General features: G+C 56.8%; 183 protein-coding genes, 4 tRNA genes and 1 other RNA gene (2 of these 188 only partly in view). 76 read left to right on the plus strand and 112 right to left on the minus strand.

Features of this window, described 5'->3' with window-relative positions:
- The 3 genes in view from VFX97_07965 to VFX97_07975 are tightly spaced (at most 20 nt apart) and all read left to right on the plus strand, a layout consistent with a single transcriptional unit that may run on beyond the window.
- Positions 1 to 1,023, plus strand: the 3' portion of a protein-coding gene (locus VFX97_07965) for an MG2 domain-containing protein (GenBank protein ID HEX5703118.1). Its footprint begins 3,897 nt before the window's first position; 1,023 of the gene's 4,920 nt are visible here — the last part of the coding sequence; its start codon lies off the left edge, out of view; its stop codon occupies positions 1,021 to 1,023.
- A gap of 20 nt (positions 1,024 to 1,043) precedes the next feature.
- Complete coding sequence (locus tag VFX97_07970) at positions 1,044 to 1,880, plus strand: hypothetical protein (GenBank protein ID HEX5703119.1); 837 nt, start codon at positions 1,044 to 1,046, stop codon at positions 1,878 to 1,880.
- Positions 1,880 to 4,654: a SpoIID/LytB domain-containing protein gene (locus tag VFX97_07975; protein ID HEX5703120.1), complete on the plus strand. Its 2,775-nt coding sequence runs from the start codon at positions 1,880 to 1,882 to the stop codon at positions 4,652 to 4,654. The genes VFX97_07970 and VFX97_07975 overlap by 1 nt, the downstream gene beginning before the upstream one ends.
- Here VFX97_07975 and VFX97_07980 read toward each other — a convergent pair.
- Positions 4,640 to 5,278, minus strand: a complete 639-nt coding sequence (locus VFX97_07980) for a DNA-3-methyladenine glycosylase (GenBank protein HEX5703121.1) — start codon at positions 5,276 to 5,278, stop codon at positions 4,640 to 4,642. The genes VFX97_07975 and VFX97_07980 overlap by 15 nt on opposite strands.
- 160 nt (positions 5,279 to 5,438) lie before the next feature.
- Positions 5,439 to 6,206: a sulfite exporter TauE/SafE family protein gene (locus tag VFX97_07985; protein ID HEX5703122.1), complete on the minus strand. Its 768-nt coding sequence runs from the start codon at positions 6,204 to 6,206 to the stop codon at positions 5,439 to 5,441.
- Positions 6,207 to 6,385: 179 nt separating this feature from the next.
- On the opposite strand from VFX97_07985, the gene VFX97_07990 reads away from it, so the two are divergent.
- On the plus strand, positions 6,386 to 7,378 hold the full coding sequence (locus VFX97_07990; protein HEX5703123.1) for an NAD(P)H-quinone oxidoreductase: 993 nt from the start codon (positions 6,386 to 6,388) through the stop codon (positions 7,376 to 7,378).
- Here VFX97_07990 and VFX97_07995 read toward each other — a convergent pair.
- The 4 genes from VFX97_07995 to VFX97_08010 form a co-directional block, all read right to left on the minus strand.
- Entirely contained in the window at positions 7,359 to 7,589 is a 231-nt protein-coding gene (locus VFX97_07995) for a hypothetical protein (GenBank protein ID HEX5703124.1), read from the minus strand. The two genes, VFX97_07990 and VFX97_07995, sit on opposite strands and share 20 nt — an antisense overlap.
- Before the next feature lie 333 nt (positions 7,590 to 7,922).
- Positions 7,923 to 8,708 carry an enoyl-CoA hydratase-related protein gene (locus VFX97_08000; protein ID HEX5703125.1) on the minus strand — a complete coding sequence of 262 codons (786 nt, stop codon included), beginning with the start codon at positions 8,706 to 8,708 and terminating at the stop codon, positions 7,923 to 7,925.
- A gap of 227 nt (positions 8,709 to 8,935) precedes the next feature.
- Complete coding sequence (locus VFX97_08005; protein ID HEX5703126.1) at positions 8,936 to 9,316, minus strand: PilZ domain-containing protein; 381 nt, start codon at positions 9,314 to 9,316, stop codon at positions 8,936 to 8,938.
- Positions 9,317 to 9,363: 47 nt separating this feature from the next.
- Complete coding sequence (locus tag VFX97_08010) at positions 9,364 to 10,290, minus strand: 3-hydroxyacyl-CoA dehydrogenase family protein (GenBank protein ID HEX5703127.1); 927 nt, start codon at positions 10,288 to 10,290, stop codon at positions 9,364 to 9,366.
- 255 nt (positions 10,291 to 10,545) lie between these two features.
- On the opposite strand from VFX97_08010, the gene trxB reads away from it, so the two are divergent.
- Positions 10,546 to 11,631 (plus strand): thioredoxin-disulfide reductase, encoded by a 1,086-nt coding sequence (gene trxB, locus VFX97_08015; protein HEX5703128.1) that lies wholly within the window; start codon positions 10,546 to 10,548, stop codon positions 11,629 to 11,631.
- A gap of 267 nt (positions 11,632 to 11,898) precedes the next feature.
- Here trxB and VFX97_08020 read toward each other — a convergent pair whose 3' ends face one another.
- The 7 genes from VFX97_08020 to VFX97_08050 form a co-directional block, all read right to left on the minus strand.
- Positions 11,899 to 15,207, minus strand: coding sequence for an FHA domain-containing protein (locus tag VFX97_08020; protein ID HEX5703129.1), 3,309 nt, complete (start codon positions 15,205 to 15,207; stop codon positions 11,899 to 11,901).
- A gap of 94 nt (positions 15,208 to 15,301) precedes the next feature.
- The gene (locus tag VFX97_08025) at positions 15,302 to 16,576 is read right to left on the minus strand and encodes a hypothetical protein (protein ID HEX5703130.1); all 1,275 of its coding nucleotides are present in this window, start codon (positions 16,574 to 16,576) and stop codon (positions 15,302 to 15,304) included.
- Between the two features lie 38 nt (positions 16,577 to 16,614).
- On the minus strand, positions 16,615 to 17,853 hold the full coding sequence (locus VFX97_08030; protein HEX5703131.1) for a tetratricopeptide repeat protein: 1,239 nt from the start codon (positions 17,851 to 17,853) through the stop codon (positions 16,615 to 16,617).
- A 249-nt stretch (positions 17,854 to 18,102) separates the two neighbouring features.
- Positions 18,103 to 20,619: a bifunctional serine/threonine-protein kinase/formylglycine-generating enzyme family protein gene (locus tag VFX97_08035; GenBank protein HEX5703132.1), complete on the minus strand. Its 2,517-nt coding sequence runs from the start codon at positions 20,617 to 20,619 to the stop codon at positions 18,103 to 18,105.
- A gap of 89 nt (positions 20,620 to 20,708) precedes the next feature.
- Positions 20,709 to 21,407, minus strand: a complete 699-nt coding sequence (locus VFX97_08040) for a 2OG-Fe(II) oxygenase (GenBank protein ID HEX5703133.1) — start codon at positions 21,405 to 21,407, stop codon at positions 20,709 to 20,711.
- A 24-nt stretch (positions 21,408 to 21,431) separates the two neighbouring features.
- Positions 21,432 to 23,990: a leucine--tRNA ligase gene (leuS, locus tag VFX97_08045; protein HEX5703134.1), complete on the minus strand. Its 2,559-nt coding sequence runs from the start codon at positions 23,988 to 23,990 to the stop codon at positions 21,432 to 21,434.
- A gap of 354 nt (positions 23,991 to 24,344) precedes the next feature.
- Positions 24,345 to 25,190: a deoxyribonuclease IV gene (locus VFX97_08050; protein ID HEX5703135.1), complete on the minus strand. Its 846-nt coding sequence runs from the start codon at positions 25,188 to 25,190 to the stop codon at positions 24,345 to 24,347.
- Positions 25,191 to 25,672: 482 nt separating this feature from the next.
- Between VFX97_08050 and VFX97_08055 the strand changes: the two genes are divergently transcribed.
- Positions 25,673 to 26,323 (plus strand): hypothetical protein, encoded by a 651-nt coding sequence (locus VFX97_08055; protein HEX5703136.1) that lies wholly within the window; start codon positions 25,673 to 25,675, stop codon positions 26,321 to 26,323.
- Between the two features lie 58 nt (positions 26,324 to 26,381).
- On the opposite strand, the gene VFX97_08060 is transcribed toward VFX97_08055, so the two are convergent.
- Complete coding sequence (locus tag VFX97_08060) at positions 26,382 to 27,527, minus strand: dipeptidase (protein ID HEX5703137.1); 1,146 nt, start codon at positions 27,525 to 27,527, stop codon at positions 26,382 to 26,384.
- Between the two features lie 412 nt (positions 27,528 to 27,939).
- Between VFX97_08060 and VFX97_08065 the strand changes: the two genes are divergently transcribed.
- On the plus strand, positions 27,940 to 29,025 hold the full coding sequence (locus VFX97_08065) for a branched-chain amino acid transaminase (GenBank protein ID HEX5703138.1): 1,086 nt from the start codon (positions 27,940 to 27,942) through the stop codon (positions 29,023 to 29,025).
- Between the two features lie 121 nt (positions 29,026 to 29,146).
- Here VFX97_08065 and VFX97_08070 read toward each other — a convergent pair whose 3' ends face one another.
- The 10 genes from VFX97_08070 to VFX97_08115 form a co-directional block, all read right to left on the minus strand.
- On the minus strand, positions 29,147 to 30,517 hold the full coding sequence (locus VFX97_08070) for a hypothetical protein (protein HEX5703139.1): 1,371 nt from the start codon (positions 30,515 to 30,517) through the stop codon (positions 29,147 to 29,149).
- Positions 30,518 to 30,753: 236 nt separating this feature from the next.
- Positions 30,754 to 39,564, minus strand: coding sequence for a glucoamylase family protein (locus tag VFX97_08075; protein HEX5703140.1), 8,811 nt, complete (start codon positions 39,562 to 39,564; stop codon positions 30,754 to 30,756).
- Between the two features lie 224 nt (positions 39,565 to 39,788).
- Positions 39,789 to 40,343, minus strand: coding sequence for a DUF2085 domain-containing protein (locus tag VFX97_08080; protein ID HEX5703141.1), 555 nt, complete (start codon positions 40,341 to 40,343; stop codon positions 39,789 to 39,791).
- A gap of 18 nt (positions 40,344 to 40,361) precedes the next feature.
- Positions 40,362 to 41,411, minus strand: a complete 1,050-nt coding sequence (gene glpX / locus VFX97_08085) for a class II fructose-bisphosphatase (GenBank protein ID HEX5703142.1) — start codon at positions 41,409 to 41,411, stop codon at positions 40,362 to 40,364.
- A gap of 258 nt (positions 41,412 to 41,669) precedes the next feature.
- Positions 41,670 to 42,026: a YbaY family lipoprotein gene (locus tag VFX97_08090; GenBank protein ID HEX5703143.1), complete on the minus strand. Its 357-nt coding sequence runs from the start codon at positions 42,024 to 42,026 to the stop codon at positions 41,670 to 41,672.
- Between the two features lie 210 nt (positions 42,027 to 42,236).
- The gene (locus VFX97_08095) at positions 42,237 to 43,919 is read right to left on the minus strand and encodes a M12 family metallopeptidase (GenBank protein ID HEX5703144.1); all 1,683 of its coding nucleotides are present in this window, start codon (positions 43,917 to 43,919) and stop codon (positions 42,237 to 42,239) included.
- Between the two features lie 436 nt (positions 43,920 to 44,355).
- Entirely contained in the window at positions 44,356 to 45,594 is a 1,239-nt protein-coding gene (locus VFX97_08100) for an acyl-CoA dehydrogenase family protein (protein HEX5703145.1), read from the minus strand.
- Positions 45,595 to 45,659: 65 nt separating this feature from the next.
- A complete protein-coding gene (locus tag VFX97_08105; protein ID HEX5703146.1) occupies positions 45,660 to 47,051 on the minus strand; it encodes a hypothetical protein in 1,392 nt (463 codons plus the stop codon).
- Between the two features lie 139 nt (positions 47,052 to 47,190).
- Positions 47,191 to 47,544 (minus strand): hypothetical protein, encoded by a 354-nt coding sequence (locus tag VFX97_08110; GenBank protein ID HEX5703147.1) that lies wholly within the window; start codon positions 47,542 to 47,544, stop codon positions 47,191 to 47,193.
- 2 nt (positions 47,545 to 47,546) lie between these two features.
- A complete protein-coding gene (locus VFX97_08115; GenBank protein ID HEX5703148.1) occupies positions 47,547 to 47,861 on the minus strand; it encodes a hypothetical protein in 315 nt (104 codons plus the stop codon).
- A gap of 83 nt (positions 47,862 to 47,944) precedes the next feature.
- Between VFX97_08115 and VFX97_08120 the strand changes: the two genes are divergently transcribed.
- Together VFX97_08120 and VFX97_08125 are read left to right on the plus strand one after the other, a co-directional pair.
- A complete protein-coding gene (locus tag VFX97_08120; GenBank protein ID HEX5703149.1) occupies positions 47,945 to 49,522 on the plus strand; it encodes a benzoate-CoA ligase family protein in 1,578 nt (525 codons plus the stop codon).
- Between the two features lie 47 nt (positions 49,523 to 49,569).
- On the plus strand, positions 49,570 to 50,031 hold the full coding sequence (locus VFX97_08125; GenBank protein ID HEX5703150.1) for a PaaI family thioesterase: 462 nt from the start codon (positions 49,570 to 49,572) through the stop codon (positions 50,029 to 50,031).
- Here VFX97_08125 and VFX97_08130 read toward each other — a convergent pair whose 3' ends face one another.
- The 5 genes from VFX97_08130 to VFX97_08150 all read right to left on the minus strand — a co-directional run bounded on the left by VFX97_08130 (position 50,032) and on the right by VFX97_08150 (position 54,930).
- Positions 50,032 to 50,406 (minus strand): hotdog domain-containing protein, encoded by a 375-nt coding sequence (locus VFX97_08130; GenBank protein ID HEX5703151.1) that lies wholly within the window; start codon positions 50,404 to 50,406, stop codon positions 50,032 to 50,034.
- A 170-nt stretch (positions 50,407 to 50,576) separates the two neighbouring features.
- A complete protein-coding gene (locus VFX97_08135) occupies positions 50,577 to 52,145 on the minus strand; it encodes an FAD-dependent oxidoreductase (GenBank protein HEX5703152.1) in 1,569 nt (522 codons plus the stop codon).
- Positions 52,146 to 52,299: 154 nt separating this feature from the next.
- Complete coding sequence (locus VFX97_08140; protein ID HEX5703153.1) at positions 52,300 to 53,166, minus strand: hypothetical protein; 867 nt, start codon at positions 53,164 to 53,166, stop codon at positions 52,300 to 52,302.
- Between the two features lie 18 nt (positions 53,167 to 53,184).
- A complete protein-coding gene (locus tag VFX97_08145; protein ID HEX5703154.1) occupies positions 53,185 to 53,565 on the minus strand; it encodes a hypothetical protein in 381 nt (126 codons plus the stop codon).
- Between the two features lie 420 nt (positions 53,566 to 53,985).
- A complete protein-coding gene (locus VFX97_08150) occupies positions 53,986 to 54,930 on the minus strand; it encodes a zinc metalloprotease (protein HEX5703155.1) in 945 nt (314 codons plus the stop codon).
- Positions 54,931 to 55,139: 209 nt separating this feature from the next.
- On the opposite strand from VFX97_08150, the gene VFX97_08155 reads away from it, so the two are divergent.
- Positions 55,140 to 55,637 carry a hypothetical protein gene (locus VFX97_08155; protein ID HEX5703156.1) on the plus strand — a complete coding sequence of 166 codons (498 nt, stop codon included), beginning with the start codon at positions 55,140 to 55,142 and terminating at the stop codon, positions 55,635 to 55,637.
- Between the two features lie 250 nt (positions 55,638 to 55,887).
- Here the strand turns inward: VFX97_08155 and VFX97_08160 are convergent, their stop codons facing one another.
- Complete coding sequence (locus tag VFX97_08160; GenBank protein ID HEX5703157.1) at positions 55,888 to 56,373, minus strand: LysM peptidoglycan-binding domain-containing protein; 486 nt, start codon at positions 56,371 to 56,373, stop codon at positions 55,888 to 55,890.
- 155 nt (positions 56,374 to 56,528) lie between these two features.
- Here VFX97_08160 and VFX97_08165 point away from each other — a divergent pair, with 155 nt between their 5' ends.
- Together VFX97_08165 and VFX97_08170 are read left to right on the plus strand one after the other, a co-directional pair.
- Complete coding sequence (locus tag VFX97_08165; protein ID HEX5703158.1) at positions 56,529 to 57,215, plus strand: DUF4386 domain-containing protein; 687 nt, start codon at positions 56,529 to 56,531, stop codon at positions 57,213 to 57,215.
- Positions 57,212 to 57,733 carry a hypothetical protein gene (locus VFX97_08170; GenBank protein ID HEX5703159.1) on the plus strand — a complete coding sequence of 174 codons (522 nt, stop codon included), beginning with the start codon at positions 57,212 to 57,214 and terminating at the stop codon, positions 57,731 to 57,733. The genes VFX97_08165 and VFX97_08170 overlap by 4 nt, the downstream gene beginning before the upstream one ends.
- A gap of 108 nt (positions 57,734 to 57,841) precedes the next feature.
- Here the strand turns inward: VFX97_08170 and VFX97_08175 are convergent, their stop codons facing one another.
- The 3 genes from VFX97_08175 to VFX97_08185 all read right to left on the minus strand — a co-directional run bounded on the left by VFX97_08175 (position 57,842) and on the right by VFX97_08185 (position 60,478).
- Positions 57,842 to 59,092 carry a cation:proton antiporter gene (locus VFX97_08175; protein HEX5703160.1) on the minus strand — a complete coding sequence of 417 codons (1,251 nt, stop codon included), beginning with the start codon at positions 59,090 to 59,092 and terminating at the stop codon, positions 57,842 to 57,844.
- A 141-nt stretch (positions 59,093 to 59,233) separates the two neighbouring features.
- On the minus strand, positions 59,234 to 59,377 hold the full coding sequence (locus tag VFX97_08180) for a hypothetical protein (protein HEX5703161.1): 144 nt from the start codon (positions 59,375 to 59,377) through the stop codon (positions 59,234 to 59,236).
- Between the two features lie 801 nt (positions 59,378 to 60,178).
- A complete protein-coding gene (locus VFX97_08185; GenBank protein HEX5703162.1) occupies positions 60,179 to 60,478 on the minus strand; it encodes a hypothetical protein in 300 nt (99 codons plus the stop codon).
- Between the two features lie 341 nt (positions 60,479 to 60,819).
- On the opposite strand from VFX97_08185, the gene VFX97_08190 reads away from it, so the two are divergent.
- Positions 60,820 to 62,205: an inner membrane CreD family protein gene (locus VFX97_08190; GenBank protein ID HEX5703163.1), complete on the plus strand. Its 1,386-nt coding sequence runs from the start codon at positions 60,820 to 60,822 to the stop codon at positions 62,203 to 62,205.
- A gap of 383 nt (positions 62,206 to 62,588) precedes the next feature.
- Entirely contained in the window at positions 62,589 to 63,602 is a 1,014-nt protein-coding gene (locus tag VFX97_08195; GenBank protein ID HEX5703164.1) for a c-type cytochrome, read from the plus strand.
- 296 nt (positions 63,603 to 63,898) lie between these two features.
- On the opposite strand, the gene VFX97_08200 is transcribed toward VFX97_08195, so the two are convergent.
- The 12 genes from VFX97_08200 to tadA form a co-directional block, all read right to left on the minus strand.
- The gene (locus VFX97_08200) at positions 63,899 to 64,468 is read right to left on the minus strand and encodes a sigma-70 family RNA polymerase sigma factor (GenBank protein HEX5703165.1); all 570 of its coding nucleotides are present in this window, start codon (positions 64,466 to 64,468) and stop codon (positions 63,899 to 63,901) included.
- Positions 64,469 to 64,593: 125 nt separating this feature from the next.
- Entirely contained in the window at positions 64,594 to 66,537 is a 1,944-nt protein-coding gene (locus VFX97_08205) for a hypothetical protein (protein ID HEX5703166.1), read from the minus strand.
- Positions 66,538 to 66,577: 40 nt separating this feature from the next.
- On the minus strand, positions 66,578 to 67,849 hold the full coding sequence (locus tag VFX97_08210) for an amidohydrolase family protein (GenBank protein ID HEX5703167.1): 1,272 nt from the start codon (positions 67,847 to 67,849) through the stop codon (positions 66,578 to 66,580).
- Between the two features lie 34 nt (positions 67,850 to 67,883).
- Positions 67,884 to 69,596: a DNA polymerase III subunit gamma/tau gene (dnaX, locus tag VFX97_08215; protein HEX5703168.1), complete on the minus strand. Its 1,713-nt coding sequence runs from the start codon at positions 69,594 to 69,596 to the stop codon at positions 67,884 to 67,886.
- A 6-nt stretch (positions 69,597 to 69,602) separates the two neighbouring features.
- Positions 69,603 to 70,334: a hypothetical protein gene (locus VFX97_08220; protein HEX5703169.1), complete on the minus strand. Its 732-nt coding sequence runs from the start codon at positions 70,332 to 70,334 to the stop codon at positions 69,603 to 69,605.
- 58 nt (positions 70,335 to 70,392) lie between these two features.
- Positions 70,393 to 70,491: signal recognition particle sRNA small type (gene ffs / locus VFX97_08225), an RNA gene on the minus strand.
- Positions 70,492 to 70,655: 164 nt separating this feature from the next.
- A complete protein-coding gene (locus VFX97_08230) occupies positions 70,656 to 71,174 on the minus strand; it encodes a YggT family protein (GenBank protein HEX5703170.1) in 519 nt (172 codons plus the stop codon).
- A gap of 41 nt (positions 71,175 to 71,215) precedes the next feature.
- Positions 71,216 to 72,184 (minus strand): tetratricopeptide repeat protein, encoded by a 969-nt coding sequence (locus VFX97_08235; protein HEX5703171.1) that lies wholly within the window; start codon positions 72,182 to 72,184, stop codon positions 71,216 to 71,218.
- A 37-nt stretch (positions 72,185 to 72,221) separates the two neighbouring features.
- Positions 72,222 to 72,731: a hypothetical protein gene (locus tag VFX97_08240; protein HEX5703172.1), complete on the minus strand. Its 510-nt coding sequence runs from the start codon at positions 72,729 to 72,731 to the stop codon at positions 72,222 to 72,224.
- Positions 72,732 to 72,984: 253 nt separating this feature from the next.
- Positions 72,985 to 73,072: transfer RNA gene (locus tag VFX97_08245), tRNA-Ser, on the minus strand.
- 127 nt (positions 73,073 to 73,199) lie between these two features.
- A tRNA-Ser gene (locus tag VFX97_08250) sits at positions 73,200 to 73,289 on the minus strand.
- A 31-nt stretch (positions 73,290 to 73,320) separates the two neighbouring features.
- On the minus strand, positions 73,321 to 73,875 hold the full coding sequence (gene tadA, locus VFX97_08255) for a tRNA adenosine(34) deaminase TadA (protein HEX5703173.1): 555 nt from the start codon (positions 73,873 to 73,875) through the stop codon (positions 73,321 to 73,323).
- A gap of 93 nt (positions 73,876 to 73,968) precedes the next feature.
- Between tadA and VFX97_08260 the strand changes: the two genes are divergently transcribed.
- The 9 genes from VFX97_08260 to VFX97_08300 all read left to right on the plus strand — a co-directional run bounded on the left by VFX97_08260 (position 73,969) and on the right by VFX97_08300 (position 85,707).
- On the plus strand, positions 73,969 to 75,045 hold the full coding sequence (locus tag VFX97_08260; protein ID HEX5703174.1) for a DUF2270 domain-containing protein: 1,077 nt from the start codon (positions 73,969 to 73,971) through the stop codon (positions 75,043 to 75,045).
- A 59-nt stretch (positions 75,046 to 75,104) separates the two neighbouring features.
- Positions 75,105 to 76,610 (plus strand): histidine ammonia-lyase, encoded by a 1,506-nt coding sequence (gene hutH, locus VFX97_08265; protein ID HEX5703175.1) that lies wholly within the window; start codon positions 75,105 to 75,107, stop codon positions 76,608 to 76,610.
- A gap of 1 nt (position 76,611) precedes the next feature.
- The gene (gene hutU / locus VFX97_08270) at positions 76,612 to 78,282 is read left to right on the plus strand and encodes a urocanate hydratase (protein HEX5703176.1); all 1,671 of its coding nucleotides are present in this window, start codon (positions 76,612 to 76,614) and stop codon (positions 78,280 to 78,282) included.
- 94 nt (positions 78,283 to 78,376) lie between these two features.
- Positions 78,377 to 79,879, plus strand: a complete 1,503-nt coding sequence (locus VFX97_08275) for a metallophosphoesterase (GenBank protein ID HEX5703177.1) — start codon at positions 78,377 to 78,379, stop codon at positions 79,877 to 79,879.
- Positions 79,880 to 80,125: 246 nt separating this feature from the next.
- Positions 80,126 to 82,162 carry a S9 family peptidase gene (locus VFX97_08280; protein HEX5703178.1) on the plus strand — a complete coding sequence of 679 codons (2,037 nt, stop codon included), beginning with the start codon at positions 80,126 to 80,128 and terminating at the stop codon, positions 82,160 to 82,162.
- Positions 82,163 to 82,225: 63 nt separating this feature from the next.
- Entirely contained in the window at positions 82,226 to 82,564 is a 339-nt protein-coding gene (locus tag VFX97_08285) for a 2Fe-2S iron-sulfur cluster-binding protein (protein HEX5703179.1), read from the plus strand.
- A 6-nt stretch (positions 82,565 to 82,570) separates the two neighbouring features.
- Complete coding sequence (locus tag VFX97_08290) at positions 82,571 to 83,347, plus strand: enoyl-CoA hydratase-related protein (protein ID HEX5703180.1); 777 nt, start codon at positions 82,571 to 82,573, stop codon at positions 83,345 to 83,347.
- Positions 83,332 to 84,351: a hypothetical protein gene (locus VFX97_08295; GenBank protein HEX5703181.1), complete on the plus strand. Its 1,020-nt coding sequence runs from the start codon at positions 83,332 to 83,334 to the stop codon at positions 84,349 to 84,351. The genes VFX97_08290 and VFX97_08295 overlap by 16 nt, the downstream gene beginning before the upstream one ends.
- A gap of 207 nt (positions 84,352 to 84,558) precedes the next feature.
- Entirely contained in the window at positions 84,559 to 85,707 is a 1,149-nt protein-coding gene (locus VFX97_08300) for a hypothetical protein (protein ID HEX5703182.1), read from the plus strand.
- Positions 85,708 to 85,715: 8 nt separating this feature from the next.
- On the opposite strand, the gene VFX97_08305 is transcribed toward VFX97_08300, so the two are convergent.
- A complete protein-coding gene (locus VFX97_08305) occupies positions 85,716 to 86,306 on the minus strand; it encodes a hypothetical protein (protein ID HEX5703183.1) in 591 nt (196 codons plus the stop codon).
- Positions 86,307 to 86,530: 224 nt separating this feature from the next.
- On the opposite strand from VFX97_08305, the gene VFX97_08310 reads away from it, so the two are divergent.
- The 3 genes from VFX97_08310 to VFX97_08320 all read left to right on the plus strand — a co-directional run bounded on the left by VFX97_08310 (position 86,531) and on the right by VFX97_08320 (position 89,410).
- Positions 86,531 to 87,079: a response regulator gene (locus tag VFX97_08310; GenBank protein HEX5703184.1), complete on the plus strand. Its 549-nt coding sequence runs from the start codon at positions 86,531 to 86,533 to the stop codon at positions 87,077 to 87,079.
- Positions 87,080 to 87,253: 174 nt separating this feature from the next.
- A complete protein-coding gene (locus VFX97_08315) occupies positions 87,254 to 88,984 on the plus strand; it encodes a hypothetical protein (GenBank protein ID HEX5703185.1) in 1,731 nt (576 codons plus the stop codon).
- Between the two features lie 27 nt (positions 88,985 to 89,011).
- Positions 89,012 to 89,410, plus strand: a complete 399-nt coding sequence (locus VFX97_08320; GenBank protein ID HEX5703186.1) for a hypothetical protein — start codon at positions 89,012 to 89,014, stop codon at positions 89,408 to 89,410.
- Positions 89,411 to 89,427: 17 nt separating this feature from the next.
- Here VFX97_08320 and VFX97_08325 read toward each other — a convergent pair whose 3' ends face one another.
- On the minus strand, positions 89,428 to 90,471 hold the full coding sequence (locus VFX97_08325; GenBank protein HEX5703187.1) for a zinc-binding dehydrogenase: 1,044 nt from the start codon (positions 90,469 to 90,471) through the stop codon (positions 89,428 to 89,430).
- Positions 90,472 to 90,739: 268 nt separating this feature from the next.
- Positions 90,740 to 91,099: a hypothetical protein gene (locus VFX97_08330; protein HEX5703188.1), complete on the minus strand. Its 360-nt coding sequence runs from the start codon at positions 91,097 to 91,099 to the stop codon at positions 90,740 to 90,742.
- Between the two features lie 208 nt (positions 91,100 to 91,307).
- Here VFX97_08330 and VFX97_08335 point away from each other — a divergent pair, with 208 nt between their 5' ends.
- The gene (locus VFX97_08335; protein HEX5703189.1) at positions 91,308 to 91,901 is read left to right on the plus strand and encodes a hypothetical protein; all 594 of its coding nucleotides are present in this window, start codon (positions 91,308 to 91,310) and stop codon (positions 91,899 to 91,901) included.
- Here VFX97_08335 and VFX97_08340 read toward each other — a convergent pair whose 3' ends face one another.
- The 4 genes from VFX97_08340 to VFX97_08355 all read right to left on the minus strand — a co-directional run bounded on the left by VFX97_08340 (position 91,902) and on the right by VFX97_08355 (position 95,065).
- Positions 91,902 to 92,342: a hypothetical protein gene (locus tag VFX97_08340; protein ID HEX5703190.1), complete on the minus strand. Its 441-nt coding sequence runs from the start codon at positions 92,340 to 92,342 to the stop codon at positions 91,902 to 91,904. It lies immediately after the preceding gene.
- Between the two features lie 158 nt (positions 92,343 to 92,500).
- Positions 92,501 to 92,767, minus strand: coding sequence for a 30S ribosomal protein S20 (rpsT, locus tag VFX97_08345; protein HEX5703191.1), 267 nt, complete (start codon positions 92,765 to 92,767; stop codon positions 92,501 to 92,503).
- Positions 92,768 to 93,048: 281 nt separating this feature from the next.
- The gene (locus VFX97_08350; GenBank protein ID HEX5703192.1) at positions 93,049 to 94,482 is read right to left on the minus strand and encodes a M48 family metallopeptidase; all 1,434 of its coding nucleotides are present in this window, start codon (positions 94,480 to 94,482) and stop codon (positions 93,049 to 93,051) included.
- Between the two features lie 439 nt (positions 94,483 to 94,921).
- On the minus strand, positions 94,922 to 95,065 hold the full coding sequence (locus VFX97_08355) for a hypothetical protein (protein ID HEX5703193.1): 144 nt from the start codon (positions 95,063 to 95,065) through the stop codon (positions 94,922 to 94,924).
- Positions 95,066 to 95,078: 13 nt separating this feature from the next.
- On the opposite strand from VFX97_08355, the gene VFX97_08360 reads away from it, so the two are divergent.
- Entirely contained in the window at positions 95,079 to 95,579 is a 501-nt protein-coding gene (locus VFX97_08360; protein ID HEX5703194.1) for a zf-TFIIB domain-containing protein, read from the plus strand.
- Positions 95,580 to 95,686: 107 nt separating this feature from the next.
- On the opposite strand, the gene VFX97_08365 is transcribed toward VFX97_08360, so the two are convergent.
- From VFX97_08365 to VFX97_08375, 3 genes are all read right to left on the minus strand, one after another.
- On the minus strand, positions 95,687 to 96,331 hold the full coding sequence (locus VFX97_08365; GenBank protein ID HEX5703195.1) for a PEP-CTERM sorting domain-containing protein: 645 nt from the start codon (positions 96,329 to 96,331) through the stop codon (positions 95,687 to 95,689).
- Between the two features lie 209 nt (positions 96,332 to 96,540).
- Positions 96,541 to 97,821 carry a glycosyltransferase gene (locus VFX97_08370; protein HEX5703196.1) on the minus strand — a complete coding sequence of 427 codons (1,281 nt, stop codon included), beginning with the start codon at positions 97,819 to 97,821 and terminating at the stop codon, positions 96,541 to 96,543.
- A gap of 29 nt (positions 97,822 to 97,850) precedes the next feature.
- Positions 97,851 to 98,807: a glycosyltransferase family 2 protein gene (locus VFX97_08375; GenBank protein HEX5703197.1), complete on the minus strand. Its 957-nt coding sequence runs from the start codon at positions 98,805 to 98,807 to the stop codon at positions 97,851 to 97,853.
- A 193-nt stretch (positions 98,808 to 99,000) separates the two neighbouring features.
- Here VFX97_08375 and VFX97_08380 point away from each other — a divergent pair, with 193 nt between their 5' ends.
- Positions 99,001 to 100,497, plus strand: coding sequence for a glycosyltransferase (locus tag VFX97_08380; GenBank protein HEX5703198.1), 1,497 nt, complete (start codon positions 99,001 to 99,003; stop codon positions 100,495 to 100,497).
- On the opposite strand, the gene VFX97_08385 is transcribed toward VFX97_08380, so the two are convergent.
- A complete protein-coding gene (locus VFX97_08385) occupies positions 100,454 to 104,287 on the minus strand; it encodes a glycosyltransferase (protein HEX5703199.1) in 3,834 nt (1,277 codons plus the stop codon). The two genes, VFX97_08380 and VFX97_08385, sit on opposite strands and share 44 nt — an antisense overlap.
- 307 nt (positions 104,288 to 104,594) lie before the next feature.
- Here VFX97_08385 and VFX97_08390 point away from each other — a divergent pair, with 307 nt between their 5' ends.
- Complete coding sequence (locus VFX97_08390) at positions 104,595 to 105,602, plus strand: class I SAM-dependent methyltransferase (protein HEX5703200.1); 1,008 nt, start codon at positions 104,595 to 104,597, stop codon at positions 105,600 to 105,602.
- A 561-nt stretch (positions 105,603 to 106,163) separates the two neighbouring features.
- Here VFX97_08390 and VFX97_08395 read toward each other — a convergent pair.
- Both VFX97_08395 and VFX97_08400 read right to left on the minus strand, forming a co-directional pair.
- Positions 106,164 to 106,352: a hypothetical protein gene (locus VFX97_08395; GenBank protein HEX5703201.1), complete on the minus strand. Its 189-nt coding sequence runs from the start codon at positions 106,350 to 106,352 to the stop codon at positions 106,164 to 106,166.
- A gap of 388 nt (positions 106,353 to 106,740) precedes the next feature.
- Positions 106,741 to 106,816 (minus strand) — tRNA-Ala (locus VFX97_08400).
- Between the two features lie 399 nt (positions 106,817 to 107,215).
- Between VFX97_08400 and VFX97_08405 the strand changes: the two genes are divergently transcribed.
- The 3 genes from VFX97_08405 (at position 107,216) to VFX97_08415 (ending at position 109,822) form a co-directional block, all read left to right on the plus strand.
- On the plus strand, positions 107,216 to 108,097 hold the full coding sequence (locus VFX97_08405) for a phenylalanine 4-monooxygenase (protein ID HEX5703202.1): 882 nt from the start codon (positions 107,216 to 107,218) through the stop codon (positions 108,095 to 108,097).
- A gap of 43 nt (positions 108,098 to 108,140) precedes the next feature.
- Positions 108,141 to 109,433 (plus strand): PLP-dependent aspartate aminotransferase family protein, encoded by a 1,293-nt coding sequence (locus VFX97_08410; GenBank protein HEX5703203.1) that lies wholly within the window; start codon positions 108,141 to 108,143, stop codon positions 109,431 to 109,433.
- 68 nt (positions 109,434 to 109,501) lie between these two features.
- A complete protein-coding gene (locus VFX97_08415) occupies positions 109,502 to 109,822 on the plus strand; it encodes a rhodanese-like domain-containing protein (protein HEX5703204.1) in 321 nt (106 codons plus the stop codon).
- Between the two features lie 69 nt (positions 109,823 to 109,891).
- On the opposite strand, the gene VFX97_08420 is transcribed toward VFX97_08415, so the two are convergent.
- Complete coding sequence (locus tag VFX97_08420) at positions 109,892 to 110,188, minus strand: PGPGW domain-containing protein (GenBank protein ID HEX5703205.1); 297 nt, start codon at positions 110,186 to 110,188, stop codon at positions 109,892 to 109,894.
- Between the two features lie 168 nt (positions 110,189 to 110,356).
- Here VFX97_08420 and ppdK point away from each other — a divergent pair, with 168 nt between their 5' ends.
- The 3 genes from ppdK (at position 110,357) to VFX97_08435 (ending at position 115,144) form a co-directional block, all read left to right on the plus strand.
- Positions 110,357 to 113,137 (plus strand): pyruvate, phosphate dikinase, encoded by a 2,781-nt coding sequence (gene ppdK, locus VFX97_08425; protein HEX5703206.1) that lies wholly within the window; start codon positions 110,357 to 110,359, stop codon positions 113,135 to 113,137.
- A 120-nt stretch (positions 113,138 to 113,257) separates the two neighbouring features.
- Positions 113,258 to 114,676, plus strand: coding sequence for an amidohydrolase family protein (locus tag VFX97_08430; protein HEX5703207.1), 1,419 nt, complete (start codon positions 113,258 to 113,260; stop codon positions 114,674 to 114,676).
- A gap of 258 nt (positions 114,677 to 114,934) precedes the next feature.
- Entirely contained in the window at positions 114,935 to 115,144 is a 210-nt protein-coding gene (locus tag VFX97_08435) for a hypothetical protein (GenBank protein ID HEX5703208.1), read from the plus strand.
- A 61-nt stretch (positions 115,145 to 115,205) separates the two neighbouring features.
- Here the strand turns inward: VFX97_08435 and VFX97_08440 are convergent, their stop codons facing one another.
- The 16 genes from VFX97_08440 to VFX97_08515 form a co-directional block, all read right to left on the minus strand.
- Complete coding sequence (locus VFX97_08440; protein ID HEX5703209.1) at positions 115,206 to 115,829, minus strand: gamma-glutamyl-gamma-aminobutyrate hydrolase family protein; 624 nt, start codon at positions 115,827 to 115,829, stop codon at positions 115,206 to 115,208.
- Between the two features lie 60 nt (positions 115,830 to 115,889).
- Complete coding sequence (locus tag VFX97_08445) at positions 115,890 to 117,248, minus strand: PQQ-binding-like beta-propeller repeat protein (GenBank protein HEX5703210.1); 1,359 nt, start codon at positions 117,246 to 117,248, stop codon at positions 115,890 to 115,892.
- A 144-nt stretch (positions 117,249 to 117,392) separates the two neighbouring features.
- The gene (locus tag VFX97_08450) at positions 117,393 to 118,919 is read right to left on the minus strand and encodes a serine hydrolase domain-containing protein (protein ID HEX5703211.1); all 1,527 of its coding nucleotides are present in this window, start codon (positions 118,917 to 118,919) and stop codon (positions 117,393 to 117,395) included.
- Positions 118,920 to 119,165: 246 nt separating this feature from the next.
- Entirely contained in the window at positions 119,166 to 120,026 is an 861-nt protein-coding gene (locus VFX97_08455; GenBank protein HEX5703212.1) for a DUF4097 family beta strand repeat-containing protein, read from the minus strand.
- A 105-nt stretch (positions 120,027 to 120,131) separates the two neighbouring features.
- Positions 120,132 to 120,953, minus strand: a complete 822-nt coding sequence (locus VFX97_08460; GenBank protein ID HEX5703213.1) for a hypothetical protein — start codon at positions 120,951 to 120,953, stop codon at positions 120,132 to 120,134.
- Positions 120,950 to 121,507: a sigma-70 family RNA polymerase sigma factor gene (locus VFX97_08465; protein HEX5703214.1), complete on the minus strand. Its 558-nt coding sequence runs from the start codon at positions 121,505 to 121,507 to the stop codon at positions 120,950 to 120,952. The genes VFX97_08460 and VFX97_08465 overlap by 4 nt, the downstream gene beginning before the upstream one ends.
- A gap of 130 nt (positions 121,508 to 121,637) precedes the next feature.
- A complete protein-coding gene (locus tag VFX97_08470) occupies positions 121,638 to 123,086 on the minus strand; it encodes a serine hydrolase domain-containing protein (GenBank protein HEX5703215.1) in 1,449 nt (482 codons plus the stop codon).
- A gap of 334 nt (positions 123,087 to 123,420) precedes the next feature.
- Positions 123,421 to 125,250, minus strand: a complete 1,830-nt coding sequence (locus VFX97_08475) for an alpha/beta fold hydrolase (GenBank protein HEX5703216.1) — start codon at positions 125,248 to 125,250, stop codon at positions 123,421 to 123,423.
- A gap of 47 nt (positions 125,251 to 125,297) precedes the next feature.
- Positions 125,298 to 127,010 carry an amidohydrolase family protein gene (locus tag VFX97_08480; GenBank protein HEX5703217.1) on the minus strand — a complete coding sequence of 571 codons (1,713 nt, stop codon included), beginning with the start codon at positions 127,008 to 127,010 and terminating at the stop codon, positions 125,298 to 125,300.
- Between the two features lie 97 nt (positions 127,011 to 127,107).
- A complete protein-coding gene (locus VFX97_08485) occupies positions 127,108 to 127,926 on the minus strand; it encodes an AraC family transcriptional regulator (GenBank protein ID HEX5703218.1) in 819 nt (272 codons plus the stop codon).
- Position 127,927: 1 nt separating this feature from the next.
- The gene (dapF, locus tag VFX97_08490) at positions 127,928 to 128,779 is read right to left on the minus strand and encodes a diaminopimelate epimerase (protein ID HEX5703219.1); all 852 of its coding nucleotides are present in this window, start codon (positions 128,777 to 128,779) and stop codon (positions 127,928 to 127,930) included.
- 101 nt (positions 128,780 to 128,880) lie between these two features.
- On the minus strand, positions 128,881 to 129,393 hold the full coding sequence (locus tag VFX97_08495) for a DinB family protein (protein ID HEX5703220.1): 513 nt from the start codon (positions 129,391 to 129,393) through the stop codon (positions 128,881 to 128,883).
- Positions 129,394 to 129,474: 81 nt separating this feature from the next.
- On the minus strand, positions 129,475 to 131,103 hold the full coding sequence (gene dacB / locus VFX97_08500; GenBank protein ID HEX5703221.1) for a D-alanyl-D-alanine carboxypeptidase/D-alanyl-D-alanine-endopeptidase: 1,629 nt from the start codon (positions 131,101 to 131,103) through the stop codon (positions 129,475 to 129,477).
- A complete protein-coding gene (rfaE1, locus tag VFX97_08505; GenBank protein HEX5703222.1) occupies positions 131,100 to 132,089 on the minus strand; it encodes a D-glycero-beta-D-manno-heptose-7-phosphate kinase in 990 nt (329 codons plus the stop codon). Before rfaE1 ends, dacB (VFX97_08500) begins: the two co-directional genes overlap by 4 nt.
- Positions 132,090 to 132,229: 140 nt before the next feature.
- Positions 132,230 to 133,393: a glycosyltransferase family 9 protein gene (locus tag VFX97_08510; protein ID HEX5703223.1), complete on the minus strand. Its 1,164-nt coding sequence runs from the start codon at positions 133,391 to 133,393 to the stop codon at positions 132,230 to 132,232.
- Positions 133,394 to 133,451: 58 nt separating this feature from the next.
- Positions 133,452 to 133,625: a Trm112 family protein gene (locus tag VFX97_08515; GenBank protein HEX5703224.1), complete on the minus strand. Its 174-nt coding sequence runs from the start codon at positions 133,623 to 133,625 to the stop codon at positions 133,452 to 133,454.
- Between the two features lie 109 nt (positions 133,626 to 133,734).
- Between VFX97_08515 and VFX97_08520 the strand changes: the two genes are divergently transcribed.
- The gene (locus VFX97_08520) at positions 133,735 to 134,331 is read left to right on the plus strand and encodes a hypothetical protein (protein HEX5703225.1); all 597 of its coding nucleotides are present in this window, start codon (positions 133,735 to 133,737) and stop codon (positions 134,329 to 134,331) included.
- A gap of 72 nt (positions 134,332 to 134,403) precedes the next feature.
- Here VFX97_08520 and VFX97_08525 read toward each other — a convergent pair whose 3' ends face one another.
- The 5 genes from VFX97_08525 to VFX97_08545 all read right to left on the minus strand — a co-directional run bounded on the left by VFX97_08525 (position 134,404) and on the right by VFX97_08545 (position 140,954).
- The gene (locus tag VFX97_08525) at positions 134,404 to 134,703 is read right to left on the minus strand and encodes a 4Fe-4S binding protein (GenBank protein ID HEX5703226.1); all 300 of its coding nucleotides are present in this window, start codon (positions 134,701 to 134,703) and stop codon (positions 134,404 to 134,406) included.
- Positions 134,704 to 134,898: 195 nt separating this feature from the next.
- On the minus strand, positions 134,899 to 136,440 hold the full coding sequence (locus VFX97_08530) for a DUF445 family protein (protein ID HEX5703227.1): 1,542 nt from the start codon (positions 136,438 to 136,440) through the stop codon (positions 134,899 to 134,901).
- 100 nt (positions 136,441 to 136,540) lie between these two features.
- On the minus strand, positions 136,541 to 137,530 hold the full coding sequence (locus VFX97_08535) for a VWA domain-containing protein (GenBank protein ID HEX5703228.1): 990 nt from the start codon (positions 137,528 to 137,530) through the stop codon (positions 136,541 to 136,543).
- A 59-nt stretch (positions 137,531 to 137,589) separates the two neighbouring features.
- Positions 137,590 to 139,215, minus strand: coding sequence for a hypothetical protein (locus VFX97_08540; protein ID HEX5703229.1), 1,626 nt, complete (start codon positions 139,213 to 139,215; stop codon positions 137,590 to 137,592).
- A gap of 56 nt (positions 139,216 to 139,271) precedes the next feature.
- Positions 139,272 to 140,954, minus strand: a complete 1,683-nt coding sequence (locus VFX97_08545) for an amidohydrolase (protein ID HEX5703230.1) — start codon at positions 140,952 to 140,954, stop codon at positions 139,272 to 139,274.
- A 260-nt stretch (positions 140,955 to 141,214) separates the two neighbouring features.
- Between VFX97_08545 and VFX97_08550 the strand changes: the two genes are divergently transcribed.
- Complete coding sequence (locus VFX97_08550; protein HEX5703231.1) at positions 141,215 to 141,883, plus strand: dienelactone hydrolase family protein; 669 nt, start codon at positions 141,215 to 141,217, stop codon at positions 141,881 to 141,883.
- Between the two features lie 164 nt (positions 141,884 to 142,047).
- Positions 142,048 to 142,398, plus strand: a complete 351-nt coding sequence (gene trxA, locus VFX97_08555; GenBank protein HEX5703232.1) for a thioredoxin — start codon at positions 142,048 to 142,050, stop codon at positions 142,396 to 142,398.
- A gap of 45 nt (positions 142,399 to 142,443) precedes the next feature.
- Here trxA and VFX97_08560 read toward each other — a convergent pair whose 3' ends face one another.
- Positions 142,444 to 143,037, minus strand: a complete 594-nt coding sequence (locus VFX97_08560; GenBank protein HEX5703233.1) for a hypothetical protein — start codon at positions 143,035 to 143,037, stop codon at positions 142,444 to 142,446.
- A 408-nt stretch (positions 143,038 to 143,445) separates the two neighbouring features.
- Between VFX97_08560 and VFX97_08565 the strand changes: the two genes are divergently transcribed.
- Both VFX97_08565 and VFX97_08570 read left to right on the plus strand, forming a co-directional pair.
- Complete coding sequence (locus tag VFX97_08565; GenBank protein ID HEX5703234.1) at positions 143,446 to 143,802, plus strand: hypothetical protein; 357 nt, start codon at positions 143,446 to 143,448, stop codon at positions 143,800 to 143,802.
- Between the two features lies 1 nt (position 143,803).
- Complete coding sequence (locus tag VFX97_08570; GenBank protein ID HEX5703235.1) at positions 143,804 to 144,844, plus strand: hypothetical protein; 1,041 nt, start codon at positions 143,804 to 143,806, stop codon at positions 144,842 to 144,844.
- Positions 144,845 to 144,850: 6 nt separating this feature from the next.
- Here VFX97_08570 and VFX97_08575 read toward each other — a convergent pair whose 3' ends face one another.
- The 5 genes from VFX97_08575 to VFX97_08595 form a co-directional block, all read right to left on the minus strand.
- Complete coding sequence (locus tag VFX97_08575) at positions 144,851 to 146,515, minus strand: M20/M25/M40 family metallo-hydrolase (GenBank protein HEX5703236.1); 1,665 nt, start codon at positions 146,513 to 146,515, stop codon at positions 144,851 to 144,853.
- Between the two features lie 199 nt (positions 146,516 to 146,714).
- Positions 146,715 to 147,152 carry a hypothetical protein gene (locus tag VFX97_08580; GenBank protein ID HEX5703237.1) on the minus strand — a complete coding sequence of 146 codons (438 nt, stop codon included), beginning with the start codon at positions 147,150 to 147,152 and terminating at the stop codon, positions 146,715 to 146,717.
- Positions 147,153 to 147,333: 181 nt separating this feature from the next.
- The gene (locus VFX97_08585) at positions 147,334 to 148,731 is read right to left on the minus strand and encodes an NAD(P)(+) transhydrogenase (Re/Si-specific) subunit beta (protein HEX5703238.1); all 1,398 of its coding nucleotides are present in this window, start codon (positions 148,729 to 148,731) and stop codon (positions 147,334 to 147,336) included.
- Positions 148,732 to 148,819: 88 nt separating this feature from the next.
- Positions 148,820 to 149,149: an NAD(P) transhydrogenase subunit alpha gene (locus VFX97_08590; protein ID HEX5703239.1), complete on the minus strand. Its 330-nt coding sequence runs from the start codon at positions 149,147 to 149,149 to the stop codon at positions 148,820 to 148,822.
- Between the two features lie 92 nt (positions 149,150 to 149,241).
- Complete coding sequence (locus tag VFX97_08595; GenBank protein ID HEX5703240.1) at positions 149,242 to 150,375, minus strand: NAD(P) transhydrogenase subunit alpha; 1,134 nt, start codon at positions 150,373 to 150,375, stop codon at positions 149,242 to 149,244.
- Between the two features lie 131 nt (positions 150,376 to 150,506).
- Between VFX97_08595 and VFX97_08600 the strand changes: the two genes are divergently transcribed.
- The 3 genes from VFX97_08600 to VFX97_08610 all read left to right on the plus strand — a co-directional run bounded on the left by VFX97_08600 (position 150,507) and on the right by VFX97_08610 (position 151,865).
- On the plus strand, positions 150,507 to 150,926 hold the full coding sequence (locus tag VFX97_08600) for a hypothetical protein (protein HEX5703241.1): 420 nt from the start codon (positions 150,507 to 150,509) through the stop codon (positions 150,924 to 150,926).
- 63 nt (positions 150,927 to 150,989) lie between these two features.
- A tRNA-Glu gene (locus VFX97_08605) sits at positions 150,990 to 151,066 on the plus strand.
- A 112-nt stretch (positions 151,067 to 151,178) separates the two neighbouring features.
- Positions 151,179 to 151,865 (plus strand): YceI family protein, encoded by a 687-nt coding sequence (locus tag VFX97_08610; protein HEX5703242.1) that lies wholly within the window; start codon positions 151,179 to 151,181, stop codon positions 151,863 to 151,865.
- 99 nt (positions 151,866 to 151,964) lie between these two features.
- Here the strand turns inward: VFX97_08610 and VFX97_08615 are convergent, their stop codons facing one another.
- On the minus strand, positions 151,965 to 153,440 hold the full coding sequence (locus tag VFX97_08615) for a glycosyltransferase family 39 protein (protein ID HEX5703243.1): 1,476 nt from the start codon (positions 153,438 to 153,440) through the stop codon (positions 151,965 to 151,967).
- Between the two features lie 643 nt (positions 153,441 to 154,083).
- On the opposite strand from VFX97_08615, the gene VFX97_08620 reads away from it, so the two are divergent.
- On the plus strand, positions 154,084 to 155,412 hold the full coding sequence (locus VFX97_08620; GenBank protein HEX5703244.1) for a serine hydrolase domain-containing protein: 1,329 nt from the start codon (positions 154,084 to 154,086) through the stop codon (positions 155,410 to 155,412).
- A gap of 416 nt (positions 155,413 to 155,828) precedes the next feature.
- Positions 155,829 to 156,842: an SDR family oxidoreductase gene (locus VFX97_08625; GenBank protein ID HEX5703245.1), complete on the plus strand. Its 1,014-nt coding sequence runs from the start codon at positions 155,829 to 155,831 to the stop codon at positions 156,840 to 156,842.
- A 38-nt stretch (positions 156,843 to 156,880) separates the two neighbouring features.
- On the opposite strand, the gene VFX97_08630 is transcribed toward VFX97_08625, so the two are convergent.
- Complete coding sequence (locus VFX97_08630; protein ID HEX5703246.1) at positions 156,881 to 157,543, minus strand: chloramphenicol acetyltransferase; 663 nt, start codon at positions 157,541 to 157,543, stop codon at positions 156,881 to 156,883.
- 151 nt (positions 157,544 to 157,694) lie between these two features.
- Positions 157,695 to 161,255 (minus strand): protein kinase, encoded by a 3,561-nt coding sequence (locus VFX97_08635; GenBank protein HEX5703247.1) that lies wholly within the window; start codon positions 161,253 to 161,255, stop codon positions 157,695 to 157,697.
- Between the two features lie 96 nt (positions 161,256 to 161,351).
- Between VFX97_08635 and VFX97_08640 the strand changes: the two genes are divergently transcribed.
- From VFX97_08640 to VFX97_08650, 3 genes are all read left to right on the plus strand, one after another.
- Positions 161,352 to 163,679, plus strand: coding sequence for a transglycosylase SLT domain-containing protein (locus VFX97_08640; GenBank protein HEX5703248.1), 2,328 nt, complete (start codon positions 161,352 to 161,354; stop codon positions 163,677 to 163,679).
- Between the two features lie 166 nt (positions 163,680 to 163,845).
- A complete protein-coding gene (locus tag VFX97_08645) occupies positions 163,846 to 164,238 on the plus strand; it encodes a secondary thiamine-phosphate synthase enzyme YjbQ (protein HEX5703249.1) in 393 nt (130 codons plus the stop codon).
- 132 nt (positions 164,239 to 164,370) lie between these two features.
- Positions 164,371 to 165,228: a hypothetical protein gene (locus VFX97_08650; GenBank protein HEX5703250.1), complete on the plus strand. Its 858-nt coding sequence runs from the start codon at positions 164,371 to 164,373 to the stop codon at positions 165,226 to 165,228.
- On the opposite strand, the gene VFX97_08655 is transcribed toward VFX97_08650, so the two are convergent.
- Genes VFX97_08655 through VFX97_08665 form a run of 3 tightly spaced genes read right to left on the minus strand, consistent with a single transcriptional unit; the run spans position 165,225 to position 167,148 of the window.
- Complete coding sequence (locus VFX97_08655) at positions 165,225 to 165,500, minus strand: hypothetical protein (GenBank protein ID HEX5703251.1); 276 nt, start codon at positions 165,498 to 165,500, stop codon at positions 165,225 to 165,227. The two genes, VFX97_08650 and VFX97_08655, sit on opposite strands and share 4 nt — an antisense overlap.
- Positions 165,501 to 165,520: 20 nt before the next feature.
- Entirely contained in the window at positions 165,521 to 166,534 is a 1,014-nt protein-coding gene (locus tag VFX97_08660; protein ID HEX5703252.1) for a glycine cleavage T C-terminal barrel domain-containing protein, read from the minus strand.
- The gene (locus VFX97_08665) at positions 166,534 to 167,148 is read right to left on the minus strand and encodes a uracil-DNA glycosylase (protein HEX5703253.1); all 615 of its coding nucleotides are present in this window, start codon (positions 167,146 to 167,148) and stop codon (positions 166,534 to 166,536) included. Before VFX97_08665 ends, VFX97_08660 begins: the two co-directional genes overlap by 1 nt.
- Before the next feature lie 82 nt (positions 167,149 to 167,230).
- Between VFX97_08665 and VFX97_08670 the strand changes: the two genes are divergently transcribed.
- The 3 genes from VFX97_08670 to VFX97_08680 all read left to right on the plus strand — a co-directional run bounded on the left by VFX97_08670 (position 167,231) and on the right by VFX97_08680 (position 170,484).
- Positions 167,231 to 167,632: a cupin domain-containing protein gene (locus VFX97_08670; protein HEX5703254.1), complete on the plus strand. Its 402-nt coding sequence runs from the start codon at positions 167,231 to 167,233 to the stop codon at positions 167,630 to 167,632.
- 151 nt (positions 167,633 to 167,783) lie between these two features.
- A complete protein-coding gene (locus VFX97_08675) occupies positions 167,784 to 170,252 on the plus strand; it encodes a hypothetical protein (GenBank protein ID HEX5703255.1) in 2,469 nt (822 codons plus the stop codon).
- Positions 170,253 to 170,271: 19 nt separating this feature from the next.
- Positions 170,272 to 170,484, plus strand: a complete 213-nt coding sequence (locus tag VFX97_08680; protein HEX5703256.1) for a hypothetical protein — start codon at positions 170,272 to 170,274, stop codon at positions 170,482 to 170,484.
- A 121-nt stretch (positions 170,485 to 170,605) separates the two neighbouring features.
- On the opposite strand, the gene VFX97_08685 is transcribed toward VFX97_08680, so the two are convergent.
- The 3 genes from VFX97_08685 to VFX97_08695 form a co-directional block, all read right to left on the minus strand.
- Positions 170,606 to 171,535, minus strand: coding sequence for a metallophosphoesterase (locus tag VFX97_08685; GenBank protein HEX5703257.1), 930 nt, complete (start codon positions 171,533 to 171,535; stop codon positions 170,606 to 170,608).
- A gap of 29 nt (positions 171,536 to 171,564) precedes the next feature.
- Positions 171,565 to 172,170 carry a hypothetical protein gene (locus VFX97_08690; GenBank protein ID HEX5703258.1) on the minus strand — a complete coding sequence of 202 codons (606 nt, stop codon included), beginning with the start codon at positions 172,168 to 172,170 and terminating at the stop codon, positions 171,565 to 171,567.
- A gap of 182 nt (positions 172,171 to 172,352) precedes the next feature.
- Complete coding sequence (locus VFX97_08695) at positions 172,353 to 173,354, minus strand: isocitrate dehydrogenase (NAD(+)) (protein HEX5703259.1); 1,002 nt, start codon at positions 173,352 to 173,354, stop codon at positions 172,353 to 172,355.
- Between the two features lie 121 nt (positions 173,355 to 173,475).
- Here VFX97_08695 and thiO point away from each other — a divergent pair, with 121 nt between their 5' ends.
- The 6 genes from thiO to VFX97_08725 all read left to right on the plus strand — a co-directional run bounded on the left by thiO (position 173,476) and on the right by VFX97_08725 (position 179,420).
- Positions 173,476 to 174,687, plus strand: coding sequence for a glycine oxidase ThiO (gene thiO / locus VFX97_08700; protein HEX5703260.1), 1,212 nt, complete (start codon positions 173,476 to 173,478; stop codon positions 174,685 to 174,687).
- 101 nt (positions 174,688 to 174,788) lie between these two features.
- Positions 174,789 to 175,868 (plus strand): HEAT repeat domain-containing protein, encoded by a 1,080-nt coding sequence (locus tag VFX97_08705; protein HEX5703261.1) that lies wholly within the window; start codon positions 174,789 to 174,791, stop codon positions 175,866 to 175,868.
- Positions 175,869 to 175,922: 54 nt separating this feature from the next.
- On the plus strand, positions 175,923 to 177,146 hold the full coding sequence (locus tag VFX97_08710) for a cytochrome c biogenesis protein/redoxin (GenBank protein HEX5703262.1): 1,224 nt from the start codon (positions 175,923 to 175,925) through the stop codon (positions 177,144 to 177,146).
- Between the two features lie 16 nt (positions 177,147 to 177,162).
- Complete coding sequence (locus VFX97_08715; protein ID HEX5703263.1) at positions 177,163 to 177,771, plus strand: TlpA disulfide reductase family protein; 609 nt, start codon at positions 177,163 to 177,165, stop codon at positions 177,769 to 177,771.
- Between the two features lie 16 nt (positions 177,772 to 177,787).
- Complete coding sequence (locus tag VFX97_08720; protein HEX5703264.1) at positions 177,788 to 178,747, plus strand: RluA family pseudouridine synthase; 960 nt, start codon at positions 177,788 to 177,790, stop codon at positions 178,745 to 178,747.
- A gap of 169 nt (positions 178,748 to 178,916) precedes the next feature.
- Positions 178,917 to 179,420: a hypothetical protein gene (locus tag VFX97_08725; protein HEX5703265.1), complete on the plus strand. Its 504-nt coding sequence runs from the start codon at positions 178,917 to 178,919 to the stop codon at positions 179,418 to 179,420.
- Positions 179,421 to 179,473: 53 nt separating this feature from the next.
- Here the strand turns inward: VFX97_08725 and VFX97_08730 are convergent, their stop codons facing one another.
- Positions 179,474 to 179,824 (minus strand): peptidoglycan-binding domain-containing protein, encoded by a 351-nt coding sequence (locus VFX97_08730; GenBank protein HEX5703266.1) that lies wholly within the window; start codon positions 179,822 to 179,824, stop codon positions 179,474 to 179,476.
- A 266-nt stretch (positions 179,825 to 180,090) separates the two neighbouring features.
- Between VFX97_08730 and VFX97_08735 the strand changes: the two genes are divergently transcribed.
- From VFX97_08735 to VFX97_08745, 3 genes are all read left to right on the plus strand, one after another.
- Entirely contained in the window at positions 180,091 to 180,921 is an 831-nt protein-coding gene (locus VFX97_08735; GenBank protein ID HEX5703267.1) for a lytic transglycosylase domain-containing protein, read from the plus strand.
- A 207-nt stretch (positions 180,922 to 181,128) separates the two neighbouring features.
- Positions 181,129 to 181,725: a PH domain-containing protein gene (locus tag VFX97_08740; GenBank protein HEX5703268.1), complete on the plus strand. Its 597-nt coding sequence runs from the start codon at positions 181,129 to 181,131 to the stop codon at positions 181,723 to 181,725.
- An 88-nt stretch (positions 181,726 to 181,813) separates the two neighbouring features.
- Positions 181,814 to 182,563 carry a hypothetical protein gene (locus VFX97_08745; GenBank protein ID HEX5703269.1) on the plus strand — a complete coding sequence of 250 codons (750 nt, stop codon included), beginning with the start codon at positions 181,814 to 181,816 and terminating at the stop codon, positions 182,561 to 182,563.
- 13 nt (positions 182,564 to 182,576) lie between these two features.
- On the opposite strand, the gene VFX97_08750 is transcribed toward VFX97_08745, so the two are convergent.
- The 6 genes from VFX97_08750 to rpsO all read right to left on the minus strand — a co-directional run bounded on the left by VFX97_08750 (position 182,577) and on the right by rpsO (position 187,946).
- Positions 182,577 to 182,738 (minus strand): hypothetical protein, encoded by a 162-nt coding sequence (locus tag VFX97_08750; protein ID HEX5703270.1) that lies wholly within the window; start codon positions 182,736 to 182,738, stop codon positions 182,577 to 182,579.
- A gap of 42 nt (positions 182,739 to 182,780) precedes the next feature.
- Complete coding sequence (locus VFX97_08755) at positions 182,781 to 182,972, minus strand: hypothetical protein (protein ID HEX5703271.1); 192 nt, start codon at positions 182,970 to 182,972, stop codon at positions 182,781 to 182,783.
- 180 nt (positions 182,973 to 183,152) lie between these two features.
- On the minus strand, positions 183,153 to 184,193 hold the full coding sequence (locus VFX97_08760; GenBank protein HEX5703272.1) for a PEGA domain-containing protein: 1,041 nt from the start codon (positions 184,191 to 184,193) through the stop codon (positions 183,153 to 183,155).
- A 2-nt stretch (positions 184,194 to 184,195) separates the two neighbouring features.
- Positions 184,196 to 184,849, minus strand: coding sequence for a PEP-CTERM sorting domain-containing protein (locus VFX97_08765; GenBank protein HEX5703273.1), 654 nt, complete (start codon positions 184,847 to 184,849; stop codon positions 184,196 to 184,198).
- A gap of 371 nt (positions 184,850 to 185,220) precedes the next feature.
- The gene (pnp, locus tag VFX97_08770) at positions 185,221 to 187,353 is read right to left on the minus strand and encodes a polyribonucleotide nucleotidyltransferase (GenBank protein HEX5703274.1); all 2,133 of its coding nucleotides are present in this window, start codon (positions 187,351 to 187,353) and stop codon (positions 185,221 to 185,223) included.
- A 323-nt stretch (positions 187,354 to 187,676) separates the two neighbouring features.
- On the minus strand, positions 187,677 to 187,946 hold the full coding sequence (gene rpsO, locus VFX97_08775) for a 30S ribosomal protein S15 (protein ID HEX5703275.1): 270 nt from the start codon (positions 187,944 to 187,946) through the stop codon (positions 187,677 to 187,679).
- A gap of 202 nt (positions 187,947 to 188,148) precedes the next feature.
- Between rpsO and VFX97_08780 the strand changes: the two genes are divergently transcribed.
- The 9 genes from VFX97_08780 to VFX97_08820 all read left to right on the plus strand — a co-directional run bounded on the left by VFX97_08780 (position 188,149) and on the right by VFX97_08820 (position 199,626).
- Positions 188,149 to 189,381, plus strand: a complete 1,233-nt coding sequence (locus VFX97_08780; protein ID HEX5703276.1) for an NAD(P)/FAD-dependent oxidoreductase — start codon at positions 188,149 to 188,151, stop codon at positions 189,379 to 189,381.
- Positions 189,382 to 189,387: 6 nt separating this feature from the next.
- Positions 189,388 to 190,887: a pyridoxal-dependent decarboxylase gene (locus VFX97_08785; protein ID HEX5703277.1), complete on the plus strand. Its 1,500-nt coding sequence runs from the start codon at positions 189,388 to 189,390 to the stop codon at positions 190,885 to 190,887.
- A gap of 4 nt (positions 190,888 to 190,891) precedes the next feature.
- A complete protein-coding gene (locus VFX97_08790) occupies positions 190,892 to 192,091 on the plus strand; it encodes a hypothetical protein (protein ID HEX5703278.1) in 1,200 nt (399 codons plus the stop codon).
- A 138-nt stretch (positions 192,092 to 192,229) separates the two neighbouring features.
- The gene (locus VFX97_08795) at positions 192,230 to 193,474 is read left to right on the plus strand and encodes a FecR domain-containing protein (protein ID HEX5703279.1); all 1,245 of its coding nucleotides are present in this window, start codon (positions 192,230 to 192,232) and stop codon (positions 193,472 to 193,474) included.
- Between the two features lie 252 nt (positions 193,475 to 193,726).
- Positions 193,727 to 194,773, plus strand: coding sequence for a rod shape-determining protein (locus VFX97_08800; GenBank protein HEX5703280.1), 1,047 nt, complete (start codon positions 193,727 to 193,729; stop codon positions 194,771 to 194,773).
- 103 nt (positions 194,774 to 194,876) lie between these two features.
- Positions 194,877 to 195,779 carry a rod shape-determining protein MreC gene (mreC, locus tag VFX97_08805; protein HEX5703281.1) on the plus strand — a complete coding sequence of 301 codons (903 nt, stop codon included), beginning with the start codon at positions 194,877 to 194,879 and terminating at the stop codon, positions 195,777 to 195,779.
- A 202-nt stretch (positions 195,780 to 195,981) separates the two neighbouring features.
- Entirely contained in the window at positions 195,982 to 196,548 is a 567-nt protein-coding gene (mreD, locus tag VFX97_08810) for a rod shape-determining protein MreD (GenBank protein HEX5703282.1), read from the plus strand.
- Between the two features lie 14 nt (positions 196,549 to 196,562).
- Complete coding sequence (gene mrdA / locus VFX97_08815) at positions 196,563 to 198,452, plus strand: penicillin-binding protein 2 (protein ID HEX5703283.1); 1,890 nt, start codon at positions 196,563 to 196,565, stop codon at positions 198,450 to 198,452.
- 52 nt (positions 198,453 to 198,504) lie between these two features.
- Positions 198,505 to 199,626: an FtsW/RodA/SpoVE family cell cycle protein gene (locus VFX97_08820; GenBank protein ID HEX5703284.1), complete on the plus strand. Its 1,122-nt coding sequence runs from the start codon at positions 198,505 to 198,507 to the stop codon at positions 199,624 to 199,626.
- 98 nt (positions 199,627 to 199,724) lie between these two features.
- Here the strand turns inward: VFX97_08820 and VFX97_08825 are convergent, their stop codons facing one another.
- The gene (locus VFX97_08825) at positions 199,725 to 201,491 is read right to left on the minus strand and encodes a tail fiber domain-containing protein (GenBank protein HEX5703285.1); all 1,767 of its coding nucleotides are present in this window, start codon (positions 201,489 to 201,491) and stop codon (positions 199,725 to 199,727) included.
- A gap of 417 nt (positions 201,492 to 201,908) precedes the next feature.
- Complete coding sequence (locus tag VFX97_08830; GenBank protein ID HEX5703286.1) at positions 201,909 to 205,892, minus strand: thrombospondin type 3 repeat-containing protein; 3,984 nt, start codon at positions 205,890 to 205,892, stop codon at positions 201,909 to 201,911.
- A 265-nt stretch (positions 205,893 to 206,157) separates the two neighbouring features.
- On the opposite strand from VFX97_08830, the gene VFX97_08835 reads away from it, so the two are divergent.
- From VFX97_08835 to VFX97_08855, 5 genes are all read left to right on the plus strand, one after another.
- Positions 206,158 to 208,584 (plus strand): protein kinase, encoded by a 2,427-nt coding sequence (locus tag VFX97_08835; protein HEX5703287.1) that lies wholly within the window; start codon positions 206,158 to 206,160, stop codon positions 208,582 to 208,584.
- A gap of 11 nt (positions 208,585 to 208,595) precedes the next feature.
- Positions 208,596 to 209,327: a hypothetical protein gene (locus VFX97_08840; GenBank protein ID HEX5703288.1), complete on the plus strand. Its 732-nt coding sequence runs from the start codon at positions 208,596 to 208,598 to the stop codon at positions 209,325 to 209,327.
- A 507-nt stretch (positions 209,328 to 209,834) separates the two neighbouring features.
- Complete coding sequence (locus VFX97_08845) at positions 209,835 to 212,468, plus strand: Rne/Rng family ribonuclease (protein HEX5703289.1); 2,634 nt, start codon at positions 209,835 to 209,837, stop codon at positions 212,466 to 212,468.
- Positions 212,469 to 212,796: 328 nt separating this feature from the next.
- Complete coding sequence (locus VFX97_08850) at positions 212,797 to 218,613, plus strand: HAMP domain-containing protein (GenBank protein HEX5703290.1); 5,817 nt, start codon at positions 212,797 to 212,799, stop codon at positions 218,611 to 218,613.
- The gene (locus tag VFX97_08855; protein ID HEX5703291.1) at positions 218,610 to 220,814 is read left to right on the plus strand and encodes a response regulator; all 2,205 of its coding nucleotides are present in this window, start codon (positions 218,610 to 218,612) and stop codon (positions 220,812 to 220,814) included. The genes VFX97_08850 and VFX97_08855 overlap by 4 nt, the downstream gene beginning before the upstream one ends.
- Positions 220,815 to 220,900: 86 nt before the next feature.
- Here VFX97_08855 and VFX97_08860 read toward each other — a convergent pair whose 3' ends face one another.
- The 5 genes from VFX97_08860 to VFX97_08880 all read right to left on the minus strand — a co-directional run bounded on the left by VFX97_08860 (position 220,901) and on the right by VFX97_08880 (position 226,072).
- Positions 220,901 to 221,476, minus strand: a complete 576-nt coding sequence (locus VFX97_08860; protein ID HEX5703292.1) for a GNAT family N-acetyltransferase — start codon at positions 221,474 to 221,476, stop codon at positions 220,901 to 220,903.
- 55 nt (positions 221,477 to 221,531) lie between these two features.
- On the minus strand, positions 221,532 to 222,446 hold the full coding sequence (gene xerD, locus VFX97_08865) for a site-specific tyrosine recombinase XerD (GenBank protein HEX5703293.1): 915 nt from the start codon (positions 222,444 to 222,446) through the stop codon (positions 221,532 to 221,534).
- Between the two features lie 129 nt (positions 222,447 to 222,575).
- Positions 222,576 to 223,592: a hypothetical protein gene (locus VFX97_08870; protein ID HEX5703294.1), complete on the minus strand. Its 1,017-nt coding sequence runs from the start codon at positions 223,590 to 223,592 to the stop codon at positions 222,576 to 222,578.
- Positions 223,593 to 223,631: 39 nt separating this feature from the next.
- The gene (locus VFX97_08875) at positions 223,632 to 225,371 is read right to left on the minus strand and encodes an NAD+ synthase (GenBank protein ID HEX5703295.1); all 1,740 of its coding nucleotides are present in this window, start codon (positions 225,369 to 225,371) and stop codon (positions 223,632 to 223,634) included.
- A gap of 95 nt (positions 225,372 to 225,466) precedes the next feature.
- Positions 225,467 to 226,072, minus strand: coding sequence for an inosine/xanthosine triphosphatase (locus tag VFX97_08880; GenBank protein ID HEX5703296.1), 606 nt, complete (start codon positions 226,070 to 226,072; stop codon positions 225,467 to 225,469).
- 46 nt (positions 226,073 to 226,118) lie between these two features.
- Between VFX97_08880 and VFX97_08885 the strand changes: the two genes are divergently transcribed.
- Positions 226,119 to 227,333, plus strand: coding sequence for a LeuA family protein (locus tag VFX97_08885; GenBank protein HEX5703297.1), 1,215 nt, complete (start codon positions 226,119 to 226,121; stop codon positions 227,331 to 227,333).
- Positions 227,334 to 227,388: 55 nt separating this feature from the next.
- Here the strand turns inward: VFX97_08885 and VFX97_08890 are convergent, their stop codons facing one another.
- The 3 genes from VFX97_08890 to dacB (VFX97_08900) all read right to left on the minus strand — a co-directional run.
- On the minus strand, positions 227,389 to 228,423 hold the full coding sequence (locus VFX97_08890; protein HEX5703298.1) for a DUF4388 domain-containing protein: 1,035 nt from the start codon (positions 228,421 to 228,423) through the stop codon (positions 227,389 to 227,391).
- Between the two features lie 42 nt (positions 228,424 to 228,465).
- Positions 228,466 to 229,560: an energy transducer TonB gene (locus VFX97_08895; GenBank protein HEX5703299.1), complete on the minus strand. Its 1,095-nt coding sequence runs from the start codon at positions 229,558 to 229,560 to the stop codon at positions 228,466 to 228,468.
- A gap of 139 nt (positions 229,561 to 229,699) precedes the next feature.
- Positions 229,700 to 230,686, minus strand: the 3' portion of a protein-coding gene (gene dacB / locus VFX97_08900) for a D-alanyl-D-alanine carboxypeptidase/D-alanyl-D-alanine-endopeptidase (GenBank protein HEX5703300.1). Its footprint extends 609 nt past the window's final position; 987 of the gene's 1,596 nt are visible here — the last part of the coding sequence; its start codon lies beyond the right edge, outside the window — the gene reads right to left on this strand; its stop codon occupies positions 229,700 to 229,702.

Here is a 230,686-nt window from a genome sequence, read left to right on the forward strand (position 1 = left end):
CCGTATGGTCGCGCTTTACTTGCGCTCGCTCTGCAGGAACGCAAAGACGGACGCGCGCGTGAAATCGCGAGCTTGCTCGAAGGTTCAGTGCGACAGGATGAGTTTGAGGCTCACTGGCAGACGGCGCGCATCAACGACTATGGCCGCGATGTGTACCTCGATGCCGAAGCGACCGCGCTGTCGTTGAAAGCGCTGGCGCAAATCAATCCAGGCTCGCCGCTGCTACCGAAAGTTGCGCGCTGGCTGGTGAAGAACCGGCGCAACGGTCACTACTGGCTGTCGACTAAAGAGACGGCGTTCGCGATTTACGGGCTGACGGATTATTTGAAGGTCAGCAAAGAGCTGTCGCCGGATTATTCGTTCGAGGTTTATTTGAACGGCATGAAGGTCGCCGGTCAGCACGTCGGCGCCGGCGAAGCTTCGAATGCTCAGTCGTTTGTGATCACCAAAAAGGCCGGTGAAGTTGGCGGCTCGAACCAGATTCGCGTCGTAAAGAAAGGCCGTGGCGCGCTGTATGTTTCAGCGGCGCTTGAATACTTCACCGCCGATGAAAACGTGGCGCCGCAATCCGCCAACGGTTTGAAGATCACTCGTGAGTATTTGCGCCTGCACGTCGCCGGAGAGGAAGGCCAGGCAAGTTGGCGCGTCGAACCACTCTCAGGCGAACTGCGCTCCGGTGACATGATCGTGGTGCGGCTGCGGCTTACCGGCCCACGCGCGCAGTACGTGATGATCGAAGATCCGATTCCGGCGGGGGCCGAACAGGTCGCGCGAGTCAGCGGCATTAACCTGAACTACTCGACCGGCCAGTGGAGCGACTGGTACAGCAACCGTGAGTTCCGCGATAACCGCACGGCGATATTCATGAATTACTTTGACGGCGACGCGACGCTGCAATACGCGATGCGCGTCGAAGTGCCGGGCGAGTTCAAGATCGCGCCGGCGCGCGCCGAGCTGATGTATCAGCCGACCGTGCAGGCGAATACGGCGAACGATCGGTTGCGGATTTTGGACAAGAAGTAATTCAAGCCAAAGAGGTCATCATGATTACAACTTTAAGACTTTGGTTCGAGAGCTTACGGCGCACGCTGACGAATTTGCGCGCGCTCGGGATTTTCATCGCTCTCTATGCGCTGTTGCTCGTCAGCTTCTACTTCTTTATCTCGACACGCGAAGCGACCGTTTGGCAGGTACTTGCGACCTACGCTTTGATGTTGGTCCTGCCAGCCGTGTTCTTCGTGTTTCAGGCGGCGATTCTCGAGTTTGCCAGCGCGCGAAAGTTTGGCGCGAAGAACATTCTCTTGAGCGCTATGAAGATCGCAGCCGTCACGATTCCGGTCCTGATCATCGGCGCGCTGCTGTGGTGGCTGATGAATAAACTGCAGCTTCGTTACCCTCCTGAACCCCCGCCGCTTGTGATTCCGCCGGCACCACCCAAGGCGCCGCCCACTCATTGGCCGTCGCTGTTAATAACAACGCTGCGCTTCGTGCTGTTCGGCGTCGCGCTGCCGCTGGCGACGATTCACTTATGGATCGAAGCGTCCGTATGTGACGTGCGCGCCTCTTTGGCCGGCGGCGCCCGGAACGTCTTCGGCACCATCGGCCGTGCGCTGGCGCGCGCCTTCAGCTCGGAATCAGTTTTCGTTTACGGGCTGGGACTGATTCTTTTCGTCCTGGGGCCTTACTTGGTTCTGCTGCCCCGGCTGACCTTCACCGGGACGAAGACAGCCTTCACGCTTTTCGTCGTGCAGGTTATCGTGGCCCTCCTGTTGATGCTGATCGGCTGGGTAGTTACCCTCGTGACGCTCGCCCGCGCAAGTGCGCGCGAAGCGTCCATTGAAATGAACGCGCCGGCAACGGTCGCTGAGTCAACGGCGTAATGGTTCGCGCAATTGATTTTCTGGGAAGGCTGACCCGCACTCATGCGCTGCTGTTAACCTGCACGTGTGCACTCCTGTTGCTGGTCAATTTCTCGCCGTCAACGGCGTTTCTGCCGGCGCTCACCTGGTCTAACGACGCAAACTCAAACGAAAACGAAATCGATTCGGCGCTTCAGCAATCTGCCGAGGTCGCTTTAGGCAATCGCCAGGGTTCAATCATCGTGATGGACGCGCAAACCGGACGTGTGCGTGCCGCGGTAAATCCCGAGGGTGCGTACGCCCACGCGATGATGCCCGGTTCTTCGATCAAGCCGTTCACCACACTCGCGGCTTTGCGCGCCGGTTTGATCGAAGAGGATTCGCGCACGGTTTGTCCCGGCCGCTTCACCGGTCTCAGTTTTTCTCTTCCCTGCGTGCATGCCAATCACTTGCCGCCATTCAATCCTTCACAAGCTATCGCCCACTCATGCAATTACTACTTCGCGACGCTCGGTCAACGGCTCGGCCCGGACAAGTTGACTCAAACACTTCGTCAATTCGGTTTTGGACAACCGAGTGGTTTGAATTCACGGGAAGCGAATGGCGTCGTGAAGCCATGCGCGGCCGGTGATGTTGCCCGCATGCGATCGAATGACAGCCATCACGCGTCTCAGCAAGCCGATTGCGCAGCGCGCGAAGCTCTGGGCGAAAGCGATCACATCCAGGTAACGCCGATTCAACTTTTGACGGCTTATGCAGCGTTGCTCAATGACGGTCATTTGTTTCAGCCGCAAGCCGCCAATGCCGACGGTTTGCAGCTTGTCGAACGCAGTCGCATAAACATTTCGCCGGAAGAGCGGCGTGTAGTGGTTGAGGGCATGGCCGGAGCGATTCGCTATGGCACCGCGCGCAGTGCAAGGCTGGATGTCGTGCCACTCACGATTGTCGGTAAGACCGGCACGGCCCTGCCGCCGAAAGGATTTCGCTTAAACGGATGGTTTGTCGGCCTGGCTGGTCCGGCAAGCGCCTCGCGCGATCTCCCGCCGTCGCAGGTTCAACTCGCAGTCATCGTTTTTCTGCCGCGTGCGAACGGCGCGGAAGCGGCCAAAGTCTCGCGTCCCATCTTTCAGACGTTTGCGAACCAGATTGGCGACCGCGGGACAGAAAGCAGTGGCTCCAGCCCGTCGGATGTCTCGCAGTCTCGACGTCGCCCGGCCTCCTCTTCCGCAGTCCGCGTGCGTTCGGTAACCGAAAATGTGACACGTGACTTGCCGCTCGAGAATTACGTGCTCGGCGTTATGCGCGCGGAAGGCTCGATGGAGTCAGAGCCTGAGGCGCTGAAGGCTTTGGCGATCGCCGCGCGCACCTATGCGCTGAAAAACCTTGGTCGTCACGCGAAAGACGATTACGACTTCTGTTCGACCACTCACTGTCAGCGGTTCATCCACGGAAACCCGACCGACGATCGGGCTTCTGACAGGCTGGTGGCCGCCGTCGCGGCGACTGAAGGCCAGGTATTGCTCGACTCGCGCGGTAGCACTATCGACGCTTACTTTGGCGCGTCGTGCGGCGGAGAGACCGCCGACGTCGCGACGCTTTGGGGAACCGCGCCGGCGACTTACCTGCCCGGTGTGCGTGACGAGTTCTGCGAGACGGGACCGCATGCGCACTGGACTGACATGATTACGCGCAACGATCTGCTGCGCGCTCTGCAAAGCGATTCACGCACCGACGTCGGCCACCGGCTGGAGAAAGTTATCGTCACCAAGCGCGATGACACCGGCCGCGCCGAATTCATCACGCTCGAAGGCGACCATCGCAAGATCGTGCGCGGTTGGGATTTCAAAATCATCGTCGGCCGAGTGCTCGGTTGGAATCTCTTGAAGAGTTCGCGATTCGAGGTCTCGCGCAGCGGAGCGAACTTCGTCTTTCGCGGCAGCGGATTCGGTCATGGTCTCGGTCTCTGTCAGGAAGGCGCGCACGTGATGGCCGCGCGCGGCGCGAGTTACCAAAGGATTCTCGAGAAGTATTTTCCGGGCACGAGTGTGGGACGAGAGAGGGAGACGGGGCGACGGGGAGACGCGGCGAAGGAAGATTCCCCGCCACGATGGAAGGCCGATCTCTTCATGAGCTCATTTAGTTCTTTCTCCCCATCCCCGCGTTCCCTTGTCTCGCCGTACGCGACCTTCAACACCCCTCAGCCCACGCGTTTGGTAACTATCTCATCTGAGCACTTCCGCGTTACTTATCCGGCAGACAACGAACGGCGCGACGCTGACCGGGTCTTGACGATTCTTGGAAGTGCGCGCGCGGACTACTTGCGCCGGGCATCAGCGGCCTCGATCTCAATCAGCGGTTTGCCATTTCTCGACATTCGCGTGAACGATTCGACCGGGACCTTCACCGGCCGCACGGGTCAACCGCCGTGGGCCGCGGCTGCCACAAAAGGAAACCGGATCGAGACGCAGCCACTCGCGATTTTGAAACGAAGAGGCGTCTTACCCACGACGCTGAAGCATGAAATGGCGCATGTGATCATCAACGTCATAAGTCGGGATCGAGCGCCGCGCTGGTTGGAAGAAGGTTTCGCGATTTACCTCGCCGGCGAAGGCGCGATGTTTTCGCGTTACCAGCGTCGCGGCCTGCTCACGGGGGAAGAATTGGAGAAAAGGCTGCAACGTCCCAGCACACAGTCCGACATGCGCATGTTGTACGCTGAGGCGTATTTGAAAGTGACTGAGATGGTGCGCAACGAGGGCGAAGCGAGCGTCTGGAAAAGGTTAGCCGCGAACTGACGGCGGCATGCGGGAAGAAACGCCGGAGCGCCGGCTCACGAACGGATTATCTTTAATCCAAAACCGCCACGGTTTAGTAATCCACTTCTCAGCATAATCGATCCCAATCCGCGGACCGCGCGCGATCTGGCGCGGTGAGATCGAAGTTCCCTCTTCCAGCCACACCCGATCGCCAAGCAGGTCCGCTTTGTCTAGCCGCCGATCAATTCCGAGCGCGATGCTCAAGCGACCTGGGCCACTTGTCCATTCGTATTCGGATCGACCGGCGCGACGACGGCGAATGATGTCGAGGCCTTCAGCCGGTTCCAGCGCGCGCACCAGCACCGCGTGTGGAACATTTTCGACGTTCGTTACGACATTGAACTGGTTGTACATGCCGTAGACGAAGTAAACGTACGCCGTGCCGCCGAGGCCGTACATCGTTTCCGTGCGATTGGTGCGCCGGCCGCCGTACGCGTGCGAAGCGCGATCTTCCGGGCCGCGATAAGCTTCGGTTTCAACGATGATTCCGGCGACGCGCGTGCCGCTTCGATTCGGAACGACCAGCTTCTTGCCGAGCAGATCGCGGGCCACTTCGAGGACGTCAGAACGTGTGTAGAATTCGCGAGGAAGCTTTTTATCCACAGATTACATAGATGGAGTCAGTACCGGGAGCGGTAGCGACCGGGTAACCCCACAGATCAAGATGATAATCCACCTGGTCGCATCCACCACTCCACGCGGGCTGCCCGCGCGGGACCCCGATCCGCTCCCGATACTGACCTCGCTGGGCCACTAGCCTCTTTCACCTCATCCGCCACAGCATCACTGCTGTAATTACAAATCCGATCACGACAATTGCGCGGCGGATGACTAACGGACCGACCCGCCGCGCCGTTCGCGCGCCGACGTAGCCGCCGAGCAAGGCGGCGACCGCCATCAAGAGCGCTATTCGCCACTCGACCAGGTAGGAAATCGCGAAAGCGATCACCGCGACGCTGTTGATACAGATGCCGAGAAAGTTCTTGATGCCGTTCGCGCGATGAATGTCGCTCAAGCCGAGCAGGCCCATCGCCGCCAGCATCCAAATGCCGTTACCAGCCCCGAAATAACCGCCGTACATGGCCGAAAAAAACTGAACGATGATGGCGATCGTCCACCAACTTCTCTGGGAACCTGACGTGGGCGACGGCACATGCAGCCAGCGATTCACCGGGCCTTGCAGCATGAACAAAACCGTCGCGAACAAAATCAGAAACGGCACCAGGCGCGCGAATGTCGGTGAAGGTGTCACGATCAGAAGCCAGGCGCCCACGCCGCCGCCGACCATGCTCACTGCGCCCAGGCGCATAAGAATCAAAGAGCTGTCGCTCATCTCGCGGCGATAACCGAACAGACCTCCAAACAGCCCGGGCCACAGCGCGACGGTGCTGGTCGCGTTCGCAACTTTCGGATCGAGTCCTAACCAAATCAGGAGCGGAAACGTTAGCAGCGTCCCCCCACCCGCAATCGAATTCACGACGCCGGCGATGAACGCGGCCGCGAACATCAATCCGATTTCGAGGAGAGACATGCGCGACAGTGTAAGGGCAAAGCTAAAAGGGCAAAAGGGGGAAGACTTCTCTGTGTCTCAGTGGCGCTCAGTGTCTCTGTGGTGAACGTACACGGGAGAGACTCAACCACAGAGGCACTGAGGGCTCACAGAGACACAGAGAACTACATCACGTCAGGTGTTAAAATGCGCTGCTAAAAATGAAAGCGGTAAAGATCATTTCGTTCGGCGGAGTTGAGGGACTGCAAATTGTAGAGGTTCCGGACGCGCTGCAGCCCACCGCGGATCGCGTGCGCGTGCGCGTGCGCGCGGCGGGATTGAATCGCGCGGACATCCTCCAGCGCCTCGGTCGCTACCCCGCGCCGCCCGGCTATCCGCCGGACATTCCCGGTCTTGAGTTCGCCGGTGAAGTTGAAAGCGTCGGCGAAGACGCGCGCGTCTGGAAAACCGGCGATCGGGTTTTCGGCATCACCGGCGGCGGCGCGCAGGCGGAATACGTCACGCTGCCTGAAGCGACGCTCGCGCGGATTCCGGAGAATCTCGATTGGGTTCAGGCCGCCTCGATTCCGGAAGTCTTTATGACGGCGCACGACGCGTTGTTCACGCAGTGCGAGTTGCAGATGGCGGAGCGAGTTCTCATTCATGCTGCCGGATCGGGTGTGGGAACGGCGGCGAGTCAGTTAGTAAGCGCCACAGGCGCGACTGCCTACGGCACTTCGCGCACTCCGGAGAAACTTGAGCGCGCGAAAGACTTCGGGCTGTCTCAATCCATCGCGGTCGGGAATGATCCTTCGAAGTTCGCTGCGGCGGTGGAGGAATGGACGAACGGTGAAGGCGTGAACGTGATTCTCGATCTAGTGGGCGCTGCTTATCTGAAAGCTAATCTCGATTCGCTCGCCACGAAGGGCCGGCTGATCTTCGTCGGCACAACCAGCGGCGCCAAAGCCGAAATTGATTATTCAATTGTCATGCGCAAACGTCTTCGCGTCATGGGAACGTCTTTGCGCACGCGGTCGCTCCCAGAAAAGGCAACCGCCACGCGCCTGTTCGCCGAGCATGTCGTCCCGCTGCTCGAAAACGGATCAGTGCGGCCGGTCGTCGATTCGGTTTTCACGATGGATGAAGTGCGCGAGGCTCACCGCCGCATTGAATCGAACGAGACGTTCGGGAAAGTTATTTTGAGGATTGATTAACTGCGGGTGTCACCGGCGATGTTCGCGGGTCAGGTGTTCGAGGTGCACCAACATGCCGGGCAGCGTCAGTCGTGACAATGCACAGACCGTGACAACCTTCACCCTCGAGCCGGTGAACCAGACGCCGCGCCTCTTCGTGCGTGAGGTCGGTGGCTTCACAACCACGATTGCTGAGCACGGCCCACTGTTGGCTTTGAAGATCGCTCGTCATTGGCTCAATGTCTTCCCTCTCGCTTTGAGGGAACTAAACAGACTTAACTCAACAGGTTGCAACCCGAAGGGTTGCTAGAGAGTAGCCGGGGGTCGCAGCGAAGCGTAGACCCCCGGAAACGTCCGCGTAGCATTCGGCACCCTGAAAGGGTGCAAGATGCGTTCTGTGACCTTTCAGGGTCAAAAATCATAAACACTCGATCCGGGGGTGTCGCGCGGCGCGCTCAACCCCCGGCTACTATCTTTCAGCCCTTCGGGCTGAGGGAGAGGCGAATAACACACCTGATTCATCTCAACGCTGATTACGGGTTTCAAGGGAGAGGGAGTTCCGTACCTACTTCCCTTTGAAATCCGCTTTTCGCTTTTCGAGGAACGCGCTGACGCCTTCGTCTTTATCTTCGCTCGAGAAACACAGCGCGAACAGATCGACTTCGCGACGCAACCCTTCGTCGAGGTTTGATCGCGACGCCGCCTTTACCGCTTCCTTGGCGAGGCGGAGAGCGACCGGACTCTTCTCAGCGATGCGGTTGGCCACTTCCATTGTCTTCGTCTGGAGTTGATCGGCCGGAACAACGTGGTTCGCCAGGCCCAACCGGAACGCTTCCTGCGCGTTGATGATCTCACCCGTCAAAATCATCTCCATCGCTTTGCCTTCGCCCACCAGACGCGTCAGGCGCTGCGTGCCGCCGCCACCGGGAATGATGCCAAGGTTGATTTCCGGTTGGCCGAACGAGGCGGTCTCGCTGGCAATCCGAATGTCGCAGGCCAGCGCCAACTCGCAGCCGCCGCCGAGACAATAACCATTGACCATCGCGATCACCGGTTTTGGAAAAGTATCGACCGCATTGAACAAACCGCGATCGAGCATGATGGCGCGCTGCGCCAAGGCGGTGCGGCCTGCGAACTCAGCGATGTCAGCGCCCGCCACGAACGCCTTGTCGCCCGCGCCGGTAAAAATCACGACCCGCACTGAATCGTCCTGGCTCAATTCATCCAGCGCGGCTGCGCCTTCGGCGCGCGTCTGGATGTTCAACGCGTTCCGCTTTTCCGGACGATTGATCGTGATGATGGCGACGCGGTCGCGGCGCTCGATGAGAATACTCTCGTACGTTTGACTCACTTTAATTGCTCCTGTTTTGGTTAAGAATTGGTGAAGTAAAACACAAAGCGCCCGCGAAAGGCGAGTGCCCAGGACTACTCAGATCTTTGCCGTTCCTCTCGGTGTCTCGGTGAGTTCTCTGTGTCTCTGTGGTGAAAAACGTTTAGAGATCACTCACCCCAGAGACACCGAGATTGCACTGAGACACAGAGGCCAGCCATGCAACCACCCGCGTTGTCGGTCAGGGATTATTTAGAAGTGGTCTCGTCCGTGGTGGCCGCCTGTTCATCCGCCACCCATGAGACGAACAGTCGCATCCAGTTTTCGGAAGGTTCGGCAATCTGCACGCCCACGCGCGCGGTTCCGTAGATCGCCGGTGAGATGCGCACTACCGTCGCCGTCGCTTCGGTGGGCGAGCCATCCGGCTTGTGCGCGCGGATGTAAAGGTGTTCGCCGATCCCAACTCGCTGATTGAGATGGAAAAGCGCGCCGGAAGTCGAGATGTCATCAGTTTCCGTCGGCTCGCTCCACGCGGCGCCGTCATCCGAACGACCTGACACGACAATCGGAAGCCGCAGCGCCATTCGCAGCGCAAAGCGTCTCTCTTCATTTTGATAAGGAGTGCTCATTACCGTCGCCATTCGAGTCCCGCTTGTTCGCGCGCGCTCACCAATGTTCAGCTAGTATAAGCCCTGCGCGCCTGTTCTGGCTCATTCCATTTATAAAAACCTTCACCGCTCTTTTTGCCCAGTTTTCCCTCGCTCACCATCCGGCGAAGAATATCCGGTGGCCTGAATGTCTCAGATTCGAGCGTTTCATGCAGATATTCGGCGATGCTCAAACGCACATCCAGCCCGACCATGTCCGTCAATTTTAGCGGTCCGACCGGGTGGTTGTAGCCGAGTTCCATGGCCGTGTCGATGTCGCGCGCGCTGGCCACGCCCTGCTCAACCATGCGCATCGCTTCCAGGCCTAGCGTGACACCGAGACGGCTGGAAGCAAATCCCGGAACATCGCGGACGACGATCGGTTCCTTCTTCATGCGTTGCGCTACTTCACGCACTGTCGCCGTAGTTTCGTCTGACGTTTCGCTGCTGACGACGATTTCGACTAACCGCATGATATGAACCGGATTGAAGAAATGCATGCCGACAACGTCCGCAGGCCGATTCGATACTTTGGCAATTTCATTGATCGAAAGCGAAGACGTGTTGGTCGCGAAGATGCAGTTGCTGGTCACCAGTTCTTCGGTTTGACGCAGCAGGCCCTGCTTTAGTTCGAGATTCTCAGGCGCTGCTTCGATCACCAGATCGCTTTCGCCTATCTCAGCAAAATCCGTCGTCACGCGAATTCGCGAGAGCGTTTCGTCGCGCTCCTGCTCGGTTACTTTTCCGCGCTCAATGCCCTTCGCCAGATTTCGCTCAATCGACTTCATGCCGCGCTGCGTCGAGGCCTCATCAAGGTCGCGCATCAGGACGTCGTAACCCGACGCCGCGGCGACTTGCGCGATGCCGTGGCCCATCGTGCCCGCGCCGAGCACACTGATGCGCCGAATTGGGCGAGCCGAAGCCGGGTTGTTGTCTTGGTCCGAGTTCTTATTCAACGTCGCAATTTAAGGGGCCGAACCGTTAAGGTGGATGCCAATTCAGGCCACGATGTGGCTGGGGCCTGGCTGGTTCGACTAACTCGTACAGCACTAGTTATACTACACGCGCAACGCAAAACGCCAACAGTTTTCCCGCAATCAATTGTCAGAACCCGGAGCGATAGCGACGGGATCGGCGCACCACTAAGGCCGTTGGCGAGCCATTGACCGGTTGCCCTTGCTCCCGGTTCTGAACATAGAGGAGACCCTGAATTGCCCACACAAGAACTTCATCGCCAGGTAGTAATTATCGGTTCCGGCCCCGCGGGATTGACCGCGGCGATCTACAGCGCGCGCGCGAATTTGAATCCGCTGCTGGTTGATGCGCCGGCCGACACCGAGAAACAAACAACGCCGGGCGGGCAGTTAATGATCACCACTGAAGTGGAAAACTATCCGGGCTTTGCGGAAGGCATTCAGGGTCCTGACCTGATGGTTCAGTTTCGCCAGCAAGCTGAACGCTTTGGCACGGAATTCCTGGAGGAGTGGATTACGCGCGTCGATTTTAGCGAGCGACCTTTCAAGTTGTTCACGGAGAATACAGTCATCACGGCTGAGACGTTGATCATCGCTTCGGGCGCGTCCGCGAAGTGGCTGGGGATTCCGGGTGAGGCAAAGACTCCGCATGGCTTTGGTGGTAACGGCGTGTCGGCTTGCGCGACTTGCGACGGCCCGCTGCCCGCGTTTCGCAACAAGCGTTTGGTCGTGGTTGGCGGCGGCGACACGGCGATGGAAGAGGCTACGTTCCTGACACGGTATGCGTCGCGCGTGTTCGTCGTGCACCGGCGTGACAAGCTGCGCGCGTCGAAGATCATGCAGGACAAAGCGCTTGCGAACGAAAAGATTGAATTCATCTGGAACACTGCAGTTGACGAGATTCTCGGGACGCATGATCAGGGAGTGACCGGCGTGCGGCTGCGGAATTTACAGACCAGCGAAACTACCGAATTCGAATGCGAAGGCGTCTTTATCGCGATTGGCCACAAGCCGAACACAGACTTGTTCAAAGGCCAGATCGACATGGACGACGTTGGCTACATCGTCACCTCAGGCCGCTCAACCGCGACAAACATTCCGGGTGTCTTTGCTGCCGGCGATGTGCAGGATTCAGTTTACCGGCAAGCAGTCACGGCGGCGGGCACGGGCTGCATGTCAGCCATCGATGCGGAACGATTTCTGGATCATCTACCGATCGCCATGCCCACCGGTGAAGAGGTCACGATGGAAGGCGAGCATCTGTCTAAGGATCACAGCATGATCACCATGCCGACCGGTGAAGTTGTTTCGAATGAGGCTTGAGCAGCCGATGTGTGAGGGCCAACGCGGGGTGTCGGGCCTTACGACCTTTCCAATCGATCTACTTGGAGTTCCACTACGCGGATGCGACGCTTCAAGGTCTTCAGGCGATCGTGCCTAGTTTCTGTAGCCTTTTCATTTCTTTCATTCCCTCGCGAAATTTCTTTCGCTCTTTGATGATGAATTGCATGTGGCGCTCGAACTGGTCGTTTGACATGTGGGTGTCTCAAAATCGGCTGGACTATACCACTCCGTAACTCCACATGTGCCTCACAAAATGTCTTGCGCCTTAAGCGTTACAATGGTTGCGATTACCAACGCTACGAACATAAACATCAGGACAAACGGATCAATGATCTTATTGCCCCAGGGATGAAGGAATGAGATGTAGTTGCTGACGTCCTCGGGAATCTTTTCCGCGCCTTTGACCTCCGGCGGATCTTTCAGCTTCGGCGCAGCCGGCTGAGTGGCTTGCCGCCCGCTTTGTAAATCGCTGACGTAGTCCTTCATCTTCTTCTCGTAATCCTTCAAGTCCTGCTCAGCGTCTTTCTTGTAATCATCAACATCCTGGCGCGCCTGCTCGATGTTGCGATCGTTTAAGGCTTCGTAATGTTTGTAAAGACCCTTCCCCTCGTTCTCGCCATCGGGATCGGAACCCTCTTCATCCAGAGTATCGAGCGTTGAAAACTGCTTCAGCCCATCAAACGCCCACGTCGCCGGCATGAGCGTACCGATCGCCTTCGAAGCTCCTTCGGGAACGCCGACCAGACCGGAAAACAGAATTTGCGGGATAAGAATTAGCGGCACGAGACTCGTCGCCATCTCGGACGTCTTCACGATCGCCGACACGAATAAGCCCAGCGCGATACCCACCATCGCGGTAATAAACACAATCGCCAGTTGCGGCACCAGCCATCCGGGAACGCTCATCAAGCCGACGTAATGCATCATCTTGAGCGCGCCGAACAACATCAAGCACTGCACCGTCACGATCAGCGCGAGCACAAATATTTTCGAGCCGACGTAAGGCAATAATCCAAGGTTCACCATGCGCTCGCGCGTGTAAACGGCCCGCTCGCGAATGATTTCGCGCGAAGCGACCGAGGTGCCGAACCAGAGCGCGACCAGCCCGAGCACGAAATATGGGAAGTCGCGGGGCAGCGTGTCCCCGACAACGAGATAAGTAAGGAAGGCGATGATGGGCGCCTGGGCAAAGAGAATCAGCAGATTGAATTTGTCGCGGCTCAGGACTTCCATGTAGCGGCGCGTGAGCGTGCCCCACTGGCGGATTGAATCGGTAACCGTTGTGTGCCGCTTTGGTGGCGCGGCGGCGCGGCCATCGCGGGGCAAAAGACTGAGCGGCTCAGCGACGTTGCGCCGGTAGTGTTCCGTCGTTTGGAATTTTTGCTTCCATTCGTCGGCGACTTGTTCGGCGATCTGTTCGCGCTGCTGTTTGAATGCCTGCTTCTGCGACTTCGCGGCATTGGCCGGCAACGGAGGCATCGCCGCGATGCGTTCGTCGACCGGGTCTTCCAGTTTGTCGTAAAGGTCTTTGAAACTTTCGGCCTCGACGTGGGCCAGCGCATCCTGCGGCGCGCCATAGAACACCAGCTTGCCGCGCATCAGCACGACAATCTTGTCAAAGAGCTTCACGTTCTCCATCGCATGCGTCGTCAGCACGACCGTGCGGCCGCTCTCGGCGATTTGCCGAAAGAGTTTCATGATCTTTTCTTCAGTCGCGGGATCGAGACCCGAAGTCGGCTCGTCCAGAAAGATCACTGACGGCTTGGTGATTAGCTCAACCGCGATTGAAACGCGCTTGCGTTGTCCGCCGGACAGTTGGCTTACCGGCACGTCGCGCCGCTCTGACAAACCGGTGACGTCCATCACCTCATTGATGATCTGATCGATTTCTTTGGTCGACACGTCGCTCGACAGCCGCAGCCGCGCCACGTAGTAGAGCGTGCGATAAACCGTCAGCTCGCGGTGGATGATGTCATCCTGTGGAACGTAGCCAATCGATTGCTTCAACGAATCGAGATGCCGGTATAGATCCAGATTGTTGACGAGGACGAACCCGCTGGTCGCGGGCCGCATGCCGTTCAGCGAATCCATCAAAGTGGACTTGCCCGCGCCTGAGGGGCCGAGCAACCCGATAAACTCGTTCGGCTGAACCGTCAGCGAAACGTCGTCGAGCAACTTGATCGATCCGCCCCCGGAGCGGTTCGCGACAATCTTGACGATGTTGAGGCAGTCGATGCGGGTTTTTGAACGCGTGTCGTAAACGGCCACGCCGTGCTGCGCATCTGCCTGGAGTACGAACGGTCCGATTTGGATGACGTCCGAATGCTGAACCGCGCGGCGGCCGCTGACACGCTGGCCGTTGACATACACACCGTTCGTCGAGCCCGCGTCTTCCACCGTTACGCTGCCGCTCGAGCTCGCGAAGCGCGCGTGATGATTGGAAATCTGCAAACCGTCGAGCCGAACGTCGTTGTCCGCCGCGCGACCGACCGAAAGTTGCATCCGCGCATCGAACGAAACGCGGGCGAGCAGTTGCGACTGGTTGGCGCCGGGCATGGATTGCGGCGCCATAGACCCTGACGTCGAAACGATGGTTTGCCGGCGTGCCATCGCCGCAATCTGGCCAAACTCGGATGGAATCGACGGCGGCGCGGCCACTCCGCCGGGCTGGCTCCCGCCAACTCGGGATTGTGCCGCGGCCGGATGAGCCGGATCGACTAATCGCAAGATCGGTCCGCCCGTGCCTAGTTGCACCTGATCCTTGTCGAACAGCTTTACCGTTCCTGTAATGCGCTGACCATTGACGAGCGTGCCGTTGAAGCTCTTCAGATCGACTACCGCAAACTGTCCGTCAACTTTGCGAATCTCCGCGTGACGGCGCGATACGACTGCAGCCGCGGCATCGATCACTACATCACCTTGCGGATCGCGACCCAGTTCAAAGACATCCTTATTTAGTTCGAAACGGCGGACATTCGCCGCGATTGGATCAAGCAGCTCAAGCCGCGCTGGTTGTGAAGAAACGCGCGGCGCGGATTGTACCGGCGGACGCGGTGGCGTGGCTGGTACCGGCGGACGTGGCGGTGCGGCTGGTACCGGCGGACGTGGCGACGCAGGCGGTTGAACTTCAGTCGGAGCGGTGGCATCAGACTGGTGAATGTCCGCCGACGCATCACGCACGGTCGCCATGCGATCGACATCAGCGGGCTTCGCGGAAGGTTTGGCCACTGCGACCGGCGACTGCTCGATACTGACAACCCGGAGGATTGGGCCATCAGCTCCCAGCTGCACATGCGAACCGACGCGCACTTCGACGGGCGCAGCTATTTTCTGACCATTCACAAAAGTGCCGAATCGGGAGTTCGCGTCAGTAACGGTCCAGCGCCCGTCGGTCAGACGAAACTCCGCATGGCGTCGCGACACCATGGGCCATTGGTTTTGCGCAAAGAAGAAATGGCAGACGGCGGGGTCACGGCCCACAAGCACCACGTCGCTGGTGAACGCGCGTTCGCCCAGCAGCTTGCCGCCGCGATCCTCAGCCAGAACAATCTTCATGTGAATAGTAGGGGCAGTAGCCCGACCGTCAGGGAGGGCTCACAGATTGCGCCCGAAGGAGCCCTCCCTAACGGTCGGGCTAACGCCCCGAGCGCTACTTTCCAAATCGGAATGACTCAAGCACCATCGGGAGCTCGCCCTTCACGCCGACGTCGTCAACGCTTTTCAGCTCCGGCGCAAGCGACGTCGCCAGCATCAGCAGCGTCACCCCGGTGTTGCCGCCCGAGGGCGGGGCCAGAAAAACAACCCGGCCCCAAATTGTGACGTCACCCTTGGCGGTATCGCGCGACATGGCTTCGAAGCGAAATTCGTAGCCATCGTACGATCCGACGCGGGCCGGCCCTTCGGAAACTTTTCGATACTCGGGGAAGCCGCTCGACAACTGCTTGCTGAGATTCTCGGCAAGATTCTTAAACAGCTCTGTCGACGTTCCCGTTGCCGAGTACCAACCGACGGCGAAATTCTCTTGCGTGAAGTCCGGCGGAAGACGACGCTCGACTTTCGCAAAGTTGCTGGCGCCCGCCACGCCTGCTTCTGCATCCTTCTGCCACCGGTTCGGGTAATAGAACGAGAAGTCTACATAGTGCTCCAGCAGCTTGCCGTCCAGGTTCGCCTTTGAATTCACAAACTGCACGGCATCAGCAGGCGGATTGTATGGCGGCGGTTCGTTCGACGGCACGGACGCTTGGCCGGGCGTGGCCGTGCTCGGCAACGATGACGATGGCTGATTCGGCTCGTTAACAATCACCACGCGTTCGCGTGCGCGCGCTTCCTGTTGTGGTTTGTACCAGAAAAAGTAGCCTGCAACCGCCACCGCTCCGACGAAGAAAATCAGGAGCACAGCGAGCAGACCAAGAATCAGCGGCAGCTTCGATTTCTTCTTTTGCGCCACCGGCGGCAAAGGCTGACTCGGATGAGCGGCAGCGGCAGCCTGCGCTTGTGGCGGCGGCGGAATCGGGCCAGACGGCTGCGGCGGCAACGGAGCCGACGTGGGCGCAGGTGGAATTGGACCTGAGGGGGCTACCGGTGGCGGCGCCACTGGTCCGGTGTTCGGCTGGCTCGGTGGCGCGCCATAGTATTGCGTCTGCGACGGCGGCTCGAGACTGCCGGTGTCGCGCGTCTTCACCTGCTGCGTGCCGTCGTTAACACCGCGGCTGACCACCGTCGCTTCGGGATCGAATGCGCCAGGCTGTTGCCCACTGAGATCGCGGGTCGTCGGTTTGGCGATGGCATCGCGAACTTTGGATGAATCGAACTGCACCGTCTCGGTCAACTCAGCTTGCACGGTGAACAACAAACCGCCGTCGTGTGTGCAGAACTTCTGCGTGTCAGTTGAATAAGTGCGGTTACATTTTGGGCAACGTCTCATGTCTGTTTTGTCTCAGGGGTTTCTAATTCCGAAAAGCTCTACGATTTTGCGCGCGCGGCGGCGATCTTCGCCGGCAACTCTGCATTCGCCGGGTCTAACTCAAGGGCCTTTTGATAAGCGCGCAGCGCGTCGCGGCCTCGACCGGCGGTCATGTATCCATCGCCGACGCCGGTGAAGCCGAACTGGCCGGCGAGCGCTTTGCGATCAGCAGCGGAGGCCAGCGCGGCTGCTTCTTCGTAGGTTCTGAACGCGTTGTCATGCTCTCCGGAGCCCAGGTAGGCCCGCGCCAGAACGGTCCGCACGATAAAACTCTTCGTGTTCACTTCGGCGGCCGTTTTCAAAATCGCAGCCGCTTCTGCATAGCGTTGATTGACCGAATAGAACCGGCCCATCAGGAATAGGGCGCCCGGATTTCTCGCGTCCAGCGAAAGTGCGCGTCGCAGCACCGGCTCAGAATCGTTCCAGCGCTGTGCCCCTTGCAGTGCGTCTGCAATCAAAACCAGGGTCGGAGCGTCCTGCGCTTTGTCTCCGGCCGAGCGGAAAAGCGCGTCGGCCTCATCCCATCGCTTCATTCGCGCCAGCACACCGGCGAGGTGGACTTGCGCCACGACAAAATTCGGATCCAGTTCCGTCGCGCGGCGGAAAGCACTTTCGGCATCGGCGTTGTAAATGCCGCGCGCGGTCATCGCGACCCCCAAACGATCGAAAGCGATCGCATTAGTGGGCGCCAGTTGCGTCGCGCGCCGGGCAAAGTACTCGGCGTCGGTAAATCGTTTTGCGTTCAGCGCGCCGGTGCGCGGCTGTACCAGCGCAAAGCTTAGGGCCATCAGAACTTCAGGATCAGTCGCCGCGGTGTCGAAGGCTTTTCGATAAGACACTTCAGCGTCGTCCCAGCGCTGCTGATCTACCAGGACATTTCCGATCGCGTAGTGCGCGCGCGAATCGCGCGGCTTCAACACCAAAGCGCGGCGGTAAGCCGCTTCCGCCTGGACGAACCTGCGCGCATCACGATCATCGTTGCCGTCGGCGAGCGCATCCTGAAATCGCGCTTCGATTTCGGCCGGAGTCATTCTCGGCTTCGGCGGACGCGCCGGATTGCCGCTCCGTTTGGCTTCGGGATTCTTCGGCCGAAAGATGCCGGCGCCGCCGCCCAGCTCGCCGCCCGTCTCCTGGGCCAGCACCGCACCCGACGCCACCATCAGGCAGACGAACGCCAGCGCCGCTTTAACAAGCGCGCTAATTCTCATTCTTGAAAAGGCAATCGAGGGTTTGTTCATGTTTATTAAGACTCAGGGTCTCTGGATTTTTGCGGGTGATAATACTCGGTGAGGTAGCGAGGCTCAAGTAGGTACGGTCGCGAACTCCCTCTCCCTTCGGGAGACGGCTGGGGTAAGGGTGCGAAGCTTAGCGGCTTAAGAGTAAAAAGAAAAATGTTTTTTCTACTTTTCTCGCTGGGACCCTCACCCTAACCCTCTCCCTTTGGGAGAGGGAACCCGAATCGTAAGGCCAATACCAATCACGCCCCTTTACTGCGGTCGAACCAGACGAAAGCCCAGCGCGCCAACCTTGGTATTGCCATCGACCCAATCGCGTCGCGTGGTCGAGATTGGCTTCGGCTCCTGCGCCGTACCGAACGAAGCGCCCCGAATGACATACCAGTTGCGCTGTTCGCCTTCGACCTGTTTCGAACTGCCTTGATAGTACCGGGCCTTGGTCGCGGTCCACTCGTAAACGTTGCCCATCATGTCCAGCGCGCCCCAGCGTGTTTTGTCATTAGGCGCGGAACCAACCGGCTTCGGCTCGTTAGCACCCGAACTCTTGGTGATCGCGTGGCCCTCCGTCCACGTGTTTCCCCAGGGATAGATGTTCTCCTGATCGCCGCCGCGCGCGGCGTACTCCCATTCCTCTTCGGTGGGCAGCCGCCACTTCAAACCATCGCGTTCTGAACGCCACTTGGCAAACGCAACGGCATCGCTGTGGGACACAAAGGTAACCGGCCACAGTTCCTGTCCCGCGATCGGTTTCTTGTTGATCCAGTGTGACGGTGCTTCGTGACCCGTTTTCTCGACAAACTGCTGATACTCGTAATTTGTAACTTCAGTCTTGTCGATCACCAAGGGCTGCACAGAAGCGGCGTGGACCGGAACCTCGGCCACGGTGGCGCCATTGCGGCCCATGTCGAATGTTCCACCCGGAACTGAAATGAACTCGGGAGTAAAGGTGACGGGCGCTGGTCCTGGATCCGGATCTTTCGGGTTTTCAATCGGGGGATTGTCGCCGCCACCGGGCGTGGGCGTAGGCCTGGGCCAAAGAACCCACGCGCCGATTCCACCGCCGACCAGCACCAGCAATAAAACACCCGCAAGCGCGTACGGCAATACGTTCCGCTTGCCGGCCACCGCCGCCGGCGGCACATTGACCATATTCGGATAGCTGTTCTCCGTAATCGTCGTCGCGCCCACTTGCCGTGCGTTCGCCGCTTCCGCCACCGCGGCGGGCGCGGGGGGAATACTCGACGCGAGTTTCGTCAGCTTCTCTTCAATCGCTTTCGTCTGCTGCGCGACCAACTCTTCGACACGTTTGCGTTCTTCTTCGCGCCGGCGCTCTTCGTCGAGGCGCTGTTGCTCTTTACGCCGCGCTTCCTCCAGCCGTTGTTCTTCCTGGCGGCGCGCTTCCTCTGCTTCCCGAAGCTTTCGGGCTTCTTCATCGCGCACACGCTCTGCTTCGCGCTCGCGCTCTTCCGCGGCGCGCTGCTCGGCGGCGAGGCGCTCTGCTTCGATCCGCTCTTCTTCCTGCTTTTGTTTGAGCTGCTGTTGCCGCTCGGCTTCCTGCCGGGCTTCGTCTTCTCTTCGTTTGCGCTCGGCCTCAGCGGCGAGTTGGCGTCGCCCTTGTTCTTCGCGGGCCAGTTCCTCGCGCGCTGCGGTCAACTTGTCCTGTTCTTCCATCCAGGACTTGCTGCTGATGGCGGCCGCGATCAAGTCCTCAGTCGGACGCGTGTAACTGGATCTGCCTACGTGCGGATCGGTCGCGGGCGGCGGGCCGGTCACCAGCGTCTGGTAAGGATCCGGCTGCCGCGCTTCGCCGGTGGTTTTCAGCAGCGCGCTGGCGGCCTCCATCGCCTGGCGAAACTCTTCAAGGAATTCATCCGCGGATGACGTGCGATGCTCCGGCTCTTTTTCGAGCGCGTGACGCACGACCGCTTCAATTTGCGGCGGCACCTCTATGCCGCGGGACGAGAATGTCGGCGGCTCCTCAGTCAGGTGCTTCTTCATGATCGCCGGAATCGCGTTCGCTTTGAACGGCACTTCACCGGCGAGCATTTGATAGAGCATCACGCCGAGGCTGTACACATCAGCGCGCGCGTCGGGTGGTTCGTCCGACCACTGCTCGGGCGCCATGTAAAACGGCGAGCCCATCAGTCCCGTGGTCTGCGCGGCGACAAAGGAACCCAGCAACTCGCCTGACTTAATTTTCGCGAGACCGAAGTCGAGAATCTTTGTGCCTTCGGCAATCGTCAGACCGTCCTGAAGCATGACGTTCAGGGGCTTGATGTCGCGGTGCACGATGTTCTGGCGATGGGCCGCAGCGATGCCCGAACAGATCGGCTGCATAAAGTCGAAGGCGCGCACCGGGCCCATCGCGCCTTCGGCGGACATCACTTCCTGCAGCGACTTGCCCTGCACGAACTCCATCACGAGAAAAGGCATCGTGCCGCGCACAACTCCAAAGTCGGTGACCGCAATTATGTTCTGATGGCGAATCGCGGCGGCGGCCAAGGCTTCCTGCCGAAAGCGCGTGACGAGATTTGGATCGTTGCCGACCAGATCGGGAAGAATGATCTTGATGGCGTGCTGGGTCTTGAGAAAGATGTGCCGGCCTTTGTAAACAATGCCCATGCCGCCCTGGCCCAGCCGCCGCTCAAGGTTGTAGCGGCCGTCAAGGATCGGTTCGCCGGCGATGGACGGACCGGTCGCGGCGCCGTCGTCAGGGCAAAAAGCCACGTCGTCGGCAAAACATACGCGACACTTTGGACACTCTTTCATTCAGTGAATCGTTACGTAACTTACGACTCCGCGCGAGTCTGGGTTCGCGAGGATTTTAACGGCTGATATGCGAGCAGGCAAGCAGGAGATCATCCTGGCTGGTGGTCACGGGTTTGCGCCGGAGCCGTGGGTCTCTCTGACTTTCCGTTCGTTGGTTCTGAAACACCGTCACCTTCGTGTCTTCCGAACCACGTAACAACCGTGTAGCGCGCGCCATGTTTCACCGGCGTTACCTCGTGGAAGATGTGCGAGGGAAAGGCCAGGAACGTGCCTGGCTCTGCTTTGATCGGAAAACCCAGACGCTCGGTGCGTGGATCGGAGAGAAGGTTGTAGAGAACAAGCGAACCACCGCCGAAACGACCTTCCGCCGGCTCGTCCGATTCACCGTTTAGAAAAATGACAACCGACATGGCGCGTCTCTTAATGAATTGCCGACTTCCCTCGGCCACTGATGAGTCCGTATGCGGTATGAAAAAATCACCGGCACGGTACTGCAGGAATTGAGGAGCTTCCCAGTCTGCGAGTGGCGCACCAAAGCTCTCTTCAAGCATGCGCTTGTGTTCGCGCAAGCGTTCTCCTACAAGCGAATGTAGACCGGAAGAGACGCTCGCTCGCAAGACTCTTCTCTTCTGTTCATCCACGCCCTGCGCGCGGCCGTCACGATAAGAGGTTGCAGGCGTCCGCTTCGACTCGCATATCTCCGCGATGATTCGCTCGCACGTCGCGACATCGAGGAAATTGCGGACCGTCACAACGCCAAGGCGCTTCAAGATATCCGTTTGGGACATTCGAGATTTAAGAAAGCGCAGCAGCTACGCTTTCTTCACTACGACGTTCACCAGGCGCTGAGGCACCACAATCACCTTAACGATCTTGTGACCGTCGATGAAGCTTTGGACCTTGGCGTCCGCCAGCGCTAACGCGCGCAAGTCGGCTTCAGAAATGTCAGGCGACACGACCACACGCGAACGCAGCTTGCCATTTACCTGAACGGGAATCTCCAGCTCATCTTTCTTCGCCAGCTCGCGATCGGCAGACGGCCACCGGGCAGACTTCAACAGACCGCCGGCATGACCCAACCCTTCCCACATCTCTTCGGCGATGTGCGGAGAGAACGGGGCCAACATAACGACGAGGGCTTCGAGCGCTTCGCGCACGGCGAACACGTCAGTGTCCGAAGCCGTCGCCGGATCGATGTTGAATTCGCCGAGTGCATTCGACAGCTCCATCAAAGCCGCGACGTTTGTGTTGAGATCGAGCTTCTCAGAATCCTCGGTCACGCGGGCAATCGTTTGGTGAGTCTTGCGGCGCAGCGTGCGAGCACCATCGCTGAATTCGGTACGTACGTCTTCGGCGTGCTCGGCAGGCGGGAGACCCGCGTACCGGTACACCATCGTCCACACGCGTCGCAGAAATCGCACCGCGCCTTCAATTCCCGTTTCCGACCAGCGCAGTTCATTCTCGACCGGCGCGGCGAACAGAATGAACAGACGGGTGGCGTCGGCGCCGAAGGCTTCGATCATCTCGTCCGGATCGACACCGTTGCCGAGCGACTTCGACATCGCTTTCCATTCGTTTGTCTCTTCGACGCGATTGGTGACCATGCCCTGCGTCAGCAGCCGCTTCACCGGTTCGTTGAAAGTCACCAGGCCTAAGTCGCGCATCACCTTGGTCCAGAAACGCGTGTAGATCAGATGCATCACCGCATGCGAGTCGCCGCCGATGTATTGATCCACCGGCGTCCATTTCGCGACGCGTTCCGGCTCAAACGGCATCGATTCGTTACCTGGATCGCAGTAACGAAAGAAGTACCAGGACGAATCGACAAACGTGTCCATCGTGTCCGTCTCACGCGTCGCGGCCGCGCCACACGTCGGGCACCTGGTGTTGACGAATTCGGGGACGGTCTTCAAAGGCGATTCGCCTGTGCCGGTGAATTCCGCCTTCTCCGGCAACATGACGGGCAGATCTTTCTCCGGCACGGGCACCATTCCGCACTTCGGGCAATACACAACCGGAATCGGCGCACCCCAGAACCGCTGCCGCGAGATGCCCCAGTCACGTATGCGATAGGTGACCGCGCCGCCACCGAAGTTCTTGGCGCCTGCATACTCAGACATTTCGCGAATCGCCTCCTGCGAAAGTTGACCGCTCCATTCGCCACTGTTCACCAGGACACCTTGTTCGACGAAAGCCTGCTTCATTTCCATCGACTGATCGCTGCCCGGGACGGCATCGTCCGGCTCGTTCTGCTGGCCATGCACGATCGGCGCAATGACCTGTCGAATCGGCAGCGTGTATTTCTGCGCGAACTCGAAATCGCGTTCATCGTGCGCCGGCACGCTCATCACCGCACCCGCGCCATAATCCATCAGCACGTAATTTGCGACCCAGATCGGCAACAGCTCGCCGTTGAAGGGATTGACGGCCAGCTGCCCGGTGTTCATGCCGAGCTTCTCTTCCTCAGCCGTCTGGTCTTCTGCTTTGATCGCGCGCGCCGCTTTGATCTGCTCCGCAAACTTGAGCACGTCGTCTTTCAAAGATGAGCCTTCCAGCAGCTGCGGCAGAATCGGGTGCTCGGCCGCAACCACGATCGCAGTCGCACCAAAGATCGTGTCGATGCGAGTGGTGAACACACGGATCCTTTCTTTCAGATCTTTGACTCCGAAATCGATATACGCGCCTTCACTGCGCCCTACCCAGTCGCGCTGGCGCTTGATGACTTTTTCGGGCCAGCTGTTTTCAATCTCTTTGATGTCCTGGACCAACTGCTCCGCGTATTTCGTAATGCGCAGATACCACTGTTCGATCTCTTTCTTGACCACCGCAGTGCCGCACCGCCAGCAGATGCCGCCTGACGACTGTTCGTTCGACAGCACCGTTTGTTCTTTCGGACACCAGTTGACCGGCGAAGTGCGCTTGTACGCCAGACCGCGTTCCAGCATTTTCAGAAAGAACCACTGGTCCCATTTGTAGTATTCCGGCCGGTGCGCGGCGATCACACGAGACCAGTCATAACTGATGCCCAGCCGCCGCATCTGCCCTTCCATGTGCGCGATGTTTTCTTCAGTCCAGTCGCGTGGTTGGACGCCGCGTTTGATCGCGGCTTGTTCGGCTGGCTGTCCAAAACTATCCCAGCCGATCGGATGCAAAACGTTGAACCCGCGCAGGCGCTTGTACCAGGCCAGCGCGTCGCCGATCGCGTAGTTCCGCACGTGCCCCATGTGCAGAAAGCCGGAGGGATACGGCAGCATCTCGAGCGCGTAAAACTTTTCGCGCGGGTCGTCTTCGCGGGCTTCAAACGCACGCTCGTCGGCCCAGCGCTTCTGCCACTTCGCTTCGATTTTTTCAGGAAAATATTTCTCGTCCATTGTGTTAACTCCTCTTAACTTACAGTCATTTGGGTCAAATGCACAAAGCCGCTTGTGCAGTTACTTCGTTCGGGTTTTGACTGGATTCGCCGCTAACAGACGCGATCAAGCGCAGCGCGCTAGCGGCAGCGTAAGGAGGAGTTTGGTTAGAGAATGAAACGCGGACCGTTGCATGATGAGGGCATTGTAACTGACCAACCGGAGACCGTAAAGCAGAACTTCGCGATGAGATCAGTACCCGGAGCGGACCGGGGTCCCCGCGCGGGCAGCCCGCGTGGGGTGGGGATGCGACGGGGTCAGGAGCGCGACCCGGTCGCTACCGCTCCCGGTACTGACTCCGCCCCCGAGGCCGACTCAACTGACGAAGCTCCGCAGGGCTTCCAGGTTCTTCAGATCAGCCCGCGGATCGTCGTAAGGCGTTTCCAAAATAAACGCACAGTGGGCGAGCTTCGGATGTTGCGCAAAGCGTCGCAGCGCATCGCGCCCGATGTGGCCTTCGCCAATGTGCCAGTGGCGATCGACGCGCGAATTAAACGGCGCCCGCGAATCATTGAAGTGGACCGCCCGCACGTTGCGCAGACCCACCGTGCGGCGAATGATTTCGATCGTTGCTTCCAACCCGTCTGGCTCGCGAATGTCATAACCGGCCGTGAATGAATGCGCGGTATCGACGCAGACGCCCAGCGGCAACTTCGGACACTCGTCCATGATCGCGCGCAGATGCTCGAACCGGTGACCGATGCACTGACCCTGTCCGGCAGTGTTCTCCAGCAGGATGCGCAGCTTTCCGAACCGCAATCCTTTGCAAGCAACCTTCAAACTAATCGCGGTGGCCGCGATGCCGTCAGCTTCGCATGAGCCGCGGGCGCTACCTGGGTGCACGACGAGGTAGTCGGCACCGAGCGCAATGCCGCGCTGCACTTCTTCACGGAACGAGGCGATCGATTTCAACAGAATCACATCGTCGGCCGAAGAAAGGTTGATCAGGTAGTTCGCATGAATTAAAACGGGCGACAGCTTCGTGAGTCTGCGAGTCGCTTTGAACAACTCGACTGATTCACGCGTCAGCGGCTTGGCCATCCAGCCGCGCGGATTCCGCGAGAAGATTTGCACCGCGTCGCAACCGGTTTCCTTCGCGATGATTAAAGACTCGTGAAGCCCGCCTTTGATGGGGGCGTGGAAGCCTATCCGTGGACGCATTCGTTGACTCGATTGGTTCATTGTTCAGACGAGGCAGCGGTCCTCCCGGTCTTGTTTTCTGGTAGCGGTTTTGCTGGGCAATCATACGTTGTTTCCGTTGACAGGACCCCAGCCCCGGAGTAGGATTTTGCGCATAGCAGTAAACACTGCAAACAACCCGGAAGGAGACATTATGAAACGACTTCTAGGGATCCTGCTCTTAATCCTTTCCTTTTCGTCTGGACATTTGGCCTTTGCCTCAGGAGATTGCTTTTCAAACTGCAATTGCCGATCTTGGACGGTCGACCAGTGGGGCTGCATCTCAACAGAAGTACCGTGTTGCGGGGTTCCTCAGTTTCCGAACTGTGGTTGCGGTGGGCCGAATACCTGTTGTTATTACGAGTTTGGGTACTGCCATCCCCCGTCCTCTTGTGGTAGTTCCTTTACTTATAAAAAGTGCTTTGTCGGTGGCTGCACCGGGGGCGGATGATAGGAGGTCTTACATGAACGTTAAATCTGTTTTACTCGGATCAGGGGTGATCTTGTCGATGGCCGCCACCGGCTTTATTGTCGCGAAGGTGAGCCCTGTTCCAGCGCCCGCCCAGGGATTTACGGTTCATACCAGGGATATCGTCGATCCAGGCGACGGTCGGCCGACTTTTATAGCCGCCACCAGCATCAGGTATCAAAAAGCAGACGGTAGCTGGAGGCAGGACAGAACTTACATGAACGGAAGAACCGATGTCGGCTTTAAGCTTGCCGGCAAGGGGGTTTTCCGCGTGGATGAGGGCAATAAGAAGCTCGACTACCTGTCTTCTGCCGATCAAAACCATTTTCATGAGGACCGAGCCCGGCAGGACCCCGGTTTTGTCAGGGAAGAAACGATCCTTGGGTTTAAGACGTTTGTTGTCCGGAAGGAGTTAGCCGCAACGGGCGAGATAACTGAATATTACATTTGCCCGGCGCTCCAGGGTTATATGATGAAGGTCGTTATAAAATCCAAGAGCGGGTGGACTAACACGTTTGAAGCGACGAAAGTAGAACTGGGTGACCCGCCCGAGCATCTTTTCACTTCGCTGCCCAACTACGAAGTTGATTACGAAAACTTTAAGCAAAAGCGTGCAGCTGCAGCAGGACCAAACGACCAAAAATAGCGGGAACTGTCTTCGCCCAAAAAGAGCAGGTCGGTAGCCCGACCTAAACAATCCAAAATCATTTCTGATGAACGTGGTCCATCACTCGGAGCATGTTTCCACCCAGAATCTTCTCAACGTCGCTTGCCGAATAACCGCGCTTTAGAAGTTCTTTAGTTAGGTTCGGCAAGTCCGCAACGGACTTCATGTCCGCCGGCACTGCCTGCACGCCGTCGAAATCCGATCCGATGCCAACGTGATTGACCCCCACGAGCTTCACGATGTGATCGATGTGGTCGGCAATCCGCGAGACGTGCACCGGCGGCAGGCGCTTCAGATACTCTTCAAAGCGGACGCGATCGCGGGCCAGTTTCTTTTGCGCTACATTTCCCTGCTCCTGCTCGGACGCGCGCTGCACCATCGGAGCGATCTCCGCATCAACTCTTTTCTTTTTCTCACTCCAGCCGGGTTCGATGTGCTCGGGATAAAAAATAACGTTCACCACGCCGCCGGTTTTCGCGAGCGCGCGAATCATGTCGTCCGTCAGATTGCGCGGCACGTTCGCAATCGCGCGGCAAGCCGAATGAGTCGCTACCACCGGCTTCGTCGAAGTGTTCATGATGTCCCAGAAGGTTTTGTCGGATACGTGCGACACATCGATCATCATGCCCAGGCGGTTCATCTCGCGAATGACTTCTTTGCCAAATTCGTTTAAGCCGCGCGTCTCGCCGACTGCGTCACCCGAGGACCCGGCCCAGCTCGTGCTGACACTCCACGCCGGAGACATGTAACGCACGCCCATGTCGTAGTAGCGCTTCACATTCTCGATCTTATCGTCGATCGCATAGCCGCCTTCCAATCCCATCAACGCAGCGATTTTTCCACTCGCGGCGACGCGACGAACGTCATCAGCGGTAGCGGCCATTTCCCACGTCTCCGGATGTTTCGCGGCCAGGTCCTGAACGGCCTCGATCTGAATGTCCGCGCGCTTCATCGCGCCGGCGCCGCCACCTCCAAACAACTGCGGCTCGACCCAAATCGAAAAGAACTGCGCGTCGAGCCCGCCTTCCTTCGCCCGCAGAGCGTCAAGATGTCCGTCCGCCAGGCGCTGATTCAAATCGACGTTTTCGTCGACCAGGCGTTGGGCGGTGTCGGCATGCATATCGACGGTGATCGCGCGCTGATGAATCGCTCCGGGGTCATTTGCACTTGTCTCTGTTGTCATCTTTATAGGTTCCACCGGTTCAGTAGAATTACGGCAACTTGCGAGCGGAATCAGCGCCACGGCACACAGCCACAGGGTGACAGCCCGGCGCGGAATCACGACTTGATTGCCCTTCTTATTTGATCGCAAGCCGAGTCGATCCTATTTAACTGATGCGTGTTGAGCAAGCGAGTGCGCAAACGACGTTTTTGAAGTACGGCGGGTTGACGCCGCTTGCCTGGCATCGTCCATAAAAGCTGACCACAATAACAAAGCGCCGTCGAGCCGGCGCACTCCAAAAACCGCAGCGAAAACCATGACTGGTTATCTTGCCAAGGCCTGCGACTTTAGAGTATCGTGCTTTATCAATTCACTCAGTAATTAAGCACTTCTCGCGGTTCGAAACCGTTAGTTCTCCAAAGGAGTAAACAGCATGTACTCAATGGGCGATAAGAAGAAAGATGTTGCCACTCCGCGCATTTGTGACCTGGTTTGGCACGACGGCGAGTTCATCAAATGGAACGATGCCCGCGTCCACGTCATGTCTCACGTTTTGCATTACGGCTCGAGCGTCTTCGAAGGCATTCGCTGTTACTCCACCAAACGTGGGCCGGCCGTCTTTCGCCTGCGCGAGCACATGCAACGCTTCCTGAATTCCGCCAAAATCTTCCGCATGGATCACGACTGGAGCGCCGATGATTTCTGCGACGCCGCCGTCGAACTCGTGCGTCGCAGCGGTTTGGATCAGTGCTACATCCGCCCCATTCTGTTTCGCAGTTTGGACGAAGAGAAACCCGCGTTCGGCGTCAATCCGTTTCCGAATCCGCTGGCCTGCTATATCGGCGCGTGGGATTGGGGCAAATACCTCGGCGATGAAGCAATTGAAAAAGGCGTCGATGTCTGTGTGTCGAGCTGGAACCGCCTGAGTCCGAATTCGCTGCCGCCGATGGCCAAAAGCGGCGCGAACTACATGAACTCGCAATTGATCAAGATGGAAGCTTTGGTCAACGGTTTTGCCGAAGGCATCGCACTTGACGATCGTGGTTATGTTTCCGAAGGCTCGGGCGAAAACATTTTTGTGGTCGCTAACGGCGTCGTGAACACGCCGCCGCTTTCGTCTTCGGTTCTGCCGGGCATCACGCGCGATAGTGTGATTCAGATTTGCAGCGAGCTGGGGCTGACGATCAAAGAACGAAGTATTCAACGCGCCGCGCTTTACGTTTCCGACGAACTGTTCTTCAGCGGCACGGCGGCCGAGATTACACCGATTCGATCCGTCGATCGCATCACTATCGGCAACGGCGCGCGTGGCGAAATCACCGAAAAGATTCAGAAAGTGTTTTTCGAGATCACCAAAGGTGAGCGACCGGCGCCCGGCCCATGGCTCACTTATGTACGTGAACAAGAGGAACGCGCCGCCGATCAGCCGGGAAGAAAAGCGACGGACAACGGTCGCGTTCCAAAGTCGACTACAGATGACAGTATCGCGGCTGAACTGGTAGCGCGCGCGCGCGCCTAGCAGCCGACTGATTCATCAACAACCTGGCAAGAAAGAGGCGGGAGGTATCTCCCGCCTTTTCGTTTTCGGGCAGGCTCACAGAGATATAGAACACAGCTTTACGAGGGAACTCTCAGGGTTCTCACTGCTTCGCATTTATCGCAAAACTGAAATCCGACTTTTTACCGCCCGGTGAGTCCTGCGCACTTTGGTGACACTCCAAACAACTGTAGGGGGTTGTCTGCGAGACAAACGTCTCGAGCAACGGGTTGCCGAGTTGCGGCGGTTTGGTACCACCGAACCCGCCCTGCCATTGAGTGCTGACTAGCTGGTAATAGGCCCATGGCGTCCCCTTCAGTAGTCCCTGAAATGTAGTGTTCAATGAAGGCGAGCTGATCGGGCTGACGCTGGAGACCTGCACGGGTTTGTTGCGCGGACTGCCGTCGGAATTAAGCTCGACGAATGGCGTGGGCGCCGTCTGCACATTCGGCGGACACTGCGAGGCCGGGCAGTTCGGGTTGTTGAAGCCCTTGTTTAGATCTGCCTGGATGAACGTTGACCACAGCCAGTGCGGCTGCCGCGGCGTCTTGTGTGCGATATGCAGACCGGCCAGCCCGACTGTGACGGGATTTGGTCCGGGACTCGGATTGCCGTCCGCATCGTTATAGACAATCGCCTGTTGGGTGAAGAAGTGGGTCGGATCATCGTTGGCCCCCAGCACTTTCCAGGCGGCTTTGAACTCCATCGCACCGTTGGTGAAGTTCAGGTCGCCGGTCGCCTCCTGTCCCGCCTTCGTCCACAGCTTATTCTGAATGATGTACTGGTATTCGATCGGCCCAATGTTAACCGTGTAGCGAACAAAGCGTCCGTTCTGATCGGTCACAACTTGGTTTGTCGCATCCAGGATCCCTTGCAATTGAGAGGGCGTGTTCGTCAGCTTGCTGGGCGACATCAGAGCGTCGTGCGATTTCGAATTATGATGGAGGAACAATCGCACCTCGGGATGTTTTTCTGCCAGCGCCCGAACTTTTGGCGGGAGCTTCGCCAGCCGGTTCGCGCGTTGAGCCGCCAGAGCTTCCTCCGCGCTCGCGAAGCGCGCACTAACGCCGGTCGGCGCGTGACACCAACCAGTAGGCAGTCCAGAGGCCACAAAAATTTCGTCATTGCTAAGATAGCTGAGCCACACCGGATTAGGAGGCGAAGTCAGAATACTCGCGTTTGCATTCGCCGTGCATGTCGTCGGGTCGACAGGCCAGTTCACTGCCACGAAGGCTAACCACGAATAAAGATCTGCGTCACCCTGGTTGTCGCCGCTGCCGAGAATATCGGCCGGAATCTTTGCGCAAGTGCTATCAATAGTGTTTGGTGTCGGCGTTACGTCGCCGGGCGCTTCGGCAGCAGCACAGTTGACCGGCGTCGGTGTCGCAGCGACTTGAGGGGCCTGTGGATTCCCCGAGCAACCGACGGCGATTGCCGTCAACAGGATCGCGACTGTGATTTTTGTTTTCTGCATGGCTGGCTCCAAGTCGGCGGATTCGGATGTCCGCGAAGTTTAAAAAAACGGTTAGTGCTATTTGGAAATAACCTGCATGTGAGAGGCCGCGACGATATCGCCTGGGACTTCAAGCTGTCAACAACAATCCGCGCGAGCTTAGCGAATGGCGTTCTCAACTCATGGACGCAGTTTTGGTGGAAGCGCCGTGAGGCGGATACAAAGGCAAGGGCAAACTGATGTGGCGGCGATGAGCGTTAGCTCTGGAGAATTTGATCTGTGTGCGGCTCTCTTGGCTGAGCTTCAGTGCCTTCATTATCGATCCAGGCTCCCATTAGGATCCGCACGTCATGCGGCTTGCCATCATCGGCCAGCGCTATCTCTTTGCTTGCCTGCTCGACGCCGTCAAGTTCGACGCTCGCGACACCGCGCGACACCGCGTGCGGATTCTCAACTTTGATCCGATAAACTGAACTGCCACGCCGATAGGTGATGTCGAAATCGCGCCAGAACCGGGGGATACACGGATCGACGCGCAGGCGGTCCCCCTGTAACTTAAACCCGAGGATGTATTCCAAAGCCGCGCGATACATCCATCCCGCCGAACCGGTGTACCACGTCCAGCCGCCCCGCCCGGTGTGCGGCGGTACCGCGTAGACGTCGCCAGGCGCGACGTACGGCTCGACCTTATACTTGTGCAAACCGGCGCGGGTCGATGAGTGATTGATAGGATTCAGTAACCCAAACAACTCGCCCGCACGATCCCCTTCCCCTAACAACGCAAACGCGATGACTGTCCACAACGCCGCGTGCGTGTACTGCCCGCCATTCTCACGCACACCGGGAACGTAACCTTTGACATAGCCCGGATCGAGTTTGCTTTTGTCGAAGGGGGGCGTGAACAGGATGATTAGACCGTCGCCGCGCCGAATCAGGTATTGCTCAACCGCCGCCATCGCTCGCTGCGCCCGATACGATTCGGCGACGCCGGATATGACCGCCCAGGTCTGAGCGATGGAATCGATCCGGCATTCGTCGTTCTGCGCTGAGCCGAGCGGCGTCCCGTCATCGAAGTAGGCGCGGCGATACCAGTCACCATCCCAGGACTTTTCCAGACCCTTGCGAAGTTTTTCAAGATGGATTGCGTAGGTTGTGCGGTGATCCACAGGTTGACTGTTGGCTCCCGCTCCCGTTACTGACACGTCCGCTCCGGGTTCTGACAAGAACGGTTCGATGCCCTGCAGTACTGTAGCCAGAAACCATCCCAGCCAGACACTTTCGCCTTTGCCGCCGATGCCGATGCGATTCATGCCATCGTTCCAGTCTCCTGAGCCCATCAACGGCAACCCATGCGCGCCTAACCCGAGACTGCGGTCGATCGCGCGCGTGCAATGTTCGAGGATGGTTCCGCTTTCAGAAGAGATCTTCGGTTCGATGTAGGCCTCATGCTGATCAGGCTTCAACAACTCCGCTTCCAAAAACGGCACCGGCTCGCTCAGCACGGATTGATCGCCGGTGATGTTCACGTAATGCGCGACGACATACGGCAGCCAAAGCAGATCATCTGAAAAGCGCGTGCGCACGCCGCGAGCGGTCGGTTCGTGCCACCAATGCAGCACGTCACCTTCTTTAAACTGCCGTGAAGCCGCGCGCAGGATCTGTTCGCGCGCAACTTCGGGCCGCGCGTAAACCAACGTCATCACGTCCTGCAACTGATCGCGAAAACCGAACGCGCCGCTGGATTGATAAAACGCCGAGCGCCCGCGCACGCGGCACGCCAGCACCTGACACAAGAGCCAGCGGTTGACGAGCGTATCGAGCGAAGCATCGGGAGTTTTGATTTCCACGGTCGAGAGCGTCTGGTCCCAGAAGTTCAGCACGCGTTCCAGGGCTTCATTGACCGCCTGTACGTTGCGAAAACGTGAATTGATCTCTCGCGCTCGCTCGATTGACTCGGCCTGTCCCAGCAGAAACACGATCTCGCGGGCCTCGCCGGGCGCGAGCTCGATCTGCGCCTGAATCGCTGCGCATGGATCGAGACCGGCGCCGTCACGACCACTCAACCCCACGCGCCGCAAAGCAGCCGGATGGGCGAGGGAGCCATTGCGCCCGATGAACTCTTTGCGATCGCAGGTCATGGTGCAGCGGAGTTCGCTGGTGCCGACGAAGACGATGCGTTCGGCAAATTCGTTGTTGAAGGAATTTCTCGCGAACACTGCGCCCTGTTGCTCTTCGATGTCAGTCACGATGTGCGGCGCGGACGCATGACGATCGACGCCCAGGGTTAAATCAACATAATTCGTTACCGACAATCGCCGTTTTCGTTCAGTCCGATTGCGCAGACGCAAGAGCAAAATTTTCACCGGCGCATCCAGCGGTGCAAACATGAGCAGCTCTTGCGAGATACCGTGACTCGCGTGCTCAAAAACCGTGTAGCCCTGTCCGTGGCGAATTGAGTACGGAGCATGCTCGCGGATCGGCAAAGGCGTCGGCGTCCAGGTTGCGCCTGAATCCTCATCGCGCAGGTAAATGACCTCGCCGGGCGTGTCGCTAACAACGTCGTTCGACCAGGGCGTCAGACGATTCTCGTGACTGTTACTGGCCCAGGTGAATCCGCCGCCGGTTTCGGTCACCAGGAAACCAACATCGGCATTGTTCGCGACCACATTGCTCCACGGGGCCGGCGTCCATTGGCCTTCGCCGAGGATGGTTACGTATTCGCGCCCGCCGTGCGCAAAGCCGCCGACGCCGTTAAAGAAGGACAGCTTTGGAATTTCGAGTGGCGTCTCGGAATAAGTTTGCGACGGCGCATATGGTTGGAACTCCGCCGGCAGTGGTCCTTCGGCAGGCCGTCTCACAAGTTGATCTTCAAGCGATCCTCTTTCGCTGACAATCACCACCCGCGCCACCGCATGCAGCAGAATGCGCTCTTCCTGCGGAATCTGATCTGAGCGACGAATGAATACGCCGGCCGGCTTATCCAGCAACGTTTGCACCCCCGCGGTCCGCGCCGCAGTCTGCAACGACTCGTGCAGAGACTGGGCGTAACCCGACGGATGGTCATTGAGAATTACCAGATCGAATTGCAGTCCCTTTGAACTGAGGTACTGGTGCGCGCGCAAGAGCTGTCGCGCCATGGGCACATCTTCTTCGCGCTCGAGACGCAAAATCACGATCGGCAAGTCGCCACCGATGCCGTGGCCCCACAAGCGCGCCTGCGTCAGACGATTCAGCGCCAGCACGTGCGGCCGCGGACGTAAGGAAGGGTCGAGGTAAAGAATGCGGCCGGCCAGTCTCTGAAAAAGGTGGGCCTCGTCAGGATCGATATGCAGGTGCGTCATCTCAACCTGCGCCCGCGTCCAGGCCATGCGAGACTCGCGTTCAAAGATTCCGGCGTCAAAATACTTTTCACTGAGCGCGTGCGCTTGTTCGCTTGATTCCGCGACCCCAGTGGTGAAAACAACCTGAACGCTTTCGTTCGGCTGCAAACGCACTCGACAACGCAAGCTGAAGATTGGATCGAGTACCGCGCCGACGGTGTTCGACAAAGGCTGGTCGGCCACGACTGAAACCGGGTCCGACGTATTGTGGCCGCGGCCGAGAAAACGCGAGCGATCCGTTTCGAATTGAATTCCCCCGATCGTTTCCGCCGTAGTCGCCAGCACATGCACACCCCAAACGGGCTTGTCTTCCGAAGAGCGTTGCCGCCGGCGCGCAAATAGAGTGTTGTGACGGCCGTGAAATTCAGTCTCGACGAAAAGATTGCTAAACGCGGGATGCGCTACGTCGCTGGCCTGCGGCGCGAGCACGACCTCGCTGTAGCTGGTCAACTCGATCTCGCGCGGCCGGTTTCCAAAGTTGGTAACGGAGACCCGTCGCATCTCAGCGTTTTCCTCGGCTGAGACGATGACCTCCATATGCGTCACGATGCCTGAATCGCGCCGCCAGAAATCGGCTTTGTCTTCAGAGAATGCGACTTCATAGTCCTGGGCTCTCGCCGGGATCGGCTGATGACCGGTTGACCAAACGACGCCACTGCGAATGTCACGCACGTAAATAAAGCTGCCCCAGTGATCACGCGTTGGATCTTCTCGCCAACGGGTCACCGCCAACGGTCCGGATCGCGAGTAGCCGCTGCCGGCGGTCGTGATCATCAGCGTGTACGTTCCATTCGACAGCAACTGCGTGCGCGGCGTCGGCAAATCCGCCGTGTCGTACGCGCGCGTCACCAGGCCCGTCAGCGTGCGCACTACTCGACCCGACAAAACCTCTTCGGCACGCGGATGCGCCGCTGGGACACCGCGCGGCACGCGCTCCTGCAAAAGCAGTTCAGTTGACTGCACCAGCGGTTCGTTGTGAAAGCGATTCTGCGTGATGTTCTGGTTCAGTAAGTTGTCCAGTGCAACCAGACTCATGCCCTGATGGTGCGCCATGAACGCGCGCACCGGCGTGCAGTGCTCACCTTTCTTTACGCGCTCAGGCGTGTAGTCGAGCGCTTCGTAAAACCCGTAACGGGACAGCGCGCCTTCACGCTCAAGTGCGCGCAGGTTCTCGATTGCCTCAACCGGCTTTACCTGTGACGCGAGAATCGTGGCGTAAGGCGAAACGACCAGGTCTTCAATCAAGCCGCGTTTCAAACCTAAACCGGGCACACCGAACGGGCCGTACTGATAGTTAAGTTGCAGGTCGCGGGCCGCGTACGCAGATTCTGAAATGCCCCACGGAACGCCACGTTCAGTGCCGTACTCAATCTGCCGCATCACAATGGCGTCGTAAGTTTCGCCCAGCAGCGTGTCGCGATAATCACGCATCACGAGCAGCGGCATCAGATATTCGAACATGGTGCCGGTCCAGGAAATCAGCGCGCGGCCGCCATTAACCGACGTCAGCTGGCGACCCATGCGAAACCAATGTTCCTGCGGCACGTCGCCTTTGGCGATCGCGACAAAGCTGGCCAGCCGGGCTTCCGACGCCAGCAGGTCATAGAACGAGTTATCGCGGCGACCTTCGGTGACGTTGAAGCCGACGGTGAAAACTTTTCGCTCCTGCTCGAGCAGAAACTTGAAATCCATTTCGTCGAAGAGGCGCTGGCAGACGGCCGCGATTTTTGCGAGGCGGGCAGAGATGTCTTTCGCAGCTTCAGTCCCCTCGTCCGAGCTTGAAGCCAACGTCGGTTGCGCCGCCTCTGCCGTGACGCTTTCCGAAATCAGTATTTGGAAATCGCGCTGCCAGTTGCCGGATTGCCTCAGCAAAGCGCTGCTCCACCAATGCAGTTCTTCGACTTCGCCGCTCTGGTGCACGTGCGAGAGCGCAGCGACTGTGTCGTCAATCGTCGCCGCCCGTTCGTTGACGCGCTCAAGCAAGTCGCGCCACTCGTCCAGACTCTGCGGCTCGGGTAGGGCCAACAGTTCTGCCAGCGCGTCCAGCTCCTGCATCAACTGCTTGATGCTGATCGCGTCGGTGCGCTGGCGGGCGGTGGTGAGTTGCGACATCTCGTGGCGCAAAGCGGCCAGCGTGTCGCACAAGCCATTCAAAACGCGCGCTCCAAACAACTGGTCATCCGGGATTTCCAAACATGTCTGTTTGAGCGCGAGCAGGCAGGCCGCCAGGTTTCCGCTGTCAACTGATGACACATAGTGCGGCCACATGGCTTCCAACGTTCTCGTGTCGTACCAGTTGAGCAAATGACCGCGGAACTTTTGCAGCTTTTGGTGACTGGCGATCGTTTTCTCCAAACGCTCGACCAGCTCAACCACGCCGACATAGCCAAAGTCGTAAGCCGCGACAGTTGAGAGCCATAACAGACCAATGTTCGTCGGTGAAGTGCGATGCGCCACGAGAGGTTTGGGATCTTCCTGAAAGTTGTCAGGCGGCAACCAGTGATCTTCATCACCGACAAAAGTTTCGAAGAAGCGCCAGGTGCGACGCGCGACCGTGCGGATGGCGCGCACGTCTTTGGCGTTCAGCGAGAGCGCAACTTCAGCGCGGCGACGGCTAATTACAAAAGCAATGACGGGCGAGGCCGCCCACGCCACCAGGAAAATCGCCGCGGCCGGCAGTGAGGCGACACTCGACATCACGATTAGCGCGACCGCGACCAACACGATCACCACCGCCGGCCACATGAAACGAAGGAAAGCGGGGAGATCATGCTTACTCGACGCTTCGGAACTCGCGGCCGTAACCCATTCGAGTAGATGCCGCCGCGAAACAAACTTTCGATAGATCGTCCGAGCGATCGCATCCACCATCAGCCCGGCTTGGTGCGCGAGAAACACAATCTCAACGGCGATCTGCGCGGTGTTTGTGCGCGCGTCTCCCCAGACGCTCCAGAAGTGACTTGTCCACGGCACGCCACGCGGATGAATCAGCAAACCACTGGTGACGTGCGCGTAAACTGGAAACGCCAGCGTCAGCAGCACAAACAGTTCCCACCACCAGGCACTGACGGGAAGCACCGTCCAGCCGGCGATCAACAACAGCACAATCGAAGGCGCTAAAAGACTTCGTCGCAAATTGTCGAGAATCTGCCAGCGCGAGATCGCCGGAATGCGGTTGGGTCGTTTTTGGCCTTGCGCATCACGCACCGTGCCGAATAACCACTCCGTGATTTGCCAATCACCACGCGTCCAACGATGCTGCCGGCGTGCGAACGAGTCGTAGTAAGCAGGGTAGTCATCGAGAAACTCAATGTCCGTAACCAGCGCGGTGCGCGCAAAAATCGATTCGAACAAGTCGTGACTCAACAGCGTCTGCTCAGGCACGCGTTCATGCATCGCCTGCTCAAATGCTTTGACATCGTAGAGACCTTTGCCGGTGTAAATGCCCGCGCCGAAAAGATCCTGATAAACGTCCGAAGCTGCCGTCGTGTAGGGATCGACGCCGGTGTTGCCCGAGAAGATGCGCGCAAAGGTCGAGCGCGAAGCGCTTTCGAGAGAAATACTGACGCGGGGTTGAAAGATCGTGTAACCCTCGGTCATACGATCTTCCGCCGCGTCGAACCGGGGCAGATTCAGTGGATGAATAGCTGTGCCGATCAGGCGGTGCGCGGTCTCGCGCGGCAGTTGGGTGTCTGCATCGAGGGTGAGGACGTAACGAATCTCGGACAGCAGTTCTTCGCCGGCGGTAGTAACGATAAAGCTGGTGTCAGTGGCGCCCAGCAGTAGCTGGTTGAATTCACGCAGCTTGCCGCGCTTACGTTCCCAACCAATCCACGAGTTTTCCGTCTCGCACCATTGGCGGCGACGATGAAAATAGTGGAAGCGTCCGGGGTGCGTGCCGTTGTAACGCTTGTTGAGTGCCGCGATGCGTTCCAGGGCCGCTTCCACGATTTCCTTGTCAGCGGGCGTTGTCTCACTCGTCGCATCGGCGAAGTCACCGAGAATCGCAAAGTGAATGTGCTCGTCCTGGTTTCCGAGGTAGGTAATCTCCAGCTTTTCGGCTATTTCCTCAACCGAAGCCACAGCGGAAAGAATCACCGGCACGACGACGATCGTGCGCGCTTCCGCCGGCACGCCTTTGGACAAATCGAGTTTCGGCAGCAGCCGCGGCCGGTAGGTGTGTGTAACGCCCCAATTGATAATGCTGATCGCGAGGTCGCTGGCTGGCAACAGCGCCAGGAGAACTGCGAGCACGACACTTACGGGGTGCGGTTGGGCGCGCGCCACGGCCACTGCGATCACCGCGAGGATCAGGGACGTCAGAAACGTCAACGACCCGAGAAAAAACAACGTCGCGTGACGTAGTGTCCAACGCTCGAGCCTCTCGCCAATCCGTGGACGATAGCTCGTCTCCGATTCAAGCTGCCCAAGCCCTCGGCCAATCAGGAAGTAGCCGATGTGCGCTTGCGAGCTCTCTTTGGCATCCGCGGGCGCCGCTTCCGCGGAAGGCGGAAACCCGACCGTGAGGGAGGGTGCGGCCCGCGCGTTAGCACCCTCCCTTACGGTCGGGTTTCTGCTTTCTGTGGGCGCCGCTTCCGATAATCGTAAAGCCGCACGCGCGACATCCAGTTCCCTGACCTTCGCCCGTTTTCCGATCCGCTCAACGACCTTGCGGTAACGATCGCGCGTGGCGAAATCCATGCGCGAGTAGATGCGGGCCGGATCTTTCGCTAGCTCACGATCGATCAAGCTGACGGTTTCAAAAAAATCCCGCCAGTCCAGCGTCGAGAGCAGGCGCATGCTCGTGATGATGTTGCCCACGGTGACCTGGGCGCCGGCCTGCCTCCGATGTTCTTCATGAACAATGTCGTGAATCGAGAGGTTAAGTTTGTGCAGTTGCATCTCGAGCCACTCAACCGCGGGCAGGACTGACGGGTCCTGCTCGCGGAGGCGCTGCATCAACTGCACGACAAACGCACGGCCGAGTGTTTTTCGCTTACCAAGCCTGCCCGAAATCAACGGCACAATTTCCTGCGGATTGAGCTGCGCGGTTTCGAGAAGGGTGTCGGCGAGCTTGTCAGCTTCTTCGCGCTCAGCGCGCGAGGACACGATCCGGGTCGCGAGCCGGCGTAGATTTTCTACCAGTGCGAGACGCAGAGTGATCGGCACCGCCCACAATTCGCCAATCGATAGCGGCGCGACCTTTTGGTAAGCGTTAATGAAGCGGCGCAGCGTTTCGGAATCGAGATAACTGTCCGTATGTGCGACCAGCGCGACCGAGAGGGCATAGATGCGTGGATAACCTTTGAACGCTCCGTCGGCGAGTTTGGGAAGTTCGTCATAGTAGCTCTTGGGCAGGTCTTCGCGAATCTCGCGAATCTGCTCTTCGACAATGTGAAAATTATCTACCAGCCATTCGGCTGCGGGCGAGATGACGTGCTCACTGCGAATTGATTCAGCGAGCGCGTTGTAAGTCTCAACCAGCTTGCGACCATTCTCTTCCAGACGAGGCAACAGCAAACTGCCGCGCTGAGGCGTGTCGGCGATCTTGTGTTGCGCAGCTAGTTCTCCGGCGTATTGCTCAAGCCGTTCGACGCTGAAAAGCTCTTCACGAATCGGCGGCTCGCCGCTGTCATCAGACGCACGACGGAAAATGCGGATCAATGCTGAGAATGGCCACGGCATCATCAGGGAAAACAGGGGGAAATTCTTGGGATTTTCGTTAGGATAGCACAGTTAACACTCTCGCTCCGGGCAGGAGACTGTCGGGGAAAGAACTCCGTGGTTCTCTGTGCGATCTCCGTGTCTCTGTGGTGAAGCTTTTCCTGCGCAAATTCCACCACAGAGACACAGAGAGGCACAGAGTTCGCGCAGAGATTCATTTCGAGACTCTTGGAGATAGTAGGTGAGGTTTAAAGCGACGCACCGAAGTCTTCTTTTTTGCTTCCTCTGCTAAACCGTCGTTGCACGATCACACTCAATTCAATCAATCCCGGCACCACATAAAGCGCCGCCACCGCGCCGAATAACGCACCCGTCGTCACGCGCGTGAAGTGATTGTTCTGCCAGATTTCAAAATAGGTCAGCCCGAAATCGACGGCGAGCGGGACGCCGGACATTAGAAGCCAGATGACGTGCGGCGTGTCGGTTCGTTTCAGCGAGCGCGTCAAAGGCAAAGCCAACGTCGCGATCGCGAATCCGGCATACAACCCGGTGCAGCGCGAACAGACGGCGAAGGGATGACCGGCGAGATGAAATGAACGCTCGGGAATTTGATGACAGAGGTAACTGAAGGCCTGGTAAATGAATTCTGAGAACCCCAAGTGGCCGCGAGACAAAGCTGCGGGAGCAGCGACGGTAGCGATGTCGATTAGCAGAACGATCGAGGCGAGCAGGCCCCAGACAACGACTGAGATGCGTGATTCACGCGTGGTGAGAGTTTCTCCAGAGTTGGGCGACGCGATCAAAAACCAGAAATCCCAAAACTAAAATCTAATCACCGTATCCGGACCGCCTTCGATGTGAATGCTGTCAACGAAGCGAATGTGTTTTGATTCGCTCGTCATCACTAAGCTATGCGTGCGCTTGCCGGAACCAAAGAAACGTACGCCGCGCATCAGCGAACCGTCGGTGACGCCGGTGGCCGCGAAAATGATCTTCTTGCCGGGCGCGAGATCGTCCGTGTCGTAGACTTTGTACGGATCGTGAACCCCCATCGACTTCAAACGCGCGATGACTTCTTCAGCCGGTGGCACTTTGCTTTTATCTACGCCAAGTCGTTCTGGATCGAAAACCAGGCGTGCCTGAATCTCGCCATTAAGACACTTCACGGCCGCGGCTGTTAACACGCCTTCGGGCGCGCCGCCGATACCGATGCAGGCATGAATGTTTGTGCCTGCCACCGCAGCGGAAATGCCGGCCGATAGGTCACCGTCAGAGATTAAACGAATCCGGGCTCCCGCTTCGCGCACGTCGTCAATTATCTTTTTGTGGCGCGGCCGGTCGAGAATGATGATCGTCAAATCGTCGATGTCACGACCCAGCCGCCGCGCGATGTTGCGCAGGTTTTCTTTGATGGGCGCGTCGATGTCGATGACACCGCGTGACGAAGGGCCCACCACAATCTTGTCCATGTAAATGTCCGGCGCGTGCAGCAACCCGCCGCGTTCAGCCGCCGCCAGCACGGCGATCGCGTTGTTCGCTCCGAGGGCGCACAGGTTTGTTCCTTCCAGCGGATCGACAGCGATGTCCACTTCGGGACATGATGCCGCCATTTCTTCACCGACGCCGAAGCCGCCGCCAACTTCCTCGCCGATGAAAAGCATGGGCGCTTCATCGCGTTCGCCTTCGCCTATCACGACCCGCCCGCGCATCGGCACCGTGTCCATGACTTCGCGCATGGCCTCAACCGCGACCTGATCGGAATACTTGCGATCCCCCTGGCCCATCGTGCGTGCCGCGGCAATTGCCGCCGCCTCGGTCACGCGCAAAAAGTCCAAAGATAGCTCGCGCTCGGTTCTCAGTTCTGGCGCCATTCTATTCGCTCCTGTGACAGACGAATTGAAATGCTGAAACGAAATGAAGAGTTAACGAAAGCGCGGACATAGTACCAGAGGAATGCACGGTTTTTCCAAGCAGCGGTTTCGTTCACTTAAGTGAGCAAGCCGTTAGTCTGGATGAGGTTGAGCCGAAACTTCGGCGAGCGGTCGGTCCGGCGGTGACACTTGATCAAGATGGCAGCCGGGGTGCAATAGCCCGACTGTTAGTGAGGGCGTGGTGAAGCGTTGTGAGACTTAAGTGATTTGTTTCACTTCGACAGTAACGGTCCTGGGATTGCCAAAACTAAGGACCGGATAACTCTGAACATTGATGAAGTCGCCCGGGCTTGGCTTTCCGTCACTGTCTGCGTCCACCAAAACTTCAATCGAATAGCTTTGGCGCTGATCTGGCGGCTCACCGGAGATTTCGAACGGGATCAGTTCTCCGGCATTTGCTCTGGAAGTGATGTCTTTCAGCACCTGCTCGGCGACCAGCCGCGACGGAGCATCTGACATGCTTGTTTCCCGGAGTTGCACAGTGGCCCGCACCCCGGGAGGCAGATCGGGCTTGCTGGCAAATCGGATTTCACCTCTGACAAGAATCTCGCCCAACTTTGAACTCCCATCTCAATTGCGCGGCATTCGTCAGCTCAGCTTCAAATCGGTACCTTGAGACTATCCGCCTGACTCTGATGCTGGTTTGAATGTGTCTAAGATCGCATATTACGGTTTGAGGAGAAAGAATGCGCGGCCGAACGAACCATTATGATGTTCGGCCGCGCAAGATACTTCCTCAAAACGCGGAAGTTTGATGGTTAGCCTTCAGAGCACGCTGAAGAGCATAGAGTTGAGCCGGTGGGCAGCATCAGTGCCGGTCCAGCCCCAAACCAACCGGTTGCCGAGATTCGTGATCACCGGTCCATCAATGCACGTTTCTCTCGAAGTCTGCTTGCTGCCCCAGGCTGTTCCATTGGCACTCGCAAGCACGTTGAGGAATCGGTTGCCTACTCCCTGCCAGGTCAGAAAGGCCCGGCCACCGCTCGCGTGCAGAGATGGCGTAGCTACTGTCGTCTCTCCCAGCGTGACTTTGTTGGTGAAGTTCACGCCGTTGGAGCTCTGCATCACATTCAACTGGTTGTTGCCAACCCCACGCCATGACAAGAGCAGACGATTCCCTAAAGTCGCCAGGCCGGGACCCGAGGTCGTGGTGTCTCCCAGCGTAACCTTGCCTCCCCAGTTCACACCGTTAGTGCTTCTCATGACATTCAACTGGTTATTGCCCACTCCGCGCCAGGCGATAAAGAGCTGATTACCCAGGACCGCCAGTGCCGGCGAAGAGAGTGACGTATCACCCAGAGTCACCTTGTTAGTCCAGGTTACCCCGTTGGTCGACTGCATCACGTTCAGCCGGTTGTTGCCCACTCCAATCCAGGCCACAACGAATCTGTTTTGGAAAACAGCGAGCGCCAGGGACACGGCCGAGATCTCATTCAAAGTAACCTTGCTACCGTAGTTCAGGCCGTTCGCCGAACTCATGAAGTTGAGCCGAAGATTTCCGGTGCCGGTCCAACCCAGCAGTACCATTTGATTCGCGCGCGTTGTCATCGCGGGGCCGTTGCTGCTCGTATCTCCGAGTATGGCCTTGCGGGGATAGAGTGAATTTATCGCCGCGACATCGCCGGCGCTCAAGCCAGTGCGCTGACCGATGGGCACATTGGGATCGGGACGAGGGGTGATCGTATCGACGTTCGGATTGATCGCGAAGGCGTTGCGGGGATAGTGCATGATCGACCCGTAATCATAACGGCCAATGTCGTCGCCATCGGTGATGTGCTGATTAAAGTTATGGGCCATGCCCGCCTGAATGTTGGCAAAGTTGATGGTGACGAAGTTGTCGCGATCTTCTCTGCTCTGTTCGTGCCACAGCCCCAGTGCGTGTCCGATTTCATGAATCGTGCTGCCGGTAGAGCACCCGGCGCCCAGGGTGATGAGCTGCTCGCCGCCCCGCATGCCCACTTGAGAGCTACAACCTCCGCCCGGGACGAACGTGACAAAGTTGGCTTCAGTTGTGCGCTGGCGGAACCTGATATTCGTGTTTGCCGTCCAGTGGTTAATTGCATCGGTGACTCGCTGTTGGTTGGGCAGGCTCGGATCGATGCGAAAGATCAGCACTCCGTCGGGCCAGCGAAATTGACTGCCGGTAATGACCACCGCCTCAACCGCGTCCGGCACCGGATTCTCGACCGATTTTTTAATGGCTGCCATTTCGGCAGCGCTGCCCAGAACAATGTCTCCTTCAAAGATCGCCTTACCTTCAGAGACCGCGTAATCGACTTTTTTCAGACCGAATGTCTCTCCGGAAATGTAACTGCTCTTCACATTGCTCGAAGCCAGGAACTCGCCAGAGACGCTGTATTTAACTGCGCCTTGAGTTTTCTTCTTAGACGCACTTTTCTTTGCAGCTTTCTTGGTGGAAGTAGTTTTCTTACTTTTCTTGGTTGCCATAGATTTCTCCTTTTCGGCGGTTTGAGTGCATGCGGAGCCCGGCCTCGCTGGAACGAGCCGTTGCTGCGTTCCGTGAAGCTGTCGGTTCACCCCCTTATCGTTCACCTTTAATGACCGCGTGCGACAAAGTATTTCAAACGGCGGTTATCACAACCGTCATCCCAAATGGACGGAGCGTTAGTGACCATCTAAGACAGTCCGCAAGCTGCCGGACCGAGACATCCGCCAGGGTCAGTGAGTAGCGTGTTTAGGATTTATTGTTGACTGGCAGGGCGGGGCGCGTAATTGGCGAGACTTCGCCAAAGTCTATCTCAGCGAACTCTTCTTGAGGAACAGACGGCTTGTCAGAAACGATTAGCCGCGGATTGACGCAGATTCACGCGGATAAAATCGAACACTTTTTCTATCTGCGGGTATCCGCGTTTATCCCGGCTGGTTATGCCGATGCGCCTCGCGCATCTTGCCACGGCGGCAGACTCTTCCGCGCAGGCTTTTCTTTCTTCAAACCCAGCGCCCAATCCGCCTGCATCAGCGTGTGAATGTCCCGCGTCCCTTCGTAGATGACCGCGGCCTTACAGTTTCGCAGGTAACGTTCAACGGGATAATCGTTCGAGTAGCCGTTCGCGCCGTGAACCTCGATCGCCATTGATGCGGCTTTCTCGCTGCGAATAGTGGCCTGCCACTTAGCCAGCGAAGTGGCACGGCCGCTCGGCAAGCCTTCATTTTTCTGCCAACCCGCGCGCATCCAAAGCAGCCGCGACATCTGGTAGTCAGCCTCCATGTCGGCGATCTTCTGTTTGACGAGTTGATGGTTAGCGATCTTCGTTCCGAACGTTTCGCGATCGTTGGCGTAAGCCACCGACGCATCACGCGATGCGCGAATCACGCCCGTCGCGCCGGCGGCGACGGTGTATCTTCCCTGCTCGAGGGCGAACATGGCGATCTTGAAACCTTCGCCTTCTTCACCCAGCCGATTTTCTTTCGGCACCCGCACGTCCTGCAATGAAAAATAGCCCGTGTTGCCGGCGCGAATGCCGAGCTTCCCGTGAATCGTTCCCGAGGTGAAGCCCTTCATGCCGCGTTCGATGATGAAGCAGGACATGCCTGAGTGATCGCGCTTGCGCCGCTTCTCTTCATCTGTCCAGCAGAAGAAAAGAAAGTTGTCGGCGAAACCGGCGAGGCTGATCCACATCTTCTCGCCGTTCAAAACGTATTCGTCGCCTTCGCGCCGGGCGGTGGAACGTGCGCCCACCACATCTGAGCCCGCGCCGGGTTCCGTCAGTCCGTAGGTAGCGATTTTTTCGCCTTTCGCCTGCGGCACGAGATATTTCTGCTTCTGCTCTTCAGTGCCCCAGGCGTAAAGCGTGAGGCAATTCAGGCCCGTGTGCACCGACATCGCGACGCGCAGAAAAGTGTCGACGGCTTCCAGCTCTTCACAGACCAGGCCGAGGGAAATGTAGTCGAATCCCGCGCCGCCATACTGTTCCGGAATACAAACGCCGAGCAGATTCAGCTCAGCCATCTTCTTGAAGATTTCGGGGTGCGCTTCCTGCTTCTCGTCCCACTCTTTGATGTAGGGCGCGACTTCTTTCTGCGCAAACTCGCGCACGGTTTGCACCAGCGCGTCGTGATCGTCGGTAAGTTGAAAGTCAATCATGGCGCGATACTTTAGCATAACGTTGGAGGATGAGACTTATGGGTCCCATATGTCCTATAAGACCTATAGGTCCCATCCCGTATCTACCTATCTGTGGAGATCTTTTCTTTCGCTGCTTCCTTCGCATCAGACAGATCAAGCACGCGCCCATCCAGCTGCATCTCGTAAACCGCTTTCGTGATTTCGCCAACGCGCGGCCCCGGTTGCATACCCATCTCAAGCAGATGCCGGCCCAGCAGAATCGGCGCCGGCGCGCCCTTCTGCAACTCAAGTTCGCGGACGCGTTCGATGAACCATTCCTGCGCTTCCGCGTCGAACCACTTTTCGCGCGGCACCCAGTCTGCGTTGCGGCCGAGCGAATCTGCTTTCGCCACTCGATAGAGCAAATCGAGATCGCATTTACGCGCCAGGCGGCGAAACGCGCCGACGCTTACTTCCAGGCGTCTCTTGAAGAACTCTCCCGGCTTCAGATGATCGCGGACAACCGCGATCACCTGTGCACGCACGTCATAGCCGTCGAGCGTGTGAAGGTTCAATCGATCGAGAAAGCCGATCGTCGGTGGGACGCCTTCCTCTTCATGTTCCCGCGAACGAATGCGACCGTCGATAAAAGCGGTGGTGGCGGGCTTGCCAAAATCATGGGCGAGCGCGGCCAGCATCACTGTCACTTGCTTCGCGTACGGCAAATCGTCAATTGACTCGCGCGCGCGGTCCACCGTGAGCAACGTGTGAATCCAGACGTCACCTTCCGGATGCCACTCGGGTTCCTGAGGGACATCGATCAGCGCTTTAAGTTCCGGAAACAATTGATCGACCGCGCCAAGTTCGCGCAGCCACTTCAATCCGGTCGAAGGCCTTTGCGCGCGCAGCAGAAGCTTTTCCATCTCTCCCCAGATGCGTTCGGCCGGCAAGTCAGAAAGATCAATTGAGCGGCTAAGCTCCACCGTTTGCGCGTCAAGTTCAAATTCGAAACGCGCCGCGAATTGGGCGGCACGAAGGACGCGCAGACTGTCCTCTGCGAACGTGTCGGGCGACACGGCGCGCAGTAACTTGCTGCTCAGATCATCGCGGCCATTGAAGGGATCGAGGATTTCCTGCGTCAGCGGATCTTGCAGGATCGAATTAATGGTGAAGTCGCGCCGCCGTGTTGCTTCTTCGATAGCCATCAACGGGTCGCCTTCAATAAAGAACCCGCGGTGGCCTCGCCCGGTCTTTCGTTCGCGACGCGGCACTGAAACATCCAGGTGCGCGCCCAGTTTGTAAACCGTGAACGCTTCCCCGACGACATTCACACTGCCGATTTGATCGAGCAGTTCACGCAGGCGCTCCGGGTGAATTCCATAAACTTCGAGGTCCCAATCCTTGGGACGTTGTCCCATCAGTTCATCGCGCACACAGCCACCGACGAGCAGCGCACGGCCGCCTTCAGCGCGCACCGCGCGAGCGATTTCGAGAACTTGAGACGGAATTTCCATTCGTTGAGTATAAAGGCGGGGCAACGCCCGCCTCTAAAGAGATTGTTCCCTCTCCCTCTGGGAGAGGGTTAGGGCGAGGGCATAGGACGTGTACACAGACCCTCATCCCCAACCCTTCTCCCAAAGGGAGAAGGGAGAGTTATTCGTCATCGATGACGACGTTCAGGCCGCGCGTGGAAGGGATGCAACTGATCACTTGTACGCGCTCAATCTTTCCTAATTCGGAACCGGCGGCGTGCCATAGCTTGACCCAGAATGTGCGCGTATCGCCGTGAATAGCGAACGTCGCTCCATCGTTCATTACGGCGATTGGTTCGGCAGTGGTTCCATCGCGCAGCTCTTCCAGCAACTCGGGAATGAACTGCTTGAGTTTTTCGAACTGAAGTATCACGGCGCTGTCGGCGACTTCGGCCGGCGGCAACTCGACCGGGTCACCGGATTCAAGCAGCAACCGCGATTCGGTCTGTTGGTTTCGTTTCTTGACGACGGGCATATTCAGCGAAGGGACGGGTGAAGATGCCGCCTTTCATCCTCCTCAATTTCAGCCTGAGACTTGGGGCGAATGCTGATGATGCCGGCGCCTTCGCGTTCATACTTTTCCTCTTCCTCAATGTCTCGGCCACCCTCTTTTCGCCAGGCGAGCAAACGCTTATTTAAAGGCGTCAGCGCAACTACCAATAACGGCATGAGCACCAGAAGCGCGACCACCGCTCCAATTCCGAACGGAACTCTAACGCCTGCGAATCTGAGCGCGAAGAGCACCCCGAACGCCAGGATTGAACATAATCCCGCAAGGGTTTTCTTTCTCATAAGGATCCAGCCTCCGGCACGCCAGCATTCTAGTTTGCTCACACTGAAAGCCGCAAACAGATATAATCCGCGCGCAAAACTCCATGAACGGCAATCTCTTCGCAGAAATCTTTAAGCCTGAGCGTGACGCGCACGTCGCGGTCATGTTTGAGCAGCGCGAAATCACGTACAGCGAACTACGCACACTTACCCTTGAGACGGCTGAGAAACTAAACGCTCTGGGTCTGCGCCGAGGCGAACGCGTAGCGATCCTGCTGAACGACTCTCCGGAATTTATCGCTTCTTTCGTCGCAGTTATCTCTCTCGGGGCTATCGCCGTGCCCATCAATATGGCGCTGCGAAAGAGCGAGCAGACGATCATTTTGAAGGATTGCGGCGCGCGCGTCGTCATTGTCGAGAATCAAGCGGCGCCGTCACTGTTTGGTGATGAGAACGAAACAGTCGATCTGAAACTGCTGGTCGTGACACGTGACGGCGAAACCGGCCTTTCCCCTTCAAACATTTTCGTTATGCGGTTCGACGACGCCGAACGGCGACCACTTCCCAACGACTTTTCCAGCAGTACGACGCCTGACGCAGATGCTTTCATTCTCTACACCTCCGGCAGTACCGGCGAACCGAAAGGCGCCGTGCACAGTCAATCCGACATCTTCTACACGAACGAAACGTTCTGCCAGGAGGTTTTGCAACTGCGCGAAGGCGACCGCTTGTTTTCGTCTTCACGTCTGCCGTTCGCGTACGGCCTGGGCAACGCGTTCACGTTTCCCCTCCTGAACGGATTCACGACGATCTTGTGTCGTGAGAAACCCACCCCGGAAGTTGTCTCGCGTATCTTCCGCGACTATCGGCCGACAATCTTCTTTGGGGTGCCGGTCGTGTATCGCATGCTGCTCGAACATCACCGAAGTGTTGCACTCATCGACTGCTCCAGCCTGCGCTTGTGTGTTTCGGCCGGCGAAGCTTTGCCAGCGCAACTGGGCGAAGACTGGCAGCGAACACTCGGCGTGGAAGTACTCGACGGCATCGGTTCGACGGAAATGCTGCACATGTTCATATCGAATCACGCCGGCGAAGCGCGCTACGGCAGCAGTGGGCGGCTCGTGAACGGCTACGACGCAAAACTGATCGATCATGACGGGGCGCCCGTGGCGCCCGGCGCGGAAGGAAATCTCTGGATCCGTGGCGCGAGCGCGGCGAGTCGATACTGGCAGCGGCCGGAAACTTCGGCGGATACGTTCGTCGAAGGCTGGGCGCGAACGGGAGATCTGTATCGTCAGGACGCGGATGGATTCTGGTGGCACATGGGCCGGAGCGATGACTGCTTCAAACCGACCGGCCAGTGGGTTTCACCCGTTGAAGTCGAAGGCGTACTTTTGAAGAGCGACCGGATTCGCGCGGCGGCCGTCGTTGAAGGGCTCGACAAAGACAACTTGTCATGTGTGTGCGCGTTCGTCGTGCGCGCGCACGAAGACGATGGTGATGAAGTAGTCGAGCAAGCGTTGCGCGCGTTGTGCGAATCCGCACTGCCAAGATTTAAACAGCCGCGGCGCTACATCTTTGTTTCAGAACTGCCTTACACTGCGACCGGAAAGGTGCAACGATTTAAATTGCGTGAGCAGCTTAGAAGTCCAATGTCCAAGGTCCAAAGTCCGACGTCGTGACTCTGAACGGCTTTGGACCTTAGACTTTGGACATTGGACTTTGAATTATGGAAAAAAGCATCCAGGAAACTTACGCGCCGAACATGGCGTGTTTCGGCTGTGGCCCCGCGAATGAGAAAGGTCTGCACATTCGCAGCTTTCCCGAGGGTGATGAAGTGGTCGCCACTTTCAACCCCGATACTTATCAGGAAGCCTTCCCCGGAATGTTGAGTGGCGGCATCATCGGTACCCTGCTGGACTGTCACTGCAACTGGACGGCGGCATACCACCTGATGAAGCAAGCCGGAATCGATCGTCCGCCGTGCACAGTGACTGCTGATTACACGATCACTTTGAAGCGGCCGACGCCGACAGACCAAGCGGTCGAATTAAAAGCGCGGGTGGTCGAATCAAAAGAAGATCGCGCAATAGTTGAAGGTGAGCTAATCGCGCACGGTAAGGTAACGGCTACTTGTCGGGGGACTTTCGTGGCGGTCAAGCCGGGTCATCCCGCATATCACAGGTGGTGATTATTGCACCTTGATCTCTCGCTTCTTACCTTCTCGATCAACCGCGACATAAATAACTTCCGCTTCGGTTACGCGAGCCTTCACGCCCGGGGATCCGTACCGCTCGGCTTCCACCACCACGCGGGTCGTGATTGAAGTATTGCCTACTTTGACTGTTTCCGAATAAAAACTCACGAGGTCGCCGACGAACACGGGTTGGTGAAAGATGACTTCGCGCATGGCCACGGTGACAAACCGCTCCATCCCCGTGCGCCGATGCGCTTCGATCGCGCCGGCCATGTCGATGTAACTGAGAATGACGCCACCGAAGATCGTGCCCTGCGAGTTCGTGTCGCGCGGCAGCATCGTGATGCGAATTGCGGGATCAGCGTTCATCGCACGATAGTAAAGCGTGAAGGCTGAATCGTAAATGGATGGTCGATAGGGTCCTGGCTCTGTGGGGCTCTGTGGAACTCTGTGTCTCTGTGGTGAATTTGTCTTTAAGAACTACCACCCCCAAGACACCGGGAACCACAGAGGCGCACCGAGAAAAGCTTCCCAGGACGCTACTCGTCAGGATCTTCGACCGGCGGCAGATCGCTGTTCGCGGGCCCGCAGAAGACGGTGCCGAATCGATCGTAACGCGAGCCGTGACATGGGCAGTCCCAGGTCTTCTCGCATTGGTTCCACGCCACCACACAACCGAGATGCACGCAGATAGCTGACATCCGATGTGCTGTGCCCTCATCGTCTCGATAGACGGCCACTTTGCTTAGGCCGCTGCGCAGGACCGCGCCGTCGCCGTTGGCAATCTCATCCTCTGAATCGACTTCGCCGGACGTAACCAGATCCGTGTACTGCGCCATCACGTTCAGGTTTTCCGCTGCGAAGTCTTTCGCCGCGCTCAAAGTCTTGCGTGAAGGATCATAAAGTTCGGCCCAGGGATTCTCGCGCTCCATAATCAGATCGGTGATGAGCATTCCCGCAATCGTGCCGTGGGTCATGCCCATGCCCGAATCGCCGGTGGCGATAAACACGTTGTCGGAATCGAGCGGATTGCGGCCGATAAAAGCAAGACAATCAAACGGCTCCATCACCTGGCCCGACCAGCGGAACTCAATCTCTTCAGCCATCGGAAAGCGATTGCGCGTCCACTGCTCGAGCTTGCCCCACCGCTGGGCGCAGTCGGACTGTTGGCCTGTTTTGTGATCCTCGCCGCCCACAACCAGCACGTCGTGATCCCCACCTGAGGTGACGCGAATGTAGTGATACGCATCCCATAGATCAGGCGGAGCGTCCCAAAGCAGAATCGGCGGCACCGAGCCCTTCGGGATGCGCGCGCCGATCACGTACGTGGTGTACGGAGCTTGTTTCGTATGAATTGCGAAGCGATCGTTCACGGGCGTGTTCGTGGCCACCACGACGACACGGCATTTGATTTCGTGGCCGTTGCTGGTGGTGACGTGTGCGTCGTCGCCGCCTTCGACTTCATCCGCGTGCGTACCGGTGTACACCTTGCCCCCGTCGCGTTCAATCGCGCGCACCAATCCGTTCAAGTAAAGCAAAGGATGAAATTCGGCTTGCCGCGGAAAGTGTAAACACGGCCCCGTGTCCCAAAACTCAAGCGGCGCTCGTTCCAGACGCCGAACTTCAGTAAGTCCCGCTCGATGCGCCGCGGGCAGCTCGTCTTCCAGGACTTTTACGCGACCATTTGTCGGCAGAAACAAATACCCATCGGTCCGCTGGAACTCGCACTCGATCTTTTCGTTGTTGACGATGGCCTCGACCTGATCGATGGCCGCGGTGTGACTCTGCGCCGCCAGCCGCGCTCCTTCTTCACCGAACAGTCGCTCCAATTCAAAGTAGCGATCGTCGAGCGCGTTCGAGAGGTGCGCCGTGGTGCGCGAAGTCATCCCACCGCCGATGGGTCCATCGTCCAACACGACGACCGACTTCCCTTCCTGCGCCACCAGGTACGCGGTGGTTAATCCCGCGATCCCGGCGCCGATCACCACGACGTCAGCGCTCGTGTCTTTGGTCAGCGGCTTTTGCGTCTGGGTGCCGGCAGTGGCGACCCAAACTGAGGTGGTGATTCCGTCAGCGAGATGCTCTTTAGCTTCTGTAGTTGTGGCCATAACCCGCTAAACAGAGGCGAAGGACATGCCAGCGGCGCACAGCGTGGGTTTCCGTGATTCGGGGCACAGACAGATGAGTACTCAATCTCGGCTGTCTCGAATTACAACATCAGATTTGGGCGCGAGTTAATTCGGTACGGCGAGACGACGAAGGTTAATCAAACCAAAAGTATTTCCAATGTGGGCTTGAGGCATCGTAAGCGGCATTCCATCCTTGCCGCGCCTTCAGCTCTGCCGATGGCCCGGTAAGAATCCAGGCGGTGTGACTCATCATAAGATGCTCGTCACGCTGGTTGTACATCGCAATCTCCCTGATACCGAAATCGAAAAGGAAGGTGGGCTGCTCAAAGAACAAATTGTATGCGTCACCATGAGGCGCGTAATGGAACTGATCGATGCCGACAATAGACGGGTGATAGTCCCTGTTAACGGCTTGCAAAAACTTCGGATAATGTCCATGCCGCGCCCGAAACGCCTCGATGTCATTCCTCAGTTCCGCGCTCTGCGCGATTGCATAGTTGCGGCTGAACTCTCGGGCGGGAGCCGCCAGCGCTAATTGAAAGACGAACACGATGGCAGGTATGAAAACCAGATAGAGCGGCGCCGGATTGAAGTGTTTAGCTTCCGCTTTTTTCAACGACTTTAATCCGGGTGCGAGTCTCGCGCCGATGTAAACCCACAGGGCGACTGTCAAAAGACTCAGTGGCAGACTGATACCCATGAACGCGCCGAAAGAAATCGCCAGTGCGATAATCGAAGCCGCAACCACAGCAGCGAGCGCGAAATGGTAACCGCGCGCTTTCGTCGCGAGACTTCTCTTTGCGCGCGCCCGCTTCCGCAATTCGTAGGCTAGCCACAAACCTCCAACCGGAACGAGCAACAGTCCGGCGATTCCAAAGATCTGAGCCATCCCCGATAGCGGCATCGCGAGGGCGTCATACTTTCCGGGGAGGAAAGGATAGAACGTGCAAAGGACCAGTAGAGTTATTACTCCGGCTATTCGGACAGCATGTAAAGTCATTTCGTCAGCTCCGCAGTTTCATCGGTAAAGCGGCCGTCCTTCGAGAGCATCCTTCGGGTCCATAATTCTTGGTTCGCGAAAATGTCCGGGGTGCGGACTCTTGCGCCCGACTACTTTCCACGAAATTGTGACCTCATCATTTGGCACCAGTTTCTCAACGCGAAACAAAGTAAAGAGGTCGGATTGAGAATCTTTCGATCGCAGCACGTAGATGTGTCCCGGGACGACTCTGGTCACCCGACCCTTCGATGATTGTTCGAAAGTTTCGTTCTTAGCCGGCCATCTGATCCCCAGATTCAACTCAGGGTTGGGCGGTAGGTCAGGAACTTCAAACGGGTCAGACCATTTCAACTCACCTAAATCTTTGATTCGGCTGCGATCGTCTGTAACCATGGTCACGCTGAACCAATCACAGTCTCCATTCCAGCAAATACTGCCGTACAGCAGCTCATAGTTATTGCCTGTATTGCGCGGCCCGCGATCACTTCTTAAGCCGTGGTTAAAACTAAAAGCGGATTTTCCATACCCTTGAACTTTATGTTTCGAGCGGGAAAAGAGCGTTACGGTCTTCGGTTTAGCGCTGCGCCAGCTTTCACCGGAACTCGACCCAGGTTGTGCCGAATGGGTAATGACGGTAAGGACAAGAATCAACGGTAGGCCGAGGTATCTCAATTTCACTTCTAAGACCTCCCAGGTTTGGGAACCTCACGGCTAAGAAGTTGGCGCTGCGACGCAAGGTTAAGCGCGGATGAAGGATGAACGTAGTCTCGCGTCTACGCTCATCCTCTATCCTTACGCATTCCCTGGCGCGGCTCGCGTCTACAGTCCGCGATACAGCAACGACAGCGCTTCCATTCTCGCTGACTGCCCGCCGGTGAACTGATACATGCACGGGTCTTCGCTGTAGTCCATGAAGTTCTCGATTGGATCGAGACCGGGTTTCGGACAGGTATCGCGCCCAAACGGACATCCGAATGCCGGTGAACGCTCTGACGGCGTGTCAGCGACAAAGTCGTTGAAGTTTGCCGCGCAGCCACCCTGGAAAGTGTGGAACAATCCGAGCCAATGCCCGACTTCATGTGTGCCGGTGTCACCCTGGTTGTAAGCGCGCGGCGCACAACAGTCGCCGCCGGGCAGGCTCGAGTAAAGAACCACGACGCCATCCTGCGTGGGATCGCCTGCATACCAGAACGGGAAAGTGGCCCAGCCCAGATACACACCGCCGGCGTTGTTCACATAAAAGTTCAGCACGTTCGCGCCGGGAACGTGCAACGCTGTCTTCATCTCGCGTTCTTCTTCCGAGCCGATCGCCGAGTTAAACCATTCTTCGTTCGTCACTCGATCGACGCCGGCGAGCTCAAACCGAAATGGCGTGTTAGCGGCGGTAGATACGGCCGCCGGATCGGCGCCGGCATAAGCCGCATTTAGCACGCTAATTTGATCGCGCAACCATTTGATCGGCACGTCGCCATTCTCGATGCCGCTGCCTTTGTTAACGACGTGATAGTAAACCGGAATCGTGACTGAGCCGGATTTGCGAATCTGTCCCGGCGAGCGCTTCGAATTGAATTTGCTCAGCGCCTGTTCGTATTGCGCCGCGGTCGTTTCATCAATATGTCGCGTGGCACAGCGGTCGCGCGAATTTTTTGCTAAGGCCGCGGTACCGATGGTCGCGGTCGCGTTGCTTCGCGTTAGCATTGTCGAACCGCACACCGCTGCCAAAACAAAGCCGGCCAACCCAACCAATATCCTGTTTCTTGTCATGTACGCCCTCCTGGGTCTAAAGCTGACGTTAAAGCCGAGCCGGTAAAATCGGGACGGGAACCGGCGACTGTTTGAAAGAGGAGGAAACTTTATGGCAGGCGTCTGATGCTGTCAACGGTTGGCGATCAAGAGCTAAACTTGACTCGCGCGACCGCCAAAGTTAGATTGCGTTCGTACTTCTAATCCGCTCTCCGAAATACTCTGAACCCATGAAAAAGAAAATTGTTCTACTGATAAGTTTGCTTTGTGCGTGTAGTTCGATCGCCGTTGCCCAACGCAGCCTCGCGCCCGAAGTCGTGGTGAGAAACCTATACGCCGCGCAAAAAAGTCGCAAGACCGATCCGTTCTTTCAAACGAAAAGCCGCGCACGTCTGGATAAGTTCTTCGCTAAAGAATTGGCTGATTTGATTTGGAATGACGCCGTTTCGTCAGCGCGGACCAATGAAGTAGGCCAGCTCGGCGGCGATCCGCTTTACAACGCGCAGGACATGAAAATTACGGGCTTCAGAATTAAGCGGCCAATGGTGGGTGAAGGAAACCTCGATCTCGTCGAGGTACCGGTGACGTTCAAGAACTTCGGCAAAGAGCAGACGATCCTGTTTCGCCTGGAACGCGACAAGCGCCGCGTATGGAGGATCACAGAGATCTTCTATCCCGGCAACGAAGACTACGCGTCATCGCTGACGAAGATCCTCACAACTCACTGAAGCGCCGAACAAAGTATTGAGGTTGATGTAAACGAAAGACCGAATCCTTCGCAGGTGGGCCGAAGAGCCCACATTGTAATAGCCCCGACCGCTAGGTCGGGGTTCTGGTGTGGATAAATGATCACAAGGTCCGAAGGACCGCAATGATAATGCCGGCCCTTCAGGCCTCGTTGTCTAAAGGGATGTGTTACTCCGACCTAACGGTCGGGGCTGGTACATCCCGGCCCTTCGGGCCATGTGGACTTCCGCGCTACTTCGCTGGAATCGTCAATTGCTGACCGATCTGGATCTTGTCCGGATCGCGCAGTTGTTCGCGATTGGCGTAGTAGATGCGCATGTACTCGTTCGCATCGCCGTAAAACTCTTTGCTTATCTTCGAAAGAGTGTCACCGGATTTGACCGTGTAACTCGATCCGCCGCTGCCTGAGCCGCCGCCGGCCGCCGCGCCCATCGCTTTTGCGTCCACCGAAATGTCCGCCGTGATGTCGTCCATACTCGGATTGGCGAGCTTAATCTGGTCCCAGATCTTGTTCTTCGCATCCTCGGACGGGGCCGTGGCGCGAATGTATAGTTTGTCATCCTGCACATGCAGATTCTGAAACTGGATCTGTTGCTGATCCGCGGCATTCAGCACTGACTGATATTTCTGTTTCAGCGTATTAAAGCGCTGCTCACTGTTCGGTTGTTGTTGAGCCTGTCCTGCTCCACTTCCGAACATCTTGTCAAAAATCCCCATGATTAAGTACCTCCGTAAAGTTTCCTTAAAAAGGAGCAATGCTTATGCCGCTGTGAAATTAGGTTGGGAACTCCGGTGTCCGGTCCGCCGTACAGCTAACGAACCCAGCCGGCCCCGATAGTTCTCCGGCTCGTCCTGTTTTAGAGAGGTGAACGATGATTTCTGCACAGCGCACCGGCCGCACGATCGGCTTTCTGCTACTACTTCATTTGATAACCGGCCTGATGACGCCCTATATGCTGCTTCAGCAACTGTCGAGGCCGCTGACTTTTTCTGCAATTCAGTCGGTAAACAGTTTTCAAGTCAGACTTGCGATCATGATGTTGTTTGTCGGTGGCGCCGTGCCGATATTTATCGCGATCACCGGGATGCCCGTGTTTCGAAAGTTCAGTTATGCGCTGGCGTTATGGCTGTTCGGGTTGGCAATCGTTAACTTCGCGCTCCAGGGCGGGGAGATCGCCGGCTATATGTCTTTGTTCACTTTCAGCCAAAACTACGCGAGTGCCAACGCCGCGGATCTCGCTGTGCACGAGCTTGTCGGCGCGACGGTACGCTCGGCGTGGAAGTGGATTCACTACACGCATCTGCTGATCATGGTCGGTTGGATGTTTTCTCTCGGCCTAATGCTCTGGAAGTCCGGACTCGTTCCGCGAGTTCTCGCCGGCTTGTTGCTGATCACAACCGTGCTTCAGATTACCGGCATCACGTTGCCGCAGTTTCTCGCTTATCCCAGTCCCAACTTAATGCTGATGGGAATGCCGCTCGGCTTCATTTATCTCGCGCTCTCCGTTTGGTTGATGATTAAGGGATTCAGCACGAGAGACAACGAGGCAGCACAATGACTACAGCCGTCGAATCAACGATCGTGAAGGACACAATTCTCAACCGCCTTTTGCCGCGGCGTATCGACAACGGGTATCAGGGAAGCAAGATCGCGCTTTGGATTCTCGGGCTCCTGATAGCGGTGCGGACAATGCAAAGCGTCATGCTCCTCGTCAACGGCCGCTCGATCGTGCAATCCGCGGACGGTGTTCCGCTCGATACTTATCCGGCGGCAGCCGCGCAAACGATCCTGGCGCTCTTCGCGCTGTCGGCCATCAGCCGGTTTGTAATCTCGTTGATATGCGTCGTGGTGTTGGTGCGCTATCGGCGCGCCGTGCCTTTGATGTTCGTTCTGCTTCTGGTGACTTACGCCGCCGGTCAACTGGTTGGCCGCGTCATACCCATCGTCAGAGTCGGCCAGCCGCCGGCCGCCGTGATGAACCTGACGCTGCTGGGGCTCACGATTATTGGTTTGGTTTTGTCGCTGTGGAAACGGCGGAAAGTTAATCGCGCGGGTTCAACACTGAAAATGACCTAGCAGTCGGCGCGCGACTAATTAATTTTGCCACCGGCGCTTTGGGTGAAGTTTCACCGAATTGCGTTGTCATGATCCATAGGCATTCTCTAAAACTCCTGGCTCAACTGGCTAACCAATCTTGCAGAGGTCTCCCGAAGCTACGATGCCTCCGGCATCTGGTGGGCCAATTTCTTTTCGCCCCGCCGCTTCGCTGGCGTAGAGCCACTTAAGAAATGGCGGGGCGACAAGTGTAGTCGCGACCGCCATGAACAGGACCACCCCGTAGAGCTCTGCTCCGATCACCGCCAGACTCAGCCCGATCTGAGCGACGATAATTCCCACTTCACCGCGTGGCACCATTCCCATACCAACTTGTGCCGCTCGTCTGGTACCGAGGTTGATCGCGCCCATGCCACAACCTAACAACTTCGTGGCAATCGCCACCAAAGTGACTAAAACGCAAAGAGCGATGACCGACCACGAACGAAAGACGTCAAGCCTGAGCTGCATTCCAATATTGACCAGAAAGAACGGCACGAGAAATTCAGTTACGCCGTTCATGTGCCGGTGCATCTTCGAATCGTTTTCAGCCGCTTCAGCCAGGGCCATACCGGCAAGAAAAGCTCCAATGATCGCTGCAACTCCGATGTAGGCGGCGGCGACCGATAGCCCGAGACACAACACGAGTCCGAAAATAAAAATTCCATGCCCGGTTCGCATCCGCGCAACTTGGGGTACAAGGCGCGTAACGACCGGGGCGCCAACCAGCGCGATAAACATCGTGAACCCGATTGCCAGACCGGCAGTTGTCAGAATCTCGAAGTAATTGATGGTGCCTGCGGCCATGCTTGAGACAATCGCCAGTACCAGGAGTCCAAGTATGTCGTCAATGACCGCGGCACCGAGAATAATGCGCGCGGTGGGAGCGTCGAGTAGGCCCATCCCCGAAAGAACGCGCGCGGTAATTCCGACAGAGGTTGCGACCATTGCTGTGCCGACGAACAGAGCCTCAATGCTTGTACCTCCCCAAGCCTTCATCAGGAGCCATCCACCCAGAAACGGAGCTACGACGCCTAGCACGGCCACAATCGCCGCTTGCTTTCCAACTTTGAAGATGGCCGCCGGCTTGGTCTCAAGTCCTACAAGAAACAGGAGGAAGATGACGCCAATCTCAGCAAGTAGACTTGTAATCTCTGAGGGAGCCGCCCAACCGAGTAGGCTCGGGCCGATGATAACTCCTGCCAGAATCTCTCCCGCCACCGCCGGCTGTCGAAGACGCTCAAACAGCTCACCCAGTAGCTTAGCCGCAACAAGCATGATGAAGAGAGTGAGAAGAACTCTCGTTTCGCCTCCCGTTGCGAGCGCTAAAAAATGATTCATCTTGTTCTCAGTCCTTCTGGTCCTAAACTTTGGATGTGCGGGCGCACGTAAGCTGGGCACTCACCGCAGCCAAGACTTTATGACTGCGGCAAGCGTCAGCTTCTGCGTTCGATGCGATTCTGGTTCTGGATTCTACCTGCTTTACCGCTCGCGACCAGAATCGGGCGCTTTAATCGTGGTCTGCTCTCTGTGTTTTTCGCCGCGCTTGCCGCCGAAAACTACCAGCCAGAAAATGAACGCGATTGTTATGACTGAAATTACTATCCCGATTACAGTATTACTCATAATCACTCCTCCGTGCGCCTGACCCAGGTCAGACGCGGTTATGCCTGAATGGACGCCACTCCGCTCGCGCAATTATTGTTGGCGAGCAGATCCAAAACACCTTAATGGCAATGAGTTTTTGGACTAAAGAGGTGGAGCGCGCCCCGGAGGTTGTAACGCTAAGGCACAGACATAAAGCTGAACTGCTGAATTGAATTCCGCGAAAACTCTCGTGTCATTTGAAGCGATGGAACCTGTTTTGAGCGTTCCCGCAAACGGTTGGGAATGAAGCTGCTTAGCTTCACGCTTTTGGGAGTAAGTAGTTATCGGTACACGTACACTCTGGTTGTCAGATCGTGATCGCGACCGTGACAACTGTTCCTGATCAATTGTCTTCTGAGCGTCAGTCTGGTGATCAGCAACGAGCGGTAAGGGGAGAAAACTCAGTCCGACGTTGTTTGAGGCACAAAACGCGAAGAGCGTGACCACACAAAGAACGACACGAAGACAAAACATCCTCGAGGTGGGCGCTGATCCAATCATCGCTGCTTGGAAAATGTTACCAGAATTCGATGCTTGCGCCCAACGCGAGCAGTGTCAATGGATTATCGACAAACCGCCTCGAGCATGTTTCTTCGAAACTCGTCGGTCACGTGAATTTTTTAGGACGGCAGTTTTGTTGATCTTCAGCGGATGTTCGAGCGCAATCGCCGCGTAGCCCAGGACAAATATCGCGATGAGAATCGCTTCCACGATTGCGGCAGTATAGATGTTGACAAAGGTTGGAGTAAGTAGCGGCTAACCGCTGACATATTAAGCGATTCAGCGCGTCATGCCACACGCTTGCTTGCTTCGCGCCCAGCCGAATGATCGCAAGAGCGCAAATAGAGCAAAGACCGCCAGTCCGTGGATCGGTTGCGGATCAGCCGTAGGCGGATGCTGATACCGTTCGAGGATGTCGCTGTCGTACCTGCCCGTGTACTCGCACTTCACGCATTGGACCTTGTAAGTGGCACGCAGATGGGCGCGGCCTTCAGAGAGATCCGGGAAAAGGATCTGGCGCGTCTTGCACTCAGTGCACTCGAACAGGATGTACCATTCACCGGGAACAAGTGTGCGCATTTAAGTTCACCTCGTGTGTGACCTGAAGCATTCTATACGCCACATCAAGACCTCAGCAATACCTATTTTCCGTCACGTACTGGCGCACTTTGAACTCTTTCATTCACACCGCGGCTTTAGCCCGGTGGCGAACTGCGGCCGTGCAATGGAAATCGTTTAAACGGTTTCCCCACGCCATCGCCAACCTGATCGCCGCGCTAAAGCGACGGCGAGAATTAGAGATTCTCTCAAAACTGAACCAGTACTTTCTCCCCCGGGCCCGTCTCATCACATTTGAAGGCTCCCACAACCGGCCAGCTTCGGCGTTTCTCAGGCGGAAGGGCTACTGACAGGCGCTGCATGTGGCAAGCCACATTGGCGCAGTCGCGTCGATAATCGAGAATCGCGACATACCAAATGTTTACTCAACCCAATCCGCAAAGGAACTGCCGATGATCAAACGTATCGCTGCTATCACATTCATTTTCCTGTGCACCGCATTCGCGTGGGCGATTCTGGGAGCGACCATTTTCCAGCGCACTTACGATTCCGACAGCCAGTCAGGAAGTCGCGTTGAATCGACCTGGGGCGCACCACAAAATCAGACGCCGCCCACCGCCAGTTTCGAAGAGTTACTGCCGAAAAAAACGATCAAGACGGAGAACGGTAAAACGGTTGAGACGGTCGTTCAGGAAAAATTCACCAGAGAGTTGCCGCTCGAAAGCAGCCGCTTGAACGCGGATTTGAATTTAGAGCATCGGCAGAAAGGGTTGCTCTGGTACAGCACGTACAAAGTTGGCTTTGCCGGCACTTACACCTTTCGTAACACCAGCGAGAAAGAACGGGACGTTACTTTCGCTCTGCATTTTCCAACGGCACAGGCAATCTATGACGATTTGGTTTTCACGGTTGACGGCGCGCCGCTGCCTCTGAAGAACGAGAAGAACAGCGCCAGCAGCACGCTGAAGATCGCGCCCGGCAAAGTTGCGACCCTGAAAGTCGGCTACAAGTCGCAGGGCCTGAACCACTGGTCCTACAGCCTGGCGCATGGAGGCGAATCGTCGAACGATGTCGCGCGTGTACGTGACTTCTCGTTAAAGATGACGACGAACTTCAAAGACATCGATTTCCCGAACAACACTTTGTCGCCGTCGATTAAGCGCGAGAGTGGGAGCGGTTGGGAACTGGATTGGAACTACACGAACCTGGTCTCGGGTTATCAAATCGCGATGACCATGCCTGAGAAGCTTCAGCCCGGTCCGCTGGCTGGTCGCATCAGTTTCTTTGCGCCCGTGTCGCTCTTCTTCTTTTTCTTCCTGATGCTAATCATCACGACGCTGCGTGGTATTGAGGTGCATCCGATGAACTACTTCTTCCTGGCCGCGGCGTTCTTCTCGTTTCACCTGTTGCTGGCATACCTGGTCGATCACATTTCGATTCATCTCGCGTTTGCGATCAGCTCAGCCGTCTCGATCTTTCTGGTCATCTCGTATCTGCGACTGGTGGTGGGCCTTCGCTTCGCGATGCGCGAGGCGGCGCTGGCGCAATTCATCTACTTGGTCGCGTTCTCGTACGCTTTCTTCCTGAAAGGCTTTACCGGACTCGCCATCACAATCGGTTCGATCCTGACGCTGTTCGTGGTGATGCAGGCAACCGGAAGGATTCGCTGGAAAGAGCGCTTCGCGCCGCAGCCGCCGCCGGAATCCTTTGCGCCGCGGACGCCGGTGTCATCGGTGCAGGCGGTGTAATCAAGAGTGTTAACTCACGGGATAAATTAGATTCGGCAACCCGAAGGGTTGCAAGACAGTAGCCGGGGGTCGTAGCGAAGCGTAGACCCCCGGAAAGCGTCGGCGTAGAATTCGCACCCTGAAAGGGTGCGAGACGAGTTCTGTGACCCTTTCAGGGTCAGAATCATGGACACTTAATCCGGGGGTATCGCGCTGCGCGCTCAACCCCCGGCTACTCTCTTTCAGCCCTTTGGGCTGACCGGCTTTGCCTCACCCTACGTCCGCCCGAGAAAGCCCGAAAATCCGGCCAAAAACTCCGATTAAGCACGCCAGAGGCGTGCGTACCGTGCCTGACACATTTCGCCTTGATCTGTCGCTATCTGGATTAAGAGGTGAGAGAGATCATGGAACGCAGGAAACAGTTCATTCAAATGGCACTTGTCGTTTTGGCTGTGGCAGGTGCGATTCTTTCGGTCGGCTACACCGTGCGCAAAGATCGCGCACACGCGCCGATGGCGGGCGTAAAGTTCGCCCGCACGCCGGAGCGCTTGGAGCGCGGACGTTACATCGTCGAATCCACCGCGCATTGTTTTCAATGTCACTCGGACGTTGACTACTCGAAGCCGGGCGCGCAACCGAAACCCGGCCAGAAAGGCGCCGGCGCCGTGTTCGCTGAAGACGGCATGGAGTGGCTGGTCGCGCCGAACATCACACCGGATGTTGAGACAGGCGCAGGCTCATGGACGGATGAACAGTTAGCACGCGCGATTCGCGAAGGCATCGGCCACGACGGCCGGCGTTTGTTCCCGGTGATGCCTTACATGAATTTCCGAAACATGTCGGATGAGGACCTGGCTTCGGTAATCACCTACATTCGCTCGATCGAACCAGTGCGCAACAAGCTGCCAAAGACGCAAATACCCGAACCTTTGAAAGCTGCGCTGCCGCCGCATGAACCGATCACTTCACAGGTGTCGGCGCATCATGCCTACAATCAAGTGGCGCGCGGTCGTTACATGGCAACGTTAGGCAACTGTGTTACCTGTCACACGCCGATGAACCAAAACGGACAGCCCATGATGGAGATGGCCTTTGCCGGTGGGTTCCATTTGAAAGGATCGTGGGGTGACATCTACAGCGCCAACATTACGCCTGACCCAACAGGTATTTCGTACTACGACGAAGCGCTGTTCATCCGGACAATGCGCACGGGCCACGTCGGCGCGCGCAAACTGAATTACGTGATGCCGACCGGCTACTTCAAGAACATGACGGATGATGACCTGAAAGCGATTTTCGCTTACCTGCGCACCCTCCGTCCGGTGAAGCATCGCCTGGACAATACGGAAGAAGCGACGTTGTGCCCGCTCGACGGTCAAAAACATGGATTCGGAGACCGGAACCACAAGGCGGAATAAGGAAGTAATGAGTAATGAGTGACAAAGCGTGGCGCGTGGGGCGCTTGCGGACCGGCTGCTGATTCATGATGAACGGCAGCCGGTTTTTTTTTGACGCGTGGCATCGGCGTCATTTATTCACACTCTTGAGGCAAAGGATCTAGTGTGAACATTTTTTCTGACCCTGAGAGGGTCACAGAACTCTGGCACCCTTTCAGGGTCCGATTCTTAAACCCACGGTTACCGGGGGTCTTCGCTTCGCTGCGACCCCCGGCTACTCTCTCGCAACCCTTCGGGTTGCTTTCACTCATCACTCATCACTCATCACTGTTCTTAAGTTCATGATTCAGCCAAGCCTTGGCCATACGTAATTCCCGCTGCACCGTAGCGCGTGAGACGCCGAGCGCTTCAGCCACTTCTTCATTGCTCAGCCCGCCGAAGAAATGCAGTTCGACGATTTCGCTCTTCCTTTGATCAAGGGTCGCGAGTTGGCTGAGCGCCTCATCGAGCGCCAGCAGGTCCGAAGCCGGCTTGCATGAAACCTCCAGCGCGTCATCGAGCGAAACTTTCGGTCCGCCCTCGCGCTTGGCTCGATGCTGGGCTCTTGCATGATCGACCAGCATGCGCCGCATCAGCCGCGCCGCCACCGCGAAGAAGTGCGCGCGGTCCTGCCAGGAAACCTTCATGTCCACCAGCCGCAGGTAGGCTTCATTCACCAGCGCCGTCGCTTGCAGCGTGTGTTCAGGCCGTTCCGCGCGCATGTAGTGCTGCGCCAAACGCCGCAGCTCGTCGTACACCACGGGCATCAGCGCATCCAGCGCTTGTTGGCTGCCGCCGCGCCACTCAAGCAGCAGTTGGGTGAGATTCGTTAGCGATGGTGAAGACACTGATCGGCTCACGTGCGCATTCTAGTAACGCGTCGAGCGTTCTTCAATGATTAATGCACCTAAGTTAGTAAAGCCGGGTAACGGCCGGCAGGTGACGTCCAAGCGTCGCTTTAATCACACGGCAGCTAATTCTGCAGGCGGAAGTGCTGCTTACAAACTGTGGTGACGCAGCTCTGCTGAAGTTCTTTGACGCGTGGCGGTGACGCCTTCCATGATTTCGCGTGAAGCATCGCCCAAATCAACTCCCTCTCGGCTCGGCCCTGACCATTAGCGTCTGCTTCCGCAGCTCGGCCTCTCCACTGTGCCTGCCACCGTTGCAAACGCTTTTCGATGGCTGCCTGATCAGACGCGGGTCCATGTTTCGAAATAAGGTAGGCGGCAGTGCTGACGATGTCAGGATCATCACTGTCCAGTCGCGTTCGCAAGAGCGCGCCCACCCCATCCGAGAAATACAACTTTGTGAAGTCGGGCAGAATATTGAATTGAAGAGCCGGGCCGACTTTTTCCAATGCCTGCTCCAACAAAGCGAGCCCTTCCGCTTCATTGTGACGCGCGAAGTAGGCGAGAAAGCCGGCTCGTGCTTCAACCGGCAAATCGTCGGAACTTCGATAGATATCCATCAGGTCGGCGTAGATTGACTTGGTTGCGAATCGCGCCGCGAGGGAAGTTTTGTGCTTCATGTGTACCCGACTAAAGTTTGCCTTCGATTTTGAAAGCTCTCGAATTTGATCTACCAGGGCGTCGTCAACTTCCGGCAGGGTCTTATCGGCGAGGCTACTGACTACTTCAAGATCGATGAATGATTTAGGATCGCGAATTTGTGCGATGACGTAAGGACGCGCTTCATCCGGAGCCATTTCAAGCAAGCGCTTCAATGCGGTGTCGTGAACGTTTTTGCTCGAGGCCGCCGTGAAGGCCAGCATCTTCTTGAGCGACGGAACCAGCGAAGCATCGCGCAGCTGTTCCCAGTACATGCGCATGAGGTATTCCTGATCGTACGGGTGCAACGTATCGAATTGGGCCCTCAGGATACGTTGTACTTCCGCCAGAAGTGCGGCCGCGGCTTGCTCGCTCTTTGGCAGATTCATGAGCAGCGTCTTGGCGGTGAACGTTTGGCTCGTGCCACTTCGTTTATTGAGGCTGTTGCCTAACTCGACCAGGTAAGCGTCGCGAATTTCGAGAAACCTTGGGTCCCCGCCATTAATCATCAAACTGCCGCGTGGCATGGCCTTTTGGGCTGACCCAACTCGTTCGAGCAGCAGATGAACTTTCGCAACCACGTTGAGCAAACTGTATGTGACTGGCGTGTCCACATCTCTCATTGCCGCCTGCAACAGTTGCAGGAGCAACGCGCGATTTCTCGCAATGAACAACCCGTGATAAATCTGCGCTGAATAGTTGCCTGAGCGCGATCCCGGCGTCAGGAACCGGCGCACTTTCTCGCGCGTTGAAATGTCCCCGGTCAGATACGCGAGCTGTCGCGCGGCTGCTTCCTCGGCCTGATAGCCACGCGCCGAATCAATCAACTGCGAAATCCGCTTGACCTCCTTTTCTTCCTCGTCGTTCGTCATCGGTACGACATTGAAAGTGAGCGCGTTGGTCGTGAGTGTGAGGGGCACATTCCGTTGCTCGAGCGGTCCGCCGGGAGAAACACGCCCCGTTGTAATCTGGACTGAGTAACGGCCGGGCCGGTCGATGCGAATCGAGTCGTTCAGATAGATGTCGACGACAATCGGTTTCGTCGTGAGCGCCGCGTTCGAGAAGTAATCTCGCATGCCGCGGTTCCCAAGGGACTCCTCGGCCCAACGATACACGCCCGCTTCCGGTGAGATCGTTATCTTGTCCCAGGTCAGGTCGGTGCCGTCGGAAATGATGTCGGTCGAATAGCCTTCGCGCTCAGCCGTTAACTCGAGCATCAGCCGAATAGGTTCGCCGATCCGATAAGTCGTCTTGTCTTCGGGGAATTTGAGAGTGGCGCGAACTCCGGCGCCGTCTTGAGCCGGTGTCCGCCCGGCGCCCAAGAAGTACAGCGCGGCCACGAAGAAGATAATTACAAACTTGGGATACATCACAGGAGGATCTTCCAGGCTTTCGAGTGCAGATGGCGGACTAAGGTTGCTTGTAAACCTCGCCGCCTTTCATGACAAACCGCACGCGACGCAGGGATGAGATGTCGCGAGTCGGATCGCCTTCCACGGCAATCAGATCGGCGAGAAGTCCGCTTTTCACAAAGCCGATCTTATCTTCCATGTGCAGCACGCGCGCATCGACCGATGTCGCGGAACGAATCGCATCCAGCAGCGGCATTCCCCACGCGACCATCGTTTCGATCTCTTTAGCGTTGTCGCCGTGCGCGAAGACGCCAACGTCGCTGCCATTCGCAATCACCACGCCGGATTCGAGTGCCTGTTTAAAGACTCGCTTCTTGTTGTCCATGTTCGCGGCGCTGGCCACCGAAAGTGTCGGACAGAAAGCGATGCCGCGCTCCTTCATCATGCGAAAAAGTTCCGGCGTCAGGCCGTCGCCGTGTTCGATCGTTTCGACGCCCGCGAGAATCGCGCGGCGCGCGCCTTCGGTTGAGCCCGCGTGCGCGGCCACCGGGATACCGGCGCTCCTCGCGACTTCGACGATAAGCTTCAATTCGTCGAGCGTGAAAGTCGCGTGCGCGGCGCCGCCCGCGCCCCAACGATAGTCGGCGTACACCTTGATCCAGTCCGCGCCTTTGCCAATCTGATCGCGTACCACGCGGGTCAGGTTGTCGACACCGTCGGCTTCTTCCGCACCCTGCGGCACGCTCCATTCGGACGCGTAACCTTTCGGACCGTACGTGTTGGTCGCGACAATCGCGCGGGTCGTCACGATCAATCGCGGACCGGGGATAATTCCCTGCTGCACTGCCTGCTTCAGACCAACATCCGCATAGCCCGCGCCTTCAGTTCCAAGATCGCGCAACGTCGTAAAGCCTGCCATCAAACTGCTGCGCAAATGATTTGTCGCGCGGGCCGTACGCAGGCTAAGACTCTCGCGCGCAACCTGATCGTTCCAGGAAGTCTCGCTGTACGGATGGAGCAGCACGTGCGAGTGCGCATCAATTAGCCCGGGCATCAAAGTCATCCCGCGCAGCTCAATCACTTTCGCGCCTGAGGGCGCTTTGATTTCACTCGCCGGACCAACGGCCTCGATCTTTTCGCCGCGCACGAGCACCACCCAACCGGTGTGGAGTTGCGCAGACTCGCCGTCGAAGACTCGCGCCGGCTTTAGCAGATAGACGGTTGGGGTTGGTTTTGAGGCGGAGGATTGAGCGCCCGCTGGAAGGGCCGTCAGAAAGACGAGCAGTAGCAACGCCCAATTCCCGATTAGAGATTGTCGCGTTGGGTTCATGCGCGAGAGCCGAGTTCCTTTGCGTTTAGTGACTCTAGGTCTGTTTGACGTCAACGATCTCGGCGCCAAACGTGCGCTGGACCTGCTGGATGGTTGGATCTGCGGCCGCGGCGCGGCGCGCTTTCTGTTTCGCCTCGCGAGCGTCCGGAGTGACGTTGGTTGAAGCCACCGGGTCGTCCTCAGACTTGATTAAGTAACGAATCGCGACCTCTCTTCCATGAACCTCAGCACAAGTTTCGCGTAAGGCTTTTGCGTTCTCGGGCTTCATCAGCGTGTCCCGATAGTGCTTCGCCTCTGCCGTGAACTCAATGACGAGTTCGTCACCCTCGAGATCAACGCGCAACGAGCTGTTAAGTGCGGCGACCAGCAGGCGACGCCGCTTGTGCTCAAGCTTCGCTTTGACGTTTCCGCAGAACGAGTCGTCGCCGCTCGCGTTCACGGTTGGCCGCTCAGTAGAGGTAGTCATTGCCGGTGCGGTTTCGGTGGCGACGCTGTGCGCCGATGTTTCCGGTCGTGACGACGGCGCCGGCGCCACGCGCGCGGTTTGCAGACTCGCTGTTTCCGCTGGAGGCTTGCCGGTTCGCAATGCTGATTCAAGCGCCGCGATGCGTTCAACGAGATTGCCCAACGGCGCGAGCCGGCGCATCTCCATCAGTTTCACCAGGCCCACTTCGACCTGGTAACGCGGGTTCGCTGCATCTTTCAAAGTGCTTTCTGTTTCCGCGAGCGAATGGAAGAAGCGGACCAGATCTGATTCGGAAAACTGTTCTGCTTGCTGTGCCAGCGCGGCAGCATGAGTCCAAGCTGAATCGAGAATTTTGGGATCGGCTGAAACTTTCACTACCAGCAGATCGCGCAAGTGGGCCAGCACTTCGCGGCAGAAATTTCGCAGGTTGTGCCCCCGCATGACGATGTCGTCGACAATCGCCAGAGCTTCGGCCGGTTTGTTTTCAGCAATGCCGCACATCACGCGCGCGAGCACGTCGGCGCCGGCGAGCCCTAAAGCTTTCTCGACATCTTCAGTGGCGATCTTCTTGCCGGCAAAACTGATCACCTGATCGAAAGCCGATTGCGCGTCACGCATCGAGCCATCACCGGCGCGGGCGATTTCGCGGACCGCTTCATCCGAAATCGAAACCTTTTCCGCGTCGGCAATCAATCGCAGCCGTTCGGCAATCTTGGCCGTGGCAATCGTGCGGAATTCGAAAATCTGGCAGCGCGAAGAAATTGTCTCGGGCACCTTGTGCGCGTCAGTCGTCGCCATGATGAAGACGACACGTGGCGGCGGCTCTTCGACCGTTTTCAGCAGCGCATTGAACGCCGGCCCGGAAAGCATGTGCACTTCGTCAATGATGAAGACTTTGTAGCGGTCACGTGCGGGAGCGATAGCGACGCTGCCGATGATTACGTCGCGCACATTGTCCACGCCCGTGTTCGAGGCGGCGTCGATCTCCAGCACGTCCATCGAACGGCCCTCAGAGATCTCGCGACACGAAGAACAAGCCTTTTCGTCAGTCGTCGGGCACGGCGTCGCCGTCGGGCCTTTTGCTTTGTGACAGTTGAGACCTTTGGCGACCAGTCGCGCAGTGGTCGTCTTTCCCACGCCGCGGGCGCCGGAAAAAAGATACGCGTGATGCAGACGATCGTGCTCCAGAGCATTCTGGAGCGTGCGGGTCAGGACTTCCTGACCCGTCACATCTTCAAATGTTTGTGGCCGCCACTTGCGGGCGATGACTTGATAGGACATTAAGGCTTATCTGGATGCTGTATTTCGATTCAGCTCGGGCTTGGGATATTTCTTCAAAAGCTTCCAGGCAATGATCAGACTGCCGTCAGTATCCTGGCGCACGACTTTGAATGCGACAAGCACGTCGGAAGCCTCAAAAGCAATTGAGCGCAAGACATATGTCGCGCCGACTTCGGGCCGCAAATTCCCTTTATAAGAAATGCCTTCGATCACTGTGCCGGCGCTGCCAAAACGGCGTTGTTCGATGCGGGCATCGGGCTCAGACGACACCGCGGCGTATTTCGCGAGGAAAGTAATGCCGGGAAGCTCTGTCGAGACGTCCTCCAGATTCGCGCCCTCGAGTTTGATGAGCATCCCGTAGTCCGCACCGGCAAAACCAACGGACAAGTTCCCCTGCTGCAAACCAAGGTCAGTCGCTCTGCCGTACTCATTCGACTGACGCGTGAAGGAATAATAGGAGCCACCGCCGCGAATAGTCAGGCCGGATTTGCCGTTGGCGTGCGAGTCATATTTCTCTCGAGGCAGCAGCCGCATTAGTCCGGTGTCCGGCTGAGCAAGAAACTGCGCATACGCCTCGCGGTCCTCAGTCGCCGGCTCGAGCACCCTCAGTTCGAGTTTCCCGAGCTCAGCCCGTTTTGTCTCGAGTTCTTTGAGCAGCTCGGTTCGGGAATCGCCTTGGCTAAAGGCGGACAGGGAGCACGTGACGATGAACAGGGTTGCTGCAATGATTGATTTCATTTCGAAGTCTCCTTCGTATGAAGTGGCCTTAGGAGAGATGCGACGAAAAGTTTAGGTCAGACTCCGGACTTACCCGCAACACACGCTGTCGATGCTACCGTTGCTCCGTTCCCGGCCTGGCGGGGTTCACAAGACGAGCGTTGTGCGGAGCCCGAAGTCTGATAAGAGCATTCTAGATTGCCGATTGCCGATTGTCGAAACGGGGCGGTAGCCCGACCGTGAGGGAGGGCTGTTGAAATCTCAGATCTCAAATTTGAGATCTCATAAATTGCCCTCCCTCATGGTCGGGCTACTGCCCCTCGGCTGAGCCTCACTCACCGGCTAAATCGCGGTTTTGCGATGCGCAATCAGCCGCAGTAACCCATTGATGCCGAGATGCAATAGCAGATACGCGATGATCGCGATCACCAAAGGCATCATCAACGTGTGCCCACCATCTGTCCGAGGACTGGCGACAATGCCGCGAAACGGTTCATAGAGCGGGTCCGTCACTGCCACGATAAATCGCACGAAGCCTGAAGTACTGCGCGCGGCCATCAGCGCTAACAGGAAGCGCAGTCCCAGCAGTGCGTAAACAACGTAAAAGAGGTAATCGACGATCTGCGAGACTCGCGCCAGCCCGCGGGCGCGCTCAACCTCATGCTCATGCTCGACAACTTCATCAACGGCTTTGGCACGAAAGTTCTGAGCCACCTGTTCGACTCTCGCTTCTTCCGGCGGAGCAGTGCGCGCCGCTTGCTCAGCGATCTCAGCTTCCACCTCGCCTTCAACCTGCGCTTTGACCGAGCCGTGCTGTCCGGCACGGCGCGCCTCTTCGAGTGCCAGTTTGTCGTCGTTCATAAAAGGTCCTTCCGGTAAATCAACAAATAAATCGAAGAGGGCTATTGGTCTCTAAAGGGGCGTCGCTGTTGGTAGAGTTTCAGTCGCAGGTTGGCTGGCTCCTCATTTTTTGCCTCGGGGAAGGTTAAAGCCCGGGTCTGCCATTTAATCGCTTCTCTGAAGTTGCGAACTTCAGCATAAGCTGCGGCCAAAGTTTCCAGTGACCCTGGACTTTTCCACGCTGTCAGCTCAGCCCCTTTCAGGGCGTACTGCACCGCCTGTTTTCCATTCCTCAAATCGGCCCGGGGGGAAGTCGCTAGCAGCCAGGCTAAGGAGTTATAGGCCTCGGCATGTTTCGGATCAATCACGATAGCCTTGCGGTAATCTGCTATGGCTCCAGCCGGATCGCCTTTCAATTGTTTGGCGAAGGCACGGTTGAAAATGCCCGAGACATTTCGCGGCTCGAGCTCCAAGCCTTTGGTAAAGTCCTCAATTGCGCGGCTGAGATCGCCGCTGTGTCCCCGAGCGAATCCACGATTGAAGTAAGCCATCGCGAAACGCGAATCGGTTTCAATGGCTTTGTCGAAATCAGCGATGGCCTTTTGGAAGTCTCGTCGGTCGAGCCAGATGTGACCGCGATTGTTGTAAGCCGATGCGTATCTGGGATCGATCTCGATCGCTTTGGTGTAGTCGGCGATGGATCCGTCAAGATCGCCTTTCGCTTTTTTCGCGATGGCGCGATTGTAAAAAGCTTTCGCCAGCCGCGGATCGATCTCAATGGCACGCGTGAGGTCGGCGAGTGCGCCATCGAAATCACCGAGGTCGTTGCGAGTCGCGCCGCGATTGTTGTAGGCCATCGCGTACTGCGGATCGACTTCAATAGCTTTGGTGAACTCCGCGATCGCACCGGCGCGATCACCTTTGGCGTGAAGCGCTTTGCCGCTTTCGTTAAAGTTGACCGCAGCCGGCGCTTGGGCGTGAGCCCCACCCGCAAAAACCATCAGAAGCAGGACAAGTTTGATTGATCGCATGGTGCGTTTGCGAAGCTTGCGTGTTGGGGTTGACCTATTAGGTGCCGTTGAATCCCGCCCTCATCCGTTTCACATAGGCCCCGGAGAACTTGCTCATCGCTTTGGCCGCTGCCAGCACCCGATTCGCTTCCGCCAAAGTTGGGCCGGCATAAACGGCCATCAAGCGGGTGTTTGGCCGCGTGTTGGTGTAATACAAAGTCCCCGGTTCAACGCAACGCGAAGCGAAAACTTTACGGTCAGGAAAAAGCGTTTGCGCGGCCAGACGTTCCGCTTCCGGAATATGGGCGTCGCAATTTTCATCGGACGCGTTCATGCTTTTAAGCACGACGGCGTAGAACAACTCGGTTTCCCAGATGACTGCATTCTGCGGCACGCGAAACTGCAAGTCGTGCGGTTCGAAGGTGGCCTGCGAAGGACACGCAGCGTTGGGATTGCCGCAGACCGTCAGTCGCTTCGTCGTTCTCCGCTGCGCGTCAACGGCAGAAACGAAAATCAAGACGGCGGTCGCCGCGGTGATGACTGTCAGGAATACTTTAGATTTGATCATGGAATTCACCACAGAATCAGAGGTCAGAGATCAGATGTCAGAGATCAGACGTCAGACATCAGAGGTCAGAGGTCAGAGGTCAGAAAGCCGACGCCAGCATCAGAGCGCTGGAAATGTTTAATCGTCAAGGTAAAGAGTTGGTCGCGCGCCCCAGTCTGATCTGACGTCTGACATCTGATCTCTGACCTCTGACCTCTGATGTCTGACTTCTGACCTCTGATGTCTGACGTCTGATCTCTGACCTCTGTTGTTATGGCGGAAAGGGTGGGATTCGAACCCACGGTACGTTGCCGCACACAGCATTTCCAGTGCTGCCAGTTAAGCCACTCCTGCACCTTTCCCCGGAAACTGACATCAGATGTCAGAGATCAGAGATCAGATTTTGCTCGACCGACTTCTGATCTCTTGATTGAGCGCTGAAGGTGATTTTTCTGACCTCTGATCTCTGACATCTGACTTCTGCATTTCTGGCGGAGAGGGTGGGATTCGAACCCACGGTGGGCGTTAACCCACTCCGGTTTTCGAGACCGGTGCACTAATCCACTATGCGACCTCTCCGCGCGAACAAACAGATGTCAGACGTCAGAGATCAGATGTCAGAATCTGCCTCGATTAACAAGTTTCCATCTGACGTCGGATGTCTGACTTCCGACCTCTGACGTCTGTCTCTAAAGAACTCTTGCATCAGCGCGCGGCACTCTGCTTCCAAAACCCCGCGCACCACTTCGACTCGATGATTCAGATGATCGGAGTCGCAGATCTGGAAGTGGGAATCGACTGCGCCGGCTCTTTCGTCCGGTGCGCCGTAAACCAACAGCGGCACCCGCGCTTGAATCAAAGCGCCCGCGCACATCGCGCACGGTTCGATCGTCGAGTAAACCACCGCCTTCGCCAACCGGTAGTTGCCGAATTTCCGCGCGGCTTCACGCAACGCGACAATCTCAGCATGGGCCGTCGGATCGCAATCCGTGCGCGTGCGGTTTCCGGCAACGGCGTGCAGTTCTCCGTCGATGACGATGCAGGCTCCAATCGGCACCTCGCCGGCGGCTTCTGCTTCGCGCGCCGCCCGAATCGCTTCGCTCATCCAGCGCTCGTGCGCGGCTCGCGCTTCGACACTCACTTCTTCTGCTACGACTGAAAACATCGCTTCAAACAGCAAGGCCCAACTATACTCATTTCATGTTATTATCTTCAAGGCTTCCGCGGACGCTCCCAAACCGCACGTTCTCAGCCTAAGATGCCGACGACTACTGAGCCAACCCAACGAACTACCGGCGCGCGCACAGACAGCATTCACGAATCGCAGATTACTTCGCGAATCCCGTCACGACCGTCGGGCGGTGTCCGTGATCCGTCGCTGGCCGTGCCGGGCGAACGGCCCGCGGGTCGCTTGCGGCCGGTGTCAGTCGATTCATCGCATGAGACAGTGACGCCGGATCGGCAGAAAGTAAACCCGGTAGATCCGGCCAAACGAATGTCGTCAGCAGAAGTCACCACCGCGATGGTGCACTTCTACCGGGGAGAGATTCAGCGCTCGAACACCTGGCGCAACCGGCTGGATACGACGACGAATTGGGCAGTGTTGACGGCCGGCGGCGCACTCTCGTTCGCTTTCAGCTCGCCGAACAATCCGCATTTCATCATTCCGATCATTTCGATTCTGGTGGCGATCTTTCTTTTGATGGAAGCGCGTCGCTATCGTTATTACGAAATTTGGGCCAGCCGCGTCCGCGTCCTGGAAACCGGGTATTACGCGCCAATGCTGGCGCCCGACAACGTCCCGCGCGATCAAGAGTGGGCTTCCCACCTGGCGGCGGATTTACTGACCCCGCATTTCACGATCAGCGTCTGGGAAGCGATCGGCCGGCGCTTGCGCCGAAACTACATCTGGCTGTTCGCGCTGTTGGCGTTGAGCTGGAACCTGAAGGTTTATCTGCATCCGGTTTCGGCCCACACATTTGATGAGTTCCTGTTCCGCGCGCAAGTGGGTTTGATTCCCGGATGGATCGTTTTCCTCATCGGGTTCCTTTTCAACACGGCTTTATTCATTGGCGCAGTCGGCACCGTCAAGCTGCGCGAAGCGACTGGCGAAGTTCTGCCGCGTCACGAGTTTTCGCTGCATCCGTTGCAACGCATGAGCAGTTGGACACGCGCCGCCACGTCAGTCCCAAAAGCCACGGTCCGCCGTGCGAAACGCGCGCGCCAGCGAATGCGCGGCACCACCGGCGAGCACAAGAAGATCGATATTACGCGTACGCCCGATCGCCGGATTCACACCACCGACACTCCTGACCGGGTGAAATCAAAGCAGTAAACCGCGAGCCGTCAGCAGTCGCGCAGAACTGCTTATCGCTCACTGCTTACTGCACGAATATGATCGAACTTGACGGCCAAAGACTGTCGCTCGCTGAAGTGTCGGCGGTGGCGCGAGCTACAGAAACGGTTGCCCTCGCCTCGAAAGCACGCCAGCGAATCGAACAGTCCCGCCTCGTGGTCGAAAAAATCATCGCCGAAAATCGCACGGTGTATGGCATCAACACCGGCTTTGGAAAATTGTCCGACATTCGTATCGACCCGTCGCAGATTCGCGAGCTCCAACTGAATCTGGTGCGCAGTCATGCGTGCGGACTCGGCAATCCACTTTCAATTGAAGAAGCGCGCGCGATGTTACTGCTGCGCGCTAACGTGCTGGCGCTGGGGTTCAGTGGCTGTCGACCGATCGTCGTCGAGACGCTGGTCGAAATGTTGAATCGCGGCGTCACCCCCGTAATCCCCGAGAAAGGATCGGTTGGTGCGAGTGGCGATCTCGCGCCCCTGGCTCATCTCGCTTTGACCGCTATCGGCGAGGGCGAAGCATTCCACGAAGGTGAGCGCATGGGGAGCTCCGATGCTTTGAAGCGCGCGGGGATCGCATCACTACAACTCGAGGCGAAGGAAGGACTCGCGCTGTTGAATGGGACGCAGGCGATGGCGGCGGTGGGCGGACTCGCGCTGCATCATGCAGCTCGGTTGACGCGTCTAGCCGATGTCGCCGGCGCGATGTCTTTGGAAGCTTTGAAAGGAACGCCCGTCGCATTCGATAAACGAATTCATGCGGCGCGTCCCCACCGCGGACAAACCGAAGTTGCGGCGCACCTGCGAGAACTGCTGCGCGACAGTGAGATTCGCGAGTCGCACGTGGAAAACGATCCACGCGTGCAGGATGCTTATTCGCTGCGCTGCATGCCGCAGGTACACGGCGCGGTTCGTGACGCGCTCGCGCACGTGCGCGACATTGTCGAAACAGAAACCGGCAGCGCGACGGACAACCCGCTGGTGTTCACCGATACGGGCGAAGTTCTTTCCGGCGGCAACTTTCACGGTGCGCCCGTCGCGATGGCGTTAGATTACGCGGCCATAGCGCTGACGGATTTGATGAGCATCACCGAACGACGCATCGATCACCTGGTGAATCCCTTGACGAACGAAGACCTGCCTCCGTTTCTGACAACTCAACCAGGCGTCGGCTCAGGTTTCATGATGCTGCAGATTGTCGCCGCTTCGCTGTTGAGTGAAGCGAAAGTGCTCGCGCACCCGGCCAGCATCGACAACATCCCAACGGACGGCGGCAAAGAAGATCACGTTTCGATGGGCATGACCGGCGCGACCAAGCTGCGAGCGATCGTGGAACTGGCAGAGAGAATCGTAGCAATTGAACTGATCACCGCGGCCGAAGGTTTGGAACACCGCCAGCCTTTGCGGCCGGGTAGCGGCGCGCGCGCAGCCTATGACATTGTGCGCAAACATGTGACGAGGCTCACCGCCGACCGGTCTATGTCGGCGGACATTCAAGCGATTGCGGACGCTACGCGAACTGCTGAATTCGACACCCTCCTTTGAGATGACGATAAGAAACATTCGAGCGCCGCGCGGCGCCAAACTCAACTGTAAAGGCTGGCATCAGGAAGCTGCTTTGCGCTGCCTGATGAACAACCTGGACCGCGAAGTCGCCGAGAAACCCGACGACCTGATCGTTTACGGCGGCACAGGCAAAGCCGCGCGCAACTGGGAATCGTTTGACGCAATTGTGCGGTCGCTTCATGAATTAGAGAGCGACGAAACGCTCCTCGTGCAATCGGGCAAACCCGTAGGCATCTTTCGCACACACGAATATGCGCCGCGCGTTCTGATTGCGAATTCGAACCTGGTCGGTGCGTGGGCCAACTGGGATTATTTTCATGAACTCGAACGCAAAGGCCTGATGATGTACGGGCAGATGACCGCGGGCAGTTGGATCTACATCGGCACGCAGGGCATTGTGCAGGGAACGTTTGAAACGTTCGCGTCGATGGCCGACAAGCATTTCGGCGGCGACTTGCGCGGCAGGCTTCTGTTGTCAGGTGGATTAGGCGGCATGGGTGGCGCGCAGCCACTCGCCGCGACTCTAAACGGCGCGGTCTTTCTTGGCATCGAAGTCGATCCGGCCCGCATTGAGCGTCGCGTGCTCAACGGGTATTGCGACCGCATGGCGCAGGATTTGGATGAAGCGCTCGATATTTGTGAAGACGCGCGGCAACAGAACCGCGCTGTGTCAGTTGGCCTTGTTGGCAATTGTGCAGAACTTTTACCGGAGATTGTTCGCCGGGGCGTGAAGATTGACGCAGTCACCGATCAAACCAGCGCGCACGATCCTTTGAACGGATATGTTCCGGCGGGCGTGTTGATGGAAGACGCCAGCGAACTGCGACGCACGAATCCTAAATCGTACGTTCAGCGCTCCATGGAATCGATGGCGCGTCATGTCGAAGCGATGCTGGCGCTGAAACGCGCGGGCGCGGTGGCCTTCGATTATGGAAACAACATTCGCAAAATGGCGTTCGAAGCCGGCGCGAAAGACGCTTTCGAGATTCCCGGCTTCGTGCCTGAATACATTCGCCCGTTGTTCTGTGAAGGCAAAGGCCCTTTCCGCTGGGTCGCTCTGTCCGGTGAAGCGGAAGACATTCGCAAGACCGACGATCTTGCGCTCGAACTTTTTCCGGACGATCAGACTTTGAATCGCTGGCTGCGGTTGTCGCGCGATCGAGTGCAGTTTCAGGGGCTTCCTTCGCGCATCTGCTGGCTCGGCTACGGCGAGCGTGCGGAGATGGGCGAAGCGATTAACGAACTGGTAAAGCGTGGCGATTTGAAAGCTCCGATTGCGATTGGGCGTGATCATCTCGACACCGGATCAGTGGCGTCTCCGTTTCGCGAAACTGAGGGAATGAAAGACGGCTCAGACGCGGTCGCTGATTGGCCGATTCTGAACGCACTGCTGAACACGGCGAGCGGCGCCAGCTGGGTTTCATTTCACCACGGCGGGGGTGTCGGCATAGGCTATTCGCTGCACGCCGGCCAGGTCTCAGTTGCCGACGGAACGGATGAAGCCGCGAAGCGTCTGAACCGCGTGCTCACCAACGATCCCGGCCTCGGGGTCGCTCGTCATGTCGACGCAGGTTATGAAGAAGCCGCGGATACGGCGCGCGAAAAGGGCGTGAAAATTCCGATGAGATTACCTGTAAAAGGAAAGTTCTAATTGACCTAACCAGTCTTGCTGTCTATACTGCGCGCAAAAAAGGCCCAGATCGTGGGCGCCGGTGAGCCTCAATCTTTCAACGGAGAATCCAAGCATGAGCAATCTAAGCTCCCTCACACTGCAAAATCAGATTGCGACCAAGCGCACTCGGATCGAGGTCAGATTAGAAACCGACCCGCGAAGTTTCCGCCGCATTGAGCCTCAATTCGTTGCGGATCTTGCAAGCGCCTTAGGAACCGATCCAGAACAGATTCGAAAAATAAAAATAGTCGAGGGCTGCGTCCGCTTCTTTTTCGACCTGCCGACCGACGTTGCTGAGAAGTTCAAACAAGCTCTCAGGCAAAAACCGCTGCCCGCGGAGTTACAGCAATTATTCGATGCTTACAACATCGATCCACGAGACACCAAGTTCGATGTGGTGGAAGAGGCTCCTTATGTGAAGCGCTGGCTCACGTTGTCAGATCAACTGCGAAAGGATGGAAGAGTCCTCACGTGGCTCCATCTGTCTGACGTCCATTTCCAGAATGCAGTGGGCGCAATGCGTTGGACTCAGGACAAAGTGAAAGAGAGCTTCCTATCTCAACTTCCAAAACTTTTGGCTGAGTGGGAATTGAGCCCAGACCTGCTGTTCTTCACCGGCGATATTGCGTATTCCGGTGAGATTGAGCAGTACCAGATCGCTAACGATTTTTTAAAACAAATTGAATCGCGATTGTCGAAGCAGATTCGCACTTATGTCGTTCCAGGTAATCACGACGTTGCTTGGAGCAAAATCGACAATGATAAGAGGCTAAGGAAAACGTTGTCTGACCAATACGAGGTCAGCGATTTTTTTGTTAATACCGCTAACGAGCCTGATCGAAAAAAGACCTTTGCTCGTTTCGACGATTTTTGGAAGTTCCTGGATGACAAGCTGCCAAAGCCGCCGATTTTTAAGAACGATTATTTTTACGTGGATCAGTTCGAGCATTCTGGAGTCAAACTTGGAGTTGCCGGCCTCAATTCGGCCTGGCTTTCGACGAAGAAGAGAAGCCGGACGTACGACGTTGACCTGGGCGAACTCGTTCTTGGAGAACCCCAGATTTTCAAATCGGTGCAGCTGCTTGAGTCGGCTGACATAAAGTTCGCGTTGCTGCATCATCCACCAGAATCGATGTGGTTCAAGGACTTTGACAGACGAATGCAACGGGCGCTCTTACCCAAATTTGACTTTATTCTGCGCGGCCATGAGCACGAACCCACGACTGAAACCACGATTAACGTCTTGACCGATGACGAGTATATGCATTTTGCGAGCGGTGCGCTGTACGACACATCAGAACTAAAAGGGAGGCTTGGCTATCCAATATCTTTCAACTGCGTGAGGATCAACCTGGATACTGGTGAGGGTGTAATTTTCTACTGGCGGTATTTCTCCGACTTGTATAAATGGAAGCGAGACGTAATCGTTGACGATGGATACAAGGAATTCACTATTCCACCCCGAGTTTTGCAGCGGCTCGAAGCAAAGAAGGTACCGGATGAATCTCGGCCAAAGGGCGCGGGCCTACCGATTCCACCCTATAAAAAAAAACCGCGTCGGCCGAGTGATGAGTAGTACTCAATTCATCTTTCGCTTTACCACCCGCACCTCTTACCTTACTCTTTTAAAGCGGTCTACGTTTCATCTACACGAGAGTAAACAGAGCCCGCAAAGTGGGCGACAGCCGCTCCGCGATTAATCTCGCAGCCTCTGTCGCCCGTTTCACGGGCTGATTCAATTTGGGTTATGTTTCCTGGGGCTTACGCCCCAGGCTTTACGCTGCCGCCTGCTCCGCAGGCTCAATCCCTCGAGGAGAATCACATGAACCCCAAACGCTTCGCCACAATTCTATTCGCCTTTGTTATGACCGCGGCCGCGGTCGCGGCGCAGGAAAGTTCAAAACCAAAAGCCGATCCCGAGCCACGCGCCAAAGACGGGAAGAAACTTTTAACAGCAGTCGACCTGCTAAAGATAAATGGCGTCGGCGCGCCACGAATTTCGCCCGACGGCTCGCGCGTGCTCTACACCGTCAGCGAGATCAAGATGGAGAAGGACAAAGAATGGAAGAGCGTGACGCAGCTTTGGGTGGTTCCTACAAACGGCGGCAAAGCGCGGCAGTATACGCGCGGTGAAAAGAGCGCGACCGCGCCGGAATGGTCGCCCGACGGCACGATGATCGCTTTCCTTACTGACCGCGAGAAGGACGGCGAGCGCCAGGTTTGGATGATGATGGCCGACGGCGGCGAGGCCTGGGCGGTCACTGCGCACAAAGGCGGCGTCAGCGGCTTTCGTTTCTCGCCGGATGGCAAGCGACTGGTGCTGACGGCCGTGGATCAGCCGAACAAAGACGAAGAGGATCGTAAGAAGGTCAAAGACGACACGATCGTTATGGATCGCGACATCAAGATGTCGCACCTCTGGCTGTTCGATGTCGATAAGAAAGAAGAGAAGCGTCTGACGGAAGGCGCGTTCACCATCGGCGATCCGCAGTGGTCGCCGGATGGTACTCGCATCACCTACGTCACCAGGCCAACGCCGAAAGCCGACGACGGCGGTCTCAGCGATATCTGGATGGTGACCGTCGCAAGCGGCGAAAAGAAAAAGATCGTCGCGGATGAAGGCTCGAGCGACTCAGCCCGCTGGTCACCAAATGGTGAATGGATCGCGTATGCGGGCAATCCGGATGGTGGTGACGGAGTGGCTACGAACTACCTTTATCTGCTCCCCGCAGCCGGCGGCGCGCCAAAACAACTTACCGCGAAGTTCGAGCTGGATGCGGGCACGCCGGTTTGGTCGCGCGACGGCAAGACGATCTACTTCAGCACTAATATCCTTCAAGCTAACGAAGTGTTCTCAGTGGACGTCGGCACCGGCGCCGTCAAACAATTAACTAAGCGCGGCGGATCGACAGGCATTACGGAAATTAGCCGTGACGGCAAAACTATTGTGGGCACGACAGCTTCATCGCAGCACCCGGCGCAGATCTACACGTCGAACCTCGCTTTCACCACAGTCAAAACTGTCACCGATCATAATTCATGGCTAAAGGACTATGCGCTCGCGGACTCTGAAATCGTCAAGTGGAAGAGCAAGGACGGGACTGAAGTAGAAGGCGTGCTCACCAAGCCGGTGGGTTACACCTCGGGCAAGGTGCCGTTTCTGCTGAATCCCCATGGCGGCCCGACCGGCGCGTCACTGAACAGTTGGGCCGGAACGGTCCAGGTGCTGGCCGCGAATGGCTTCGCCGTACTGCAACCAAACTTTCGCGGCTCGACCGGCAAAGGTCTGGCGTTCGCCCAGGCGAACAAGAACACCTGGGGCAAAGGCGACTTCGAAGATTGCATGACCGGTGTCGATGCGATGATCACCCGCGGGTTAGCCGATCCCGATCGGCTGGGCGCGTTTGGTTGGTCGTACGGCGGTTACATGACATTCTGGATTCTGACCCAGACCGATCGCTTCAAAGCTGTTTCGCCCGGCGCCGGTCTGACCAACATCTACTCGATGTATTCGCAGAACGACATTCAGCGTTACCTGCGCTGGTTCTATTCGGACAAAGCCCCCTGGGACGCGACCGATCTTTACTGGGACCGTTCGCCGATGAAGTACATCAAGAACGTGAAGACGCCCACGATGATCATGCATGGACAAGTGGACACGCGCGTGCCGCTCGCGCAGGCGCAGGAATTTTACATGGCGCTGAAGGAGATGAAGGTGCCGGTGGAGTTTGTCGTCTATCCGCGCGAAGGTCACGGCTTCAATGAGCCGCGTCACAACCTGGATCGCGTGCGCCGCTACGTGCGATTCTTTGCGAAGTACCTAAAGGCTCCAGTCGTGACAGAGCCGTCTGGGCAATAGAAACATTCGAAACTGATACCAGATCAAGTCACGCTCTTAATACATTCAAACAGGAGTTGCTTTATGCCGACAATCAACGCAGAAACCGCTCAGGGTACTAAAACAATCGAAGGGACAACCGGGCGCCGTCTGGTGCTGGTGCTGGAAGACGGCGGGGTGGATATTCTTCACCGCTGCGGCGGAAACGCTCGCTGCACCACCTGCCGGGTTGAGGTGCTGGACGGTAGCGCGCCACCGATGGGTGAAACCGAACTCCAATGCCTTACCCTGCGCGGAGCGCTCGAAGAGGGCTTTCGTCTCTCGTGCCAAATCAGGGTCGCGGGCGACATGCACGTGAAAGTCTTGAAACAGGTGAGCACCGAAGGCATGGATGCGGGACCGCGGCCGGAGGAATGGGATTAATCGTCCATGCCAGATTTCGTAAACATAAAGTTCGAGGTTCAAGAACGCGTGGCGCGTGTCACCTTCAATCGTCCGCCGCTCAACGTGCTGAACATTGCGATGATGCGCGAGATGACCGCGGCCTTAAATGATTGCGTGCAGCAGCGAGACCTGGCGGCGATCGTCTTCGATGCCGCCGAAGGAACGCGCGCCTTTAGCGCGGGTGTCGCCGTCGAAGAACATGTGCCGGCAACTGTCTTCCAGATGTTGGACACCTTTCATGGGGTGTTCCGCACACTTCAGCAGATTGCGAAACCAACGATTGCCGTTGTCGACGGACCGGCGTTGGGCGGCGGGTGTGAACTCGTCGCGGCTTGCGACATTGTCATTGCCAGCGATCGCGCAAAGTTTGGCCAGCCTGAAATCAAGCTTGGCGTGTTTCCGCCGATTGCTGCGATTCTCTTGCCGGCCATCATCGGCGAGCGCCGCGCGCGCGAATTGATTCTGACCGGCGAACTGATTGAAGCCGAAGAAGCTTTGCGGCTGGGTCTGGCGAATTACGTCGTTCCATCTGAAGAACTTGCATCAAAAACCCAGGACGTGCTTGGGAAGTTGCGCGGGCTTTCGGCCTCGGCCCTGTCGATGACGCGCATGGCTCTTGATCTTGGGACGCGGCAAAGCTTTGAATCCGCACTCATAAACGTGGAGAATCTGTACCTGCACGAGTTGATGAAGACAGAAGACGCGGAGGAAGGCGTCCGGGCATTCATGGAGAAGCGTAAGCCGGAATGGAAGAACAAATGAAGAACCGGACACGGAGACGGGGAGAAGCGGAGAATGGGAGAGGGGTTGCTTTTCTCCCCATCCCCCCGTCTCTCCGTCTCCCCGTCGGTTATCTCCTCGTTGCTCTTCTTTTCTTCGCTCTCACCTTCGATTTTTCTTCCAGCGCGCAAACACGGCGCCGCAGCGGCGCGCACGCAACTGCGCCTGAAGCCTTTACGGCAGCCGATCGCACCACGGTCGAGCGCGCGATCGGCAGCGCCTGCGCTGAACGCATTCGCGATCCTTTGGGCAGCACGCCGATTGACGTGATGCAGTCGCGGCCTTCGATGTCCATAAACCATCCCGACGCCGTCGCGGGAGCGAAACGCGCGAATCGTCTGTTGCCGATAACAAAGAAGCTCGTCGCGAATGAGATTGTGCAGCTCGCCAAGGAATACGCCATGTACAGCGGCCCCGCGCGGACTCGCGTGAACGCAGCCGCCGCGCGCGTGCAGGCGGTAAAACAAGTGCGGCCCAACGTCGATGCGCGCGACAACGCGTCGGTGTTGTTGCGCGACCCGCGCGCGATCGAGTTCGGCACAATCTTTCTCGCCGGGCTCCGTTCCGACGAAGCGATGATTAGCGTGCTCGCCCACGAACTGACACACGTTGCCAGCGGACAAACCGACTCGCTGCGGCCCTTGTTTCGCGCGATTGGACGACGCGCAGCCGCGCGCACCGGGTTGCGAATTCAGGGTCAGCGCGCGGAAGAGTTGGCCTGCGATTTAGTGGGCGTGGACGCCACGCGCGCGTTCATTCGTCAGACGCCGAGTTGGGAGCCACTGCCGCGACGCCTGGCGCGCGCGGTCGAGCACAACTGCGTTGATGATGACAGCTCAGATGAAGACCATCTTTCGCCGCGTAACACAATTCGCGCCCTGTTCAGTCTCGATCTCGATCTCGCCCGCGAACTTCTGGGCGGCGCCAATTCGCAGGCATTCCTGAAAAACCCCGCGTCGTTGACAGTTCGCGCGCGCACTTTCTAAGATCGGCGGCAGATGAGTCTGTTTCGTTACTCACTCCCCCTCTCCGCCGGCGGAGAGGGGGGTGGGGGGAGAGGTTGCCGACGCGCACAACCCCACCCCCAACCCCTCCCCGCGCACGGGGAGGGGCGAAGACCTTCACTCAATTCATTGCGATCTACTTACCCAGGCGGGACGTCCGCTGCTTTCATACTTTCAGTAGTTCTCTGCTTGTCCACGCTGGCCCTGCTGTCCGGCTGTCGCACTGAGAGCGAAGCGCAACGCGTGCGGCCGCGACAGTTGCGAGATGTGCCGGCGCAGCGACTGGCGTTCACGTTCGCGGCGGACGTGGAAACACCTCAGAACCTCGCCGCGGACGAGCCAAAGCAAGTGCCGGCAATCCAGCAGGACTTTGATGAACGCCGCAAGGATGAAGAACTCGTCCTCTTGCGGACCTTGCTCTCGCCTGATGGCCAGCGCGCCCTCGCGCTCTACAGCAAGCAGGACGAATCTTCGACGACCTTTCACATCGATTTGTATGCGGCCAGCGGTTCGTTTATTCGCAACATCACGCCGCCTGAATTAGCGGTGGTCTTTCAGGATTCCGTTGTGTGGTCCGCCGACAGCAGTCAGATTGCGTTCGTCGCGCGTAGGGCCGCGCAGCCAACTCCCAGCCCAACCCCGGCTGAACCGGCAGCGCCGTTGCCGCTTGAAACGCCGGTCCCTTCGCCCACCACGGTGATGCCCGTGTTTGCACCGCTGGCGACTTTTGCGACCGAGCAGATCTATCTCGCGGACCGTGACGGCTACAATCTCAGGCCGTTGACGACGCGCGATGGACTGATTTACTTCGCGCTGTCGTGGGCCCCGGACGGGCATGCGTTGGCGGCGTTGGCGTGCAAAGAAAGTGAGTGGGAAGAGCGCGAACGGGCATTTAAAACTCCCGCCGGACGTCCGCGCACGATCACGACCGAGGGAAAAGAACGGCTACTGGATGATGAACTGGCCCAGGCGCCACCCGTCTGGTCGCCTGATTCTTCAAAGGTAGCAACCGCATACGGCGTGGATGTCGGCATTTATGACGACGCCGGCAAAGCGCCGACGCAGGCGCGCATCGTGCTACGCGATCGGCTACTGAGCTCGTCGGTCGCTTTCGATGCCAGCCAGAGCTCCGATCAATCGAAGCCAACCGCGGGCAGCTCGCCGGCAGTAACCGCGGAAGGTCCGGTGTCGTTCAATCCGATCGTGCGAATCGAATGGCCATTGCCTGAGAAGATGTTTCTGGAAACTGCCTACGTAAGTATTCGCAGCGATTTGATCAAGACGTTTTCGCGCTGGCACGCGTTGACGCTAAGTCCGCAGGCGGTCGTACTGAAATGAGAGCAGCTTCAGCTTGATTGTTCGACCCTGTCGCGACTGCTCCGGGTACTGACACTGGCAGGCCAAATAAGCGACAAGCCTTTTGCCATCACCCATAAAACCGCGCCGGTGACAATCGTCACCACCAGCCAAAACTTCCAATAGCTCGTAAACGCGTTGCCAAATCCATCCTGAACGCGATGCGACAGGTTCACATTTAGCTCTGCCGGGGTCAGCAAGCGCGCCGCTACCTGAGTGAACAGATACCAGGCGAACGCGTAAATCCAGGCCGTACGATCCATACCGACGCGCCGTAGAGCGATCATTCCGACGGTAATTCCGCCAATGTGCGCCAATGCGGTTGAGAAATAGAGACCGCTGGGCAGCAACACGTAGATGATCCAGACGACCAGCCCGGGTATCGTCCAGATCGCCGCGGCGCGAATTAGTTCGCGATGACTCAGCAGCAGGCCAATCCCGAGTAGAACATTCCCCGCGTTGCACATCCACAGCAGATGGCCCATGCCGCCGAAGCGCCAATAGTGAATCGTCTGTACGGCAAAGAACGCGAGCGGCAACAGACCCATCAGCCGGTAACGTAACTCGAGCGGATCACTCATGAGGGCCAGAATATCACGCAGAAGTCTTTAAGGAGTCGATAGCTCTGATCGAAGTTTACTGGCGCGAAACCTGTCTGGACAGCAACAGATATTTTGAGCTAGATTAGGCATCCCCCTAACAATTGAAGCGAGCGCGTTTCATTGATCGCGCGGACGTAACCCGACTATGAACGCCCTCCGTGTTGACGCCGCTTCTCTTTGCGGCATTGTCTGAGCCGTTCGTTATGGATATCGCAGACCTAAAAGTCATTGCTGAACCGACGCGCGTTCCTGAACGCCCAATATTTTCAGTCGATCTTTCTTACGAGGCGCTCGCCTCGAAAAAACCTCCAGCCAAATCCAGGATCTCGCGTAAAAGAAAAGGTAAAGAGGCCGACAGCAAGCTCCGCGGTACCGTGCTCGTCGTCGATGACGTGCCCGACGTCACCGAGATGATCGAGCTGCTGCTCAAGCATGCTGGATACGATGTCTCGACGGCTGAGTCAGCGCAGGATGCTTTGCATCTCGCCCGCCTGAATCATTATGACCTCGTGATCTCAGACATCGGCATGCCTGAGATGAACGGGTACGAATTGGCGGCGGCGCTGCGCGAGCTCGCGGCTTACAACAAGACGCCACTGATTGCCGTGACTGGCTACTCTGAGTACGACGATCGCGGTCGTGCCGTGCGGGCCGGCTTTAATGTTCACCTGACCAAACCAATCGAACCGACGGAGTTGCTGACGTTGATGCGGGAACTCCTGTCTCAATCCGAACCGGGCACGACTCACTGATTAGAACTGCAGGTTCGACTAACCGCAAGCGTTTAGGTTGAGCGCTGCCCTTTGTCAGTAGTCCGTTGTCAGTAGTCAGTTGTGCGCTCAATCAAAGAGGCAACTGACGACGGACGACTGACCACTGACAGTTCCTGTTGATTTGTTTTTTTGCTTCCGGCATTCTCTTTTGAAATGGATGAGATCACGCCAGCCGAAGCACCGGTTGCCAAAAAACCAACCCGTCGCTTTCAGGACTGGCTCAAGTCAGAAGCCGCTGTCCGCTTTGGCGAGCTGGCCGTCGGTGGTATCGCTATCGTCATCCTGTTCCGGCAGCTTCAGTATTCCACCTCGGCAATTTGCTGCGGCGACTTTGACGGCTACTACCACATGAAGTGGGCGCAGCTGCTTTGGGAGAACATCAAGGCGAAGCATTTCTTTCCACCCACCTTCACCTGGCTGCCGCTGACGACGCTGAATCCGAACGACTACGTCGATCATCACCTGCTCTATCACATCCTGCTGATTCCTTTTACCTGGTTTCGTGACGTGCAAACCGGCGGGAAGATTGCTGCGATTCTCTTCGCGAGCATCGCGCTGTTTTCCTGTTATTGGCTGATCGTCCGCTACGAAGTCAGGTATCGGCTGCTTTGGTTGCTGGCCTTGCTGGCGTCATCCGCGCCGTTTCTCTACCGGATGAACATGACGAAGGCGCCTCCGCTGGCCATTCTGTTCGTGATCATCGGCACCTATCTGCTGTTCGAACGCAAGCACTGGCAGTTACTGCCGCTCGCGCTGATCTTTACCTGGACCTACGACATGGTCGTGCTGCTGGGCGTGGCGGTGGCGATTTGGACAGGTGTGATTGCCTGGACCGAAGGCCGCTTTGAGTGGCGGCCGCTGGCGTACGTCAGTGCCGGCTGTGTGCTGGGTCTGGTCATCAATCCATATTTTCCGCACAACCTCTATCTCTTCTGGGAGCATGCGCGCGTCAAGATCACCGCCGATGACTTTGCCACGAAAGTCGGCAACGAATGGTACCCGTACGACACCTGGCAGTTCCTGATAAATTGCTTCGTCGCGCTCGTGGCGATGGTTGCCGGCTATCTCGCTTTCGACAGCAGCGATCGAAAGCGATCGCAAAAGCCTCTGTACTTTCTTGTGCTCGCGACCGTGCTGCTGTTGATCAACCTGCGTTGGAAGCGCTTCGCGGAATACTTTCCACCGTTCGCGATTCTGTTCGCCGCATTCTCGCTGGAACAGTTGTGGCGGGGGCGCGCAGTCTTCACGCGCTTGCCTGATGCCGTGCTTGAGGACTTACAACCGTATCTCGATCGTCAGGAACCAACAGTGCTCGCGAAAGAACACCGGCAGGAAGAAACGTACCGCACCGTGAAGATCGCTTTGGCGGCCCTGGCGCTGGCGGCCGTGTTCTTCGCCAACGTCTATCGCACGTCACGCGACATCTGGGAAAGCGAGCCGCGCAACTACTACGCGCAGGGCGCGGCATGGATGCGCACGAACATTCCGGCAGGCCAAATCGTTTTCAACACTGACTGGGACGACTTCCCGCGATTGTTTTACTTCGACTCGACCCACGCGTATGTTTCGGGCCTGGACCCGGCCTACCTGCACAATCGTAATGCCGAGTTGTCGAAGCTCTATGACAAGATAACGCTGGGTGAAGAGGAAGATCCGGGGCCACTGATCCGAGATCGTTTCGGCTCGCGCTGGGTGTTTACTGACAACAAAGATCACGTTTCTTTCATCGATAATGCGCTGCAAAGCGGTTGGTTTGATCGCGTCTATGAAGATGAGGACTGCAGCGTGTTGTGGATCCGCGATCAGAAAGGCGCGCCGCCACCCGATGTGAACACTGAGAGTGGAAGCGGCGGCGGCAATCTGAGTGATAATTCGCCTCGGTAGCATCGGCGCCGTTTTCGCCTGAATTGCATGAACAAGCTGTTTCAAGTTTTGGCAATCGCAACACTCGTTGGCGCGACGAGTTTCGGCATTATCAGTTGCCGGCGCTCTACGTCTTCTGAAGACGATGGCCCGCCCGACACGTCGACCTATCGGCCGCTTGCGACTCCGCTGACGGAATTCGAGCAGAAGCTGAAAGACGTCCGCGACGGTCACTTTCAGTTCGTTTGGGTGTTTAGGCGGTTGGACGGAAAAGAATTTACGTCCGAAGACAGCGAGATTCTGCGGACGAACGCGCCGAGGGTTGTTGATTGGATCGGCCTGGACGACAAGAAGACTTATATAGCCGGATCGAATTTTCCGATCACGCCAGAGAATTTGGCGACGCTGCAGAAGAGATACAAGATTGAGGACTACTCAGGTAAATGACTCATTGATTCAATGGATCAATGATTGAATGGATCAATCGCTAACACCAGCTTTCCAAATTGCGCACGCTCTTCCATCAACTCGTGAGCTTTGCGCGCTTCGGACAAAGGCAGAATCTGATCGACAACCGCCCGAATTTGCCCTGACTCAATAAACTTCATCGCCGCCAGTAAGTCAGCTTTCGAACCCATCATCGATCCGAGAATCGTTAAGTGACGATAGAACACGTGGCGCAGATCCGTTTTCGCGTCGAAACCACTGGTCGCGCCGCAAGTCACCAGCCTTCCGCCTCTCTTCAAAGACAGAATCGAACCCGGCCACGTGGCCGCACCAGTATGCTCAAAGACAACATCGACGCCGCGGCCGTTTGTCAGTCGTTTCACTTGTTTCGGCCAATCCTCCGGTGTGTAATCGATCGTTTCATCGGCGCCGAGCTCGCGCGCCTTCGCACGTTTCTCGACCGAACTGGCGGTCGTGATCACGCGCGCGCCGAGAAGTTTCGCAATCTGAATCCCCACAGAGCCGACGCCGCTGCCCGCCGCGTGCACCAAAACATCTTCGCCCGGCTGGACATCGGCGCGCGCCACGAGCATGTGCCACGCCGTCAAAGTCACCAGCGGAAGCGCGGCGGCTTCTTCCCACGTCAGGTTCTGCGGTTTGGGAATTACGTTGACTCCCGGCACGGCAATTAACTCGGCATAACCGCCGTCGCGCCCGCTGCCGATGATGTCGTATTCATCGCACATGTTGTCGCGACCGGCGAGACATTCGGCGCAATGGCCACAGGAGACGCCGGGCTGCAACATAACTTCATCGCCGGCGTTCACCCACGTGACGAGTTCGCCAACTTCGCGTACGACCCCGGCGACATCGTTGCCAAGGACGTGCGGCAGTGGAAGCTTGATACCTGGCAAGCCGTTCCGCACCCAGACGTCCAGATGATTAAGCGCACAAGCGCGGACTTCGACCAGAACTTCACTCGCTTTGATCTGCGGATCGGGAACTTGGGCCAGCTTGAGTACCTCAGGCCCACCGTGCTGTTCGAAGATGACGGCTTTCATGATCGTGGACTTCGGTCAGCCCGAAGGGCTGAAAGAGAGTAGGCGGGGGTTGAGCGCGCAGCGCGATACCCCCGGGATCGGGTCTTTAAGAGCTTGACCCTGAAAGGGTCACAGAAGTCTGGCACCTTTCAGGGTGCCGAATTTGCGCCGATGTTTCCCGGGGGTCTACGCTTTGCTGCGACCCCCGGCTACTCTCCAGCAACCCTTCGGGTTGCGAACCTTTGCGCTTGCGCGTTAGCGCGCCGCGTCAATTCCCTTCTTCACTTCACTAATCGCGTCCTTCACAAGATCCAGCGCTTTCGCGCGATGTCCGCCCTTGTCGGAGGTGGCGCGAAGCGGCCAGCGCCGTCGTCATCCGTGGTTGATCCGGCGCGCCCGCGACTCTCACAGCGTGATTATGACGGCGGTCATAGTCGATACCCTGGTTGACTTGCGCAATGGCCTGGTTCACCAACGCAATCGCTTTGCCTCTGTGACCGCCTTTGTTGGCCGTGGCGCGTTGCAATTCACGCTTCGCGGTTTGCAGGTCCGCGCGCGCTGCCTGCATGAATGGTTGATCGGGGATCGCGGCTGCGATGGTTACAGCGCACAGCAAGAACGCCGCGGCAAAGACGGTTTTGTATTTCATGATCCAAGCTCCTTGATAAAATTCGCGACTGAAAAGCGACCATACGTTACTACGGTGCTTTCGGCTGAAGCAATCGCAACTCAGCCGTTGTCGCGTACGTACTTTTTGGAACGCCGAGGGCTTTCGTGAGTTACAATCAGCAGGTCTTATCTCTCCTAAACTGGCTCGAACGTTTCAGTAAATCTCTTATCCAGAGGAGTCCGGAACGATGAAGTTGACTCGATTACTACCCGTGGCCGCGATCCTGTTGGTTGGGTGTTCAGCCTCGATGGTCGCGCAGGAACGCTGGCGACGCTTGCCACCTCAGCGTGACGCTAATTTTTACGCGCCGCGCAACAAGTTGGAAGAGTTCGAATCCCGGCCCTCAGCCGTGCTGATTAAAGGCCGCACCTGGGTGGCCACGCTGAGAGCACAAATCGGCTCGGCCCGAGTGGAAGCAACGGAGATTCGTGAGGCGGGTAACTCAGCGCGCGCCACCGGAGTGACGATCACAATTAATAGTCCGGAGCCCGGTGACGTTCGCTGTTTGATCGATTACGAAGAAATCGACGACCTCGTCAAGGCTTTCGATGCGCTGGCGAAGGCCGACGATTCGACCACCAAGCTGACGCACTTTGAACTGCATTACCGTACGCGCGGCGATTTCGAAATCATCGTTTTTAAGCAAACGAGTGGTGGGATAGCGGCCGCGATCGAAGGCGGCTATTTTGAGCGCACGCGCATTTTGCTCACGCTCGAGGATTTCACGAAGTTGCGGTGGATGATCGTGCAGGCAAAGGAAAAGCTGGACGAGATTAAGTAGTCAACGCCTGGCTGTCCGGATCGCTTCCGGCAAAGCCTTCAAATCCGGCTCGACCCATTCGGCTTTAGCTTTGTCTGTGGCCAGCAGCTCATCCGAGTAGAACTGAGCAATCAAATCCTTGTCCTTGCAGCGATCGATCAGCGCGTTCGCCGTTTCACTAAGCGACATATTTGCTCGATGCTCGGCGACCAGGTTCGCCACGATACGTAACCAGAAGAGCGTAATGGTTTCGTGATAGCCCATCTTGCCGTAGGTCTCCGACAGCCGGCGAATCCCTTTTGTCATTTTAAGGCTCGCTTCGTCCGGCGAAAGATGCCACACATACCAGAGCGCCACCGTCAGGTGCTGGTAGTGGCGAAACTCCGCAGGATGAAAACTGCAAGCCTCAAACGCCGAGACGAGCGCGTGAATTTCGTCATCAGTCTTGTAATAGATCTCCATGATCAATTCTCCAGAAGAAGGCGGGCGTGGTACGCACGCCTCAGGCTGCTCGCTCTTTTCATAGCACGCCAGAGGCGTGCGAACCGCCGCCTTCCAAAAAACAAATGAGGCGGACCGATTTAACGATCCGCCTCACGTGTCGTGACTTTTAACTCTGGTTACTTGCCAGTCTGGTTGACCCGGACCGTCAAGCGCGACTTATGGCGCGCGGCGGCGTTGCGATGTAGCACGCCCTTCTGCACAGCCTTGTCGATTTCTGAAACTGTTTTCGGCAAAAGCTCTGGTGCAGCTTTGCCGGCGTCTTTCGATAAAGCCGTGCGTAGGTTCTTAATCGCAGTGCGTAATCTCGTGCGATTGCTCCGATTTATCAGGCGCCGACGCTCGCTCTGTCGCACCCGTTTCTCTGCTGATTTATGATTAGGCATTAAAAAACTCTCCGAATTCCTGAACTACAGCGCCAAGGGCAACGATTTGGCCTCAACGCGAAATTAGAGATTATGGGGAGCGAAGCCGGGGGTGTCAAGGCGCGCATTCGCGGGATCTCTACGATCTCGGGAGTCTTTGCGGCGAACCGCTTGGAATTCCCTCCCCGTGGAGATGGACCGAACGGGGAGGTAGCGCTGATTTAACAGCGCACCCCAAAAAAGAAACGCCCACGGTCCTGGCCCGCGAGCGGTTCTCTTGCTACTTGGTCCTGTACTTCCCGTTAGGCACTCAACCGCAAGGACCGCAGAACATTCTGAAAGACGCCCTGATAGTTTGAGTACTCATCGTTAGGCGCCACTGCGATCAGGAACAGCAATTCACCGCTGCGGAGTTGAGTCGTAATCACATTCACGACCTCCGGACGTCCAGTCCCCTCGTTGACGTTGCTTAAGCTAACCGTCAGAGCCGTTCGACCATCAATCGTACTGCGCTGTAGACCACTACGCGAACGCAAATTGGGATTCCCCTGCTGCAGGCTCCTGAGAAATTCATTTGTCGCCTGCTGCAAGTTTCGGCTGTTGGTTTGGGCCACACCGACATTCACACCGTGGGTAAAGACGGGCTGGCCGTTTACCGAACCGACTGCGCCGTTGGGCGCGAACCAAACTGACGAACTGCTGTCAGAGACTTGCCGCCAGTTCTCAGGCACGCTCACTTGCGCAACACCGATCGAGTAGCTTCGATAACGTGACGATGGATACTCAACCCGGCCTGTCGGCGCATTTGGATAACCCGTGCTCTCGCCGGTTGGGTAACCCTCGCCCTGGTTCGGATAGCGTTGACCACTCCGCTCGATCTCAGCCAATGTTGGCGCGGATCCAAAACTCCGCAGTCGCTCGTTAATGGCCAGAAAGTCGCGGTTGTCGCGACGCGTGTTCCTTATTTGGAGGTACTGCGCTTCCTGATTGATACGCGCGTAGCGGTTCGCCGGACTCGGGTGGCTACTAAAAAACCCGCCGCTACTGCCGCCACCCGCGCGTTCGATGGTCTGGAACATGGCAGCGAGTTCACGCGGATCGTATCCAGCGTTTGCCAGGATGCGCGCGCCGAGAATGTCCGCTTCAGTTTCGTATTCGCGACTGAACTTCAGGAAGTACACTCCGATCGTACCCTGCGCAATTTGTCCGATGGCCGGGCCACCGAGGATGCTGCCCAAAATTCCCGCGATGCCTGCGCCAAGAGCGTACTTCTGGGCTTTGGTCGCCTGGGCCGTTCCATGCCGCAGCGCCACGTGGCTGATTTCGTGAGCCATCACTCCGGCCATCTGGCCTTCCGTGCGTGCTGCCTGGATCATTCCGCGGTTCACGTACATCGGTCCGCCGGGCAACGCAAACGCGTTGATGTCGCGCGCATTCACCACCTTAAAGAAGTAACGAAATTCCGCATGCTGAAACTCAGGTGGAATGGCGGCAACTAGGTCCTGGCCAACCGTTTCAACGTAGCGTTGCACTTCCGAGTCGCGCAAGAGTGGAAACTTTTGCTCGACTTCCGCGGCGGCCTGCCGGCCCACTTTCACGTCGTCGGCAACACTGTACTTGTTGCTGTGTAACTTTATTTGGGTTTGCCCCAGAGCCGCGATTGGCGTAGCGACTATGGCTACAGCCAGCAGCCAGACGGAAAATTTAGTGGTGATGCGTTGCGTTCTTCGATTCATTTGAAAGCTCCTCTCGATCTGCGATCCCACGTCTCGAATTGGAGAGAGTGCCAGGCCGGAGACATGTCCTCCCGGTCTACGCAGTCAATTCGAATGCCACTGGATTCGCCACCCGCCGGGACTGACTGTGATTCTTACGAATATCTTGCGTTTCATCTTTCACTTACAGGTTCCCGCGCAATTCGTCAGGGTTGCCCAAACGGCCTGAGATTATCAGTTTCAAGCGAGGCTGACTATGCTTCAAATTCGTTCATCTCAGCGCCGATTTGGTTCATTTCAAACGCCGTTGCGGCGCTCAGATTTTAGCGATGAAGACACGGCTTAGCGATGGTAAGCTTTGACGGTGCGCCGCCATGACGGCCCCGAGATCGCCCATGAAAGCTGAAACTCTCAATTGCCCAAACTGTGGCGCTGCAGTTTCTTCTGATTCGCCGCGGTGTCAGTTCTGCGAATCAAAGCTCGCAACCGTCGCGTGCCCGTCTTGCTTCGCCATGATGTTCATCGGCAGCCGCCATTGTCCGCATTGCGGCGCGGCAGCCGCGGACACGAAAGCTTCCTCGCTCTCCACTTTGAAGTGTCCCAAGTGCAAGAGCGATATGCTGGCGATCACACTCGGCGCGTCGGCGATGCGCGAATGCGGAAGCTGTGGCGGCTTGTGGCTCGAGGTTGCTGCCTTCGAAAAGATTTGCGCCGATCGCGAGCATCAGTCGAGCGTGCTTGGTATGCCATCCCCGGTAGTCGAACATCAAATCCATCCTGCTAAAGAAATCAGAGTTCGTTACATTCCTTGTCCGCAGTGTCGCCAGTTAATGAACCGGATGAACTTTGCGCGGTGTTCCGGAGTCATCGTCGATATCTGCCGTGGGCACGGAATCTGGTTTGATCGCGACGAGTTGCGCAGCATAATCGAATTCATTCGCGCCGGCGGGCTCGAACTGGCGCGGAACAAAGAGAAGCGCCAGATTGCATTTGAGCGAGAACAGCTTCGACGCGATCAATCCCTCAGCAATGCTGGAATCCGGGCCAACTATTCCGACGCCGAACTGCTCGACGGATTTTCTGCGAGCCGGGGCATGCTCAAATTCTTAATTGAATGATTTCGGAGTTTCGCGTGACTCGCTTATTTCACAGGAAGCGCGATCTAAAAATGAAAGGCCGGCAGGTAACCTGCCGGCCTTTCGTGTCTTCCAATCCAATACCGAAATCAAACTTCAGCTGTTTCAGCGGCGAGCTTCGCTTTTCTACGGCGGCGAAGTTTGACCGCGATTCCCGTAATTCCGCTTCCCAGCAACAGCAGCGTGGCCGGCTCCGGAACTGCCGGCGCCTGTTGGCCGGTGATTCCCGCCGTCAGAAGGGCACTGCGCCCGGATTGGACAAACAGATCGGCCACCGTCAATGAAAAGCTGCCGGTGTTAACGCCGTCGTTGAACGTGAAGGTCTGCGTCGGATTCAGGAAGTCAACATGCACGCCGCCCTGATCGATATTCGGCGATATGCTGCCTACGATCGTCGCGACGTACGTCGCTCCCTGACCACCAAGAATTCCCGTTGGCGTGGTGAAGGTGATGTTCAACTGGAATAGTCCACCGGTCGCTGAAAGCTGACCAGTGTTCACAAAGAAGGACCCGAGGCTATTGACCCCGCTCAGAGACCCAAGGCCTAAGGCTGTCGTCCCCGTAAAGAACTCACTGCCGGTAAACAGCACGTTCGGCGCCGTTATCGCGCCTGTCGTAGAACCTGAAACCGTGACTTCATCCGCTCGCGCCGCTGTGTGGCTTGCTCCGACGATGACCAGCATCGCCATGCTGAAGGCAACGCCTCGAAAAATTCGATGAAAAGTGGTTGTCATGACTGCCCCTTCTAAACTTTGAACTACGTTGCAGACTGACTACAGAAGGAGAGAGCGGGGGCAATCGCTTCTCTCCGACCGCAAAAGCTGTCTGTTCGACACTTCTTTGGGTTTTCAGAGCAATGAAATGGTCAATCACCGGCTCATTCCCAAAAAAAAGCGGCGGATTGGGCTAGTTATGTGGTTTTTCTCGCAAATCGGACGCGCTCTCAGTCGCGCGGCGCGACCGGGCGCCAGCATGTCCAAGGGTGTGACTGATTGACTTGAGTCGCAGCAAGATGGCCGTTGCCGGCGACCCGGCTATAGGTTTCGACCAGGAGTGGAAGTACAACGCCAGGCGCGAATAGTTCCTGATACCGTCGTTGAGCGGCCACTCCCATTCTAGTTCGTCGATCGGCATCACCGGCGAGCTTAAGCATGGCGTCGGCCAACGCCGACGTATCACCTGGAGGCACCAGAATGCCGGCCTCGGTGCCAAGCATATCCGCGACCCCGCCGACGTCCGACGCAATGATGGGTTTCCCGCACGCCATCGCCTCGACAATGCTGTTGGGCGTGCCCTCGCTGAATGACGGCATAACGAAGATGTCGAGACTCTCCATAAACGCGCGGCACTCTTCCGGGTGGGTGTAAACGCCGTGATAGCGATATCGGCTTGCAACATTGAGGGCCTTGGCCCGCGCCGCGATTGTCTGTCGCAATGAGCCGTCGCCGGCGACGTTAAGCGCCAGAAGACTGGAAGACTTATATGCCGTTGCGAATGCTTCGATCAAGACCGCGGGACCTTTTAGATCCTCGATTCTCGCAGCGAAACCCAGCGTGATTCTATCGGCCGCCGGACTGCGGGGCTTCGCACCGTTAGTGACTTCGCTGGACATGATTGGCAGGATCGACAACCGTTTAGCGATGGGCAGGGCTTTTTGGCAATGCTCGATCAGTCTCGGCGACAAAGCTGAGACCTCGGCGCAAAGAGGCAGCACCGATGCAAACTGCTTGTAATAGGCTTCAAAGTCCGGGGGGTGGTACGGAATCCCCAACTCCTGATAAATGACCGGCACCCCAGCGTCGTGACCGGCCTCAATCATCACCATCGCACTGGGATCGGGCGTCATCACGTGAACAACGTCGGGCCGGTGGCGTTCCATAAACTCGCGACACGCCCGGTAGTTACGACGCGCCAGACCGGTGACGACGCGTAATAACCGATGACGAATGAACCGGCGCGTCGTGGGAAACGTTTCGAAAATCTTGTAGGCGACTTTTCGGCCCGCGCCGAGCGATGTATGTGCCAGATTCGACGCCAGCCAATTCACTGGAATGTCCGACTCAAGCAGGCGCTGGTAATATTGATCTTCCTCCGCGTGGAGATACATCAAGAGCACCGAAACATCGTGGCCGGCTTTGCGTAACTGCGATGCATAGGTGACCAACGTCTCGTCTGAGCCGCTGATGGGCCCAAAAATCTGTCCCTTACAAAGAAGAATACGCATCACACAACTAGTTAACCCACCACTCCGGTTCAACTTCGAGGATCATTCGTCACCTGGTCTGACACGATGGACGATCGCTCAAGCGATGTCGATTGAGTTCGCCGCAGCCTCTGACTGGCGACTCGCACAAGCGTCCATGATTCCAGGCGCGGCAGAAGGGAGAGATAAGCGGCAGGTCGGCGGATCTGCCGGTGTCCCAAAGCGCGTATTGATTCATAAATCAAATGTTCCGCCATGTTCACACAGAATTTTTCCCACACTTGCCGCCGCACCTCGCTGGACGCCGCTGCCGCCCGCGGCAAATCCATCCAACGCTGAAACTGCTGTACTGAAAGAGCGACGACGCGATCGGCGCGTGAAGTGAGTTGCGCCGATCCGGGTTGGGATCGTCGCCACACCATCACCGGCGCGTCCAGGGCTCGCACAGGATGATGTTCCGCAATGCGAACCCACAAGTCCCAGTCTTCGATTCCGGAAATCTTCTCGTTAAGCAGCCCACTGGTGTCTAGACAAGAACGCCGGAAAAGAACACTACCCGATGGAATAAAGTTTTGTGTCAGCAGTTCTAGAAAAACATCTCCCTGAGGACAAGCAGCCGGGTAGGGTTTACCGTTCTGTACGGTCCCGTCGGAATCAACTAAAGCCTGCCCGTAAACAAGAGCGACGGCCGGCTCATGGTCAAGAATCTCAATCTGTCGATCCAATGTTTGGGCAAGCCTGACGTCATCATCGTCAAGGAAGCTTAGGTAATCGCTAGTAGCCGCCCGGATACCGGCGTTACGCGCCCCGCCGGTACCGATATTCTTTTCGAGCCGCACATACTTGACGCCTCTCAGATCTCGACAGAGTCGACCCGTCTCTTCGCTGGAACCATCATCGACGACAACGATTTCCAAGTCGCTGCCTGACAGCGCTGCGCTTTGAACCGCGCGCGTAACCAAGTGGGGCCGGTTTCGCGTCGCGATGATGACGGAGGCCCTCGCCATTTCTCTCCAGTCCCGCCGCAAACAGTTTCAGCGCGTGGAGTTCCTAACTGCGGCCGAGTCCGTAGGGGGCGTCGAATCTGACTAATTCAAAGCGAATCTTATCACGAGTCTTTTCATGAAGATGGCTTGATTCAACCCGTAACTGTGGATAAGTTATTGCCACTCGGTTACGGAAGGATTTCCACTCGCGCAGATGGACTCATCTCAGAAAGATCAAAGCGCCCATCAATCTGGTGAGACGGCTGGTTTGGAGGAGAATCAGACCCGGGATGGGCATGTGCGCGAAATCGCCAAACTCCAGGCGGAACTTAAACAAGCAGAGTCAACTGTTGCCGCGCTGACGGCCGAATTGACGGCGCGTGATGTTCGGGTTAATGCGATCCTCGGTTCGCGGGCGTGGCGTTATGCCAACCGCATCAGCCGCCTTAAGTCGCTCTTATGGTCGCCGATTACCGACCGGCTGAACGCACTTCGTGGCGGACAATCAAATCATCCGAGGTCAGGCGGCGCGAAGATTAGTCTCAACGATGCAAATTCGGAGGCAATGCCGGCAGCCCCACGAGCTAGCGCGGCAGACGATGTTATTTGTCTCTCGCTCGTTGATTGGGATAGTGGCGTGCAACGGCCGCAACAGATCATGTCCCAGTTCGCCCGTAATGGTCACCGCGTTTTTTGTGTCAGACTCGATCGCGTTTTGCGCGGGGACTCAGCGCCACGATTCTTGATCAGTAAACTGCAGGAGAATGTTTACGACGTGGTGGTAGCGGCCATCCGTCCGGTTCGACTCAATCAGGAGGTTGTGAGTGGACCCAACGGCGAGGCTATCACTAAGTCGCTTGCCGATCTGCGCCGAGCTTATGAGATCGACAACGCCGTGGCTTACGTGGCGTCGCCCGCCTGGACGGATGTAGCAAAGCAGTTAAAGAAATCCGGGGTGAAAATCATCTACGACTGCGTTGACGAGTGGGATGGATTTCCCGGCTTCAGCAATGCCATCAGCGCCGCTGAACGCCGCTTGGCAGCTGAGTGCGATCTCTTGATAGTTAGCGGTGAGCGTCTTCATGACAAGTGGCGGTCCCTCAACTGCCAACCATTATTAGCGCGCAACGCCGTTGACCCCGACTTTTTTCGCGCTCTACACACGCCAAGTAACCTATTGCCTCGGCTGGCCCACCCGATCGTGGGATACCTCGGCGTCCTTGCAAGTTGGTTCGATGTCGACCTGATGATGGAGTTGGCACAGAAGCGTCCCGGTTATCAGTTTGTGCTGGTGGGTAGCGCTCTCGACATCGATCTGCGCGAATTGCGGCAACTCGAGAATGTTCATGTGCTCGGGCACCAGCCTTATGCGACGATGCCGCAGTTCCTTTATCACTTCGACGTCTGTCTGATTCCGTTCCGATTGAACAAGACCACGGCGGCCGTCGATCCGATCAAAGTTTATGAGTACTTGAGTTGTGGTAAGCCGGTTGTCTCAGTAGCGCTGCCCGAACTCCAGCCCTTGAAAGATCTCGTTTATATCGCAACCAGCGCGGAACGATTTCTCGAGCACCTCGACATCGCGATTGCCGAAAAGGACGAGAAACTGGTGGAGCGCCGGCGGGCTTTCGCACAGCAAAACACCTGGTCACACCGTTACGAAACGATCATGAACGGCTTCCGGCAGACATCACCTGCGCCGTTGGATTAGAAACGCCTCGGCGCCTGGCCTTCTTTAAGAGCATCCAATCCATGCGCCGCAACAATGGCCGAACGCTTTTTTCCCATGAGTTCTCTTCCAGAAACTGAGACAGTTGTCCGTCGTCTCCCATCTTATGTGAAACCGCCAACGCGGTATCGAGACCATTGCGGAATTCATCCCGGTTGCGGGCGGTAATGACATACGGCCACGCGGCAACGTCGGGCAAAGGTGTGGTCACTACGGGACGATGCATGGCGAGCGCTTCCAGAATTTTGTGTGGCCGAACGCCGGCGGTAAGTTGATCCACCGCGAAGGTCAGCATACTGACATCTATCGCTGCCAGGAACTGCGGGATCAGTTCAGGCGGTTGTTCGCCGAGGAAATGACAGTTCGGCAGGGCAATGATTTCGTCGAATCGGCTGTTGGTCACCGGCCCCACGAATACAAACTGGTGCCCCGGACAATCGCCAGCGACCTGTTTGACTAAATCGATGTCGAACCACGAGGCTATTGCACCATGAAATCCAATTCGCGGATGGGGGATCTGCGCCAGAGCCCGCTCCAGCTCCCGGTCGATGGCATGGCGATCATTAAAACGGCCCAGGTCGATTCCGTTTGGCACTAGTATCGCGTCGGGCCGCTTCTCGTTAACAATCTCGTACAGCCGTTGCGATGAAGTAGTGACAATATCCGCTCGCTCCAAAAGCTGTTCGTAGTAGTCGCGGGCTCGCTCGCCGGCCGGCAGATTCGCCGCCGCGTCATTCTCATCGTGAATCGAAATATCGTCGAGCAGATCATAGATTACGATCGGATCTCGATAGTTCCCGATGGTCTTGTAATCGAAGGGATAGAAGATGTAAACGAAAGGACTATCGGCGTGGATGGGTTCATTGATCTCGGTAAAATGGAGACGGGGTACAGTTGTGGTGGGACGATCACCTGGATGCCGCCAGTACACCTCCCACCCCCCGCGCGCGAATTCCTCGGCAAGATGATGGGGCCGCAACTTCATTCGCGACCATTCCAGTGAAGGATTCTCGATCAGCACTGTGCGGAGCGGACGCTCAAGCCGGCGCGCGAGTCTGCGCGGTTGGTGCGGAAGATATTCTCCCAGCACTCTTCTCCAGCCGGCTTTCCATTCCGACAGGTCAAACGCCTTCGCAGTCGTGACTGCGTTACGTGCCAGGCGCTCCCTCAGCTCTCGATCTGTTACCAGCAAATCTAAAGCGCTCGTTAACTCGTCTTCAGCCGGGCGAATCAAGAGGCCGTTGTGTCGGTTGAGGACGATGTTGGGTAAGCCGCCGACATCGGTGGCGACGACCGCATTGCCGCAGGCCATGGCTTCGAGACACGAAAGCGACGTCCCCTCTGAATGCACCGTCGGAATGATCGTGATGTCCGCGGCTTGATAAGCTTCCTGCATTCTTTCCGGCGGCAGTTCCTCGAAATGAATCCGCCCGGGATAAGTTCCTATCAAGCGTTTCAAAGCATCGCGTTCCTCTGGTTCGGCTTGACCTACGACGTGAAAAACCACATCGCGGTGGCGGCGCAAAATCGTGGGCATTGCCTTCAGCAGCAACTCTGAGCCGCGGGGTTTGTAGATTCTCCGTGGAAAAAGGATGACCGTGTGTTTGCTTTCCTTTTTTTGGGCTGGCGGCTGGAACTGCGAGGTGTCCACAAAATTCGGCAAGTAACGGAATTTTTCAGCCAAATCCGGACTAACCGTGCGCACCCAATTGATCGTGTTGGTATCTACCGATATCACGGTGTCGAGGTTCGCAAGGCTATTGATTACCTGACGAACGTTCTTTTGAATCTCAGTGTCGGTGCGAGTAACGTAAAAATTGTCCCAATAAACACCATGGCTGATTCCGATTGAAGGCCGGTAACAGCGCGGCGACGCGAGCGGGAAAAAGATATAGATCGTGAGCTGTGGCGGCGGCACCGTTCGATGAAACACTTGGTTCATCGCGTCTCCTTCTCCGCCGGTATCCAGCCCGGTTATTCGAATGTCTCGAAAGTACCTTTGCCAATTCCCTTTGGCGGGCTGGTAAATCTCAGGCTCGTACCCCATTTCCCTGAGGACGTGCGTCAATTCATAAACGTATCGCTCAGCGCCCCCCAAATACGGAACTCTTCCGAGCATGTCGAAAAAAGCGGGCGCGACTATGCAGACCCTGGGAGCACCGTGAGGAGTGAGCGCTTTCCCGCTTGATGCCGCAGCCTTGGAATCGATCACCTGATTCGGGCCGGAAGCCACTGCTGTCTTCTGCCTTTGGAGTTTAGACTTTACCCGGCTCTTTAATTCACGGAGCTCTCGCTTTGCAACACGCAACCCGGACTGGACAGGATTTCGAAGGTTTCTCTGCAGTAGAAACAACTCGCGTTCTATGTGGTCTAGTCGCGATACCTGCTGTTCAATATTTTCCAGCCGCGCACTCATGTGCTCGCGCTGCCCGGCCGCCACTTGAAGCTCCTGATTTGCGCGAACATGCGACGCGATTTCCGTTTTCAGATTCTCAACGGTCTCTGATGCGTCGCGATTCTGATTTTTCAGCCGACCGAATTCTCTAAGAACATGCCGCGCCCATCCTTGCAGCGGCGGCGGAAGCGCGACGGAAGTTGGCTCGTCGTTCTGAAGAAGTTCGATAGCGCTCAGAAAGTCGCCGCGACTACGTTGCTTGGCGCGGTCCGCATAAGCTTGAAGTTGCGCGACGAGGGACTTTTGCCCGGCGAAAGCTCTTTCGGCTACGCGAACCAGTTTTTCTGAAGTCATTTCGCTTAAGTCCAGACAAAAATCATCGACGCCGGCTTCTTCCATCGCGTGACTGACCTTGGGGTCATAAACCAGCGCGACGACAGGCTTCGCGCGTCGCAACGCCATAATGACTGAATGCAGCCGCATGCCGATGATTAGATCGCAAGATCCAATCACCGCAGCGGCGAGATCGGGCGACAGAAACTGATGGGGCAAGCTGTGGAAACGGTCGGGCATGCTTGACCGATTCCGAAGTTCCTGACAGGCGATCAGGTCGTTGCGATACGGGTATCCGGGTATGTTTTGAAACGGCACGAGGACGACGCTGCCACCGTTCCGCGTGAGCATCGTGTCCAGGGCGCGGGCCACTTCGGTAATCCAACTTTCAAATTCAACGCCAATTTCCCAGTGGCGAACGTTAACTCCAAAAATCGGCCGCTGAGGGTTGTTCCCGATCCATTCTTGCCATTGATTCAGCCCCCGATGATCGAGGCTGAGCCGGTAAACCGGATCAGCAGTCACCAGCGGTTTAGGTCCGCGGTATCCTGCTTGCTCCAACCACCGGAGCGAACCTTGATCGCGCACGCTGGTAAGATCGGCTGCGGCAAATGCGTGCCGAACATATTCCTTCCCCGTCTCGGAGCGAAGCGGCCCCACGCCAACTCCCGAGAGCTTGCACTTCGTGCCGAAGACTCTCGCAAGGTAAATGAGCGAGATGTAATACATCGGGCCCGTGGCTTTGGGAGGCATCAACAAAGTCTCCGGATCAATGTCCCAGTAATCGTGAAACAGTCCTCCCCCCGCCACTAGAAGCAAATCAGCGGATTGGACGGCGCCGATGGTGCCTTCCCAATCTTTCCAATCTATCGCTTCGACGTCATGCTGTTGGCGTACGGCTGCGGCATCGCCGCCGATAACGACTACCTCAATATCGGCATGCTCGGCACGCAACTCAGCAAGCCACGACTGTAGAATCGCTTCGTCGCCGGTATTGTAAAAACCGAACGCGCCCGCCAGCGCTAGTCTCTTTGGTCCTTGCATGGTATGTCCGCAACGGACGGAGGGTATTCGGCCAGATTAATTCACATAGTGCAAGCAGTCATTGCTGCGAGGCAGCGCGCGAGAAACACACTTATGATGCCATCCGGATCGCGCAGTGCATTCTTACTTCGTGTCGCGCGAGTCGAGCCTCCTCACACCGATTGCAGTTACGCTATGCGGTGGCCATATCTTCAGGCTATTCTTAAGCGCTTTCGGACCCGGTTCTGAACACGTTGTTCGGTCCAATTCGCAATCAAATCGAAAAAAGAGTCGGAATATAGAGCGCGCATTTTCTCAACGTCAAACGATGGCGAAATACACTCCAGACGAAGTAACTTACGAGCTGTTTGGGATCAATCCGGCGAAGTTCTACAAGACCAAGTTCGCCTGCGGGAGGGGATTGGACAATGCTCTCGCTAACCCAATTCATCGCTATGAAATTACCTACGAGAAGATTCGCCGCTTGATCGCGGATGTGAAAACGCTGGGCGCACCGGGCGCCAAAATTCTCGACATAGGCTGTGGGGCCGGACCTTACGGGCCGACAATTCTCGCCAACGCTCCCGGTGTGGTTCTCTATGGCGTCGACATGTCGCGCCGCTGTCTGTCACATGCAAAAAAGAACGGTTATACCAAATGCTGGAAGGTTGATCTGACGTCTCCTTTACCTTTCGAAGATGGTTTCTTCGACGCGGTGATTTCGATGGACACGTTTGGACACATTGAATTTCGCCACAAGGACTTTGTCATTAGCGAAATTGCCAGAATCACTCGACCGGGCGGCTGGGGACATCACGGAGTTGAAACCGGCTTCGTCGATTATTTCAATTGCGATCCGCTTAATGAAGAAGACCCGGTGCGAAAATACGTTTATGTTGACGGGCATGTTGGCGCCGAACCCGCCCGGGCTGTCTGTGACCGGTTCTCGAAGCACTTCAGTTCGGTACTTCCGCGCATTACCTATCTCTATCCATTCATGCACAAAGACGCGATCGGGACCTTGTTTGAAGCGGAGTTTGCCGCGCTTCTTGATCAGTACAAATCGCCCGAAGCCGTGACTCTGGCTAACATCATCCTGGGGCGTTTGAACCGGTATTTTCTCGACACGTTCGCCGTTCACTTTGGCACTGCGTTGAAAGCGCACGACGAACCTGACCAGATTAACGACGATCATCGAGGGGCACGAGAGAGAGTGCAGGCCATCATCGACGATCACAATCACGAAAATGGCGTTGATTTTGTTCCGGTTCCGCGCGCATTGTTTCGCGCCACCGGATTCGGATCAATCACCATGACCGGGAGAATGCCGCTCTGATCATTCGCCATGCTGAAAGTCCTTTCAGTCTTTGGTACGCGACCTGAAGCAATCAAGATGGCCCCAGTGCTTGCGGCGCTCGCCGCAATGCCTGAGACTTTTGATTCTCGAGTTTGTGTTACCGCCCAACATCGCGGCATGTTGGATCAGACTCTTCGGCTCTTTGGAGTTGTCCCCGACTATGACCTCGACGTCATGACCGCGAATCAAACGCCGAGTCAGGTCGCGGCGGCTGTCCTGCTTAAGCTCGAACCGATTCTAAAGGCAGAACATTTCGATTGGCTGCTCGTGCAGGGAGACACGACGACTACGGCCGTTGCGGCTCTCGCGGCGTTCCACGCACAGGTGAAGGTGGCACACGTGGAGGCGGGCCTTCGGACTTACGATCTCGGACAGCCATTCCCCGAAGAGCTAAACCGTCGCGTTGTCAGTCTGATCGCAGATCTGAATTTTGCCGCAACTGTCGACGCGCAAAAGAACCTGCTCCGCGAAGGAGTTGATCCCAGGCGAATAGTGATTACGGGAAATCCGGTGATCGATGCGTTGCGCCAGATGTTGCGCTTACCGATGCCGGCGGACATCAAAGCGCTGCTCGATGGCGGTTCGGGAAATGGCAGTGCTGCGAAGCCTAAGCTGGTTCTGGTCACAGCGCACCGGCGCGAAAACTTCGGGCGACCGCTCGCCAACATTTGCGCGGCGCTGAAAACGATCGCGCGTGAGAAAGAGGTCCATATTGTCTTCGCCGTCCATGAGAATCCAAACGTGCGCGGACCTGTCAGGGAAATCCTGGCGGGCGTTCGTCGACTTACACTCACCGGGCCGCTGGATTACCTGTCAGTAGTGCACTTGGCTAACGCGGCTCATATCATCGTTACCGATTCAGGCGGGTTGCAGGAGGAGGGGCCAAGCCTTGGGAAACCTGTGCTGGTCATGCGCAATGTGACGGAGCGAAGAGAGGCCATTGCCGAAGGCGTGGCCCGCATCGTGGGCACTGAAACCGAAACAATCGTGCGGCAGATATCGCGATTGCTGCTCGATGAAGAAGCTTACCTGTCGATGAGTAAACGGGTCGATCTCTACGGCGACGGAAAGGCCGGCGAGAAAATCGCGCGTTCATTGGCCTCTCACGAATTGAAAATGGTGGAGCCGAGGGGGATCGAACCCCTGACCTCATGACTGCCAGTCATGCGCTCTCCCAGCTGAGCTACGGCCCCGCATGAATCCGCCGGCAGGTCACCGGCGCTAACGTAGGTGCGTGTCATGATAGAGGAGAAGATGGTGCGTTTCAAAGCGCGTAGGGCGTTTGGCCAATCGTAAGCGAAAACTTGACGCCGAACGGCGTTGCGAATAGTCTCTGGGTCGCGACATGACTAAGTCACTCCATCGTTATCGCTATTACTACGGTCCGCTCTCTATTCGGAGGGGCGGTCGGGCGATGGGCTGTCGCGAGTTGACGACGTAACTCGAAGACAAAGTTTCCAAGCCGGCCAGCGGTCCTTCCAAGTGAAGGATCCTGGCCGGTTTTGTTTTTGGAGTACGCGTACTGTGAGCGCGGACATCTTGTCCGCATCAGCGCGAAGCGCGAACGCGCTTTAATCGAAAGGTAAAGAGAGATGCCCACAAGAAACGAATCACTGCTTTCCGACCACGTGGACGCCCGACCGGTAACGACAACTGACGAAGTTACGGCCGGCCGAAATGACATCGTGCAACTCGATCCGGACCATCCAGGCTTTCGTGATGGGCAGTATCGCGCACGCCGAAATCAGATAGCTCAACTCGCGATGAATTACCGGCCGGGTGATCCGATTCCCGATGCGCCATACACCGATGACGAGCACCGCGTTTGGCAGACGATCTGGAAAGCGCTGCGGCCGGCGCACCAGCAATACGCTTGCGCCAGGTATCTGGAAGCGTTACAGCGAATGGATTTTCTCGACGATCGCATTCCGCAGTTGCGCGAAGTCAATGAGAAGGTTTATGCGATCAGCGGATTTCGGCTTGAGCCGGTTGCCGGACTGGTGCAGCCGCGCGTGTTTCTCGAGAACCTTGCCGACGGTGTCTTTCTCTGCACGCAGTACATTCGTCATCACTCGACCCCGTTGTACACGCCGGAGCCGGACGTCGTTCACGAGATTGTCGGCCACGGCGTGACGCTCGCGTGCCCGGAACTCGCGGAACTCAATCGTCTATTCGGACAAGCGGTGAAGCGCGCATCTTCCGCGGACGCGCTCGAGACTCTATCGCGTCTGTACTGGTTCACGATCGAGTTTGGCGTGCTGCGGGAAGACGGCCAATTGAAGGCCTACGGCACCGGCCTACTCTCTTCGGCTGGTGAACTTGAAGAGATGCACAAGGCCGAGTTGCGACCACTGGATGTATCCGCGATCACGCGTCAGAATTACGATCCGACGCACTTTCAACCGGTGCTGTTTTGCGCGGAATCGTTCACCGCGATGGAGGAGCAACTGCGCGCGTATCTCACTGGTTGGTAGCTTCCCGCCCTGACGTTATAGAATCTGCGCTTCGGTCACCAACATGCCTGAAAAGAAACCCAAGACGGACATCGACACCCAGGTGGTGCACGCGGGCGAGCACAAACCGACGCCTCCGGGGCAACCGACCTCGATGCCTATTTACTCCAGCGTCACGTATACGTATGACTCAGTAGCGGAAATGGATCGCGTGTTCGCGGGGCAAGCGCCGGGCTACCTCTACACGCGTCACGGTAATCCGACGACCGATGCGTTGGGTGACGTTCTGTGTGAAATCGAAGGCGGTGCGACCGCGTGTGTTTACGCCTCCGGAATGGCCGCGCTGCATGCGGCCTTTCTAACGAGCGGGGTGTCGGCGGGAACGACTGTCCTGGCCTCGCAGGATTTGTACGGAGCGACGACGGGTCTGCTTCACGCTATCTTTGGCACTTTAGGCGTTAAGACAGTCACGGCTGACTTCGCCGATCTCGATCAGGTCCGGGCCCTCGCGAAAGAAACCAAGCCGCGCGTGCTCCTCGCCGAAACGATCTCGAATCCGCTCCTAAAAGTTTGCGACATCGACACATGTGCTGAGATTGCTCGTGAAGCCGGCGCGCGACTAATCATCGACAACACGTTTGCCTCGCCGTATCTCTGCCAGCCTTTGAAGCACGGCGCGGACATAGTCGTTCATAGCGCGACAAAATTTCTTGGCGGCCATGCTGACGCTATGGGCGGCGTCGCAATTTCACGAGACGAGGCCGACGGTGATTCACTGGTGCGCGTCATGAAATATGTGGGCGGCGTGTTGAGCCCGTGGGACGCGCACGAGATTCTCCGCGGGATCAAGACTCTGGCAGTGCGAATGGAACGGCACTGCGAGAATGCGTCGGCAGTCGCGGCGTGGCTGAACAAAGACGCTCGCGTGGCTCGTGTTCACTATCCGGGGACACAAGGTACGAACGCCTCTGGCGTGCAGGATGCCGGGGGGTCTGCGGACCGCGGGATCGCGACACGCATGCTGCGCACTCCGTATTTCGGCGCGTTGGTCTCGATTGAATTGAAGGACAACAGCCGCGAAGCAGCTTTTCGATTCATGGACGCGCTGAAGCTTTGCGTGCGCTCCACCAGCCTCGGCGACGTCTTTACCAGTGTTCTTCATCCGGCTACCGCTTCGCACCGGGACCTGGACCCTGCGCGCCGTGACGCACTCGGAATCACTGACGGGCTCATCCGCATGTCTGTGGGGATTGAGAACGCCAACGATATTATTGCTGATATCGAACAAGCTTTGAACGCCGTGTCACCCGAAGCGGCCGCCGTGTCAGTACCCGGAGCGGTAGCGACGGGGTCATAGCGCCTGTCAGTACCCGGAGCGGTAGTGACGGGATCATAGATCAAGTGTAGAAAGCAAAAGGAAACTCAATGGAAGAAATCACCGCAACTGAACTCAAACAACGCATCGATCAAGGCGACGATCTGCAAATCATCGACGTGCGCGAACAGCACGAATTCGAAATCGGACGCATCCCAAACTCCAACTTGATTCCACTCGGACAGGTAATGAGTCGAATGGATGAGATCGATCCCAATCGCGAGACTGTCGTTCACTGCAAGATGGGGGGCCGCAGCGCAAAGGCGATCGAAGCACTGCAACGTTCGGGATTCACGGGCCGGCTAATGAATTTAAAAGGCGGGATCACGGCCTGGTCGAATGAAGTCGATCCGAGCGTGCCGAAATACTGAGTTTGGTGCGCACGCCTCTGTTGCTTTCAGGTCACACGCGGCACGCCAGAGGCGTGCGTACCGGAAAAGCTACTTCCATCTCACCTTATCGGCGACGCGCTGCCGCTGTTTGTCGAAATAAGCTTTTGCCTTCGCCAGAAGTTTTTGCGCCCAGACAAACTCCGTCGCCAGGATTGCGAGGCCCAGCGGAATGATGATGAAAGCCGGCCCGGGCAGGATGATCATCGCGACTCCGAGAAGCAGCACCGTGAAGCCAACGATGGCGACCACAATCCGCTTCAGGAACTTCAGATTCGGGATCCAGCCCGAGCTCAGAATACGAAAAAGAAGCGATGAGCCCTCGGCACCTTTGTTGAATTCATTCATGATTTACGTCAATTGAAAATTTCGCACGGCGCACCGCAAAAACCAAGTTGCCCTTTGTGATACGCATCACCGGACTCGTCAGTTCGAGGCAATCCCGCGGCTGCGCCTGCCCGCATTCTCGGTGTATGATTAGGCCCGCCGACGACCCCTGTTGAGGTAACCCCAAACGTGACTGAAGCCATCCTGGAAGCACCCGAAGAAACCGACGCAACTGAATCCCAAACGCGCAAGTGGGTCTATCTGTTCGAAGAAGGCAACGGCGAAAACAAATCGCTGTTCGGCGGTAAAGGCGCCGGCCTGTGCGAGATGACGCGCGCCGGATTACCGGTGCCGCCCGGCCTGATCGTCACGACCGAAGCCTGCAACGCTTACTACGACAACAACAAGCAATTCCCTGAAGGAATGTGGGAACAGGTTGTCGAAGCCCTCCACGAAATCGAAAAGAAAGTCGGAAAGGGATTCGGTGATGCGGGCAATCCGCTGCTGGTGTCCGTTCGTTCGGGCGCAGCGTTTTCGATGCCGGGAATGATGGACACGGTTCTTAATCTCGGCTTGAACGAAGAAACAGTGCAGGGATTAGCAGAACAAACTGGAGATTTGCGTTTCGCACTCGATGCTTACCGCCGCTTCGCTTCGCTCTTCGGTGAAATCGTTCTCGATGTCGCGCACGAAAAGTTCGAGCGCGTCATGGATCGTTTCAAAGCTCAAACCAAAGGCGGCAAAGACACCGATCTGAAACCGAAAGAACTGCGTGAGATCATCGCCGCCGAAAAAAGGATCATTCTCGCCGAGCAGCACGCGATTCCCGACGATCCATACGAACAACTTCGCGTCGCGATTGCGGCCGTCTTCGATTCATGGATGGGTAAGCGGGCCGTTGACTATCGCCGCATCAATCGCATTCCGGATGACCTTGGCACTGCCGTGAACGTGCAGGCGATGGTTTTTGGAAACATGGGCAAGGACAGTGGCACCGGCGTCGCGTTTACTCGCAATCCCTCGACCGGCAAGAAAGAGCTTTACGGCGAATATCTTCTGAACGCGCAGGGCGAAGACGTCGTCGCCGGCACACGCACTCCACATCCGATTAGCCAACTGAAGAAAGAGCTTCCGAAGGTTTACCAGGAATTTGCCGAGATCACGCAGTTGCTCGAGAAGCATTATCGCGACATGCAGGACTGCGAATTCACAATCGAGCGCGGCAAGCTCTGGATGTTGCAGACGCGCACCGGCAAACGCACCGGCGCTGCTGCGGTGCGCATCGCCGTGGACATGTCGAACGAGAGATTGATCGACCGCGCCACCGCCGTTCGTCGTGTCAGTCCGGAGCAACTTGATCAGCTGCTGCATCCGACGGTCGATCCGAAGACGACCAAGCATGTACTCGCGACGGGCCTGCCGGCGAGTCCGGGTGCGGCGCAAGGCAAAGTCGTCTTCAGTCCGGACGAAGCGGAAGAAATGGCCCGCGAAGGCGAGAAGGTCGTGTTGGTTCGAATCGAAACCAGCCCCGACGATTTCCACGGCATGGTCGCGGCACAAGCGATCGTGACTGCGCGCGGAGGCATGACCAGTCACGCCGCGGTCGTGGCGCGCGGCATGGGCAAGACCTGTGTCAGTGGCGCTTCGGATTTGGACATCGACTACGGCCAGCACCAGTTCAGCGTGAACGGCGAAGTAGTCACCAAAGGCGAATGGATCACCGTTGATGGATCCGAGGGCCGCGTGTTTCTCGGCAAGGTGCCGACGATTCAGCCGACGCTTGGTTCTGACTTCCACGAGTTGATGAAGTGGGCGGACAAGTTTCGCCGGCTGATCGTGCGGGCAAATGCCGATACGCCGCTTGATGCGAAAACCGCGCGCGGGTTCGGGGCGGAAGGCATCGGGCTTTGTCGCACCGAACACATGTTCTTTGGCGATCAGCGACTGGCGGCGATGCGCCAGATGATTCTCGCTGACGGTGTCGGCGCGCGCGAAAAAGCGCTCGAACAGCTGCTGCCGCTGCAACGCGGCGATTTCGTCGGCATCTTTCGCGAGATGGCCGGCTTTCCGGTGACGATTCGTCTGCTGGATCCGCCGCTGCACGAGTTTCTGCCAAACGTCGATGAGCTGCTCGGTGAGTTATCAGAGCTGAAGATGGCTTTGCGGCAGGCGAAGACGCTCGCCGACATGGATCACCTGCTCGACGAAATTGATGAGAAGCGGCAACTGCTGCATCACGTCAACAAGATTCGCGAATCCAACCCGATGCTCGGCTTTCGCGGTTGTCGTTTAGGGCTGCTGTACCCTGAAGTCACGCGCATGCAGATTCGCGCAATTTTCGAAGCGGCGTGTCAGGTCAAAGGTGAACGCAAACAAGTCATGCTGGAGATCATGGTGCCGCTGGTCTCGATCAGCGAAGAGCTGGCGCAACAGAAGGCTCTGATTGATGAAGTCGCGCAACAGGTAACGGGCGAGCACGGCCAGAAGATCGAATACGAAGTCGGCACCATGATCGAATTGCCGCGCGCAGCGCTGACCGCAAACAAGATTGCCGAACATGCCGCCTTCTTTTCGTTCGGTACAAACGATCTGACGCAAACGACTTTCGGTTTGAGCCGCGACGATTCAGGCCGCTTCCTGCCGGCTTACGTGGATCGAAAAATTCTCACCGACGATCCGTTTCAGGTGCTGGACCGCGAAGGCGTCGGCGAACTGGTTCGCATCGGCGCCGAACGCGGCCGCAGCGTTAAGCCTGATTTGAAGGTCGGCATTTGCGGCGAACATGGCGGCGATGCGCAATCAATCGCCTTCTGCAACGAGATCGGTTTGAACTATGTGAGCTGCTCGCCCTATCGCGTGCCCGTCGCGCGGCTCGCGGCTGCGCACGCCGCCTTGGAAGCTACATCAAAAGCGACAGCAGAATTGACCGGCGGCAAAGTGCTGGAAGCGGTGGGTGCTTCACAGTTGTAGCGTCTTCGGTCAGTACCATCTGCGTCACCAGAGATCAATGCGCGATCGGGAGAATTTGGCAATTAATCCTTCCGCTTACGTGGATGGTACTGACCTCATCAACTCCATCGAACAGATTCCATGAAAAGAATATTCTTACTAGCTTCGCTGCTTCTTGTTTTTGTTTCGGCCCTGCAGGCCCAGACCACGGCTTTCGTCGGCGTCAATGTGATCCCGATGGATCGCGAACGCGTAATCACGAACCAGACAGTCATTGTTCGCAATGGACTCATCTCAGAGATCGGCGACGCGAGAAAAGTAAAAGTTCCGAAAGACGCGGTTCGCGTCGATGCAATCGGGAAGTTCTTAATTCCGGGGCTGGTCGACATGCACACGCACCTGCTTTCGGACAGCGACGAGTATCCCGATTCGATCGCCGAAAACGAACTGCGCGTGATGGTGGCCAACGGAGTGACGACCGTCCGGTTCATGATCGGAACGCCGGAGCTGCTCGCGTTGCGGACGCGCTCAGCCAAACGCGAGATCGATGCGCCAACGATCTTTGTCGCCTCGCCGCATTTGACCGGCCGCGAGCAAGGCAACAACTTTGTCGTCAACACTCCGGAAGAAGGTCGCGAGGCGGTCAGAAAATCGAAAGCCGCCGGTTACGACTTCATCAAGATCACGACGTTCATCAAGGCAGAAGTTTACGAAGCCGCGGTCGATGAAGCTGCCAAGCAGAACATTCGGGTCGTCGGACACGCGGACAGCAGGTTCGTCGGCGTCGAGCGAGCGTGGAAGGCGCGCCAGCAGATCGAACATCTCGACGGCTACATGGAGCTGCTGCTCAAGCCCGATGCGCCGATGAAAGGCTCCGTGTCGGACCTCTACATCTACAATCCTGATAATTGGAAGAGTTTCGACTATATGGACGAAAGCAGGATCGCTGAGATCGCGCGCAAGACGGTCGCGGCGAATCCATTCGTCGATCCAACTCATCATTTCATGAAGAACTCATTTGGACGCGCCCGAAGCGAGGAATCGATCCGCGCCCAGCCGGACTTCAAATTTTATCCGACGAAGGTCCAGCAGCAGTGGCTCGATTTTTACAAGAAGAACCGGATGCTAAACACGGTGCCGATCGAGAAACGCGCGCGCTGGATCGAGCTCCGTGAGAAGTTGATAAAAGCTATTCACGACGCGGGCGGAAAGATCATGACCGGATCCGACACACCCGAGTTTCTATTCCTTTACGGCTTCGGTCTGCATCACGAGCTGCGCGCTTTGAAAGATGCCGGCCTGTCTAACTATGCCGCGCTCGCGGCCGGAACCAGGAACCCGCACGAGTTTTTGGGGACGCTGGCCCGCGTCGGAACTGTGGAGAAAGGCAAGCGAGCCGATCTAATTCTGTTGAATGCCAATCCGCTCGACAATATTGAGGCGACAAAGGATCGTGCTGGCGTAATGCTCAAGGGCAAATGGTATCCACAGGCAGCGCTTAACCGCGAGCTGGATGAAATAGCTCCCAAAATTCAAAATTCGTACATCGAGAAAAAGTGAGATAGTCGCATCTTCACGACCTTACGGTAGTGCCTTAAGTCTGAGCGATGATGTCAGTACAGGGAGCGGTAGCGACCTGGTAAGGGTGGAGTAGGATCGATTTATTGGCAACTGAGACCCGGTCGCTACCACTCCCGGTACTGACTCCGTGACGTGCGTCGCAAATCAATGGCTCTATCCGCCTTACGGAATGGAATTGACTTCATCCGAACAAATCTCCGACAGCCAACGTATATTTTCGCGCGGAGGTAATCAATCATGCGCGATCCAATGCTCGCCGGCATTCTTAGTTTCCTGATTCCAGGGGTGGGACAAATCTATAACGGCCGAATTTTAATCGGCATCATCTGGTTGTTTGTAACCGGTATTTCGTGGATTGGTTCGGCGGGCACGCTTGGCTGGATCGTCCATATCATTTCCGCCTGGTGCGCATACTCGTACGCCAAAGATCATCCGGTGCGAGTGTAGAGCCCGGGTACGCAGGCCTCCGGGCTGCTCAAGAAAGCAGGCGGGACGCCTGCGTTACCACTTACAACTTCAGAAAATTTTCCAGGATAGTTCGACCGTGCGGATGCTCTTCATCGAAGAGTTCGGGATGGAACTGTACGCCGAAGACGGGTCGCGAGGTGTGTTGCATCGCCTGAATGTGTGAAGTTCCGTTCGTGGCCGTTTGCACAAAATCCGGCGGGAGATTCTTCACCTCATCACAATGTGATTCCCAGACAGTAATTATTTCCGGCAGCCCGCCGAAGATTCCATTCGAGGTTTGCAGATCGACTGAACAGTAACCGCGTTCGCGCAGCGCCCCTTCATAGCCTTCACCGGGCCCGATGCGTTCAATCAAATCGACGCGCGCACCGTACGCAAGCGCGATCTGTTGCTGGCCACCGCACACGCCGAGAATCGGTTGCGACGCGTGGTGAATGACGTGAAATACTCCCGCGAGTTCAGACGGTTTGTATTGATCCCAAGGATGACTCTGGCCGCTGAGAAAGATGTGGGAAGGGCCCAAAACTTTAACGTGTTCGGGCGAAATATTTTCGAAGCGCTCAGTAACGATGCGAACTCCCGGTTCAATCCGTTCGAGCGCCGAACGAATCTCACGCGGGCTTGAGCCGACGCCTTCGATTGTGTTGTCAATGATTAGCAGCATAGGAACAGAGGTCAGGGATCAGAGGTCAGACATCAGAAGTCAGACGTCAGAGATCAGATGTCAGTCTGGATCAACCGGATCGGGCAACTCGATCGGTGGCTTCTGAGGCCGGCTCTTTCTGGCCCGCCGCCGGATGCTTGATCTCTGAGGTTTGACGTCTGATGTCTGACTTCTGACCTCTGACGTCTGATCTCTGACTTCTTCCGTCTTCGGTTCCATTCCCAAACAGTGCAGCTTCCCATTGAACGCGCCGATGTAGATGCGTCCGTCGAGAATCGCCGGCGTAGAGTTGATGTTGTCGCCAATCTTTAATTCGGAAATCAGTTCACCGTTCTCCGCATCGACCACGTGCATCCAGCCGGCTTTGTCGCCGAAGATCACGCGGCCTTCGACCACCGGCGACGTACCCCAGATGCTGGCGCGCGCTTTGTATTTCCAGACGAGCTCGCCTTTGTCGGCGGTCAGAGAATAGAGATAGTGATTACCCGCGCCGATGTAGATGCGGTCTTTGTAGTAGATCGGGCTCGCCCAAATCCCGTTTCGTTCGCTGGCGTAACCGACGCGGCCGCCTTCGGTCACGTACTGCCAAACCAACTCGCCCGTGTCCTGTTTGTACGCGCGCACCACTCCGTCTTCAGCGGCCGTGTAAACCAAGCCGTTAACGACTGCCGGCGTGGAATCAGAATCAGCGCCAATCCTCGTCTTCCAAATCGTTCGTCCGTCGGCCGGATCGACGCAGTAGAGGTCGCCCTGCTCAGTGCTGAAGTAAGCGCGGCCGTCCTTCATCGTGATGTTGCCTTCGACCGAGCCGACCGGCACTTTGTAGATGAGAGAACCGTCCGTGAAATTCAAACAATAGAAATTTCGATCTTCAGCGCCGAAGTAAAGCCGATCGCCAACCAGCACGGTCGAGCCATCGATTTCGAAACCAGTCTTGTATTCCCAAATCAGCGTGCCGTCGTTCGCGTTGATGCAATAGATACTGTGATCCAAACCGCTGGCAATAATCTTGTCGCCGAAGATTGCCGGCGTCGCTTTGAAGCTGTCTTTGCCTTTGAACTTCCAGATGACGCTGCCGTCATCTTTGTCGAGGCAGTAAACGTTGCCGTCGGCTGACGGAAAGTAAACGCGATTGTCTTTGATCGAAGGCTGGCCCGGCCATGACGTGCCACCCCAGGGATCTTTGTGCAGGCGGCCGGAGATGAAGCCGGTTTCAACTTCCCAAATGACCGCCAGCTGGCCGTCTTTCCATGGGCCGGTGCCGTAGAAATTTCGCTCGGCGTTGCCGAGCCACATGGGGACGGCACTGGGAGGTTTTGGTTTTTCAACGACGGGATCGGCCTTAACTTCCGGGGCACCTCCGCCGCCGCCGCAGCCCAATAATCCACCGCCACACGCCAGCGCGCAGACGACGATCATCAGTCGAGAGAAATTGAGGGGAAAATTCAGATGTGGCAAGAGAAGGAATCCTCGATAAATCCAGGGAGGCCAGGTTGTCGGCCCGAGCCAGTCGCCATTGTAAACCAGTTCAGGGCGTTTCGTTAATCAGCTTGCCACCGGGCCTTATTTGATTCGCTTCGAGAGGAACGTGGCCTGGCCCTGGACGATTTTCAGTTGAGCGGGCTGCCCTTCACTTTTGGTGAATATGAATTGATAAGGCCTGGTTTTCAGGAAGAATGTCGACTCCGAGTCGGCTAACAGCTCCGTCCTGGAACCGCCGGGTTCGCTGAAGAAAAACTTGCCCCCCTCCCGCGTGAAAGTGAAGATCCGATTGTTCAGCGTCTCGAATTGGTATTGTCCGACATAGGTTTCGAGAATCCCTGGGTCCACAGGGACGGCGGTGCGGGCACTCGCCCGGCGCTGCTCGAGCCATTTCGTCATGGCTGTTTGAGAATTCTTCTCGCAGTCGTATGCATAGTTCTTTGACTGCTTACTCAAGCGTGCGATTTCGCTCGAGAACTTCGCGGTGTTTTGTGTCCAACCGGGGTCAGGCAAGCGGCGTCCCTGCACATCCTCAAATACAAACAGTCTGAGGAAGTTGCACGCGAAGACGTTATCTATAATGTCCTCGGCCCGCTGATATAGGTGATCGATAAGGGCCTCGCTGTTGGCAAGCATAACCAGCGTGACATTTTTCTCCGGCACTTTTAGATAGAACGCAGTAAAGCCAGTGCCCCAGTGTCCGGTATGCCAGGCCAGCTTGATTCCCTGATAGTCCGTAACGTACCAACCCAACCCGTAAGGGAGTCGCTGACCGCTGTTCGAAGTGAAAGCTGTCCAGGCTTTTTCCTGCGTCTCCTTTTTCAAAAACACGTGGCGATCAATCGCGGCATCGTATTTCGCCATATCCAGCACAGTTGATAGATATCCGGCCGCGGCGCCGATAAAACCTCTGGCGGGATAGTCGTCAGGAATTATTTCGCCATTGCCGTAAAATGTGTACGGCTGCGAAAACCTGGTTAAGTTTTTCTGGTAGCGATCGAGGTGATCTTTCCCCAGCGAAGCAACCCATTTATCCGTGTCGACCACAACATTGTGATACGGAACGCTGCTCGACATTCCCAGGGGGTCGAAGAAGGTCTCAACTGTGACATTGAGGAATGGCTTACCAAACTTCTTTTCAATAACTGCCGTCAAATAGTCGTAGCGATTCCCGCTGTATTGGTAGCGTTCTCCAGGCGTTCCATCTGAAGTGTGACTGATAATGTGCTTGATCTTTACTGAATCATCCTTGAAATCGCTTGAGTAACGGGACATCGGCTCATCGAGGCTTAGTTTCCCCTGCTCGACAAGCTGCATGATCAGCGTCGCTGCAAAGGTCTTGGTTATCGAAGCCAGGTGATAAAGCGTGTCGGGCGTCGCAGGGATTTTCTTCTCGACGTCCGCGAACCCAAATCCTTTTGCCCAGAGCACCTTTTGATCTTTGATAATGGCGGCAGACATGCCGGGGACTTTCAGGAGTGTGTTGAGCTCTTCGACCTGTTTCTCAAAACGCTGCACCGGTTCCTTATCCGGGCTGGAAGCATCGCGGTTGTTTTTAATCGGCGGCGTTTGAGACAACGAGCCACCGGCGTTGAGAAGCAGGGCCAATGCAAAGAGAGACCTGGCCAGAATTTTGAAAGTATGGATCACCGATATTGTCCCTTCCCTCTACAAGCGGACTTGGGTCCGGAGGGTTACAGGCAAATCAGTTGACACTTCTGCGGGGGCGCCTTGAAACCTACTTGTGATCCTTCCCTCCTTGATCCAAAACGACCGCGCGGCGTGGCGTCCATGGCGACGGCGTTGCGCTTGCCCCTTGATCTTCCGTACACGGGAAATCCGCACCACCGTCTCTTAGAACGCTACTCCTCCGCGCTTGATGGAGATCGAACCGTTTACGTTGTTCAATCGAATCCGCGGCCCACCTGATCCAATCTGTCCCGAGAGATTCCGGCCGACATATTGGCCTTCCTCAACAGTTAGTCCGAAGTCGTTGCTAATCTGGCCATGCACGGTACTCGCCCTCACGTGCGCACTCGTACCCGATGGCACACTCAAGACAATCGAACCGTTCACCGCATTCAGATTAACGCCCTTGGATTCGGTCAGTCCCGCCGCGCTAACTTCGATGGCGCCATTAACAGATGAAAGGCTTATTTCACCGGACAGATCATTGGCTTTCACCTTTCCGTTGACCAGCGACGCGCGGACTTCGCCATGAACTCCTTCGATATCAAGCGAGCCGTTAACAAGCTCGACACCGTCGATGCGCGCTCCGCGCGGAACGGTCAGCGTGTACTCAACGCTGGCGGGGTTGTTTTCCCGACTCCAATTGCGGCCATCGAAATTCGGATTTCGCTCCGGGTACTTGGTTCTAATACTGATACTGTCGGCGGTGTTGGTGACATCGATAGTAGCTTCGCTGAGCCGTTCACGGTTGTAAGCGCGCTTCACGGCGTCGATTTTCACTTCATTGCGATCCCAGGCGCTGATGCGAACGTCGCCGTTAATATTCGCAATGCTTACGCGGCCCGTCAGAGCCAGCGGATAAGACTGATGAAACTCTTCGGTTAGTTCGTCACCTTTCGGTTTCTGAATCGGCTCAAACTCAGTTAGTTCAGGCGTTACGGCGCTGTACGCTCGCCTCGCGGCCTGGTGGGCCATCGCGGCCGCTGTGATTGATAAAATGGCGATTAATAAAGCTGCCTTTTTCATTTGATCTCCTTCGCGAATTGGGTTCTCGGCTTCTAATCAGTAGAACACCGGCGCCGGACTTTTTGTGGCAAGCGAATTGAAAAGCTTGGTGAGCCGGTCGGCAGTCTATGGCTCGGAAACGCGCCCCTGGACAAGCCCATTCATCAAATCGATCTTGCTTTGGTAAGCAGCCAGCATGGACTGTGCAGCCAGAGGGTCCTTCGGATTTTTCCGTGCACCCTGACGGGCGCTGATAATGGCGTTATCGATCATGGCCAGGTTGTATTCGTACTCAAACTGAAGTGAGGGCCTGAGCGGTGCTTGCGCTTTGATGGCCTCGGTCAGTTGTGAAAAAGCTTTTTGATACTGGTTCTCCTGCCACGCCAATGACATCGCGTCAGGTTCCGAAGTCCGACGACTTCTGGATGGTTTTGGGCGCCGCGGCGCCGGCTTTCTTGACGGTCCACTGGCCACGGCCTCTTGCGGCGGCTCAGGTGTCGTCGTCTGGGGTGTAGGAACAATGACTTCTGTCGGTTTTACTATCTCAACCGACGGCGCTGGTCTTTCTTTCCTCAGGTTAACGGCGAGCAAAATACCGGCGATTAGAATTGCTGCGGCGATTGAAGCGTAGGCTACCGCTCGAAACGACGGCAACAAATTGCGAACGGCATTGACCCACGAACCATTGATCGCCGGCCCGTTCGTGACTGGCAATTCGGAAGCGGCGGCTGACTTGACGCGTTGACGGAGGCGTTCAGTCGGAACTGCTTCAACAAATTCGGCCGCCAGCCCTTGTGAGAGAATCAGGTTCTCAACTTCAAGCGTCCCGGCGGCTTCGCCACAGTGAATACAACCGTGCAGATGTGCCGCGACATCCGCCCCCGCGTTCGCATCCAGCTCGCCATCAAACCATGCCTGGAGCGTCCCTTCGTCAATGCACTTTCTCATCGCTTAACTCCAATCCCGGGGTAGTAGCGCACAAACTCTTTACGCCCCCTCGCAACCAGACTACCTACGTAGTTTTCCTTCAACGATAGTGTCTGGGCTATTTCCCGATAGGAAAGACCCTGGTGCCGCAACAACAAACAGGTGCGCATGGGCTCTTTAATCTTGTCCAGCGCACGGCGTGCAGTTTCCACTTCCTGACGCCGTTCGTAATCAACGTGCAGCATGGCCGGATCCGTATTTTGTTGATAGGTGGTATCGCGGGCCATCGAACGATGTTGACCCCGCAGCGTATTACGCGCTTCGTTCAAGGTGACGCGCAACAACCACGGCCGCAATAACTCGCCATTCGGCTTGGAATCGAAATGTCGATAGAGCTTCAGGAAAACTTCTTGAGTGATCTCCTCGGCCAAAGTAGTGTCACGCACAACGCCGCGGGCGGTCGCGAAGACTGCCCGGTGATGAAGCGTAAAAACCTCATCAAAGCTCAGGCCGGTCTCCTGCGAAGAAGATTCATCCAGAACGGAATCGATTATGGGTCGAACTCCTGCGCGCATCTTTCTTAAATTGAAAACACCACCATAAACCGTTTTGTGGCAAAGATCGTCAAGCAGCAGTAAAAAGGGGCCGGGCTCGTCGAGCTGCTTCGCAGCTTGCTTAGTCTAACGATTGAGTCGAACGAGATTCCTATTTGAGCCTCTTCGAGAGGTAGGTCTTATCGCCTTCAACGATTTTCACTTGCGCGGGCTGCCCTTCAGCTTTCGTGAAGATCAACACATACGGTCGGACTTTCGAGAAGAACAATGACTCCGACTCTCCAAACATTTCGAGCTTGATACCGCTGGGACCAGCGAAGAAGAGCCGGTCGGCTTCTCGCGTAACCGTGTAGATCCGGTTGTCCAGCGTCTCGAACTGGTATTCCCCGACGTAGGTTTCGAGGATCTTTGGGTCCACACGGACCGCGACGCGTCCGCTGGCCTTGCGCTGCGCGAGCCACTTTGTCACGGCCGCTTGAGAATTCTTTTCGCAGCCGTATGCGAGCTTCCATGTGCCGAGAAAGGCGCACGCGAAGACATTATTGATCATGTCATCGACCATCACCTCGCCTATCTTGTATTGGTGGTCAATGAGTGACTCGCTGTTGCCGAGCATGATAATCGAGAGATTTTTCTCCGGCACCTTGAGGTAGAACGCCGAGAACCCGGTTCCCCAGTGCCCGGTATGCCAGACGAGCTTGACTCCGCCGTGATTCATTACGAACCAGCCTAGTCCGTATGGCAGTCGCTTGCCCGCGTTTGAAATAAACGGCGTCCAGGCTTTCTCCTGTGTCTCCTTTTTTAAGAACATGTGGCGGTCGATCGCGATGTCATACTTCGCCATGTCCCGGACGGTCGATAGCAAACTTGCCGCGGAGCCGTTGTAGTGTCTTCCCGGATATGACACGTGAACCATCTCCCCGGCGCCGTAATATGTATAAGGTTGAGCGAACATCTCGAGGTTCTTTTTGTAGCGATCAAGGCGCTTTTTACCCAACGAAGCCATCCACTTGTCCGCATCGACCACCACGTTGTGGTACGGAACGCTATTCATCATCCCAGCGGGATCGAAGAAAGTTTCGACAGCCAGCTGGGTAAACTGCTTGCCAGTCTTCTTCTCAATGACGTTGTCGAGATAGTCAAAATTATTCCCGTCGTACCAGAAATGTTCGCCGGGCGTCGCGACAGCCGTGTGAGTGATAAGGTGTTTTATCTTGACCGATTCGTCCTTGAAGTTGGACGAGTAACGGGAAGCCGGCTCATCGAGACTCAGCTTCCCCTGCTCGACAAGCTGCATGATCAGCGTCGCCCCAAACGTCTTGGTTATCGAAGCGAGGTGATAAAGTGTGTCCGGCGTCGCTGGGATTTTTCTCTCCAGGTCCGCAAACCCGAATCCTTTAGCCCATATAACTTTTTGATCTTTAATGATGACGGCGGACATGCCGGGGACCTTTACGATCGTGCGTAGGTCTTCAACCTGTTTCTCAAAACGGTCAAGGCGTTGCTTGTCCCGCGGCGTTTGTGACAACGAGCCACTTGCGTTGGTCAGCAGCGTCAAGGCAATGAGTATCCTGGCAAGAATTGTGACGGTCTTAACCATTGGCTGTTTCTTTCTGTTCTCACCAGCCCGCGAAGCGGGCGTCAGCATAAAGCCTGGGGCGCAAGCCCCAGGATCGAGATAGCAAATGTCTCAAAGCCCGCCGAGCGGGCGACAGCCCTTAACGAGACCACTCCTGTGTTCAATCTCGCCATGACGACGAAGAATCGTTTTGTGAAAACTGCCAATCATGAACTCTGTCGCCCGCTCCGCGGGCTAGGCCAATCCTTTGCGCTTGATCCCGGGGCTTGCGCCCCGGGCTTTATGCTGACGCGCGCTCCGCGCGCTCTTTGACGTTCTACCATCGTTGTTGAGCTCCCGCATTTTGGGATCACGCTCAATGTGACGGAGTTTTGCTTGGAGAGAGCGGGTGGATATATGTGTTGCGCATCCGTTCGTTTGCCCACCGGGTGATCTTGTCAAAAATGCCGGGTACGTAACGGCTGTATCCCGGCAACTCGCGATGATCGAGACCCGTCTTGGTTTCATAATAATTGTGGTCGGCGTTCGGGACGACCTCGATCGTCACGTCATTTGAGCGGCCGTCACGAAGGGCATCTTCCAACCATGCCCGTGTCTTGGGAACGGATACCACGATGTCGCTAGCCCCATATATCGCTTGCCAAGCGCCCTTGAAGTTCCGGACGGCCGCCGTCACGTCATAAGAGAATGCCTTGCGGAGCCAGGCATAAGTCGTCGAGTCCTTCGCCGGCAATCCGCCGATGAACTGGGTCATCCAATATTCGTTCTCGACCTGCTTTGCCGCGGCCTCCAGCTGCTCCCAATTCCGACCGGTGACGGCATAGTCATCCATCATGTCGCGGATGTTGAGCGCACGTTGGATCTCGGATCGAGGATATCGCTCGGCTTCCATCATCAGAACGAGCTGATCGCGGTTGGCCTCGCGAACGCTCATAGGCGAAGATGAGCGCATCTGGATGAACCGGACGTCGGGCACGCGCATCGCCGCGAAAGACATGATCCAGCCTGCTTGGCTGCTGCCTGTGAGGCCGATTCGATCAGCCCTGATTTCGGCTCTTGTCCTGAGAAACTCGACGCCAGCGGCGACATCGTCCCCCAGAATTTCCAAATTTGCAGTTTTCCAATCACCCTTCGATCGGCCGGTCCCGCGCTTGTCAAAGATGAGCGCGGCAATTCCGGATCTCGCATAGGCTTCTGCAATGAAGCGGATATTACCGTAAAAGCCGTTACGAGTTTGCGCGCTTGACCCGTGGGCGAACACTACCGCGGGGTGCGGCCCCTTTCCGGAGGGCAGTAGCAGCGAACCGGCCAGTTGCGTGCCATCCTTGCTGATGAATCGGATTTCCTCTTCGGAGTGCGTCTCGATTCTGGGCGCATCGATTGTGCGGCCGTCGATCGTTACTCGAACGCGCTGGGCTCGTCCGCTCTGACGCTGGTCCAGGCTGACGCGCAGATATTCCGGTCCGGGGCAATACATACAGGGACCGCCCGTCAATTCGTCGTTCGGTCGATAGAAGAGGGCCCCTGTCCGGCCGGACGGGAGCTCCAAATAATGGAAAGAGTCCGAAAAGACGTTGCGTGACAGCGTCAAGAGCCGGCGCTTGCCAATCCGGTAAGTGCCTTCATAGCGCTCAAGCACCTCCAATGAGGGAATGTCCTTCGGCCGCGTCACGAAATAGGCGGGTCGCCGCTTACCTTTCTCATCGACCACCCAGCCACGAGCACCATGGTCAAATTGCGTAAGCTCGAAGTGAAGACGATCGGCATCGAAGCGTAGCTGGCCGTTGCGGACTGTTAAATTGCGGATCGGCGGCTGGTCCGTTCGATCAAATGGCTGTCCTATTTTGCCCGTATCAAAACCGATGCGCGTGTAGACGAAATTTCCAGGCGTGCCATAGCCGCCTGAGTAGTACGTTGGAGTAGTTGGGACCTCGCTCGGCGTCGGAGTGAGTCTCTTTATGAACTCTGCTTTTTGTTCGCGCTTACCCTTTTGATCGCGCACGAAACCGGCGGCGAGTTGATAAGTTGGATGTTCCCCCTGCCCGGTGACGACTTTGGTCGCTTCGTTCCGCACCTCGGCATTTATATTGACGGCTCCTGCGTTCTGCTGTTTTGCATGGCCGCCCAGAATTAACAGAGCGACAGTGACGCTCACCAGTGATGAAAAAATCGAGCGGCCCTTCATATTCACACTCCTTGCGCGATTAACGTTCGGGGGTAAAGACTACCACCTCAGTTGGTAATCGGGTTCGAATAAACTTTCACACACTGCCACCGCCCGTCTCGCTTAACCCAAACATCGATGAACAAATACCTGCTCTCGTAAGGCTGTCCGCGATTCTTTCCTTTCGTGACACCAGTGGCTGTCACCACCGCGGCGTCCCCATAAACCTGCACTTGCACGTTCTCACTCACAGCGGATTCCACATAGGTGTCAGTCGTTTTTGCTTTGATGAAATCCAGGTAAGCGGCCCGGCGCACGCCGCCCACAAATGTGAACTCAACAGCCAACAATCGATCAAGCGTGGTCGCGTCGCCTTTCACAGTGGCTTCATCCCAGGCGCGTACCAATTCGCGCAGTTTCGCGATCTCTGCGGGGTCTCCGAGATCCCTTTGATCTTTTGAAGTGTCGCGCTGGTGCACCTTGCCACCTTTAACGACGTACTCGATGCGGGTGGTGTTGCGAATGTCGATGGTCGGATCGGCGCTGAGGATAACGAGGTCAGCAATCTTCCCGGTCGCAACTGTTCCAACTGAATCAGCAATTCCCAGGACCTGGGCGCCATTGCGAGTGGCCGTGGTGATCGCTTCGAGCGGCGTGAGGCCTACTTTGTTCACCAACAGTTCCATCTCGCTGTGTAGATTGGGAAAGTCGCGCGTCGCCGGGCTTTCGAAGACGTCGGTTCCAGCGACGATTGGGATTTTCCGAATGTGGGCTCGAAGGGTGAACAGGTAAGTCCACTCGAGCATTTGTTTTGGATCGCGAAAGATGTCGCCCGGCTTGCCATTAGCGAGTCGAGCGGTCACTACGAGAGTCGGATCGAGATAAGTTCCCTTCTGGAGCATCAAGGCGAGGAGATCGCTGATCTCCTTCCGCTCTATCCCCGTCGAGTAATCAAGCATGGGGTAACTGCCGATATATCGCTCAGGCACTTTGGCCATCGTTTCCGGAATCACCAGGTTGCTGTGAGAGATCACATCGACGTCGGCGCGGACGGCATCGCTTGGCTTGCCCGGATAAATCGACGCGTGGCTCCAGACTTTTAATCCTTGCCGGTGGGCTTCCGTGGTGATCTTCGCCACAGTCTCTGGAGATAGATCAGTGTAGATCTTAATTCCCGTCGCTCCCGTCGCCTTCGCTTCGCTAACGGCCTTAGCGATATCTGTTTCCGGTTTAATCGCCCTGATCCAGGGAGCCTCGCCGCGCGTGTGTCCGCGCGAGGCTTGCTCGACGCGACGGTCGACGGAGAGGAACGCAGGACCGGCCATCAGAGCCGAATAATAAATACGGGGAGATTGAACATTTGCGTCAGCCGCAATCTTCGCCAACTCCGCCAACGCCACCGCGTCGCCGGCCATGTCGCGCACGGCTGTGATGCCACCGATAAATACAAAACGTCGCAGCGCCTCTTCTACTTCCTTGCTCCGTAGTCCGGGTGTGAGGTGATAGTGCGAATCGATCAGGCCCGGCATTACGAAATGGCCTTTGAGATTCATGGTGGTGGCGCCGCGCGGCAACGGTTTCGTGCCCGTGGGAAAGATATCCGCGATTCGCTCGCCGGAAATTACGATCGTCCTTTCAGGTAAGGGTGGACCGCCGTTCCCATCAATCACGGTTACATTCGTGAGAGCGAGCATGGATTTCTCCTGGCCCGCGGTTTGATGAGCTACCGAGGTCACCAGCAACATAAAGACGATGAAAACCCGAATGGCTAAAAGAGGCATGAGAGACACTCCGCTTGTTCAGTCCAGGAGAGACATTTCGCAGTCTGCACAAGAAGTGCGTGCCTGTCTTGAACTATCCTAACGTCCTGGAACGGAATTAGTGCGCGGTAAGTGCCGAACGGTATTCGGAAGGGGTCATGCCGACAAAGCGTTTGAAGGTGCGGCAAAAATGACTTTGGTCTGAGAATCCGGCCCCAGCCGCGATCGCCGCCAGCGGTTCTTCGGGATTGTGTAGTTGATGACAAGCGCGCTCAATGCGCAACTGGCGGACGTACTCGCCAATGGTGCACCGTTTGAATCGGCGGAACTCACGGGCGAGATGAACCGGATGCACACCGGCACTCGTCGCCACTTCAGATATGGTTAGCCGTTCGGCGAATCTCTCTCGCAGCAGCTCAACCGCGCGCTCGAGCCACTGGGGAGCCTGCTTGTCGCGTAAGCTTTCCCGGTTACGCGAGACTTCCGCGAGCAGCTCAAGTGTCAAACCTTCAATCGCGAGCGGTGAAGCGTTATCGATTTGCCGGAACTCCCGGTAAATCTTCATCATCAACCCGGCCAGCGAACCGCCATGGCAGTGAATTGAGTTCTCGATTTTGAGGGAGTAATCCTGCGCACGCTCCAGCCACTTCCGATCAACGTCGATGCTGAAAGCGCGCGTGTCGGTTAAAGAAAAGTCCAACGTGTGGCATTGGTAAGAAGGAAGGTATTGCACACTCAAAGCCTCGTAATGCCGAACCCGGCCGGCAAATAATTCGCGGCAGGCGCCCTTCAAAGCGATACAAAAAACGGCGTATTCATGTGAGTGGTTTGGCACTTTGGTGTTCGCGAAATAGATGCCATCGGTGAGACGGAGGCCGGATACACCTCGCTCACTTAACAGGCGCCCACCGGAAAAACTCTTTTGTAAGGTCTCCATATCACCGTCCCAGCCATTCGCCGTTGTAGATCACTTCAGCGCGTCCGGTCAGCACGACCTCGCCGTCATCGCGCCATTCGATGGGTAAGATGCCGCCGGGCGCGTGCACGTCTACTGCGCGATCAGTTTTATCGTTAATGACTGACGCGACCATGGCCGCACACGAGCACGTGCCGGAACTTTCGGTTTCGCCGACACCGCGTTCCCAGATGCGCTCTTCGATATTCGCGCGGTCACGCACTCGAACAAATATCACGTTGGTCCGTTCCGGAAATTGCGGATGATTCTCGATCAGCGGTCCCAACCCGCGCCAATCAATCTCGTCAAAGCGATCGACGAAGACGCAGCAGTTCGGATTGCCCATTTGCAGCGCCGTCACGTTCAGCTTTTGGTTACCGGCTGTGAGGGGATAATCAATCACCTTCTCCAACGGAGCGTCCGTCGTCATGGGAATTGAAGCTGAATCGAACTTCGGTTGCCCGAGTTCCGAGCGAAAGGTAAAGGCTCCCCCGGAGTGTTCGAGCAAGTAATACCGCTTGATTCCATTCCGCGTTTGCAGACGCAACTCTTCAGCCGACCAGAGCTTGTGATGGTGCAGGTAGGCCGCAGCGCAGCGCGTGCCGTTGCCGGACATGCCGGCTTCGCTGCCGTCGGGATTGAAGATGCGAACATTGAAATCGGATTTCGCATCGGACGAACGCGCCACGACGGCAATCCCATCGCCGCCGGCGCCGTAATGGCGATCACAGATCCGATGCGCAAAGCTGCCCAGGTCAGTGACGTCCGCCAACTGATCAGCTTCGAAAACTAAATAGTCGTTGCCGAAACCGTGGAATTTTGTGAAACGAGGCATGTTTGGAGTGCGCCGGCAGAGCGAAGCGGCGACGGCGCTTTTGATATCCTATTCGTGAACAATCCAGCGGCGTCGCGCTACGCTTGCCGCCGCACTCCAAATTAAGGAGGCGATGCGCCAAAGGCCTTGCGAAACTTCTGCGTCAGCATCGGTTCAATCCCGAGCAGACGTACGTAAACGGTCAGTTGCCCGCGATGATACATCTCGTGCGCGATCGCGAATGACAAGAAACCCAGCTTCGTCATCTCCTTCCCGTCAAAACGCTTCATCGTGTTCTTCATTTCATCCGCGTGCTCGCGCAAACACTTTTCACAATCGTCCATCGTGGTCTGCATCATTTGGATAATTGCTTCTTTGTCGTTCACGGTCCGCACGTCGGGCGCGTAGTCCTTGATGTTCTCTGCGAACGATTTGCGCAAAAGGTTAGTGTCAGGGCGGCAGGCTTCACCGACCAGAAACTTCTGCGACTCGACCAGATGCTGAAGCAGCTCAGCGACCGATCGCATGCCTTCGGCGGCGCGGAACGAAAACTGGTCTGCGGGGATTTGAGAAACTTCGTCGATCAAGCCGGCGCGAACTTCACGCCAACTGCCGATGATTGGATCAACTGACATAGGGGATCTCCTTTTCAGCGGCACAGACTTCAGTCTGCGGTTTCGCCGCTGAAATTCACAGGCTAAAGTCTGTGCCACTTCCTACTGTGTTTTGCCGTCAAACGACGCCAGCAGCACCGCGATCGCGTCGATTGAATCGCGTCGCAATGCCGATGCATCCGCGTAGTTGTTCAGCATCATCGAGAACACGAGGCGCTCGCCGGCGGCCGTCGTGACATAGCCTCCCAACGACGCGACTGAACTGAGAGTGCCGGTCTTAGCGCGCACGTTTTTCTCGGCGGGTGTTCCCTTCATGCGATTGCGCAGCGTGCCATCCACGCCGGCGATCGGCAGCGCATCGCGAAACTGCGCAAAGTACCGGTGCTTCGTCATGAATGTCAGCAACTGGACCGTCGCATCCGCCATGATCAAGTCGCTGCGCGACAGGCCCGAACCATCGTCGAGATTCAACTGGCTCTCGTTGACGCCGGCTTGCTTTAGAAAATCACGCACCGCCGCCAGTCCCGCATCCTCATCAGTTTGACCGGCACGACGAGTCTCGTCCGCCGGCGGCGCACTCTTTCGCATCTTCCCGAGGGTGCGCAGAATCAATTCAGTGTAGAGATTCTGGCTTGGCTTCAAGGTGTGCGCGGCAATGTCGTTGAAAGGCGCCGAGGGCAAGCTGGCGATTTCGACAGGGGCCGGTAGCGCGGGCGTCGTCGCACTGGTTGTCTGCGGAACCATACTGCCACCCGACCGCGCATTCACGGTTCGCAGACGCCCATCGATCTTCACGCCCCGCTTGATTAGCGCATCGCGCAGCATCGCGACGAATGCGAGCGCCGGATCAGGTATCGCTACACCCCCGGTGTATCCATCATCACCAACCGGCAGCGTGCCGGAAATCTCAAGCACATTCGCGCCCACCCCGCGATGAATCCGTAAATCGCTGCGCGTTCCTTTCGCAGAGGTCGTCGCACGATTAACGATCGTCATGAATGATGTAGCCGGCGGGCCACTGGTGATCGACACCGGCGCGCCGGCTTTACTACCCGGCCGCACGGTCAAGTCGATTGCGTTGTCGTTCACAGTGAGGGCGCTGACTGGCGCGCCATACGACCATTGCAAATCCTGCCAGGTCCAGCCGCTGCCGAAGCTGTCACCGTCGAAGTGACTTTCGTCGCCAACCAGGTCGCCTTTAATTCGCTTCACGCCCGCCGCGACGATTCGATCGGCCAGGACGTTGATACCTTTGAAGTAATCTCCATCATTGAATCGGGCGGCGATGGAAGGATCCCCACGGCCGTAGATGATTAAATCCCCTTTGACCTTTCCTTCGTCGTCCAGTTTCTCCTTCGCGTACACCGACGTGATGAAGCGATATTCCGGCGTCAACCTATCGAAGGCGGTGGCGACCGTGTAAATCTTCATGTTCGACGCCGGCCGCACGAGCTTTCTGGAATCCTGCTCAAAAATCACCGCGCCCGTGTCGAGCGAAACAATCTTCACGGCGAAAAAGCCTGCCTCAAGCGCCGGCTGTCGCACAATCTGCTCAATTCGCGTTCGTAATTCAGTGAGCGTTTGCGCCGAGCTAATCTCGACCGGAACTCCGCTTGCCGTAACGGTGCTTGTGGTGCGCGGACGCTGCGACTCCTGAGCAATTGTCAGGCGCGACGACGGTGCGACCAGCAGAAGCGCGATAAGAAGGAATGCTGTACGTCGGAATATCATGATCCAATTGAGTCCAAAACTTCGTCCATGGTTGCCGTCGCGGTGCCAAGTTTCCCCACGACGATTCCGGCAGCGTAGTTTGCGAGCAGCGCCGCTTCAATTAACGAAGCGCCGCCCGCCAGCGCCGCCGCCAGAGTCGCGATGACCGTATCGCCTGCGCCGGTGACGTCGTAGACTTCGCGCGCCGTCGTTTCGACATTAACGGGTTCATTATCTTTCTCAAAAAGAACCATGCCTCGGTCACCACGCGTAATCAGCACGGCGTCACAAGCCAGACGTTCGCGAATTTTGTGCGCGGCAGTTTGCAGCGCCCCATCAGAATCTTCTTCAGTATTCGTGAGTCGCAACGCCTCGTGATGATTTGGCGTGACCAGCGTCGCCGGGCGGTAAAAATCAAAATTGCGAATCTTTGGATCGACCAGCACCGGCATTTTTTCGTAAGCCGCGGGCAACACCTCACGCAGAACGCGCGGCGTCAGCACCCCTTTATCGTAATCAGACACAACCAGCGCGTGGGCGTTCGCCAAGGCCGCGTGCGCCGCGCTGATAATTCGCGTTTCAGTATCCGGATCTACTGGCGTTCGGTTCTCGCGGTCCGCACGCACCACCATCTGATGATGCGCGATGATGCGCGTCTTGATCGTCGTCGGACGCCCATCGGCAGAAACCAGAAACTCATCGCGGTGCAGATTGCTCTTCTCTTTTACTGACAGTCGAATGCGATCGCCGGCGTAGTCTCTGCCGATGACGCCAATCACACACGCGCCGGCGCCGAGCGCCAGCAGGTTTGCCAGCACATTTGCCGCGCCACCGAGATGCGTTGACTCGCGCTTGACGTCCACCACCGGCACCGGCGCCTCGGGAGAAATGCGCGAAACGTCGCCCCAGACGAACTCGTCGAGCATGACGTCGCCGATCACGACCACGTTTCGCCCGCGCATCTGCTGCGCGATTTCCTGCGCGCGTTGTTTAGGTAATGAACTCACTGTTTCTAAACCTGACTGGCATTCTGTTTTAACTTTGCGATCCTTTGCGCCAATGCGTCTTTGCGTGAACTGCCTCTGTGGAAAGCGGTCGTTTCACGCGAAGGCGCCAAGCCGCAAAGATACGCAAAGCAAGACACTACCTAAACCTGCCTGATGACCCGATCGATCGCCGAGATGACCCGATCCACCGGCACGCGGAGAATGCATTCGGGCTTTTCAAATTCGCCGCAGAAATAGCCGGGACACGGTTGACAGGGAAGCTCTTCAAAGACAATTTCGTTCGGCTTCGTCGTCCAGGGCCGCCAATGATTTCGGTTTGAAGAGCCGAAAATAACGACACAGGGCGCGCCCGCCGCTGCCGCGATGTGCGCGATCCCGCTGTCGTTGCCGATGAAGAGTTGCGCCCGCGACGCGAGCGCGGTGACCTCCGGTAACGAAAGATCGTGCAGCGAGATGGGCGACGAGGTTTGCGACTGAAGCGCATCCGCCACGCCTTTTTCATGCGGCGCCACGACGACAATCGGACGCAGATTACGTTTGTTCAGGTCTTCCGCGACGCGCGCAAAGTTTTCCGTTGCCCACTGCTTGGTAGCAAACGCGGCGGTCGGATGAATCAAGGCGAAGGGCTCTCCCCGATCAAATCCATCGAAGCCCGCGGAGCGAAGTTTCTCTGCCGCGGATCTTGTGGCGGACTCGGTCACACCCAAACGTGTCGGCGGCCGATCCGTCACCGGCACGCCGGTCCAACCAATCAACGCCAATTGTTGCTCAACCGAATGCAGCGTGGGCCTTTGCCAGATTTGCAGAGGCGAGGGCGCGACGTGATTGTGCAAACGTGCGTATTGATAGTTTTCGAAACCGACGCGATGCTTTGCGCCGGTGGCGCGCGTCAGAAAAGTTGCGGTCGTGCCACCGTGCAGGTTGTAAACGACATCGTAGTGCGCGGCGCGCAACTCGCGGGCGATTCGTGCGCGGGCCGATGTGCTCTCTTTCGGAATCGTGATCACCCGATCGATCACGTCCAGACCGTCAAAGACCGGCGCCACCCAATCTTCCAGCAACACGTCGATTTGCACATGCGGTACGAATCGTCGCAGGGCGAACAATGCAGGGGTGGTGAGCACTGAGTCGCCGATGGATCTGAGGCGAATCACCAGGACGCGTTTTACTTCCGACCAGTCCCAGCGAGCGGCCGCGAGCGGCTGAGGTTCCGAGGTCTCCTGATCGGCGAAAGCCAGGTGACGAACGCTCGGTGAAGCTTCAATTATTTCCCGCAGGCTGTTCATCGTGTGACGGGTACGCACGCCTCAGGCGTGCTCATGAGTCGTTCGCGGGAAAGCACGCTGGAAGCGTGCGTACCGATCATTCATCCTCGATGGTCGCTTCGTCGATCAGCATCACCGGAATGTCGTCGCGAATCGGATAGACGCGCCGGCACGAGACACACTTCAATCCGGTGCCGTCGGGCCTCAACTCGACCTTTGCATGACACGCCGGACAAACCAGAATTTCGAGCAACTGTTCGCTGATTGCCATACTCAAAATCTCAGAAGTCTTGTTCGCATAAGAAGGCAGCAAGCTTAGCAGTATTGCCCGAATAGTTGTAGCGGCTGTAGTACAATGCGACTCGACGTTCGCCATGGCGATGATTAACGAAAAATTTGGCTCGCGAGTGACCAGCGCCTGGAACGATTTGCGCCCGCAAACCCGCACCTTGCTTGAGCGTGCGTGGCAATCGACGCCGGCCGCGCCGGCCGAACAGTTCCGCGCCTACGACCCGCGCGCCGACCGCGAGCTAAGCAAACTCCTGGCGGCGCTTGATGACCGCACTCAGCGCAAGGACGCCGGGGCCGAAGACGATTCCGCACAAGAGGCGCGGCGGCTGGCGGATACATGCGTGCAGATGCTGACCCACCAGACGCAGTCTGCGGAAGTTTTCGGGCAGCTGATTCAACGGGCGCACGAGCGGCAGCAGTTTGCGCGGCTGGATGAGCTTGCGAATGGAATGGCGGTGCGACTCGCTCCCAGCGAGTTGTGCGACATGGCGCGCTCGCAAAACGTCGTAGTACGCGCGCTGGCCAATGAAGTGTTGACGCAGGCGCCACCGTCACTGCTGCGGGCGCTGCTTCACGATCCGATCGATGCGGACGTGGCGCGCTCAGTGCTTGAGCGGCAGGCGCACGAGTTCGGCTTGGAAGAAGCGAAACGAACTTTGCGCGAAATCGACGAGTTTGGCGGTTAGCACGTCCGTAAAGCGTCAACGCACACTTCCACCCACACCTTTCGATTCAAACTTAATTCTGCGAACTAAATTTTATTCAGGCTGGCCTTTGCAGTTCGGCCCAAACAGAGCGGGGATCTTCTGACTAATCACCGGATACTTCGGCGCTTCGTCAATGTTGATTTGCAACCACTCGGAATAATTTTCCGGAAGACTGGTGTCGGCGTAGATGGCTTCGACGGGACACTCGGGAACGCACGCGTCGCAATCAATGCACGTGTCGGCGTTGATATAAAGACGATCTGTTAATTCGTGAAATGCTTCGACCGGACAAACCGCAGCGCAATCGGTGTACTTGCAATCAACACACGGTTCAACAACAACGTACGTCATTCAGGGATGACTCCTTTCAACAAGTGCAATTGTTTATGATCTATCGCGATGAATGTCAACTGAAAATTTATTTTGAGTTGTGTCAGTACCGCGAGCGGTAGCGACCGGATCGTGCGAGCAACTCCTTAAGAGCGCGCATAAAACTTTAAAGTCGTTATTCGATCCGGTCGCTACCGCTCTCGGTACTGACACGTTTTATTTCGGCACATAGGTAAACCAAAAATAGATCGCCTGCGCCACGCCGATCCAAAAGCCGATGATGGCGCCGAACATTTCGATCGTCTTCAGATGATGCCTGGCTACCATCAGCACTAACTCTTCCAACTTATCGATCGGGTAGTCGGAAACCTTCTTGCGCACTACTCCCCCAACGTCGAATTCGGCGATCGCCGCCGGCAAACGTTCGCGTGCGGCCGCCGTAATTTTTCCGGTGAGCGCCACGCTCGCTTTCTCGATAGCTCCTTCGGGCATGTGATCGGCGAGCCGGCCAATCGGCGAAACCAAGAACCGTTCAATCTGCGAGCTTAGAATTCCATTAATTGTCCGCGCCGTGTCGTCCCGCGCCAGCACGGTCAGCAAGCTGCCGGTCAAGAACTTCTTCACCCGGGGCGCTGATTCCGGATTCAGCCTCTCGAGCAGTTCACGCAGGGTTTGGGGCCGCAAACGCGCGACTGCGTCCGTCAGGTACGTCGAAACCGATCGCGCCAGTTCCGGACTGCGGGCCATGGCCACAAATCTGGCGCCTGCTTCACGGCGAATAGTCTCAAATCGCTCAGAAGAAACCTGGCCAACCAATTCGCTCAAAGGCCGGGTCATGAAATTATCGACCGTCGTGTTTATGAAGACTGTGGCTTCGCTCGCGAACGCCGGCCCGCGCAGATATTCATCAACGCGTCGCGGCATGGTCGCGTGAACCAGGTCGTCAACTTCCTGGTAGATGCGCTCGCGCGAGATGAAAATCTTTTTCAGGAAGGAAAGGTCGCGGTAGTAATCATCGACTTCACGTTTAATCAGTCCGCCGATCTGATTGCGCGTGGTCGGACTGGTGACAATCTCAGCCAGCTGATCCGCAATCGGCCCGACCTGTTGCGTAATGCGATCTTTGATCAGGGCCACAGTTTCCGGCGTGAACATCTCGGCCAAAGACGCATGCGTGCCGGCGAGATCGCCGAGTCGTTCGCTCACGAACGAACTGACATTTGCTTCGAACCGTTCGTCGTTGACGAGATCGGTAAAGCGTCCCTCGGCAAACCCGAGGACTTGCGTGAACGTCTCTTCGCTGACGGTTTCGTTCAGCCGCCGCTCGAGCAGGCTATCAACCTGACGATCGACAAAGCTCTCGATCGCTTCAGCCGTTTGGTCACTCTTCAAGACCGATGCGATGTGTTCCGCGAGCCGGTATTGCAACGCCGCAATCGTATCGAGCACCGGCGCGCGCGCGCCCGTAGGCAACGCTTCGATCAGCGACGGATAGGCGGTTGACAGCAGTTCGGTCGTATACGAATTAACAAAGCCTTCGACCTTACGTTCGAAGAATCCCGTTTCGAACAGCGCCTGGAAGACTGTTTCCTGCGAAACGAGTTCGTTGCCGACCGCGTTCCCGATTGATTGGGCCAGCCGCTCGCGATGACGCGGAATCATTCCCTGCGGCCAAATCGTGATGCCGAGAAGTTTCACCGGCTTATACGGGTGAAACAGCATCCAGATTGCGAGCCACGCCGCGCCGTAACCATGCACCGTCGCAATTACGATGATGGCGATGCTGATTAGAATTTTGAAGGTAGTTGGATCGATGGTAGTGCTCCAAACGGCGGTTTCGAATAGCCGCTTCCCTGGTTCAATTAGATTTCTTTTTGGGTACCTCTATGGCTGGTGGGTATAGAAAGTAACCTGGCCGTGAAATAGCAATATGCTTCTTGTCTGGCGCGTCAATAACCTTCACTTCGATCTTGCGGAATTTGTCCTGACCACCGGTGTTGTTGGGCTCGAAGCCAATTAAGTATTGGCCCCGCAGGTCCTTAGTCGTCTCATTCAAAGCCTCCGCCAGCTCGCTGGGCTTGGTGGGGAAGAAGACGCGCCCCCCGCTTTCACCTGCAATCTTTTTCAGTAATTTCTCCGCTTTTTCTTTCTGACCCGGTCTCATGTAGCTTGCGCGATCCAGGTGCACGGTAATTCCAATGAGAAACAACTGTACGTCAGTACTACGTAAAAGCTTAACCAGCTGCTCAACTTTGTAGTAACTAGCTCGCTCCTCACCGTCAGAGAACATGACGACTGCGCGCCGAAGCGACGTGTCACCCGCCTTGTATTCGGCTGCCGTCTGAACTGCCACATACATCGCGTCAACCACGGCGGTCTGGCCCTGTTCAACGTAGAGACCGTCTAAGCCACGAAAGAGTTTGCTCTTATCAGACGTAAAGTCTTCGACCTTCTCGATCTTGCCGCTACTAATGAACCTCATCAGCATGGTCTCGTCCAGGTCGCGGTTCTGATTGACGAGCATTTTGCTTGCTTCAATCACAGGTTCCAGCAGGTCCTTGAATGACCCGGACGTGTCAATGGCGACGACATACTTGACGGGCCTGCTGTCCTTTTCAAAAAGGGTCAAAGTCTGGGGTACTTTGTCCTCGAGAAGTTGCAGATCCTCCTTCTTGATGTCACCAACCGAATGATTGGATTGATCAGTCACGATCAGGCTCATTTTGACAGTGCGCGCCGCCGGCGGATTTGGGGATGGCGCTGTTGACCCTTGCGCCAACGCGGCCGCGGGCAACGCCGAAACAAGTCCAACCAAAATTATGTGGCGAAGGAGATTTGTGAAAAACATCGTGTGGCTTCTGTAGTCTCTTGCACACGGAACTATGTTCTGTGTTTGCGATTCTGAGCTCAGGATCCATTACGCGCAAGAAACTTCTTCGCGGCCTGCAGTTCAGGGCGGCGGCCATCGCCGCGTTCGCCAAGCGCGGTTAATTTCGCATAGAACATTGAGGCCTTGTTTCGGTCTCCGACGTTTTCGGCCGCCTTCGCCGCTCCAAACAGTCCATTGAACCGATTGGGCAAAACTCGCAACGAAGCTTCGAACTCTTTGAGAGCCTGTTGCGGATCGCGCAGTTCCAGCAGCATCTCTCCCAACAACTCACGCGCCGGGACGATCGAGCCAGGCGTCACCGGATGCTTCTCCGTCGTATCTTCCAAATCCGCGGCAGCGCGCATCAGCTTTAAAGCTTCGTCACGTTTTCCCTCTGCGTGGGCGAGCCAGGCTGCCGCGCCGAGACGCTGAATCTCAACTTGCGTAGCCCAGTAATCGTCTTTCGCTTCCGCGAGTGATTTTTGCATGGCCGCCAGTCGTTCTACAGCCGCTCGCGCGGCTGCCGGATCGCCACTTCTGGATGCTCCCAGGCTGCGGGCGAAATAGACATGAGCTTCCGCGTACGCAAACTTGTTCCAGGGGAAACTCGCCACCGGCACTTTTAACGCGGCAGCTTCAGCCCACTGGCGTCGTTCAAGGGTGTAACGTGCAGGTATTGCTCCCAGCGCATAAGCTACCTGAAAAATGTGAGCGTCAATGCCGTTCATCGCATAAACCGCATCGTTCAATTCCTTCGCCTTGCCATCCTGCGCCGTTTGCAAATAGGCATAAGCAAGGTAATCGATAGCGTGAATTTCGTCTTTCGCGGAAGCATGTTTCCGGCCGGCCGCTGCCGAAGCGAGATTTGATTCGATCGATTCCGGCCACAGCCCGAGCCGGATGAAAATATGAGACGGCATGTGCAACGCATGCGGCGAATCAGGGGCAATCTTTGAGTAATTTCGCGCCGCCGCCAGCGCCAGATCGGCGAGCGCGGGATAATCGAAACTATGAATGATGTAATGCGCCACCCCGGGGTGTTCAGGCTGAGCGGCGAGTACCTTGTTAAGGATGCCGGCCGCTTTTTTCTGATTGGCGAATGTCTTGTCGGTCGGCAAAGCAGTTCCCAGCAGCGCGAGAGCATAAAAGACCGCCGCTTCCTGATCCTGTGGATAGCGAACGACGATCTGCTCCATCGCTTTCTCGTACGCGAGGGCCCTGGTTCTGTGATCGACCTTGTCCGCGTCTCGATAGAACGATGCGATCGCGGCGACGTAATCCCGCTCTCTCTGAGTCGGAGCCACGGTTGCGTTCGCCTTTTGCATCGCCGCGGCGGCCCTCTGCAGTTCAACTGTAAGCGGCGGCGCCCAAAGCGGATGGTACAAACTCATCGCCACGCCCCAGTAGCCCATGGCGCACTTCGGATCGGTTTGAGCTACGTCATTAAATGCCTTTTCGGCTTCGTCGTACCAAAAAGAGTGCAGCAGCGCCACGGCGCGATTGAACTTCTGCTGCGCCGGTTTGGTGCACGACGTGGCAAAGTTAACCCGTCCGAGTTTTTCGTTGAGTTCGTGCTTGTGTGGATGCGTTTCCTGCGCGAAGCCCGAAACGCTACCGATAAACAACGCGAGAGTTGTGGGAATTACTAATCTAATGAGTCTCATAAACTCCTCCCTCATTTTCCAACCAAGGGGGTAGTTGGATCGACTTCAAATGAGACTTACCGGGCTTCGTAGACTATCTCACCATTAATCACGGTCATCACGCAACGCGTCTTGAGGATGTCGGCTTCCGGAATCTCCATGATATCAGCCGAAAGGATTGTTAGATCGGCGAGCTTGCCGGCTTCAATCGAGCCACGAAGTTTTTCTTCAAAGGCCGCAAACGCAGGCCAAATCGTGAACATCTTCAATGCCTGTTCGCGCGTCGCTTTTTCTTCCGGATGCCAGCCTTCGCCTGAAAAGCCGCGAATGTCTTTGCGCGCGACGGCGGCGTAGAACTCGATCATCGGCTCGCCGCGTTCGACCGGCGCGTCAGAGCCACCGGCGATAATCGCGCCCGATTTGATTAAGGTTTGCCAGGCGTATGCGCCCTTCGTCCGGGGAATCCCGATGCGACTCGGCACAAAGTGCAGATCGCCGATGGCGTGCGACGGCTGCATTGAAGGAATGATTCCGAGTTTGGCAAAGCGCGGAAGGTCCGCCGGATTTACGATCTGCGTGTGTTCGTCGCGCCAGCGTGGATCGCGAACCTTTCGATTTGCCGCCGGCACGGTTTTCAAAGCCCGCTCGTACTCGTCAAGGATGAAACGATTTGCCCAGTCGCCAATCGCATGCGTTTCGACCTGAATGCCTGTGCGCAAAGCTTCTTCAAGCATCGGCCGCAGCTCTTCCACTTTGACGCGCAGGATGCCTTTGTTGCCGGGATCGTCGCTGTAGGGTTCCAACAACGCCGCGCCACGCGATCCGAGCGCGCCGTCGGAGACAACTTTGATTGTGCGGAAGGTGAAGCGATGGTCGAACGCACCTATCGTTGGGCCTTCTTTCATTAGACGTTGCGCGTCGGCGCTTGGTCCATGCACTGCTTTGTAAAGACGAACCTTTAATTTGCCTTCACTGTAAAGTCTTTTGAAAAGTTCGACTTCGCGATAACTTCCGCCGGCGTCATGAATCTGCGTCCAGCCAAGTTCGAGGCTGCGCTTATTAGCAAGCACCATCGCTTCCTCGGCGCTACCTTCGCCGCGCGGTGGAATGCGTCCTGACACAAAGCTCTGCGCGGTGTCGATCAGCATGCCAGTCGGTTCGCCGGTCTGCTTGTCCTTCAGGACTTGTCCGCCAAAAGGGTCTTTCGTGTCCTTTGTTAAGCCGGCGAGCTTTATGGCGGCGCTGTTGGCAACGGACGCGTGACCATCGGCGCGCGTGAGGTACACCGGATTGTTCGGCGCGACTTTGTCGAGATCGGCGCGCGTCGGAAATACCGGCGGCTTCCAGAAGGTTTCAATCCAACCGCGGCCGGTGATCCACTCGCCGGGCTTGGCTTGATCGACGCGCTCTTTCACTTTGGCAAGAAATTCTTCCAGCGTCGTGATGCCTTCAAGATTTAAAGTCATCTCGCGCTGACCCACGCCGGTGAAGTGCGCATGCGCGTCAGCAAGTCCCGGCACGACGGTGGCGCCGCGTAGATCGACAACGCGCGTGTTGCTTCCCTGAAATCTCTTCACTGCCGCATTCGTGCCCACAAACACAATCCGATCGCCCCGCACGGCAATCGCCTGCGCGCGCGGCCGCTTAGTGTCGACGGTGTAAACGTTGCCGTTCGTGAATATCAGGTCCGCTTTCTGTTGAGGCGAAGCCGGGGGCAGGGCAAACAGAAAAAGACAAAGGACCGCGGTTAAGCTCTTCATTGCTTCCTCTCAGTGGCCGCGAGTTTGAGCGAGCGCAGGAGTTATATCACAGCGCAATGCGGGGGCGGCAAGAAGCGCATGATGGATTATTTAGAGATGCGAACTGAAGTAGCGGTTACCTCACTTTGCAGTCACAAAGCTGACCTGATAAGCGCTGCCATTTGTTCGACACATGCCGTCCTCTATAATCTGCTCCCGCAATAACAATTAAGCGAAGCAGCGTAACCGCGACGCAGTTCTAACCAGAAGGAGCAAGCAACTTGAGAGTTGATTCACTAACGATTGATACGACCGCGGGCCCGACTACTGCCTACGTAGATCGACCCGCCGAAGATACAAACACCGCCGTCCTTCTGATTCATGAATGGTGGGGCATTAATCAGCACATTCGCGACCTCGCGCGCCGGTACGCCGATGAAGGTTACAACTGCGTCGCGCCCGATCTATTTCGCGGACGCGTCGCGCAGGATGTCAAAGAAGCATCAGCACTGATGGATGCGCTCGCCATCGAAGACGGCCTGGAAACAATCCGCCGTACCATGGAAGCGGCACGGGACAAATACGGCTTCGATCAGTTTGTCATCAACGGCTACTGCATGGGCGGCACGTTCGCTCTGCGCGCCGCGTGTGAGATTCCTGAATTGAAAGCTGCCGCTCCGTTCTACGGCGACATTCCGGAAGAAGATGTTTTGAAAAAGTTGACCGTGCCCACCCTTTTCATTGCCGGCAAACTCGACGCGTGGATTAACGAAGCGAAAGTGAACGGCCTAAAAGAAGCGGCTACGAAACATGACTTGCCCGTTGAAGTAGTTTCCTACGACGCCGATCACGCTTTCTTCAACGACACGCGTCCCGAGGTTTTCGATCCTGAAAGCGCGCAGGATGCGTGGCAACGCGTCCTCCGGCATTTCAAGAAAAGTTTTTCCTAATCAAATGTTTAGAGGAGGGCTACCGCCCTCCACGCGGGCAGTAGCCCGCGTCAAAACGAAGGATTTTTATGATTGTTGCGTGTCCGAAATGCAGCGCAAAGAATCGGGTCGATGAGCAAACGGCGACCGAAAGGCAACCCGTGTGTGGCAAGTGTGGAACGCAATTGCCTGCACCTGAGGCGACGGATGGAAAGCCGCACCCGGTTACCGACGATAGCTTTGCGCGTGATGTAGTTGAAGCTTCGGCAACTCAACCCGTGCTGGTCGACGCGTGGGCTGAATGGTGTGGGCCGTGCCGGATGATCGCGCCGCTGCTGGATGAATTGGCTGCTGAGGCAAACGGGCGCTATACGATTGCCAAATTGAATGTAGACGAGAACCCACGAACCGCAGCCCAGTTCAACATCCGCAGCATACCCACGCTGCTGATCTTCAAAAACGGAAAGCTCGTGGACCAAATCATCGGCGCCCAGCCGAAACAGGCCATTGCCGCGCGCCTCGCGGCGCAGATCTAATCTCGAAGTTCAGGGCTTCCTATATTTGCCCACTTCACTTCTGTCTTAGAACAGTCGCAATGTGAACATGCGCGGCGACGGATTATTCGGGCTGGTCCGATTCATTGTGACTTCGACGAAGTACAGTTGACTCGTGAAATCTATCGTGCCCTGAATCGTGCACTTCGCACACGGGTTGTCCATGCTTCGGTTTCTGGCCGTGCAAAGCAACACCGGATCCTGACCGCATGCTTTGATCACAAACAGCTTGGCCTCAATGATGGTGTTTATTGGCGCATGCGAGCCCATCTCCAGTGTCGTCCACCCCGGCTTGTTTGGATTTGCGTTGTTGTCGAACGTGTTCGTCACGTTGTAGCGTGCGACGACAATCGTTCCCGCGGCTCCGGCCTTGAATGCAATATCAGCCGTGCCGAACGCGAAGGTACTAAGCGACGCCTCGTCCACCGCACCGGTCGAGCCGACCGCGGTCCATGGCCTGGGCGGTACCTGAAATGCGGGTTCGGGCGCGTTTGCTGAAGCCAGTGATGATCGAGAACTGCGCCCGACGACCAGCGCCGTTGCCAGCAACGTCAACACAGCCGCGCAGACCAGTCCAAACCGAATTCTATTTTTCTGTTGTTCCGAGAAGTTCCTTTTCATGATGTCCTCCGTGGGTAAGAGGCGCCGGCGAGCATTGACGCGCGTCGGCGTCAGCGTTGATTGATGAGCTTACGTTGCGAGGGCGGCGGCATCATACTCTCCAGGGGTCGAGGACTCAACAAAATATTGACTTTAATTTAGGGCAGGAATATGCTTCGCCCGCCTCGCAATAGAATTTTACTAAAGCCGAGTTCCACCGACTCGAACCCATAGACCCGGAACTCGAAACTTTTATCAGGCTGGATCCCAGAGCCTGCGAACGACACCGTTACTCTCGCTCCAGCCGGCAACACGAGAGGCTTCCGCAGGATCACTACGCGCAGCGTGGTTATTGTGATCCTGGATCCCGGCGGTTCATAGCTTTGCTTTCCTTTGTTATTGAAGCGAGCACCATTCCAAGAGGTGAAAATGAAAAAGCTGCCCATAAGTTTTCTAGTGGTTCTTTCGCTGCCTGCCCTTACCTTTGCAGCCCAGGTGTTTGGAAGTTTGAGGTACAACGGCGCTTCAGTGGGCCCAAACGTCGAAGTACTCGTTCATTGTCCGAATCGGATAAATAAGGACCAGAAACCCGACGCGAAGACGACGACCGATCGAGCTGGAAGTTACCGAATGTATCTGCGCGGCTCAGTTAAATGCGAGCTTCGCGTTGTTTACAACGGTCGGGAATCGGACAAGCACTTCATCTATTCGGACAAGACGGATCCAGTGCGATACGACTTCGAACTGATAGACGGGAAAAGCGGTTGGCTACTAAGGAGGCGATGACATGCCGGACGAAGCAACAGCCGCGCAAAACTCGAAAGGCTCAGACGAGGGAAAAGACCCGAAGGATGCGAAAGACAAGAAAGACAAGGACTTTTGGGACAAGGCTGATGTAGTTCTCAAATTCATTGCCGGTGTCTTCACAGCCGCGGCCGTGGCTTTTATTGGACTCTATGGGTCGTACACGTTGGAGCGAAACCAGGCACTCGACACGGATACCCGTCTGTACGCGGAGCTGATGAGCCAGCGAGAGAACGCGGAGACCTCTCTCCGCAAAGACATGTTCAATTCGATCATCGGCACTTTTCTGACATCCAAATCAGCCGGGTTAGAAGAGAAAGTCCTTAACCTCGAACTGTTGGCCTATAACTTCCATGAGGCTCTCGACCTGGGCCCACTATTCAAATCCGTTCACACGAAGATTAGAAAATCCGGCGTGCAAGACGCCGATGCCTTGATTGACCGTCTGGAAGATGCGGCTGACGAGGTTAAGGGTAAGCAGGTCATGGCTCTGGAGGACAGCGGTGGAAAACTCGATGATAATGTCGAATTCGACAAACTTGAAGCCGTCGAGGGTACAACAATCCTTTACCCCAAAAACGGTGAACCGATCGAATTGATGACTGGCTCGCTTCACTTCCGGCGACCGGAAAATGCAAAGAATCCGCTGCTCAAAAACACCGCCTTTAAGATCACTGTGCTGGCCGTCGATCAGAAGGAACGAAGAATACGCGTGCAGCTTGAGGTAAAAACGCCCCGAGACACTGCCACTAGAGATTCGAACTCGAATACGGCAAAAACGAACGAGGAAATAGAAACGACCTACGCGCTGTTTTGGATTAGCCCCTTCGACTTTCCGATGATTGACAACACTCGCCTTCCTCACGGCCAACGTTGTGCCCTGGTTCTGAAAAAGATGGGAGAGGCCTCAGCGGAACTGACGCTCGTTTACTTCCCGGGATCGCACGCGAGTTTGAAGGAGAAGCCGTTTTTCGATGACGCGATGAGCGATCTATTGCAGATTCGGAGACGTTTGAATCAATGAGCCGGCCTATTCAGTTCCTGCCGGCAACTGCTTATCGACTTTCGGACGCATCGGACGGATCGCGATCTCCCACAACGTCACGTAGACAGTCCGAGTTATCCGCTGAAGTTTTTCATAGTCGATCTTCTGCGGCTCGTCGCCGGGTCGGTGGTAGTCTTCGTGTACACCGTCGAAGTAGAAGATGATCGGAATGCCCTTGCGCGCGTAGTTGATGTGATCGCTGCGGAAAAAGAAGCGGTTCGGATCTGCCGGATCATCGAATTTGTAATCTAACTGCATATTCAGGTAGGTCGCATTGATCCGCTCGCTCAACTCGCCCAGTTCGGTGCTCATCATCTTCGAACCGATAACGTAAACCGTGTTCGGGCCTGAGAGAGTTTGATTTCGTGAGTTCGTGTCGCCGTCTTTTTTACTGCGACCGATCATGTCCATGTTTAGCTGAGTCACGATCTTGTCGAGCGGCACGGTCGGATTCTCGGCGAAGTAGCGCGAGCCCCACAGCCCTTTTTCCTCACCGCAATGCCAGACGAAAAGCACTGAACGTTTTGGCCGCTGCCTGGCTCGCGCGAGCGCTTCCGCCATCGCCAGCATCGCCGTCGTTCCTGAACCGTCATCATCAGCGCCGTTGCAGATGGGATCCGCAGATCCCGGCGCGCAGACGCCGACATGATCGTAATGCGCACCCAGGGCGACGTATTCGTTCTTCAGATTCGGATCGCTGCCTTCCCAGACAGCGACCACGTTCTGGGTCATCGGGCGTTCATTCTTGACCGTGATGTTGACCTTCACGTTCTTGCTTGAGCTTAATTCGAACGTCGGCAGCGCTTCGTTGGCGTTAAACTTGCTGACCAGCGCGGCCGCGTCGAACTTCTCACCTTTAAGCAGCGCGGTCGCCATATTCATCGACATGGTAGTGGTTGAAACTGACGGAGCGTTCTGCGTAGTGGTGAATTTCTCAACCGTGAGCCGTCCGCCCTGGGTGGCACGTGCGCGAGCCTGTTCCCAATTCTGAAGCGTCTGCGGATCGGCAATCGCCAGCACGCCTTTCGCGCCGTGTTGCTGCGCATAAATTCCGGGGCTGCTCCAGTCGACGCCTTGCCGGCCGGCCAGATCAGCGCGCGTCACTCCGCGAGGAAAGCCGGGAAAAGGCTGGCCCATCACCACAATAATCTTGCCCTTTACATCGACGCCCTCGTAAGGATTCAGGTTCTTGGATTTGATCACCCACCCGCTTCCGGCGAACACCAAAGGTCCTTGCAACGTCGCCGGCACCGAGTTCGGCAGGAAGTCTTCGCCGAAAGAAAATTTCTGGCCATCGATCTCGGCTGACGATTTCGGGCCGTCAATCGCGTCGCGACGCAAAGCAATCTTTTGAAAGAAGGTTCCGTCATCACCTGCAGGCTTGAAGCCCCAGCGACTGAGGTTCAACGCGAGAAACTTCGCCGTCGTGTCCAACCCGCGCGAGGGCGTGTCGCGTCCTTCCATCTCGTCCGACGCGATAAAAGAAAGATACGCGCGCATCTGTTCGGCGTTAATCGTCTCAACCCCGCGGGCGGCGAGCACTGTCGCGGAAATTGGCTTTGGTTTGGGGGTACGCGGCTGTGCAACAGCAGCAAACGGCAGGACAAACAGACTAACGGCTAGTGCCAGTGACAGGATTTGTTTACGCATGATCGATTGTTTTGTTTCTGAGTCCCGAAAGGACGAGATTTTTATAGGCCGCAAGCGCATTATCATGCAGCAAGCTGTGGACGAGCGCAATTTACCGCGTCACGCGCGCTACTAGCCTGCACCACGCTTGAGACCGGTGCCCGGTTTCATTATTTAGCGTTACATACTGGCGGAGGGTACGGCGACCGCTCAAGTCCTACTAAGGTGCCGGCTGTGAGTTCAAGTCGATTCTTCCTACCCACATACCCTTGGTACCTGTGCGGAGCCGATGCGCGTGCCAGAAGTGGGCGATATTGAATGGATCCCTCACGATCCACGAGTAATCAAACTTCTGATCATCGTTGAACGCGACGGTCCATTCTTTCGCCACCTGACTGTCTCGCCATGCAGTGTCTTGTGAGAACTTAACTTTAGTTCTTATTTGCGGCTTTTCAACCGAGTCCTTATGGCGAGGTACGCGAATGAATTGAATTGCAAGGTTCTTGAAGAGATCGACCGCTATCGATGGGTGCAGATACGAGTAATTCTCGTGTTGGAATACATCCCGATGCAATCCGACGGTGGTCGCTTCATAACCACCGTTGTTGAGCGGGTGAACAGGAATTCTAAAAACATTCAGGCCGTAACCTTTCCTCAACAGCTATGTTGGCCCTGACTAGCCGCGTTTTCTGCGCCCGCGAAGTGGCGGGACAAATCAATGCTGATACAAAGACGAGCGTAACGAGGACAGTGGTCTTCATAGTGCGCGGGAGTGTACAAGCGAAGCTCGATGACGGCAATGAATTCTTGGCGGCGCGAAGTCCTTTGGGAGGGCGGAGTTACGCGTGCTGGACGGCGCCGACTAGTTTCGTCAGCGTGTCCTTCGCGTCGCCATAGAGCATCCCCGTGACGGGTTTGAAGAATAGGGGGTTTTCGAGGCCCGAGAACCCTTTGCCCTGACCGCGTTTGAGGACGATCACGGACTTCGCGCGATCGACCTCGATGATCGGCATGCCGGCGATCGGGCTGCCGGGGTTGTCGCGCGCGTCGGGATTAACAACGTCGTTCGCGCCAATCACCACAGCCACATCTGTGCTCGTGAGGTCTGGATTAATTTGTTCGAGTTCGTACAGCTGCGAGTAAGGCACGTTGGCTTCGGCCAGCAAAACGTTCATGTGACCGGGCATGCGACCGGCCACCGGATGAATGCCGTACTTGACGGTCACGCCTCGATTCTCCAGCACGGTGGCGAGTTCGCGGACCGCGTGCTGCGCCTGCGCGGTGGCCAGGCCATAGCCCGGCACGAACACAACCTTGCTCGCATACGCGAGCTGGACGGCGACATCTTCCATGCCCACTTCGCGCATCGTGCCCTGTTCGCCCTGGTCAGTCGCGGCAGCCGGACTGCCGAACGCGCCGAACAGAACGTTTGTGATTGACCGGTTCATCGCGCGGCACATCAGGATCGACAGGATGAAGCCCGAGAAACCGTCGAGCGTGCCCGCAATGATCAGAACGTTGTTGCCTAATACAAATCCCGTGGCCGCGGCCGCCAGGCCGGCGTACGAGTTCAGCAGAGACATCACGACCGGCATGTCGGCCGAGCCGATCGGCATCACGAGCAGCACGCCGAACACGAAAGCCAGGCCGAGCATCGCGTAGAACGGAATCACGGCGGTGGGCACGAAAATCAGATAGACGAACAGGCCGATCATTACAGCCAGCAAGCCCATGTTGAATACATTCTGGCCGCGATAAACGAGCGGCTGGCCAGGCAGAATGCCCTGCAACTTTCCAAATGCGATCAGACTGCCGGTTGTTGTGAGCGAGCCGAACATGACCTCGAACCCAAGCGCGCCCATCTTGATGTGGCCCAGGTCGGCCAGGGGCTTGATGCCCTCTGTGTAGCTGTAGTACTCGGCAATGCCGACCAGCGCCGCGGCGAACGCGCCGAACGCGTGCGACAGAGCGGTCCGTTGCGGCATCGCCGTCATCGGCACCCACACGCCCATCGCCAAGCCCAACGTCGAGCCGACCAGCAGTCCCACGATAATCCAGGTGTAGCTGACGATCTCGAAGTGCATGAGCGTGCCGATGATGGCCATCAGCATTCCGAACTCGGCCATGTGCATGCCCTTCTTGGCCGTTTCGGGATGGCTCAAGCCCTTCAATCCGAGAATGAAAAGGATTGAAGCGAGCAGGTAGCTAAATTCGATGAAGTAGGTTTGCCAGTGCATAAAACGGCGTCCGTTGTCAGTTGTCCGTTGTCAGTTGCCGCCGATTACCTTTCCGGAGATGCCACAACTGACGACTGACGACTGACAATCATTTCTTCCTCTTGAACATCCTCAACATCCGATCCGTAATCACAAATCCACCGACAACGTTGGTGCTGGCGCAGGCGACGGCGATGAAACCGAGGATCGTCGCCACCCGCCCGTGCCCCGAACCCGCGATCACAATTGAACCGACCAAAGAGATGCCCGAGATCGCATTCGTGGCCGACATCAAGGGCGTGTGCAAAAGCGGCGGCACGCGCGAGATGACTTGATAGCCGAGGAACGCCGCCAGCACGAACACGTACAGCGCAGCGATGATCGCGGGACCGGACATGGTGCCGGTGCTAAACAAGAGCAAAACAGAAATGTTATTCATACTTCCTCGCTGACTCCGGGTTTCAAGTTCCAAGTTTCAGGTTTCAAGTTCTCTACACAAACTTGAAACTTGGAACCTGAAACTTGAAACCGTCAAAGGCCAACCGCCGCCGCGACTCTTTGATTTACCCATTGACCTTCATGCGTGACGCACGATGGGCCCACCACGTCGTCGTTCATGTCGAGCTGCAGTTCGCCGTCCTTGATCATCAAATTCAGAAACGACGTGACGTTGCGTGAATAAAGTTGGCTCGCGTGTACCGGCACAGTCGCCGGCAAATTCGTCGGCGCCAGGATCGTAACGCCGTTGCGCTCGACGATTTCATCGGGCTGGCTCGCCGTCACATTGCCGCCCGTCGCTCCCGCGAGATCGATCACGACCGACCCACGTTTCATTCCGTTGACGGCCGTCTCATCCATCAAAACCGGCGCCCGGCGCCCAGGTACCTGCGCCGTCGTTATGATCACGTCGGCGCTCTTCGCTTGTTCAGCTATTAAATCGCGGCCGCGTTTTAAGGCCTCTTCTGAAAGCTCGACTGCGTATCCACCTTTGTCTTCAGTTTGCAGTCCGCCGAGATCGACTTCGAGAAACTTCGCGCCAAGCGAACGCACCTGTTCACCGGCGGCCGCGCGCACGTCATACGCTTCGACGACTGCGCCAAGCCTTCGCGCGGTGGCAATTGCCTGCAATCCCGCGACGCCGGCGCCCAAAACCAAAACACGTGCCGGCGGCACCGTCCCGGCAGCGGTCATCAACATAGGAAACATGCGCGGGATGCGGTCGGCGCCGAGCAGCACCGCTTTGTAGCCCGCGACCGTGGCCATCGACGACAGAGCATCCATTGCCTGCGCGCGCGTGATGCGCGGCACGAGCTCCATCGAAAAAGTTGTCAGGCCATTTTCCAGCGCGGGGACTAACCTGGCGGGCTCATCGAGCGGGCGCAGAAATCCGAGCACGACCGCGCCTCGCTTCATTCGTTTGAAATCTTCTTCCGCAGGGCGGCTAACGACGACCAGCACGTCAGTTTCGGCGAGCAGCGCATTTCGATCAGTAACCACACTCGCACCGGCGCTCGTGAAGTCTTCATCGGTACGCGCCGCGCCGATTCCGGCGCCGCTTTCGACGGAGACTGAAGCTTTCGCCGCGACGAGTTTCTGAACTGATTCAGGCATCAGCGCAACACGCGCTTCGCTGGGGCCGGACTCGTTCAGCACCGCGATGTTCATCTAATTTGGGTCAGAATCACCGACTTCGGATGAAGTAAGAATTGCGCGCGGAGTATATCACGGCTAACTAATTCGCTATCGGAGATGTTAACGGAATCGATCCGGCACCGTTTATTAATAGGACACGGAGTATGAAGCAAGTCGTTCCATTCGCGATTCGAATGTTTTTGACCGCCCTCGTGGCCTGGGTTTCCGGCCTCGTGCTCGTCAGCGCCGTCCTTTATTCTTCCAATGGCGGCGCCGACTTCTCCTTCACCGATATCGCCGGCTTCGGCGGCATCATCATTATCGGCTCAGCCATACTGCTGCTCATTTACTATCTGCCGGCAATGTTTTGGTTGAGACGAAAGACTTCCCGGCCGTTGTGGTTTGCCCTTGCCGGTGGTCTCATCTTGAATCTTCCCACTTTCATCCTTTTCTACTTACTTATCGGAAGAAAGATGGTTGCTTCGGAAGCCATTCTGTTCATGTTGACGTTCCTAATCATGGGAGTGATTTTTGGTTTAGGATTCGTCTGGAGCCAACTGTCTCTCGGTCGCGCGAACGGTTAAGGGTCCTCTGGACAGCTTCGGGTTGCAGGGTCTCTGCCGCGCCCTCTATAATCCCAACTTCGCGGCGCATTGGTGTAGTTGGTTAACACGCTGCCCTCTCAAGGCAGAGATCACGGGTTCGAGTCCCGTATGCGCTACCAATTAATCAGTGAGCAGTTGGGCTGTGAGCAGTGTGCGTTTGGAGAATTAAGCCCGGTTCACGGCTCTCCACACGAATCCTCTCTGACGATCAAAACAATTAGGAGAAAGCCGATGAAGCAATTGAGAAACTTCGCGCTGATTGTCGCTCTGGCTGGGCTGGCGCTGGTGCCGCTTGTGCGGCACGCGGTCAACATCCCCACAGCGGAAGCTCAGAATAATCAAACACCGCCCAAGGTTAGTTATGTGCCAATACCCGCCGGCGACTATCGGCTGGATGCGGCGCACAGCGTCATCGGATTCTCGATCATGCACAACGAGCTGGCTCTGGTGCGCGGCCGCTTTAAGGATTTCAGCGGCACAATCAAGTATGACGATAAGGACGTAACTAAATCGTCCGTTGAATTCAACGCCAAAGTGACCAGCATCGACACTGGCGTCGAAGGACGTGACCGGCATTTGCGCACGGCCGACTTCTTTGAAGTAGAAAAGTTTCCCGAAATGACTTTCAAAAGCACTCGCGTTGAGCGGAAAGGCAAGAGCTACATCCTTCACGGCGACCTGACACTCAAAGGCGTTACCAAACCTGTGGCGCTGCCGTTTACCCTGACTGGGGCTATCAAAGACGGGCGCGGCAATACGCGCATTGGCATCGCCGCGCAAACGAAAATCGATCGACGCGACTTTGGTATCACCTGGGGGAGTGCCTTGCCGGGTGGCGGCTTTAACGTGGGCCACGACGTGATGATCGATCTGCAACTGCAAGCCTTTCAGCCTCCGGCGCCAAAGCCGGCAGACTGACAAAGCTTTCAAAGGCAGAAATCACAGGTTTGAGTCCCGTATCCGCTGCAGGCGGCAGCAGAAACAGAGCCGAGCGACAATTCGCTCGGTTTACTGTTTTTATTGCTTGCGTTTGATCTTCCCGTAAATCAGCTCGTCCATACCTGCTATCACGCGAATCTCATACTGCGCAGCGAGATGCTGTTGTTCGTCGCGACGAAGGATGATGTCCTTTTCGGAACCGTCGACCACCTCCGCCAGCGGTATAAAACTAACGTAGCGTTTGGCATCCTCACTCGCAGGTGGGATTGAACCGTACGCCTGAACCACTGGCCGATCGCTGTAAAAAAGCGGGACCTGAGCGTAGTAATAATGACCATTCGCGAACAGAATCAAAGGACCACGCTCAGCCGGGCTCGCAACGCGCGCGAGTCCCGCAAGCTGGGCGAGGGGATCTTCCGTTCTGCGGTTTAGCATTAGTGAAGTCACGCTGTACAAACCTCCCAGCGCCAGCAGCACAACTATACATACCGTGATCGTGCGCCGCACGATGGGTCGCACCGGATAAGCCTGCCGGAAACGAATGAAGAAAGCCCCCACCAGAATCGCCAGCGCCGGATAGATAGGAACGATGTACCAGGGCCGTCGTGTATGAACAGCGGTGTAAACAAGAATTGTTAGGACTGCGAAAGCGGCCAAGACCCACGAAGCGTTGCCGCCCTTCCTTCGGTTTCTGATTTCCGAAACGATCGCGAAAGGCACGATGAGGATAATCGGAAAGAACCCATCGATTAGTCGGCCGATGTAATAAAGGTAACTCGTCGGGTGCCCTTCCAGGGTCTGTGTAGCTCGCGCGATCACATGATAGCCAAAATACTCTCTTATAAATTCCTGGCCGTGCCGCGCGTACATTAGAACGTGCCACGGCAAGACAATGATGAGGGCGACCACACACGCTTGCCAGAAGTGTCGCGACTTGAGTTCAGACCGTCGCTTGTCCATAAACAGGGCCAGCATAAGAGCAACGGGAGCAATGATTCCCGCAGCCCCTTTCGTCATCAGTCCGAGTCCGCACGCCGCCCAAACCAAATACCACCACCGCTGGTCATTCCGTGCGCGCAGGTAGGCGTAAACAGCCGTATACGTGAATAGCGTGAGCATAACTTCCATCGTTCCAAACCGTGAGAACGAGAGGAAGTGATAACAAACGACCAGAATCACGGCGGCCAGAAAACCGGCTCGCTTGCTGTACGCGATGCGGCCAATGTTGTAAGTGACCGCCAGCAACAGCACGCCACTAAGCGCCGATGGAAACCGCGCGGCGAACTCGTTTATTCCTACGACGCGATATATCGCGGCCGTGATCCACATGAATAGCGGCGGCTTTTCAAACCAGGGCGCATGTTGCCAATGAAGTGTCAGCCAGCTGCCGCTCTGAACAATTTCCTTCGAAACTTGCGCGTAAATCGCTTCATCCCACGCCGCAAGCGTGCCGCTTCCCAATTTCCAAAGAAGCGCAAACGCTGTGATCAGGGAGAAGATTATCCACGGAAAGTTAGCGAGCAGCTTTTGAAAGAAAGATCGCGATGACGTCATGTTTCTATTTTCCTTTCGCCGCGTTGTCGCTGGACACACGACCGCCTGGTGCGCAAATCTGCTTTGCGCCGAAACGTCAAAATTGTCTGTTGAAAAAACTATGTGTCCCGAACTAATGACGCTCGGGGCCAGGCTCGCTCGCGCCAGGGATGCGATGATTCATTAAACGTCGACACGCTTAATGCCCCCCAACGGAAACTTGCGGGCAGCTGTTCCCGCTAGTACAAGAACAAGTAACCCAGGATTCCGATTGCGATAGACAAGTCTGCCAAACGATTGAATTGCGGAGCTGAGCCGAGTAGACGCAGCAGCACACCCGCAATAAACAGTGCTTGCCATCAGTCCCAACTACCCCTAGATTGTCTAGGTTGCCGCAGCGTACCAACTCTCTCCCTAGACTGTCAAGGGGGCTACAGTTACTCGTGACTCAAAGGCGGTGATCGACGATTTGGGTGACGGCGCTGCGAGTGGGATCTGGCAGGCACTGTTTTTCAGGACCAAAGCCGCCGTGGGCGTTAGTTTTCTAAGGAGTCTGAAGAAAGGAGGAAAAATCATCGAACTAAATCTTCCGAGGCTCGTACGAAGAAGTTCGCGCCACCATACCGCGTCGAAATCTCACGAATCGAAAAGGATTTAGCTACTCATGAAATTCAGATTTTTTTCCACCGCTCTTTTAATCATTGTCCTGTCCAGCGCGGCTTTCTCGCAGACGCTTGATACAGCCAAGCTCGACAAATTTCTCGATACCCTCGCCCAAAAGAACAAGGCCATGGGAAGCCTGGCGATTGCCAAAGACGGGAAGGTTCTTTACACGCGCGCCATTGGTTACAGCCAAATCAATGGAACCGAAAAGACGCCCTCGGCAGTCACCACCAAATACCGAATCGGCTCGATTACAAAGATGTTCACCGCCGTGATGGTTATGCAGCTCGTTGAAGAAGGAAAGCTGAAGCTGACTGACACCCTCGACAAATTTTATCCGCAGATTCCGAACGCTGCGAAAATCACGATCGAACAAATGCTCAGTCATCGAAGCGGCATTCATAGTTTCACCAGCGATCCGGATTTTCCGACGTGGCTGATGAATCCGAAAACCCAGTCCGAACTGGTCGAAATTATCGCCAAAGGCAAACCCGATTTCGAGCCGGACTCTAAGGCGGCTTACAGCAACCCGAACTTCGTCCTGCTCGGCTACATCGTCGAGAAACTGGACAAGAAGTCTTATCAAGACGCTCTGAAGGCGAGAATTACTTCGAAGATCGGTTTAAAAGACACATATATCGGCGGCAAGACCAACGTCAAAAACAACGAGACCTTTTCCTTCAATTACAAGGACGAATGGAAGGTGGCGACCGAAACCGACATGAGCATTCCCGGCGGCGCGGGCGCGCTGGTTTCAACGCCAACAGATTTGACGAAGTTTATTAACGCTTTGTTTGATCTGAAACTCGTTTCGCAGGCGAGCCTGGACCGGATGAAGACTTTCAAAGACCGTTATGGTTTCGGAATGATGCCGTTTCCGCTCGGTGACAAGACAGTCATCGGTCACGGCGGCGGAATCGATGGCTTCAACGCAATGCTGTTTTATTTGCCGGAAGAGAAATTGGCGGTCGCCTACACCTCGAACGGTCGGGCATATCCGCCGAACAGCGTCATCACCGGCGTGATGGACATCTATTGGGGCAAGCCGTTTACCATTCCGACTTTTGAAACCGTCAGCGTTAGCGCGGAAGTGCTGGACAAGTACATTGGAGTTTATGCGAGCTCTGAATTTCCGCTGAAGATCACGGTTACGCGAGAGGGCACGACACTCAAAGCGCAGGCCACGGGTCAATCAGTCTTTCCTCTCGACGCGACGGCGCCGGATAAATTCAAGTTCGACGGGGCCGGAATCGTGGTGGAGTTTGACGCTGCAAAGAATCAGATGACGCTGAGACAAGCCGGCCGCGTAACAGTCTTTACAAAAGAGTAAGGACGTAGAGCTTTGCGCGCTCCTCGGCCAGCCCGCAGGGCTGAAAGAGAGTAGCCGAGGGTTGAGCGCGCAGCGCGATACCCCCGGGTAGAGTGTCTATAGTTTGACCCTGAAAGGGTCACAGAACTCGTGGCACCCTTTCAGGGTGCGAATTCTGCGCCGACGTTTCCGGGGGTCTACGCTTCGCTGCGCCCCGGCTACTCTCTAGCAACCTTTAGGGTTGCGAACAATTTGACTCAAGTACGTTAATGCTCTCCCAAAGGGAAAGGGGAGCCAGAACCGAGCGGCATCCGTTTATCCCGAATTAAAGCTCACGCCCGCGAATGGCATCTGCTTTGCCCTCTTAACCTCACACGGATTAATTCGTCCGATTCTGAATCGCTCATGAAAGGGCAGCGGTCGGAATTCGTATCCCTATGAAACCTAATCTGAAAAAGTTATCTGAGCAGGTAATCGTCATTACCGGTCCCACCAGCGGCATCGGTCTCGTCACGGCCCGCATGGCGGCAAAAGGTGGTGCGCGCCTCGTGTTGGCTGCGCGCACGCAAGGCGCGCTGCGCGAACTCGTGGATGAAATCCGCGCGGGCGGCGGAGAAGCCGAATACGTCGTCGCCGATGTCGGTGACCCGCAACAGGTAAAGGACGTCGCCGATCTCGCCATTCGCAAGTTCGGCGGCTTCGACACGTGGGTGAACAACGCTGCCGTTTCCATTTACGGAAAGATGGAAGACATTGCCATTGAAGACCATCGAAGATTGTTCGAAACCAACTATTGGGGTCTGGTTTACGGATCGCTCGCGGCTGCGAAACACTTGAAGGGACGCGGCGGCGCACTTATCAACGTTGGCAGTGTGCTCTCTGATCGCGCAGTCCCTATCCAGGGAACTTACTGCGCCTCGAAACACGCGGTAAAAGGATTCACCGACGCGCTGCGCATGGAGCTGGAACACGACGGTGCGCCAATCTCCGTCACGCTCATCAAACCATCATCGATCGACACGCCCTACCGGCAGCACGCGAAGAACTACATGCGAGAAGAGCCGAAGAACCCTCCGCCGGTTTACGCGCCCGAGCCGGTGGCCGAAGCAATTCTTTACGCCGCCGAAAATCCGGTGCGCGATATTTATGTCGGGGGCGCGGGCCGCGCGCTCACCGTTGGCGCGTTCGTCGCGCCGCGGCTTACCGATAAAGTGATGGAGTTCCAGATGTTCGAAGCGCAAAAGGAGGACTTCCCCAGCGCAAGTCATCACAGTGGCTTGGATCATCCTTCGGGTTCGCTGCTGGAGCGCGGCTCGTATTCGGGGCACGTCTCAGAAAGCAGCCTTTATACAAAAGGCTCTCTGCATCCATTCATCTCTGTGGGTCTGTTCGCCACGGGCCTGGGTTTGGCGTACGCCGCCACGCGCGCCTTAAGAAATGGTTCGCATTGAATGGGGATTCTGCGCGGATAAAGAGGACGACTGCGTTGTCATGCCGACGCCTTGAATCCGAGGTACATGTCCGGACTAAGAAGAGCCTTCTGCATTTGCTCCAGAAACTTTCCGACGTGAAGTCCATCCATGAGTGAATGGTGAACTTCGACCGAGATGGGCAGCCACGTGCGATTGTCGTCTTTCGAGAATTTGCCGAAGGCGATCTTCGTCGCTGATTCCTCGCGCTTCCAGTTACGCGCGTGCGAAAAGCTGGTGAATGAAAACCACGGAATGGTGGTGAAGTGCAGCCGGTCGTCGTCCGTTTCTTCAAGCTTTAGCCCCCCGCCTTTCGCCAATGCTTCAGCAACCGCCCGCGACGCCGCTTCATGAAATCTGGCGAAGTCTGAATCGTAATAAAAGTACGCGAGTCCAAAACTCTCGTTAGGCAAAAGCACCGTGGTGCCGCCGTGAATCACGTCATGCACGACAACTTTTCCGTCTCGTAACCGGTAACGAAACGGTTCGATCTCGTTCGCGGCCCGCAAAGCGAAGTAGTGGTAGGCAAGCGAGACGCTGATGTCCTTGCGCGCGCTCAGCGCACTCAAAAGGTTCGTGACATCCAGGCGCGTGCACACATTGAAGTAAGGCTTGTCGAAATGACGGTAGAACTCAAACAGGTCCCGGCGTGGCCAGCTTTCGAGATCGAGGTATCGGGTCATTTTATAGGATTTTAACTCCCTCTCACTCGGGGACGGGGTGAGGGCCGAGCCGGCGAAGCGGGCGACAGATCTTGTGATTAATATTCACCGGCAGATTGCGCATTTCGGTGTTCCGTTCCGACTGTCGCCCGCTCCGCGGGCTCAAATCATTCTACGTTCCGGATCCGGGGGCTTGCGCCCCAGGCTTTATGCTGCCGCCCGCTTCGCGGGCTGGTGTGTCCAACTTTTCAGCAAACCGCTCTGCCTTTTTCTTAAACTGCGGCGACTGGCACTCCCCCACCAACCGCTGATATTCCTGCAGATAGTCGCGGGCGTGGGTAAGCTTCGCAGCTGCGTCCTCGTTTCGGCCTTCCTGCGTATGGCGATCTGCATTCGCGATCAGAACGTCGAGATATAACGGGCCGAGCCACAATTGTCTCACGCGAGATTCAGTTGCGCGAATCAGCTCATTTACCGCCGCGCACATTTGCTCCGCTTCAGGCAATTCGCCGCGGAGCCTGTGGACCATGGCCAAACATCGTCCACCGTCCGAACGCATGTAGAACAACCCGGAGGCTTCCGCCTCTTCGTGATTTTGCTGCGCCTTTTCAAGCGCCGCGTCCAGCAAACGTCGTCCGTCCACCGTATCGGCTCCCGCGCTGGCGCCTTGCTGCGCCAGCAACATCGCGTAGTGTCCTCTCAACAGCATGCAGACACGCTTTTCGCCGATCGTTTCTGCCAGGGCGATGCCTTCGACATATTCACGCTCAGCGCGCTCCCAATCACCGAGGTGTTGAGCGCAGTCTGCCGCGATGAAGTGCGCCCAGGATCGCCGTTCGCGCGAATGGAGGCGGTCGGCAATCACGAACTCCTGGTCGGCAAGTTCCACACCGGCGGCAAAGTTGCCGGTATGACTTGCGTTTTCGCCTTGAAACTCAATCCCCACTGCCTGGGCAAACGAGACGTTGTGCCGCTCGCCAAATTCAACGGCGCGCCGCGCCCATTTGTTTGACTCGTCGTAGAGCCCGTAGTGCTGGTAGGCGCCGGCCGCCCAGGCGTAAATTTGTGTGATGATTGGCGCCGTAAAAGACGACACAGTTTCGGCGGCGGCCGCCGGCGCCACCAATTCGGCCGCGCGCTTAAGCAACTCGATCGCCTTGCTATGCCGGGCCGCGAGATGATGAAACCGCGCCTCAGTCGCGATGGCGTTCGCAGTTTCGAGTGGTTCTTTCATCGGGTCAAGAACCTTTAGGGCTTCGTGTAGATACTCGACACCCCGCTGATCACCGGTCGTTACCAGCGAAGCCGCCGCTTCCGTCTGAAGACGCGCGCGCACATGAGGGTCGAGCGTCAGTTTCATAGCTCGTTCAAAGTGTTCCCCAGCAGGAATCAGGTCGCCATGCAGCAGATACGTCTTGCCGATCGCCTCTTCGAGCTCGAGCTGCTCTTCAACCAGACCGAGCGCTTCAGCGCAATCACGCGCCCGGCCATACGACGCAACAACTTCATCGATGGCGAAGACTTTCTCAGCAGCAACGGCCGCCTGTTTGGCAAACCTTAAGCCCTGTTCATAATCTCCTGCCTGAATGTAATGGTAAGCGAGCCGCTCAACCGCACACGCAGTTGGTACTCCGCGACGTTCGCCTTCACACACGGTGCCACGCCGTTCAAGACCTTCCGCGGCGTGCCGGTGCAATCGCCGGCGGCGAATAGGATTCATTTCTTCGTAGAGCACTTCGCGAATTTTGTCGTGCGTAAACGTGAACGAGTCGTTGCCGGCCGTGTTGATTAACTGTGCGGTCGTCGATTCGTCCAGCGCGTCCAACAAAGTGTCTTCGGAGATGTTCTCAGCCGCTGCTTGCAGCTCATCGAAGCTGAACGTCTTTCCCAACACAGCTGCAATCCGCAGAACATCGTTTGTTTGATCGCCGACGCGGTCCAAACGATTGCCGATCGTCTCTTTAACGCTCTGTGGAATGACCAGCTCGCCTACGTCACATCGTTTCCAGCGTCCACTTTCACGACGCACTGAGCCCTGTTCAATCAAGGCCTTCAACACTTCTTCGACGAAGAACGGATTGCCCTCAGTTTCGCGTTGTACCGCTTCGCCAAAATCGGCGCTCACGTTCTCTCCGAGAAGTGCACTCAATTGCTCGTTGGTTTCCTGCACGCCGAAACGACGGAGGGTGATGCGAGTGACCAGCCGTTCGCGGTTCCAGTCAACCAGCGAGCGCGCCAGGGGATGCGCGCGGTCGAGTTCGGTTTCGCGATAGCAGCCAACTATCAGCGCTCGCTCTTCGCGCAGGTTGCGTAACAGATGGCCCATCAGCCACAGCGTGCCGCGGTCTGCCCAATGAAGATCGTCCGCGTAAAAAAGCAGTCCCTTGCGGCGCGCCAGATTGCAAAGAACCTGCACGACTGCGTCGAAGAAAAGCAGCCGCTCTTCCTGCGGCGACAATTCAATCCGCGCGGCAAAGGGACCCAAACGGGTTTCAATCTCAGGCGCGAGCTTAGCAATCTGGGGAGCGTTGTCCCCGAGTATTGTGCGCAGTTTCGCGTCATCTTTCTCTTCGCGGACCCAACGGCGAAACGCTTCGACGAATGGCAGATAGGGAGTCGTCGCTTCGTACTCGTAACAGCCCCCGGTCAATACCACGGCGCCATCCACTGCGGCCTGAATTGTGACTTCTCGCGCGAGGCGCGTCTTTCCGGCGCCGGGCTCGCCACTTAGCAGAACCGCGTGGCCATGACCGTCAAGCGCCCGCTGCCATAGCTGGCGAACTTCCGACAGTTCCGACGCCCGTCCAACCAGACGCCCGCGCGACAGCGCATCGAGAATGGCGACAGCAGGCGCGGCCTCTTCGTCGATCGCTGGCTGATCGAATGAGCGGCGCAAGGCGGCGGCAGTGTCCGCCGCCGTCTGGAAACGAAGGTCCGGATTCTTTTCCAACAGCCGCAGAATTAGCAGCTCAAGCTCGCGCGGTAATTCGGAACGTAAAACGCGCGGCGGCACGGGCGGCGCGTGCACGTGCTGCGAAAGGACAGTCAAAGCATCGTCACCAGTGAACGGCAGACGCCCGGTCGTTAGTTCATAAAGCACTACACCCAACGCGTACAGATCAGTTCGCGCATCAACCGCTTGTCCCAACGCCTGCTCAGGCGCCATGTACGACGGAGTGCCCAGAACCAGGCCAGCATGCGAGATACGCGCGGCTTGACCCGGCAGGGCCAAACCGAGATCCGCGAGTTTTACCGACTGGCCAGTCGTGGACATGAGCAGGTTGTCCGGCTTCAAATCCCGATGGACGATCTTATTCATGTGTGCGTGCTCAAGCGCGGCACAAATTTGTAACCCAATTTCGACAATCCGTGACAGATCGGTCGGCGGCGTGCGGCTTAAACTCGATCCGTCAACCAACTCCATTACAAAGAATGGAAGACCGTTAACCTCGCCGACGTCGTACACTGAAACGATGTGTGGATGATTCAGCGCCGCGGCGGCGCGAGCTTCGCGAATCAGACGCTCGCGCCCGTCCGCTGAGGAGTTTTCCGAAATGACCTTCACGGCCACCGGCCGCTGCAGCTCTAAGTCAGTGGCGCGATAAACGACGCCCATCCCGCCGCGACCGATTTGCGAATCAAGCCGGTAGCGGCCGCGCAATACGTCACCAGCGACAAAGCCGGGACGCGAATCGCGCTCCAGGATTTGAGTGGCCTTAGACTCGCTGGTCATGGAGTGGAAAGAATAGCAATAGCAAGCACGTGAGCGTTAGCCTCCCGTGTTAAGATAGCGGCTCTGCCCCGCAGTTTGCTCGCATCTAATACTGCTATGATTCATTTTCACCGACATCGTTTCGCATTTCTGCTGATGAGCCTGAGTACGATTATCGCGGTGGTCGCGCCGCTGTTTCTGATTTCGAGCTGCCAAAGTTTGCAGCAGACGCCGCCGGAGTTGAAGGCGCGGGAAAACCTGCGCTCGATGACGCGCGGCGGCGTGCTGCCGGCGGACAATGTGGTCGCTCGCATCGAAAACGATTTTCCGCGCACGACGGCCGGATCGCTCGCGAAAGTTGTGCGCGCGCGCATCAGGTTGAAGGCGAATGACCATGCGGGCGCGGCGTCGCTGCTCGATTCGCGCGCGTTCGCCGATCACACGACGATTCCAGATCACGTTTTGTGGATGCGCGGCAACGCGCTTGAGCAAGCCGGTCGTCGCGTGGAAGCGCGGGCGGCTTACGAAAGCCTCGGCCGCGATTATCCAAATTCGTTGCGCGCGCGTGACGCGTTGATTCGTGTCGCACAGATGATGATGCAGGATGGGCAGTTCGCCGCTATGCCGTCGTTGCTGAGGCCGCTGGTTGAAAAGAATGACGGAACCGCCTTGTTGCTGGCCGCGAAAGCTCACGAGCAGCTCAGTGACTCAACGGGCGGACTCGCGAGCTATCGACGGGTCTACTTCTTCGCGCCCGCGTCTTCCGAAGCCGGAGAAGCCGCCAGCGCAATCTCTCGTCTCGGATCGAGCACTGCGCCCGCAACTGCCGACGAGGCAAAGTCGCGGGCTGAGAAACTCTTCGCGGCCAAACGTTACGGTGAAGCGTACGACGCTTACACATCTCTGTTTCTTGGTTCACCTTCATCGCTGACTTCGGAACTGGCGGCGCGTCGAATCATTGCTGCCGCGAACGCGCGCAAGTTTGTTGAAGCGAACGCGGCGCTTTCGGCGTCTTCAGGTGCAACCGGCGAAGCTCGCGCCGAAGCGATCTACCACGTGGCGCTGGCTTACGCGCGCGGAAAACAGTGGGCTTCGGCGCGCACTACGGCTGAAGATCTCCGCCGGCAATATCCGACCAGCCTGTGGACGATGCGCGCCTTCGTGCAATCCGGACAGCGCGCGGAAGAAGCTAAGAATGATGCGGACGCGAGCCACTTCTATCGCGCCGCCGTGAGCTCCTTTGCCGGCAATCCGGAAGTCACGCCTGCCCATTTCTATATCGCATGGGTCGCGCATGAAGGGAAAAACTTTACGGAATCATCACGGCTATTAATTGAACACGTGGCAACGTACGCGGGCAACAACTCGGACTTCCGCGGCAAGTCAGCTTACTGGGCAGCGCGCGACAGCGAACGGGCCGGCAAACTCGCTGAAGCGCGCGCTATTTATCAAGCTCTGTTAGATCGTTACGACGCAAATTGGTACGGCTATCTTTCGAAGCAGCGATTGGCTGATTTAGATCGCGCGGGCGCGCCGCGCAGAGACTTTCCGGCGGACTCGCAAATTGGCCGCGCGGTCGCGAATTTGAAGACCGTGACGGTGGCTGAGGAAACGGCAGGTCAAGCCGAAGACGAGCGAATTGCGAAAGCGGACCAGCTCTCAATCGTCGGCAGTGACGATTGGGCGCTGGAAGAACTCGCGTTGGCCGCGGCGACCGCGCCAAACAGTCCCCGCGTTAATCTCGCGATTGCGAAAATTTATCGATCGCGCAACGACAACGTGCAGGCATTCAACGCGCTGCGACGCAGTTATCCGGATTACTCGCAGATGAAAGTGGAAGAGATGCGCCGCGAAGAGTGGGACGTCTTCTATCCTTTGCAGTACTGGGACATCATTTCTCAGGAAGCGCGGGCGCGCGGAGTCGATCCTTACCAAGTCGCGGGATTGATTCGCCAGGAATCAGTTTTTAATCCGCGGGCAGTTTCTTCGGCGCGGGCTTACGGCCTTATGCAATTGATCGTGCCGACGGCGGTCACTACTGCGCGACACGTGGGCGCCGATCGCTCAATCACGATGGACGCATTGTTTGAGCCGCGCTTTAACATTCAACTTGGCACGGCGCACTTCAAAGAGCTACTCGACAAATTCGGACGCATTGAATACGTGGCCATCGCGTATAACGCCGGACCCGGCCGCGTCGGGCCATGGCGCGCCAGTTTGCCTTTGCAGATGGATGAATTTCAGGAAGGGGTGCCGTTCCGCGAGACGCGGCTCTACATTCAGGGGATAGTGCGCAACGGCCTTCAGTATCGAAGGCTCTACGACGAGAACGGAAACTTCCGATCGGAAGTAGGCGCGCGCGCGGTTTATCCTTCGCCCGGCTCTTCGCCGTCGCCGGCCGATTCAATCAAAATCCGCCGCATGACGGATGAAGAGGAAGAATAGTCCACAGATTACGAAAGACTGTTCTTTTGTACTTGGAACTTTGTTCTTAGATATCTGAGGTGGGTTGATGTCATATAGTGACGTGCTACTTCAATTTGAGAACAAAGTACAAAGCCCAAAGCACCAAGTACCATTTGGCGCTGCGTAATCTGTGGATAGTTCATTCATGTACACCCTCAAAGTCCGTTCAAAACAACGCGAAGAACTCGTCGAATTCACCGACGAAGTTCAGCGCCAACTCACTGACTCAGGGGCAAAGGAAGGCGTCGTCGTGCTTTATGTGCAGCACACGACCGCCGGCCTGACGGTGAACGAGAACGCCGATCCGGACGTGCCGCGCGATATGCTGCACGCGTTGCGTACTCTGATTCCGCAGCACGGCATGGGCTTTCGGCACGGTGAAGAAAACTCAGACGCGCACATCAAAGCTAGCTTAGTCGGTCCGAGCGTTACAGTTCCCTTCAACGAGGGAAGACTTCTCCTGGGTCGCTGGCAGGGAATTTTCATGTGTGAGTTCGACGGCGGCCGCGAACGGAAGATAATCATGATGATTCGCTGAAAATTCAGTCCTTAATCTCCGCAAGATAAGCTCTGCATTTCGTGCTGGTTTTCCGGGCGCTCGCATTCTCTGCGGCACACAGTTTGTAACTCTCGACCGGTGAAAATGTGTCGTGGGGGTTCGTGAAACGCAATGGCTAAGTTAGGACGAAGCTGCATTCTATTGACGTTACTGGTCGCTACTCTAAGCGGCAGCTTTCTTCCGACAGTAGGAGCACAAGTTGGGAACGCGGCCGACCTGACCGAAAGCGAGAAACTGGAAGCGCAGAAGCTGTCTGTCTTGTTTACTGAGAGATTGGGGCAGACGATGACCTTCTCGACGGTCATGGACGAACTATTTTTGCCGGATGCAGTCGAGCGTTATCTCGCCGAGGAGAAAAGGAGATCGGCAAAATTGGGGGCCACCGAAATTACGGTTTCACCGGGGATCTTCGTAAACCCACGTTTACTGGAAAACGCCACGCCTGACGACTGGCGGAAGTTATACAAGGCGACCTATAGCTTTCTTCTCCTGGGCTTTGTCCACGCCCTGGTTCGAAAAGCAGACATCGACAATCTTCAAGCAGGGGATCTATATCCTCCCGAAGTCATTCGGCTGCTGGACACGGATCCGTTGCTCAGTAACGTAGTAAAGAGGAAAAGCGCCGTCCGCGCTTTCGCGTCCGCTTCAGAAATGCGCGCCGCGACGGCGGTGCTTGAGCAAGCTAACGTTATGAGCCGCAAGGCGCTCGCACATCCCATTGATCTGGAGGCAATCGTTGTTCAAATGGCCATGGGCAATTCCACCAGACAACGTGAAATTAGTCAGGAACAGCGACTCCGCGCGCGCGACACATTGAATCCAGTGCTACATATCACTGACGCTGAATACTTTGGATTTCCGCACGGCTCTCGGATGATTTGGGTGAGGACGTTTTCGTTTCTGGATCTCTTGTTGACCAGAGTGGATGGGAAGCTCCGAATTGTGTGGGCACAGCCGATTGCCGATTAGCTTTTTGCTTGTTCGTCCTTCAACAGGCCGACAAACTTCTCGACATTTTCACGCGTCTTTTCCATCTGCCGGCGGCTCTCAAGATAGGCCTGCCACTGCGGCGTCAAGGTGAGCGCTTTAGTCGTATCCTGATCGAGCGCCTGCGCCATCAGAGCGATCAAGTCGCTGACCACGGCTGTGTGGTCGAGCAGCGATTCGATGATTGAGTGCGCGAGCTCAGTCGGGGTGAGGTCGGGATCGGCGTTGGGTGCGGAGGGCGATTCGTTTTCCATTGTTTCGTTTAGAGGCGGGCCTAAGCCTCGTACCAACTCCCGCGCACAAATGGTAAATCTGCGACAGTGGCGTTGGTCTCGCCTTCAGGCGCAACGACTTTCAGTTCAGTGCCCGCCGCCAAATAATCGTACTTGAGATAGCCGAGCGCAATTGCGTGGCCCAGCCGCGGCGAAAACGCGGATGATGTCACGCGACCAATCTCTTTGCCCTCGCTCGAAATAATCTTTGAGTTGCGCGGAACCGGCGTCGCGTCGTCCAGTATCACTCCGCTCAGCTTCTTCGCCACATGACCGCGATGTTTGATACGGACGATGATCTCCTGCCCGAGGTAACAGCCTTTCGTAAAGCTGACTGCATCTTCCAGATTCGTTTCGGTCACGACATTGGTCTCATCCATGTCGATGCCATAGAGCGGGACGCGCGCTTCGATGCGCAGCGTCTCGAATGTCGCATTTGAGATGTGCGCCGCGCCGGCCGCCGTCAACGCGTCACCCAATTTCGAGCTGCTGTTCGCGTCACTAAAAACATCAAAGCCGTCTTCGGCAGTGTGCGTCGCGCGAATAACAGTCACTGACGTATCGTTCAACTGCGCGTTCACTATTTTTTGACGCTCCACGGTCGCGGCTGCTTCACCGAACACGCGGGAAATGATCTCGGCTGCACCTTTTCCTTGCACGGAAAGCATCGCCGTCTTATCAGTTAAATCCTGCAAGTGAAAATCACCGGCGAGCGTGAATCGCTCCAGCAGCGTGATCACCGTCTCACGTGTCGCGCTTTCCGTGTCTATAAGAAAGCCGTCTTCGCGATGCGCGATGCGGACCGCGGCGAGCAGACGGCCTTGCACATTCGCGAACGCGGCCGTCATCCACGAATTCGCTGCGAGAGTCTTCATGTCATTCGTGATTAGGCCGTTGAGAAACAGCACGGCTTCGGACCCGCTCACGAGGATACGGCCGCGCGAAGATTGATCTATCAGGCCGGCGCCGCCATCGCGCACCGCGGAGTATTCAGAGGTTGAAATTGTTTCGGCCATCATGTTGATGCGGGCGAGGCGCCCGCGCTCCCAACTGCTCTCTTCACCACCTTGTAATCGCGCATCTGCTGAATCGCATTGCGGCTGGTGATCAAGACTTGCGGGCTCGGGTGATACAGCGGAATCAACGTTCGACTGTTCCACTGCCGCACCTTCGCGCCATCGTCACGCAATGTGAATGGATGATCGTGCAGACGCTTCAGCGCTTCAAGCGCAACTCCGCCTAGTGACACGATTATTTCCGGATTAACCAGCTCAATTGTGCGCCGGAGAAAGTCAGAACAGTTGCGCAGTTCCTGAGTAGCCGGCCGCCGGTTCGCGCCGGACGCGCCGCGCGGATTACACAGCGCCGCGCTGGTGATGAAAATTTCTGATCGCTGCAAACTCGCGGCCGCAAGAAAACTCTCGAAGTTCTTTCCCGATTGATCGCCTGAGAATGGAATCCGCGTTTGGTCGGCGCCCTTTCGTCCGGGTGCTTCGCCGATAAACATTACGCGCGCGTCAACCGAACCGTTGAGTTCGCTCAAGACGGCGGCGCGTCCGCACATCGCCGGACAGCGAGTACAGTTCGCCGCTTCAGCGGTCAATCTTGCGAATTGCTCTTTCTTGTCCATCCCGCGAAAACTGTTGACAACCGATCACGCTTCGCATAGAAGTGACGCCGCTCTAAACGCCCAAACATCAGGAGGAGTCCCTATGCGTCGAATATTGTACTTATCTCTGTTTCTAATCGCCTGCGCCGTTCCCGCGTTGGCACAGGATCCAGTCAAAGTCGATCCCAAACATTACAAGGTGGAATTCGAGAACGCCAATGTGCGCGTCCTGCGCGTCAAAATAGGCCCGGGAGAGAAGTCGATGATGCATCAGCATCCGGATGCGGTCGCCGTCTTCCAATCCAGCGGCAAAGGCAAATTCACATTTCCCGATGGGAAGACCGAAGAAAGAGACATCGTCGCTGGTCAGGCGCTCTGGACACCGGCAACCATACATCTCCCCGAGAACATTGGCACCACCGCGTTCGAAGTTATTCTCATTGAGATGAAAAACGACGCGAAAGCCACCACCCCCAAGAAACCGCAACCGGCAACTGCGCCCTAACGCACAACTTAGCAAAGAAAAATCATGGTCGAGGGTCGCGGCGGCGTGGCCCTCTGTTCTTGGTGTCGGCCGCTAAATTTGGTATGTACTATTACCCCATTTCCCCCCGGAGCGAGCACGCTACAAGTCGCGTCGCACAGGAGACTAAAAGATGGAAGATTTTGAGAAGCTGGGAGCGTTCTATCTCGGCCGGCCGTATGATCTGAAAAAAAAGAAGCGTCGCGAAGGCCTGGTTCTTTACGATTCGAAAGACCTGGTGACGCATGCAGTCTGTGTGGGCATGACCGGCAGCGGCAAGACCGGGCTTTGCATCGGCCTGCTCGAAGAAGCGGCCATCGATGGAGTGCCGGCAATTGTGATCGATCCGAAAGGCGACCTCGCGAACCTGATGCTGACATTTCCGGATCTTCAGGCCAGTGACTTCCTGCCCTGGATCAACCAGGAGGACGCGCAAAAGAAAAATCTTTCACCAGCGGACTACGCCTCGGCGCAGGCCGAAACCTGGAAACAAGGAATGGCGGATTGGGGCCAGGACGGGTCCCGCATAAAGCGACTGCGCGAAACGGCGGACTTTCGGATTTACACGCCCGGCAGCAACGCGGGCATTCAAGTATCGATACTGAAGTCGTTCGCGGCGCCGCCACCGGCGGTGCGCGACGATAGCGAACTGATGGCTGAGCGGGTGAACACGACCGTAACCAGTCTGCTCGGCTTGCTTGGCATCGAGGCCGACCCCATCAAGAGCCGCGAGCACATTCTCCTCTCAAATATCATGAACGGCGCCTGGGCGACAGGGAAAGACCTGGACATCGCCGCCTTGATGCAACAGATTCAATCGCCGCCCATGACGAAGATTGGCGTACTCGACGTGGAATCGTTTTTCCCGTCCGGCGATCGTTTCCAATTGGCGATGTCTCTGAACAATCTGCTGGCCGCGCCGGGTTTCAGCGCCTGGATGGAAGGTGAGCCACTCGACATTCAAAATGTCCTTTACACTCCGGAGGGCAAACCGCGAGTGGCGATTTTCTCGATCGCGCACCTCAGCGACGCGGAACGAATGTTCTTCGTGTCGCTCTTGCTTAATCAGGTGCTGGGATGGATGCGCACGCAATCCGGCACGACCAGCCTGCGCGCGATTCTCTACATGGATGAAATCTTCGGTTACTTTCCGCCGGTGGCGAATCCTCCTTCGAAACTTCCGTTGTTGACGTTGTTGAAGCAAGGTCGGGCTTTTGGGCTCGGCGTAGTGTTGGCGACACAGAACCCCGTCGATCTGGATTACAAGGGCCTTTCGAACACCGGCACTTGGTTCATCGGCCGGCTGCAAACTGAGCGTGATAAAGCGCGGGTGATTGAGGGACTGGAAGGCGTGGCGGCCGGCAGCGGGCAAAAGTTCGACCGGCAGGAGATGGAACAGATACTCGCCGGCCTCGGCAATCGCATTTTTCTCCTCAACAATGTGCACGAAGACGCGCCTGAAGTTTTCGAGACTCGTTGGGCAATGTCATATCTGCGCGGGCCGCTCACGCGAACACAAATCAAGTCATTGATGGAGCCGATCAAGGCGCAAGCTAACACCGGGGTTACTGTCGCCACTGCCGCGGCTGCCGCGACGCAAACGGCGCCCGCGACCTCGGCAGCAGCAGCCGCAGCTCCGGCTGTTGCTGTCACGCAACGACCCGTGCTACCTCCTGAGGTCGCGCAGTATTTCATTCCGATACGCAGCGAAGCACCGGCCGGAGCCGCACTCACTTATCAGCCGATGGTTTTGGGCGCCGCCGAAATTCACTACAGCAAAGCGAAGTTGGTGGACTTGTCACAGGAACTTACGCTGCTTTCCAACATTAACGAAGGGCCAATCGCAGTCGATTGGGATAAGGCCACGGCGGTGGATATGTCCGTTCAGGATCTCGAAGGAGCGCCCGCCGACGGCGCGGGCTTCGCGAATCTGCCGGCAGCCGCCGGCAAGGCGAAGAACTACGATGCGTGGCGGAAGGATTTCGCCGGATGGCTTTATCGAAATCAAAAGCTCGAGTTGTTCGAAAGCCCCTCCCTTGACTTGATCTCGAACCCCGGCGAATCGGAACGCGACTTTCGCGTGCGGCTGCAACAGCTCGGCCGCGAGAAGCGCGACGAGATGGTTGAGAAGCTGCGGCAGAAATACGCGCCCAAGATGTCCGCGCTCGAAGAAAAGCGGCGACGAGCGGAGCAAGCAGTTGCGCGCGAGGCTGAACAGGCTCAGGGCCAAAAAGTCCAAACGGCTATTTCGTTCGGCGCCACCCTGTTGTCGTCATTCTTCGGCCGCAAGACGGTCAGCCTTTCGACGCTCGGACGTGCGACTACCGCAGCGCGCGGTGTCAGTAAGACGATGAAAGAGTCGAGCGATGTCGGACGGGCGCAGGAAACGGTCGAGGCCGTGAGCCAGCAGCTTGCCGATCTCGACGCGCAACTCAAAGCGGAAACTGAAGCGATTCAACAGGGCAGCGATCCGCAAAACGAAGAATTGGAAAAGGTGAAGTTGAAACCGACCAAATCAAACATCTCAGTGAAACTGTTGTCACTGGTGTGGGCGCCGCAGTGGCGCGACGCGCAAGGGCAAGTTACGTCGGCGTGGGAATAACAGCTCGGAGGAAACAAAGATGGACGAACTCATCAAACGCATTACTGAAAAGACCGGAATTTCAGAAGACCAGGCCCGGACGGCGGTCACGACCGTGACCGGCTTTTTGAAAGAGAAACTACCAGGGCCAATTGCCGGGCAGGTCGATAACGCTATTAGCGGAGCCGGCGGTGCGGTGGTCGATAAAGTTGGCGACGTGGCCGCCAGGGTCGGCGACTTGTTTGGAAAGTAGCGCTGTCAGCGCGAGGGGGCAGTAGCCCGACCGTTAGGGATGGATGATGAGGTCTCAGATTTGAAATTGAGATCTCAGAACGCCCTCCCTTACGGTCGGGCTACTGCCCCGAACCCCGGTCTTACGGCTTAACCCGCGGATGATTGATCACTCCCGAATCGATCGTTTCGCCGGTGCGAGAAATCGCCTGGAAGTGCATCTGCTTGTCATCAACCTCGATTAGCATAAAGCTCAAATCGCGATCGTAGCCCTTCGCCGTCAGCGGAGATCCATCCTTGATGTCACCGGTGCGAAGCTTGCCGGCCGCGCCTGAGACAAAGTAGTGGATGCCTTTCTGCGGCTTGATACGCTCGTAGAAGTGATCGTGGCCCGTCAGCACCACGTTCACGCCGTACTTCACGAAAATCGGTTCGATGACTTCACGTAACTGGTCGTCCGATCCATGTTTGCCGCCGGACGAGTAAGGCGGATGGTGCATGAACGCGACTTTCCATTCTGAAGTGTCCTTCGCCAACTCATCCTCGAGCCACTTCACCTGTGTCTTGTCCATGTAAGTACTGTTCAGGGCGTAGAAGGCAACGTTGCCTTTTTTGAACCGGTAGTATTCCTTCCCGTTCATGTTGAAGTTGACGTAGTTTTTCTGCAGCCGCTGATCATGGTTGCCCAAGGCTGCGTAGAACTTCACCTGCTTGTCCAGCAACTGTTTGTAAGGCTCAGCAAACTTAATTTCGAAGTCTTTGGCGGACTCGCCGCCATACATGTTGTCGCCGAGCATTAACACGAACTCAAACGGGTATGTCCCGTAATACTGGACCATCTTGTCGGCAACTTGCTGTTGCTTGTCGCTGCCGGTGCCGGTGTCGCCCATCACCGCAAACTTCAGCGAATCTTTCTTGAGCGGCAACGTCAGCTTAACCGCGCTATGGGCGCGGGCGGCACTGCCGTTTTTCGAACCGTTGCCGTTAGCAGTCTGCGCGTAAGCTGATGGGGAGAGCGAGCTGGAAAGAATTAGCGCGGCCATTACGACCGCCGAAAAGATAAATCGTTTCATGATTTCGCCTGCTCCTTTGCTTTGCTCCCTTACGGCAAAGCGTTAGTCATGTAATCCAGGATTAGATTGATGTCCTCATCAATTAGCAGCAGGTTGCGGCCGACAAAGCGATATTTCACTTCGGGCGGCAACTGCGGCAGATTCAACAGAACCGTCGGAGGCATCTCCACAAACTCGGCCGGTTCCGGATAAGGATAATTCACCCGCACTTTCACGCCTGCGGTTTCGCCGTCGAAAACGATCTCACGCAGTTCAACGCGATCGCGACCCACGAAATTTGTCTTCAAGGTTCGGCGAATGTAATCCGAACCGTCGTGGTTAAAGATGTCGCTGCGTTTCGCGCCGGACCGCGCGTTGCGGACTCCGGCTTCAAGATTCTCGCGATAGCTCTCGATCTGCGCCGGCGTGGCGTCCTTTGAAAGTTTCGGCAACTTAGCCTTTACGGCATTGCGAACTTTCATATAGTCCTTCACGCGCTGCTCAAAACGCTGTACCGCGGCTTTGTCGACGGCTGAAAGTTGCGGCGTCGTCGTTTTCGAAGCCTGTGCGTTCGCGGACGACGATGCGAATGAAAGAAAAGTGATGGGGAGAGCCAAAGCGATAAACAAGAGTTGGCAAATAGCTTTGTGTCTCATGCTGAAACGTTGGGCAAGCCTAATGCCAACGAGAAGCATGCACGGTTTGCAGACTTCGCTTGAATTAAGCCCTCAGTTTCGCTGATTTATGCGGTTAGGCCGTTATTAAGACATTTCGATTGCGAAGCCGCAGCGAACGCTTGTCGGACAATCGAGGATTGGGATGTTACACAGGCGCCGGGCTATTTCATCTTCGCGATGATCGCATCGGCGAACTCATTTGTGCTGGCTGAGCCGCCCACGTCGCGCGTGCGAACTTTTCCTTCTTCGAAGACCGCCAGCATCGCGCGCTCGATTTTCTCCGCCGCGGCACGTTCTTCGATGTGACGCAGCATCAGAATCGCCGATTGCAGCAAAGCTGTCGGATTGGCGATTCCCTTTCCAGCGATGTCAGGAGCTGAACCGTGCACCGCTTCGAACACCGCGCCCTTCTCGCCAATGTTCGCTCCGGGAACCAGGCCGAGACCGCCAATCAAGCCGGCGCACAAATCGGAAACAATGTCGCCGTAAAGGTTCTCGCACAGGAGGATGTCGAACTGCTCAGGCCGCATCACGAGCTGCATCGCCGCGTTGTCGATAATCATATCGGCCGATTCAATGTCAGAGTAATCCTGCGCGGTGGTGCGGAAGCATTTCAGGAAGAGCCCGTCGGACATCTTCATGATGTTGGCTTTGTGCGTGCAGGTGATCTTCTTTCGCTTTTCATCCCGGGCAAAGTCGAAGGCGAACTTCGCAATACGCGTTGAAGCTTTCTCAGTAATGATCTTCAGGCTCTCGACCACGCCGGGAATGATTTCGTGTTCCAGACCCGAATAGAGGCTTTCGGTGTTTTCGCGCACGACTACCAGATCCAGTTCGGGATTGCGACACGGAACATTCGGCAACGCCCGAATCGGACGCAGGTTGGCAAAGAGATCGAGCGCCTTGCGCAGACCGACGTTGACTGAAGTGAAACCCTTTCCCACGGGCGTCGTGATGGGGCCCTTCAATCCGACTTTGTTTCGTTTGATCGATTCGAGCAGTTCGTCAGGCAGCGTCTTTCCGAACTTATCCAGCGCTTCCTGTCCGGCGACATGCTTTTCCCACTCGACCGGGACGCCGGAAGCTTCGATGATGCGCACAACGGCGGAAGCGACTTCGGGGCCGATGCCATCGCCTGGAATCAGTGTGATACGATGCGCCATAAGTAGTGAGCCGTAAGCAGTGGGCAGTGAGCAGAACCACCAACCTCTTCTTTACGATTTTTCAGCTAACCAAAGCAGAATAAAGCTTCAGCTACGAACTGACAACTGACTACGAACTTCTGTGTCTCTGAATGAACCATTTCCAGCAAAGCCGTCTGCTGATGCCCTAATCGTCGGCGGCGGCGTTATCGGATTGTCGATTGCGCGCGAACTCGCACTGCGCGGTGTGCGTCACGTGACCGTGATCGAACGCGGCGAGTTCGGCAAGGAAGCATCGTGGGCGGCGGGCGGAATCCTCGCCCCTCAAGTTGAAGCTGATCGCGTTGATGATTTTTTCGCACTCGCCAGTGCGAGTCGTGATCTTTACCCTGCCTTTGCCCGCGCACTTCAGGACGAAACCGGGATTGATGTTCAGCTCGAGCAAACCGGCACGCTGTACGTCGGTTTCACTGAAACTGACGAACAAGAGATGCGGCGCCGTTATGATTGGCAGACGCGGGCCGGTTTGCGCGTCGAGTGGCTAGACGGTAAAGACGCGAGGCATTTAGAGCCTAACATCGCGTCGCGTGTCTGTTGCGCGCTTCGCTTTTCCGACGACTGGCAGGTCGATAATCGACGACTGATTTCGGCACTCATTCGGGCTAACCAGAAACTCGGGGTTCAGCTAATCCCGAACTGCGAAGTCAGATCGGTTCGAATCGAAGATGGACGCGTGACTGGTATCGAAAGTGGCCATTCAAATTCGGTTCCCCGCTCGCTGGGAGGCGAGAGCGCAAGAACATTCATCGCCGCGCCCATCGTCGTCATTGCCGCCGGCGCCTGGACGTCTGCTCTCAAGACCTCAGCGACGAATTCAGCGGCAGTTCAGATTGAACCAGTGCGCGGGCAGATGCTCTGTTTCCAAAACGACCCGCCGCTTGCGCGTCACGTGATTTATAGCTCGCGCGGATATTTGGTGCCGCGACGCAATGGCCATCTGCTCGCGGGCTCAACCAGCGAACACGTGGGATTCGACAAACGCGTGACGGATGAAGGCGCGGTCTCGATCAAATCGATGGCTTTTGAGATCGCTCCGGGACTTGAATCGGCCGCGATTGTGGACTCATGGGCGGGTTTCCGGCCGCATGCGCCGGATGATCTACCGGTGCTCGGTGCGGCGGGCGACATTGACGGTTTGTTCTACGCCACCGGTCATTACCGAAACGGGATCCTGCTGGCTCCGGTTACTGCCGACTGCATAGCAAACATGATCATTACTCGATCACCGGGTCGCAATCTCGAAGCCTTTTCACCAAGTCGTTTTCGTCCTGCACACGTCTTCACCGCCGCATGAAGCTAAGTGGCCTAAGCAATTTTTGACAGCGCCGTACCCGCGACTTAACATGCCCACATCTCCTCGGAATCATCCGACCTCAAGGCAAGCGAAGTTTTAAGATGAGCACTCACAGAACGGCCCGAATAACTCTTTTCAAGCTTATCTTTCTTGTTTTTGCCGTGGCGCCGTTTGCTGCTCAGGCGCAAACCACTCCCTCGCAATCCTTCACCACGTCTGAAGGTGACCTCTTTGAAGTGAGTCTCGAGCTGGACAAGGACACCATCATGCTTTCGGAACCCATGTACATGTCGTTCCACTTCAAGAGTTTCTCGTCGCGCGATCTGTGTGTCGGAATCGGCGGCGACTATCGAAACAAGCTTGGACGGCCCAACAGTTTCAAAGTTTCAGTGGTGCGTGAAGACGCGAAGGCGGTCCCTCAGCCGGACGCGGGCCCGGGGTTTGGTGGCTTTAGCGGCTGCGGAATTATTCCCGCCGGCAAGACCTACGACATCCGTCTCTATTTGCCGCATTGGGCCACGTTTGAAGATGCCGGATCTTACGAGATAACGGTCGAGAGGAATCTAAGAGTCGGTGCGTACACTGCCGAATCTGTTCCGACGTCATTTAAGGCGCGCCTCAGCCGCACTCTTAACGTCGTCGCAAACGACAGTGAACAAACGAGCGCGCTGATCAACTCACTCGGGGCGGTGATGCTCGAAAAAGATAACCAGAAGAACCGGGAAGCTGCCTCGATGCTTGGTTACTATGTGAAGGACAAACGAACGCTTCCACACTTTGCGGCAGCGATGGAAAAGTTCGGCGCTGAGCCTGAGTGGAGTGACGAACAGATTATCGTCGCGAAAGCAGCCTGGGCGCTGTCCACGTTTGATGATGATCGGGCGATTGACGCATTGGAAAAAGTGATGACCAGCCAGGTTGATGACACCCGCCTCGCAGTGGCTGAGGCGTTTGCTGCCAGTAAACATGCGCGCGCGTACAATCTCCTCCTGTCGATGAAGAACGATACTTATTCGCTTGTACGAGTACGAATTGCTGAACGGCTCAGCCAGGTGAACTCTAAGGATTCCATCGCGTTATTGCGCGAGATGCTGGCGGATGAAAACGAAGATGTTCGCAAAGCGGCGCGCGTGAGTCTCGATAAACTGCGGAAGAATGACGCGAATGGAATGAATCCCTGACCATATTTGAATTTAACGCTCCGGTTTGGGACACTGTCCTCGCTTATCAAAGAAATGGGAATATCGCTTTTTAATATCGTGATCGCGTTTGTCGGCGGACTGCTGTCGTTTTTGTCGCCGTGCGTTCTGCCGCTGGTGCCGGGCTACATCTCTTTGATGTCGGGCGTCAGCGTCGACCACTTGAAAGAGGGCGCTGCGAATTCGCGTCGCGCAGTGATCGCAAACTCGCTCGCCTTTAACGCGGGCCTCTCCGTGATATTTCTCACCCTGGGCGCGACCGCCGGGTATATCGGCTCAGCAATCTTCGGAAACTTCTGGGTGCGGATCATCAGCGGTTTAGTGATCATCGTTTTCGGTTTGCACCTGATCGGACTTTTAAAGATCAAGTACCTCTACCGGGACACGCGCCAGTTCAAGAGCGAAGAGTCACGGGGCATCTGGGGTTCTTTGATGTTGGGCATCGCCTTCGCCGCCGGCTGGACGCCCTGCATCGGCCCCATTCTCGGTGGAATCATCGGCCTGGCTGCGACGACCGGCGGCTGGAAGGGCGGACTGATTCTGTCAGCATTTTATTCCGCCGGGTTGGCCGTGCCGTTTCTGGTAACCGGCCTGGGCATCAACCAGTTTCTGGGTTTCTACACAAAGTTTCGGCGTCATTTGCACAAGGTCGAAGTGGTTTCGGGCATCGTGCTGATCTTGATTGGCCTGCTGATAATCAGCAACAAGGTGACGATCCTGAACAGCGCGCGGCTCGCGGCCTGGCTGCCCGATTGGGAGTCGCGTCTGAAATTGCGCGATACCGGGCAGGCGAATTCGAATGACATTCAGGGAGCCCGGACGGCCCCGGACGTGGAATTCACGAAACTGGATGGCAGCGCTTTCCGCCTTACCGATCTGCGCGGCCGCGTTGTGATTTTGAATTTCTGGGCTACCTGGTGCGTCCCGTGCCGCGCCGAGATGCCTGAGTTTAACCAGCTGCAGCGTGAGCTTGAGCAGCACGGTCTCTCGGTCGTAGGGGCGTCCGTTTCACCTCTCGACACGCCTGACGTAATTCAAAGTTTCCAACGAGATGTTAAGCAGGATTACACGATCGTGCGCGGTGCCGAAGAAATTGGTAACCAGTTTCTGAACGGGCCGGGTCTGCCGGTCACTCATATTCTTGACCGCGAAGGCCGCATTCGTAAGACATTCTTCGGGCCACAGTCGCGGGAAGTCTTCGAGTCTGCTGTAAAACCTTTGTTGGACGAGACGGTAAAGTCGGCCCAAGCGAGCAACTAACCCGGGGTGTGATTTCATGAAAAAAGCAGTACTAATCTTCGCAGCTTTGATCCTGACAGCGACGGCAGCGCACGCACAGAACAACGAGTTCGCTCCGATCGTTGAGAAGACCGTCAATTACAAGCACTGGACTCTCAATGATCTGGTCACGAACAAGCCGGTGAGCCTTCGTTCATTGATGAATGGAAAGAAGCTCGTGATGGTGCTCTATTTCGCGCCTTGGTGTCCGAACTGGCGCAACGAAGCACCAGTCGCAGCGCGGCTTTACGACAAATACAAGTCGCAGGGTTTTGAGATCGTCGCCGTCAGCGAGTACGCACCGGCTGCTGAGTCTAAGACTTACTTCGGTCCCAATGGCGCGCCATATCCCGTTGTGGTTGAGTCTGAACTGCGCGAGGATCGCGACAAGACGGCGCATTACGCATACCGGCAACTGACCGGCGACACGCGAAAATGGGGCTCGCCCTGGAACATCTTTCTCGATCCGGCGAAGTGCAATTCAAGCGGTGACCTTCTGACCGAGAAAGCGTTTGTCGTGAATGGCGAACTGATCGAAGCGGAAGTCGACAAGTTCATCGCCGATCGTCTGAAGACGAACGCGGCCATCACCCCGTGTAAACCGTAATCCATCCCGCTAAAGCTTGAACTCTGAACCTGAGTCCTCCTTCATCTTCAGCGTCCCCGAAACAGACGTGGGAGCGCGACTTGATGCGTTCCTCGCCTCGCGCATCGAAGGCTGGAGCCGCGCACGTCTTCAGCGCTTGATTGAAGACGGTGACGTGCTGGTCAACGGGCGCGCCGCAAAAGCTTCTTACAAACTCCGAGCCAATGACGAAATAGAAGCGGAACTGACGGCGCTGCCCACGACGTCGTTCCTCCCCGAAGACATTCCCATCGACGTCGTTTACGAAGACGATGATTTGATCGTCCTCAACAAACCGGCCGGTATAGTTGTGCACCCGGGCGCCGGAGCTAAGACCGGGACGTTAGCTAACGCGCTGGCTTTTCATTTTCAAAACCTCTCAACGGCCGGCGGTGTCGCACGCCCGGGAATCGTTCATCGGCTCGACAAAGACACTTCGGGTTTGCTGGTTGCGGCGAAGACGGAACCGGCGCATGAAAATTTGGGTGAGCAGTTCCGGGTGCGCGAGGTCTTCAAGTCTTACGTTGCGCTGGTGCATGGACAGTTGAAAAGTGATCGAGGCGAGATCGACGAACCAATCGCGCGCGACCCGCGTCACCGCACCCGCATGGCGATTGTGCGAGGGGGCCGTTCCGCACTTTCGATTTATCGCGCGCGTGAACGATTCAACCGGTTTACGCTAATCGATGTTGAATTAAAGACCGGCCGGACTCACCAGATTCGCGTGCACCTCGCGTGGATCAAACACCCGGTGGTCGGCGACGAAACTTATGGCAGCGGCCGCGACAATACGGTCGCCGATCCGGTACTTCGCAGCCAGATCGGCAAGCTCGACCGCCAGTTTCTTCATGCGGAGAAGCTTGGGTTTACCCACCCAAAGTCCGGCCAGCGGTTGAAATTCACTTCGCCGATTCCCACCGAGTTAGAGAAACTTCTCAACGCAATCCGGGCCGCGTAGGCGACGTTTGACACCCCGCGCATCACTGACGCAAGATAACTCTACCCCCTCGGTAACAATCAATTCCCCCGAAATTTAATTCTCGACCAGCTTGATCGAGCGAGTCCGTTTCTCTCCGGCGCTCAAACTCATGGCGGCGAGTTGATGCAAATAGCGAAGGAGCAAAACTATGGCAAAGACTTTTATCACTGGCTTTTTTAAAACCCGCGCGGCGGCCGAAGCGGCTGTGGATGCACTGATCAAGCGCGGATATGCGCGTGACGACATCAGCGTCCTGATGTCGGATGCAACCAGGAACAAAGAGTTCGCGGTGCAGGCAAAGTCGCACGCGGCTGATGGCCTGGGGATTGGCGGCGCAATCGGTGGCACGGTAGGCGCCGTTCTGGCGGCGATTGTCGGAGTGGGAACTGCGATTGCGATTCCCGGTCTCGGGTTAGTTGTCGCGGGACCAATTGCGGCGGCGTTGGCCGGCGCAGGTGCGGGCGCAGCGACCGGCGGATTGGTTGGTCTGCTCGTCGGCACGGGCATTCCAGAGCACCGGGCAAAGGTCTATGACACCGACGTGCGCGGTGGCGGAATTTTGCTCGGCGTTGAGGCAAGAACCGACGATGACGTCGAGAAGCTCGAAACGCTGCTCGAAGACATCGGCGCAGAGAACGTCCGCACGAAGTAAGGCAAGGTCAGAAGCCCGCGCATGACCGATGCTGCGGGCTTCTGGCGGGCCACTTACATTGCTTTTTGTTTGTCGGTCAGGGTGATCCCCATCTTCACGAGGGTGACCTTGTTTAGCGTCCCAGTGGCCTTCAATCCTTCGGCCGCCTGATACAGCTTGAGGCCAGCCCGAGTCTCAGGACTGAGCTTTCCTGTTTCCTCGCCCGCATAAAAATTACGCTGCTTAAGAAGCGCCTGCGCCTGCTTGATCTGGTCGGCACTGGCGCGAAAAACGGGGCCGCGCTTCGGCTTATTGGCATTGGCGGTCGAAGTGTTCGATGTGGTGCCGGAATTTGTGTTTTGGGCAACCGCAGTCACCGCACACAACAAGACGACTAAGAGAATTAGTGACGGGAGTTTCTTCATGTCTTTTCTCCTTAGGTTGGGAGGCGTCCGAAAAGGACGCAAGGTTGATAAAGCCGGAAACCCTCAGAAAATGAGGCGCCATGATACTACCCATGTCAACGCAAGTTTTTTTACATCACTATTTACGCCGTATTTGGGCAGTCATGGCCGTTGTGCACCACTCTTGCCAAAATGGTTGGCAAATCTTTAACACTTTGGTAGTATCGGTTGTCCGCGAAATGCGGAAAATCTCCAAGGCCTGCCACTAAGCCAGCCGAAGCATCCCAATGAAACGCAGATTCCCCTTTATCGTAGTTCTCGTAATTTTCACGGCGCCCGCCGCTTTTGCCCAAAACGCTGCCTATTCCTTCGACAATTTTGATACTTCCAACGGAATCAAGATCCAGGAAGCGCCGAGGGCCCAGCCGCTCGTGCTCAATACGGCACCCCGTTCTAAGCGGTCCGGAGTCGCCTCAACTGCCACGGACGCCACGCAGCCTTCAGCGTCTGTTCAGCGGACGTCGCTGTCATTTGAACCAGTGACGGCTGGAAGCGTCGCGTCGCTACGCGGCTTCACGACGGGAAATGCGCAGGTTGACGGCTACATAATGGAATCGGCGACGCGTCACGGGCTGGACCCGCTTTTGATCTATTCAGTCATGCATCAGGAATCGAGCTTTAAGCAGCGGGCTATCTCGCACAAGGGTGCGCGCGGCTTAATGCAGTTGATGCCGGGAACGGCGGCGCGCTTCGGCGTTACGAATATTTTTGATCCGAAGCAGAACATTGACGCCGGTTCGCGCTACATGAAGTGGCTGCTGAATCGATTTGAAGGGAATTTGTCGCTGGCGCTGGCCGGTTACAACGCCGGTGAAGGCGCGGTCGACAAGTATGGATGGCGCATTCCTCCCTATGCGGAAACCCAGGAATACGTGCGACGCATCTCGCGCCGCTACAATTTGCTGCGCGACCCGAACGCCGCGATCTACGCGCCGACCGTGTCGCGTTCGCAAGTGGCAAAATTAAACTCGAAGCAGGCGGCGCCGCTGACGATCTATGAAACCAGCATTTTGACTGTCCGCCTGCCTGACGGTCGGTTGCAGTTGATGACGCAGTAGCCGCTAATCTGAGATCTGAGATTTGAGATCTGAGATCTGAGATTTGAGATCTGAGATTTGAAATCTGAAATCTGAGATCTGGATCTCAAATCTTAAGTCTCAAACTATCCTGAACGAGGCGATGTCGAACCGGACGTCGCCTCGTTTCGTATTTGGAGAAAGAGTCGCCTTATGTATGATTAGCGCTGCTCAGGAGCCAAAATAAAGATGCGCTGCGCAACTTGTGGTTCATTCCTCGATTCAGACAGCCGGTTCTGCAAGAACTGCGGGACAGGCGTGCGCGACCCGGAAGAAACCAGGATCGCGAGAACGGCGGCGCCGGCCGCACCCCAAAGGTATGCCGAAGATGACGATATCGAAAATGTGGTCTTCACTGTTCGGCCTACTCTTCTGTTCGTGAAGATTGGCTACGTCGCGGCAATCGTCGGCGCGATAGTGTTGACCATTCTGCTTGCGATGGTCAGCTTCATCGATATCCCGATTTATTTATCGCTGCCAATCGCGCTCGCACTTCTCCTGATTCCGGCTTACTACCACATCAGGCGCAACATGCTTCGTTACACGCTGACTGACTCTAAAATCGAAATCGATTACGGTTTAATCGCGCGGACGACGCGCAACGTGCCGCTTTCAAAGATTCAGGACGTCACCGTTTCTGCGTCGATTCCGCAAAGGATCCTCGGTTTCGGAGACGTCGTCATCGACAACGCGAGCGAGCTGGGCGGCTCGACCGTCCTGAAGAACATCAACAATCCTCGTCATTACGCCGATCTGCTTTTGCGCGAGCTGCGTCGCTGGCATTAAACTCAAACCGGCGAGACTCGCAACTCTTCACGTTCCGGGAACATCGCACTGATGGCGGGTTCTAAACGGTCTGGCTGAGGTAATTAAAGTGCGCAGGTTTGTGTTTGCAGTGGTATTCACGATGATTGTGGCCGCGTTTGCGGTCGCGCAGCCGCAGCCTGTTGTTCCCGCGACGGCTGAGGATGACACCCCCATCCTTGTCAAGCACCTTCCGAATTGGGAAACGGCCGGCAAGACCGCGAGGTACAGCGTCACGCTCGACGATCTGAAGCTGAGCGTCGTAAATCAGCCGGTGCTGGATTCAGTCAGTTTTGAAGGTGGGACGGAAGCGGTCGCGGCGAATTACGCGCAAGGGCAACTCGTCATCGTGGAATTCAGCACGCCGCATTTTTCGGTCGAGAACGATCAGCGAATCGCGGCAAAGATTCAGGAGTTGAAGAGTCAGGCGCAACCCGTACCGACCGCTTACCGGCGCGTTGGAAATTACTCAGTCTTTGTCTTCAACGGAACGAACGAAGCTGCCGCGAACCAGCTCATAGACCAGGTTCGGTACGAAAAGCTTGTGCAGTGGTTGGGAGAAGACCCGACTATGGCTGACAAGCTGCAGCGCTATTTTGCGGAAACTTCAGCCGGCGTTCTAATCGCTGTGGTTAAGAGTTCAGGCATCTCGCTGCTCGCTTGCCTCGCGATCGGCGGCGTATTCGGATTTCTGCTATTCCGGCAACGTCGCGCCCAGGCCGCGGCAGTATTCTCAGACGCCGGTGGCTCAGTTCGCCTCAACCTCGACGAACTGACCAAGACAACCGATCCTTCGCGCTTGCTCGACAGCCCTAAGTAGCTCGAGAAAAAATCTAGCGACTCGGTGCCGAAACGTTGACGTTGACCTGCGTCTTGTTGCCGCCGAACAAGCCGCCGCGCCAGGCGAAAACAACCGCCACGACTACAATTAAGAAAATTACGAGGATGGCAACAACGCCTACGCTGCTACCGCCTCCACCATTATCATCAGCCATTTTTAAAGTTCCTCCCGAAATTAGAGTTGAGTTGCCAGAAAGTTACGGCGACGATCGCGGCGCCGCTGGTTGCTGCTGTTGAGGCACAGTCACGTTGACGTTGACCTGCGTCTTTCGGCCACCGAACCAGCCACCGCGCCAGGCCAGCACGGCCAGAATCACCACGACCAGGAAAATCACCAACACCGCAACCACACCGGTGCTGCCGCTTCCTCCGCCATTGTCGTCAGCCATAGTTAGCCTCCGCGGGGGAACTAATTAATTGCTAGGGGTTGGTAAAAAGGGGGGTACTGCACTGAGATTCTTAGCACAGCGCTGGAAATACCGTCAACTGCAGGTCAAAAGCAAAAGCAGGTGACAACGGGGGGCGTCGTCACCTGCCTTCGCGAATGGCCCACGTTCAAGGGCGCTCTGTTACTCACCTCGCGGGCGGCGCGGGCGTCGGGGCCGCGTCCGTTCTCCACTTGGCTGCGCGTCACCGGGCTGCACGGTGGGCGAAGGCTGCGGTGCTTTCGCTCCCGGCGGGCAGACCCAGATTTCAATGTAGTCTTCCTCGCGGTAGCCTCCATTGATCATGTTGATGCGCCGTGAATCTACACCACGCTCGTTGACCATATAGTCCATCGCGCGCCGTCCGAGTGCATCGGCCTGACCCACGCGGCTCGTGCGGCCGGCATAGACGAAGATGTACGCCGTGATGTCCGGACTGTTTTGCAGCTCGATCCCCAGGTTGTCGAGACGAGCTTTCGTGTCATCGAAAGCGGTCGACGGGAACTGATCGAACATGCGGCATTCAGGCACCGGGATTTCCTTTTTCGTCACGTTCGTTGCAGCCTGCGCCGTTTGACGGCAAGCCGGTTCACCCGACCCGTCATCAACAACCAGGACCGCCGTGACCCGCTGATTCCCGAGTCCGGTGGAATCCACTGTGATCGTCGGCGTGCCGGCGCCACTAACTACCCGCGCTTCAGCCGGCGAAACGGTCCATGTGTAATTCAATGGCGCGGTCCCGCTGTAAGAAACGTCAGCGGCAAACGTAATCAGATCGCCATCGTCAACTGTCGGTGGCGAGGAAACGATTACCGGATAGGGGCATGGAGACGTGGTGACCGTGTATTTCTTCGGGATGAAATTCAGGTTAAGGCAAAGACGTCGCGAGCGTTCAATTTCGAAGTCCCGCACCCAGCGTCCGCCATTCGGCAGAGTGATCTCGACCGTGTGACGGCCGGGCTCAAGCTGAAGAACGCGAACGTCAGTCGTCGTCGTGCCTTCCGGCCGGCCGTCAATGCTAATCGGCATGCCGGCGGGGGTTGTCGAGAATTCAAGCGTGCCGTACTTCACTCGTTTCTTCGCATAAGCGGTTGACGAGGTGCAAACCAGGGCGAACGCCAGCGCAATCATTGCGGTGATTGCAAACTTAAACATTGGGGTGACCATGAAGTTTTTCTTAGTCATCTTTACACCTCCGCCATGGTCGCTGCTTCTTTGGCCGCTTTCATTTTCGCGTAACGGCGGCGCGCGCCAGCGCTTAGGGCCGCGATGCCGGAACCCAACAGCAACAGCGAAGCCGGCTCGGGCACTTCCGGAGTAGGCGTCGGTGTCGGAACCTTCTTCTTCTCATCGTCGTCGAAGCAGATACCCGTCAGACAAACGAGAGGAATTAACAGAAGGAATGGCCACTTGGGAAAGCCGCCACCCACGGCCGGAATCTCGCCACAGTCGCAAATCGTACCACTGACCTGATCCTGGTCGAAGACCTGCACGTCACCTTGCGGCTGTTGCGGCGCGATGTCGGTCCCGGCCACCAGCGAAGTGGTTGTACTGGAATTCTCGGTTGCTGCCAGTTCGTTCGAAGCCGTGACGACATTTTCATCCGTGGCGGGTGAAACGCCCGTTGCGTTTGACGTCGCGACGTTACTGCGGACGTTCAAAGGGGCGGCGGGGTCTTGTGTTACCCGCAACCGCAACTGTTCGGTCTGATGACCGCGGTGCAGGTCGCCCATGACGTTTACGACATCGGCAAATTTGATTGGACTCGCCTGGGTGGGCACTGCGACCAACAGCAAAAGGCTGGCGACCGTGCTAAATTGGCGGAAAATACGACCTCTCATTGGTTAGGCAACTCCCTCCTGAAGTCTTCGGCTGCGTTTGTCTCAGGCACTCGGATTAGGAAATTTGGTCATTTTTTGAGACACAGCGAGGCAGCCTGCTGCGGGTACAAGCCTGCAAAACCCAAAGGGGCTTGTTTTCCTTTTAAGAAAACAGGGTGAATGTCGGGGCTATTCCAGTTTCGGGAAGGACTTACGGAGGAAAAAACGCCACAAAATAAGAGCGGGTGAACGTGAGGTTCCCTCTCCCGCTGGGAGAGGGTTAGGGTGAGGGCTTAGCGCGAAAACTAAAAAAGAAAAATAGGTCTTTCCTCTGTCGCTAAAGCTGCGCTCCCTCACCCCGGCCCTCTCCCAGCGGGAGAGGGAGTTTAGGATTACTCGTGACCGCTGGCAGCGTCGGCATGCTGGGCTTCGTCACGGAGGACGGCCTTGCGGGAAAGCTTAATTTTGTTGCCTTCCTTGCCGATGCACTTGACCATGATTTGCTGGCCTTCTTTCAGCTCGTCACGCACGTCGCGGATGCGCCGGTCGGCGATTTCCGAGATGTGCAACAGGCCGTCAGTGCCGGGGAAGATTTCGACGAAGGCGCCGAAATCAACGATGCGGCTCACCGTTCCGACGTAGGTGGCGCCGACTTCGGCATCAGCGGTCAGGCCCTTAATTCGAGCGACCGCAGCCTCAGCCGCCGCCCCATCCGCAGTCGCAATTGAGACGGTGCCGTCATCTTCGACATCGATCTTTGCGCCGGTTTCCTCAACCAAAGCGCGGATGACCTTGCCGCCTGGTCCGATGACGTCGCGAATCTTGTCCGGATTGATCTTGATCTTGATGATGCGCGGCGCATGCTCCGAAATTGAGGCACGTGCCTCGGGCAGCGCTTGCTCCATCAGGCCGAGAATGTACAGACGACCCTTCTTTGCCTGCTCCAGCGCCTCAGCCATGATCTGGGCATTAACACCGGTGATCTTGATGTCCATCTGCAACGCCGTGATTCCGTCGGGCGTGCCGGCGACTTTGAAGTCCATGTCGCCGTAGTGATCTTCGGCGCCGGCGATGTCCGTCAGAATCGCGTACTTGTTGCCCTCCATGACAAGGCCCATCGCCACGCCTGCGACGGATGCTTTCAGCGGCACGCCCGCATCCATCATCGACAACGCGCCCCCGCAGACCGAAGCCATCGACGATGAACCGTTCGATTCGGTGATGTCAGAAACGAGCCGGATCGTGTACGGGAACGTCGTGTCGTCAGGCAGGACCGCCTCGAGCGCGCGACGTGCGAGTGCGCCGTGGCCGATTTCGCGCCGACCCGGACTGCCGAAGCGTCCCGTTTCGCCTACTGAATAGGGCGGGAAGTTGTAGTTCAGCATGAAGCGTCGCTTGATCTCGCCCTTTTCGAGATCGTCCATGAACTGTTCGTCTTCTTTCGTCCCGAGCGTGGTGGTGACCAACGCCTGGGTCTCGCCGCGCGTAAACAGCGCCGAGCCATGAGTCCGCGGCAGCCAACCAACTTCGCAGTTGATGGCCCGAATCTCTGAAAAGCGACGGCCGTCCGGTCGGCGACGATGATTCAGAATGTCGTCGCGGAAAATCTTCTCCTTCAGATGGTCGAAAATTTTCTTCGACATCTGCCGCTTTTCGGGTTCGTCTGCCGGATAACCTTCGACTACTTCCTTTTTCAGCGCATCGACGGCGGCATAACTCGACCGTTTTTCCTGGCCCGTCGTGTCGAGGGCGGCCCGTAACCGGTCCGCGTAATTTCTTTCGATTTCGCCGACCATTTCCTCGTTCAAGACTGGCGGCTCAACCGCGCGCTTCTCAATGCCGAGGGCCTTGTAAAGTTCTTTCTGCCAACGGCACAGCCGGTTGATTTCCTTGTGCGCCAACATCAACGCTTCGACCATGATGGCCTCGGAAACTTCGTCGGCGCCCGCTTCGACCATGACGATGGCCTCTTCCGTGCCGGCCACGATCAGGTTGAGTTTTGATTCGCGAATCTCGGCGTAAGTCGGATTCACCACGTACCGGCCGTCGATCAAGCCAACGCGCACGCCGGCAATCGGGTTCGGAAATGGAATGTCGGAAAGGTAAAGCGCGCAGGACGCGCCGGTAATCGCCAAAACATCAGGATTGTTTTCCGGGTCAGCGGAAATGACCGAGGCCACCACCTGAGTTTCATTCCGATAACCTTCGGTGAAAAGCGGCCGGCAAGGCCGATCGATCAACCGGCAGGTAATGACTTCCTTTTCATTGGGCCGGCCTTCGCGTCGGAAATAGTTGCCGGGAATGCGGCCCGCCGCAAAGAACGCTTCACGATACTCGACGGTGAGCGGGAAGAAATCTACCCCTTCACGCGGCGTCAAAGCGCCGACGGCGGCGCACAACAACATCGTGTCTCCATAACGAATCACACAAGATCCGTCTGCCTGTTTGGCAACGCGACCTACTTCTACGGTGAAATCGCGATCGCCGACTCTGATTGATTCTTTCAAATACTTTTTGACTGTCATTTTTGATCGTCTCCTTTTGACGACGGCTGGCGTCTGGTATCAGCCAGTCACGCAACGTCTCATCCGCTGCGACTTTGGTTACTTTGGAGGACGGCGACTCGGCCGCCGCTGGAAAGCGCCGGCAAGTCAGCGCTCCAAATAAAAATGAAGGCGGCAGAGCCTTTACCCGTGAAGCTCTTGCCGCCTTTCGGTTTTGTTTGTGCTTCGCGCCGCCTGTCTCCTCGATATCGCCGTCACGTTCGGCTCGGTCGCAGGCCTTCGAATGGCGCGGGCTTGTTCTACCGGAGAGTCGAATCTCTCCTTAGGTTGTTTTCGACTAACGATTAACGACGCAGGCCCAGTCGTCCGACGACTTCGTGGTACTGCTGTATGTTCGTCTTCTTCAAGTAATCGAGCAAACTTCGACGATGCGAGACCATCTTTAACAGGCCGCGCCGCGAATGATTGTCCTTCTTATGTGTCTTGAAATGCTCGGTGAGTTCGTTGATACGCTGACTCAAGAGCGCGATTTGTATTTGGGGTGACCCCGTGTCGCTGTCGTGCGTCCGAAAATCGGTGACGATTTTTTCCTTCGCTTCTTTTGCTAATGCCACTGCTTAAAGATGGCCTCCTGAACCGCAGTAATGCCGATTCTTCGGCAAAACCGCAAAGAATTTAATATCGCAGAGAAGTTAACATCCGGCTGCCTGAGTGTCCAGCCACGGGCAGTTCGAGGGTCCGGGCCGCCTACTGTGCCGTAGGAGGCTTGTCTGTTAACATCTCCGACTCGTTTGCGGGACGGTTGAATACGGATAAATGGCTAAAAAAGACGCGAAAATCCTAATCCTTGGCGGCGGCTTCGGCGGGTTATTTACGGCGCTCGATCTCGCCGGAGACGGGGAAATCATACTCGTTAGCGACGAAGACCACTTCACCTTCAAACCGATGCTTTACGAGTACTTGAGCGGCGAAGTCGAAGCCTGGCACATTGCACCGAATTATTCCGAGCTGCTTGATGACGTGAAGCTGGTGCGTGGCGCCGTCACATCGATCGACCTGGATCAGCGCTCGGTGACAATTGAAGGCCGCGCCGCGCCGCTGACTTCCGACGCGCTGGTGCTGGCACTCGGCGCAACGACGAATTACTGGGGCGTTGAAGGCGCCGAACAATTCAGCCTTCCTTTTCGGACGATCGCCGACGCTAATCACTTGCGGCGACGCCTGACCGAAGCCCTTGATCGCATTCAGCCGGATGCCGCCCCGCAGGACACCCGGGCAGCGCTGACATTCGCTGTCGTGGGCGGAGGAGCGAGTGGCGTTGAGCTGGCGACCAAGATGGCCGATCTGCTGCGCGACGCCGTGAAGCGCCGCGCGCTACGCGGTGAGCCGCGCGTCATTATCATCGAAATGGCCGATCGACTGGTGCCGGGTATGGGAGACGAGATTCGGGAACATGTTGAGCGCGAGCTGTTAGAACAGCGCATCGAGATTCACACGCAGACGCGCGTCGCGCGAGTCGCGCCGAACGTACTGACCCTGGAACACAACGGGCGCGAAAGTGATATTGAAGTTGCGGACGTCGTTTGGGTGGCGGGTGTGCGCATGAATCCGCTCATTGAGAACCTCAAAGTCGAAAAGGATAAACGCGGACTGATAATCGTCGAACCGACCCTGCAAGTTCGCAATCACCCAAATGTTTTCACCCTTGGCGATATCGCCTCTTTCACGGACGTCCCGCCGACGCTTGCCGGAACAGCCCAGCTCGCATTGCAGCAGGCGCATCTATGCGCGCGCAACGTGCGCGCTTCTTTGAGCGGCGACGAGCTCAAGACGAAACACTTTGTTGAGCTGGGCGAAGCGATTAGCCTGGGCACGGAACACGCCGCGGTCCTCTCAGCCGGCAAAGTCATGGCCGGACCGCTCGCCCGCCAGGCACGTTTCGCGATGTACACCGCGCGTTTGCCTACATGGCACCATCGGCTGAAGGTCGGCGCGAGCTGGTTCTTCGAAGGCACCGAGCCAAGGCCTTTACAGCCCCTGGGGTTCTGATCGCCCATGTCCGACCCGAAGCCAGAGAGGCGGAAAGCATCACCGTTAGGCGATATGCCGGCCGAGGAATTCCGTCGCCACGGCCATGAGCTCATCGATTGGATCTCCGATTACTTCGAACACATCGATGATCTGCCTGTCTTGGCGCAGGTCGAACCCGGCGAACTGAAATCGCAATTGCCAGCTTCGCCACCGGAAAAAGGCGAATCGATGGAAGCGATCCTGGCCGACGTTGATCGGCTAATCGTTCCCGCGCTCACTCACTGGAGCCATCCTTCATTCTTCGCTTACTTCGCCACCTCAACTTCCGCGCCGGGAATTTTTGCCGAGTTATTGTCCGCGGCGTTTGATACGAAGGCTTTGAACTGGCGCGCCGCGCCCGCCGCTACCGAACTGGAAGACGTAACTCTTGATTGGCTGCGGCAGATGATGGGACTGCCGCCCACGTTCGGTGGGATCATCTACGACACCGCTTCGGTTTCGACGCTTCATGCGTTAGCGGCCGCGCGCGAGAATCTCAGTTTGCGGATTCGCGAAGACGGCATGACCGGGCGTCCCGACTTACCACTTCTCCGCGTCTACACTTCAGAGCACGCACACTCTGTGGTCGACAAAGCTGCGATGACTCTGGGACTCGGCCAGCGCTCAGTGCGCAAGATTGCGGCGGACGCCGAGTTCCGCATGGACACATCGGCTCTTAGCAACGCAATTCAAGACGACAGGGAAAAGGGGTTGCTGCCATTCGCTGTGGTGGCCACCGTGGGCACAACTTCGACCAGCAGCATCGATCCTGTCTCAGCCATCGCGGATATTTGTGAACGCGAGAAACTTTGGCTGCACATCGACGCAGCGTACGCCGGCTCAGCCGCGATCGTCCCGGAACTACGGCATCTGTTTGACGGCTGCGAACGTGCGGATTCGTTCACGTTGAATCCGCACAAATGGTTATTCACACCCTTCGACCTGTCGGTACTGTTTTGCCGTCACATGGAAATCCTGCATCGCGCGTTTTCGTTAGTGATCGAGGTCCTGCGCACTTCTGAAGCAGAACGCAATACCGTCATCAATCATTCGGAGTATGGCATTCAGCTTGGTCGTCGCTTTCGCGCGTTGAAACTTTGGATGATCATCCGTTACTTCGGTCACGAAGGACTGGCCGCCCGCATTCGCGAACACGTCCGGCTGGCAAAGCTGTTCGCGTCGTGGGTTGAAGACTCGCGGGATTGGGAACTGATGGCGCCCGTACCGTTCGCGCTGGTTTGTTTTCGCGCAAATTCGGGCGGTGGCCAGTCAGGCGAAGCCGGTAAACGAGGGGATATCCTGAATGAAACCGTCATGCATGCCGTGAACGCGACGGGTAAAGCCTTTCTTTCGCACACAAAACTCAACGACAAACTGGTGCTGCGGCTTTCCATCGGCAACATCCGCACGACTGAAGCACACGTCCGTCGCGTGTGGGAATTGCTGAACGAACAACTCCGGCGCCTGCGAGCCGAAGCACCCTGAATCAATGACCCGTCGCCGCAAGTTCGTACTCGCCCTGCTCGTAATTCTCGCATTGTCGCAGACGCCGTTTGCGTATCGCCGGTATCGCCTGAAGCGTCTGCAGAATACGATTCAGCAACTCGCGTCTCAGCGAAGTCCAAACGAGACGGCGAGTGAATACATCGATTACAAGGGCGTCATTCACGTCCACACGGCACTCGGCGGGCACAGCAGCGGAACTTTCGCAGAGTTGATCGCGGCGGCGAAATCAAACGATCTCGACTTTGTGATCATGACCGAGCATCCGCAAGCTGAGTTCGACACCGCGGCCATGACGTTGAGCGGAGTACATGCCGGCATTCTGTTCGTGAACGGAAATGAAGTGGCGACGGCCGACGGCGATCGACTGCTATTAATTCCTGCTCCGCCAAACGCTAACGAAAGACGCTCAACGAAGGATGTCGTTGACCAGCAAAAGGCGAATCAGGGTTTAGCGTTTGCGGCATACCCAACAGAGTCGAGCACCTGGCAAGCGAACCCAGTGGACGGTGTCGAGATCTATAACCTCTTCACGAACACGAAGCGGATTAATCGGTTGGTAACATTCTTTGACGGGCTTTGGTCATATCGTAGTTATCCCGATCTGATGTTCGCAAACTTTTTCGCGCGTCCGACGGAAGACTTGAAACGCTGGGACGAGGCAATGTCGTCGAGCAATCGCCGACTGGTGGCCGTCGGCGGCAACGATGCGCATTCGAATGTTGGTTTCGGACTCACTGATGCAACCGGCAGGCAGCTTGTGGGTGTGAAGTTGGATCCGTATGAGCGAAGCTTTCGCACCGTTCGAACCCACGTGTTGGTCCAAAAGGATAAACCGCTCACGCGTGAATCGTTGCTCGAGGCACTGTCGCTCGGGCACTGCTACGTTTCCTTCGACATCTTCGGCGATGCGGCGGGTTTTGATTTTCGTGCGCTGCAATCACAAGCGATGATGGGCGATGAAACTGCGTACCTTCAGCCCCTCGAATTAATCGCTAGAGCCCCTGTCGCCAGCCGCTTTGTCCTGCTAAGAAACGGCGTCGCCCTCGATCAATCGGCGGGGACGACGGTGCGATTTCCCGTAACGGCTGCCGGCATTTACCGCGTTGAGGTCTATCTCGACTCGCTGCCGCCACCTGGGACAGGTAAGCCATGGATCCTTTCGAACCCCATCTACGTTCGCTGATCCTTAGAAAAAAGGCTCAAAAACCGGTCAAATCTATCTATTGAGCCCCTCCTAGCGCTGTGTTAAACTCCGTTTGGCTGTTCGAATCCCGACTTTATCGGGTTTTCCGCCTCTCTCATCTCGCGCAATCGTCGTTCGATGTCTACAAAATCAAGCCACTTTCAATTCGACTGGTGGATCGTCCAGAAGCGCGCCGTTCACTTCGCCATTGTGATCGCGGTGGTGCTGCTTCTGGGTTCAGCGGCAGCGCTCTACGTCTGGAAATTCGGCAACCCTTTCAACCGCGTCGCGCTAAAAACAAACCTGCCCGCCGGCGCGCGCTTCGAATCATTTGAAGGAGACGTGCGCGTGATTCATGCCGCCACGCGTGAAGTGGTGCTCGCGAGCAGCGACACTCAACTTTATCCCGGCGACACGGTGCAGACTCAAGCAGACGGACGCGCGCGAATTGCGATGGCGGATGGATCGACCGTAGTGGTGCGCCCCAACAGTACGATCATCATTCGCGACAACGCGACTTCAGATGGTGGAAAGAAATCAAACGTACACGTCGTCGTTGACAGTGGTCAGATGCTGGTGCGCACGCACGAGCAAACTGAAGGCGCGAAGAACGTGGTCGAAACTCCAAAGGCTACGAACCAGGTTGGCGCGCAGAGTGCGGCCAGCTTCATCGTCAACCCCGAGGGGACTGAAGAGATTCGCGTCAACGCGGGTTCAATTCAAAACAAGAATCGCAACGGTGAAACCATTACTCTGCGTTCGGGCGAATACGTTTCTTTTAACCAGTCGGGAACGATGTCTAAACCGCAAAGGCTTCTCGAAGTGCCGCACCCGGCGCAGCCTGGCGACCTGGAAAAGATCATTGTCGGCAATAACGGCTCAGCAAATGTCGCGTTGCGGTGGTTGAAACCGCAATCGGGACTCGCGTCGCATTATCGCGTCGAAGTCGCCACCTCTCCGTTTTTTGTGCCGGAAGGCAAAGTTATCGAACGCGACCGGCTGGACGCGACACAATTCAGTGCTAACGATTTGCGACCGGGAGCCTACTTCTGGCGGGTGCGCGCCACCGCGACGAGCGGACAGACAAGCGATTGGAGCGAGCCGCTGAAGTTCATAGTCGCCACACCCAGCACCGGCTCCGGTTCAGTTTCCTTGACGCGACTCAGCACGACGTATCTCGGCGGCGACCTTTACATCATTCGTGGGTCCGGTGCGCCGGGGACCACGATTTCAGCACTGGGGCGCGAAGCGTTAGTCGGCCCGGACGGAGCGTTTCAAATTCAGGTCACTGCCGCCCTGGGCACGCGCGAAGTGACGGTCTTTGCGTTCGATCCGCATGGCAATCGCAGCCAATATCGGCTATCGCTGACGCGGAACGGTTGAGCGAAAGCTGGACCGGTTGTAGCTGAGTTGTCGCTCCTGGTCCAAACATCGCGCACCGCGACAAAAGTTTTCGTCGCTGGTTTCATTTACCGATAGCATTACAGAACGAATCGTTGTATCTTTGTTTGCCCTCGGTGAGTTTTGCGGCTTTCGAAGAACCCGCTCGCGAAGTCAGACGGCTTCAAGTTGGTACGGAAAAATAACCGCTCACCTCTTCCGGCGTTCCAACTCCAGTCAGGGAAATCGTAATAAGTGGCCTTCAAATCTATTTTCAGCCTTTTTTCCAGCGATCTCGCGATCGATCTTGGCACCGCAAACACGCTGGTTTATGCAAAGGGTCGCGGCATCGTCGTTTCTGAACCGTCGATCGTCGCTATTAACAAAGTGACCAACGCCGTCGAAGCCGTGGGCCGCGACGCGAAAGAAATGCTGGGCCGGACGCCGGGCAACATCGTTGCGATCCGTCCGATGAAAGACGGCGTAATTGCGAACTTTGAAGTGACTGAGAAAATGCTTCAGCACTTTATTCGCAAAGCTCACAATGGCAAAACGTGGGTGAGCCCCCGCGTTGTCATCGGCATTCCATCCGAAATCACTCAGGTCGAACGGCGCGCGGTGGAAGATTCGGCGTATCGCGCGAAGGCGTCCGAAGTTTATCTGGTTGAAGAAGCGATGGCCGCCGCGATCGGCGCAGGCCTGCCCATTACTGAGCCGCACGGCAACATGGTGGTGGACATTGGCGGCGGTACGACCGACATCGCTGTCATCAGTCTGAGCGGCATCGTCTATTCGCGTTCGGTGCGAGTCGCCGGCAACGAGATGGATGAAGCGATCACTCAGTACATCAAACGAAAATACAATTTGCTGATCGGTGAGCGCACGGCCGAAGCGATCAAGATCGAACTCGGCTCGGCGTTTCCGTTGGATGAAGAATTGTCATACGAAGTTCGCGGTCGCAACTTGATCGAAGGCATTCCGAAAACCGTCACGATTACCGACGAAGAAATTCGCGAAGCGCTGGCGGATTCAGTTTCGACCATCATCAACGCCGTGCGGGTGGCGCTGGAACGCACGCCGCCGGAACTTTCCGCGGACATTGTTGAGCGCGGCATCGTACTAACCGGTGGCGGCGCCCTGCTCAAGAACCTCGACAAGCGGTTATCGATTGAAACCGGTTTGCCTGTTTCCCTTGCCGAAGATCCGCTCGCTTCTGTGGTGCTGGGCACCGGCAAGATGCTTTCAGATTTCGATCTCCTCAAGCGCGTGAAATGGGACAATAGTTTAACGACCGGCACGTAAATGCAGAGGTCAGACGTCGGAAAGCGACGCCAGACCTTGCGCATCCCGACACTGACAACTGACCAGCTGATCTCTGACGTCTGACTTCTGACATCTGCTTTTCATGGCGGCAATTCGGACTCAACGTGAAATTCGACAGCGCGCCCCCTGGTGGTTTTTTGGGCTGCTGGCGCTGAATTTCGCGCTGATGACCTACGATGCGCGCGACGAATCGACGAAACAGCGAAAGATTCGTACGGTGGCGCAAAGCATCGCTTATCCCTTTCAGTGGACTGCATCTTCAATCGGTAACCTGGTCGGAGGTCTCTTCGGCGGCGTCGGCGAGCTCCGGCGCGCCTCAACCGAAAATCAGCAGCTGCGCGCGCAAGTCGAACGGATGCAGAATGAGTTGCGCGACACGCGGCTTAAAGCCTCGGAAGCTGACCGTCTGGAAAAACTTCTGAAGCTGACCGAGCAGACGCAGTACACCGCCGTGACGGCGCAGGTCATCGCTCGCGATCCGTCGCTGTGGTTCGACTCAGTCACCATCAATAAAGGCCGCGCGGCAGGCGTTGAAATTAATATGCCGGTCGTCACCGCCGATGGAATCGTCGGTCGTATCGTTTCCACCAGCCCTTTGAGTGCTCAGGTCATGCTCATCACCGATGAGCAGTCGGGCACGGGCGCCGTTGTGGGCCAACTCGGCCAGTCAAACGCGGTCGGGTCGATCAAGGGCATGGGCGAGAAGGGGCTGTTGGACATGCGTTATGTTTCCGGGCTTGAGAAGGTGCAGCTCGGCGATATTGTTTACACGACGGGCCAGGATGGGATTTATCCTCCCGGCTACTCGGTCGGGCCGGTCGTCGAACTGCGGCCCGGTACTGCTACGCAGGCCCAGGTCATTCACATCCGGCCAAGCGCCGGCCTCGATCGCTTGAAAGAAGTTGTAGTTCTTCAGTATCGCCCGACGAAGACTCCGGAATTGGATCAGTCTCTCCCGAACGTGGACAAGAAGAGTGCGCAGTGAGCGGTGGGCAGTGAACGGCGGGCAGCGGGGACGACGCCTGCTATCGAATTATCGAACACTCCTCAAGTAATCAAATCGTGAAGAAGCTGAATCGATCTATTCCCGACGCCTCGTTACCAATGAGAGTCGACTGCTCACTGCTCACTGCCCACTGCCCACTGCTCTGCGCACTGCGCACTGCTCACTGCTCACGCTTTCAGCCATGCGCCAACTGAAAATTGCCATAGTGCTGCTGATCGCTATCGCCCTGCCGTCCGGGTTGGCGGCGATCTGGCAACCGCTGGCGTCCTTTGATCTGGTGTTGGTGATGGTGGTGTATTTCGCGCTGCAGCGCGAGCCACTTAACGCTTTGCTCATTGGCGCCATCGCCGGGCTGGCCACGGATGCTTTAAGCCGCGGGTTATTGGGCGCGGGCGGGTTTTCAAAAGTGCTTACGGCGTACGCCGTTTACTTCGTCGCGTCGCGCGTCATGCTGGACACAACCCTGCTGCGAATTCCGGTGCTCGCGGCGGCGGCGCTCATCGATAATCTCGTTTACTTCGGCATGAACCGGCTGTTGGGACAGTCGACTTCAATGCCGTTTGCGCAGGCGCTGTCGTACAAGCTAATCGCGACAACTGTCCTGGGCACACTCCTGCTTTACGTGCACGACAATTTCTTCAGTGACAAAGCGAGAAACCGTCGCCAGTTCTCAACCCGGCGCCGCGACGCTCGTCGCAGTTCCGGATTGTTCGGCAGAAAAAGAAGAACCACCAGCCGGCAGTGGTAGTAAAATAGGCTTCCATGAAGTTCGTCGACGATTCGCAAAACCTTAGGATTCGCCTTCGCATCGTGCAGGCCCTCGTGTTGTTGCTGCTCGCCGTGCTGGCCGTGCGCCTCTACTTTCTGCAAGTCGTCAAGGGCGCGAAATACGCCGAGGTGGCCGTCAACCAACGCCTCAGACGCCTGCCGATTCCCGCGCAACGCGGCGCGATCATCGATCGCAACGGACTGCTGTTGGTTGACTCAAGACCCATCTACAACATTCTGCTTTCGCGAGAAGACACCAAGCACCTCGATCGCAATTCGCTGATTCAGCCGCTGGCCCAAGGGCTCAACATCGATCCGCAAATGTTGCGCGAGCGATTTCACCAGGTGAAAAACCAACCGGCGTTCGAATCGATCGTGATTAAAGAAGAAGCGAACCACAGCGACATTGCCTGGGTCGATGCGCATCAGCTCGAGCTTCCTGCGCTGCGCGTTGAGGAAACGCCGCAACGACGCTATCCGGCGAACGGCGTGCTGGCCCACGTGCTGGGATATGTTCAGGAGATTAGTCCGGAGCAGCTCGAGGATCCCCGGTACAAGAGTAAGGGTTACAAGCCAGGTGACATCATCGGACAGGATGGAATCGAATCCGTCTATGACGAGTTCCTTCGGGGCCGGGATGGTTACCGCGAAGTTGTCGTCGATAGTCGCGGCCACATTCAAAGCGAGCGATCGCGTGTCGAGCCGCAGCCCGGACAGGATCTGATCATTACCATCGACAGCGATCTGCAGGCAGCCGCCGAATTGGAACTCAAGAATTCGCCGCAGGGGCGTGGCGTGATTATCGCGTTGGATCCCAACAATGGCGAGATCCTCGCGCTCGCATCGGCGCCTACTTTCGATCCGAACCTTTTTTCCCAACGCATCACGACTAAAGAAGGCCGCGCCGAGTACGCCGCGTTAGTGAATCATCCTGACAAACCGCTGCTCAATCGCGCGGTGCAGGGTCGATATCCGCCGGGCTCAACCTGGAAGCCGCTGATGGCAATTGCGGGATTAAAACAGGGCGATATCACGGTTGATAACTCGAATATCCTCTGCGCGGGCGGCATCCAGATCGGCAACAAGCACACGCGGTGCATGGGCGGTAACCACGGCTCGCCCAATGTGCATATCGCAATTGCGAAGTCCTGCGACGGTTATTTCTACCGGCTCGGATTGAAGATGGAGCTTGAGGGAATGCAGCAGATGGTGCGCGAATTCGAGTTGGACAAACGCACGGGCATCGACTTGCCGCACGAAATCGTCAGTATCACGCCGTCACGCGAGTTGAAAGCCAAGCTGCATCCGAAAACACCCGAGTGGACCGACATCGACACCATTCACGCGTCGTTCGGCCAGGGGCAGGACGTGATTACACCCATTGCCTTGATCCGCGCGCACGCGTCGATCGGCATGAAGGGCATGATGTACGTCCCACATCTGCTGAAAGAAGTTCGTCAGGTAGGCTCGGTCGGCGAGCGACAAGCGCGCCCCGGACGATTTTTTGATCGGCCGCAGCCGAAAGACCTGGGCATTCCTCCCGAGCAAAACGCGACCGTCGTGCAAGCGATGTGGGCCGTGGTCAACGAGGGAGGAACGGCGACGGGAATCAAGATTCCCGGGTTCGACATTGCCGGCAAAACGGGCACGGCGCAGGTCGTCAGCCTCGGCAAAGAAGGCAGCGAATTCCGAGACCATTCATGGTTTGTTTCTTACGCTCCCGCCTATAAGCCGGAGATCGCGTGCGTCGCTTTGATCGAGAACGCGGGGCTGGGTTCGCGCTTCGGCGCGCCATCCGTGCGCGCGGTTTACGACGTCTACTACAACAAAAAACACGGCCAGCCCGCCGCGATGAAAACGAACATAGCGCTGAAAATTCGGTGACTCCGCTAAGACTGATGGGACATATACGACCCATACGTCCTATTGAAGCTCAATGGTTGAAGTTTTAAAGAAAAAAACCTTTCGAGATTTCGATTGGCTGGTCGCAGCGGTCGCGATCCTCATCGTCGCGTTCGGCATCTGGCAAATTCACAACGCAGTGCCCGCGGAAACGTACTGGCAGAAACAGATTCTCGGCCTGGTGGTCGCGCTGGTTGCCATGGTAGCGATTGCGTTCAGCGATTATCGAAGACTGGTGGAACTGGCGCCGATATTTTACCTGCTCGGATTGATTCTCCTGATCCTCGTGCTGATCCCCGGCATCGGCGTAAAAGTGAATGGCCAGCAATGCTGGATTCAATTACCCGGACCGCTCGGCCGATTCCAACCGTCTGAGTTCGTTAAGATTCCCGTAGTGCTGATGCTTGCCAAGGTATTCGGAATGCACCGCACGGGCGCGTTGGGTTGGAAAGAGTTCGCGAAGGGCTGTCTCATTCTTGCGATACCGATTGGCTTAATCCTGCTGGAACCTGACACGGGACAAGCTTTGACCTACCTTCCGCTGCTGGCGATTGTGATCTTCCTTTCGTCGATAAAGATGCGAATCGTCGCCGCGGTGTTGGCGGCATGCATCGTGGGCGCACCATTAGCTTACGTAGTGGGCGTGAAAACGGGAATCCTGAGCGGTTACAAGCTTGAACGCATCAACGTGATCCTCGACCCTGAGAGCGCGGACCGACGCGGCTTCGGCTATCACACATACCAGTCGATGGTCACAGTCGGCGCGGGAGGAATTATCGGTTCGCGCGACACAGAATTTTCGCAAAGCAGCTTGAAGTTTCTCCCTGAACCGCAGACCGATTTTATTTTTGCCGTGACGGCGGAAACCACCGGCTTTGTCGGCTGTCTGCTTCTGCTCGCAGCTTACGCCGTCTTGCTTACCCGCTTAATTACTGATGCCCGCCGGTCGCGTGACCGCACGGGCATGCTGGTAATCATGGCCATTGTGGGCGGCCTGATATTTCAGATAGGCCTCAACGTGGGGATGGCCGTTGGTCTACTGCCGGTCATCGGCGTGCCTTTGCCGCTCATGAGCGCGGGGCTCTCTTCAATGCTCGCCACCTTCATTGCGATCGGGTTCGCGATCAGCGTGCAACTTCGCCGCTTTGTAAATTGAACCTCGTACAGATTCCACTGGTAGCTACAAAAAAAGGCGCAAGTGCTAACGAACAATGTCGTCGGCTCTTGCGCCTTTGGTGAATCGCGGCTAGCCGGCTATCGCCTGCGTCTCCGCGCAGCGGTCTGTAGTTTTAGAACTTCTGCTTTCAAATCAGCGATCTGTTGCTGCTGCTCTTTGATGGCATTGAGCATCGTCCAGACAATCGGATCGTTGTTCACCTGCAAAAAGCCATTGGAATTCGTCGTCACGGCTTCGGGAATCACTTTCTGCAATTCCTGCGCGCCAAAACCGACGTATTCCTGGTCTGATTTCAGGCCGAGCTCGTTGTTCGGTTTGTAATTGTAGCGAAGCGGCTGTAACCGCATCACCGCATTCAGGCCGCTGCTGTAGCGACCCTTGACGTTTTTCAGGCGTTGGTCAGAGAACACCGCCCACGCACCACCGCCAGGCTTGCTCGCCGTACCGTTGACCGAAAGCGTGTCAGTCGGCGCTGACGTGCCGATACCTACATTGCCGCCTGAATCATTCAACGCGAGCACTCCTGTGCTGCCACGCCTGATAAACATACTCTCCTGGTTAGTAAAGATTACCCCCTTCTCGCCGGCGGCCTGGTAAAACCGGACGGCGCTGAAATCGCCGGCAGCGTTGGCGTTATTCGAGATGCGCGCGCCGAGATTCCCACTGGAGCCGAAAACGTCCAGTTTGTCGTTCGGCGAAGCGGTCCCGATACCGACATCCCCATCGGCCGAAATGTCGAGACTGCTGGTTGGCGCGCCAGGCCGAATGCGAAACGGCAAAAGTGAGCCGCTGGTCACATCGCGGACGAAGAAGTTGGCTTCGTTGCCCGCGATGTCCCAAGTTTGCGAGCCGAAGCCGCCGCCAGCGTTCTGTTCGAGTCGAATGTCCGGCGTATCCCCCTCGTTTATGTGCAACGCGAGCACTGGCGTCGCTGTCTTGAGCCCGACTCGGCCCGTGCTTGAGACCCGAAGCGAGTTGGCGGTCGCGCCGGCATCGAACTGAGCGATAATCGTTCCGGTTTCGGCGCCGGTACCCGCATTTCCATGGTCGACAATCCCGAAGTAACTCGAGCCACCTCCGGAGTCGTTCGCCTTAAGGATCCAGTCGTTGGTCGGAAAACCACCCTGAGTACTGGTGTCCAGGAATAGGATGCGAGTGTTGTTCTCCTTCAATCTGACTGTGTCAAAGTTGAAGGGCTCGTTGTTCACACAATCCAAGCCGACGCAGGCGCTGCCCTGAACGACTAGATCGTCGGGAATCACCTGGTCCCACATAAAGAACGCCCGGTGATTGTTCCGAATTCGCTGAACCACTTTCGCAGAAGCCGTGGCTCTGGGAGCCGGTGCAGTCGCCGGTTCTGTCGAAGCCTTCTCGGGGCGCTTCTGCTCCGCTTCGACGCCACCGGGAAGAACAATCGATCCGTTAAATACCGCGAATGATCCGGATTGGGTCATCGTCGGAACGGACGGACGCTTTCGTCCGGCTCGCTCTTCTTCGGGATCGTCATCTTTGCCGCGGGCTTTGATGGCCGCATCTGATGGCGCAGATGCGAGTTGCAGTTCGTACGAATAGACTCCGTCCGGGGGAGCCTCAAAATACTTCTCCCCGATGGCAATGGACGGTGAGCCACCTGCGCTGAGGACTTTTCTAATGGACCGGCCGTCGGGAAAATTAATCGTTAACGTGCCTCCGGCGTTGGCAGCGGTAATGTCCCATCTGGCCGCTGACCCACCACCGCTGACGGTTGCGAGACTACCTCCTGTTTGGCCTGTTGCCGAAATTGCGAGACAGGCCACCACTGCGACCGCGAAAATCGCGGACGCCATTAATCTCAACTTACTCATGTTAGACCTCCTCTTGGTAAGGGAACCGGGGCCTGGGTTGGGCGACAGGGTAAGGTGGGCAAGCGTAACCAGGTCACGATTTCGGTTTTATTTAAGGTAATTTACGTCGCTTGGTGCGTCTTTTAGCAAGGACGTTCAACGATGTCAAGCATTTTGTAACGTCGAGACTGTCTCATTTCAAAATCTCTGTGGGACGCTGCGGAACTGCCTGTGTCTGGGGGTGAATTGTCTTAAAAGGAATTACCCCCGGAGACACCGAGAACCCACAGAGCATGCACAGAGAAAAGCAAAATAAGACACTCCCCAACGGTCTGCCCAAGAGGCCAGGCTCGAGCAAAAAACGAAGGACTGAGTCAGGATATTTCCTGCTCAGTCCTTGTTGTTTTTGCGGCAGACTTGAACGTGTGAGCCGGTGTGTTACTTCCCGGTGTTCACAAACTGAATGCAGTCTCCCTGGTTTTTGAACGTGCGCGGATAGTTGAAGAACTGCCACCCGCCATTCTTACACTGGTCCATATTCGTGGGCGGACCGATTTGAGCATCACAGGCGTCTCCGATTCCATCCTGATCGGCATCAGCCTGGTTGGGGTTAGCCACGAACGGGCAATTGTCGACGGCGTCAAGAACGAAGTCATTGTCGTCGTCGGGGTCACAGGCATTGCCCACGCCGTCGTTGTCGTTGTCTGCCTGGTCGGCATTGACGGTATTCGGACAGTTGTCCGCCGAATCAGCGATACCGTCGCCATCAGCATCGGGACAGCCGGCGGCGTTGACCTGGGTTCCGCTCGGTGTGTTTGGACACTGATCGCTAGTATCAACGACTCCGTCGTTATCGTCGTCCGCATCGCACGCGTCACCAGTGCCGTCTTGATCGAAGTCGGCCTGATCGGTATTGGCGTTATTCGGACAGTTGTCACCATTGTTTACGACGCCGTCCCCATCAAGATCACCGGTCGGCCCATCGTTCGGATTGGGATCGCACGCGTTGCCAATGCCGTCGCCATCGCCATCGGCCTGGTCGGCGTTTGCAACCAGTGCACAATTGTCGGCCGTGTCGGCCACACCATCATTGTCATCATCCGAATCGCACGCATCCCCTTCGGAATCGCCGTCATTATTTGCCTGGTCTGTGTTAGCCACGAACGGACAATTGTCGCTGCTGTCCGGAACAGTATCAGCGTCGGTGTCGAGCGGTGGATTGTTTCCGTTTGTGCCAGCCTCGACGCATCGCTGGATCGGTTCCGGCAGGTTTGAAAAGAAGTCGTAGCCGGTCAACGCTTCGACCGCGTCCACCGTCGTTATGTAGGTCGTCCAATCGGAGTTGGCGGCGTTCGAGTTAGGCATAATCACCGCCAGAGTTCGAGTAGAGCAGTCCACTCGCGAGATATCATTTTCTCCCTTTGGCAGATCCAGCACGACTTTCCAGATGGTGGCCGGAACCGTAACGTTCCCGCCTGCGATCGTAGTCGCGAACCCATTGTCTCCGGTACCACCGGCGCCATAAACGCCCATGACGATATACATCTCGTTAGTAGTTGACACGTCCGCGCGCAGGGCGTCCTCCATGGCGGACCAGGGCCCCTGATTTTGCAACGGCGCTTGCGGAATCATGTTCGTCATCAGGAAGGTTTCCTGGTTGATGGGGATGCGAGTCTGGTGATCGCGGTCTGCATTCGGTGCGTTGTGTCCGCGATTGAATCCAGTCCCCGCATAGTCCCATCCTTGAACGCGATACCAGGATGGATCGACTTTCGGATCGGCACGGAAGGTATCAACACGAGCGAGAGTCCCAAACCAGGAGTCATCCAAATGCCAGCTCACCCAGTTCGGTGTTCCCTTGGTGCTATTGTAAGAAAGGCTAAAGCTGGGCTTCTCCATCAAGAAGTTATTAAAGTCACTGGTTAATGGAGTTGCATTTGACGGATTACCCATTGCCAAGTGGACACTCGGCGGATAAGGGGCCGGCGCGCCAGCACCTACTACCGTAAACGTCCAGGTGTAATCCTCGAAGAGAGTGTCCGTGCCCGCGCCACCATCATCCGAATCGGCATCATGAACCGCCGTCCCGGTGATTGTTACCGTGCACTGTTCCCCGAATTGGAAACTGACATTCGGAGTAACTGCGTAGCTCTTAAGATCGGGGAAGTTGGCTTCAGTGGCGCTGGTATGCGCACCTGTCACGGTGCAGTTAATGGTCCACCAACCAGAGTCGACCGTCACCGGCTCGCTAAAGTTGACCGTAATGGTCGCATCGTACGGGATCGTATTATCGTCAGACCCTGGATAGGTTCCAGACACCCACGGTCCCAACTCGACAATTGGCGCAGTTCGGCGCGGATTCGGCGCTCCCGTTTGGAAGTCGCTCCCATTCTGATCGGAATCGAGCGCGCCGCCGTTCTTCCTGAATATCGCCGTAGTGTTACTCGGCGCGGGAGCATTGGCGCTACCTTCACGGCAGGAAGCTGTCGCTCCGTAACCGACAAAATCCACAATGTCCGGATCCGTTCCCAAAGGACAACCCCCTGCCAGCGTACCGGAATTGCTGACCAGAGCAATCTTTCCGGTCGTTGCCGACATGTTGATGCCGCCGGAAATGTTAGGCGTGGGTAACGGTGCGCCGGTCGCCCCTCCCGAGGCGAGGGCGATCAGGTAGTACTCGCCCGGTCCAATTACTCCGCCAATCGGTTGTTTGTTGGTCCAGGACGTACCCGCCGCTGAAGCGTATTGCAGCGACCAACCGGTAACGCTAACTGTGTTCGCGGTTGGGTTGTACAGTTCGACATAGTCATTTTGGTATGTCGCTCCGCTGTTCCCACCTCCGCCGTACACCTGACTTATCGTGATGTGATCTGCGATAAGAGGAAGCACGCTAAGCACGATGTTGGTGTTGAACGTTCGGCTTTGCGCATCAGTGACCGTTACCGGCAGCGACTTCATGCCGGTCGAATTGTTGACCGGGACCGTGGCAACGAAACTGAAGACGTTGCCGGATCCACCGAACGATTGACTTGACGAGCCTCCAATCTGTGAAAGATCCGCCGTCACCGTTATGCCTGTGCTGTCGGGGTTCTGAGCCCCAGCCACGTAAACAGTCAGAGTGCTCGCCCCCCCCTGGAGGACGCTGCTCGGGTTCGCCGTGCCGTAAGCCGAAAGACCCGTGCAGTTGTTCGTCGGTGACGAGCTATTGCGCGGATTCGGCTCGCCCGTTTCGAAATCATTGGCATTTTGGTTGGTGTCAAAACAACCACCGTTGCGTCTGAAGTTGGCAATCGTGTTGCTAAGACCGGGCGCAGGAGCGGCGCCTTCGAAACAATCCGTCGGGCCATATCCGACGAGATCGACGATCCCGGCTGCGGCCGCGTTAGGACAGGCGGCCGTAATTTGGGTTGTGTTGTTGACGAGTGCGACTTTGGTTGAAGTGGAACTCACCGCAATCGTTCCTGTCGCGTCTGGGGTTGGCAGCGCAGTCGTGCCGCCGGCACCCTGTGATTCTTGAATTAAGAAGTATTGACCAGGCTGGAGGGTGAAATTCGGCAGCGGAGTAACTTCCCACATGCCTGATGTGCTCACAAATGCCTGCACCGACCAACCATTCAGGTTAACCGGAGCACTGCTATGATTAATGAGTTCGATGTAGTCGTGCGTTAACGTGGCTCCGGTATTGCCGCCTCCGCCGTAGACCTGGCTAATGACGACGTCATTGGCTGGCGGTGTGGGTGTCGGGGTTGGGGTTGGCGTCGGAGTCGGTGTGGGCGTTGGCGTCGGTGTGCCGCCGCAGCTGGCTGAGTGAATTCCCAGGCCGGTGACGGTGTCGTTGGCAAACCCATCCCACTCGATCGATGGATCGAATACGTCGGCTCCGTTGGGATCGCCTGCGCAAACAGTCGATTTGCGCCGGATTGTATTATCGGCAGTTGAAGTGAGACCGCTTCCCCACTCGGCCCCGGGGTCGAATCCTACCTGACCGATCACGTCAATAATGGTCGTGCCTTTACGTAAAACGACAGCATCATCGCCGTTAAACCAGCCTGATCCATTTACCTGATCCGCCTGGGCGAGGATCGTCGCGTTCGCTGCACTCTGCGCCAGCACGAAAACATCGCCATCCGCTACCGTTCCAGTAAGATTTATCGTTAATGGGGACGTGGTACTACCGTTGAAGAACATCTGCACGTTGTAGCTGTTCGTGCCGAGGTTTATCGCAGCACCGGTGCCGTTGTAGATCTCAAGTGCCTTATTATTCGAACTTCCTTCAATGTATTCGGAAAAAAATAGTTCTGAAGTTGCAGCATGCGAAGTTTGTGCGGGCCACGTTATATACGCGGTCGCGACGAGGGAAACAAAAGCGATTACGGTGAGGAGCGCACGGATTCCTTTTCCGTTTGGGCGATACTTATTCATAGGGCACCTTTCGATTATCTAAATCTAAATACTTTCGTGTGGATACAGGAATACCGGAGGTCAGAAGACAAAGCCGGCAGGAACGAAGCGAATCTTTTACCAGCATTCACTACCGTGGTCAAGTTTTTACAACCTGGACTAAGTCGAGTTGCAGGACAAATAAGAGCCAATCCGCCTGCCCGTTACACGACGACACTTCATCGGTCAATGTTTTGTGTCCGATCGTCTTGCGCCATTTTCTTTTTGAGAGTTAAATACCGCCTCCATGATCGGCCAAACCATCGGCAGCTTTAAAATTACGCATAAGATTGGCGCAGGCGGCCAGGGCACTGTTTACAAAGCGACCGACACCAAGCTCGGCCGCGCCGTCGTTATCAAAGTCCTGCCGGCGGAACTCACGGGCAAGGACACAAACCTCAAGCGTTTTGATCGTGAAGCGCGTCTCGCTTCTTCGCTCGATCACCCGAACATCTGCACAATTTTCGATCTCGGCGAGCAGGATGGAATGCATTACATCGTGATGCAGCACGTTGAAGGTCGCAACGTGCGCCAGCTTGTGAATGGCCGGCCGCTCGAATTAGACAGCGCGCTGCGGATTGCCGTTCAGGTGACCGATGCGCTGACCGCAGCGCATGCGCGCGGCATCATCCATCGCGACATCAAATCCGGCAACGTGATGGTCACCGATGCGGGCCAGGTGAAGATTCTCGACTTCGGTTTAGCGAAGCTCCTCGACGAAAACGAACCCCAGGGTGGCGGGGTGGATCGGATTGAGTTAACTGAAGTCGGCGTGCCGTACGGCACTGCGACCTACGCCGCTCCGGAACAAGCGCGCGGCGATAAAGTCGATTCGCGCGCCGACGTTTTCTCGACCGGGGTCCTGCTTTACGAGATGCTGACCGGCACCTGGCCTTTCCGCGGGAAGACGACGGTGGAAGTCCGTTACGCCGTGATGAATGCCGCCGCCAAACCCCTGTCCGAAGCGCGCCCCGGGCCGCTGCCCGCGCAGCTTCAGCCGATTCTCGACAAGGCGATGGCTAAGGACCCGCGTGATCGTTATCAGAAGATTTCCGAACTGCGCGATGAGCTGCGAAAAGTTCTGCAGCAGGTTTCGTCAGGCGAGCAATTCGAAGTGGCGGCCGCGCCCGCGCGTCACATGGGCGGCTCGAGCGCCGTCTCGCGCGCCATGCGCTGGTTGAAAAGAATGGGAGGCGGCGAAGTGCATACGAGCGCGCCGCAACTATCTTCCAAACCCGCCATCACGGAATCACCCGACGCTTCCCTCACGACCATTACTGAACGCGAAAAGAAAAGCCTGGCGGTGCTGCCGTTCAAAAACCTCAACAACGATCCGGCTTCAAGCTTTTACGAGTTCGCGCTGGCTGACGCCGTGATAACTGAACTGGCGCGGATTCGTTCGCTGGTGGTACGGCCGTCTTCAGTGATGTCGAAGTACCAGGGCCAACCCGTCGATCCGGCGGACGTCGGTCGCGAGCTGAACGTGGATGCAGTTCTATCGGCGGGTTTTATTCACATCGGCGAGCGCTTTCGCGTGACCGCACAACTGCTAGACGTGCGCAGTAGTGAAATCCTCTGGAGCGATAAGGTCGATGCTTCCGCGGACGACGTGATCGCGGTACAGGACGAGATCACGCAACGCATCGTCGATGGGCTGCGGCTGGAACTCAGTCCCGACGAACAAGCCGGCCTCGAGAAAACCAGGACGGTCAACGCTGAAGCCTACGACGAATTTTTGCGCGGACGCGATCGCTTTGCGCGCTTCATCTTTCGCACCGTGGCGGCGGAGGATTGTGATGCCGCGATTAAGCACTTCACGCGGGCGACCGAGCTGGACCCTGAATTTGGTTTAGCTTATGACGGACTCGGCGCGGCGTACGTGAATCGGGTCTTTAAAGGCCTTGGGGGAGCCGCAGACTTTGAGAACGCTGAAGTTGCCTTCAACAGAGCACTGGCGATCGACCCGAACATTATCGAAGCGCGCATGCTGATGGTTTTCGTGCAGTTGTGGCGCGGGCAGAAAGCGAAAGCGCGTGAAGAAGTAGAGCGCATGCGCCGGCAGGCGCCCAACGAAGCCGTCGTGCATTTTGTGAAAGCAACACTGCACCGTCTCGATGGTGAATACGACCGCGCGCTGCGTGCGTACGATCGCCTGGTGCGTCTGGATCCGGCGTCCTTTGTCGTCGTCAGCTACAACCGCGCGCTGATCTTTCTTTACGAAGGCAAGTTTGAAGAGGCGCAGCGCGAACTCGATCGGGCGCGCTCAGTCGAGCCTAATAACCCCCTGCTGAACACGGTTCGCGCGCTGGCTTTGTATTACACAAAACGCCCGGCCGAAGCTGAGCAGATCCTCCGCGAAGTGCTGCAAGCGAATCCAAATCTTCACGGCGTCCGGCCAACGTTAGCCATGTGTTTGAGTCGCCAGGGAAAACATGAAGCAGCTCTGGCTGAGTTGACCGATTCTGTAATCCGCAATGCCTCAGTCGATCCCGATATCGCTTATGCGGTTGGTTCCGTTTACGCGCTCGAAGGAGATTCGGATCAGGCCTTAGGCTGGCTGCAACGTTCGATCGCCCTCGGCAATGGAAACAAACCTTGCTTTGAAGGCGACCCGAATTTGAAGAACGTGCGCGGCGACACGCGGTTTGGGGAATTGATGAAGAAGATCACCTAACTGAACTCCTAATGAAAAAGTGTCCGAAATGTAGTCGCACCTATGCCGATGACGGGTTCACGTTCTGTCTTGAGGATGGCGCGTTACTGTCCGCTCCCTACGATCCTGAAAAGAAGGAAGAACCTCCCAGTACGATCCGGAGCGGCGGACCGCCTCCAACCGCAGTCCTCCCACGAACCGAAACGGGTGGGCGCGAAGCGCCGGCAACGGTGAAGCGCTCACCAATTCTGTCGCGCCGCGCTGAAACGGAACCAGAAAGCCCGCCAAGAGGGAGTCGGGTAAAGTACATCGTAATTGGTTTGGTCAGCCTGATAGTTATCGCGAGCGGACTCGGCTTTCTTGGGCTCTACCTGGCCGGCGGGTCAAGTTGTCCTAAGCTGGCAATTAGTTGTTCTTCAATCGACACCTCAACGTACTGCGAGCTGCGAGACGATCAGTCTCACGCTTTCAATGACATTCAGGATAAGCCGATCAGCGAAGCGCTTTGTTCCCGCTCGGTAATTCTGCTGCAAGCCGCCGCCCCGCCCGCGGGAGTCACCAAGGTAAGTTGGTCTGTTTCGGCGGGCACGATCCGGTCTAATTCACCGTTGAGCCTCGATGATTCACAGGTCAGCATCGACACGTCGGGACTGGCGGGCAAAACCGTCGACGTTAAGGCCAACGTCACCAGCTCGTCCTGGTTTTGTTCACAGACGGTCTCGACCTCCTTTGTTGTGCCTGCGGGCTTTGCGCCGACTAAGTGACTGAGACCTATCGAGTTCCGCTCTAGTTCTGCTATACTCCTCTCGGCTCGCCTTAGCCGGACATCCGGTTCGGCCAACGCACCGCAAATAGTTTCAATTGCAGTGAATACGGTGAGCAGGGATTTTTGAGGCCGGCATTACGGCCATTTGCACGAACCGCAATCCAGGTTTCAGAGCGCGTCCTATTTGATAACGCTTGGCTCCCTGGCCCAACGAAATTAAGGCTGCGGTTCGACGGAGTTTCCAGTTGAATCAACTCGAAGGCCGCCCGGCTCACCGAGTGGCACTGATTGCAGCGCAGCCTGACTATCTGAGGCTGCCGAGTCCCGGCAAGGGACTCGCGAAAGCGCCTCAGAGCGCGAAAAATTCATTGCCGGCACTTTCTGCCGGCGATTTCCAATCACAAACCAAGCGAAAAACGCGCGTCCCGACGAATCGGGATTCGCAAACCGCACGCTGGACGCACGCGCCCCAAGGGGCGGCGCGCGCGCCGCAGAAAGAAAACCAATGTCAAGAGAGTTAATTGTTAGTGTCAACGGTCGCGAAAAGAAGATCGCGATCATCGAAAATGACCGCGTCACCGAGTTCTACATCGAGCGCGGCGAAGAGAATCAGGGTATCGTCGGCAATCTTTACAAAGGACGCGTGATGCGCGTTCTGCCCGGCATGCAATCGGCGTTTGTCGATATCGGCCTGGAGCGCGATGCATTCCTCTACGTGTCAGACTTCTTTGATGAAGAAGCCGAGTTCGAACGCATCGTCGTGGACACCGCAAAGAAAGGCGACGCCGCCGGAGCCGAGAAAGCTGCGGCCGAAAAGATTGCGCAGGCACGCATCGAGCGCGAGCATCACATCGAGTCAACCCATGAACGCGTTGATCCGCTGCGCGACGCTGAAGCCGATATTGAAACCGAACCTGAATCTGAAGCAGTGGCCGAAGCCCCTGAAGAAGAAACCGAAGAGACCGGGGCTCGTCGTCGCGGCCGTCGCGGCGGACGTGGCCGGAAACGCGTAACGAAAGCGGAAGCCGAGCCTGCGCGTGAAGAACGAAGTCTAATCCCGCACGCGGTCGAGCCATACGATACGCCGTTCGTTTCGTCGGCTTCCTTTGAACGCGTGAGCGATGACGAAGGCCTCATTAATGGCGAGATGCTGAAAGACGCGCGGCTGCAAGAACGCATCATGGATGAAGTCCATGCCGCCGAATTCGATCTGGAAGATGTGCCGAGCGCGCCGGTGGGATCGCTCCTGGAAGACCTCCGTGAAAGCGGTGAATTTCAGCGGGTGGCGGACAGCGAAGATGCTGAAGTCGCCGCAGCACGGCCGCGAGCCATCGAAGAAGCTCATGTGCGCGATTTTGTCGACGAAGTAGTTGACGAAAGTTCGCGCGGCGCGGCCTTTCAACGAGTCAGCGACGACGAAGACGCGTCGGCCAATGTCGAACCAATCTCTGAACCTCCATCACCGCCGTCGAGCACGCGTTCGCGGCGAAAAACGGGCGTCATCAGCCGGTTCTTCAAATCAAAAAAGGTTGAAGAAACTTCAGACGAAGCCGGAACTGGTTCTGAGGATGCCGCGAGCGAAGAAATAAACGCTGACGGGGGCGCCAGCCTTACAAGCGGGCGCGCGCACGAAGAGTTTGCAACCCGCCGTGGTGGAAGGCGGCGACGAAAGCCAAAGACGGCCAGCAGCGCGGAGACTGAGGAGACCAACGGCCAGGAAGTTGACGCCGACGTTGTCGAAGCCGAGGAAACTCTGCACGAGGAAGAGTCGCAACCAGTTGTCGCAGCCGAGCCTGAATCCGATGTGAACGAGACTGAGGAAGAATCTGGTCCTGCGGCGCGAACGGGTCGCCGCACCCCTCCGGCGCCGCGCGGCGGTCCCCGCCGCCGTCACCCGCGACACGAACGCAAGCAAGTCGCGATCAGTGAACTGCTTAAGGAAGGCCAGGAGATCCTCGTCCAGATCGCGAAAGAGCCGATCGCCAAGAAGGGCGCGCGCATCACTTCGCACATCGCCCTCCCCGGCCGCTTTTGCGTTTACATGCCGACGGTCGAACACCTCGGTGTCTCGCGCAAGATTGATTCCGACACTGAACGTTCGCGCCTGCGAAAGCTAATCCAAAAAATTCACGCCGAAGAAGATGTGCCGTCAGGAGGGTTCATCGTCCGCACCGCCGGTGTGGGCGCGAAAGAGGACGAGCTGCGCGCGGATGCGCGTTACCTGATTCGCACTTGGCAGGACATGCGGCAGAAAGCCGAGAAGTCGAAAGCCCCGAACCTGGTCCATCGCGATCTCGATCTGGTGCAGCGCATTTTGCGCGACCAGCTTTCCGAAGACTTCAGTGCGATTCGCATCGACAACGAAGAGGAATACGAGCGCGTTGTCGAATTTGTGAACCGTGTGCAGCCGAAGCTGGTCAAGCGCGTCAAGCTTTACACGCGCGATGAGCCGATTCTCGAAAATTTCGGGGTGCAGGCTGAGATCGACAAAGCGATCAAGCCGCGCGTCTGGCTGAAGTCCGGGGGTTATCTCGTCATCAATCAGACTGAAGCTCTGGTTTCGATTGACGTAAACACGGGCAAGTTCGTGGGCCGTGGAGCGACGCGTTTGGAAGACACGATCACGCGCACGAACATGGAAGCAGTCGAAGAGATTGCGCGCCAGATTCGGTTGCGCGATCTGGGCGGCATCATCGTGCTCGATCTGATCGACATGGAAGAGCGTCGTAATCGGACGCGGGTCATGGCGGCTTTGCAGGACGCTTTGCGCCGGGACAAATCGCCCACGAAAGTTCTTTCATTCAACGATTTCGGTTTGGTCATCATGACGCGCAAACGCGTCAAGCAATCACTCGAGCGCACCTTGTGCTCGCCGTGTTCGTATTGTCAGGGCGCGGGTTTGGTGAAATCGCCGCAGACGATCTGCTACGAGATTCTCGAACAGGCGCGGCGACTGTCGCGCGAAGGTGGGAGCGACGGTTCGCGCCAGGCCATGCTGCGCGTCAATCCGGAAGTAGCCCGTGCGCTGCGCGGCCCTGAACGGGACGTGTTGAACGAGATCGAGGACTATCTCGGCTCAGTCGATGTCACCAGCGATCCGCGCGTGCATCAGGAACAGTTCGATTTTGCTTTTGCGTGATTTGGAGTGCGGCGGCTCGGCGCCGCTTTCCGCTCAGGCGAAGTGTTTTCCGGAGCTAACCAATAAAGCGCCGTCCCTAACGCTCGGGCACTGCCATGGCCCAGCCCCGCTTGCGGCTAACTAATCCTTTACAGAGTCCAACCCGCCTAGCTAAAATAATCGAAACGCAGATAGCCCCACCGGCGTTTTGACGGTTCCCCCGCAGAATCCCCTTTGTTTTTGACGCACCTGTGCGCCCGACTGCGAGTTGCGTAAATGGGTTCTCCTTTCTCAAACTTCTGTTCCGGCGCTGTCTCTCCAACGACTTCCAGGTACTCGGAAGGAAAATATGCGAGCTCAAATTGCTACCCAGAACTCTATTAATTCGAAGCTACTACTGAAGACCCTCGTCGCTTTTAAGAAGGGTGACTTTTCGGCGCGCCTGCCCGGTGATTGGACTGGCGAGGCCGGCAAAATTGCGGACACCCTGAACGACATCATCGATTTAAGCGACAAGATGGCCAAAGAGTTGGAACGCGTCAGCCGCGTAGTCGGCAAGGAAGGAAAGATCATGCATCGCGCCGCGGTGCCGGCTGCGGCCGGTTCGTGGTTAAGGCTGGTTGATTCCACAAACCTGCTGATTGACGACATGGCGCGGCCGACCAGCGAAATGGCGCGCGTGATCGGCGCGGTGGCAAACGGCGACCTGTCTGAACGCATGAACCTCGAAGTCGACGGACGACCGCTGAAAGGCGAGTTCCTGCGGACAACGAAAGTCGTTAACTCGATGGTGGACCAGCTCGGTTCGTTCGCTTCCGAAGTGACGCGCGTCGCGCGGGAAGTCGGAACCGAAGGAAAACTTGGGGGCGAAGCGAAGGTCAAAGGCGTCGCCGGTACTTGGAAGGACCTAACCGATAGTGTGAACTCGATGGCGGGCAACCTCACGGCGCAGGTCCGCAACATCGCCGAAGTAACGACTGCCGTCGCTAACGGTGACCTTTCAAAGAAGATCACCGTAGACGTAAAAGGCGAAATCCTGGAACTGAAGAACACCATCAACACGATGGTGGATCAGTTGAACTCGTTCGCGTCCGAAGTAACACGCGTGGCGCGCGAAGTAGGTACGGAAGGAAAACTTGGCGGCCAGGCCGATGTGCGCGGCGTCGCCGGCACCTGGAAGGATCTGACCGACAACGTCAATTCCATGGCCAGCAACCTCACGGGCCAGGTACGAAACATCGCCGAAGTCACGACCGCGGTCGCGAATGGCGACCTGTCCAAGAAGATCACGGTAGACGTCAAAGGCGAAATCCTCGAATTGAAGAACACCATCAACACGATGGTGGACCAATTGAACTCGTTCGCGTCCGAAGTAACGCGTGTCGCGCGCGAAGTTGGAACGGAAGGAAAACTCGGCGGTCAGGCGCAGGTGATGGGAGTGGCCGGAACCTGGAAAGACTTAACCGATAACGTGAACTTCATGGCCGGCAACCTTACCGGCCAGGTTCGTAACATCGCCGAAGTTACCACGGCGGTCGCGAACGGCGACTTGTCCAAGAAGATCACGGTAGACGTAAAGGGCGAGATTCTGGAACTCAAAGACACCATCAACACGATGGTGGACCAACTCAACGCTTTCGCTTCGGAAGTAACCCGCGTGGCGCGCGAAGTAGGTTCGGAGGGCAAACTCGGGGGCCAGGCGGACGTGAAAGGCGTGGCCGGAACCTGGAAAGACCTGACCGACAGCGTGAACCTGATGGGCGGCAACCTCACCGGGCAAGTCCGCAACATCGCTGAAGTGACCACCGCCGTCGCGAATGGCGACCTATCCAAGAAGATCACCGTCGATGTGAAAGGCGAGATTCTGGAACTCAAAGACACCATCAACACGATGGTGGACCAACTCAATGCCTTTGCGTCGGAAGTGACGCGTGTGGCGCGCGAAGTTGGTACGGAAGGAAAACTCGGTGGTCAGGCGGACGTGCGCGGCGTCGCGGGAACCTGGAAAGACCTGACTGACAGCGTGAACTCAATGGCCGGCAACCTGACGGCTCAGGTACGAAACATTGCCGACGTTACCACCGCGGTGGCGAAGGGTGATCTGTCAAAGAAGATCACCGTCGACGTGAAAGGCGAAATACTGGAACTCAAAGACACCATCAACACGATGGTGGATCAGCTGAGCTCATTCGCTTCGGAAGTAACTCGTGTCGCCCGCGAAGTCGGAACGGAAGGAAGACTCGGCGGTCAGGCGCAAGTGATGGGCGTCGCCGGCACCTGGAAGGACCTGACCGACAACGTGAACTTCATGGCCGGCAACCTCACCGGCCAGGTTCGTAACATCGCGGAAGTCACCACCGCGGTGGCAAACGGCGACTTGTCCAAGAAGATCACGGTAGACGTAAAGGGCGAGATTCTTGAACTCAAGGACACTATCAATACGATGGTGGACCAGCTCAATGCCTTTGCGTCGGAAGTGACGCGCGTGGCCCGTGAAGTCGGCACGGAAGGAAAACTGGGCGGCCAGGCATCGGTGCCCGGCGTGGCGGGCACATGGAAAGATCTCACCGACAACGTGAACTCAATGGCCAGCAACCTCACCGGCCAGGTCCGCAATATCGCGGACGTCACGACCGCGGTCGCGAACGGAGACCTCTCGAAGAAGATTACGGTAGACGTCAAAGGTGAAATTCTCGAGTTGAAGAACACCATCAACACCATGGTGGATCAACTCAATTCGTTCGCGTCAGAGGTAACGCGCGTGGCGCGCGAAGTGGGTACTGAAGGCAAACTCGGCGGACAAGCCGACGTGCGCGGGGTCGCCGGCACGTGGGAAGACTTGACCGACAACGTGAACTCGATGGCCAGCAACCTGACTGATCAGGTCCGCGGCATTGCGCGCGTTGTCACGGCGGTCGCCAACGGAGACCTGAAACGAAAGCTGACGGTGGAAGCGAAAGGTGAAATCGCCGAACTCGCCGACACCATTAACAACATGACCGACACGCTCGCGACCTTTGCCGATCAGGTGAGTTCAGTAGCGCGCGAGGTCGGTGTGGAAGGCAAACTCGGCGGCCAGGCAAACGTGCCGGGTGCGGCTGGAACGTGGCGCGACCTGACCGACAACGTCAACGGTCTGGCGGCGAACCTGACGAATCAGGTGCGCGCGATCGCGGAAGTATCAACGGCCGTGACCAAGGGCGACCTGACGCGTTCAATTACGGTGGAAGCGCAGGGCGAAGTCGCAGCGTTGAAAGACAACATCAACGAGATGATTCTCAACCTGAAAGAGACCACGCAGAAGAACACGCAAACCGACTGGTTGAAGACCAATCTCGCCAGGTTCACGCGCATGCTCCAGGGGCAACGCGATATGAAGACGGTGGCGCAGATGGTGCTTTCTGAACTGGCGCCACTGGTCGACGCGCAGCAGGGCGTCTTCTACGTCAATCACAGCGATAACGGCGACGCGACGATGAAGCTGCTGGGCGGATACGCTTTCAACAAACGAAAGAATCTGGCGAATGAGTTTCAGGCGGGCGAGGGGTTGGTGGGCCAGTGCATGTTAGAGAAAGAACGCATCCTGGTCACGAACGTGCCCTCGAGTTACGTCCAGGTAAAGTCCGGTTTGGGCCAGGCGGCGCCTAACAACATTGTCGTTCTGCCAGTGCTGTTTGAAGGCGAAGTAAAGGCCGTGATCGAGCTTTCGACGTTCCACTCGTTCAACGACACTCACCTCACCTTCCTCGATCAACTAACCGAGAGCATCGGAATCGTGCTTAACACGATCGAAGCGAACACTCGAACCGAAGATCTTCTGTTGCAGTCACAGTCGCTGGCCGGCGAACTTCAAAGCCAGCAGGACGAGCTGAAGAAAACCAACGAGCAGCTCGAGCTCCAGGCACAATCGCTCCGCGAGTCTGAAGACTTGCTTAAGAGTCAGCAGGAAGAGCTGCGGCAGACGAACGAAGAGTTGCAGGATAAAGCGGCGCTGCTGGCGCGGCAGAAGGCCGAAGTCGAAGCCAAGAACCGCGAGGTCGAAGAGGCACGCTGGGAGATGGAAGAGAAAGCCGAACAGCTCGCGCTCACCTCGAAATACAAATCAGAATTTCTGGCGAATATGTCGCACGAGCTGCGCACGCCGCTCAACAGCATGCTGATTCTCTCGCGTCAGTTGGCGGAGAATGGCGAAGAGAACCTTTCGGCGAAGCAGGTGCAGTTCGCCGAAACGATTCATTCTTCGGGATCAGATTTGCTGTCGCTGATCAATGACATTCTCGATTTGTCGAAGATCGAATCAGGCATGATGGGCATCGAGGTCTCAGACGTCTCAGTCCATGACGTTACGGATCAACTCGAACGAAGCTTCCATCAACTGGCACAGGATAAGAACATCGACTTCTTCATCGAGTGCGGCGACGAGCTTGAGCGGACTATCGCTACGGATGAGAAGCGTCTGCAGCAAATCCTGATGAACTTGTTGTCGAACGCTTTCAAGTTCACCGAGCAAGGGAACGTGGTGTTGAAAGTCAGTCCGGCGCCGAGCGACGAGAAGTACTATCTTGAAACTTTGAACCGCGCGACCGACATCATTGCCTTCTCGGTCAGTGATACCGGCATCGGCATTCCCGCTGAAAAGCAGCGAATTATTTTTGAGGCCTTTCAGCAGGCCGACGGCACGACCAGCCGCAAATACGGCGGCACCGGGCTGGGCCTTTCGATCAGTCGTGAGATTGCCCGCTTGTTGGGCGGTGAGATTCGCGTTAGCAGCATGCCAGGCGAAGGCAGCACCTTCACGCTGTTCCTGCCGCGGGAATACGTTCCTTCGCGCGCAGTAGCACCCACGGCGGCAAAACGAAGTGGGCGGCCACGGAAAATGGAGGCGGCGTGGACACCGGCCGAAACTTTCAACACGCAGGCTCTTTTACTCGAGGATGATTCGCCAATCGTGGACGATCGCATCGATATTGAGGAAGGCGATCGCGTCGTTTTGATTGTTGAGGACGACGCGAACTTCGCCACCATTCTTGTCGATTTGGCGCACCAGAAGGGTTTCAAGTGCCTGGTGGCACAGTCGGGGAACGTGGCCCTCGCGCTCGCACACAAGTACAGCCCGGCCGCAATCACACTCGATATTCGGCTACCGGATCGAGACGGCTGGACGATTCTTGATCGACTGAAACATGATCCGCGCACGCGACACATTCCGGTCCATATCATCACCGTCGAAGAACAAAGGCGCCGCGCGCTGCGGCAAGGCGCGTCAACCCTTTTGAAGAAGCCTGTGACGAACGTTGACCTCGCACAGACCTTCGATCACATCAATGACTTTCTGGCACGCGATGCCCGCGAATTGTTGCTGGTCGAAGACGACGATGCGCAGCGCATGAGTCTGATCGAGTTGATCGGCAACGGCGACGTGCGCACCACCGCCGTAGCCACGGGTCAGGAAGCGTTGCGGCGACTGAAAGAAAAACGTTTCGACTGCATGGTGCTCGACCTGAAGCTGCCGGACATGACTGGCTTTGAGTTGATCGAGCAACTGCAGGGCGATCCGACGCGCGCGAATATTCCGATCATTGTCTACACAGGCAAAGAGCTGACCCGCAAAGAGGAGGTGCATCTTCGCCGAGTGGCGGCGTCGGTGATCATCAAGGAGGCTGACTCGCCGGAGCGGCTGCTGGCTGAGACCGCGCTTTTCCTGCATCGCGTCGAAGCAAACCTGCCCGAGCCGAAACGCCGCATGCTGGAGCAACTCAAGCGGCGCGATCCCGTGTTGGCCGACCGCAAAGTCCTTATCGTCGATGACGACGTGCGGAACATCTTTGCGCTCACGAGCGCGCTTGAGGCTTACAACATGAAAGTTGTCCACGCCGAGAATGGGCAGAAGGGGATCGACCTGCTCAAGGCCAGTCCCGGTATCGAAGCGGTGCTTATGGACATCATGATGCCTGAAATGGACGGCTACGAAGCAATCAGCGAGATCCGCAAAATGGACAACTTCAAGAGTCTGCCCATCATCGCGCTGACGGCTAAGGCGATGAAAGCCGATCGCGACCACTGTCTCGAGGTGGGCGCGTCGGATTACATTTCGAAGCCGTTGGACATCGATCAATTGTTCTCCCTTTTACGCGTTTGGCTCTCGCGGAAGGACGACGATTCGTGAGTAACTTCAAAGTGGGCGAACGTATCAACATCCTGATGGTGGACGACAGTTCCACCAATCTGCTGGCGCTGGAGGCTATCCTGCACTCGCCGGATCGAAACTTGATTCGTGCCAGTTCGGGTGAGGATGCGCTGCGTTATTTGCTGAGCAATGATGTGGCGGTGGTGCTGCTCGACGTTTACATGCCGGGGATCGACGGTCTGCAAACGGCCGAGCTGATTCGCGGCCGCGAAAAATCCCGCGACATTCCGATCATCTTTCTGACGGCGAACACGACCGGACACGCGCATCTGAGCCGCGGCTACTCGCTCGGCGCAGTCGATTACATCGTTAAGCCGGTCGACCCGGCGATTCTGCGGTCAAAGGTCAATGTGTTTGTCGAGTTGTTCAAGAAGGCGCGTGAAGTAAAACGCCAGGCACAGCTTCTCGAGCAACAGAACAAAGAGATCAAGAATGCAAACCTCGAACGATTGCGGATGCTCATCGATCTGGGTCATGAACTTGCGGCTGAGCGCGAGCCTGTAGCCGTGCTGCAAAAATTCTGCCGTTCCGCGCAGCGCATCATTGAGGCCGAAGAAGTAACCGTCGCGATGCTTTCCGACGATGAACGGACCACGCGGCACTTTTTCCGGTGCGACGGAAAGGGCAACATTCACGAAACGGGCGAACTTCCAAACATCATTGAGAAGGCGCTCGACCGTGTGGTTAACGAGCGGGTGCCGGTGCGCCTCGACGAGTCGAGCGACTTACTGTTTGAGGAGGACTCGGGTGCACATTCAGTGCGTTCGTTTTTAGGCGCCCCGATAATTTCCGCCACGGCACTTCGCGGGTGGTTTTACCTGCTGAATAGTCGCATTGCCGACGAGTTTACCGAGGCCGACGAGCGTCTGGCCGCGACATTTGCCAACCACGTGGCCGTCGCTTACGAAAACGCGAGCCTCTACGCCGAATCGGAGAATCACGCAACCGAACTCCGCATGGAGATGGCCGTCAGAAAGCAGGCCGAGGAAGAACGCGCGCGGCTTCTGGTGCGCGAACAGGCGGCCCGTGAAGAAGCCGAAGCCGCAAACCGAAACAAGGATGAGTTTCTCGCGACGCTTTCTCACGAGTTGCGCACGCCCCTGACAGCGATTCTGGGTTGGAGCCATTTGATACGCACGAAAAAGTTGAACGACAGCGAGCTCACGCGCGCTCTTGATACGATTGAGCGAAACGCACGCTCGCAATCGCAGTTGATCGACGACCTGCTCGACGTTTCGCGCATCATCACCGGCAAATTAAGCATCGATCGAGGCCGGGTCGATGTTTCGAAAGTGATCGAGACCGCCCTGGATGCCATCCGTCCGCTGGCGGATGCGAAGGAGATCGAGTTTACCAATGCCGCTCCCGCGACGGACATCGCCATCCTCGGCGATCCGAACCGGCTGCAGCAAATCTTTTGGAATTTGTTTAGCAATGCCGTGAAGTTTACGCCGCGGGGCGGACGAGTAAGCATCAAGACGGCCATTTACGATTCGCGCGTGAGCGTTTCCGTTACCGACACCGGCATCGGAATCAGACCCGAATTTGCCCCATTTATTTTCGATCGATTTCGGCAGGCGGACGGCTCAACCACGCGCGAACACGGCGGACTCGGCCTGGGACTGGCTATCGTGCGCCACCTCGTTGACCTTCACGCTGGCGAAGTTGAAGTCACCAGCGAGGGCCCCAATCGCGGATCAACTTTTACCGTGACGATTCCGCTGGCCCTCAATAACGTTCTCGTCGAGAGCGACACCAAGCTTTACGAAACTGCCGGCAATTGTGTTTTCAATGCCCACCTGTTGGACGGCGTAAAAGTTCTGGTGGTAGACGATGAACCCGACTCGCGCGACTTGTTGATGACGATTCTGACGAGCTGCGGAAGCGATGTGCGCTGCAGCGATTCAGCGGCAACGGCGATGCTGGAATTCAACGAGTGGAATCCGGATTTGCTCGTCAGCGACATCGGGATGCCTATCGAAGATGGCTACAGTCTAATTCGAAGGGTCCGGAAGCTAACGTCGCATCACGCGCGCATTCCCGCCGTCGCCTTAACCGCGTATGCGACAGATGAAGATCGCTCGCAAGCTCTTTTGGCCGGGTTCCAGATGCATGTCCCCAAGCCGATTGAGCCGGAAAGCTTTGTCACCTCAATCGCCTCAGTACTTGGACGAAAGTGAAAGGTTGAGCTCGAGCAGCGCAATGCGGAAGAAACTGACTTCTTCTTCCTAGCTCCGGTCTCCGCGTCTATTATCCTACTCACCGCTCACCGCTCACTGCTCACTGATTCCACTTCGTACTTCTCAGTTTTGAACGGCCGAAACCCGCGTTTCAAATAATTAGGTAACGCGGCGGGATCATCCAGCGTGCAGGTGTGCAGCCACACTCGGTTCGCGCCGTCCGCCCAGGCCTGTTGCGTCGCCGACGTCAACAGATGCTTGCCGAGTCCGCGACCGAGGAATTGCGGAAGCAATCCAAAGTAAGCCACCTCAGTTGAGCCGTCTTCACATTTTCTCAGTTCAAAATATCCCGCCCGCTCTTTGTCGTAAGTCATCACCCATACGGAAATCTCGGATTGCGCCAGGTGCGCGCGAATATCGTCGTCGGTCCACGGCAGACGATCAATCCAGTGATAGTTTCGGCCGACTTCCACGTAAAGCCAGCGAAACAACTCGATGGGACAGTCCTGCTGCAGCTCGATGCTGATTAACGGATCTTCGAGCTTTGCCGCTAGCAGTTCAGACGGATCGCGCATCTCGAGGTACGTGCGCGTAACTTCGGTGGTGGCCTTGAGGCCAGTACCATCCGCGTGAGCGGATGGGTCATACGATCGATCTACCATGTTTGATTGACTCTTTGCTCCATCCCCTCACGGGGATGGTACTGACTTCACATCTTCACTTAGTCTTGGTTCCACCCGCAGCACGCGCCCGCGGATGGAACCGATCGTACGCCTTGCGCATGTGCAAGTCGGTGATATGGGTGTAGATCTCAGTCGTTGAAATATCGCTATGGCCGAGCAATGCCTGCACTGACCGCGAGTCCGCGCCGTGCTGCATCAGGTGCGTCCCAAAGCTGTGCCGCAGAGTGTGCGGCGAGATGTCGGGCACCTCTGCTGTCGCCGCGTGGGTCTTGATGATGCTCCATGCTAATTGGCGCGTCAGTGCGCGGCCGCGATTCAGAAACAAAATCGGATTGTTGCTGCCCAAGCGATCGCGTACAGCGATGTATCGCTGTAGCCAATGCACGGCGCTTTTGCCAATCGGGATGCGGCGCTGTTTGCTTCCCTTCCCGTGACACGTGACGATCGCGCCATCCAAATCGACATCCGCGACGCGCAGTCCGCACATTTCCGAAACGCGCAAGCCGGCTGCGTACATCACCTCGAGCATCGCTCGATCGCGCACGCCCACGTCGATTTTGATGTCGGGCGCGCGCAGCAAACGCTCCATCTCTTCTTCAGTCAGGAACTTCGGCAGGTGTGAGCTGCGTTGCGGGGTGTGAATGTCTTCTGTGGGATCGCGTTGCACGTGCCGATCCAGCATCAGGAAACGAAAGAAGCCGCGGGCCGCGCTGACCGCACGGGCGATCGACGACGGCGCCAGGCCTTCCCGCGACATTGACGCAATCCACTCGCGCAGATCTTTCCGTTCGAGCTGTTCAATTCGCTTTCGTTTGGTGTCAGCCCAGGTCTTCAGCCGGCTAATGTCGCGGGCATAATTCTGGAGAGTGTTGCGTGAGAGACCTTTCTCGACCTGGATATAGGTAAGAAATTCGCGCCCGAGATCGCGCGTGACAGAGTTCTCCGCCATCGGGCGCGATGTTAGCACAGGTAAGAGAGTTGCTGATCCTTTCGGATTAGTGCGGCGTCAGAGTACCAACTTCAGTTGGGCACTTCCGAAACAAAACCCCGACTAAAGTCGGTACTCTAACAAGCGCCGTTACGGCTTGGGCGCGGGTTTGTATTTGTCGATCAACTGCTGCATCCCGGTGGTCGAATTGTTGTGCCGGTATTTGTAGTAGTTCTCGAGATCCTGAAGATACTGTTGCCGCACCTGCGCCAACGCCGCGTTTCCTTCCGACAGCGCGATCGCGTGAGCGTACGCATCGATCACCGTGTCGAGCAGCGCTTCGACTTTTTTCAGTTGTGCGTCTTTGGGCGCGCCCGCCGCCATCGATTGATAGGTCTTCGCTGCCGCCTGGTACTCGTCGTTCAGCAACGCTGCGATCATTACAAAGTTGAAGGGATCGGACGGCGCGATCTGAGACGCCTTTACGTATTGCGCCTTGGCTTCCGCTGAAGAGCCCTTAATCATATAAAGCAGACCCAGTGACTGGTGCAGCGAGGGCACAGTGGTCGCTTTGAATCGCTGCCAGCTGGCCTCGTCAAAGTCCGCCGGCTTCTTGTTGGCATCGGCCAACGCGATCGCTTGCGTACCATAGCGAATTGATTGATCGATAAACTTTGTATTTTGCTTTTTCGCCTGCTCAGTGCCGATAGATACCAGCTCAACCAAGACTTCTATCGCTTCCGGATGGCGCGTCAGGAAATCTGAACCTTTAGTGAATGCCTGGTCGAGCTGATTCGCGTCGGCCAAAGCATCGACAACCACCGGCATAACCGTTGTTTCATCGGCCGGAGTGCTGAACATAGTTTGAAGCTGTTGCGCCAGCGTCAGCTTCTGGGCCGGATCTTTCACTTCCCGAATTTTATTGGCGAGCTCCAGTACGACCTGATCGCGGATCGCGGTCTTCGGGTACTTCTTTATCAGTTCAGCCGCAGCCGCGAGTTTTGCGGCTGGGTCAGGTGCTGCGGTTATCTTGTCGACCAGCTTTCCCTCATCCGGGGCCAGCTTGGGTTGCTGAGGGGTTGGGCTTGGTGTCGGGGTTTGCGCGAACGTCACGACGTTAATAAACGCGACGAGCGCGATCGCCAGAATGAATGCTTTTCTCTTCATGATGTCACCTTTCAATTCTGTTTATTATGACTAATCCGGTTAGGCTTGCCCAACCACACCGGCGCACCACGATCTTTGGTCACGGCGATAACGATGGCTGATCGGCCGGCGGCGTCCGATGCCAATCGCGTTTCGCGAAATGATAAGTGTGGGTGGCAACTGCCGCCGCTTAAACTCGTTGGCCGGCGATTCGACACGATTGAGAATGTCGTAAACCAGCGCAGGCTCGTGACCGGCGGCCACGATCTCTTCCGGCGATTGTTTCTGCTCGAAATAAAGCTTCAGCACCGGGTCGAGTTTGTCGTACGGCGGCAAAGACTGATCGTCAAATTGGCCCGGCGCCAGCTCGGCTGACGGCCGCTTGTTAATAATTGATTCAGGAATGATTTCGCGTTCGCGATTGTATAGCCGCGCCAGCTCGTAAACTTCCGTCTTAAGCACGTCGCCCAGCACCGCGAGGCCGCCATTAGTGTCGCCATACAGCGTGCAGTAACCGAGGGCCAGCTCAGACTTGTTGCCGGTCGAAAGCAACAGCCGGCCTTCGGCATTCGACATTGTCATCAGAATATTTCCACGCAGACGCGACTGCAGATTCTCGACGGCAATCTCGAGCGCGCGGTCGGTTGTCTTGCCGGCTTCCGGCAGGTCAAGCTCGTTCCGCAATGCGTCAAACGCGTCGTTGATCGGCCGTTCGATTACTGTCATTCCGAGCCGTCGCGAAAGTTCAACTGAATCGTCAATGCTTGAGCGAGAACTGTAGGGTGATGGCATCATCACGGCCAGCACGTTTTCCGGCCCGATCGCTTCACACGCGAGCGCGGCAACCAGAGTCGAATCAATGCCGCCCGACAGCCCGAATACCGCCTTGCTGAAGCCATTCTTGCTCGCGTAATCGCGAATCCCGAGCACCAGCGCCTGACGCACGGTGTCGGTGTCATCGCCCGACAGGCAACGCGCATCGGGAACGCCGCACTCAAGCTCGACCGTCTCAACGAATTCTTCGAACGGCGGCGCCTGCAGGACGATTCGGCCTTCCGCATCGGAAATTATGCTGGCGCCGTCGAAGATGATTCCGTCATTCGCGCCGATCAGGTTTACAAAGACAATCGGGACGCGTGCAGTCTTCGCGCGATGCGAAACCATGTCGCAACGCACGCGCATCTTGCCTTTATTGAAGGGCGACGCGTTGATCGAAACCAGAAGGTTCGCGCCCATCTCAATGAGCTCTTGCGCCGGATCGTTTTGATAGAGCCGCTCCTTCCAGAACGTCTTGTCATTCCAAAAGTCTTCGCAGACGGCAATGCCGACTTTGGTCGCGTCGGAACCCCGACCTGTCGGGTTCGCGGGCGAGCAAACATCGAGGTCCAGATCAAAGAGACGCCGTTCACGCGCAGGTTCGAAATAACGCGGATCGTCGAAGACGTCGTACTCCGGCAAAAGCGTTTTGTCGGCGAAACCGATCAACTTCCGATCGCGAATCACCGCGGCCGAGTTGAATAGCCGGCGGCCCGTCGGCTGGTCGCTCGGACGGACTGTACCGACGATCGCCGTAATGCCATCCGTCGCTTCAATGATTTTGGTCAGGGGATCGAGCGCATGCCGAACGACGTCCGGATCGAGAAACCAATCAAACGACGTGTAACCCTGGATTGTTACTTCAGGAAAGACGACGAGATCGGATCGATCCTTCTTTGCCCGTTTAATCGCGTTGAGGATTCGCCCGACGTTTCCTTCGCAATCTCCGTTGGTCGTATTGATCTGGCCGATGGTGACGCGCATTTATGAAAGGATTTTACACTTTGCGGGCCATCGAGGCACGGAGACCCATTTTATAGGTAGTGTCTGATTCCGGCTTTGCCGGGTGGGGAGCTTTTTTACTCAGGTGCGTACAACCGTCGGTTGTAAAACGGTGCGAAGGCCGCGATCAATGCCGCTTCGAAGCTCATCGAGCGAGTAATCAAGTCGCGCGACAACACGCCCCATGCGCCTTGTTTGCTTCGCACATCGCGCACACCGGCAAAGTCGTCGATCACGATTCCTAATTCACGCTTCCCCTCTATTACGTCCTTAACGATCGCGTCCGGCACTTCGATCGACGGCGACATCCCAAAGCTGCCGCGCTCGCCATCAGTCGCGTACGCCCATCCACGCAGAAACGTGTGCCACTCGCCTTCGACCGAGATTGAATGGAACCCACCTTCAAGACCGACGTACAGATCCACCTCGAGCCTCTGCTGCACCAGTTGGTCGCGCACCGCCAACGCGCGTTGGCGCGCGCCACTCATCAACTCCCAATCCGTGAGCGGCATGGCCGGAGCGTCCGTTTTCACCGGCCGCGCCACGACGCTCGCGTCGCGCCATCCGCTGTCGATTTCGGCGATGCGCGCGATGCTGGCGCGCACGGCCATAATCTTCGCCGCCCGGTCTGAACCAAGCGCGATTCTTTCAATTCTTGTTCGTGGCGATTGTCGAGTTGACATCAACTTCGCGCGTTGTTGTAATCGAATGCCGTTGAGAGTTCAACCTATGTCGGTCTCAGAATTAATCTACGACTGGAACACGATCGAGCCGCAACTGCAAAAGCCGGGGCGTCACATTGGCTTTGATGATGAAACGTTGCGCGACGGATTGCAGTCGCCGTCCGTGTGCGAACCGCCGGTCGAAAAGAAGATCGAGCTGCTGCATTTGATGGATGCCCTGGGCATCGACACGGCGGACATCGGCCTGCCGGGCGCGGGCGGAACTCATGCGGCCGGCGTTGAAGCCATGGCGCGCGAAATTGTTGATAAGAAGCTGAAGATTCGACCCAACTGCGCCGCCCGCACGCACCGTAATGACATCATTCCCATTGCCGAAATTTCTCAGCGCGCGGGCATTGCGATCGAGGCGTGCACATTTATCGGCTCATCACCGATTCGGTTTTACGCTGAAGAGTGGACGTTGGACAAGCTTTTGAAGTTGACGGAAGAGGCCGTGACCCTCGCGGTCAGCGAAGGGTTGCCGGTGATGTTCGTCACCGAAGACACGACCCGGGCGGATCCGGAAACGATTCGCGCGCTTTACACGACGGCAATTCGCTGCGGCGCGCGCGCCGTCTGCGTCTGCGACACAGTCGGTCACGCCACACCCGACGGCGCCCGCGAAGTCGTGAAGTTTGTGCGCGGAATCATCGATGAACAGGGTGAGAAGATTCGGCTGGACTGGCACGGCCATCAGGATCGCGGCCTCGGCGTAATCAATACCATCGCGGCAATTCAAGGCGGCGCCGATCAAGTCCACGGTTCGGCACTCGGCATGGGCGAACGCGTCGGCAACACGCCGATGGATCAGCTGCTCGTGAATCTGAAGCTAATGGGCTGGATCAATAACGACCTTACGCGCCTGCGCGAATACTGCGACAAGGCGGCGGAAGCGTGCCAGTGGACGGTGCCGTTGAACTATCCGGTATTTGGCAAGGATGCATTTCGCACGGCGACGGGCGTCCACGCTGCGGCCGTGATTAAGAGTTACCGGAAAGGCGACACCGAACTCGCCGATCTGATTTACTCAGGTGTGCCGGCGGGACTGTTCGGACTCAAGCAAGTCATCGAAGTTGGCCCCATGAGCGGCAAATCCAATGTCGTGTACTGGCTGGAAAGTCGTGGCTTAGAAGCCAGCGACGATCGCGTCAATCGAATCTACGAACACGCCAAGGGTGCTTCTTCGGTCTTAAGCGAAGAGGAACTGAACGCGCTCGTATAAAAAAAGCGCGGGTCCCGCCCGCGCTTTAATCCTTACCTGAACTCCTCGTCGAAAACTAGTTAATCGGAATTGTGATCGTCGCCGACCCTGGCTTACCAGGCGGGAAACGTTTCTGTCGCGCGATGCGCAAGGCATTTGCGTCGCCGCCCGATGCCGCGGTAACTCGACCGTTCTCGTCATAGGTTACCTGGACCGTGACTCTTTTGTTCGATGCCGGCGGTGCTGGGTTCCCAGGCTGAGCAGCAGCAGAGGTCCCTTTGGCTGCCGATTCCTGTTCGAGTCTCGCGCGTTCTCGCAGCCGCGCCTCGCGCTGACGCCGCGCAAGCTCTGCGGCTTCGGTATCCGTTGAAGACTCAGTAGCCGGTGCGACTTCCAATTGAGTCTCGTCCGGTGTGGGAGTTTCCACGGGTGTTGGAGTCGTGACGGTCGCGGTGGTCGGTTCGCTTGCCTTTCGAGCAGCCTGCTGGCGTGTGTACAACGCCCAAGGGATACCTACACCCGCGATCAGTAAAAAGACGGCGGTGACAATCAGGGCCGGATGCCACCGGCGGCGGGTGAATGCGTTGTGGTCTGTGCCTGAAAGCAAAACTCCGAAAGCCTTCACATCGTCAGGCGAATCAGTCGAATTCTTTTTCGACGGTTGCGCCTTGACGGGCAGCGGAGCTGAAACCGACTCAACAGCTGCGGGGGGTGCCGTTTTAGGAACTTCCGTGAAAGTGGGTGCCGGTGGTGCCGTTTTCGGAGTCTGCTTCAGACTGGCTGCCGACGGCTGCGGAGGAACGATGCCTTCATCCATTCGCCGCAGACCTTCGAGCACCACAGAAGTCCAGGGTTGATTGATCGAATGTTCCGGAGCATCGAACTCAGCACTGAAGGTGAACGACGCGGTGGACTGCGTTAACGCGAAGTGGACCGCGTCGACGCCGCGCAGATCACCGAAACTCGCGTGAATGACGGCGCCTGACTTAAGGTAGAAGTAACCCTCACCGACGGAATAGGTCACTTTCAGCCGACCAGTTTTTCGCTGGTTGCAAAAGAATTCGATTAGTTCGGCGAGCGAAAGGTCGCTAAGTTCTCCGGTGAGTGACATTTTATTTCCCTGGGGCGCGAGTAGCGAAATGAAGGCCCAATGCTAGTTAGCCAACTTGAAGTTGTAGACGATTTTGCCGGTGACTTTCACCGGCTGTCCCGATAACTTGGTAGGTGTAAACCTTGCCCGTTGGGCCGCCTGGACCGCGCTGTCGCGGAGAGCCGCGGGGCCCGAAATGACTTTCGCCGACAAAACTTTTCCGTTCTCGTCGATTACCACTTCTACGTCCACTGTACCCTCGACTCTTGCTCGGCGGGCGTTATCCGGGTAAACCGGCGGCGGCAGACTCAACGCCGCGCCGTTCAGCACACCACGCGAAACAGTTGTCCGCGGAGCCGGCGACGGCGGCGGCGGGGCGCTGTCGACGGGAACCTTCTGATTGGTGGTGAACGATAGGGTCCGCACATCGGCGAACATGGGCGAACCATACTGTCCCGTAAGGGTGACCGGCGAACGACGGCTGAATTGAAGTGGCGCCAGTGTTTGCTGCGGCGACGGCTTAGGATTTGTATTGGCGCCATTTGTCGCTCCGGTGACCGGAGTCTTGACGGACGCTGAAGTGTTTGCGGGCTGCAGCAAGTTCGTCATTCTCGCGTCCAAATAGTACGAGATGGTTCGATAAGTAACTTCGACCGGTTCGAAAGCGACCGTGCCGTTCTCAACCACCGCCACTGAAGTCGTCATCTTCGTCCAATTGCCAAGAGAGTCGTAGTCGTATTTGTAAGTCTCTTTACTGACCATCGAGCCATCGGATGCCATCAAGGTCATCTCACTGATATTGCCCTTATCGTCGTACTTGTAGACTTCACGGCCGGTAGGAGCAGCCCCAGCAACTGGAAAGTACTGATTTACCGTTTTCACGCCCTTGAGATCGTATTCAGCGGCTTCCAACAAAACACGCTTGCCGTTTTCAATCAGCTTTCCTTCGGTCGTGCTGACTTTGGTTACTTCTGTGCGAATGCGTCTTACTGGTCCCAGTAAGCCATCGCGTGTGCGATCGTTTTCGTTCGCGGCGGAGGTCGGCTGCGGTTGATACCCGCTTCCTTTCGCCGTCATCGGACTTTGCGCTGCGACCACGAGAGCGTGGGTGGTTAGTAAGAACGTTAGAAAGAGAATTCTGCCGAATTTGATGGTCATTGGTGTGTGCTCCTGCGAGAAGCGAGGAGGGGGTAAGGGCAAGTGAACGTCCGAGAAGACGCTCCGAAGGCAATATTACTGTGTTAAAGCGAGTTTGTCCATAGGCAACAATGGCTGCCAGTTCCCGCAAAAGCCATTATTAAGGGGCTTTTGGCGTTCCCGCCCTCTGGGACCGGGCTATCCGGCGGACAATTTCATCCAAAACCTGACCTGGATGGCCACGTCCCGCGGCGTCGTTACAGATGATCGAGAAAGCGAGTTCTTCGCCTCCATCCACCGTAATGTAGCCCGACAGGGCATGCGTGTAAGTCAGATACCCCGTCTTGGCTGAGACTCTTCCGCCCAGCGTTTGCAGGCGACCTCTTAACGTCCCATCGCGACCTGCAACCGGCAAAGAATTGCGGAAGGCGGGTGCGGCTGAAGACCGCGCGATAGCGATTAACAACCCAACGGCACTTTCCGGGGTTATGAGATCCAGGCGCGACAATCCTGACCCGTCATGAATCGCGAGGTCACGAACTGCGACGCCGTGGTCGCTCAACCATTTCTTAACCACCGCCGCCCCGGCCGCATCGTCGCCGCGCGTCGCATGTCTGCGCGGATCAGGATCAGGCACGGTCGAGCCGCGCTCTTTCCCGAGCGTGCGGAGAAGCAATTCCGCGAAAAGGTTGTTGCTCTCTTTATTTGTCACACGAACGATTTCAGCTAGCGGCGCGCTCTCGGCGTTGGCAAGCTCGACCGCCGTTCGTGGATCGAATCGATCAGCTTCAGCGACGCGAAAATCACGAGAACGCGCATCACCCTCAACCTGGATCCCGCGCGCGGTCAACAATCGCTTGAAGATCGTGGCGGCATGTAACGCCGGATCGTGGACCGAAAGAAACGCTGAGAATGAACGGCCGCTGGCGGGAAACTCTCCCCAAACCTGCAATTCGTTGCTCGACAAGCCGCGCTGAATGCCGATTGAAGTTATCGCGTCGCGCGCGCCCGTCGTGGTGTTGTTTGTCAGCCGCACATACTTATCGTCCGGGTTCACCACTACGCTTGCCGCCGAACCGCCTTTGTTAGCGGGAGCGATTGTGACTTCGACGCTGTTTTCATCGATCGTCAACGCGCTGGGTTCCGC

This window comes from Pyrinomonadaceae bacterium, from assembly GCA_036277115.1.
GTDB lineage: Bacteria > Acidobacteriota > Blastocatellia > Pyrinomonadales > Pyrinomonadaceae > UBA11740.

Bases quoted from the DNA above. Each gene is read 5' to 3' on its own strand.
- VFX97_08650 (HEX5703250.1), top strand. From the start codon at position 164,371: ATGGCTAAGTTAGGACGAAGCTGCATTCTATTGACGTTACTGGTCGCT.
- VFX97_08130 (HEX5703151.1), bottom strand. From the start codon at position 50,406: ATGAACGCTGATCCCGCAATTCGCATCACGATGCTGCCGCGCGACACG.
- VFX97_08825 (HEX5703285.1), bottom strand. From the start codon at position 201,491: ATGAGTAAGTTGAGATTAATGGCGTCCGCGATTTTCGCGGTCGCAGTG.
- VFX97_08515 (HEX5703224.1), bottom strand. From the start codon at position 133,625: ATGGCAATCAGCGAACAGTTGCTCGAAATTCTGGTTTGTCCGGCGTGT.
- VFX97_08155 (HEX5703156.1), top strand. From the start codon at position 55,140: ATGAAAAAGAAAATTGTTCTACTGATAAGTTTGCTTTGTGCGTGTAGT.
- VFX97_08040 (HEX5703133.1), bottom strand. From the start codon at position 21,407: ATGTCCCAAACGGATATCTTGAAGCGCCTTGGCGTTGTGACGGTCCGC.
- VFX97_08560 (HEX5703233.1), bottom strand. From the start codon at position 143,037: ATGAAAAGGAACTTCTCGGAACAACAGAAAAATAGAATTCGGTTTGGA.
- VFX97_07995 (HEX5703124.1), bottom strand. From the start codon at position 7,589: ATGACGAGCGATCTTCAAAGCCAACAGTGGGCCGTGCTCAGCAATCGT.
- VFX97_08440 (HEX5703209.1), bottom strand. From the start codon at position 115,829: ATGCTGCTAATCATTGACAACACAATCGAAGGCGTCGGCTCAAGCCCG.
- VFX97_08315 (HEX5703185.1), top strand. From the start codon at position 87,254: ATGGATGAGATCACGCCAGCCGAAGCACCGGTTGCCAAAAAACCAACC.
- VFX97_08365 (HEX5703195.1), bottom strand. From the start codon at position 96,331: ATGACAACCACTTTTCATCGAATTTTTCGAGGCGTTGCCTTCAGCATG.
- VFX97_08660 (HEX5703252.1), bottom strand. From the start codon at position 166,534: ATGGCCGAAACAATTTCAACCTCTGAATACTCCGCGGTGCGCGATGGC.
- VFX97_08430 (HEX5703207.1), top strand. From the start codon at position 113,258: ATGAAAAGAATATTCTTACTAGCTTCGCTGCTTCTTGTTTTTGTTTCG.
- VFX97_08385 (HEX5703199.1), bottom strand. From the start codon at position 104,287: ATGCAAGGACCAAAGAGACTAGCGCTGGCGGGCGCGTTCGGTTTTTAC.
- pnp (HEX5703274.1), bottom strand. From the start codon at position 187,353: ATGACAGTCAAAAAGTATTTGAAAGAATCAATCAGAGTCGGCGATCGC.
- VFX97_08125 (HEX5703150.1), top strand. From the start codon at position 49,570: ATGGAAAAAAGCATCCAGGAAACTTACGCGCCGAACATGGCGTGTTTC.
- VFX97_08705 (HEX5703261.1), top strand. From the start codon at position 174,789: ATGAGCACTCACAGAACGGCCCGAATAACTCTTTTCAAGCTTATCTTT.
- VFX97_08165 (HEX5703158.1), top strand. From the start codon at position 56,529: ATGATTTCTGCACAGCGCACCGGCCGCACGATCGGCTTTCTGCTACTA.
- VFX97_08435 (HEX5703208.1), top strand. From the start codon at position 114,935: ATGCGCGATCCAATGCTCGCCGGCATTCTTAGTTTCCTGATTCCAGGG.
- tadA (HEX5703173.1), bottom strand. From the start codon at position 73,875: ATGTTTTCAGTCGTAGCAGAAGAAGTGAGTGTCGAAGCGCGAGCCGCG.
- rpsT (HEX5703191.1), bottom strand. From the start codon at position 92,767: ATGCCTAATCATAAATCAGCAGAGAAACGGGTGCGACAGAGCGAGCGT.
- VFX97_08220 (HEX5703169.1), bottom strand. From the start codon at position 70,334: ATGAAATCAATCATTGCAGCAACCCTGTTCATCGTCACGTGCTCCCTG.
- VFX97_08525 (HEX5703226.1), bottom strand. From the start codon at position 134,703: ATGACGTACGTTGTTGTTGAACCGTGTGTTGATTGCAAGTACACCGAT.
- VFX97_08070 (HEX5703139.1), bottom strand. From the start codon at position 30,517: ATGCAGAAAACAAAAATCACAGTCGCGATCCTGTTGACGGCAATCGCC.
- VFX97_08535 (HEX5703228.1), bottom strand. From the start codon at position 137,530: ATGTTTTTCACAAATCTCCTTCGCCACATAATTTTGGTTGGACTTGTT.
- VFX97_08715 (HEX5703263.1), top strand. From the start codon at position 177,163: ATGAAAAAAGCAGTACTAATCTTCGCAGCTTTGATCCTGACAGCGACG.
- VFX97_08455 (HEX5703212.1), bottom strand. From the start codon at position 120,026: ATGAAAAAGGCAGCTTTATTAATCGCCATTTTATCAATCACAGCGGCC.
- mrdA (HEX5703283.1), top strand. From the start codon at position 196,563: ATGAAGTTCGTCGACGATTCGCAAAACCTTAGGATTCGCCTTCGCATC.
- VFX97_08370 (HEX5703196.1), bottom strand. From the start codon at position 97,821: ATGCGTATTCTTCTTTGTAAGGGACAGATTTTTGGGCCCATCAGCGGC.
- VFX97_08750 (HEX5703270.1), bottom strand. From the start codon at position 182,738: ATGGCTGATGATAATGGTGGAGGCGGTAGCAGCGTAGGCGTTGTTGCC.
- VFX97_08610 (HEX5703242.1), top strand. From the start codon at position 151,179: ATGAAGCAATTGAGAAACTTCGCGCTGATTGTCGCTCTGGCTGGGCTG.
- VFX97_08820 (HEX5703284.1), top strand. From the start codon at position 198,505: ATGGTTGAAGTTTTAAAGAAAAAAACCTTTCGAGATTTCGATTGGCTG.
- VFX97_08065 (HEX5703138.1), top strand. From the start codon at position 27,940: ATGTACTCAATGGGCGATAAGAAGAAAGATGTTGCCACTCCGCGCATT.
- VFX97_08690 (HEX5703258.1), bottom strand. From the start codon at position 172,170: ATGAGACACAAAGCTATTTGCCAACTCTTGTTTATCGCTTTGGCTCTC.
- VFX97_08675 (HEX5703255.1), top strand. From the start codon at position 167,784: ATGGAAGATTTTGAGAAGCTGGGAGCGTTCTATCTCGGCCGGCCGTAT.
- VFX97_08395 (HEX5703201.1), bottom strand. From the start codon at position 106,352: ATGGACGGCGAAGACAATATGGACCTCTTTCTCACGCGCGATCGTTTT.
- VFX97_08180 (HEX5703161.1), bottom strand. From the start codon at position 59,377: ATGAGTAATACTGTAATCGGGATAGTAATTTCAGTCATAACAATCGCG.
- VFX97_08260 (HEX5703174.1), top strand. From the start codon at position 73,969: ATGCCGACGACTACTGAGCCAACCCAACGAACTACCGGCGCGCGCACA.
- VFX97_07975 (HEX5703120.1), top strand. From the start codon at position 1,880: ATGGTTCGCGCAATTGATTTTCTGGGAAGGCTGACCCGCACTCATGCG.
- VFX97_08185 (HEX5703162.1), bottom strand. From the start codon at position 60,478: ATGCGCACACTTGTTCCCGGTGAATGGTACATCCTGTTCGAGTGCACT.
- hutH (HEX5703175.1), top strand. From the start codon at position 75,105: ATGATCGAACTTGACGGCCAAAGACTGTCGCTCGCTGAAGTGTCGGCG.
- VFX97_08545 (HEX5703230.1), bottom strand. From the start codon at position 140,954: ATGAAGAGCTTAACCGCGGTCCTTTGTCTTTTTCTGTTTGCCCTGCCC.
- VFX97_08310 (HEX5703184.1), top strand. From the start codon at position 86,531: ATGGATATCGCAGACCTAAAAGTCATTGCTGAACCGACGCGCGTTCCT.
- mreC (HEX5703281.1), top strand. From the start codon at position 194,877: ATGGCGGCAATTCGGACTCAACGTGAAATTCGACAGCGCGCCCCCTGG.
- VFX97_08830 (HEX5703286.1), bottom strand. From the start codon at position 205,892: ATGAATAAGTATCGCCCAAACGGAAAAGGAATCCGTGCGCTCCTCACC.
- VFX97_08390 (HEX5703200.1), top strand. From the start codon at position 104,595: ATGGCGAAATACACTCCAGACGAAGTAACTTACGAGCTGTTTGGGATC.
- VFX97_08175 (HEX5703160.1), bottom strand. From the start codon at position 59,092: ATGAATCATTTTTTAGCGCTCGCAACGGGAGGCGAAACGAGAGTTCTT.
- VFX97_08135 (HEX5703152.1), bottom strand. From the start codon at position 52,145: ATGGCCACAACTACAGAAGCTAAAGAGCATCTCGCTGACGGAATCACC.
- VFX97_08380 (HEX5703198.1), top strand. From the start codon at position 99,001: ATGGACTCATCTCAGAAAGATCAAAGCGCCCATCAATCTGGTGAGACG.
- VFX97_08695 (HEX5703259.1), bottom strand. From the start codon at position 173,354: ATGGCGCATCGTATCACACTGATTCCAGGCGATGGCATCGGCCCCGAA.
- VFX97_08620 (HEX5703244.1), top strand. From the start codon at position 154,084: ATGAAATTCAGATTTTTTTCCACCGCTCTTTTAATCATTGTCCTGTCC.
- VFX97_08105 (HEX5703146.1), bottom strand. From the start codon at position 47,051: ATGGAAATTCCGTCTCAAGTTCTCGAAATCGCTCGCGCGGTGCGCGCT.
- VFX97_08230 (HEX5703170.1), bottom strand. From the start codon at position 71,174: ATGAACGACGACAAACTGGCACTCGAAGAGGCGCGCCGTGCCGGACAG.
- VFX97_08150 (HEX5703155.1), bottom strand. From the start codon at position 54,930: ATGACAAGAAACAGGATATTGGTTGGGTTGGCCGGCTTTGTTTTGGCA.
- VFX97_08465 (HEX5703214.1), bottom strand. From the start codon at position 121,507: ATGCGCGCAGGAGTTCGACCCATAATCGATTCCGTTCTGGATGAATCT.
- VFX97_08020 (HEX5703129.1), bottom strand. From the start codon at position 15,207: ATGAAGATTGTTCTGGCTGAGGATCGCGGCGGCAAGCTGCTGGGCGAA.
- VFX97_08735 (HEX5703267.1), top strand. From the start codon at position 180,091: ATGAAACGCAGATTCCCCTTTATCGTAGTTCTCGTAATTTTCACGGCG.
- VFX97_08025 (HEX5703130.1), bottom strand. From the start codon at position 16,576: ATGAGACGTTGCCCAAAATGTAACCGCACTTATTCAACTGACACGCAG.
- VFX97_08460 (HEX5703213.1), bottom strand. From the start codon at position 120,953: ATGAGAAAGTGCATTGACGAAGGGACGCTCCAGGCATGGTTTGATGGC.
- VFX97_08710 (HEX5703262.1), top strand. From the start codon at position 175,923: ATGGGAATATCGCTTTTTAATATCGTGATCGCGTTTGTCGGCGGACTG.
- hutU (HEX5703176.1), top strand. From the start codon at position 76,612: ATGACGATAAGAAACATTCGAGCGCCGCGCGGCGCCAAACTCAACTGT.
- VFX97_08160 (HEX5703157.1), bottom strand. From the start codon at position 56,373: ATGGGGATTTTTGACAAGATGTTCGGAAGTGGAGCAGGACAGGCTCAA.
- VFX97_08875 (HEX5703295.1), bottom strand. From the start codon at position 225,371: ATGCGCGTCACCATCGGCCAGATCAATACGACCAACGGAGATTGCGAA.
- VFX97_08725 (HEX5703265.1), top strand. From the start codon at position 178,917: ATGGCAAAGACTTTTATCACTGGCTTTTTTAAAACCCGCGCGGCGGCC.
- VFX97_08305 (HEX5703183.1), bottom strand. From the start codon at position 86,306: ATGAGTGATCCGCTCGAGTTACGTTACCGGCTGATGGGTCTGTTGCCG.
- VFX97_07990 (HEX5703123.1), top strand. From the start codon at position 6,386: ATGAAAGCGGTAAAGATCATTTCGTTCGGCGGAGTTGAGGGACTGCAA.
- VFX97_08630 (HEX5703246.1), bottom strand. From the start codon at position 157,543: ATGACCCGATACCTCGATCTCGAAAGCTGGCCACGCCGGGACCTGTTT.
- VFX97_08640 (HEX5703248.1), top strand. From the start codon at position 161,352: ATGATTCATTTTCACCGACATCGTTTCGCATTTCTGCTGATGAGCCTG.
- VFX97_08590 (HEX5703239.1), bottom strand. From the start codon at position 149,149: ATGAATAACATTTCTGTTTTGCTCTTGTTTAGCACCGGCACCATGTCC.
- VFX97_08895 (HEX5703299.1), bottom strand. From the start codon at position 229,560: ATGACCATCAAATTCGGCAGAATTCTCTTTCTAACGTTCTTACTAACC.
- VFX97_08570 (HEX5703235.1), top strand. From the start codon at position 143,804: ATGCCGGACGAAGCAACAGCCGCGCAAAACTCGAAAGGCTCAGACGAG.
- VFX97_08030 (HEX5703131.1), bottom strand. From the start codon at position 17,853: ATGAACAAACCCTCGATTGCCTTTTCAAGAATGAGAATTAGCGCGCTT.
- VFX97_08760 (HEX5703272.1), bottom strand. From the start codon at position 184,193: ATGACTAAGAAAAACTTCATGGTCACCCCAATGTTTAAGTTTGCAATC.
- VFX97_08780 (HEX5703276.1), top strand. From the start codon at position 188,149: ATGGCTAAAAAAGACGCGAAAATCCTAATCCTTGGCGGCGGCTTCGGC.
- VFX97_08005 (HEX5703126.1), bottom strand. From the start codon at position 9,316: ATGAGCACTCCTTATCAAAATGAAGAGAGACGCTTTGCGCTGCGAATG.
- VFX97_08670 (HEX5703254.1), top strand. From the start codon at position 167,231: ATGCGTCGAATATTGTACTTATCTCTGTTTCTAATCGCCTGCGCCGTT.
- VFX97_08635 (HEX5703247.1), bottom strand. From the start codon at position 161,255: ATGACCAGCGAGTCTAAGGCCACTCAAATCCTGGAGCGCGATTCGCGT.
- VFX97_08350 (HEX5703192.1), bottom strand. From the start codon at position 94,482: ATGAATCGAAGAACGCAACGCATCACCACTAAATTTTCCGTCTGGCTG.
- VFX97_08405 (HEX5703202.1), top strand. From the start codon at position 107,216: ATGCCCACAAGAAACGAATCACTGCTTTCCGACCACGTGGACGCCCGA.
- dapF (HEX5703219.1), bottom strand. From the start codon at position 128,779: ATGCCTCGTTTCACAAAATTCCACGGTTTCGGCAACGACTATTTAGTT.
- VFX97_08565 (HEX5703234.1), top strand. From the start codon at position 143,446: ATGAAAAAGCTGCCCATAAGTTTTCTAGTGGTTCTTTCGCTGCCTGCC.
- VFX97_08765 (HEX5703273.1), bottom strand. From the start codon at position 184,849: ATGAGAGGTCGTATTTTCCGCCAATTTAGCACGGTCGCCAGCCTTTTG.
- VFX97_08100 (HEX5703145.1), bottom strand. From the start codon at position 45,594: ATGCTAAAGTATCGCGCCATGATTGACTTTCAACTTACCGACGATCAC.
- VFX97_08240 (HEX5703172.1), bottom strand. From the start codon at position 72,731: ATGATCAAATCTAAAGTATTCCTGACAGTCATCACCGCGGCGACCGCC.
- VFX97_08325 (HEX5703187.1), bottom strand. From the start codon at position 90,471: ATGAAAGCCGTCATCTTCGAACAGCACGGTGGGCCTGAGGTACTCAAG.
- VFX97_08740 (HEX5703268.1), top strand. From the start codon at position 181,129: ATGCGCTGCGCAACTTGTGGTTCATTCCTCGATTCAGACAGCCGGTTC.
- VFX97_08655 (HEX5703251.1), bottom strand. From the start codon at position 165,500: ATGGAAAACGAATCGCCCTCCGCACCCAACGCCGATCCCGACCTCACC.
- VFX97_08075 (HEX5703140.1), bottom strand. From the start codon at position 39,564: ATGATGCCGTGGCCATTCTCAGCATTGATCCGCATTTTCCGTCGTGCG.
- VFX97_08860 (HEX5703292.1), bottom strand. From the start codon at position 221,476: ATGGTAGATCGATCGTATGACCCATCCGCTCACGCGGATGGTACTGGC.
- VFX97_08335 (HEX5703189.1), top strand. From the start codon at position 91,308: ATGAAGTTGACTCGATTACTACCCGTGGCCGCGATCCTGTTGGTTGGG.
- VFX97_08340 (HEX5703190.1), bottom strand. From the start codon at position 92,342: ATGGAGATCTATTACAAGACTGATGACGAAATTCACGCGCTCGTCTCG.
- VFX97_08645 (HEX5703249.1), top strand. From the start codon at position 163,846: ATGTACACCCTCAAAGTCCGTTCAAAACAACGCGAAGAACTCGTCGAA.
- VFX97_08420 (HEX5703205.1), bottom strand. From the start codon at position 110,188: ATGAATGAATTCAACAAAGGTGCCGAGGGCTCATCGCTTCTTTTTCGT.
- VFX97_08880 (HEX5703296.1), bottom strand. From the start codon at position 226,072: ATGTCAACTCGACAATCGCCACGAACAAGAATTGAAAGAATCGCGCTT.
- VFX97_08600 (HEX5703241.1), top strand. From the start codon at position 150,507: ATGAAGCAAGTCGTTCCATTCGCGATTCGAATGTTTTTGACCGCCCTC.
- dnaX (HEX5703168.1), bottom strand. From the start codon at position 69,596: ATGTCCTATCAAGTCATCGCCCGCAAGTGGCGGCCACAAACATTTGAA.
- VFX97_08540 (HEX5703229.1), bottom strand. From the start codon at position 139,215: ATGAGACTCATTAGATTAGTAATTCCCACAACTCTCGCGTTGTTTATC.
- VFX97_08035 (HEX5703132.1), bottom strand. From the start codon at position 20,619: ATGAAAGAGTGTCCAAAGTGTCGCGTATGTTTTGCCGACGACGTGGCT.
- VFX97_08235 (HEX5703171.1), bottom strand. From the start codon at position 72,184: ATGCGATCAATCAAACTTGTCCTGCTTCTGATGGTTTTTGCGGGTGGG.
- VFX97_08870 (HEX5703294.1), bottom strand. From the start codon at position 223,592: ATGAAGAGAAAAGCATTCATTCTGGCGATCGCGCTCGTCGCGTTTATT.
- VFX97_08840 (HEX5703288.1), top strand. From the start codon at position 208,596: ATGAAAAAGTGTCCGAAATGTAGTCGCACCTATGCCGATGACGGGTTC.
- VFX97_08495 (HEX5703220.1), bottom strand. From the start codon at position 129,393: ATGTCAGTTGATCCAATCATCGGCAGTTGGCGTGAAGTTCGCGCCGGC.
- VFX97_08410 (HEX5703203.1), top strand. From the start codon at position 108,141: ATGCCTGAAAAGAAACCCAAGACGGACATCGACACCCAGGTGGTGCAC.
- VFX97_08615 (HEX5703243.1), bottom strand. From the start codon at position 153,440: ATGACGTCATCGCGATCTTTCTTTCAAAAGCTGCTCGCTAACTTTCCG.
- VFX97_08360 (HEX5703194.1), top strand. From the start codon at position 95,079: ATGCTGGCGATCACACTCGGCGCGTCGGCGATGCGCGAATGCGGAAGC.
- VFX97_08850 (HEX5703290.1), top strand. From the start codon at position 212,797: ATGCGAGCTCAAATTGCTACCCAGAACTCTATTAATTCGAAGCTACTA.
- VFX97_08475 (HEX5703216.1), bottom strand. From the start codon at position 125,250: ATGAAGGGCCGCTCGATTTTTTCATCACTGGTGAGCGTCACTGTCGCT.
- VFX97_08885 (HEX5703297.1), top strand. From the start codon at position 226,119: ATGTCGGTCTCAGAATTAATCTACGACTGGAACACGATCGAGCCGCAA.
- VFX97_08120 (HEX5703149.1), top strand. From the start codon at position 47,945: ATGAACGGCAATCTCTTCGCAGAAATCTTTAAGCCTGAGCGTGACGCG.
- VFX97_08330 (HEX5703188.1), bottom strand. From the start codon at position 91,099: ATGAAATACAAAACCGTCTTTGCCGCGGCGTTCTTGCTGTGCGCTGTA.
- VFX97_08445 (HEX5703210.1), bottom strand. From the start codon at position 117,248: ATGATCGTCGTCTGCGCGCTGGCGTGTGGCGGTGGATTATTGGGCTGC.
- VFX97_08595 (HEX5703240.1), bottom strand. From the start codon at position 150,375: ATGAACATCGCGGTGCTGAACGAGTCCGGCCCCAGCGAAGCGCGTGTT.
- glpX (HEX5703142.1), bottom strand. From the start codon at position 41,411: ATGGCGCCAGAACTGAGAACCGAGCGCGAGCTATCTTTGGACTTTTTG.
- VFX97_08485 (HEX5703218.1), bottom strand. From the start codon at position 127,926: ATGGAGACCTTACAAAAGAGTTTTTCCGGTGGGCGCCTGTTAAGTGAG.
- VFX97_08480 (HEX5703217.1), bottom strand. From the start codon at position 127,010: ATGCCTCTTTTAGCCATTCGGGTTTTCATCGTCTTTATGTTGCTGGTG.
- VFX97_07970 (HEX5703119.1), top strand. From the start codon at position 1,044: ATGATTACAACTTTAAGACTTTGGTTCGAGAGCTTACGGCGCACGCTG.
- VFX97_08295 (HEX5703181.1), top strand. From the start codon at position 83,332: ATGGAAGAACAAATGAAGAACCGGACACGGAGACGGGGAGAAGCGGAG.
- VFX97_08520 (HEX5703225.1), top strand. From the start codon at position 133,735: ATGATTAACGAAAAATTTGGCTCGCGAGTGACCAGCGCCTGGAACGAT.
- VFX97_08730 (HEX5703266.1), bottom strand. From the start codon at position 179,824: ATGAAGAAACTCCCGTCACTAATTCTCTTAGTCGTCTTGTTGTGTGCG.
- VFX97_08470 (HEX5703215.1), bottom strand. From the start codon at position 123,086: ATGGTTAAGACCGTCACAATTCTTGCCAGGATACTCATTGCCTTGACG.
- VFX97_08280 (HEX5703178.1), top strand. From the start codon at position 80,126: ATGAACCCCAAACGCTTCGCCACAATTCTATTCGCCTTTGTTATGACC.
- VFX97_08140 (HEX5703153.1), bottom strand. From the start codon at position 53,166: ATGACTTTACATGCTGTCCGAATAGCCGGAGTAATAACTCTACTGGTC.
- VFX97_08205 (HEX5703166.1), bottom strand. From the start codon at position 66,537: ATGTATCCCAAGTTTGTAATTATCTTCTTCGTGGCCGCGCTGTACTTC.
- VFX97_08785 (HEX5703277.1), top strand. From the start codon at position 189,388: ATGTCCGACCCGAAGCCAGAGAGGCGGAAAGCATCACCGTTAGGCGAT.
- VFX97_08415 (HEX5703204.1), top strand. From the start codon at position 109,502: ATGGAAGAAATCACCGCAACTGAACTCAAACAACGCATCGATCAAGGC.
- VFX97_08050 (HEX5703135.1), bottom strand. From the start codon at position 25,190: ATGCGTCCACGGATAGGCTTCCACGCCCCCATCAAAGGCGGGCTTCAC.
- VFX97_08290 (HEX5703180.1), top strand. From the start codon at position 82,571: ATGCCAGATTTCGTAAACATAAAGTTCGAGGTTCAAGAACGCGTGGCG.
- VFX97_08285 (HEX5703179.1), top strand. From the start codon at position 82,226: ATGCCGACAATCAACGCAGAAACCGCTCAGGGTACTAAAACAATCGAA.
- VFX97_08625 (HEX5703245.1), top strand. From the start codon at position 155,829: ATGAAACCTAATCTGAAAAAGTTATCTGAGCAGGTAATCGTCATTACC.
- VFX97_08110 (HEX5703147.1), bottom strand. From the start codon at position 47,544: ATGCCCGTCGTCAAGAAACGAAACCAACAGACCGAATCGCGGTTGCTG.
- VFX97_08320 (HEX5703186.1), top strand. From the start codon at position 89,012: ATGAACAAGCTGTTTCAAGTTTTGGCAATCGCAACACTCGTTGGCGCG.
- VFX97_08115 (HEX5703148.1), bottom strand. From the start codon at position 47,861: ATGAGAAAGAAAACCCTTGCGGGATTATGTTCAATCCTGGCGTTCGGG.
- VFX97_08170 (HEX5703159.1), top strand. From the start codon at position 57,212: ATGACTACAGCCGTCGAATCAACGATCGTGAAGGACACAATTCTCAAC.
- VFX97_08755 (HEX5703271.1), bottom strand. From the start codon at position 182,972: ATGGCTGACGACAATGGCGGAGGAAGCGGCAGCACCGGTGTGGTTGCG.
- VFX97_08575 (HEX5703236.1), bottom strand. From the start codon at position 146,515: ATGCGTAAACAAATCCTGTCACTGGCACTAGCCGTTAGTCTGTTTGTC.
- VFX97_08375 (HEX5703197.1), bottom strand. From the start codon at position 98,807: ATGGCGAGGGCCTCCGTCATCATCGCGACGCGAAACCGGCCCCACTTG.
- VFX97_08585 (HEX5703238.1), bottom strand. From the start codon at position 148,731: ATGCACTGGCAAACCTACTTCATCGAATTTAGCTACCTGCTCGCTTCA.
- VFX97_08195 (HEX5703164.1), top strand. From the start codon at position 62,589: ATGGAACGCAGGAAACAGTTCATTCAAATGGCACTTGTCGTTTTGGCT.
- VFX97_08665 (HEX5703253.1), bottom strand. From the start codon at position 167,148: ATGGACAAGAAAGAGCAATTCGCAAGATTGACCGCTGAAGCGGCGAAC.
- VFX97_08210 (HEX5703167.1), bottom strand. From the start codon at position 67,849: ATGAACCCAACGCGACAATCTCTAATCGGGAATTGGGCGTTGCTACTG.
- VFX97_08845 (HEX5703289.1), top strand. From the start codon at position 209,835: ATGTCAAGAGAGTTAATTGTTAGTGTCAACGGTCGCGAAAAGAAGATC.
- VFX97_08055 (HEX5703136.1), top strand. From the start codon at position 25,673: ATGAACGTTAAATCTGTTTTACTCGGATCAGGGGTGATCTTGTCGATG.
- VFX97_08095 (HEX5703144.1), bottom strand. From the start codon at position 43,919: ATGGCAACCAAGAAAAGTAAGAAAACTACTTCCACCAAGAAAGCTGCA.
- VFX97_08275 (HEX5703177.1), top strand. From the start codon at position 78,377: ATGAGCAATCTAAGCTCCCTCACACTGCAAAATCAGATTGCGACCAAG.
- dacB (HEX5703221.1), bottom strand. From the start codon at position 131,103: ATGATATTCCGACGTACAGCATTCCTTCTTATCGCGCTTCTGCTGGTC.
- mreD (HEX5703282.1), top strand. From the start codon at position 195,982: ATGCGCCAACTGAAAATTGCCATAGTGCTGCTGATCGCTATCGCCCTG.
- VFX97_08790 (HEX5703278.1), top strand. From the start codon at position 190,892: ATGACCCGTCGCCGCAAGTTCGTACTCGCCCTGCTCGTAATTCTCGCA.
- VFX97_07985 (HEX5703122.1), bottom strand. From the start codon at position 6,206: ATGTCTCTCCTCGAAATCGGATTGATGTTCGCGGCCGCGTTCATCGCC.
- VFX97_08685 (HEX5703257.1), bottom strand. From the start codon at position 171,535: ATGAAACGATTTATCTTTTCGGCGGTCGTAATGGCCGCGCTAATTCTT.
- xerD (HEX5703293.1), bottom strand. From the start codon at position 222,446: ATGGCGGAGAACTCTGTCACGCGCGATCTCGGGCGCGAATTTCTTACC.
- VFX97_08680 (HEX5703256.1), top strand. From the start codon at position 170,272: ATGGACGAACTCATCAAACGCATTACTGAAAAGACCGGAATTTCAGAA.
- VFX97_08890 (HEX5703298.1), bottom strand. From the start codon at position 228,423: ATGTCACTCACCGGAGAACTTAGCGACCTTTCGCTCGCCGAACTAATC.
- VFX97_08060 (HEX5703137.1), bottom strand. From the start codon at position 27,527: ATGACAACAGAGACAAGTGCAAATGACCCCGGAGCGATTCATCAGCGC.
- VFX97_08795 (HEX5703279.1), top strand. From the start codon at position 192,230: ATGTCTACAAAATCAAGCCACTTTCAATTCGACTGGTGGATCGTCCAG.
- VFX97_08835 (HEX5703287.1), top strand. From the start codon at position 206,158: ATGATCGGCCAAACCATCGGCAGCTTTAAAATTACGCATAAGATTGGC.
- leuS (HEX5703134.1), bottom strand. From the start codon at position 23,990: ATGGACGAGAAATATTTTCCTGAAAAAATCGAAGCGAAGTGGCAGAAG.